Source organism: Marinococcus luteus, from assembly GCF_900106595.1.
Taxonomy (GTDB): Bacteria; Bacillota; Bacilli; order Bacillales; family Marinococcaceae; genus Marinococcus; species Marinococcus luteus.
Genome location: NZ_FNNC01000001.1, coordinates 230,040 through 460,725, shown reverse-complemented (window position 1 = coordinate 460,725; position 230,686 = coordinate 230,040). Strand labels below are relative to the sequence as shown.

The window sequence follows — 230,686 nt, the reverse complement described above, 5'->3', positions numbered from 1 at the left end:
ATTGCGACAGGGGTCGAAATGACGAGCGCACACGGGCAGGCCACGACTAAAAGCGCCAGTCCCCGGTACACCCAGTCCGCCCAGCCGCCAATACCAATTACCGGCGGTACGACAATCACCGCGATCGCAGCGGCAAAAACAATCGGGGTGTACACAGCCGCAAACCGGTCCACGAAGCTCTGGGTCGGTGCCTGCTGTCCCTGCGCCTCTTCCACTAAATGAATGATCCGCGCAAGCGTGGTGTCCTCCGGACGCGCGGTCACTTCAACCTCCAGGCTGCCGAAGTCATTCAGCGTGCCGGCATATACTTTATCTCCGGATGCTTTATCGATCGGGAGCGATTCCCCGGTGATCGGCGACTGGTCGACCATCGAATTTCCTTCGCGAATCGTACCGTCCAGAGGAATTTTTTCTCCCGGCTTAATGAGCATCGTCTGTCCGAGGCCGACGTCCTCCACCGGACGCCGGACCCATGTGTCTCCTGCCTTCACCCAGGCTTCCGCCGGAGCCAGGTCCATCAGATGGCTGATCGATTTGCGCGTTTTAGCAACCGAATACTGCTGCAGCGCGTTGCCGAGTGCAAACAGCCAGACGACCAGCGCCCCTTCAAAATACTCCCCGATGAGCGGAGCCCCGATTGCAGCTCCCATCATGAGCACGTTCATATCAAGCGACCGGCTTTTAATGGCAAAATAGGCACTTTTCGCCGGCTTATAGCCTCCGACGACAATGACGGAAAGATACAGAATGATGGAAATGATCGCCGGAGCCGGTGTCAGCGAACTGGCAATACCGGCCAGCAGAAGCACACCGGAAATGATCGTGTTCGTCATTCCGCGGAGCGGGGAAGTTTCCGGCTGGCTGGAGGAAGAACGACGCTCCGTGACCGGAGCCGCTTCAAACCCGAGCCGGCGGACCTCCCCTTTCACCCTTTCCTGCGACAGCTCGTGGTCGAGCGTCATCTTCCCCGTCGCGAACTGCACCTGGACGTCCCGCACGCCGTCGAGCTGCGCAAAGTGTTTGCTGACAGTCGCGGCGCAGGAGCCGCAGTCCATCCCGTAAATGTTATAGGCTTCCCCGGTATCCGCTGCCGGCAGCTCTGTATTATACCCGAGCCGCTGCACCGTTTGCTTGATCATTGCCGGAGCCAGCGTCCCGTCGGTGGACACCTGCATACTGCCGGTCGCGTACTGCACCTTCGCCTCCTGGACGCCCGGTAAACGGTAGACCCCCTTTTGCAGCGTGGACGCGCACGACGGGCAGTCCATCCCCTCCACCTGGAAGGTATACGCGTTGGCTGGAGTATCATTAGCCGATTCGTCTGCATGATCCTCCTCCGGCGTGCAGCAGTCTTCTTTCTCACTATCCGAACTGCAGCAGGAGCACCCTTTCTCCGCTGTTTTTCGTTCAAACGTTTCCTCTTTAGATGCCAAGCGGCTTCTCCTCCATTCCCGGTTCCATGCCTCCGAGCAGATGAGTGATCTGATTTCCGGCGAGTGTATAGAAAACCAGCTTCCCTTCGCGGCGGTAGGTGACAGCACCTGCCTGACGCAGAATCCGCAGATGATGAGAAACCGTGGCCGTCGAGGTGCCCAGAATATTTGCCAGGTCACAGCCGCAGAGCTCGCCTTCGACGCTGAGTGCGTAGGCTACCTTGTACCGGGTCTCATCGGCAAGCACTTTAAACCACTGCGAAGCGCTGCGTGCGTCCACCTGCCCCACCTGATTCTGAACACGCGCCACTTTTTCCGGATCAAAGCAATATATGTCACACTGGTCGTTTGTTTTAGCCATATATATCTTCCTTTCACTTTAACAATTAAATATTTGTTTAATTGAATTCTATGCTTCTTTGGTTAAACAGTCAAATATTCGTTTAATTGAAATCCGGCAGCCGAAAGCTTCTTAATATGAAGCAAAAGGACGTGGAAGCAACCGGTGCGGCCATGCAGGAGCAGGTCCTTCTCGGCGATAAGACCCCCGCCGAAGTATTTGAAGAACATACCGGCATGACGATGATCGACGGGGAACAAACGACAGTGGAAGAAGCCGAAACGCTTGAAAGCGGCTTTAACCACGTGTTAAGCGAACGCACCGGCATTGACTGGACGAGTAACGACCATACGGCTTTGGATATTACCGTGTACGCTGAAGGACCGGGCGAAGAAGCCTTCTCCGGAAATTTACAGAATACAGAAGTATTTGACGCCATGCAGCAGGCAATGAAATAACACTGCTTTTCCGGAAGCGGCCTCCAAAACGGGGGCCGCTTTTTTGGGCATATAAAAAGCAGAGGCTCCCAAAAAGGAAACCTCTGCCTGTCTGTCATAAATCTTCATTAGTGCGGCGCTCAGTTTTTATTAATTATCAAAAGCCCATTTCCACTTTTTGAGCCTCAGCTTCACCCGTTCAAGCAGATTGCTTCTATGTGAAGCGGTTTGTGGTTTTTCAACAACGCTAAGGAAATTCCAGCCGCCTCTGCCGTTTTCCGCGTAAATCCATTGGGTTTTCTTATCGTAGTAGTAACGAAAGCCGTCATTGTCCTTTAAGTGCAGCGACCGCTCCCCCTCCATTACTACATGTAAGTATCCGTCACACGTTAACATAATGTCGTCCAGCGTGATATTTTCGCATTGCTCCTGCATAAAAAATACCCCTTTCAATAGGACAAAGCTGCAGCACGATTCGCATGCTTCCTTGTTTTCCGTTACCTTTCTGTGTAACGCCTTCTCTGCTTCCTCCCGTAGTTATATTTTGATTATGTGCGCCTGCTTAATTTTCCTCCGTCTTTCAGCCCCACTGTCTGCTCATTTTAATATCTTTATATATAACCCCTTGTGAATATTGCTAAACATGATAATTATGATTGCGTACTTATCCAGTGGCAGACAGGGAATTTACTGGTATAATTTGCCGGCTAAGGAGGATTGCTGCTTAGTATTTTTATATACTCTCACAGGTCTGTTGATGATTTCAACAACGCACACTTGAAAAACATCCGCAACCTATAAAAAATGGAAAAATTCAGTCAGTAAAAGGATTAATTACATTTTTTATACAGTAAACTAGGTGATTAATCAGATACCTACCGCAGCATCCAGACGCCGACGGTAATAAACGGCATCAGCAAAAGCAGGATGCTGAGCATAACCAGCAGTCTGTTTTGTAAAGCCAGAGCCAGCGTGCAGGCAAAGAGGCCAAACAAACAGAAATTAATAACAATTAGTATGAATAAGCCAATCCCGCCCTCGTAGATGGACCATCCAAAAGGCACCCACGGCGTGTAAAAAGAAAACCCGGCCACCAGCAATAGCCAGCAAAAGGTGTAAGCGAGCTTCTCTATCATAATAACTGCCTCCTTTCTATAAAGCTCGCCCTTCCAGACCCTTCATGCTCAATTGCGAAAATTTTATCTGTTGTTTGTGCTCTCTACCATCCAATATGCAGCACCAAGCGCCAGCAGCGGGGCGAACGGTAACAGCAGCCCGACCCCGGCGGCATACAGCAGCGGCGCGGCCACTCCCAGGCCTCCGGTAAACCCTGTCATTCGTGAGCTTTTCTTTCGGCCGTGAATCCATAGCCCAATCCCTCCAAGCACTATACAGAGCAATAAAATGGTAACCATACGTACTCTCCTTTACTGGTGATTACTGCTGAGCAATATATGTAAGCTGTTCCCTCAAAATATGAATACGGCCCATACCAGTATAAGCAGGCCGCCCCCGATCACTGCTCCCACGTTCACCAACAGCTCATAGCGGTAATCGTCTTTATTGCTGCTCTCTTTCTTCCATAAATACGTGCTCCCTGTGACATAAATGAATAAGCAGCCAAGCAGCAGGGTTAAACCCGGCAAGGCAGGAAGCAGCTGCAGAACATTCGCAAACAGCGATACGAAAATACTTACTGTGACGACTCCAAATGTCAATTTCCGATGAGTATCATTGGCGTGCCTTCGCTTCCTCGGATGGCTGTTTCGCCTGACATACCACTTGCGGGCGAGCCAGGGAACCAGTACTCCCATAACAATTAAAATAGAAAAAAGCAGCAGTAAAAAGTATAAAAATGTAGTATTTGGAGACAATATCTTCCCCACCTCCTTCATCCATCATTTCTTTAATCATCCTATAAATTGAAATTTTATCCAAGTGCATTTATAAACATTAATTGATATTTATTTACTGTCAGGCAGTAAAATAAAAGACTTCATACTTTCTTCACATTTTTCGCTTATGATAATAAGGGTTTGCTGTAAACGCTTTGTATTTTACCGACGTCTTAGAGAAAGAGCTTCCCAACGAGAAAGAAGGATCTCCAGTGACTACCCCATATCCTAACGATCAAGCTCAACGCATCAGCATGCTCGATCAAATACGCGGCTTCGCCCTGTTTGCGATTTTTATCGTGAATATCTTCGGCCTCGCGCTGGTGAATCCGGCCAATCCGACCTGGCTGGGCACCGCCATTGAAACGACCGTCGCCGTCGTCTTCGAGGACAGCGCCCGGCCGCTGTTTGCGATGATGTTTGGCATCAGCCTCGTGCTGATTTACAGCCGGCTGCATACGAAGGGCACAAATCCCTATCCGACCCTTATCCGGCGGCTTGTGATCCTGTTTTTTGTCGGGGGCCTGCACGGCTACGTGATATGGGCGGGCGATATTCTGCTTATGTACGCCAGCGCGGGGCTCGTGCTGCTCACCTGTCTCCGGCTCCCGACCCACTGGCTGCTCGGGCTTGCGTTCCTGTTCTGGCTCGGCTATTCCACCGGTGTCGACCTGCTGGACGGCTACACGTCCGTACAGATGAATCCGGAGCAGTGGATGAAAGACGCCCTGCCCCCGAATCAAACCTATCCGACCGGTGTGGAATACCTGCTGATTGAATGGTCGTCGATGATCGACCACCTCGGCTATTTCTTTTTTGGGATGTACGCCTACCGCAGCGGCATCTTTTCAAGAGCCCTGGATGATCGCGATCGTAAATGGCGGATCGCCGCAGTCTTTCTGCTTTCCGGTCTTCTTGGAAAAGCCGCTCTGTATGCCGGAGCCAGCAGCCCGCTTGTCGCTCATCTCGACGATGTGTACGCGTTTTTGGTGAGCTTAGGCGTAGGTCTCGGACTGCTGTTGGCCGGCACCAGCCGCAAAAGCATCTCCAACTTTCTTATACCATTTACCGCCGTCGGGAAATTGACCTTCACCCATTATCTCCTGCAGTCGGTCATTTTCGTGAGCCTGTTCCGGGAGAGCGGACGGACGTTTTTTAACGGCATGGGCATTTGGGATCCACCAGGCTACGTGTTCGCGTTATTCATCGGCCTGCTCGTGTTTGCCGCCCAGCTACTTGCCAGCCCGGTGTGGCTGAAATACTTTTACTACGGCCCGCTGGAATGGGTATGGCGGATCGGGACGCACATGAAATGGGTGCCGATGATTCGCAAACGTCCCCGCAATCAGGAGTACCGCTCCTGAGACCTGCCAACAGCTAACAGCATACGAAAAAAGCTGCTTCCAGAAAATTTTGGAAGCAGCTTTTCGTTAATAACAACACTGCAGTACCTCTACTGAGCAACGCTTCCCTTTCAGGCCAGGTATTAAGGAGTGGTTTACAGAAAGCCGTCCGCACACAATTCCGGAATGGATAACACTTTCAATAAAGTTTTTTACAGAATCTTCACAGTTTCTCCATACCTAAGAGGTACAACTATTAGTGTACCCACTTTTATACGCCAGGGAGGAAAACAATACAATGAAAAAACACACAAAATGGGCGGCAACGGCAGCTGCTTTTGGCCTTTTGTTTGCCCCGGCAACGATGGACGCTTCTCAAAGTGATGGCCCGCATGCTGAAAGCTCCATGTCAAACCATCATGAAGAAATGCATTCTTCCGGTATGATGGACGAAGGCATGCAGGGACCAACGGTACACATGCTCCAGCAAACACTGCAGGACTACGGGATTTTCACCAGGGCAGACGGCCTGTTTGGTCCTGAAACGAAACAAAGCGTAAAAAGCTTTCAGGAACAGGCAGGCATAACTGCCGATGGCATCGTTGGTCCACAAACCATGATGGCGTTTCAAAGCCACATGAGCGAAAACATGAAGCTTTTACGCACCGGAGACTCCGGCATGCACGTATACCATGTTCAGCGCCTATTAACCGACCAGAACATTGAAACTAAAACGGACGGGATATTTGGTCCAAAAACGCAGGAGAACGTTAAGCACTACCAGCGTGAACACGGCCTTCAGGCTGATGGCATCGTTGGGCCGGAAACTATGGGACACATGATGGAAAACATGGATCAACAAGACCATCAGCAAATGATGAACAATGACCGGAACGATTCCCATCACCAAATGAGCGAATCCATGGATGGCCACGGCGGTATGAATCATTCCAGTTCGGGAGAGGTGCCGGAGGCTCTCCAGCAAGAGGAAAATCCTAAATTCGGGGAAGGCGATAAAGCCATAATTGAAGCCGACCACATGAAAGGCATGGAAGGTGCCACCGCCACTATCGCTGGTGCTTACGATACCACCGCCTATGCAGTTACCTTCGAGCCTACAGATGGCGGAGAACCTGTGGAGAACCACAAATGGGTTATCCATGAAGAATTAAACAACGCAGGGGAGGGATCGTTACAGCCGGGAGACACAGCGGAAATTGATGCCACTCACATGGAGGGCATGGAAGGTGCCACCGCCACCATTGACAGAGCGGAACGCACTACTGTTTACATGGTGGACTTTACCACGACGGGCGGCGAAGAAGTGACAAATCACAAATGGCTCACGGAAAGCGAACTACGCAGCCAATAACCGGCGTTTTACGGAGCAGCTGCACTGGCGTCAAACCAAAAGTCCCCTTCAACCAGGGGCTTTTGGTTTATTTTAAACCGCCGAACACAGCTCCGATTATGTTTATATCCCATAAAAAAAGAGGTGAGACAAACATGCCGATCAGCCCTGAAGACCGCCGCTTGTTTTTGAAAAATACATCAGGCCTCGACAACAGCTTTCGTTTAGGAGGCAAGTTACAGCAGCCCGCCTATTATCATTGGCTCGAGCATCTTTTCCATTCGCTGCTGAAGGACAAGGCCGTGCGCCAATTATTTCAACAGCTGGCAGCCTGGGATATGTATACCTACCGGCATTCGTTTGACGTCTTTCTTCTCGGCTCTCTGGTTGCTCAGCAGCTGGAATGGCCGAACATACGTGAAATAGCTTGCGGGCTGCTGCTTCATGATATTGGCAAAACTGCGATTCCCCGTACTGTTTTAACAAAACAAAAAACCCCTACGCTGGCGGAATGGAAAATGTTAAAAAGCCATGCCAAGCAGGGGTACAGCATATTAAAAGACCGCGGGTTTTCTGAATTTATTTCATCCATGGCTTACCGGCATCACGAGCGCATGGATGGCAGCGGCTATCCAAATGGAGCCCCGGCCTCCAAGCTTGAAGATCCTGTCCGGTTGTTATCTGTGCTTGACGTCTATTCCGCTCTATCGCTGGACCGGCCTTACCTTCGAGCTGTATCCCCGCTTCAGGCGGTGCATCTGCTACGAAAGGAAGCCGGGCCGCTGGAGCCTGAATATATTCGCGTTTTCTGCGAATTTCTCGGGATCTTTCCAACAGGCGCCACCGTCCAATTAACGAGCGGGGCCACGGCAGTTATCGCCGATATTGATGAAGATCTTCCCACCCTGCCGCTTGTTAGGGACATACAAACACACGAAGCCTTTTATCTTCCTGTCGATCAAACCGTCCGGATCAGTCAATGGATAGATCCGCTTTAATATGTGCAGCCTCCTTCTACAGTCTCTACTTTTTCATCAGCGCGTAATAAATAAGCAGAAAAGCACCGAGCGGCAGAAACACCCAGGAGCACACCAGAAACAATTGATGCATAAACGTATGCACGTTCGTAAAAGGCGCAGCCCATGCTGCAGACATCGTCAAGCAGCCCAGGCCAACAATAATTAATACTCCTGCCGTTATCCATTCCAACCACTTCATTGTCCTTTCCCCCTTCCCGCTTCTGACTGCCCTGGCGCGGGTGGCATTATGATTCTTCAAACTTGTAGCCGACACCCCATACAGTGTGAACAGGATTTTTTTCGTGATAGAACGCGTTCAGCTTGAGCCGGAGATTTTTCATGTGCGTATCTACTGTACGAACGTCCCCCATGTAATCCATGCCCCAAATCTGCTGGAGCAGCAATTCCCGGCTGAAGACCCTCCCTGGCTTTGCGATCAGTGTATGAAGCAGTTCAAATTCCTTCGGCGTCAATACAACTTCTTCTTCCGATACATACACCGAACGTTTCTCCGGATTCACCCGCAGCGCCCCCCGTTCAATTTCCTGGGACGGTTCATATGATACGGGAAAATCATACGACCGGCGGAGCAGCGCCTGCACGCGGGCAAGCAGCTCTTTGGCTTCAAATGGCTTGGCCAGATAATCATCCGCTCCCAGCTCCAGACCTTCCACTCTGTCTTCCAGGCCGGCGCGTGCCGTAAGCATCAAAATCGGCACAGCACTGGAAGAACGAATCGTTTCACAAACCGTCCATCCATCTGTGCCAGGCATCATAAGATCTAGTATCACCAGGTCGTATGACTGCTTTCGCCACTGGTTTAACGCTTCTGCTCCTCCGGCAGCCTCTGTGACCTGATAGCCTCCGTGCTGCAGGTAGATACGAAGCATCTGCCTCATCGGAAACTCATCATCGACTACCAGAATGTGGTAGGTTTCCTTAGGTTTCATTACCTTCACTTCCTTTTATCATCAGTAGTCTATGTACGTTCATTATATAATAGAAGAAAACCGCCGGACGTGGTCCAGCGGTTCCCTGTACCTTCATGTTATTTTGCCATCTGTTCGCATGCTTCTGCACAGCGGTAGCAGGCGTCAGCGCAATCTTTACAGTGCTGATGATGCTCATGCTTGGCACATTCATCCCCGCAGGCGCGGCAGATTTTTGCGCACAGGGCGCAGATTTCTTTCACAAAAGGACTGTTGCTTTGCATTGCTTTTGCTGCAAAGGCACACATATCCGCACATTCACGGTCGAGACGGATACAATCTGCCATCATCTTCACATCGTCTTCTTTCAGGCAGTCATCAAAACAGCGGTTGCATTGTTCCATACAACGAAGGCACTCTTGCACGCATTCTTCGTAGGTCATTGAAACCATCCTCTCTTTTTTGATATTCCCTCTCCCGCCTGCCTGGTTTTATTGTGCCCACTTGATGTGAAGAAACTGTGAAGAGCATTAAATTTTTTCCTCACTGCGCATTTTTTTCGGGTCGGGCAAACGTTAATATAAATGACGTGCCCTCTCCCGGGACACTCGAAACCTGAATATCGCCATCATGAGCATGCATTAATTGCTTCACAATCGCGAGTCCCAGGCCCGTACCCCCGCCTTCGCGCGACCGGGATTTGTCTACACGATAAAACCGGTCGAAAATAAACGGCAGTTCCTTTTGGGGGATTCCTATGCCTGTATCTGTTACTGTGATGACCGGCTGATGAGCGGAGTTGCGGCCGCCGCGAATCGAGATGCTTCCTTTTTCCGTGTAACGCAGGGCGTTCGTCATCAGGTTCATGAATACCTGCTCCAGCCGCAGTTCATCTCCGTAGACAATCAGTCCTTCCTCTACGTCTATGTCCAGTTCCAGTCCCTGCTGGCGGGCCGGCAGAGCAAACCCTTTGACAATCCGCTCGAGCATCGGAGCTAACGCCAGATGTTTTTTGGTTAATTTCATATGACCGTCATCCATTTGCGCCAGATCGAACAATTCCTCCACCAAACGATTTAACCGTTCAGCTTCGTCGGAGAGAATCGTAAGGTACGCATCTTCCTCCTCCTTTTGATCGTACAGTTTTTCCTTCAGAATGTGGGAATAGCCTTTAATGTATGTGACTGGCGTCCGTAACTCATGGGAGATATCCGCCAGAAAAGCTCTCCGGGCATCCCGGTACTGTTTTAAATCTTCAGCCAGGTCATTAATTGCCGTCCCGAGTGACCCTACTTCGTCTTTAGACGGATGGTGGACCCTCACCTCAAGTTCTCCTTTTGCGATTTGCCGGGTTGCCTGTTCCATCTGTAATAAAGGAAGAGTGATCCGCCGGACGAGAATAATGATACAGGCAAACGCAAGGAGGAATGCCCCGACGACCGCGAGCGTAATGAGACGCTGCACCTCCTGGATTTCTGCTTCGATCGCAGATTGGGATGAAAAAAGATAAATGCTTTCTGACTCCTCCCCGCCGTCCTGCAGGAGACTGCCGACCACAAAATATTTTTCCCCCGTCGCTTCGTCTGTGTATTCCCGCTCGACCATCCCGCCTGACTGTATTTCCTCGCGTTCCCCGTCCGGAATGCCGGAAATGAAATCATCAGTATTCTGGCCCACGTGCCGGTTCGGTTGAAAGGATTCATTTAATACATAAACGTCCTGGTGTTCTTTCGTCAGTGTTTCCAGAACCCCTGTTGCAATCGTGCCATTTTCTTCGTACATCGATTCGTAATGAGACACGCTCTGCTTCATTTCTTCCACCTCATGCTCAAAGAAAAAACCGGAAATCACTTCATGGATAACGAAAGCGAGAGGGATCAACACTACTAAAAACAATGAGAACAAAATAGCTGCTAATTTTATGGTAATATGCCCGGAAAACATTCGAAGCATCCTGCGCAAATTTTCACATCCCTTCCCTATGTAACGGGCACTGAGTCCGGCCCGGGTACAACAATATCCCGCAGCGAAATGAGGGGGAGCCCTCTTCAATGATGAAAGAAGGCTCCCGGGCACCATTCATTTATTGTTTTGAAGCACACGCTTTTTTTGCTTAAATTCTTCCTCCGTCAGCTCCCCGTTGGCAAAACGCTGCCGAAGCGTACTTAATGAAGGATCGTTGCTGCTGTTTTGTGACTTTACTGCTAATCGAACAATAACATAAATACCCACAGCTACAAGCGCGATAAGAAAAAACATCCAAATCCACATGCCAAGAGACATTACTGCCATGCTTCCATTCATCATAGCTATCCCTCCTCCTACTTTCATTATATACCCTTAATGGGTATATAGGTTTACTTTTAAGCAATGAATTTTCACCAATTCGTGAGCGGATTAAACCTTACTGTCTACGTACTTATATATTGACACCGACATGTAAAGAAAACGTGAAGATGATTAATTCCATCATAAGGAGCGGTTTGACAGCAGCTCGTCTGGTAAAGATACGCAATCAGCTTCAGTAATGACAAAACGTATTTTAAAACTCTTTATGTAAAAATAATTATTCATAGAAAAAATTAAGGGAAAACACAAATGAATGTGTTTTCCCTTTGGCAGTTATTCGCTTATCTTACGGCTTGACCAATACTTTAAGCGCTTCGCGGTCATTCATGGCCCGGTAGCCCTCCGGAACGTCTTCGATTCCCATCGTGACGTCAAACACACGGCCCGGATTGAGAGAGCCGTCCAGAATATCCGGCAGCAACTCCTCCATGTAGGCACGGGTAGGCGCAGGACCTCCCGTGAGCGTAATATTGTGTCTGAAAAGACTTCCAAAACCTACCGCCGCCTCTTCATACTGCGGCGCGCCCACACGGCTGATTACGCCGCCAGGACGGACAGCTCCTACACTCATGTCGTACGCCGGCATCAGCCCGACACACTCAAGCACAACGTGGGTTCCTTCACCGTTCGTCAGCTCGCGGACTCTGGCAATGCCTTCATCCCCACGCTCGGAAACAACGTCGGTGGCACCGAATTCCACTCCGAGGTCGGTACGCTCCTTGTGGCGTCCCATTAAAATAATTTTCTGCGCGCCGAGTTTTTTCGCGGACAGCACAGCAAGCAGTCCAACAGCTCCGTCGCCCACTACTGTGACGGTCGTATTTTCGTTTACGCCGCCCATGACTGCTGCGTGGTAGCCGGTACCGTAAACATCCGAAATCGTCAACAGGGACGGAAGCAGCGGCGAATCATCACCGATTTCATCCGGAAGCTTAAACATGCTTCCCTGCGCCTGCGGGATGCGTACGTATTCTGCCTGGCAGCCGCTCATAAATCCGCCGTTCACACAGGACGTCTGCAGCCCTTCCTGGCAGTACGGGCACGTATTGTCCCCATACGCAAACGGCACTACGACGAGATCGCCTTTTTTGAAGTCCGTCACGCCGGAGCCCATTTCGTCAATTCGACCGATGACTTCGTGGCCCATCGGTTCGCCTCCGCCTTGTTCATGGGCATGCATATGGCGGTACGGATGCAGGTCACTTCCGCATATGCAGGCAGCGACGACCTTCAACACGCTGTCTGTCGGCTCCTGCACTTGTGGCTTCGGTACGTCTTCCACGCGGACGTCGCCCGCTTCGTACATAATGTTTGCTTTCATAACTGAGTCCCACCTTATCCTTAATATGTTTGTTCTTATCCTCACTTCTCCAAGATCCCTGGATGAGTGATGCATTCAGTGTAACCCTTAAAGTCCACTTTAAAACAAGAAAAAGGCTTAACCCTTCTTCAATTCATCGCAGAAATACTACACTTTTCCCGCCATGAACCTTAAAAAGAGCCGCCTCTATTATGTAGAGACAGCTCTTTGCCTGCTGACTGGTTTAACCGGTAAAGATATCGCCTTTAGCGTACCGCACCCGGTCCTCGCGCGGCTTCCCAAGCGCGAAGGCCAGCGTCACCGGGCCGACCCTTCCGATAAACATGATTACAATGATCACGAGTTTCCCCCACGTGCTGAGATCAGCGGTTAAGCCGAGCGACAGCCCCACCGTGCCAAAAGCGGAAAACACTTCGAAAATAATTTCGTTAAACGGTGCTTCCTCTGTCATCGTCAGAAAAAATATACCGACAAACACAGCCAGCCCGCTAATCAACGCAATTGTGAGCGCCCGTTCAATCAATGGAACAGACAACGAGCGGCTGAAAACAACCGGCTCCTTTCTCCCCCTCAAATAGGCGATCATGGTCAACACAATCACGAGAAACGTGGTCAGCTTGATGCCGCTTCCCGTCGAGGCACTGCCGGCCCCGATAAACATCAATGCAAGAAGAAACACCGTCGTTTCCGGATCCAGGCTCGCCGTATCCAGCGTATTAAACCCGGCCGTCCGCGGTGTAACCGCCTGAAAATAAGACGCCCACAGCTTGTCGCCAAACGACAGCGCGCCAAGCGTATTCGGATTGTGAAACTCCAGCGCGAAAATCAGGAGCATGCTGAACACGTTCACGACGAGCGTGCCGGTAATCATGATTTTGGAATGAAGCGCCAGGTCCTTAAACCGGCGGTTCTTCCATACATCATACAGCACCGTAAACCCGATGCCGCCGATGATGAACGAAGCTGTAATGATCAGGTTGACAACCGGATTGCCTGCGTAGCCCATCAAGCTGTCATCCCAAAGAGAAAATCCCGCATTATTAAACGCCGAAATCGCGTGAAAAATGCTGATGTACAGGCCTTCGCTCCACCCATATTCCGGCACCCACTGGGTCGCCAGCACCGCGGTTGCAACGGTTTCAATCGCAATGGCGAAAATAAATAACACTTTCACTAGGCGGATAATGCCGCCGACCGAGGTCTGGTTAAAGGACTCCTGAATCAGAATCCGGTTTTTGAGGCCGATTTTCCGGCCCAGCAGAATAACAATCAGCATCGCGCATGTCATCAGCCCCAGGCCGCCAATCTGGATCAGCACCATAATTACCACCTGTCCGAAGGTGGTGAAGTCATGCCCGGTGCTTACGACAACCAGCCCGGTCACCGTCGTTGCCGACGTCGCCGTAAACAACGCGTCGATAAAGCTAATCGGGGTCGTCGTCGCCACCGGCAGCATTAACAGGCACGTCCCTATAACAATCGTCATCAGAAATCCCAGTGACAGCGTCTGCGCCGGACTCAACGGCGCTTTAATATGCTTCCATCGCCCCTGCATGCTTAAAAGCCCTCTGCCTGCAGCAGCTGAATATCCTTATTCCGTCCGAGTACGGTTAAAACGTCCCCGGTAACAAACGGAGTTTCCGGTTCCGGAGCAATCGTCAGCTCCTCCTGCCGCTTGATCGCGAGAATCGTAATCCCGAACGTCTGACGCACGTTTAAGTCCAGCAGGCTTTTGTGATCCCACTTCGGCGTGGCAATCAGCTCCACAATGCTGTAATCCTTCGATAATTCGATGGAGTCCACCACTCGGTCGGTCGATAAATGCCGGGCAAGCTTCCGCCCGGTGTCCACCTCGGGATGAATGATATGGTCGGCCCCAATCCGCTGCAACACCTGGTGATGATAGTGATTCTGAGCCTTCACGTGCACTTTGGCCACCCCCAGGTCCTTCAGCAGAAGCGTCGTCAAAATGCTTGCCTGAATGTCTTCCCCAATCGCCACCACGACGTGATCGAAATTCGATATTCCAATCGAGCGCAGGGCTTTTTCATCGGTGGTGTCGATCTGCGTCACCTGTGTGGCATATTCGGTGTATCCCTCGAGCGTTGCCAGGTCTTTATCAATCGCCAGCACCTCATTTCCGTCATTATATAACTGCCTGCACACGCTTCCTCCAAAGCGGCCGAGGCCAATGACGGCGTACTGTTGTTTTTTGATCTTTTTTCGCATAAAAAAATCCACTCCTCTGCATAATGGCATCACAAAGCAATGGTCTTAATAAAAGACCCTTTCTCTCTTTTAACGCTTACGAGGTTAGCTGTCGGGTTCGGAAGCGAGAGTCTTCCGCCTGAAAAGGTTCACCCCCATAGGGAAAACGTGTGGGTCCCCCGCACGGCCAAAACCGGCCGTTTCAGCGATTCAAAGGGATAGCTTGTTTTGTCTAAGCCATAATGTACTCCTGCCTTTGAAAAGTGTCAATTCTTTTTTGCAGAAAAAGATCTCTTCTTAAAATTTCATATTATTTGTAATTTTTAGTTCTTTGAGCTGGTGCCTGAGTAATCAAATATTAGGTTTAGCAGATACGGAGCGTTCAGGCAGCAGTTGCCAATACGAAAAAGCCCTGACTGCATTGCTAACCAGGGCTTCTTTCTTACTCAGATCAGCCATTATGCAGTAAACCGGCACCATGAGAGACTTTCTTTTGCAAAACGACCGTCACCGATCCTGATGAAGATCTGACTTTTTTCACGGCGTCTTTCTGCTCTAAATTGCTGATACTATCACTTATTTCTTTAGCATGTACTGGAAACGGCAGCGTCTGAGTCACATGCCTCACTAACGAAGACATTTCCATTTCACCATCATTAGCTCCCAGGCAGGTTAATATCGCCTGTTTCAAGTTTTGAGCGTGCATCTCTTTTTCCTCTTTCCTGTTCGTGGTTTATCAGTAAATCATGCAGCCGGTCCTATCCCTCTGTTTTCTGTATGCATTACCGCTGGGAAGTAAATGTACGATACTGCCTCGGGGTGCAGCCATAGATGCTTTTAAAGCACACTCCGAAATAACTGGCACTTGAAAACCCCAGCCGTCCGGCGATTACTTTCACCGGACTTATGGTCGTCTGCAGAAGATATGCCGACTCCTGAATCCGTTTATAGGTCACGTAGTTCGGAATGGACGTGCCAAGCTCTTCGTTCACGAGCCGGGAGATATGGCTGCGGGAAATCTCCAGCTGCCCTGCAAGAACGTCCGTATTCAACACCTGATAGAGCTGCTGATCCACAAGCGTAATAAACCTGGAAATAATCGGATTATTGTAGGTATCAATATCTTCATTCCAGGTGGTATCGAGCATCCCGTCGACCAGCACGTGGATCCCTTCGTAAAACTCCTCTTCCCGTTTCCATTCTTCCATCACATTGATCAGCGCTACCGCGGCGGCGAGCGCTTTTTTATCAAATGAAAAGGTTTGGGTGTACCGGTCCAGAAAACCACCGATCAAAAAGAAATAATACTGCTTGAGCACCTGCAGGCGTTTGTCATTTTCCGGCTCAAGCGTAATAATCCGGTAAATTGTTGCCAGCTCTTTTTTGGCTTCCTGTTTCCGACTTCGGAAAATACAGTCGAAAAAACGGTTCTGTGCCATATACAGCTGCACGAGCTCTTCATTTTCCGCCTGTTCCATCTTCTCTATTTCCTGTTCGTACAGCGAACGGAATCGTTCATAATCCTTACTCATCGCGGACGTTCCTTTGTTTTATGTATTGGCCTGCCTTTCTTAACGTACTACAACACACGCGCTTGATCTATCAATTATATCCCATTAACTGTTAATAAATCATCATTTCTGTTAAAAATAAGGGATTTTCATTTTTTTCTTTTAAAGAGGAATTTATTAACCCAATAATAAAGAGGAAAGCCTGGTATAGCAGACCTTCCTCCTTTTGCTTTTTGGGAGTGAAATTGCACGCTGAAACATTAATTCTATTCCCGGACCAGACAGGGACGCTTTGGATCATAATACCAATCAGGAATCAAATACTGCATGGCGGCGGCATCATCCCGGGCACCGAGGTTCTGCTGCTCGTAAAGCTCATTTCCTTCGATAATCTTATCCATATCGATTTCCACGCCCAACCCAGGTGTTTCTGGCACTTTAATTTTTCCATCATGGATTTGAAATGGATTTTTCGTCAGGCCTTGCCCGTCCTGCCATATCCAATGCGTATCAATAGGTGTAATCGTTCCCGGAGCCGCAGCAGCTACGTGTGTGAACATGGCAAGCGAGATGTCAAAATGGTTGTTGGAGTGGGAGCCCCAGGTCAGGCCCCAGTCCCGGCACATCTGGGCTACACGAACCGATCCCTGCATTGTCCAAAAATGAGGATCGGCCAATGGAATGTCGACAGCTTTTAACTGAATGGCATGCCCCATTTGTCTCCAGTCAGTGGCTATCATGTTCGTCGCCGTCGGCAGGCCGGTAGCTGTCCGGAATTCAGACATAACCTCTCTGGCCGAAAAGCCGTTCTCTGCTCCGCAAGGGTCCTCGGCGTAAGCGAGTACTTCATGCTGGCCCTTGCAAAGACGGATGGCCTCTTCCAGGGACCAGGCCCCATTGGGATCCAGCGTTATCCGGGCTTCCGGAAATCTTTCTGCCAGCGCCTGAACAGCCGCCATTTCTTCGTCGCCCTCCAAAACCCCACCCTTCAGCTTGAAGTCCTGAAAGCCGTACTTCTCGTATGCTGCTTCGGCTAGACGGACAATCGCTTCCGGGGTCAACGCTTCCTCGCGGCGCAGGCGCGACCATTCGTCTTCGGCGTCGTGTTCATGTACGTAGGGCATATCCGTTTTTCTGCGATCCCCTACATAAAATAAGTATCCCAGGGTCTGTACACTTTCCCGCTGCTGGCCTTCACCAAGCAGCGCAGCTACCGGAACCTGCAGAAATTGGCCGAGCAGGTCCAGAAGCGCCGATTCTATAGCGGTGACAGCATGAATGGTCACCCGCAAATCGAAGGTCTGCAGCCCGCGACCGCCGGAATCCCGGTCCTCGAAAGATTCCTGGATCCGCTTCAGGATATTTTTGTAGTCTCCGATCGGGGCGCCTAAAAGTAATTGCTCCGAATCTCTTAACGTCTGCGTAATTTTTTCTCCGCCAGGCACTTCCCCAACGCCGGTGTTGCCGTTGCTGTCTTTAAGAATGACAATATTTCTTGTGAAAAACGGGCCGTGAGCACCGCTCAGGTTAAGCAGCATGCTATCACGGCCGGCAACCGGAAAAACCTGTATTTCACGGATCGTTGGAGCCTGCGTTTGCGTTTCATTTTTCGTATGCATTGATATCCACTCCTATCAATTTATCTTGTCATTTACGTGCTTGCCTGATTTTTCTTTGATTTCTGGCTGTCAATAAACGCATAAACGAGCGAACCGAGGATCAAAATCCATAACACAATCGCGATCGGTCCCTGTGTGAAAAATACCGTCAGGTCGCCTCCGCTTCCCTTTAAACTGTCCACAAAATACTTTTCGGCTTCCATGCCCAGAATAAAGCCTATTAAAAATGCAGGAATCTGCACTCCTATTTTTGGAAAAATATAACCTAATACGCCGAATATCAGGAGCGTCCAGACGTCAAACATAATGCCGCTGTTAATTGCGTAGGAGCCAACTACACACATCAATACAATGATAGGAAAGATGATGTATTTGGGGATAAAAACAATTTTCGCGAAATATTTAATAGAGAAAAACATTAATATAAACATCGCAATATTTGCCACGACCAGAGTGATAACGATACCGCTCCATAAATCCGGATTTGAGGAAATAAATAGCGGCCCGACTTGAACTCCCTGCAGTAAAAATGCACCAATTAGTATGGCGGTCGTGCTGTCGCCTGGAATGCCGAGGGTAAGCAGCGGAATTAATGCTCCGCCAATCAGCCCATTGTTGGCCGATTCACTCGAAATCAGCCCTTCCGGCTCTCCAGTACCTAACCGCTCCGGATGCTTTGAAAAGTTTTTCGTCTGAGAGTAGGCCGTAATGGAGGCCGCACTGCCGCCTACACCAGGAAGCATACCGACGAACGTACCAATTAAGGAGGAGCGGGCGGTGTTGATATACTGGCCTTTAAATATTTTCAGACTGAATTTATTTTTTTCGGTTTTCTTCAGATCTAATTTTTGATGGGAAGCTGGTTTCATTCCCTCTTCCGCTTCCTGAAGAATCTGCCCTACAGCAAACAGGCCGATCAATACTGGAAGCAGGGAAAACCCATAAACCAGCTGTTCCTCTAAACCTGGCGGCATTAAGCGCATTTCGTTATTATCCGGAAACCGGCCGATCAGACTGATGAATATTCCCAGTACTCCGCTGAACAATCCGCCAATAAGGCTTCCCTTAGAGATAGATGCGATAATGGTGAGCGCAAAAACAATAATCAAAAATTTATCCACCGAGGTAAAATCAATAGCCACAGAAGCTAAAAAAGGAGCAAAGAGATACAGAACCGTTAAACTGAAAAACCCTCCGATAATTGAAGCTGTGATACCTACTTTTAACGCCTTTTCTCCTTCGCCTTTCTGCGTCATCGGATAACCGTCAAATGTCGTACAGAGCGAGGAAGGTGTTCCCGGTATGTTCAGCAGGATGGCTGGGACCAGCCCCCCGCTGATACCACCAACGTATAAACCTATCAACAGCCCAATAGAATCCACCATTTCCAGTACGTAGGTGAGCGGCAGAAAGATTGCGATCGCCATGGTAGCCGTCATGCCAGGAATCGCGCCCATAATAATGCCGATGAATACACCCAGGAAACATAATAGAACGGTGAATGGTGTAATTATTTCAAAAGCCAGCATTCGACTCCCCTCCTTACGGTAAAGTTATATCGAATAACTGGCCGAATACATACCATACAGCAATGGACGAAGCCAACGAATTCGATATCGATACAATGATGGTCTTTTTATTAAATTGGCCCGCATAGAGAATCGTAATTAAAAACATAAACAGAATACTGGCTGGCAAAAAACCGAATAAACTGAGCGCTGGCGGATACAGAACAAGCAAAACCAGCGTGGCGTAAAACTTTTTTGCATCGTAGTTTTCGGAAAAGAAACGAAATGGCTTTGGGCGCTTTTCTTTTCTTTTTAGCAGCTGTATTCCTTTCTGTAGAAGCAATGCGACCGCCAGAATAATCAGCGCGCCGATGATAATCCGGGGGAAAATCAAATGGTATTCATTAAACGATATATCCATAGTGAAAAAAGCAATAGTCATCTGCCGGCCTCCCTTTTAAAGCAGGGCTGTGCAGGTTCAGCTGCACAGCCAGCCTCTCTCTATTATTATTTAGCCAGGTCGTTCAGATCAGGAGCTTGTTCAATAATACTTTGCATGTTTTCACGTTTTTCCATGAGATGCTCTTCCGCTTCATCAGAAGGCATATGATTTACTGTATACGTATTTTTATTCAAAGCCTCAGCAAATTCTTCATCTTCTGCTAATTCTGCCATCGCGTTATCCAAAGCCGTGGTGTAACTTTCATCAATGTCTTTAGGAAGCAGGAAGAAAAACTCTTTTTCAAACACGAATTCTTCTCCGTCAACCGTAATACCCTGCTCCGCAAAGGTCGGAATATCGAATCCATCTACACGTTCCTCCGTAGTTACACCCAGGAACTTCATTTTGATATCGTCTTCCACGCCGTCTTCGGTGTATTCATTATTAGCCCCTATGGAGCCGTGGATAATGTCAGCGTTACCATCCCACAGAGCCTGGTTTTTATCCTCCTGAGAGCCCGTTACGTACACTTCAATCCGATCCGTTATTTCTGACCCGTATTCTTCTTCAGCCCACAAGTAGTAGCCGTCGAATACGATTTCAGAAACGCCGCCCTCTTCCAGAGCTACCGATACCGTTTCATCCGGATTGTCCTCCAGCCACTCGATCGACTCTGCCATGGTGTCGTAAGGGGCATCGGCAGAGGTTAAAAATGCATTCCCTGGATTTGTCGCCACCATAGGTCCAATCGTCCAGTTTTCCAGCTCGTAATCTTCGCTAAAGCTTCCGTATTCCACCCCAAGATAAGCCATGTCGTGGAAATACATGATAGTGCTTCCATCATCCTGAGCTCCGGACATTTCGCTGAACGCCCGATCCGCTCCAACCGCATCCACCTGCATATTAGTATCGAGGACTTCTTCAAGATTCCTCGTCGCAGCATCCGCAGTCTGATACGTGTCGCCTCCCGTCGAGGAAGAACCAATCACGGTACGTACCCGGTTGGGATCGATGGTTGTGCTGCTGCCCTCCTGGCCGCTCGTTTGTTCTCCTTGCCCTCCCGAATCTCCTGTCCCGCAGGCCGCCAGCATAAATCCCATCGAACCAACAGAAACTAAAGCCATCATTTTTTTCATCGCATTCACCTCTTCAAATTTTTATTAAAACGCTTTCATTTTTCTTTAAAAAAGGGGAGAGACCCCCTTTTTATTTGATAAACACCGTTTTCACGGCGGTGAAAAATTCCTTCGCTGCCTCTCCCTGCTCTCTCGTATGTGAGCTGGACTGCTTCATGCCGCCAAACGGTGCCTGCAGTTCAACGCCTGCACTTTCGGCATTCACCCGCACAAGTCCGGCATCCATATCATCAATAAAGGAAAGCATTTTCTGGACATTGGAGGTGAAAATCGATGCACTTAGTCCGTACTCCACGTTATTTGCAAGCTCGATGCCTTCTTCAAGATCGTCTACTTTCATTAACGCAAGCACCGGTCCGAATATTTCCTCCTGGGCGATGGTCATATCCGAAGTAATATTGTCAAAAACGGTTGGTTCTACAAAATAGCCCTGGTCAAAGCCATTCTCTTTTATCCGGTTTCCCCCGCAGAGGAGTTCTCCGCCTTCCTCTTTTCCTTTCTCAATATAGGAAAGTACAGTGTTTAATTGAGCTTCACTGGCACTTGGTCCCATCCAGATGCCTTCCTTCAGCCCATCTCCAACAGTAATTTCTTTCGTCTTTTCCAGTAATTTTTCTTTAAATGTTTCATAAACACTGCTATGAACAATAACGCGGCTTGTGGCTGTACATTTTTGTCCGGTGGATTTTAAGCCGCCGCTGATTGTGGCGTCGACAGCTAAATCAAGGTCTGCATCCTCTGCGACGATGACAGGGTTTTTTCCGCCCATTTCCAACTGGTACTTGGCTCCGCGGGAGAGAGCAATCTGTCCAAGCTTCTTCCCTACGGTATTCGAGCCCGTAAATGTCAGTGCGTTTACTTTACTGTGCTCAGCAATTCCCTGGCCGATCACAGAGCCCGGGCCGGTAACCATATTAATGACGCCTGCCGGCATTCCCGCTTCGGCAAAGCATTCCATCAGCTTCGCGCACGTTAAGGCGGCTTCCGTTGCCGGTTTAATAACGACAGTGTTGCCGTAGATGAGCGCCGGCGCAGATTTCCACATTGGTATTGCTACCGGGAAGTTCCAGGGCGTGATAACTCCTACAACGCCAAGCGGAGCGCGGGTCGTAAACATCAATGCATCTTTGTCTGACGAAGGAATCACATCCCCAATCTTTCTCATGCCTTCGCCGGCATAGTATCTGAGAATCGCTACTCCGCGTGCCGTTTCTCCCTTGGCCTCCGGAAGCGTTTTTCCCATTTCCCGGGTCATGCATTCGGCAATTTCATCCTTACGCTGCTCGACAATTTCCGCCACTTTATATAAGTACTGTCCCCGGTCGGCTCCTGCTAATTTGCCCCAGGATTTTTTGGCCTGATCCGCTGCTTCCACAGCTTGGTTGAGGTCCTCTTCTCCTGATTTTTGAATGGTGCCTACGACATCATTAAGGTCGGCCGGATTTTTGTTCGTGCTCACTTCATTGGTGCTGGATTTTACCCATTCACCGTTAATATAGTTCGAAAATGCGTTTTTTGCTGCTGTCTGCATAAAAGCTTCCCCTCCATTTTTAAAAATTAAATAGATACTTTCCGGCTGGACGGATATTTTTCATGTGCTGTTTTTAAAATCTGCCTCAATTCTTCATAATGCTCTTTTTCCACCGGTACGACTGGCGGGCGTACCGTGTTCCTTACAGGAAGTCCTACAATTTCCATTCCGGCTTTGATTAAAGAAACAGCGTATCCCTTTCTTTTTCTTCTTACACGGTTAATCGGCAGAATAATGTTATGGTAGATATCATTTACTGTTGCCTGATCCTGTTCCAGAAGGGCATCATAAAATCTTCTGGAAATGTGCGGAATGTAGTTTGAAATGGCGGAGGAATAACAGTTATATCCAAGCGGCAGATAGGCCGGCATTGTTACTTCTGCCATCGGCATCCCGTTCAGCCACCCAAGGCGATCGCCAATTTCCTGCGTGAGCTCCACATTTAACTCCATGTCCCCGACGCCGTCCTTCAAGCCTACAACCTGAGGAAATTCCGTCAGCCTTTGCAGCGTGTTCAAATTCACGACGGCATTCGCTCTTTGATACAACACCGCATTTAAATCTGTACTGGTAACGATAGCTTTGTAGTATTCATAGAGGCCTTCCTGTTCACTTTCAACTAAATACGGAGGAAGAACCAGATAGCCGTCTGCACCGCGTTTTTCGGAAATCTCTGCTTTTTCCACTGCGTCGAGCAGGTTTCCACCCACCCCGGTGTACACCGGAACCCGGCCGTTTACTTTTGAAATGGCTAATTGAGCTGCCTTATCAAACTCTTCGGTACTTAAGTTAGTAATTTCTCCTGCCCCACAGGCGATAAAAATGGACTCTAATCCTTCTTCAAGCAAAAATTCTATGTTTTCCTGCAGCGCCTGTTCATCAATGGCACCGCTTTCAAAATAGGGGGTAACCGGAAATCCTGAAATTCCAGTCGGCGGGGTACGGTCTGCTGGCATACTCTCTTCCTCCTTTTAGTTAATTCTTCTGTCTTCTACCGATCGGCCTATGCGGTCACGCACATGATCAAGATGGTTATACATGCTTCTGTAAGCTTCAATCGGATCACGGTTTAGCAATGCATGGTAGATGTCTTTATGCTGCTGGACCGTTTTTGATTTGCTCCGATCCTTTAAAGCGATATTTTCGAGCGTTTTGTCATACATATTCAGAATCGGATCAATCATGCCTTCTGTTAAGGAATTGCTGCCACTGTAAGCAATGATGCGGTGAAATTCCCGGTCGATTTCCGTGTAATCTTCATTCGTTTGTTCCATTTCTTCAATATTTTCGCTGAGCTTTTTAAGCTCCAGCTCTGATATTTTTTCTGCTGCCAGACCCACTAATCCCAGCTCATGAGTCAGACGGATCTCTATGACATTATCAATATCTCCTACGGATAAAGCGAGCATAATCTTAAATGGCTCGCTGCCAACTTTAGTGGAAAAGAATGTGCCTTCCTTCGTTTTCCGGTTGATAATACCAAGGGCTTCCAGCGAGCTTAACGCTTCCCGGAGTACCGGCCTGCTGACGTGAAGCATTTCCATCAGTTCCATTTCTGAAGGAAGCTTGTCCCCCGCTTTTAACTGTTCGCTTAACAGTAAATCAATAATTTGTTCAATGACCTGATTGGCTAACGTTTTTCTTTTTACTGATTTTATTTGTAACGGATCGTTCTCTTTCAATGTTTACCCTCCTTTCTGTTCATTTCGTGATTTTAATGTAAGACAAATAGACAAAAAAGTCAATCTGTTTTGTAAAATTATTTTATTGTAAGACAAATAAATTTTCTGAATGATTAAATTATTCCTTCGTTAAAAAGCATAAAAAAGAAGCCGCTTATATTCGTAAGCGGCTTCTTTAACCAGTTTTGCTTAACAAATCTGATTCTTTTTATAAAATTTATTCGTCCATTCCCATCGACTTCCTGTATCCTTCCAGATATGGCATTTCGGACGGACTTCCCATTTCAAAGCCGGCCATCGTCCGGTGCCATAACGGGTAAAGGGGTGCCGGACGTGCGACGGATTCAATCCGGTCATGCTCGTCCTGCGTCAGGTACATATCTGCCGACGCCAGGTTTTCACGCAGCTGCTCTTCGTTGCGGGCCGCAATGACGATCGGACCGACGTTCGGGCGATCCTTGACCCATGCGTAGGCAATTTGCGGTACGGTTGCACTCCGTCCTTCAGCTACTTCTTCAAGCGCGTCGATGACCTGATACAGGCGTTCTTCGTCCTGAATCCACGGCTCCGGCCAGCCTTCGCCCTGGCGGGTATTGGCCGGGGCTTTTTTATTCCGGCCGATCTTGCCGTTAAGAAGTCCTTCGCCAAGCGGACTCCAGATCATTGAGCTTACGCCAAGCTCACGGCCTGCCGGCAGCAGCTCGTATTCTGCTTCCCTTGCCTCCGGCGTGTAGTAGATCTGCTGGGTAACCGGCGGGATGTAGCCCGGACGCTCCGCGACCGAAAATGTTCTTGCGAGCGCCCAGCCGCTGTAGTTGGAGACGCCCCAGTACCGGATTTTTCCGGATTTCACCAGATTGGTCATTGTTTCCACGGTTTCTTCTATAGGTGTGCGCCCGTCCCACAGATGCACAAAATATACGTCCAGGTGATCGGTGCCGAGCCGCTCGAGCGTCCGGTCAATGGACGCTTCGATGTTGCTGCGGGATGCGCCGAGAGCGTTCGGGTCGTTGTCAAAATGAAAGCCGGTTTTGGACGTCAGAAGCACTTCGTTCCGGCGTCCTTTAATCGCGGAGCCCAACACGCGTTCAGCATCGCCCTTCGAATACAGGTTCGCTGTATCAAACATGTTCATACCTGCTTCAAGTGATATATCCACTATGCGCCGGGCGTCGTTTTCATCGATATTTCCTGTTGCTTCAAATCCGTTCGTGCCGCTGAAGGGAATGGTCCCAAGTATATACTTCGGCACGCGCAGTCCGGAGTTTCCTAAATAAACATATTCCATTGTTAAAGCCCCCTGTGTGTTAAAAATTCCTCTGGCTGTCCGGTCACCGTCTGTTATATCAATTCCTTTGTTCTAATTCCTTGAATGATTTTTCTGCAAACATTTGTAAATGAATACTTTTTAATATTGTTCAGCTTTTCACCCATTGCACTCATTTTCATGATATAATTTTATTCAATTTCCTTTTATTGGATAAAATTGGTTTAAATACCACGGTGCAGGAGGTCGCATTATGTTTGAGGAAAACTCCGTGAAGGAGAAATTAGAAACCGGGCGTCTCCGGTTGAGAATTCCAGACGTTATTCAGGATACAGGCACCGTTTTTCAGGGGATCAAGCTCTCCCATTCCAGCCTGAAAACATGGATGAGCGCCTTTCAGGACCAGCCCACGCTTGCGGGCACTGAAGCCTTTTTAACGAAAGCCTGTGAGCAATTTTCAACCAGGCAGAAGCTCCGCTATTTACTGTTTGAAAAGCAGTATGGCACCTTCGTTGGAAGCATAGTTATTCAGGAAATTGCCTGGCACGTGCCACGCTGTGAGCTGGGCTACTGGATACTGGACCCTTTCCAGCGCAGAGGATTTGCACTCGAAGCTGTCACGGAAGTCGTCCGTTACGCCTTGGAGGAGCTGGGAATGAACCGAATCGAAGCCTGGACAGACGAACGAAACTATCCAGGCACGGCAATGCTTGCCAGGGCCGGCTTTCAGCTGGACGGTATCCTGAAAAATGACGAACGATCCGCGGACGGAACTCATTTAATACATTCAGCAGTGTATTCAATTACTGCTTAGCACCAAGCTTACAGCCTGCTCCTTTATATTAGGTCTTTTAGCATGAGTAATTATTGGAAAAAAGGGGTATACATACAGATATGGGTATTGACCCTTCTCTTTAAACTTTTGTTATCACAGCCAGCTGAACAAGCTTTATATACGTCTGATTTAGGAAAAATGCTTTCAGGAGGTTTCTGTCTTCCGGGTAGAAACTGCCTTTTTGTTTGCATTTAAAGGAGTATTTAATTTTATGTCTTCCATCGTGTTTGGCTATACTTTTTATGATAAAGAACTGCTCGTCGGGACAGCGGCCAGCTTAGAACCGTATCTTCAGGGACAAAAAGCAAAAATGTTCGAAAGCATCGACAAATTGTTTCAGACTCTTCATCCGTTCGCGGTGAACGGCACCTCCATATGCTTTTTGGCTGACGCCCGTGTGTTGAAGGCTCCGTGGGCTTCCTATGATTTAAGCCACCGCCCTCAGCCGCCATGCTTTCACACGCGCAACGCTTTTAACAGGGATGACGACCAACAGGCTTTCGGAAAATAATATGACTTTTCGAAGTCCAGCGGCAAGTAAAAAGCTGAAGCCGGAGATTATTCTCCAGCTTCAGCTTTTATTGTTTTTCAGAGTTCTTCGGATTAATAAGGATCCGATGGAACGCCGTGCTCTTCAGCCTGCTTCACGCCTTCTTCTGTTTTCGTGGCGCCTGCAGGTCCGCCGTGCGTAGAATCCTGGTCTGCGCCGTCTGCGGAGCTGCTGTTTTTCAGCCCTTCTTCAACCCGGCGGCCGTATTCTTCATCGCATTTTTTAAAGTGGGCAATCATTTCTTCCTGGATTTCCTTTTTACATGGAATCAGGTTGTCGACGAGGTTTTTGATTAATTCGTCCTTTTCCCATTCCTTAAACTTGCGGAACGTTTCTCCCGCCTGCCGGTAAGGATTCTGGCGGTCGATGGCTTCTTTTTTCACTTCCCCTTCGGTATAAGGAGTGTGCGGCTTGCCGCTCATCTCCGCTTCCTTCAGGTTATTCAGCGTGGAAGGCTCGTAGTTCACGTGCGGATTCTGCCCTTCGTCATTATCGACTTTATACGACATCTGTCCGCCGCGCTGGTTGGTTGCAACTTTTTTCTTCGCCTGGTTGATCGGCAGCTGCAGATAGTTGGCACCGACGCGGTACCGCTGCGTATCCGAGTACGAGAACGTCCGGCCCTGCAGCATTTTATCGTCGGAGAAATCCATGCCGTCAACAAGGACGCCGGTACCGAAGGCCACCTGTTCGACTTCGTTGAAATAGTCCTCCGGATTGCGGTCAAGCACGAGCTTGCCGACCGGGATCCACGGGAACTGCTCTTTCGGCCACAGCTTCGTATCATCAAGCGGGTCAAAGTCGAGCTCCGGATGATCGTCGTCACTCATCACCTGTACGCGAAGCTCCCATTCCGGATAGTTGCCTTCCTCAATGGCTTCGTACAGATCCTGGGTGGCGTGGTTGAAGTTTTTGCTCTGGATGCTGTCCGCTTCTTCCTGGGTCAGGTTGCGGATGCCCTGAACCGGTTCAAAGTGGTATTTTACGAGTACCGCTTCACCGTCTTCGTTCACCCATTTGTACGTGTTTACCCCGGAGCCCTGCATCTGCCGGTAGTTGGCCGGAATGCCCCACGGGGAGAATAAAAACGTCAGCATGTGCATCGATTCCGGTGTCTGCGACATAAAGTCGAAGATCCGTTCACTGTCCTGCACGTTCGTGACCGGATCCGGCTTCAATGCGTGAATGACATCCGGAAATTTGATGGCATCCCGGATGAAAAATACCTTCAGGTTGTTGCCGACGAGGTCCCAGTTGCCGTCCTCGGTATAAAATTTCACCGCAAATCCGCGCGGATCCCGAAGCGTTTCCGGGGAAGTCCCGCCGTGGATAACGGTGGAAAAACGTACAAACGCCGGTGTCTGCTTGCCTTCCTCCTGGAAGATTTTTGCGCGTGTATATTTGGAAATCGGCTCATCGCCAAAGGAACCATACGCTTCAAAATAGCCGTGCGCACCTGCTCCCCTGGCGTGCACCACACGCTCCGGTATACGTTCACGGTCAAAATGGCTGATTTTTTCCAGAAATTCATAATTTTCAAGCGTTGTCGGTCCGCGATTGCCTACGGTTTTCGAGTTTTGGTTGTCCCGGACAGGATGGCCCTGTCTTGTCGTTAACGTTCCGTCTTCATTTGTATTTTGCTTATCGTCGTTTTTTTCTTCGTCGTGTTCGCGTTCGTTTTTGCGGTCTTTACTCAATGTAATTATACCTCCTTTAGAAAATCTACTCATTTTTACCCGGGTTGATAATGGTTAAAACGATAATTCTGAATTTTTTAAATTTAAAGTACATAGCTATATACCCTGTCATATCAGTCTTACAAAGGTTGTGCCTTTGATACTATGGGAACACAGAACAAGCCGGCGGGGGATTCCCTGCCGGCCTGGTTCGTTGCTGTACGCATGTTAAATCATATAGTCCCAGGAGTCCTGCTTCGGCTCTGTGGGCGTTTTAAACGGGCCGTTGCCCTCGTGTTCAAGAAAGCCTTCGAGGGTCTGGTATTTAATCGCTTCGGCGTATTTTTCATCCCATCCGGCCCTAAGCAGCAGATCCCGGACCGGGCCTTTCAGCTCGACAAACCATACCTGCACGTCCGGGTCCCGGCGGAACATTTCAATAATCTGTTCGAGAGCGCCGATGCCGGTGGTGTCAATGTCGTTCACCCCGGACATGTCAATCGCGGCCTTCAGCCCGCCACCCTCCGTTTTGCGGCGATCCTGAATCGTTTTTTCCACCATTTTCACAAAATAGCCGACGTTCGAAAAATGAATGCGCGTATCCGCCCGGACGAGCACCGTGCCCGGCACCCGCTTCGCATGCGGGAACCGCTGCAGATCAAGATAGCTGTGGGTATCCTCCTCATAGCCGATCTCCACAATGTTCGGCCGGGAAATGTGGCGCAAAAGCAGCAGGATGGAAAAGCCGATGCCGATCAAAAGCCCCCACTGGATGCCGACGAGAAGCGTCGCCGCAAACGTCACGATCCATACCCAGCCGTCCTCCGGCTTAACCCGGAAGGCGTCCTTCAGCGACCGAGTGTTGATCAGGCCGGTGACCGAAACGAGAATAATCGCTGCGAGCACCGCGTATGGCAGAAAGTAGAATAAGGACGTGAAAAAAAGGAGCGTGACGAGCACCCCGGCAGCGGTAATAATCATCGCCGCCTGCGAGGCTGCTCCTGAACGGTAGCTGATGGCACTTCTTGAAAAGCTTCCGGTGACCGCATAGGAGGAAAAGAACGGACCGGCAATATTTGCATACCCAATTGCCCGGATCTCTTTGTTCAGGTCGACACCGGTATCGTTTTTGTCGCTCAGCGTTTTCGTAATCGCAAGCGTCTCCATCATCGCAATCAGCGCAATCGTCAGCGCTGTCGGAATTAACACCTGCACATCCGCAAGGTTAAAGCCCGGCACGGTAAAATCCGGAAGGCCCTGGGGCACATCCCCGACGACGCTCACGCCCTGGTTGTCGAGGCGGAAAAGACCGACCGCCGCAATGCTCAGCACCACAACAATAAGGGAAACCGGAAGATTCCGTTTTACTTTCCGGCCCCCGATCAGCACCAGAAGGCTCAAGATTCCTACGAGCAGGGTCGGGATATGTACCTGCGGGAGATGGACGATCACATCCCGAAGCAGCGGGATAATCTGTGTCTGGCTGCCTACGCTGATGCCCATAAACTGGCCGAGCTGGCTCATGCCTATCGCGATCGCCACCGCCGATGTAAAACCGCTGATCACGTTCGGCGAAATGAATTTTACAAACGCGGCTGCATTCAGCAGGCCGAGCGCCACCTGCATCACCCCGACCATGACCGTAAGCAGCAGCACGAGCGCCACATAATCCGGCGTCCCCGGCTCCGCATACAGCGACACACCGGAAAAAACAAGAATGGACGCCATCGCCACCGGCCCGATAGCCAGATGCTTCGATCCCCCGAACAGGGCGTAGATTAAAAGCGGAAGCAGCGAAGCATACAGCCCCATCACCGGCGGCAGGCCGGCGAGTACGGCGTAGGCCATTCCCTGCGGAACGATCAAAATAAAAATCGTAAAGCCCGCAGCCATATCCTTTTTCAGCGACTGATTGTTGTACTCCTGCGGTATGCTTAATATATTTTTAATTCTCCGGGGCATAAATCCTTCCTTCTTTCTCCGTGAACTTACAAAGTGTTCAATCTCTCTCTCATAAATCATGAACCATAACCGCTTAAAAGAAAAGCCCGTACCGCACCTTTTTGTAAAAACAGACTAACGCCTGCAGCAGTAAACAGGCAGCACCATAAGGGCAGGCACCCGGAGGTCCCTGCCCTTGTTAATGCTCCCGTTCACTTTTCAGCTCTTCTTTGATTTCGGCCTTCAGCCGCTCGTACGCACGTTCATCCAGCTGTTCTTTGTTTGCGTGGTTCATCCGTTCGCCAAGTGCTTTCATGTTAAAAGCAATCATCAAAAGAGCGCCGAATATCAACAGATCCATAAACACGGCCATGGTTTTTCCTCCTTGGGACTATGTGCTTTCTATCTACCCGCTGTTCTGTAAAAAGACTTTAATCTGTTCGCGGTGGGCGTCGGTGTCCGCCCTCGCCTCCTCCGAGTATGAAATGGAATAGGTGCCCCCATTCGCATGAAACGTATAAATCATAGGACCGCTTTGAATGTCCCGTCCCACCGGGCGTCCGCCAATACTGAGCACATCATCATGAGCTCCGAAGACCATCTGGTCGCCCGCTTCGTAATTTAAAATAATGTGAATGTCACTGCTGTAAATTCCGTACACCAGGCGCGTACTGTAGTCTTCTTCATACCGGTGCCGGTTGCCGGCGTCCTGAAAATGAGGCAAAAGCTCCTCCTCTTCTTCTTCGCTGTACCAAATTTCCAAATCTTCGGGCTCTCCTTCATCATCCTCGTTGATCTGCGCCCTCGAAATCGATGACTCGCTAAAAGATGGAAGAGGCACTTCTTCTCCCCATTCCGCTTCTATATTTCCGGGAACATTTTCCTCTTCCTCCGTGTAGTAAACAGGAACGGAACAAGCACTTAAAAGGATAAACATACCGGCCGCTCCGGCAGGAAAAATCTTTTTCATTATGTATTTCCTCCGCTCCCATGATTGACGTTACCGTTGTCGTTCTAATAGTAAAGCTACCGGCTTTTTTTCACCACCCGGGTGCCCGCGAGAAAATCATGCACCGCCCGTTTATCCCTCCGGACAAGAATTACTGAGCAGCCGGGTCCCGAGCCCCGCAGGTTCCTGTTGCATACAAACGCTCCTTTAGTCATTGTTGTGATAATTTCTTGTTTTCTATTTTTTCATAATAAACTAATTTTTGGAAGTACCAATCCCGATGACTGCTGCATTTTCCAGCGAAGTGTTCAGTCTTCGGGGAATAACGCGGTGTTCAGCCGGCCCATCACCAGCACATTGTAATACGAGCCCCGGGCAAAATGAGCTTTACGGAGCGTACCTTCTGTTTCAAACCCCCGGTTTTTATACAGCTGAACTGCGCGCTCGTTTCCTTCCACCACGTCCAGCTCCAGCCGCAATAAGCCTAAATAATTGTCGGCGATATCCAGCAGCTGATCAAGCAGAAGGCTGCCGATTCCCTGGTTCTGAAACTCATCGTGTACTGCCATGGCGGTCCGGCCGTAGTAATGAAGCCTGCCGCCGAGCACCTCCAGGGAGCCGATACCGACGACATGCTGGTCGTATTCTGCGACAACAACATGATCGTTTTCCGTCAGCCCTTCGATATACGACTGATTGGAAGCTCTCCGTTCCGAAGGAAGTCCCAGCGCATAATGCATGACAGAGGGCTGGCGCCGGAGAATATTAATGTCTTTTTCGTCTTCCGCTGCCACGGGGCGCAGAATAATTTGTTCAGTCATAGTCGTATCCCTTCCTTCCTTTTCGTAAATTGGTTTATGATGACAAACCGACAGGCTGCATCCAGTATATCGTTTTGGTTCCAACTGTCAAAAAATAGGTTTACTTTTCCATATGGGGTGTTTAAACTGAAAGTAACACAAATATTGGTTTTGCAGATGAACGTATTGGGAGAGCCTGTAGAATATATTACAGCACCGAAGGAGCAATTCTTCCCACCAGCCGGGAAGAAAAAACTCTCAGGTACCAGGACCAGTACAGGATGCACCTCTGGAGAAGGTATACGTACCTGCCGAAGAAGAAAATTCTTGTCAAAGAATGAAATCTTTCAGGCACACAGACAGAGAAACGGCGCCCCAGGCCGCTTCTCTGTCTTTTTTTCATTTTTGTAATCGCTTTCAATTCAGATATGGAGGAATCGTTATGGAGTTTGACAGCTGTTTTGATATTATCGGCCCGATTATGGTCGGCCCCTCGAGCTCGCATACTGCGGGGGTCGTATCGATCGGGAAATTCGTGCACGACTGGCTCGGAGAGGTCGCCGATGTAACAATCACGTTCTACGGCTCTCTCGCCTCCACCTACCAGGGACACGGCTCGGATAAAGCCATACTCGGCGGCCTGCTCGGATTATCCGCACACGACATCAACGTCCGGAGTGCGTACGCGCTGGCAAAGGACAAGGGCCTCCGCTACGATTTTCAGTTCTGCACGGACATCCCGGGCGGCTGCCACCCAAACACAGTGCATCTGCAGGCCTCGTCCAGCACAGAAAATGTTCACGCATCCGGCGCCTCCATCGGGGGCGGCGTTGCCTACATTTATAAAATCAACGGACATCACACAAGCATTAATTTGGGAACGGGGGCGGAGATTTCCTCGATCGCTGCCCGGACAAAAAAGGAGGCTCCATTTAGATGAAAGATACTATAGAGAGCATTGTGCAGGAGTGCATGGCCCAGGACGTATCCATCGGCGAATGGATGCTGCGTCGTGAAGTGGATCGCTCCGGTTCGTCCCGTGAGCAGATTTTCGGGCGCATGCAGGAGCGGCTGCATGTGATGAAGCAGGCCGTCCGGGACGGATTGAGTGACATCACGGAAACAGAAAGCAGGCTTTCGGGCGGCGACGCCTGCCGGATGCATCAGTATAACCAAAACACCGCCCCGTTGTCCGGTCCGGTGATCAGCACGGCGATGACAGCCGCTATGGCCACCTCGGAGAGCAACGCCAAAATGGGGCTTATTGTAGCGACGCCTACGGCAGGGTCTGCCGGCATTCTTCCCGGGGTGATGGTTTCTCTTCAGGACAACCGCGGCGTCGATGATGACACCCTGACAATGGGGCTGTTTGCAGCGAGCGCCATCGGCTACGTGTTCGCAAACCATGCCTTTATTTCCGGGGCCGCCGGCGGCTGCCAGGCTGAAATCGGTTCAGCGACGGCCATGGCCGCCGGCACGATCACAGAGCTGCAGCAGGGTACTCCGGAGCAGGCGGCTCACGCCACAGCGATGGCGATGAAGTCGCTCCTCGGTCTTGTATGTGACCCGGTCGCCGGGCTCGTCGAAGTGCCGTGCGTGAAAAGAAACGTCATCGGTACGTCCATCGCGTTTTCTGCAGCCGACATGGCGTTAGCGGGCATTACCAGCCGCATTCCGTGTGATGAAGTCATTCAGACGATGCACACTATCGGCCGCGACATGCCCGGCAGCCTGAAAGAAACCGCTGAAGGCGGGCTTGCCCAGACGCCGACGGGAAAAGAAGCCGCCCGGAGGCTGTATCAGCGCCCCTGTACTTTATGACCACTGCGCGCTAATTCCATCCAAGAGGTGAAGCTATGAACGAACGACGCTTTTTTCAAATCTGGTTCGGCACTCTCACTCTCGTCAGCATGCTGTTTACGTACTGGGCTATAGCGGTGTTCGCCTTTCTTTTAGGCGTTCTCTGCTTTTATCCTCCAAAAACCGATAAGGCGTGAAATTTTCCCGCAATTCAAAAAGGCTTGAATATGGAGCACACCAGATTCAAGCCCATTTTCATGATATGACACTTCAGCTTTATTCCAATTCCAGGCATTCTGCTTTCTGTATTGTCCCACCCGTGCTATTCTTGTTATAAGACCCTTCAAAGGAGGTCATTATTATCGACCATTTTGCATATGTACTTCAACGCCCCAAAAATCAGGTATACATAGGAACAGCCACCGATATTCGTTCACGCTTCGGCAGCCAGGAGCCCGTTTATTTTTGTTCGGAGGATGAACTGCTCGACAGTTTAAACGCGTTTCGGGATGAAGAGCTCATCATTACTACCGTCAGTGAACTCCCTGTGATTAAACAAAAATGGGACGATAAAAACCACTACACTCTATAATTGTCCGTAAAACGCCCCGGCTGATTTTTAAAATCGGCCGGAGCATTTTTGAATTACTGGAGCGGTGCGGTGTGTGCCCGCTGGATCGAAGCTATGGCCGGATCAACGACATGCACATCGCACGGCGCATGCTTTTGTACCTTTTTGGTAACAGTGTTGCCCTGCATGGCCTGTTCGAGCACGTTACCGCCGGACTGGCCGACGACGATAAGATCTGGTTCAATTCTTTCACACAGCTGATTTACCAGGCGTTTTTTGGGAGCGCCGTTATCCAGAACGGCTTTTGCTTTGGAAACACCTTTTTCTTCGGCATGTCTCCGGTACGCTTCGAGCTGGTACTCGGCCTCTGCGTACAGCCGCTTAATGCCGATCGGATCCATCCACCCGAGCGACGAGTATTCGTTATAATGAAACACGTAGGCAAGCGTTAAATCGGCTCCGTGTTTGACAGCGACGCGGCATGCTTCGTCAAAGGCATCGACACTGGGATTATTGAGAACATCAAGCGCGGCCAGGATATGAGTGTATTGTTTCATTCCATTTCACCTTCTTATATTTTATAATAAAAGCCAAAAAGCACGAAGGTTTCCCTTTTCCGGTGCTTTTTGGCTTATGGTGCAGGCTTATGGATTCCTGACATTTCCGCCGTACTGGCTTGTATTTATTTACCATATTCCCTAAAGGCTTTGACACTCAAACTAAAAAAGTTCAATTTTTACAATTTTCATTCATTTTCACACGCAATTTGAGGTTTCAACCAGCCGCCAGCCGGATACAGTACAATTGAAATATCGTTGCAGGAGGATCGTATGAATAAACATCATCTTTTAAACCAGCTTTACGCTTTGAAGCAGCAATGGGCCCAAAAAGAAATTTCCCTGCGGGAATACTTACAGCAGCGCTTGAACCTGCGCCAGCAGTTGAATAAAAAACATGATGAAAAATAACAAAAAGCAGGCAGCGGATTCGCCCCGCTGCCTGCTTTTTTATGGTTAGTTATTCTTCCGTGATCCAGGTGGTCACCTGCTCCACCGGCCTCCGTCTGCCTTCCTTCATTTCCCGCACCGGATAGCCGATATAAATCAGCCCGAGTACTCTGCCCTGCCCGCTGAGGCCGAACAGCTCGTTCATTTTCGGATGATAGCAGTGCATCCCGGTGCGCCAGAAGGCCGCCAGCCCGAGGGCATGCGCGGCGAGCAGCATGTTTTGGATCGACGCGTATACTGCTCCGTACTCTTCAAGCGTATCCACCCGCTCTTCCTCAGATGGCTCCGCCGCCACTGCAATTACCACCGGTGCCCGCATCGGCTTCTGCTTTTGCTTTTCGAGATTCTTTTGCTTTTCCACTTGTTCTTCTGGCGTCATTTCTTCCGCGGCAATGGCCGCCATCGCTCCCCCGAGCTGCCTGCGCCCGTCGCCGGTCATGACGAAATACCGCCACGGCTCCGTTTTGTGATGAGAAGGCGCCCAGGTGCCGGCTTCAAGCACCTGCATAATGACCTCCTCCGGCACTTCGGTTTCTTCGACGAGTCCGTTACTGCGGCGTGAATGAATTGCTGTCAGTGCATCCACTCTGCTTCATCTCCTTCATACTGAATGACGGCCTGTCTGATTTATTCTGCGGGCGGCCCGAATTTTCCCTGGTGAAAGTCCCGGTACGCCTGCTTGATTTCTTCCATGCTGCTCATCACAAATGGGCCGTACGGCACGATCTCTTCGCGGATCGGCTCGCCGGAATACACGAGCAGCCGGGTCCGGCGCTTATGGGCTTTGATGCGGAGCGTCGAGAGTGCTTCCGGGTCCCCGTCCTCCTCGAACGTGAGCGTCGCGACGTCATGCTTATTGACAGTACCATCCGCCACATCGGCGCTGCCGGAGAGCGTGTACAGAAAGGCATTGTGGTTTTCCGGCAGATGATGCACGTATTCGGCTCCCTCCGATAAATTAATTTCGGTCAGTGTGATTGGAACGAGCGAGTTCAGCGGCCCCTCTTTCCCCGCGATGGTCCCGGAAAAGACCTTTAAATACCCGCCGTCAATCTGCACCGTCGGCGCTTCTTCCCCGTAAACGTTCTGGTAAATAGTATCGGTGTTCCGCTGGTCCTTCGGCAGGTTCAGCCACAGCTGCAGCGTGTGGGCGATGTCATTTTCCACCCCGTCCTCCGCATGGCGGGCCGCCCAGCCGGCATTCATATACTGCACGTCGCCGGGCTCGAGAATATCGCGTCCGCCACCGTTGTCAATGTGCTCGAGCCGTCCGTCCACGACATACGTAACGGTTTGAAAACCGCGGTGCGGATGATCCGGAAAGGTGCCCTTCTTGAACCAGTCCTCGGCCATTAAAATGAACGGATCAAAATCCTTCCACCGGTCCACCGGCAGCACCCAGCCCTTTTGAATGGACGGAAAACCGAACTCTTCGTACTGTACCGTCCACTTATCGCGGATACGGCGTTGAAACAAATTCTGTTGATGTTCCATAGATAACCCCTCGCTTTTCAATTTAGTATGCGTAGCAACTATTTTCCCAAAAAATATATTCGCTTCATTTAATCTACATCTTCAGTACAACATATTTTTCCGGGTCCTGCAAAGAATCTACTCCGAGAGCCTTTACTCCTCCCGAAGACTCTCGGAGACGTTTCTATTTATTTTAGCAAGCATCTGTTCAAGCGCTTTGAGCTCTTCGGTACTGATTCCTTTCGTCACAGCAGCGTTGAACCGCTCGGCTGCCGGGCGCACCTTTTCCTGCAGATGCCTGCCTTCTTCCGTCACAAACAGCTGCATGGCCCGCTGGTCCTCGGTCCCCGCCGCTCGCCGCACCAACTGCTTTTTTTCAAGCTGGGCGGCCATCCGGGCGACGTTGGTTTTATCCTTCTGCAGCTTCCGGGCGATATCATTCTGGGTGCGGCCGTCTTCCTCCCACAGAAGCATCATGATAAGGTTCTGCTCCGGGGTAAGGTTAAACATCCGCAGTTCTTCTTTAATAAAGCTGGTTAATTTCAAATCGGTCTGGTGAATCATAATACTGATAAAATCTTCGGTATGCATCTGAATGTCCTCCGTTGTGCTGATGGATTTGAAAAAAATCAATGACTTAAAAATTTTAAAAGACGCGTAATCAATAATCGGCGCTTCCCAGCGTCATACCTCCGTCGACCACGAGCTCGGCGCCGGTGCAATAGGAGCTGTCGTCCGACAGGAGAAAAGCGGCGGCTTTTGCGATTTCTTCCGGTTCCCCGATCCGCTGCAGCGGAACACTGCTGTAGGCATCCAGCTCTTCCTCGCTTTTGCCGGCCATTTCTGTATTTACCCCGCCCGGATGGATCATGTTCACCCGGATGCCCTTCGGCCCGAGTTCAACTGCAGCCGCTTTCGACATGGCTACTACAGCAGCTTTGCTCGCCGCATACGCAGATGAGCCACCAATCGGGGAAAAAGCGGACACGGATACATTATTCACAATAGCGCCCTTCTGCTGTTGTTCCATGAACGGTATGACGCTCTGCATACCTAAAAAAGTGCCCACCTGGTTAACCTGGATTAACTGAAAATACTCCTCTGCGGACGTTTCCGCGAACGGCTTTCGCGTCAGCATCCCCGCGTTGTTTACCAGACCGTCAATTCTCCCATGCGTCGCAATGATTTCTTTAACGGCCGCTTTCCATTCATCCTCCTTCGTTACATCTAGCTGGACGGGATACGCGTTTTCCGGATGCAGTGCTTCAGCTGCCTCCGACGCTTTTGTATAATCACGTGCTCCGACGATGACCGTGCTTCCCAATTGCAATAAATGCCCGGCGATCGCTTTTCCCTGGCCTCTATTGGCCCCGGTTACTAAAATGACGCTATTGCTTAAGTCCGGCATTGTCCCACTCCTCATCCTCTTGTTATGTTGACTTTTAAATTAATGTTACTTCCGCAAAGGAAGCACCGTCGAAGCCTTGACCTCGCGGAGCACAATGCTCGTCTGCAACTGGGAGACACCGAGCTGATTCAGCTCCCGGATAAACGCCTCCAGCTCCTTGCGGCTGCGGTGGATGGTTTTCAGCATATAATCAAACGACCCGGTCATGCAGTAGCACTCCATCACCTCCGGCATCGCCGATAAATGACGTTCGAGCTCGTTTATCTCCTGCGTCTGGTGAATGCCCGTGCTCATAAATACCGTGCACAAAAGATCATAGCCGAGCTTTTCCTGGTTGAGAATCGCCGTATAGGAATCAATATAGCCCTCCTGTTCGAGCCGTTTAACCCGTGCGTGGGTAGCCGGCGCGGAAAGATTCACCCGCTGGGAAAGCTCCAGGTTGCTGAGCCTCGTTTCCGTCTGCAGTAAATCGAGAATATGTATGTCCACGTCATCAAGCATGCGTTTCCCCTCCCGAATAATATTCGTTTTCAGCGCGCTTCTTTCACCTTTAACAAAAATAAATTCCGATTTAATTTATATTAACGAATAATGTTTTGAATTAATTAACTTATACAGAATTTTATTTTATGTAATCATTTTACATGATACATTTATTCCGTACAACACTACGGAAGGGGAAAACGCATGAAATACATCGGACTGCTGCTGCTCGCAAGCCTGTGCTGGGGAAGCAATTTTATCGTCGGCGAGGGCTTGACCACCTACGCTTCTCCCGTGACGCTTACGATTCTGCGCTACGGCATCGCCGTTCTCTGCCTTCTGCCAATTATCGCGGTCACAGAAAAACGCCTGCTCCCCGGCAGAAAAGCGATCGTGCCGCTTCTTCTGATGGGAATCACAGGCGTTGCCCTGTTTAATATTCTCCAGTTCACCGCGCTCACGTCGTCGAGCGCTACCAACGTAAGCATTATCTCGACAATGAATACGCTGTCGATCGCCCTGTTTTCCGCACTTCTTCTCCGTGAACGGCTGCGTGGCGTCCAGATCACGGCCATGCTCGTTTCCACCGCCGGCGTCTTGCTCGTCGTAACGGACGGGAGCCTCGCAGGCTTTTCTTTTGCCTCCGGCGATGTGTGGATGCTTGCGGCAGTGTTGGTATTCGGCCTCTACTCCATCTGCAGCCGCTGGGCGACCACCATGGTGTCTCCGATGATGTCGGTCTGTTATTCCGGACTGTTCGGCGTACTCCTGCTGCTTCCGGTTAACGGCTTTCGAACCCCCGTGCACCAGATTGATGCCGCCTTTATCGGGTCGATGCTGTTTTTAAGCATCATTGCAACGATTGTCTGTATGGTGCTCTGGGGTATCGGCGTGAAGCATCTGGGAGCGACGACCTCCGGGCTGTTTTTAAACTTCAACCCGCTGTTTACCGCCCTGCTTGCCTTTGTGCTGTTTGGCGAACACCTCACCTGGCCGCAGGCGGCCGGCAGTGCGATCGTCATCGGCGGATGTGTATCGTTTTCCCTGCTCACGAAAAAACACGGGAGGCTGCGATCAGCTCCCGCACTTCAAAAGCGTACCGCCTGAGGCGTTATGATAATTAAGAATCGGCCGGAAGCGTCCGCACGAGATGTTCAAGCGCGTCATGCATTGGCGTGGCCGGACGGCCGAGCAGCTTTTCAAAATCATTGCTTTCAATGTCGAGGGAGCCGCTGCGGATGCCCTGCTGGATACTGACAAGCATTGGTACAACTGCCTCCGGCATGCCGGCTTCCTTCATGATCTCCGCATATTCATCATCGTCCACGTGCTGCACCGGAAGCTCTTTTCCAAGCACGTCTCCAAGTACACTAACGAGTTCATCCTGGGTGTGCGGGCGGCCGGAAAGCTCGTATACCGACTGCTGTTCACCCTCTCCTGCGAGAGCGGCGGCAGCGGCCTCCGCGTAATCGAGCTGCAGTGCCCATCCTGCCCGGCCGTTTCCGGCAGCAGTAACCCACGGCTCCCCGTTCATAGCTCCCTGAATGCCCGGCACTTCATTTTCGAGGTACCAGTTGTTGCGCAGAAACGCGTGTGGAATTCCGGTTTCAATAATCGCATTTTCGGCTGCTCTATGCGGCGGAGCCAAAAACATCGTGCTGCTTTCCGCATGGCCGATGCTTGTGTAGGCGATAAAGGAGACACCCGCCCGGGCCGCTGCTTCCACTGCGTTCGTGTGCTGGCGGATTCTCGTGTCATTATCCCCGTCGGTTGAAATAATCAGCAGGCGGTCGACGCCGGCAAACGCTTCGTCCAGACTTTCCGGTTCGTCAAAATCGCCGCGGCGCACATCCACCCCTGCTTCCTTCAGATCTTTTGCCTTATCCGGGTTCCGGACGCTGACGGCCAGCTGGTCCGCCGGCATCTTCTTCAGCAGCGACTGCATCACCTGGGATCCTAATTTGCCTGTGGCTCCGGTTACTAATGCTTTCATCTGTCATCCCTCCATTTTTATTGTTAATTATAACCAAAACAGTTACATGTAGTACAATAAAACGACTGTCGTTTTAATTTCGCTGCAGCTACCCTAACGTCAAAACAGCGAGCGCTGTGAGAAACAACGTATAGCTGCTGAAAGCGGCAATTTTTCGCACCCGGCTGTTAGGAATAAAGCTGACCGCTGTCAACACACCCGCGAAGCCCAGCACCATAAGCATGATAAGCATTTTCTTCCTCCTCAAGCTGCCCGGTTCGCAGCTGGTTTTCTTCTATTTAAATATCACGCCTGTACCGGAGCGATACATAATCTTCGTCTTCAGTGTTTGCATATCCGATACGCTCTCCTTCGTACGTAAAGCCTTTCGCTTCATAAAAGGGAATCGCCAGCTGGTTGCCCTTCTGGACAGAAACCCACTGCTCCGCCGAGCCCCAGCTCTGCTGCTGGCTCGTCACCGCCCCGAGCAGCATCGTCCCGATCCCTTCATTCCGGCGGACCGGATCCAGATACAGCACGTACAATTCGGATTCCTTCTCCCCCGTCATACCGCCGCCTGCAACTCCTATCACCGTTTCATTTTCCACGGCTGTGAAATAGCCGCCCCAGTCGAGGCTTGTATGCTTCACCTCATCGAGTACCCTGGCTTCATTATAAAATTCCCGGCACACCCGCTCGAGATAATCGTCACTGCACAGTTCCCGGTACGTTGCCCACGTCGCTTTCGTACAGACAGAAATGATGCCGGAAACATGCGACGGTCCGGCCTGTTCAATATGTATCATCTTTTCCCTCCGGCATAACGATAATTTTCATTCTATCTCTTTCATATTTTAAACGTTTTGCCTTCTTTTTAATATATGCTCCAGGTGAAATGTAGAAACAAAAAAATCCCCTCCAGCTTTGGAGAGGATTTTTGTTAGATGCTATTGATTAGTCGATTACTGTTACTTCAAGGTCCTGACGGCCGAAGGAAAGTGCTTCGGAGTTCGTTGGTACGTGAACGTCGATGCGGTTGCCGTTAATTGCGCCGCCTGTGTCAGCTGCTTCGTAAGTGCCCATGCCTTCCACTTTTACTGTGGAGCCGAGTGGGATTACGTCCGGATCTACGGCAATGACGTTAGCGTCACGGTCGTTGTTCAGGTTTTTGCCTGTTGCCGTGATGCCGCTGCATCCTGCACATTCAGCAGTGTAGGCAGTAGCTTCCACGTTCATGGTTTCGCCGCCACTGGTGCTATTGGAAGACTCGGAAGTTGACTCGCCAGCAACTTCTTCACTGGAAGAATCGGAAGATCCACCGAGAGCTGCCTGTGTTTCCGGTCCTGCTACGCCGAAGTAGCTGCCGGCAGAAGAAGAAATGCCATTATCTGCCTGAAAGTCTTTGACAGCACTTTCTGTTCTAGGTCCGAAAGTAGAGCCGGTGTTTCCACTGAAGTAGCCTTTTTCTTTCAGCGTGTCCTGAAGCTCCGCAACAGAAGAGTTAACGTCTCCTCTGTCCAACTGGCCGTGGTCGCTGATGGATGCGTCCGCTGCCTGTGGTGCTCCGAATACTACGCCTGCTGTAATTGCTGTTCCAAATAATGTTTTTTTCATCATATTGATTCAACCTCCGAGGTAAAGATATTTTTTTCGTCCTAATGACGATGCCCAATGAACTGTTTGCCTATATGATTACTTACCTTTACGTCACTATTGCATGGATAGGTTGATTGTTTAAATGTAATTGATTGCTGAATTACTTATGTGTTTTCTCTCAAACACAACGCTTCCGATTATGACGTGGGGGGTTAAAAATATCAACAGCATTAATTCAGTTGTAATCTCCTCTTAATAAACTTCCTTTTTATGTAAAAAAAGCAGACCGTTTGGCCTGCTTCAAAAATGGAAAAGGATATTTTCAGCGGTTTATCAACCAATATTTCCCATAAAATATTACAATCAGATTACCACCTTCAAAATGAAGGCAGGTATTTCCTCTTGATTCAAAGCAACTAATACGCTGACACCAGTAGTTTCAACATATTCAAGTACGAAAACGAATTTTTACAGTTTGACTGTAATATTTCTATTGAATATCGATTTGTTTTTTAGTTACAGACCGTTTGTCCTCTTTTGGCAGCTGCAGTTTCAATACGCCATTTTTAAAAGAAGCCTGGATTTCGTCCTCTTTAATATTCTCAAGCGTTATGCGCCGGCGGAATTCGCCGTAGCTGCGCTCTCGGTGCACGTAGTCGTCATGGTCGATGTCCTGCTTTTCCTCCCGCTTCGCGCTTATCGAGAGTACCGGTGCACCGTACTCCACCTGGATATCCTCTTTGTGAAAGCCCGGAAGTTCCGCTTCGACTACATATTCTTTGTCTTCTTCGCGAACGTCGAGCTTGAACTTGTTCATGTCCTGCAGAGGCTCAAGGAAATGGTCATTCAGCAAATCTCCAAATCCAAAACCACGAGAAAGGTCCGGGAAAAATCCACGATTACGGCGATTAGGTGTTAAATCTGCCATCATGCTTTCCTCCTTATTCGAAAGTAATGGTGTTTTCACTATTAATTATATATGCATATTTCAATGTTGAAACTAATTTTTTTGTAAAATTCCCGAAAAAAATAACCCTCCAGGAAGCTGGAGGGCTTTGTACTGCAATTATTTTTTCAGTTTTTTCGGCAGCTTGCCTTTCGCCTTTTTCTTCAGGCGCTTTTTCTGCTTTGCCAATTTTTTAGGCGCACTCTTCTTGTTCAAAATATAACGCGGTTTTTTCGATTTCTTCTTTTTGTCTTTTTTCTTGCTTTTATCGTCGCCGTCCGGCGTCAGGCCTTTTTTGATTTTACGTGTGATAAGCGGAAGGGATCCGCCAATCAGGCTGCCTGTAGCCACCCAGCCGTAGCCCTTATTTTCCTTACTGTTCTTGTTTTCCTCTGCCATATAATCATCTCCTTTAATCGTACCATCAGCTGTAGGCATTCGTTCGCTGAATCGATAATTCTGCTTTAATATTAATTGCTCATACATATATGTTTTCCGAACTATTAATATTTCAAACAAATTTTCACGATAAAATGCCTGTTGTGCTTCTATATTTACACATAAATATGGATATTTCCCTTTAATTTTTAAATGCTGGAGCGCTCAGCTATAAATATTGCCGAAACAGAGAATAGCCGCCAAGGCCGACAATCATACAAACTGTAATCGTGGTAAACGTGTACATGACTTCCCCTGCTTCAAATGCTCCGCTTCGCCAGCCCGCAACGGCTGCACTTACCAGAGAGACTACGCCTGTAATAAGCACATATCCGAGCGTGAGCAGCATATGTATTTTCCAGTTCACCGGCGCAAGCACTGCATATAACGCGATGGATACAAGCCCCACCGGAATCAATAACAACAGCAGAATCAGCAATGCTTCGGTAAATATCGTCATGAGTTTTCCTTTTCCCCTTGCCGCTTATTTTTAATAACATCAGCTGTAAGAGAGCCTGCCCCGATTACAGCCACTATAGCCAGCGGTATCATAACGGCGAGTATTTCCGTTTCAAAATAGGCCATGCAAAGAAGTACAGCAATTGATATGATCAATGCACTAAGAACCGTTATTTGCCGGATGGTCATTGGAAAGCCCCCTCTCAGGAAAATAAATAACCTGTTGTGTTGATACTTCATATTGTCCTTTAGTGTCTCTCAGCAATACTGCTTCTTTTGGGACGATCCATACCTTAAGCAGAAAACTCATTAGGAGACCAAGAACTCCTGCGATAGGAAAAAATTCCGGCATGCTATCACCTTTCTTTGAATCAATTAATTATCTCTGCAAGCACGAAGCTCATCGTGCTCATAAGCAGAAGCGCCGCCAGTATCCTGAAAAATGCCGCTTCGTTCCGGTTGATGCTCTCCTTCGCCCCGCCGGTGTAATTCCATATGAGCAGAACGTTGGCTATCAATAATAGTGGGAAGGACATGGCGGTATTTCCCAGATAGATATGCCCCGTGAATGCAACAATATTGAAGATAAACAACCAAATAAAAACCAGGCCGTTTAACAAGAAAACAAGCGTCGTACGCGTTCGGGTGCGCCCTGCTTCCATGCTCTTCCCCTACCTTCCATTACCTAAAATATTATAAATGCAATTTAGCATAAATTTCCTTTTATGTATCCTGCTTCTATATTTCCGCATGAAAAAACCCGCCCGGCAGTTTCCTGCCGAACGGGTTGATCGATTCATTATACTTCTTGGTAAGCCACGCGTGAAGCGGCTTCAGCAACTTCCTTCAGACCTGCTTCGATGATTTCCTCTGCCTGGTCCGGGTTGGCGTTATGGCCTTCAATTACCACTTCATCTACAATATCCATGCCGTACAGGCCGCCAAAAATGTTCTGCATGTACGCAAGCGCCATATCCATGCCAGCCATTTCCGGAGCGGAATACACGCCGCCGCGGGCGTTCAGAAAGATCACTTTTTTCTCCGGCATGAGCGGCACAAGCGCGCCTTCCGGGCTGTATTTAAACGTGTAGCCGGCTTCGGCGATATAGTCGATAAAGGTCTGCAGCTTGGCCGGGATCGTCAAGTTCCACAACGGGAAGGCAAATACGACCAGATCAGCCGCGCTGAAGGCGTCCTTTGCTTTCTGCTTCGCAGCAAGTACCCGGCGGTCCATCTCGGTTGGCTCACCGTCTGTCGCAAGGCGGCCGAAGGCGTCAAAGAAGTCCTGGCCAAAATACGGTGTATCCTCTTCAAACACGTCGTAGGTCTGCACGTTCAATGCGCCCGCGTCCTGCACGTTTGCCAGAAACGTTTCGTACATTTTCGTGGAAATGCCATCCGGGCGGTTGTTTGCTTTTACTAGTAATACGTTCACAGCTATCCCTCTTTTTCTTAAATGATTAATTTTCTCTGCTCTTCTTATTTTAGCCGCTCCGGACGCGAAAACAAGTACGCACATAAAAGTGGTATAGTTCCCTCGAGGGTACCAATGGCGGCTTCCCGCGGGCAGAAGCAAAACAATTCGTTTTCCGGACAGGACGTGGTAGTATGTACATACTGGATTGCATGTAAGCAAAGACCTACATACCTGCTTTATAAAATCATACTAAGGAGTGGCACCATTGAAAAAAGAACCCGAATTCTGTCAGTTTCAGGAGGCACTCGGCATACTTGTCGGCAAATGGAAGCCTGTTATTCTTGTGCATCTGCTTAATGACGGCACGCAGCGCTTCAGCGTATTAAAACGAAAAATGCCGGGCATCACCCAGCGCATGCTCACCAAGCAGCTGCGCGAGCTCGAGGATGAGGACATCATCCAGCGCGTCATTTACCCGGAGATTCCGCCCAAAGTGGAATATTCCATTACCGAATATGGCCGGAGCCTGGAGCCGATTCTCGAAGCGATGCACGAGTGGGGAAGCTCTCACGTCGCACGCAAGCAGGCAGAGGAGCCCGGGGCGCAGGAAGAAAAGCTGTCCTAAATAAATCAAGCACCCATTTCCCGTGAAGCCGGAAAATGGGTGCTTTTTGTCTGTCTTTATTAATTGGCGTTTAAGCCGCCAGTCGCGCTGTAGACGTGGCCGGTCACGTAGCTTGCCTGATCGGAGGCAAGAAATACATATACTCCGGAAAGCTCCACTGGCTGGCCGGCACGCCCGAGCGGCGTCTCCGGCGTTTCTTCCCCAAATTTCGGGATATTTTCGCCCGGCTGACCGCCGGAAATCTGCAGCGGCGACCAGAATGGTCCCGGTGCGACCGAGTTTACGCGGATGCCCTGGGAGGCCACCTGCTTGGCCAGTGCTTTCGTAAACCCGATGATAGTGCTTTTGGTAGCGGCATAGTCCAGAAGCATCGGCGATGGATTATAGCCTTCAATGGAAGTCATTGTTATGATCGAACCGCCCTCCGGCATATGCGGCAGCGCTTCCTGGGTCATCCAGTACATGGAGAATACGTTTGTTTCAAACGTGGAGACGATCTGTTCGGTCGTAAGGTCAGCAATGTCTTTCACAGCCTGCTGTTTGCCGGCAACAAGCGCGAGAATGTCCAGCCCGCCGAGTTCGTCCACTGCGGACTGTACGAGTTCGCGGGAGAATGTTTCGCTTCTCAGATCTCCCGGCAGAAGCACCGCTTTACGCCCGGCCTGTTCAATCATTTCTTTTACGTCCTGCGCATCCGGCTCTTCGTCCGGCAGATAGTTGATCGCTACGTCGGCTCCTTCGCGGGCGTACGCAATCGCCGCGGCCCGGCCGATACCGGAATCGCCGCCGGTAATGAGCGCTTTTCGTCCCTTTAATTGTCCGGTGCCTTCATAGCTGCTTTCGCCGCAGTCCGGCTGCGGATTCATATATTTCTGCACACCAGGCGGATCCTGGTACTGCTTTGGATAGTCGTCATGATAATACTGTTTGCGTGGATCCTGTGTCATGCTGAAAATCTCCTTTATTTACATAACTTATTTATATGCATTTTCATTTCCTTTTCATGACAACTTGAAACATCCAAAAGTATTTTCATATAAAAATTAATAATCATTACGCTATGCGCACTGGACGAAAATATTTACCCTGCTGATAGCGAGTTCAAGGAATAACTTGAAGGAGAAAGGAAATTTAATACCAGAAGTAGAAACCAGTAATACACTTGCATTAACCATATGAGGAGATACTTACTAACCTGGAGAGGGAGTGTGTATTATGGTTGGCGTCGAAATCGATATGGTGGTTACCGACAGTTTAAAAGCGCTGGAGCTGTATGAAAAAATATTTGATATTGAAACAGTGGAGGTTTCGGACTTTTCCCGGGGTGAAAATGAAGTCCTCTTCACTTTGTACGATGTCCCGTTCCATCTGTTGGATGAAAACCCGGCCTTCCACTTGACCGCCCCCACCCCGGACGACCCAAAAACCCTCTGGTTTAACATCACGGTACCAGACATCGAGGAGACCTATGCCAAAGCCATCGACGCGGGCTGCCATGAAGTACAGCCGGTCACGAACCTGCCTGATCACGGCGTAGCAAATGCTATTTTTATGGATCCCTTTGGCTATATCTGGATGCTGCACCAGTTGTATGAGGAAGTGAGTTTTGAGGAGCGCAAGCGGTTCTGGGAGGAAAAACGGGCGAATTAACGAATGAAACAGTAGCTTTTCAATAAAATAAAACAGCCGCTCCTGTTGCTTTTCAGGAAACGGCTGCTTTATTTTATATTTTCAGGCTGCAGGATTTACCCGGTAAAAATATCGCCCCGAGGATAGCGCACGTGCGTTTTTTTCGGTTTGGCCAGAGAAAAGGCGAGCGTCACCGAGCCGACACGGCCGACAAACATGATACCGATGATCACAACTTTTCCAATCGTACTGAGAGATTCGGTGAGCCCCATCGTGAGGCCGACCGTACCGAACGCCGAAAACACCTCAAATACAATGTATTCAAATGATGCCTGCTCGGTCAGCGACAAAATAAATATCCCCGAAAAGACGACGGCAAATCCGAGCACCGTAATCGCGAGCGCCCGTTCAATAATGGCTGGGGCGATACGGCGGTGGAAAACAGTTAAATCTTCTTCGCGTTTAATGTATTTAACCGCGGCCAGAATGATCACCAAAAACGTTGTCAGCTTAATACCGCTTGCGGTCGAGGCGCTGCCGGCACCGATGAACATAAGCATCATAATGAAGACAATTGTCTGAATCTGCATATCAGCAATGTTGACGGTGTTAAACCCGGCTGTTCTCGGCGATACCGCCTGAAAATAGGAAGTCCACAGCTGTTCCCCAAGCGTTAACGCAGTAACAGTCTGCGGGTTAATATATTCAAACAAAAATACGATAGTCACGGCTGCAACATTCAGCACCAGCGTGCCGACGATCATCAATTTCGAATGCAGCGTCAGGGTTCGGAATTTCCGCTTTTCCCACACGTCATACAACACCGTAAAGCCGATGCCGCCGATAATAAACGAAGAAGAGATTGCAATATTCACCGCCGGATTGCCGGCGTACTGCATCAGGTTGCTGTCCCAGAGCGAGAACCCGGCATTGTTAAAGGCTGAGACTGCATGAAACACGCTGTAAAACAGGCCCTCGCCCCACCCGTACTCCGGCACCCACTGGGTGGCAAGTGCGGCTGCTGCAAGCGATTCCACGCTCAAAGAAAAAATCACCAGAATCTTTACAAGCTTCACGACCCCGCCCATCGCCGGCTGATTCAGCGACTCCTGAACGAGAAGCCGGCTGCGCAGGCCAATACGTTTACCGAGCAGAAGCACAATAAAAACCGTGACCGCCATAAACCCGAGTCCGCCGAGCTGGATCATCACCATAATCACTGTCTGGCCGAACACCGTGAAGCCGTTTCCCGGGCTGATCGTCACCAGGCCGGTCACCGTCGTGGCGGAGGCCGCCGTAAACAGCGCATCAATTATACTGATTGGGCTCGTTACGGACACCGGAAGCATTAACAGCGCCGTCCCTGTCGTAATAACAATAAGAAAGCCGGAGGCAAGAATCTGCGGAGGCGTCATGCTCCGCATCAACCATGATAGAAAAGTCATTACACATCGCCCGATTCTGCAAAAGGTAGTACTGCGGCTGAGAAACTTTTTCTGACTTGAAAAATATTCCTTCTGTTTATTCCATCATACAAAAATCTGTACCGTTTAACTATCTTTTTTAATCAGCTGCTGTATTGAACCCAGGTTTATATCTGCTCTTTTTCTCCCTTCAACTTTTACCGCCGTCCCCGGCCTTGGCCCCCTCAATAAAACAGCAAAACTGTCGTAAAAAATGAAAAACCTGAATCATGAACACTTGTTTCTGTGTCCAGAATTCAGGTTTTCGTTCAATCCAAAGCAGGCTTTCGTTACTCTTCCACTACGGAAGCGGTGACCACCAGCCTTTCGCGGTGTGTGCCGGCCTCATCGTCGAACTCTCCGGTGCATGTAATCAGCTGCAGCGAACGTTCGCTCGAGGCACCGAAAATCTGTTGGATCGGAGCATCGTCATACGGATAAGATTCAGCAGATTCCATTTCAAAAGTAATCGATTCCCCGGATTCATCGATTACTTCAATCAAATCTCCCTGCCTGAGTTTATCCAGATGGTAAAACACAGCAGGACCGGAACGGTCATTCACATGGCCTGCGATGACCGCATTCCCCTGCTGCCCCGGCTTGAATCCCGGCGAAAACCATCCGGTATCCTCCCCGTTATCCGGCACTTCCATTCCCCCACTTTCCGTATATCCCATATCATCCACTGCCGCTTCCAGCCCAATCGAGCTTATCCTGATTGATGCCGGTGAAATCGACTGAGTTGATGAAGCTGTCTGTGTCTCTGTCTCTGTCCGCTCCCCGACCTCCGAAGCTTCTGCCCCTTCTATTGACGCTTCCGAATAAGCTGTTTCCGCTTCCGTGAATTCCTCTGAGCTACCGGATAAAAAAAGAACCAGGAAAGCGAAGAGAATGCTATGAAGAAGCGCCCGCGCGGCGGCGTGCATAGTATCCAGCCCCAAGACCAGCTGCTAACAGGCCAGCCAATACGTACATCATCGTATTATCTGTTCCGGCTGCTCCAGTCTGCGGCATTTCAGATGGCATACTCTCACTGGAAGGGGTAGCAAGTATAATGGCATCAAGTTCAGGATCGCCTTCTGCAAAGCCAACAGCAAGTACAGAATAATTCATGCCTTCCTCAAGCTCCGTACCGGCAAGGTCGAGTACTACATCCTCGGTTCCTGTCGGCCGTACTTCGAGATCATAAGATCCGGCTTCCACTTCCATATAATCCGTCACACCGGTGAACGGGGCATCTTCAAACAAAATATCTCCGTCTGTTACTGCTACATCAACATTTGGAGCGTCAGGAGAAAAGTGCGCAACCCTTACGTTCGCCATTCCCTCTGCTGCTTCCTGATTGTCTTCCAGTACGCTCAGCTCAATGTCTTCCAGCGTGTTTGTAGCTGCAGCTGTATAAGCTTCGCCCTCTTCCACATCAAGCGTGCCGGACAATACAGGATCGCCTTCGCCTTCTTCACCAGCAGCAAATATCTCTATCTCGCGCTCGCCTTCCGGTACTTCCAAATAATCAGTTGCATCCTTGAAAGCCGCCCCTTCGACTACAGCTTCTCCATCAACGTACACATCAACTTCGGGTGCATCAGGAGAGGCATGCACAATTCTTACCATCCCGTTGTCTTCCGATGCGCCCTCTTCCGTATCATGACTGTCGGCCAACGCTGTGCCTCCGCCAGCTAAACTAAACACCAGCGCACCAGTTAACATGGATCCAACAACTTTTTTCATTTCTCCGCCTTCTTTCTAATAGGATGTGTTTCTCCGGGGCGGGTACTTTACAACCAACTATTAGAATCATAGTTGCTTGTACTATTACCTTTTCTTCCACACTCCAAACATTAATTTCATAATTTTCTAATAAATATTTCTGCGCTTTTATCCAGTCGCCGGGCTGGAGGCTTTATTCCTCCCAAAACAAGTCATCGAGCGTTTTGGCCAGGGCCTTGCAAATCGCAAGGCACAGCTGCAGGCTCGGGTTGTATTTGCCGAGCTCAATCAGTCCAATCGTCTGGCGGGAGACGCCAATCTGTTCGGCAAGCTCCTGCTGGGATAAATTTTTCTCCACCCGCGCTGCTTTTAATTTTAAATTTTTCATCTGTACTCCTGTCCTTTTTATTCAGTATGTCTTGATTTTGTAACTACATCGATCAAAAAAGCCAGGCCGATCAACAGTGGAATATAAATCATGAGGCTTACAACAGCCACAAGGAAAAAGTAATTGATGCTCTGTGCTGTTCCTTCCGCATATAAAATAGCGCTTCGTGTGCCGAGATAAAGGGAAAATGCTACGCCTCCGGCTCCGGCATAAATAAAATTTTTCGCCGTCATCGGAATTCGGCTGGTGCGGTCGTGCATTTCCCGCTCGGCGCTGAAAATATCGAGTTGCCAGCCACGGGCCATGTAATACAGCGACATGACAATCATTTAAAAAAAGCACCCTGTCGCCAGGATGCTTTACGCACGTTGGTGTTATTGATTTGTTGTCACTGAATCGTTTTTAACAGCTCATAAGCCTCCCGATCAGATTCAGTATTTAATAATTGTTCACGGAAGGAATCATCCATCAGCTTTCTCGACAGCATCTGAAGTATTTTCAGATGATCCTCTCCCTGTCTCTCTACAGGGACAGCAATCATGAATATGAGATTGGCTTCCGTCTTATCCGCACTGTCCCAATCGACGCCCTGCGTCTGCCTTCCAAAGACTACCGCGGGCTCTTTCACCGTGTCCGATTTTCCGTGAGGTATAGCAATTCCCATGCCAAGTCCTGTGCTGCTTTCTTCCTCTCTTGCCAGAATTGCATTTTTGAACATTTCCTCTGATTTTACTATCCCCTGCCTGTCGAGCATGTGAATCATTTCATCCACTACTTCATTTCGCGTCTGTCCATGCAGGTTTGTATTTACAAGCTCAGGCGTCATAATATCTTTCAACTGGGTAATTTGTTTATCCTTGTTATGACTCGTTTCTGAAGCCGTTTCCGGAGCAAGCTCCGCTTCTGTATTTGTCTGTTCGGCGGTTGCTCCGAATTGATTTTCCTCCGGCACGTCCGCATATGCTACGTCCCGTTTCAGGGAATTTATCAAAAGCGCTGTCACAATGGTACCGACTATCGCAGCGACGAAGAACATGAGTATGTTATCCACCGCACCGAGTACTGCCACTATAGGACCGCCGTGTGCCACCCGGTCACCGACTCCGGAAAGCATAGCAATAACAGAGCCAGTCATCGATCCGATTACGATACTCGGTATTACCCGGAGCGGATCCTGGGCCGCGAATGGAATGGCCCCTTCCGTGATCCCAAACAGACCCATCGTAAACGAGGCTTTTCCTGTTTCGCGTTCTGCCTGCTGGTATTTCCTTTTATTCAAAAATGTCGCAAGTCCCATGCCGAGCGGCGGAATACAAATGGCCACCGCAATAGCACCCATGATTTCGTAATTTCCTTCGCCAATCATCGCAGCTCCGAATAGAAATGCTACTTTATTGAACGGTCCACCCATATCCACAGCAATCATTCCGCCCAGAATCAGCGCAAGTACAAAAGAGCTGGTGCCCTGCATGCCTTCAAGCCACTGCGTCAATCCTTCAAATATGCTGGCGACCGGCGCCCCGATAATGAAGATGAACAGCAGTCCGACCGCGAGAGAAGCAAGGATCGGAATGAAAATAATAGGCATCACCGGCTGTACTGCTTTTGGCACCTTGATTTTCTTAATACCGAGGGCAATATACCCGGCAAGAAAACCAGCAATAATACCACCAATGAAGCCGGCCCCGGCTTCACTTCCGTAAAAGCTTCCATTGACTGCAATGTAGCCTCCGATAATACCCGGCGCAAGTCCCGGACGGTCCGCGATACTTACAGCGATGAAGCCGGCCAGTATAGGAACCATGAAGCTGAATGAAGCTGCCCCAAGATTTTCAATCTGCTTCCAGAATGAATCTTCAGGAATTTGAATCCCTTCAGGCGTCTGATTGCCGCCCAAAGCTAAAGAAATAGCAATGAGCAGGCCCCCGACCACGATAAACGGGATCATATAGGAAACACCGTTCATTAAGTGCTTATATACAGGGTTTTCCTTATCTTTTTTGTTGGCTTTTACTGTTTCCGCATTCGGCATCGCGCCTTTGTAAACGGATACATTTCCTTCCGTAATTCGTTCAATTAAATCCTTCGGCTGACGTATCCCGTCTTGGACGCCTACAACCAGTAAAGGCTTGCCGCCGAAACGTTCCTTGGAAACTTCCTTGTCACTGGCAATAATAATGCCGTCTGCTTCCGCAATGTCCTGCTCTGTCAGTTCATTTTCCACACCGATGGAGCCCTGGGTTTCCACTTTGATTTCAATGCCCAACTCGCTCCCGGCTTTTTGTAAATTTTCAGCCGCCATGTATGTATGGGCAATGCCAACCGGACAGGCGGTGACCGCTAGTACCTTCATCCGTTTCCCTCCTCTGTAAGTTCTGTATTCATCATAAAACGGAAATCAAAAAAAATAATCATTCATTTTTACCGCTGCTCCGGTAATACGAATGATTATTAAAGATGCTCTCTACTTCTTCGAGCGTTCGTGCCTGATTCAGCTGGTCGAGGACGCTCGCATCCGCTCCCATTCTCGAAATCATATGCATAAGCGGGCGTATGCTTCCCTGATCCTTTTCGGCGATCGCTAGCAGAAAAACAATCGTCACCTGTTCCTTTCCCCATTCAATTGGTTTATTGAAGATAGCAAGAGACACCGATGACTCGTAGATCTCCTCCGGAGGAGCGTGCGGAATAGCTATCCCGTTGCCAAGCGACGTGGAGGACGTTCTTTCTCTCATTACCGCCCGCTGCGGAAAGTCCTCTGAGACGGTGCCCTTCTTTACGAGTTCCCGGCCGAGCTTCTCGATCAGCTCGTACCGGTGCACCGGCTCTATACCTATCGCTGTTTCACCCTTTTTCAGCCAATCCGCCATCGAGCTGGAAAACAACGGCTTTTGCTCCTCGTATTGAAGGTAGTCATCCAATTTCCTCCGGTCCTCTGCCTGGAGCAATGGAGAGATAACCAATACAGGCACCCTTTGGTTCGTCAGCTCTCTCGTGGATAAAACGAGATCAACCGAATAGGTTTCGAGCATATCATCAAGCTTCTGTGCCCCGATGCTGCCGATCACCTCCATGCCTTTATAGTTCTGTTCGAGCTTCGCTTCTAGCAGTTGAGACATGCCGACTCCCAGTTCACAAACGATCAGCACTCTTTTTTTCTGCTCCCGTTTTTTCTGAAGACGTTCAACGGACGCCTGGAAATGAAGCACCAGATAGGCTGCTTCATCCTCCGGTATGTAAATGCCATAGCTGTCATTCACTTCTTCAAGCGCCATCACCACCATACTGAACATATAGGGGTACATTTTCTTTATTTCCTCAAGCATCGGATTTCTGATCGCAAATCCATGCACGACGCGATGAATAGTAGAAGGAAGATGCACCTTCAGCCCCTCGAGAAGAATCAAATCCTCTTTGAAATTTGTCATCGTCAAAATTTGCAGCTGGGTCGTGAGCTGTTCGACAATGCCATTCATTAATGCTTCTTTATTATCGTTCTGCCGCAAAAAGTAAGAATCCGAGCAGCTGATCAAATGAAGCGTAAAGTATACCTTCTCCGATTCAGGAAGCGATAGTTTCAGCTTATCTTTGATAACCACTGCCAGTTCTTCTGCCATCGTAAATTCCTCGGCATCTCTCGCCTCTTTTCGCTCATTTTCCTTCATTACAATCGTCGAAGACTGCCTCACACGCTTCATGATGATGAGCGCATGGATCATCAGGCTCTCCCGTTTTTCGGCTGCTATCTCCCAGTTCCATGCGTCCAGCCGGTCAGCAATGGCTTTTCTTATAAAGTTAACCTCATGCTGAGGAAAAAGACGGACAAGGGAGTCCGAAGCCGCTTTGTCCTTCGCTACAAGCTCTGATAAATGAGCAACAGCACTTCGTCTCTTTAATTCGTCCCCTGCGATGGCGAGGCCAAGACGCTGTTTGGATATCAATTCAAGATCAAACGTTGCCAGCCAGTCCGAAATGACCGCAATGCTCTCTTTGATTTCTTTCACAGACATAAAGAACTCCCCGGCCAGCCCCTGGATGGTCTGGGATTTTTCCTCGACGAGCAGACGGTATCCTATTTCAAGCAGGTGATCTGTTTCTTCATGTGAAGATTTTTTATGTAAAAGCCCGAAAAGATGATTTTTTTCTTCCTCAGTGATGGACACTTGAACACCGAGACCGGGTTTTCGCAGAAGCTCAGCCCCCGAGTGCTCCCGGAGAAAATAATGCAGCGTTTTCAAATCATTCCGCACGGTTTTTTCCGAGCAGTGCAACTCCTCCGCCAGCGTCTGAATATGCGAGAAAAGGTCCGAATGAAGCAGCAATTTCTGCAGCAGCTTTGTCTGTCTTTCATTGATCATGATTCTATCCCCCCTTTTGATTCCGATTTTTTGTTCAGGATCAATCGCTCTTTCATATATTACCCATTATAACTCTAGTTTTTATACTTGAGCGAGCCGGCTGATTTTGAAAAAAGTTATTGCTTCCTGCACTACTATATTAAATACAATGGTTATTTTAAAGCAGGGGCTGTCATAATAAACATTAATTTCAATCGCCAGGCTTTTGAAACCAGCCTTCCTGAAATCCAAAAAAAAAGCCTGCGCAGCTCCCGGCAACAGGCCAGGCACTGCACAAGCTATGATAAGAATTGCTTAAATTTGTAAAACTTCGAAAACTAAAGAGTATTTAATGCATTTGCCCAATCACTTTTAGCGTTTCACATCGTTGCCCTGATTTTCGACAAACTGGAGCACGTACGCTTCGTCAAACTGGTTGCTGTCGCCGTACACCATTTGCTTCAGGACGCTCGAGCCGGTGGCAAAGTCAACGATCGCCTGCGGGTCCCAGTCCTGCTGCATCCCGTGCAGGATGCCGGAGGCAAAGCTGTCCCCGCCGCCGACCCGTTCGAGCAGATCAAACGAAACGGTGCTGCTCGCATGAAGCCGGCTTCCGTCGTAGTAGTAGCCGGTCAGGGTATTCGAGCTCGCCGAAGCCGCCGTCCGGTGCGTGCTCGCCATCGCGGAAATCTGGTACACGCGCGCCGCCTGTTCGTAGAATCGCTCCAGCTGCTCCGGGGAAAATGCTTCGTCCCCGTCCACCCCGAGCAGGTAGACAAAATCCTTGTGGCCGATGAAACACACATCCACGTATGGAAGAATTTCTTCGAAGGACGCTTTCGCCTCCACTGGCGACCACAGCTTCGCGCGGTAGTTGCAGTCAAAGCTCACATGCACCCCGCGGCTTGCAGCCTCTTTCAGGGCTGTCATCGTAAGGCTATGCATCTCCGGGCCGAGGGCCGGCGTAATGCCGCTGACGTGAAACACCTCCACGCCGGCAAGCAGCTGGTCCCAGTCGAGAACAGCATCCATAAGTTCCCATACCGAGGAATCCGCCCGGTCGTAGATGACTTCTGCCGGTTTGACCGAATAGCCTTCTTCAAAATAGTACAGCCCGAGCCGACGACCCTGGTTCATGATCGCATTCGTTTCCACGCCAGCCGCCCGCAGCCGGCGCTTGGCGGCCTCGCCCATCGCGTTTGCCGGCAGCGCCGTTAAAAACGAAGCGTCGTGCCCGAACTGGCTCATATTCATGGCTACGTTGGCCTCCGCGCCGCCAAAATACGCGTGAAAATCGTTCGTCTGAACCAGCCGCTGGTGGGACGGCGGGGTGAGCCGCATCATGATTTCGCCCATGGTTAATATTCGTGCCATCGATTACACCTCCTCAGCCAATCGCTGAAATTCGGCCGCGAGCCGGGTAACTTCCTCGTAATCACCACTCTTGGCCGATCCGGTGATCGACCCGCCGGCACCTATCATCACGGCACCGGCCTGCAACCATTCCTGGACGTTGCCGAGATCCACCCCGCCGGTCGGCATCAGCTGAAGGTGTGGCAGCGGGCCGCGCAGCGTTTTGATAAAGGAAGGGGCGTACATTTCCCCCGGAAAGAGCTTGACCACCTGCGCGCCGTAAGCCATCGCTTCGGTTGCTTCCCGGACGGTCATGATACCCGGAAGATACGGGACGGCGTAGCGGTTGCACAGCTTCGCGACGTCAGGATCAAAGGAGGGGCTCACAATAAAGGACGCTCCCCGGATAATCGCAAGCCGGGCCGTTTCGCTGTCGAGCACCGTGCCCGCTCCGATCACGGCCTCGGGGTACTTCTGAATGAGCGTCCGCAGTACGTCATCGGCATCCGGCACGGTAAAGGTGACTTCGAGCGTCCGGGAGCCGCCCTTTACACAGGCATCCGCGGTCTTCACTGCCTGATCCGGATTGTCGCCCCGGATGACGACCGCCACTTTGTTTTCAATCATTTGATTCAGAATATGAAATACTCTCATCGTTTTCTCCTTTACACTCCAGAGTAGGCGGAAAATCCGCCGTCAATCGGTACGACAATGCCGTTTACAAAGCCTGACGATTTTTCGTCAACGAGCCACAGCAGGGTGCCCACCAGCTCCTCCGGCTCCCCGAAGCGCTCCTGCGGCGTCTGGGACAGTATTTTTTCCGCTCTCGCACTCAGCACGCCCTCCTCCGAAAACATCAGCTCCCGGTTCTGGTCCGTGAGGAAAAAGCCTGGCGCCATGGCGTTCACGCGCACGCCCGACTTGGAAAAATAGACGGCCAGCCACTGGGTGAAGTTGCTGACGGCCGCCTTTGCCCCGCTGTAGGCAGGGATTTTTGTGAGCGGCCGGTACGCATTCATCGACGAAATATTAATAATCGAGCCCGGGCGGTCGTACACCATATCCCGGGTGAATACCTGCGACGGGATCAACGCGCCGAGAAAATTCAGCGAAAACAGCTGATCCACCGCGGCAGGATCCAGGTCAAAAAAGGTGCCGCCGCTGTCGGGCGCTTCCGGATTGAAGTATTCCTCCCCGGTCGTTGCCTTCGGATTGTTGCCGCCCGCTCCGTTTACGAGAATGTCGCACGGCCCGAACCGGCTCTTTACGTCCTCGTAAATTGCTTCCATGGCCTGCTTGTCCGTGACATCGCCGCTGTAGCCGGCGGCTTCTCCTCCGTTTTCGCTGATCCGCCGGGCCACCTGATCGACCTTTTCTTTGTTGCGGGCAACGATCGCTACTTTGGCTCCATTGGCGGCGAGTGCCTCCGCCATCACAGAGCCGAGCACACCGCTTCCGCCCGTGATGACGACAACTTTATCCTCCAGTGGTATTTGAAATGGGGTCTGCATCGTTTATCTCCTTTCCCTCACAGCATCTATAATGCCATTAAGATATACCGCACCGAGCGCGCGGTCGTACAAACCATATCCCGGCCGGCCTTCTTCGCCCCAGATCATCCGTCCGTGGTCCGGGCGGATCGGGCCTTCGTAGCCTGCTTCGATCAGCTTCTGCATGATGCCGACCATGTCGAGTGAGCCGTCGTGCACGGAATGCGACGTTTCCTGAAACGATTTTTCGCTCGTCCACCGCACGTTTCTCGCGTGTACAAAGTGAATGCGGTCCTTCATATGTTCAATCATGCTGATTAAATCGTTGTTCCGGTCCGCGCCGTAGGAGCCGGTGCAGAAGGTAATCCCGTTGTTCCTGCTGTTGACCCGCTTCAGCATCGTCATGACGTTGGCTTCATTTGTGATAATGCGCGGCAGGCCGTAAATGTCCCAGGGTGGATCGTCGGGATGAATCGCCATAAGCACGTCCTCTTCCTCCGCAACCGGAATAATACGCTCCAGAAAGTAAACCAGATTCTCCATCAGGTCCTCTTTCGATATTTCTTTATATTCATCCATGATGACCCGCAGGTCGTCCTTCTGATAGGATAAATCCCACCCCGGAAGCGTCAGGCTCCCGTCGAGCGGATCGATCTGCTGAATCAGCTCCTCATCATACATGAGGGAATGCGAGCCGTCGGGAAGCGGCGCGTCGAGCTTGGAGCGGGTCCAGTCAAACACCGGCATGAAATTATAGCAGATGGTCTTAACACCTTCATGCGAGAGATTGCGGATCGTTTCCTGATACTTTTCAATCCAGCTGTCTCTTGTGCTTTTGCCCATTTTAATATCTTCATGCACCGGCACGCTCTCCACCACATTCCACACCAGTCCGCGCTGCTCAATTTCGGCTTTCATGCTTTTGATGGTCTCCCGCGGCCACGTTTCGCCCGGCGGCAGATCATATATAGCAGATACAATTCCCTTCATCGCGGGAATCTGTCTGATTTGTTCGAGCTTGACGGGGTCTTCGGTCCCGTACCAGCGAAAACTCATCTCCATCGGCTGTTCCTCCTTTAAATTGAAAAATATTTTTTCGCGTTATAGTAGCAGATGTTTTCGACGTACGTACTTAATAGCTTCAAGTCGTGCGGCGCTTTTCCTTCTTCCACCCATGTGCCAATCAGGTTGCAGAGGATGCGCCGGAAATATTCGTGCCGTGAAAATGACAGAAAGCTTCTCGAATCGGTCAGCATGCCGATGAAGTTGCTGATCAGGCCAATGTTGGCCAGAGACGTCATCTGGCTTTCCATTCCGTCAATGTGGTCATTGAACCACCATGCGGTGCCAACCTGTACCTTGCCGGGGATTTCGCTGTTCTGGAAGCTTCCGGCAATCGCCGCGAGCGTATTATTGTTATTGGCATTCACACTGTACAGCACCGTTTTCGGGAGCCCCCCGTTTTGTTCAAGCTGATCGAGAAACGCAGCAAGAGGCCGGGCAGGCAGCTGGTCGTGGATGGCGTCAAATCCCGAATCTCCGCCGAGCTTCTGAAACATTTTGGTATTTGTGTTGCGGAGCGGATGCAGGTGCAGCTGCATCACCCACTCCTTTGCCGCGTACCTTTCAGCCAGATGCAGCAGCGTATACGTTTTATATTTGGCTGCTTCCTCCGCTGTCACCGCCTCTCCGTTCATCCGTTTTTGGAAAACGGCCGCCGCTTCTGCTTCGCTGGCTGGTTCGTACACCATTTCCGTCAGCCCGTGGTCAGAGCTGCGGGTGCCGAGCGCATCAAACGCCTCGATTCTTTCATTCAGCGCGGCTAAAAGCTCCCCGTAGGAGGAAATGCTTTTTTCTGTCAGGCCTGCCAGCTGCCCCACCCAGGACGGAAAGCTGTCTTTTTCCAGGTGCAGCGCCTGGTCCGGACGGTAGGAAGGCGACACGTCAAACGGCAGGCTGCTTCGTCCCAGCTGTTCGTGTGTCGTTAACGCATCTGCCGGGTCGTCCGTTGTTCCGAGAAAAACAACGTTGTCTTTTCGTAGCAGCGACTGGGTGGAAAACTCCGGCGACTGCAGCTTTTCCCGGGTTTCCTTCCAGATGTCTTCCGCCGTGTCTTTGTTTAACAGCGTATCGATGCCAAAATACGACGACAGCTCCAGGTGCGTCCAGTGATACAGCGGATTCCCGAGCGTGTTCGGCACCGTTTCCGCCCACGCCAGAAACTTTTCGTAGTCGCTTTTGTTCCCTGTAATGTATTCTTCCGCAATTCCGTTCGCCCGCATGGCTCTCCATTTGTAATGATCGCCGCTCAGCCAGATCCCGGCCAGGTTGTCGAAGTTTTTGTCCTCAAGTATTTCGCCGGGCGGCAGGTGATTGTGATAATCGATGAGCGGCAGATGCTTCGCGTAATCATGATACAGCGTGCGTGCCACTTGCGACTGGAGCAGAAAATCTTCGTGAATAAACGCAGTCATGTTGTCATCTCCTAATTAATTTGTTTACTATGCAAACTATTGAATTTATACTTTTAACACAGCAGCATTCATATTACTACCACACGCAGTACGAATAGAAAGAGGGATCTTCCTTGCATAAAGGTGACTGGAACTATATACGAAACTTAAACCGGCGGGTGATTCTCGAAGAAATCGTGAAAAATGCTTCCCTCTCCCGGAGCGAACTCGCGAGGATTACCGGTTTAAACAAAGCGACCATTTCCACGCAGATTCATGACCTGCTTGAGCAGGGGCTCGTGATTGAAACGAGAACCGAGGCGCTCGACACCCCCGGCCGGAAGCCGATTATCATTGAGATGAACGAGCGCGCCGGCTTTACGATCGGGGTGGATATTGACGAGCTCAGCACCAATATCATTTTTTGCGACCTGAAGGGCCGCCGGCTTCATCAAAAGCAGCTGCATCTGGACACGTACCACTTTGAAAGCATGCTTGACGAATTAATTCATCAGCTGCAAACAGAAATTGATGTATTTCAGCACGGCACCTCCGCCCCGCCGCTCGCCGGGATCGGGGTCGGCATTCACGGGATCGTGAATAACGACAGCCAGATCGTCTACACCCCGAAGCAGGAATGGATTGACCTGGACGTGAAGACCCGTCTCGAAGAAGCGTTTGACGCTCCTGTTCATGTGGATAACAGCGCCAATCTGGCGGTGTATGCCGAGCACGTTTACGCAAAACATGTGTCCGACCTGTTCTGCCTGACTCTTTACTCGGGCATCGGCCTCGGCATGGTCAAGGATTCGGTCATTTACCGCGGCCATCAGGGCTTTGCCGGTGAAATCGGCCATATGATCATCGAACCGAACGGCAAGCCCTGTCCGTGCGGCAACCACGGCTGCTGGGAGCTGTACGCCTCCAACAAGGCATTTTTCAAGCTGCTTCACGAAAACGATGATGAGTTTCATACCCAGGAGCAGGTAAGTAAACATCTTGAAACGATGGATGCTGAGCAGGAGATTGACGAATACATTTTCTACCTGTCGATCGGAGTGAATAATGTGATTAACATTTTCAATCCCGGGCGTATCATCATTAACAGCCCGCTGTTTGCCTCCAAGCCGGAGCTCCTGGACCGTGTCGAGGCGTCGCTGCAGTCGAAGTTTAACAACTACGAGGAGCTGAAAATCTCGAGCCTGAACGAAGACGCCTGTGCGCTCGGGGCAGCAGCGCTTGCGTTTAAAAAGTTTCTCGGCGTTCACCACGTGGACCACTCCGCCTCCTTCCCCGCCCCGCAGTAATACGAAGCTACATCAAATCAAACAGCTGAGGCAGAAACAGGCTGAGCTGCGGAATAAAGGTGACGGCGAGCACCATAACAATCAGAACGATGAAGTATGGCACCAGCGTTTTGATAACACTTTCGAGTCTTGCATTGGCTACGCTTGTACCGACAAACAGTACGCTTCCGACCGGGGGAGTGATGTTGCCGATACAAAGGTTGAAGGCAATAATGATGCCAAAGTGAACAGGGTCGATGCCAAGCTCGGTCACTACCGGGAAAAAGATCGGCGTGAAAATGAGCACAGCCGGCGTAATGTCCATAAACGTTCCCATCACGAGCAGAATCAGGTTGATGAGCAGCAGAATCACGATCGTGTTCGCACTGATCGAAAGAAGCGCACTGCTGATGCCTGCCGGAATTTCGGTATAGCTCATCACGAGTGAAAACAGCGAGGAGGCTGTAATCAAAAGCAGAATCATGCCCGTAATTTCGATGGTTTCCTTGAAAATGTTTTTAAACTGCTCTTTTTTCAGCTGCTTGTATAAAAGCGACAGCAGCAGAGCGTAAATAACGGCAACCGCCGCGCCTTCGGTGGCGGTGAAAATGCCGGCAACGATCCCGCCGATAACGATGATGATCAACAGCAGACTCGGAATCGCATCAAACACGATAAACAGTTTGTCCTTCCAGCTGACCTTCTCGGATACCGGATATTTATGCTTCCTCGCATAGACGTAAGCGACGGCCATGACAGAAAGACCCCATAAAATCCCCGGTATGTAGCCGGCCATAAACAGTGCTGCAATCGACGTACCGCCGCTGACGAGAGAATACACAATCAGCATTGAGCTTGGCGGAATCAGCAGTCCTGCCGGCGCCGATGCGATATTCGTCGCGGCCGAGTAGCTCAGGGAGTACTTCTGTCTCATTTCCATCGGTGTCATGATTTTACCCATCGCAGCAGCCGCTGCGACACTTGACCCTGAAATTGAGCCGAACAGCATGTTTCCGACAACGTTTGTATGAGCGAGTGATCCGGGCAGCCTGCCGACAATGATTTTTGCCAGGTTAATAAGCCGGAAAGCAATACCGCCGTTGTTCATAATAATACCTGCAAGCACAAACAACGGAATCGCCAGAATGGTGAAATTGTCTACACCTGTCGCGAGCCGCTGAGCGGTAATAATGATGCTCACATCAAACGGAATCACAAGCGAAATGGTAACCATCGCACTCAGCAGAATCGCAAGCGCAATCGGCACGCCGAACACGAGCAGTATACCGAGCAATGCGAATAATAAAATCCCTGCAGTAACTGTCATCCTTTTTCCCCCTCACCGGCAGTGCCGATCCGGCTGCCGCCCCGAAGCATATCAATTAGTGCATACAGCACGATACATACGCCCGATACCGGCACGGCACTGTAAACAAACAGCATGGACAAGCCCGTTGCCGGAGCCGTTTCCGAGTATGTATAAGACAGCAGAATAATGCCGCCGATAATCATCGGTACTATTCCTAAAAACACCCATAAAATATTAATGGCAAGCCCGATAAGGCGCTGCGAACGTTCCCGGAACTTTTCCACCAGAAACACGATCGCAATGTGCTTTTTCTGTCCAAACACGTAAGCCGCTGTAAGCAGCGTGAACCAGATGAGCATAAAGCGGATGATTTCTTCGCTTGTGGTACTCGGTGCGTCCAGGATGTACCGCGTAAATACCTGCCAGATCGAAAGCAGTGCCATGCAGGTAATTAAAATGGCATTCACGATTAAAAGCGCACGGTCGAGAATCATTTTGACCTTTTGCATCCTACTCGGCCTCCTTTATTTTGTTGTAAATATCAGAGGTGTCCGGGTCGTTTTGGAACTCTTCGTGCAGCGGCTGGACTGCATCACTAAACGACTGTTTGTCCACTTCATAAAACTCTACATTCATTTCCTCTTTGGCTGTCGCTTCGGCTTCCTCCACCGTCTCGTTCCACAGGTCTTCATGATAGCTGGTCGACTCTTCAGCAGCTTCTTCAATAATTTGCAACTCACTATCAGACATGTCTTCCATAATATTTTCATTAGCAATCAGCATGTCGGGAACAATGGCATGCTCGGTGTAGAAATAGTTTTTCGCCACTTCCCCGTGGTTGCTGTTCGTAAGCGCCGTCGCATTGTTTTCGGCAGCGTCAATAACGCCCGACTGCAGCGCGGTGTATACTTCCCCGTAGCTCATCGGCGTCGGTGTGCCTCCCATCGCTTCAATCATCTGCACGCTCGTCTGACTCGGCTGTACTCTTGTTTTTAACCCGCTCATGTCCTCGCTCGTTTCGATCATTCTGCTTTTCGTGTAAACGTTACGGACGCCGGCATCATAATACGTCAGCCCGCGGAAGCCTTTGTCTGCGGATTCCATATAAATGTCGTTTGTCACTTCTTCATTGTTCATGACACGCTTAAAGCTTTCCTGGCTTTCAAACAAATACGGCAGGCTGAAGACGGAATAGGCCGGTTCAAAGCTTTCCAGGGCGCTCCCGCTTACCTTACTGAAATCAACGGCCCCGGTCTGGGTGCCTTCAATGACTTCCCGCTCGCTTCCAAGCTCTCCGTTCGGGTAAATCTTAATGCTCATGGCTCCCTCTGATTTTTCCTCCACGAGCTCAGCGAACCGTGCAAGCGACTGATGCACCGGGTGATCCGTCGGCTGGTTGTGCGCGAGCGTGAAATTCTGCTCTTCTTCACCACTTGCGCTCTGGCAGCCTGTTAAAGCAACCAGAACCATAATCGTGACAAGGCTGATCCATTTCTTCACAGTGATTCCCTCCTTTAAATAGCTTCAGCGACACTCATTCCCACGAAAACCACTTGCCTCCTTTTCCATTGATAAAGACCTGCCTGCTTTCTCCCTTTGGCAGCTGGAACTGCATGGACGTAAGGCCATTGTCGTACGATCCTTCCTGACGGGCTTCGATATGAATGCCGTTTTCATCGGCTGTCATCGTGCACGTAACCGAAAGCACTTCAGAATTGTGCCGCCTGTCGTTGTCGTCATAATACGTAAACGACGTTTGTTCGCCGTTTTGCCCCGGATACACATACATGTCGATCCGGTTCCCGGCTTTGTTTTCAATAGGAACCAGGCTGCCGCCTTTTACCATCACCGGCGTATACTCGAGCGGGGCCGGAACCGTCACCTTACGCCCTCCCGCGTACCACTGTTCGGTATACATGTCGTACCAGCCGTGCGGATGTTCAGGCAGATACACGGTGCGCTCGCGTTCATCCGGTCGTACAATCGTGCAGACAAGCAGCTCTTCACCTAGCATGAATTCATCGTTGTCGGCGTGCGTCGCTGCGTCATTGCCAAAGTCAAAGAAGGTCGGCTTGATCACGGGCTCGTAGCTGGCCGACGACTTGTGCAGCAGCGAGAATATGTAGCCCGACAGCTGCTGATGCCAGTGAATGGTTTCGGAGACCTTGTCGACAATTTCCGGGTACATCCACGGTTCATTGACCGTCTGGTCGTCATTCCACGAATGAATCGTAAATCGCGGATAATAAATATTGCTCTGGATCCAGCGCAGAAACAGTTCCGGCTCCGGGGCATTGCCGGAAAAGCCGCCCGTGTCGTGTCCGAAGTTGTATATGCCGGAAAGGCTTAAGCCGATCGCCATTTTAATGTTGTACTGAAGCGTTTCCCAGTTGGAGTAGTTGTCCCCAGTCCACGTCTGGGCATACCTGCTGAGTCCCGCGCTCCCTGCCCGGCTGATCAGATACGGCCGTTTTTCCGGGTCAAATTCGGTCTGTGCTTCGAGCGAGCTTTTCGTCATCAGCATCGGAAAGATCGCCCGGTACTCCTGAAATTTGCCGCCGCGGCCGAACAAATGAATGTCCGCCTCCGGGTCCCAGATTTCAAATTCATTGTTGTCGTTCCAGGTGGCGTCGATGCCGTTTGCAAGCAGCTCCGTTTTCACGTTTTCCTTCCACCAGTCAATTGTCTGTTCATTCGTGAAATCCAGGTATACGCCCATGTCATCCCAGGACTGCTGCAGGAGCGGCCGCTCATTTTTATCCAGGATAATATAGTCGTTATCAAGCACTTCCTCGTGCTTCGGATGATCGATCAGCAGGCTCGGCTTGATGTTAGCGATGATTTTAATCCCGTTCGCATGAAAATCTTCGGTAAACTTTACCGGGTCCGGGAACTTTTCGTAGTTCCAGTTGAAGACGTACCGTTTATGGTTGATCGAAGTATACCCGGAAGACAGATGAAAGGACTCGCACGGGATATCATACTTCCCGGTATCCTCCACAAAGTTCATCAGGCGCTCCTGGGATTTTTCTTCGTCCGTGTAGGTCATCGTCGATCCGGAGTAGCCGATGCTCCATTTCGGCATCAAAGCCGGGCGTCCGGTCAGCCAGGAAAAGCGGCGTGTGACGTCAGCAACGTCCGGTCCGAAGATAAAATAGAAGTCCAAAAAGGGTGAATTACTTTGAAAATACCGGTACTTCCCGTGGTAGTTGTCTTTTTCCCGCCCCATGTCGAAAGCGCATTCATTATAGTCATCGTAATAGAGTCCGTAAGCCTTGTTGGTTTCCGGGGAATAGGTAATATAGTAAGGAATATGCTTGTACAGCGGATCGGTTTTTTCCGCGTCGTAGCCCATTGCATCAATGTTGAGCATCCGGAAGCGGTCGCCGTGCTTGTTGACCTTTCCCGTTTTTTCCCCGAAGCCGTAAAAACGGTCTGTGTCGTTACGCTTTAAATAGTGGGCCGTTGGCGCATTATCTGCAATCTGGAACGCGTAGGCCTGAGTGTTGCGGTCTTCGGCAATTAATATGTCACTGCCGCCTGTTTTGTCGTACCAGCTGCAGTGGAGTTTAACCATGTTTATTTTCAGCTTGAGCGATGCCGTTTCAATCGTGTAATCTTCCGGCGTTTCGGATATTTCATAATCAGGCAGCGAGAAAAGCTCAGTTAGACGATTCCGGTCCAGTCCTTCAAACGGCACCTCCGTGTCACCTGGCGCCACCGCCCATGTATGTATATCCATCCCGGGCCGTTCCTTCGTCAGCGTAACCCGGAATAACTTCTCTTCGAGTACATAAACACAAAAGTACATTTCCTGCACATGCGATTCAAAAACCAGCACGTTATTCTCCTGCGCTGATAAATAAAACTGGTCCTTCGTCGTTAACATATATTCACCCTCTTTGGATTAATCACTGCCCGATTAATTAATTTGTAGTGTAAACAAATTAATTATTTACTTTATGATAAGGCTTTCCTGAATGTTTCGCAACCCCGGTTTTATTTGATAATTTATTCTTTTGTAATTTCGTCGGTACATGAAAAAATGGTTCCCCTTCCTGTCCCGGGGAACCATCGTTATGCACTGCTGCGCCGTTACTCTGCCGTCCGCTTCCTGTGATAAAAGAAATTACATATAAATAACACCGCCACCACCGCAGTCATAAATAAAATACCTTCTATCCTGTACGTTGCATCGTAGTGGGTCTGGTCCAGTAAAAGCACCAGATTCCATGAAAGGAATAAAAATATTCCATACAAATAAAGAATGGATTTTGTACTTTTCATCCAACCCCTCCATTGGTTAGTATTGCTGACTTTTTCCTCTTCCCTTCCCCCTTTCGGGTAAATCGTCAGAATTGAACTTTATTAAAGGATTTTTAAGAGGTGTCTCCCCGCTATAAATGTTATTGACGTTTCTTTTGTACTATTGTACTTTTTACACAGCTAACGATATATAGAACTCGAGTCGAGCGTAAAAGCTAAAAGTGTTCTCCTATGTAACTATTTAAGCAAGGATTCGGTAGTAGAAAATTAGAATAACCCCTGTCAGGGAGTAAAAGGAGCCGACAAGGAAAATAACAGAATTCTTTTTGAATTTATTTTCCCAGTTAACCACACATAAATATAAGCTCGCTAAAGCGAATACGCCGTTATACAGCATACTGGCATACACACGGCCCAAATAACCGGTAACACTCAGCCAGGTAATAAGAGTCACAGTTCCAAACACCCAAAAGCTGACGACAGAAGTATATAAAACATCCCAGAATTTATTCATAGTTGTCCGCGCACCCCAATAATAAAAGTTCAAACCATTCCTGGACTTTTATTTTAACAAATATATCCAGTAATGAAATCATCCAGATCACCGAATGAAGGATTGCCACTCCAATTAATGTATATTAATGTTTTAAGTGTAATTAAATTACAAAAATTGCAGGAGGACTTCTATGTTTACATCCATCCTTCAGCTTCCTTTTAAGCCCCGGAAGCAATTCGCTTTTTTAACAGATCATTACCCGCTTCCACTGGCAGCAGCCATTATCCTGAGTATCAGTATTCTACATACGTTTATTACGAATTATATTTCCCTTGGTACTAATCAATCTCAAATTTTCTCTGACGATCCCTGGCTTTTAGTGCTGGCGGTCCTGTTTGGCGGGATCTCTGTTTTTATATTACCCGTAATTTTGAAAGGGGCGAGCAGTATATATGATCATTCCCTTTCCTATCAAAAAGCTTTCTGGGTAAATATTTTAACTATTATTCCTTCTCTTTTTTTGCTGCCGGTTGCGCTTATTGGATTGTTTTTGTTTTTAACGCAAGGGAGCACTCCGGCATTATTTACGAATGTCTATAGAGTACTGGAATGGCTTTCTTTCATTTGGATATTTGTCGTTGCCGTCGGCACGATCCAGGTTGCGGCAAATACGAGCAGACCGAAATCCTTAACGATCGCTTTTACGTATTTTTGTTTTACCGTGATAGCTGCTGTCGTCGCAGTTTTGTTCCTGGCAGGCTTTTTCGCTACATTCTAGCCTCCCTAACCAGCCTGGGCGTCATCAGGGGAGAAAAAGGATTTCACCGATTATATTTACGTAATAATCCTCTTGAAATGTGACAATAATCGCCGGGGTGTTTATCCAGTCTGTCCTGGTGCTCTTCGGCGCTTTTTATGTAGTTAGTAAGAAGCAGCACTTCCACCATTATAAGGTCGTAATCCGTTCTCTCCCGAAGAAACGCCTCAGCTTCTGTTAAATGTTCCGGCTTTTCACTGTACACACCGGTTCTGTATTTCTCCCCAATATCCTCTCCCTGCTGATTCAAGCTGTACGGATCAATGATTTCAAATAAATATTCCATCAATTCCGTGATGGTGATCACCGCCGGATCAAACCCCGTTTTCACGCATTCAGCGTAGCCATCATAGTCACCGTCCAGTGTATAACTGCTTCCATTTGCTCTGCCCGCCTCTGTAAACTCCACGCCAGGCAGCGTTTTAATAAACGCCTGCACGCCCCATAAACAGCCGCCGGCAAGGTATACTGTCTCCATATGAATGCTCCTTTCTAAAACAGCACATTTCACCATGTTATCTTTCTATCAGAATACAAACATTAATTGTAAAGCATATGCTTATGCAGGGTAATCATAATATTTTCGATCATGCTCGAAATCTCTTCCGGACTTTGCTGAAAATCCGTTTCCACCCACTCTTTAATGAGAGCCCCGCTCCCTCCTGCAATAAACACATAAAACGAATCCACCTTTGAGTAGTCCAGGACGCTTTCCGCGGCCCATTTTTTTACGATACGAGGACGAAAGTAATGATGAATACGGGCAAATACATCCTCCTGGTTGTTTTCAAGGCTAACCAGGGCCCTGCATGTGTCCCGGTTCTGTTCAAGGTAGGCACACAGCCTGTACATGAGATCGTTATATCGAGGATGGTCGAGAGACTGTTCCACTTTATGAATAAAAGCCCGGGTGAACTCCCCTTCAATACTGGAAAGTAATTCATCGGGGGACCGATAATGAGAGTAAAAGGTGTTACGGTTGATATCGGCCTGCTTACAAAGCTCCGTGACCGTGATCGATGTAATGGATTTCTCCTGCATTAATTCAAATAAGCTTTTTCTAAGAGCTGCTTTTGTATACTTTACTCTTCGGTCAATTTTAGATATAGATTTCATCATTTCTCCCTGCTGAATGTGACATTTTTATGGCTAACGAACACAAATGTCTGCAGCTGTTCGTTATTTAAAAGTTTCTATCGAACAATGTGTTCATTATCATACATACTGTTAGTATACTTGATTTATAGGTATCAATCTATCCCTCCTATACAATCTCAATGGCGAAAGGACGATCACTTTGGACCAACCCAACGATTCTGTACAGACAAGAGTGTTAGGAATACTCAGCGGAAAGAGTGTGGAGGATCCCTTTTCGGTTTTTGCCGAAGCAAGGGCGCAAGGATCGGTGTTATCCATTCCCCATCCGATGGGGAGTGAGGATCATCAGGCATGGCTCGTTACTCAGATGGATGAAGCCCTGCAGGTGCTGAAAGATAAAAAAGGCTTTACCGTCGATCCTTCCTCTATCGAAGCGGAAGGAGTCCGGGAAAACATGTCCGGATCTGTGGATGACGAGGCCCCGGATACGTTTTTTACTGGAAAATCCATGCTTTTTGTCAACGGATTCGACCACCGGCGCCTCCGTTCCTTAGTCTCTAAAGCTTTCACCCCGAAATACATGGAAAGCCTGCGTCCACGTGTGCAGGAAATTGCAGACGAACTGCTTGATAACGTAGAGCCTTACGGCGAAATGGACCTCGTGAAAGATTACGCTTATCCTCTACCGATTAACGTCATTTGTGAAATGCTCGGAGTGCCGGAGGCAGACCGGGGAAGGCTTCAGACATGGTCTTCGGCTATTGCGAAAGGCCTGGGCTGGGGAAGACAGGACCCGGCCGTCGCCGTACACCTGGAGGAGTTTGGTAATTATGTGAAACAGCTGGTGGAAAACAAGCGGCAAAATCCCGAGAATGATCTAATAAGTAAACTGGTAACAATCGAAGAAGAGGAAGACCGTCTTAGTGAATCAGAGTTGATTTCGATGATCACCCTGCTGATTTTTGCCGGTCATGAAACGACGTCCAACCTGATTGCGACTGGTGCTTTTGAATTGTTCGATCATCCGGAAGAACTTCAGGCATTAAAAAATGATCTCAGCCTTGTTCCGGCAGCTGTAGAAGAATTACTCCGCTTCAATGGCACGTCCACAAGTGTCGGCCCGCGTTATGCAACTCAGGATACAGAGATCGCCGGACAGTTTATTGCTAAAGGGGACATGGTCCTTGTGATCGTTAAATCAGCGAATCGGGATGAAGAAAAGTTTACGCAGGCGGAAGACCTGGAAATCCAGCGTGATATTGATCGTCACCTTGCCTTCGGGCAGGGCCTTCATATGTGTCTCGGCGCCCCTCTAGCACGGGTGGAAGGAGATGTGGCTTTCTCGACGCTTTTTCGAAGAATGCCACATCTGCAGCTGAAATATCCCCAGGACAAGATAGCGTGGAGTTTCACTTTATCTTCTCAGGGACTCGAATCCCTGCCGGTTACATTCTAATTCGGCCATGGGCTCTTACCCCCATAAAAAAACAAAGCTGTTTTTCGCGGTCCATTTGGCCCGCGTTTTTTAGTTCTTATACCGATTATTTGTGCGAAGGTTCTGCTAAGCAGCTAATATTTTTATTTTTTCCTCATAAATGCAAACAACCTAAAAAACCCAGCCGTAACGGCTGGGCTAAAGAGAAACCTTCGACCTTAGGGGGAAATGCAAAAATAGCGCACTTTCACCTGGTTATCGTCCTAAATTAATTACTTTCAATACACGGCTGACTGCTTTTTTGCTGATTTTACCGCTTGTAAATCGTGGAATCTGCCGGAAGGTCATATTCATGATGAACATCACATTGTTTGCCTGTAACGGCTCATTAGCTGCCTTCAACCCTTTTCTTATCGACACAATTAAAAGATAGGCAAGCTGGCCCAGCCCTTTTTTATATTTCATTTGAGCAAGTGTATCGTTATGGCTCAGGCTCTGCTTTCTGTTCCATTTGAGTGGAGGCGGTGTATAGCCCAAAAGAGCATGAAATTCTTCATCTCTTATATGATGCACATCTGCACTGTAATAGGAAGGCAGTTTTTCTTTATTATAGGGCAGAGGGTGCCCCTCTCCTTCAATCGTTATAGTCTGGGCCAGTCTTATATCCTGCACAGAGCTCCCAATGTTTAATGTGTACCTTCCACCTTCCAGGCACCATGCGTGAATCTCTGAGTTATAGTAGGCAGCCTGTTTATTATTAAACGGAATGGTTACTTCTCTAGCCTCTCCGGGCTGTAAATGTACTTTTACAAATCCCTTCAATTCTTTTCGGGCCCGAAAGATTTGCGAATCCAACGGTTCAACGTAAAGCTGGGCAATTTCTTCTCCTGCCCGGGCCCCTGTATTTTTTATCGTCAATGAAATAGTCTCATTGTTAACCTTCATATTACTGTATTCAAAGCTGGTGTACGACAGCCCAAATCCAAACGGGAACAGCACTGGCACCTCTTTGGTCTCAAAATACCGGTAGCCAATATAAATACTTTCTTTATGTTCAGCAGTTGCTTCCCAGCCAGGATAGTACGGAGCTGATGGTACATCGTTGTATTGGAGAGGATACGTTTCCGCCAGCTTTCCACTTGGATTATATATCCCCTGGAGCACATCACACAAAGCCTCTCCCATACCCTGACCGCCAAGATAAGCATGGATAATACCCTGAACTTTCGAAGCGAAAGGCATTTCAACAATCGAACCGCCTGAAAGAACGACAACTACGTTATCATGAGTGCTCGTCAGCTCCTCGGCCAGCTTTAACTGGTTGTTTCTTAACTTCATATCCGCTCTGTCTATGCCTTCCGCTTCACTTCCTTCATCTAAACCGAGAAACAGCAGAACAACGTCTGACTCTTTGGCAAGCGTAACAGCTTCCCCCCTAAGCTTTGCGCTGTTTCCACCAAACCTCTTAAATCCTTTTGCATAGCCTGAAAGATTTAACGTTGTCTTCTGCAACGCTTCCCATGGACTCGACAGTGTGGTTGGCTGTACCAGGGAACTTCCTGCGCCCTGATACCTCGGGACAGCTGCAAAATCACCGATGACCGCAACCTTTTGTTCATTTTTAAGCGGAAGAATATCCTGTTCGTTCTTAAGCAAAACCATCGAACGCTTCGCTGCTTCTACTGCTGCCTGGTGATGAGCCTGCGTATCTATCACTGGCTTTTTCGCACCGGTAACCTGGGTTTCAAATATTAAAGTTAACAGACGGTCCACGCTTTCGTCCAGGATCTCTTCCTCAAGTTCCTCCGCTTTTATTTTGCGCACAATCTCCTGATCGGTGATGCCCCCAGTCGAGGGCATTTCAAGCTGGTTTCCCGCCAGCAGCCCCTTGATACGATCATTGTTTCCTCCCCAATCCGTAACGACAACGCCCTCATAATTCCATTGGTTATACAGCACTTCCTGCATCAAATACAAGTGCTCATTGGCGTATTCACCGTTTACTTTATTGTAGGCACTCATCAACGTTTTCGGTTTACCCTCTTCGACAGCTAAACGAAAACCTTCTAAATATATCTCATGGAGAGCCCGTTCATCGACGATTTCATCGATGGTCATTCTCAAATGCTCCTGGCTGTTAACAGCAAAATGCTTTGGGCATGCTGATATACCATTGCTCTGAATGCCTCTCGTCATGCTTGCGGCCAATTTACCGCTAAGAAAAGGGTCTTCGGAAAAGTATTCAAAATTTCTGCCGCCCAGTGGGTTTCTCTTAATATTTAAACCAGGCCCAAGTAATACACTTACATCTTCACCAACGGCTTCGCTGCCGATATAATGACCAACATCGTGCAGCAGGCTTTCATCCCAGCTGTTCGCCAGCGTGGCAGCGGTGGGAAAGCATGTGGAAGGGATACTTTTATTTAACCCCAGATGATCGGCTTTTCCCCCCTGCTTTCTTAAACCATGGGGCCCGTCTGTCAGCATGATCGAAGGAATATTCAACCTCTCGATGTCCTGCGTGTTCCAAAAGTTTTTTCCGGACATCATGGAAGCTTTTTCTTCCAGCGTCATCTGATCAATAATTGTTTGGTTTTTCAGCATTCTGTTTACCACCTTGTAGGATTCGTATCATTCGTCATCTTTTTTCATTTCATTTGTTTGAAGAATGTAGTAGCAGATGTTGTGCACTGCTTTTCTCAGCCCTGCCACTGTTTCTGTTTCATCTTCTTCCAGGTGCTCTGCCAGTTCTTCTTCGAATTTATTTGCCGTAGGCAGGTTAATCGGAAAAGCAAGCATCATATCATTTCCAGCATGGATCGCCTGCAGCGGGTCAAAGTGTTCACCCTGCGGTCCTATGCCCGCATCGGTGATAACGAAGCCTTCAAAACCCCATTCCTCACGCAGTACTCCAGTCAGCAATTCGTCACTGCCGCCGGACCATGTAGGACCTACTCTTGTAAAGGAGGACATCGCTCCGTGAGGCTCCCCTTCCTTCACCGCGGTTTCAAATGGCTGAAGATAAATTTCCCGTAAAGCCTGCTCATTCGACCATACATACAGGCCGTTATTCGCCCGGTTCGTTTCCTGGTCGTTTCCAACAAAATGCTTCATGACAGCGGTCGTATCAGTGCTCTCCAAGCCTCTAATGTAGGCAGCCCCTGTTTCACCGACAAGATGCGGATCTTCCGAGTAATATTCGAAGTTTCTGCCTCCCAGAGGTGTGCGGTGCATATTAAGTGCCGGGGCATAAACAGCTTCCACATCATAAGCATTGGCTTCCTGCCCCATGGACTCACCCATATTTTCAACTAATGATTTGTTCCATGTACTTCCCACATTTATGCCCGCCGGAAAAGCCACCGAGGACCATGAATCAAAGAAGTTTTTAATCGTCGAAGGCCCATCGTACATAGATGTTTCCGGAATGCCTAATCGTTCAACAGGAACAGACCAGTAGCCGCCATCACCTGCTAATTTAATCATTTCTTCAGCGGTAAATTGATCCAGAAAGTCCTCCCAAAGAGGATCATTATAATCCAGTCCCTGAAGATCCTCCAGCATAATATCATTATCTACATCCGTCGGAGGAGTGTCCTCCGTCGTTGATTCATGCTCGTAATCAGCGGTTTCCTCCACAATGTCCGGAATTAATAAGTCGTCTTCCGCAGGAGACTCAGGATAGGTTTCCTCCGGATTCGCCCGGGATAAATACGTTAAATCACCTTCAGCGTCTTCAAACCGGTTTTGAATTGGAGTGCCAGTTGCCCCGTCTTCATTGTAAACAGCGGTTTCTTCCACTGTGTATGTGGAAGACTCTTTGATATCCCGGATATGAGAAGAAACGTTCAGCTCATAATCCCCTTCCTCCAACACCCAGGCTTCTTCATTCTCCTGATCGTAGGCAGCCATGTCCTTTACCGGGAAACTGACAGTCACCACTTCTGATTCCCCTGGATCCAATTCGGAGGTTTTCGCATATCCTCCCAGTTCCGTATCAGCCTTTTCCAGGCCCCCTTCGCTGTATGGAGGAGAAAAATAGACCTGAACGACGTCTTTGCCGGCAGCATCACCTGTATTCGTAACATTGACATCAAAAGAAATCTCGTTATCTGTAAAGTTTGTTTCTTCAACGTTCCAATCAAACTCTGTATAGGAAAGCCCGTAGCCGAATGGAAATTGAGTAGTTTCTTCATATTCTTCATCTGTCAGAAAGGTTTCATAGTACCGGTAGCCTACGTAAATACCTTCCTCGTTGTTAACAAAATGACGGCCGGTCTCCTCCCCATTTTCGTTTACATATTCAAAGTCCCCCGTATTTTCAATGGCAGGGTTGCTTTCAACATTATAAGCGTAAGTATCCGGAAGTTTTCCCGACGGAGAGGTTTCTCCATTTAATACCCGGGCAATCGCATGCGTTCCGTACTGCCCTGGTCCCCCCACCCAGAGAAGGGCGTCAATATTTTCGTATTCCTCAATAAACCCAAATTCAAAGGCATTAAACGTGTTTGCCAGAATAATGACATGCTCAAAGTTTTCATTTAATGCTGCAATCGTTTCTTCCTCTTCTTTTCTTAGCTGTGTGTCTTCGATTGACAAGTCTACCGCTTCAGAACCTACTCTTGAAATGGTATAAATGGCTGTATCCGAATAGTTTACTGCTTCCTCAAGGGTGTCATCAGGAAGCTCTGAAACAGGCATTTCTTCCGGGTTATACGGCAAAAAGCCAACCGCGTTTGGAAGAAGGGTCTGAAGGAGTGACGGATCCGAAGGCTCGAAATCTTCTGTGGAAGCTACTTCTTCTTTTTCATAGTTGTTATAGACATTATAAAGAGTGGAATTGTAGCTTATGCCTTCGTCGTCCAACGCTTTAAACAGTCCGTCAGCCTTCGTGTCATCGATAGACCCGGCGCCTCCCCCGCTGAATACCGGCCGCGCTGAACCAGTACCAAATACGTTTACCTTTTTATCTTCGAGCGGAAGAATATCATCATTTTTCAGCATGACAATGCTTTCCTCCATCATCTGCTCTGCGACCTCCCTTGATTCCTCCGCTGCTCCTGCCTGTTCATCGGTTAATGGCGCTGTAGCGCTTAAATACCAGTTGAGAAAGGTGCCTCCTATCAATAGAATAACCAGTAATAACGACATTAGTATGTACGGACGCCGCCTGATTTTCTTGTATTTTTTGTAGCCTTTCTTTTTCGCTTTTTTTTCCTTTTTGTCCTCGGTATTTTTAATATCCTGCTTCCATTGCTTTAATTTAGTTTTATCCTCTTTTCGAAGATTTTTCTTTTCTTCTCTGGTAAGCGGTTTTCGTTTCTTTTTCTCTTCCCTTAATGCTTTAACTTTCCTTTTGGCATCTTGTTTTTGTTCTTTTACTGCCTTTTTAAATGTTGACCGGTCCATGATTATGAACCCTCCCCCCTGATTGTAAGCGCTGACATTTTTATCTATGTCTTAACTGCAATTAGTATATAAAGAATAAATAAAAAAAACATTCCCATTTGAAGAGGAATGCTTTTCCAAAAATTAACCTTTTATTCAATTAGTATTGGCAAAATTAAAACATATTCAATTTTCGTTCCATTTTTTGTGATCCTTTGTAAGCTCAATCAATTGAATTTCATGAGCGTCGAGTGTGGTTTGAAGTACAGGAGAATCTTCTGCCTTAAAATAATCGGTTCGGAGCCCGGGCTCTGCTTTTGACTGAAGGTACCTTTTCAGTTCCTGGTCAATAATCTCTGGCGCCCCAAGTTCCACCCATGCGTCGTAGGAAGATCCGTGTTTTTGATTAACAAAATGCTTTTTCATTCGGTAGTTTCCCTGCAGCCCGCTTAAATGTAACTGCAGGGACTGCACGCTGCTGTTATCAAAAACGTTATAACGACTGGTGGCAGTTAACTGGGAATAGTCAAACGATCTGTATAAACGGTTCGGATGACTGTAGTTCCACAGAAGGATCTGAAACTTGTCGGCCGACCTTGTCACGATCATGTTTTCTTTTATGGTTACAAGTTCCTCTCCCAATTTACTTAAAAAAGCAAGAGCATGATAGCTGGCTTTTTTTATACCATTATATGTCATTAATCCAAATCCACCGTGATATAAAGCCGGCTCTTTACTAAATTCCCGGAAAATATCTGTAAAGGTCCAGTACCCCATCCCACGTATTTTTTGGAAATTATGTACGACATTTTTGACAATGAAGGCTGACATATAGCAGGTGTCATGAAGCGGGTCACCGTGGTCACTATTTGCATTCCATTCTGTGATCCATTTTTCCTGATCCATTGTACTTAAGCTTTTTGTGTGATTAATTATATTATCTACTGAGCGGGTAAAGTTAGTTTCATCTCCAATCATTGTTATCTTACTCAGATATTCTGTAACCTTACTGCCATTGCCCGTTTTTTTAGAGGGATCAGCTGTATCGCTCTTCTTGTTATTCATCAGGTTGTACACGTGAAACGAAAAAAAGTCGATACCCACATTTTCCTTAACTGCGTATTCATGAAAATCGTTTAGCCAGGAGCTGTTCCCGCCAAAGCCAACAGTACCGAAACCGCCAACACAAAGTTCGGGATCGATCGCTTTAATACGTTGGTAGCTTTGAGCATAAAAGGAAAAAAATTTTTCCTTTGAACCAGGCCAGAAATAATCAACTTCTGGCTCATTCCAGAATTCAAAATACCAGCTTTTTACTTCTTCGGAGCCGTAACGGTTGAATAGATGCCTGATAAAAGATTCCAGCAGGTCCAGCCACCGCTCCATTGATTTGGGGGGCGAGACCGTTGCTTTTCCTTCAAAAATAGTGTGTGAGCTATTGGCAAGCTTCTTTGGCATAAATCCTATTTCTAAAAATGGTTTTATGTTATTTGCCAGAAATTGATCAATCAGTGCTTCAATATGAAAGAAATTAACGTACCAGGAACCATCAGGCCTTTCATTATATACTTCCAGCTCGTCCGAGAAGATGTTGTGAAATCGTACATAGCGAAAGCCTATATCCTTTTGAAGCTGGTGAAGCTGCTCCACAAAGTCTTTTCGCAAAGCCTGTGTGGCATCACCAAAGGTAGCTAAAGATGTAAAGGAATGATGTATGATTTTAGTAGGTTCAGAAAAATCAATGCTTTTAAACTCAGGGTTCACTGTCTTCTCTTCCGTCGTTTTTATATCCATGTACGAAAACAGCTTTTTCAATGATTCCCGGCTGTTAATGCTCAAATAGTTTTTTGGTATATCATAATCTATGCTGAACTGATATTTTTTACGGTACTGGCCGGGAGTCATAAGCATATGTTCTTTGAATACCCGGTAATAAGATTTAGCATCGGGAAAGCCAAACTCCAGCGCTATTTCTGTTACAGCTTTAGTTGTTGTCTGTAATACAAATAGGGATTTATCCATTCGAATCGTATCGAGTTTTGTTTTTAAAGAAGTTCCCGCCCTCTGTTTGAAGTACTTTGATAAATATTGCGAATTTAAAGAAAAAACATCAGCTATTTCCTGAAGGCTCAAAGAACTTCTACTGTAATGTTCATTCATATACTTCATTATTTCAAGCAGCCGGTTATCGTCGAGTAGATGCTGATCAAGTTTTTGATTTGAGTATTCAAAATTTTCCTTTAGTATAATTATTATTTCGAGAAGCAGACTTTCAATTTTCAAAGCATGATTATCTTTTTTATTAATCAGCAGGTCTAAAATGAAGGCTAAAAGCTGTTTTAAGCGTTGAATCTTAGCGCGTTCACCCGAAGATGAATAAGGTGTATCGAGGAAAAATCGTTTTTTATTAACATTGATGCTTTTTTGTTTCAGATAATTACTGTTGATCTGCAATACTAATATGTGCGGTCTTCTGCCTGGGTCAAGTGAATGAAGAAAGTGCAGTTCATTACTATTAATAAAAAACAAATCGCCGGCGTTCAACTTATAATTTTTTCCATTTAATCGTACTTCTAACGAACCTTCCAGTACAAATAATAATTCTGGATCCTCGTGCCAGTGATAGGGATAGCGTTCAATAGTCTGGGTGAATATATTTATTGGTAAGTCATGCTGATAATTTATTGGTTCATATGTATACACTCTTATACCTCCACCTGTAACCACTTTGTATCATAATATTTGTTGTAGTTTGCAATTTTAAGCTTTAATTGTCAATTCTTTTATATTTAATTTTGTTTATATTTTTTAAGTATATATATGTATGTATTAATGGTTTAAAAGAAATATTCCTATACTTCAAACACACCTAAAATTTACTCTCACTCGGTTTATTTTAGATATTAAAAGTGTTATTAAGGAGGAAAACCAATTGAGAGAAACAATAAAAAAGCCGGACCCAGGCTCTTTCCCAGGACCGGTATAAATAATCACCAAGCTTTTTTTCTTCACTGCGGCTTTGCTTTTTTCGCATGCTCCGCTGCTTTGACCTCTTCAGGCGTTGTTCTGTTGTCTTCTGCTGCTTTCTTCGTAGCTTCATCGCCACAGACCACGTGATCCAGTTTATTTTTTAACGCTTCATACCCTTGCTGTGCTACTAACTCTTTGTCATTTTTGTTTCGCTCATCGCCAAAGTACGTAGAATCCATGCCCGCATTATGGTGAAAATCCGTATTTGTAGCACCAGGAAGCATGGCTGTTACATTGACGCCTGTGTCTCTTAACTCTTCTCTTAAGGATTCGGCAAACATAAATCCAAATGCCTTTGACGGACCGTACACTGTTTCGTAAGGGGTCGGCAGTGTCGCAGACACAGAAGAAACGATAAGGATATCTCCCTTTTTATTCGGAACCATATCCTGTACGACGCGTTTCGCCATATGCACCGTCCCCGCAATATTAATGTCTATTAGCTTCAGCTCTTCCTCCAAATCATTTTCTAAAAAAGAACCGCCGATGCTGACTCCGACATTCAAAACAGCCGCATCCAGCTCTCTTTCCTTACTTTTTACAAACTCCCAAAATGCTTCAACACCCTCGTACGTCGATGCATCCGCCTGGTGGGGATATGCCTCCACTCCGTAGCTTTTGATAGTCTCTGCCGCTTCAAAAATACGATCGCTTGACCCTGAAATCGCGATATCATATCCATCCTGGGCGAACAATTTTGCCAGCTCCAGCCCTAAGCCTGAGGAAGCTCCCGTGACCATGGTAAACGGACGTTCGTTAGACATATTATTTACTCCTTGCTTATTTTTCTAATAATCCTCTGCTAAGAAACACACGCACTATCATAAATTTGGTAAAAACCACCGCGGGGCACCTTCCCCTGATTACAGCCTTCCTGCAGCGCCAATTTTTCTGTGAGTAAGTGTGCTTTATTTATGGTGGTGTATTTCTTATTGTGATTAATGATACCCCTTTACCTGTTCTACAGAAGGTGGTAAACCTCTTCTTTCACAGGAAGAACCAGAAACAAACATAGCCACCACGCTCTTTCGCGCACACTTTTTGATCGATTGGCTTTAAAAATGCCGAAACCCTTTCGGGCTCCGGCATTTTGAAACGAGTGGCCCCTCCCACGTTTTACCGCTTTCCCCACCGGGTAATTTACTTAAGAAATGACTCTGGTTCTTTTAGGAAAGCACCACTCCTTCCCTTATATACGGCAGCAATGGATAGATGTTAAAGCTAGGCCATCAGCCAGAAAAAGAGAATTTTCTCTTTTTCTGGTTTTTTATGTTTTTATGAAACCATTTTCATATGGAAGGCACCAGGGTCTTCCGCAACCATACACCGTTTTCCCTGACGCTCACCCACGATGAGGGCGTCTGGGAGGGCGATGTTTATCTTGCCCTCGTCGCTTTAACCAACTCCGTGGGAGGCATCGAGTCGCTGGCTCCTCAGGCAGAAATACACGATGGGTGTTTCCACGTGTTTATTGTTAAGCAGTTCGGGATAACCAATGTCGCCCAAATGATCCCGGAGCTGCTGCAGGGAAATCTTTCTCATCACCAGGATATTGAATACTTTACTACCACCACGCTGCAGGCACATACCGATGAGAAGCATATCGTCAATATTGACGGAGACGAAGGACGCCCGCTTCCTTTCAGCGCCGCCGTCTTGCCGCATGAACTCCGTATGTTTGTGCCGCCGGACGATCGATAAAAATATTCATAATTTATTGCAAAACCATGTTTGACTTTATGTAATGGAAGGAAGGTCCAATATGTATATATTTATCCAGTATATACGCCCCTTTATGCTATCTAACGCATAAGCTTATGTAGCCCCGAGCGTCCAACGCTTCGGGGCCTTTTTATGTACTACATTCTTTGAAGCAATCAGACCAGAATAGCTGTCTGTTCCAACGGATAAATTTCTTCAATGATAAAACAGATACAGTGCCGCTCCAATTAACCCGATCGCTGCCAGGCGCGAGGCGTCCATCGGAATTTCCGGCGTGCCAAAGGCCCCAAAATGGTCCAGAAGCATGCCGAGCAGCAATTGTCCGGCAATGCCAGCGGTAATTGCCGCTGATGCCCCGATCCTCGGCACCGCCAGAATGATACAGACAATATAAAAAGCGCCGAGTGCCCCCACTGTCCATTTCCACAATGAGAAGGATGGCAACGAAAACGAGAGACCTCCCTGCACCAGCGTGCTCACGAACAAGCAAACGGTCCCGACAGAATAAGCGATAAAGGCCGCCTCCAAACTCCCTATTTTACTCCCGATTTCTCCGTTCACACCGGCCTGGAACGCGAGCGCCGCCCCTCCGGTAAAGCATAGTATTATTAACAGCCAGGCCATGCTCGTTCTCCCCCCTTTATTTCTAAAACCTATTGATCGTATGTTTCCTCTTCCCAACGTTTCTTGCTTTTTAGCTTATGACGTTTCTGATACAACACATATCCCGTCCAGCTCAACGCGCCTGGAAGAACCCATAACACAGATAAGTATATCGTGCCGAGCACCGCGACTCCTGCGGCCCAGTATGCAGCCAGTGGCCGCCGGCCCAATGCCAGAGCCGCCAGGATAAAGGAGCAGACAGGCACTACGATCTCTCCGCCACCTGCCGTCATCCCTGCCGCTGTCCACCAGCCCGGGAATTTCTGTGTCACCTGCCACAGCCACGGCCAGCAGATGCCGATCCCAACTCCCAGAAAACCCGCAAGAATCCAGCACATTCTTTCCTCATGATTCATGCTCCTTCGCTCCCTCTTACTATGATAGGTTCTACAATACATCACCCAATCGATCATGAATAATGATAAAATGATATAGAAGCTATCATAAAAACAGATATCAAGAGGTGAGCTATGAACATTCAGACACTACAGCTGTTTCGTGCCCTGGCACATGAGCAAAACATCTCCAGGGTCGCGAGCAAATGGAACTATGTGCAGTCGAATGTGACCGGCCACCTGCAACGGCTGGAGCACGAGCTCGGCGTTCCTCTTTTCCACCGGCATTCCAGAGGCCTCACGCTCACCCCGCAGGGAACCTACGTGCTTGCCTCCGTGGAGGACATGCTTGCCTCATGGGAGCATTTACAGGATACGGTTTCCCATTCATCACTGCCCTATGAACCCCTGGTGCTCGGATCCATCAATTCCATGGCGGCAACCCACCTGCCAGCGTTAATGTCGTCGCTTCATCAGGCCCTTCCATCCATCGATGTGACCCTGCGCTACGGCATTACGGAAGAATTGGTCCAGCAGGTGCTGCAGCATGAATGCCAGGGAGCCTTTGTCACCGGACCTGTGCGTCACCCTGTCCTTCATCAGCACGTGTTTTCCACAGAAACCCTTACTCTCGTTTCCAACCCGCTGGTGCTCCCGCTCGAGAGTCTTCAGGACGTGCATCAGCAGACTATTCTTGTCCTGGAACCAGGGTGCATGTTCCGCGAACGCCTGCTGCAGATGATTCATCAGGAAGGCCTCATCCCGAAACAGGTAATCACCTTTTCGAACCTCGAATCATTATTGGGGCATGTCCGGGCCGGGATGGGAATCGCCCTGCTGTCAGAACGATACGTGCGTTCGTTTCAGGATGATTACATCGCCTGCACGCCGGTGCCGCCAACCCAAGCCCGGGTGGATATTTCCTTTGTTTATTCCCCGGCAAGCGAACAGCACCGCTCCTTCCAGGCTTTTCAGGATATCATTTACGAATCACTGCGTTCTTAGTCTTGATGAAACTCGCTTTACTAACATTAAAAAAAGAGAGGAGCCATTTCTAACGCAATGGTTCTCTCTTTCTTAGTTTTTATTTAGTATTTCGTAATTCTTCTCTTTGGCAATCATGCTGAACAATCTTTTCCTTACAGCAATAATTGTTTTCCCCTCACTTTTTTCTTTGAGGGCAGCACGATCGTGGAAAATTACAGCGATGATCAATGGCCGGCTCCAGTGTTCTTTAATATTCTCGTTCTCTGGACTGTGGGAGTGCTTTTTTTACATCATATATTGGTTTAAGACTCATTTTCCTTACCTCCTCTTTACATGGCTCGCTGTACCGGTTGGTATTAAAATCGTTTTTTATCTTGAACTGCATCTATTACTGCAGTAAATGCTTTCTGCTGCCTCTTTAGTCAGTAATGATTTCTTTACATATGACGCTTATCAGTAGTCTTTTATTTAAAAAATAAGCATTTCGATTCCATCGGAATCGAAATGCTTGGAGTAACTGATTGCCTTCACAAATCACTTTAAAATAATCGGTTTTTGTTTATTTTTTATTTAGCTATTGGTCGAGCTTCTGCCAATAGTTCAATGAGATGAACTGCCCGTTGGCCGGTGGAAGCCCGTTCCGATCCGTACTTCATTTGTAATAAGCATCCTGGATTGGTGGTGACAATCACTTGGGCATTCGTGGCTTCGGCATCTCCCATTTTACGATCGAGAATTTTCATCGATTCGTCATATTGTACAATGTTATAAATTCCGGCCGATCCGCAACAAAAATCCGGATCGTTCATTTCGTTCACCGAGACCCCCGGTAATTGATTCATCAACTGCCTCGGTTCTTTTGTAATCCGCTGCACGTTGGTCATATGACAAGAGGGCTGGTAGGTAATCGTGTAATTCAGGGGCTTGGTAAACTGCAGCCCGTCCAATTCGGCAAGCACCTTCGTAATATCTTCCACTTTCTCCACGAAAGCCAACGCCCGCTGATGCCAGTCACTTCCTTCTTCAAACAGATGATCATACCGAATCATTTGTGCGCCGCAGCCACCAGCATTATTAACAACCCGGTCGACGTTCAGGTCTTCAAGCATTTGAATATTCTGCTTGGCCAGGGCTACTGCTTCGTCATGACGGCCAGCATGGGCATGTAAGGCCCCGCAGCAGGTCTGCTCTTCCGGGATGACCACGGAAGCCCCTGCCAAGGTTAATAATTCAACTGACTGTTCATTTATGGTAAAAAACACGCTGTCCATAACACATCCTGTAAAAAAGGCCACACGCAGTTTTTCTTTCTGCTTGGCAGGCTGCACCTTTTCGCGCGAAGCCCGTTGTTTAGGCGAGGGCATCGGCGGTAAAACACTGGCGAACTCTCCCAGGTGCAACGGCGTTTTCGATAATATGCCAAGTTTTTGGGCAAAAGTTTGCAGGCCGCTTTTTTGGTATACCCATGTTAAATTACCCACCGAGCGCATCATCTTGGATGAAGGAACGAAATGTTCAAACAAGCCTTTTTCGATCGCCGTCTGGTGCTTTGGCTTCTCTTTATTTTCCTCAATGGCATGTTTGGCACCTTCGAGCATTTGATCGTACTGGACATTTGTTGGACATACGGTCATGCAGGCCATGCACCCAAGGCATTTTTCTACTGGATCTTCTAATTCGTGGAGAGATATTTTCCCTTCTGCCGCCAGCTTCATAAGTTGAATACGTCCTCGTGGGGAGTGGGTTTCTGTTTCCATAGTCTCGTACGTGGGACATGCCGGAAGGCAGTAACCACATTGCACGCAGTCAAATGCTTTTTCATAGTTCATCATATCTTTTAATGTTTCGGGCTCATTCATGACTTAACGCCAGCTTTTGTCCCGGTTCTGCAAAGATTTTTCCGGGGTTCATGATGTTGTTTGGATCCCAACTTTGCTTAATGCGCTTCATTAAATCAACTCCCGTGATACCAATTTCATTTTCCAGAAACGGTGATTTCATGGTTCCTATTCCATGTTCGCCGGATAAGGTCCCCCCGAGATCAATGGCCGCCTGAAAAATTTCCTCTACTGCTTTCTCGACGCGTTTCATTTCTTCTTGATCACGTTGGTCACATAGAATATTAGGATGGAGATTCCCATCACCTGCGTGGCCGAACACGACTAAGTTTATCTGATACTTTTCACGTATATCGCTAAGTTTTTTCATCATCAAAGGAATTTGACTGCGGGGCACCGTTGCGTCTTCCGAAACCTTGGTAGGTTTAATCGTCGCTATAGCCGGTGATACCATTTTCCTTGCTTTCCATATTCTCGCTGCGGCTTCAGCTGTTTCCGGCACTTGAATATCTGTCGCTTCCAGTTGCTTCATGATGAGTAATACTTCTTGTAATTCCTTCTCGATCGTTTCTTCATGACCATCCAGTTCGATAATTAACACGGCTTCCGCATTTTGAGGCAGTCCCGATGGTTCGTATTCTTCTACGGCCTGAACGCAGGCGTGATCAATAAATTCCATTTTTGAAGGAAGGATTCCTGACGTCAAAGTGGTGGAAATCGCCTTTCCGGCTATCTCCATGGAAGCAAAAGCCACCATGATGGTTTGAACGGCTTTAGGCTTTGGAATGAGCTTTAGGGTAGCGGACGTAATTACACCTAATACTCCCTCAGAGCCCACAATTAATTTTGTGATGTCTAACCCGGTGACGTTTTTAATCGTACGCCCGCCTGTTCGCGTAATTTCTCCTTCCGGGGTGACTACTTCCAGTCCAATGACATAATCCTTAGTCACCCCATATTTTAATCCGCGTGGACCTCCGGAGTTTTCCGCCAAATTTCCTCCTATAGTCGAAACATGCGCACTGCTGGGATCTGGCGGATACATCAGGCCGTAAGCTTCCACCTCCCGATGGATCGCTGAGGTGAGGGTCCCTGGGGATACCTCCGCAATCAAATCGTCTGCGTATACTTCGATGCTTGCAGGCCATTGACTTGTATCCAACACAATACCCCCGTGGACAGGAAGGGGTCCTCCGCTTAAGCAAGTCCCCTGCCCTCGTGGCGTGACAGGTACACGGTAGTGATTAGCAATTTTCATGACACCACTTACTTGGCTGGCAGAAGTCACCTGCACAACAGCTTCGGGCAAATATTCCCCAAAAGATCCATCATAGCTGTAACTGTGGCGATCCACCACGGCCGTATGCACGTGGTCTTTTCCTAATGTTTTTTTTAAATCGTCTATCCACTTAGCTTCCATGTATGCGCTCCCTTCCATAGCTGATAAGAGCTTTAGGGTTGGTTTGAACCATTGAAATTATTTCCGTTTCAGTCATTCCTGCTTCCATTAATTGTTCGATGAAACGACCCAAAGCATCTACCACAGGTATATGATGAGCCTGGCCGTAATCTGTGACCAGGGCACAATGCTCTGCTCCAATCTGCTGAATGGAGGCAGCCATATCTTGAATAGTAATATCATGGAAATCTTCACTGCACGCCAGATAGCATTTTTCCAGGAGACAGCCCAAGCCAGCCAAATGCTTTTGCTCCTCCAGCGTGTAAGGGGATATGCCTAAATCGACATGCTGGATTAATAAACGCTCGATGCCCTGTCTTTTTGCTTCTTCGATTAACGGCAGTACTTCATTGCTGTGCAAATGCCCTGTGGCCAGCACAGCCTCATGCTCTGCAATAAGCACTAGTACCTGCTTTACTTCATCTTTCACGCTCCCCTGACGATTGATCACTGATAAACCGTGGTGAGAATCATCCAGGGCCTTTTCGCTGTTAAAAATGTTTGGCTTATGGTGCCGGGCGAAATATTTTTGGTGCTGGGCAGCCGAAATCGTAGGCATCCAAATAATTCTGGCTCCCATACGCAAAGCCATATCCACGGCGAACGAATTAACCCCTCCGGTATACAGATTGCATACGAGGCCACCGGTAATATCAATAGAAGGGTATTTTTCTTTCAACAGAGCTGCCCGGCTGTAAGTTTCTCCTTCATGCGCTTTTAGTACAATCCCGTGCATGTTCGCTTTTACCACGTCTTCGATTAATTCCCAATCGTTTTGTCTTCGGGGAAAAATACTGGGTGAAGAATGAGCATGCAGCTCCATAGCTCCTTCTAACAGATGATGCTTTTGATTTACTGTCATGAAAGCTTTTCCTCATAAAGAGGCGCTTCCTGTTCGTGAAAAGCCTGTTGAAAGAATTGAACTAGTTCATGCATTAATTGAAGAAACACCGGATGATCGCTAAACATAAAGTCATTATGCTGCCCCTGAATCGTATAGAGCTTTTTTGGCGATTGCGCGTGCTCATAAAGTGATAATGCTTCTTCATAAGGATGTAGCAGGTTGTCTACGCCGTGGCCTATAAACAACGGTGTTGGTGCAAGATCTGCTACCACTTTTTCCGCATTCAGCCCGATGATGGATTCTGTAAACTGCAAGGTAGTCTGATGCCCGAAACCATAGACAGAGCTTAATTCTTTTTGTACATAATCACTGGTCGCAGGGTCTAAGGGATAATGAATGAAAGGGTCTGCCAACTGCGATTTTCCTTCCACTACCCGATGGATACGATCGGCTTTTACTTCTTCCAATATTTTTCTCCAGTTTGTGTAAGAATGTATCGTTTTCAGCCAACGCTCTCCATGGTAGAACCCATTCAGTGAAGCCACGGCAGAAACATTTTCATTTTCCTGCGTGGCTAAAACTACATTTGCAGCCCCCATTCCCCAACCAATTAAACCGATCTTTTCATGGTCCACTTCTTCTTGAAGCTGGAGAAACGTGATAGCATTTCTTATGTCTTCTACCTGCTGTTCAATAAGCACTTTTCCTTTTTCCCCTTCACTATCTGCAAACCCCCGGTAATCAAACCCGAGACAAATATATCCTGCTTCTACCAGCTGTTTAGCAAACATTTTAGGATAAAATTCGTTAAATCCCTGGTATCCAGAATTCGGGATAATGGCCGGGCGCGGAAACTCAGCGCTTGCACCTTCCGGAAAATACAGTGTTCCTTTTAAACGACAACCTTCACTATAAAAATAAATTTCTCTTTCTATCATTAGCTTTCACTCCTCTTTGTTAATTGTAATGGTAAGGCGGCGATCAATTTTTCCTTTGCCCCAGCCAAGTGTTTATTCATTACTTCCTGTGCCTGATCCGGATTTTGCATTTCAATAGCCTGGAAAATCATTTCATGCTCTTCTATGATCTGATTCTGCTTTTCCTCCCAGCCGATGTTTTGAGATAGAGAATATTTCACCGCTTTTTCGTAAAGAAATGAAACGTTCTCCATCGTCTGAATAAGTACAGGGTTATGGGAGGCCCGAACGATTGCCTGGTGGAAGTTAATATCTTCCTTATAGCCAATCTGTTCCTGTTGCTGCGCCAGACAAACAAGTTTTAAAGCCTCGTAAATATCTTGTACTTCTTTGGCTGTTCTGCGTTTCGCTGCATAGTACGCAGCCCCTGATTCAACAATCATTCTTGTCTCAAGCAAATTGATAACATCTTCCGGGTTAATAAACTCGTACTGAGTCTCTTCGAGTAAGTTGGAAACAGAGGTAGGCTGAATAATACTCGCTCCCCCCTGTTTGGAAGCTATTAAGCCACTGGCTTCCAAAACGCTTAGTGCTTCCCGTACAGGAGTGCGGCTCACACCAAACATTTCTGTGAAATGGCTCTCGGAAGGAAGACGATCCCCTGGGCGTAATTGTTCTTCTTTGATCATTTTTTTAATGTGATCAAATACTTGCATAGAAACTTTCTTTCTCTCGATTTTCAATATTTGCCCTCCTTATCAGCGTAAGATATCTTTCTTCTGGCTTTGACCGTATCCGCGTTAACAAACCAGTTAAATTTCGTGCCGATGACAAATAACGCAGCGGCGCTCCCTAGTAGAGCGATAACATACACCGCTCCCAAACCTGACATTACCAGTAACGGACCAAAAGTAATAATGACCACCTCAACTGGTACCATTCCTATATATCCCAAAGCATAGTCGTCCAGTGTCGTGCTTTCCGTTTTTGGATCCACAATTTTTAATAAAGCAATTCCCATGGCCACCGTTCCTGTACTCCAGCCCCATCCAAATATTCCATTCTCCAGCCAGTGCTGGTGAAAAACTCTTGGAGCAATAAAGTGAAAAATAGCGTAAGCCCAGAGGATGCCAAATATAAACAAAATAATAAGAGGGCCCATGTAGGCAGCGACTACTGTGAGATTGATGGCAGCAATCCCAAAGGCTACCGTTAAATCAGTAGCTGTTCCACTGATTCTACCTATAACACGTTTGTCCACATATTCGTTAGCCTTCAGTTTTTTCAGCACATATTGAATGAGCAAACCAACAATAAACGAGATACTCAGTAAAGGCACACTAATTTGAGGGAAGACACTCTGCAGGCTGTTTTGCAGAAAATAACTGAAGACTACGACTACACCAATAATAGCCAAATGAAAGAATAAAGGATCCACTGTATTAGGAGAAACCGTATCGTCTCCAGACGACTCCCTTTCATGAGGCTGTACAAGACCTGTTCTTAATTGACGGGGCAAATCATCAAAATCGGAAATGAAGTTGGTCTGGTTTTTTCTAGCAAACTGTTTGGTGATTAACAATCCGCCTACGATCGCACAGACAAGCCCAACGGTCGCAGATGTATATCCGAGTGAACTTGCTTCCTCCCATCCCATATTTCCCATAGCTTCGCCTATAGCCGCGGCCGTCCCGTGTCCGCCTAGGAACCCTGCGCCCAGCACCAGTCCGAATCCCGCTGGTATGTCCCAGAATTGCAGAATCAGAATCAATGTAATGAATGCGCCTCCTCCCCACATGAGAAGAGTCAAAAACATGGAATAGGCCCACATATTTCGAACACGTTGAAAAGCCTGGTTCCAGTTCACCTGGCCGGCTCCTATCGGAATAGATCCGAAGATCACCGCGATCAAAATGGCAGGATAATCCGCAATAGCGCTGGAAAATGGCAGTATCTGCAATCCATTAGGGCCCAGGCCTAATGCCAGGAACCCAGCTATCATACTTGCAGGAATAAAGAACCTTTGAATAAACCGAACTTTCGCGCGTAATATGACACCAAGCAATAGCAATAATGAAATTAACCCTACATCAATAGTCAAATCAAAAACCGTCAATAAAAGCCCTCCTTATGTAAGCGTTATCAAAAAGTTGTAATACAAGTATACAACTTTTTGAATAGTCGTCAACAGTTTTTAGATAATTAAAACATTAAATTTAATTTTGTTTAAAATCCTTAACTTTTAGACACTTAGGAGAAAGACCTATGACTCAACGTATTGGTTACGGACGCGTTTTTACCTTTCACCAGGATTTCAGTCCCCAGCAGCAGCTGTTGGAAGAAGCCCGCTGCTATCGAATCTTTACGGAAAAGGTGGCAGGCACAACGACCACCGAACGGGAGCAGCTGCGAGAGGCCATTCGGTACGCCCGCCCCGGTGATACCCAGTGGTGACGAAAATTGACCGCCTGGCCCGTTCGATTATCGACCTCAACAACATCGTACATGAACTGGCTGCAGAAAGTATCTCGGTGTTATTTTTGAAAGATAATATGGAGTTTCATGCGGAGAGGACACCAACAGCATGCAGACGCTGTTGTTTAATGTGCTGGGGAGTTTTGCGCAGTTTGAGGCCGATCTGATCCGGGAGCGCACCACAGAAGGACGAGAACGCGCGAAAGCGCAGGGGAAGCACATGGGCCGTCCCAGGCAATTGGATAAAGCTGTTCAGCAGGCCCTTCAACTATTCGAAAACCGTGCCACGAATAAGATGAGCGTGAACGATATTGTGAAGGTGACGGGCGTTCCCCGTTCGACCATTTATGCGAAAAGGAAGCGAGACGCGGAATAGTTCGGCGCTCCGAACCTCTAAGGGATTCTGTGAGCAATGAAACATAGAAAAAGAGGGATAATTAAGGAGAAGATAAAGTGAAGCTATTAAAAGTACTAAAATATATTGTGATGGTATGGGTGATGATCAATGCTGTAGCAACTATTGCTTTATCCTTGTTATATCTATTCAATATGACGAATTCTAATATAGAACTTGCTAATGTTCCCATGTTCTCCGCAGTAATAGGAATATTCGTCTATATTATAATAGATCATCAATTAAAAAAGAAAAATACGGAGTGAACAAAAAATACCTGGATACATATATTCCTCCAGGCATGCATGCTTCTCTTAGTCATTTACATAATTGCGCTTATGGGAAGAACAAGTCGTATAATCTATACGGCATTATGCAAGAATCGGAGTACCTGGCGATTTCCTGCCTAACCAACAACCTGCATACCGTAAAAATTTTTTCTATCATAACCAATTTTATCTTATCTATTTCCGAATAGTTCTAATTCATTCAAGCATTGATTTTAAGAAACAAACCAACCTTTGACTGATCCGATAACGATCATCAAGGGTTTTATATATACGCATCACGCCTAAAAACGTTTACCAAATATAACAATCTCAATTAAAGCTAAAATACCCACAAAAATAAGAGAACTAAAAGATAATAAAACACCTAATGTTATCAATAAACGACCTCTTGCTATAACATCTTTAATTGCAATTGCAAACAAAACGGCAAACAGACCGCAAAAGAACGTGATCCCCACTGTAATGAGAAATCCGTACTCAATAAATGAAAAGTAATAAGAAAGCACTCCTACGAAGATAAGAGCCCAATACATAATAAGAGTGTTTTTTATTTTTTTACCTAATTCTTCTGTCGTCTCCCCCGTTTCATTCATTGCATTCACCCCTCTATATTCTTCCTTGATTTATGGTCTTTTTACACGCATGCAGTATAATACAAACCCCATAATTTGTAATATATCGACGAATAAACCGAATATTTTTATAGAAAAATCATGTTGAAACCTCGTTCATTTAAACGAGGTCAAGTATGCTCATTTTCAACTAAGGAAAGGCTTGATTTCCTTATGTAATACTTTAGGAGTATCATCGACAAATTGTACGTTTAATTGTACAATAAAAAAGAAGGAGCTGATAACGATGACCGTCATAAATTACTCAAATGCGCGAAAGAACTTTAAGGGATTGATTGATAAAGTCAACGACGACCAAGAAGCCGTCACCATCACAACCAAAGAACATAACGCTGTCCTTATCTCGGAAGACGAATACAATCAATATCTCGAAACCATCTATCTGTTAAACAACCCGAGCAATGCCAAGCATCTATCGGAATCCATCAACCAATTAAACCAGCAAGAAACCACGACCATCGATATCGATGAGTAAATTGAATGTCTTATTCACTCATAATGCGTTTCAGGATTATCAGTATTGGCAAACCAAAGATAAAAAAATGTTGAAACGCATTAATCAATTGATTAAAAGCATTGAACGAGATGGTGCGTTGGACGGTATTGGGAAATCAGAGAAATTAAAAGGCAATTTAGCCGGCTTTTATAGTCGTCGTATCGATATCGAACATCGATTGGTGTACACCGTGGATGAGCAGCAACTTAGTATTATTGCCTGCAGATACCATTATTAGATCAAGCGCGTAGAGAAATTTCCTTATAATAGTAAAAGAGAAAGGCTTGTTGGTTCCTTCCAGGAAGCCTTTTTGAATGGGAGTGGAACCACGACAGCCGTACTCTTGATACTCCATAGTCATGGTTGTACCAAAACGTCATCCCGCTATTTGGTTGATTTCAAAAGTCGTCGGTAACATATTGGAGCAAGCAATATGCTGGAGGTAAAAATCGATCAAGTCTATCAAAAGGCGTACTTTTTGATATGCCAATGATAAAAAAAGATGCCTACTCCTAACAAAGTAAACTTCTTTCCCCGAATTCGAAAATTAATCTTTTTTATTTGCTGCTTATTCATAAAAAAACGAACATGCTGCTTTTATTATGGTTTTCCATGAGAGCTTTTATATCCCCCACCATTGATAACCAAGCATGACGAGCAGCAGCCAAACAACGCCTACGCCCGTGCTCCACCAATCATACAAATAATTGTCTTTATTGTCGCTCTCCTGTTTCCATAAGTAGGTACTGATAGCCATGTACAGCAAAAATAGAGGAAAAATGACCACAAGAAGGATGAGATGGCCGGGAACCTTTTCCAGATTGATGATAAACAAAAAGGGAACCATCAGGAAGGAAAACCAAAGGGTTATCTTTCAATGCGTATCATTCGCGTAGCGTTCGGAACGTTCGTGACCATTCCGCTTCATATACCATCTTCGGGCCAGCGTGACAGTCAGAGCGACGCCACTCAAAATCAGTCCTAAGCTTAGCACAAGTTCTACAAGAAACCACCAATTTTCATTCATGAAAACCTCCTTTCTCCTCCCCCAGCCTCCTTCATGATACCATCCAATAAAAGGAACATAATAGCTAGAACCACGGATGATTGTTCGATCCATTCCTGGAGAATGCCGGCTTTTCTTAGGGGATGAATTAACCGTTTTTAGTGGTCTCAGGGTTCAAAACACCTATCCTCATATAATAATGTTTTTAATATGGAAATTATTACACTTCATGAAATTTTAATGAAAGATCCTAGAAAAAATTGCTATTTTGAATTGCAACTTGCCACAAAAACCTTGAAAATGGAAATAATTGTAATATTAACAACGTTGGAAGAATGAAATAGCGTTAGTTATAGGAAGGACATGATAGACTCGATCATACGTTACGTGTGCTGTGAACGTATTTGAACTGCTATTTTCTAATGTATGTAGTATACGATCTGTACCATTGTCTATGAAGAAATCAGTTATCATATTGGTTTCACGAAATCTACATATTTTACCGAAAAATTCAATTAACACAATCGCAATTATCAGCACAGACGACCATAAAGCAGTTTTTTCTGAGTTTATTTCGACAGGAATCCATGTACTTGTGTAATAGCGATCAGGCGCAATATAGATTTATAGAACATTAATCACCCTGGAGTCTTGTAATAACATACAGACGATTATCAGCAGTTTTGTTTAAAACAAAAGTGGGGCTGTCCCAAAAATAGGACAGCCCCCTGGATATTTATGGATACCTGATTACTGCCCGGCGGACAAAGATAACTGACACATTAAAATATCGGAGTCAACTATCTGATATATTCAAATATACCCGCAGCCCCCATGCCTCCCCCAATGCACATGGTCACCATGCCATACTTGGAATCTGGTCTTTTTTTCATTTCAGCAAGCAGTTTTGCAGTCAGCATTGCTCCTGATGCCCCGAGAGGGTGGCCTAATGAGATGGCGCCTCCATTAACATTCGTTTTAGTCATATCTAAGCCTGTCTCTCTGATAGAGGCAACCGTTTGTGCTGCAAATGCTTCATTTAGTTCGATTAAATCCATATCATCAACCGTTAGGTCAGTTAATTTTAACACATCCGGAATTGCATAAGCCGGACCAATCCCCATGATTTTTGGATCAACACCCGCTGCCTTAAAGCCCACGAATCGTGCAATAGGTGTGACGCCTAATTCTTTAACTTTGTCTCCTGACATTACAACTACAAAACCTGAGCCATCTGTAAGCGGGGCAGATGAACCGGCTGTTACTGTCCCATCGGCTTTGAATACAGTAGGCAGCTTCGCTAAATCCTCCATATTGGTATCAGGGCGCACCAGTTCGTCCGTATCAAATATATCTTTTGTTACTACTGGGCCGTCATTATTGTACGTGACCTTACTTACATTGACGGGAATAATTTCGTCATCGAACTTTCTTGAATCCTGGGCATTTTTAGCACGCTGATGACTTTGCACTGCATAAGCATCCTGATCTTCCCGTGAAACGTTATATTTTTCGGCTACCATCTCGGCCGTCAGCCCCATTGGGTAGGATACTCCGGCCTCTTCCTCCTGGAGTATTGGACTGTTGACCGGCTCATTTCCCCCCATCGGAACGGCACTCATCAGCTCGACCCCGCCGGCTGCTATAATATCTGCCTGGCCAGACACGATCTGATTAGCCGCCATCGCGATTGTTTGAAGCCCTGAAGAACAATAACGGTTCACCGTCTGGGCCGGAACGTCTTCCGACATCCCGGCAAGCAATGCAATCGAACGTGCGATGTTTTGTCCCTGCAGGCCTTCAGGAAAAGCATTACCAACGATAACGTCCTGTACCATATTTGGATGGAATTGACCACCTACCCGATCCAGCACCCCTTTCAGTACCTGTGCTGCAACTTCATCAGGTCTTTCGTGAGCCATAGCACCATTTAACTTTCCTTTAGCTGAAGCAGAACGCCCATAAGCTACTATATACGCATCTTGCACTGACTTTCACCCTTTCCTTGCTACCACAATTTTTAATTTCGCAGAGGCTCGCCTGTAGCCAGCATATGAGTAATTCGATCATACGTTTTTTCGTTTTGTAACAGCGTTAAGAATTTTTGTTTTTCAAGCTTTTGAAGATATCTTTGATCTATATAGGTGTTACGCGGAAGGTCTCCTCCGGATAAAATATCGGCAACATTTAAAGTGATTGTATAATCATGAGTACTTATGAAGTTTCCGGCACGCTGGGCATCCAATTGGCCTTGAGCGAGTGCTTTATAATCTCTTCCTAAAGCAAAATAGTTCAATTTCGGTTGGGGAACATAATTTGTCTCCACTTCAAACCGTGCTCGTTTTAATGCTATTTCCACTCTTTTCTCTGTATTCAATATAATGGTGTCGGTTTCTCTTAGATAACCATACCTGAGCGCTTCATAAGCATTCGTTGATACTTTTGCGAACCCTACATTCGTCAGTACTTTAGTCATCGATTCCTGTTTATCGTTGTGCTTATGGTTCGTTCCGAGAATCCGGTCCGCCATTTCGGCAAGGCCTCCACCGCTTGGAAGCAGTCCTACTCCTGTTTCCACAAGTCCCATGTACGTTTCACTTGCAGCTACTACAATCGGTGAATGAAGGACCAATTCACAACCGCCACCTAAAGCTTTTCCGTGGACGGCTGTCACGACGGGCTTAAGTGCATATTTAAGGCGGCTGAAACTCTCGTGCAGTTTTTCAATTGCAGGCCCCACGGTCTCTTCCACTGTGTTTTCTTCATGTGCTTTTTTCATCAGATATAGATTGGCGCCCACACTGAAGTTGTTTCCTTCTGCGTAGATTACCATGCTCGAGTAATCCTGATTTTCTAAAAGATCGATAGACTCGATTAAATCATCAGCAAAGCCATCGGTAATAATATTATTCGTACTTTGCAGCTTCAGTAACAGCTGGTCTTTATTTGCAACAGAAAGACTGGAGTCTTCCCTGTTCCATAGTTCGCTATCCGTAAACGCTGATACAGGAGTCACACGCTCAATCGACTCACCTTCAGCATAAAATGATGTACTGCGTTTTTCTATCCATTCTGGTAATGACCCCAGCTCCCGCTGCATACGTTCCTTAACGCGTTCGAATCCCATCAGGTCCCATAGCTGGAAAGGCCCTATTTTCCAGTTGAATCCCCATACCATGGCTCGGTCTATATCTTTAAAGTCCGTTGCCGCTTTCGGCACATTCAACGCACAATAGTAGAAATTGTTTCTAAGGGTTTCCCATAAAAACCTGCCCGCTTCATCTTCAGCGTTGTAGATGATGTCCATATTTGATTTCAAGTCTTTACTGAAACTGTTCAGCAACTCAAAATCAGGCTGTTCCGGCTGTACATATTCATTGCTTTCAGGATCAAAAACCAGCAGTGATTTCTTGTCTTTCTTATAAAAACCCTGCTTGGTTTTCCTCCCTAACGCACCGTTTTCCACCAGTTTTCCTGCAGTACGTGTCTCATGGAAAAATTCCTGCTCTTCTGGATCCTGCTGCAGGCCCTTGATCACGGTTGTCGCAATATCAAGCCCTACCAGATCAACAAGCCCATACGTTCCCAGGCCTGGCCTTCCGATAGCACGTCCCGTGAGTGCATCTACCTCCGCAATGGACAGGCCTGTTTTCTCTGCACGATACATAACATCATTCATTGTCTGTGTCCCTATCCGGTTAGCAACAAATGCAGGCACATCATTTGCTATGATGACACCTTTTCCCAACACATCTGCAGCAAAAGCCTGGACTTTGTTTGTTACTTCAGGAGATGTATTAGGCCCAGGAATCACTTCTACCAGCTTCATGATCCGGGGCGGGTTGAAGAAGTGCATGCCGAAAAATCTTTTCTGCTCCGTATCATCAAATACCCGGGATATTGCCTTTATTGGAATCCCTGAAGTATTTGTTGCAAATAAAGCATCATCTTTAGCAACACGTCTCACCTGATCCCAAATGCTATGCTTTATTTCCACTTCTTCTTTTACAGCTTCAATGAAAATATCCGAGTCATCCTGCCCAGATAAATCCTCTGCAAAATTGCCATAAGTCAGATTAGAGGCGAAGTCTAAATCAAATAATTGCGGCCGTTTCGGATCGGTAATCATATCATAGGATTTTTTTGAAATCTTGTTTGGATCATTTTCATCAACTGCCATGTCCAGCAGCTTTACTTTTAAACCTGCATTTACCAAAAGGGCAGCAATTTGGCTGCCCATTAACCCCGCTCCTAAAACGGTTGCTTTTCTCATCGTCATGAAATAACCTCCATATTTCTGAAATTTATTTAGCCGCTCCCTGCAATCAGATAAATGCAGAGTCCCCTGTTAATGCTCTGCCAATAACTAAGGCATTAATTTCATGAGTTCCCTCGTAGGTGTAAATGGCTTCAGCGTCAGAGAAGAATCTCGCGATATCATATTCGGCAAGAATACCGTTGCCTCCTGTAATGCCCCGTCCCATTGCAACAGACTCCCTTAATCTTAAGGCATTCATCATTTTTGCGGTTGAGGTTGCCACTTCGTCATACTCCCCGTTCCCCTGCATCCGGGCGAGTTGTGCAGACAGGCTCATTGCATGGGATAAGTTACCCTGTATCATTGCCAGCTTCTCCTGAATCAACTGGTATTTACTAAGTTCTTTGCCGAATTGTTTACGTTCGGTCACATAATCCAGAGTTGCCCGCAAAGTCCCGGCTATCGCTCCTGTCGCCATATGGGCCACACCAGCACGTGTTGAGTACAGCACTTTCGCAATGTCTTTGAAGCTGTTAATATTTTGCAGCCTCTCTTCTTCTTGTACGACAACATTGTTTAAGTGAATATTGGCATTTGGGACAATTCTTAAAGCGATTTTGTTTTGAATGATATCTATATCTACGCCATCCTGGTCAGGCTTAATGATAAATCCCTTTGGTTTACCTGTCTCCACATCTGTAGCAAAAACTGGTATGACATCCGAAAGAGTGGCGCCGCCTATCCATTTTTTCACACCGTTTATTACCCATTTATCTCCCTCACGCTTAGCCGTCGTTGCTAAACCTCCAGCTACATCCGATCCGTGTTCAGGTTCGGTTAAAGCAAAGCAGGTCCTCAGTTCGTGAGATTGTAATTTCGGCACATAGTACGCCACTTGTTCTTTACTTCCACCAAACAGGAACGCATTGTGTCCTAAACCCTGATGCACGCCCATCAAAGTAACTAAGGAAACATCAAACCTTGCCACTGTATATAACATGAAAAACTGAAACAGCTGACTCGCAGTCCGTTCGCCCTCCCGCCCTTCAAACAGCAAAGGGTTATTGAAATAATTCAATTTACCCATATCATTAAAAAAGTCTTCAGGCACTGTTGCATTAGCCCAGTGATCATTAATTGAATCCCGGTATTTTTCCTCCAGCAGATCATTAAGTTGTTTTAAAACCTGAACTTCTCCTTCAGTTAACTCTTTAGAAATATTTAATAAATCTTCAGGATATAATTCTTTTATCAATGCTTGTTTTTCAGCCATAGTATAGCCTCCAGTATATTCTGATAGCGTTTTCAAAATCGCTTAAAGCAATTCGTTTTCCTGATTTGCTTCCTGTGCTTTTTGATTCACCATTTTTTGTAATTCTATTCTGTCAGGTTTTGCGGTTGAGTTTAATGGTATATCTTTCACTTTCAAGTACATTCGCGGTATTTTGTAGCCTGCCAGGTGCTCTCTCACATGTTTGTCCAGTTTAGCTTCGAAATCCGGATCGTCCTCTTTCAATTGCACTACTGCAGAAACAGATTCTCCAAATTCAGGACTTTCATATCCCACTACCACCGTTTGCCTCACAAGCGGATGTTCTGATAATGCACCTTCCACTTCAGAAGGCAGAACATTTTCACCCCCGGTAATAATGAGCTCCTTTTTCCGGTTGATGATAAAGATATCTCCATCTTCATCCTGCCTGGCTAAATCACCTGTTAAGAAATACCTGCCTGCAAATGATTTTTCTGTTTCCTCCGGTTTGTTCCAATAACCTGGTGTAACGTTTTTACCGTGGATGGCCAATTCCCCAATTTCACCAGCTTCAACATCGTTATGATTTTCATCCAGCAGACGCACATTCATATACATGACAGGTTTGCCAATACTCATTGGTTTTTTCATTGCATTATGAGGTGTATTAACCATAACAAGCGGAGCTTCAGTTAAACCGTAGCCGTTGACTAATGTGTAACCCATACTTTCAAATTTTTTCTGTACAGCTGGAAGCGGTGAAGATCCACCCTGTATTAAGAACTCAATATTTTTGAAGCCCTGAATATCAAGATTACCAGCTGCCAGCATGCCGTAATACATAGTTGGTATGAGCATTAAATAATCGGGCTGGTATTTTACCATCAGATCATTTAATTCCTTCCCGTCAAAATAGCGATGCAGAATCAATGTTCCGCCAGCCATTAATAACGGCAGCGACAAATCATTAAATCCCAGCACATGAAACATTGGAGTTGATACAATCGTTGTGTAACCGGCATGTGTTTTATACGTCAATGCGGTATTGATCATGTTATTGACAAACGACTCGTAAGTGAACATAACCCCTTTTGGTAATCCTGTTGTCCCGCTCGTATATATTAAAGATGCAAGGTCGTCGCTTTCTACATCGACACTTTTAAACGGGCGGTGGTTTTCGGGATTAACAATGTCATCATACTCCGGCGAATCGACATCCATATGGATCAGGTCCTGGGGTATTCCTCTCAAGGACTCCAGATGATTGGAGGCGTAAAAAATCAGCCTGGCATTAGAATCCGAAATAATGCTTTCAATCTCTAAAGATTTCAGCCGCCAGTTAATAGGAAGGAAAACGGCCCCCAGTTTAAAAGAGGCGAACAGCAAATCCAGTATCGCAACATCATTTGGTGCGAATATACCGATTACATCCCCGCGTTTTACTCCCTGATCCTGCAAATAATTCGCTAAATTCTCTGCACGGATGTTTAAATCCTGGTACGACCATTCTGTGCCCTTGCCCGGATCAATAACCGCTGCTTTCACTTTGTCAAAATCTGATCTTGTTTTAATCCAATCATAATTCATATTTATCTTCTCCTTTATCAATATGATTCCGACGTTGGATCGATTGCTTCAATTCCCCCCAGTCATTTTGATAAATATTTTGATCCGTAATGTTCAACTCGTCAGAAATAATAGGATCAAAATCCATCTTTGATAGAACATCCTTCTGTAAATCCAACCCCGGACCGATTTCAATTAATTTTAAGCCTTCCTCCACTAATTGGAATACAGCGCGTTCAGTCACATAAAAAACCTGTTGATTCAGTTCTCTCGAATACGCTGCGTTGAAATCTACACTTTGTACATTATTTACAAATTTATGCGAGTGACCTTCCTGTTCAATGATCAACTGGTTATTTTCACAAGAAGATTGGCTGCCCGCAACCAGGGTTCCCGAAAAAATAATAGTCTTCACAGTTTGACTTATGTCTATAAACCCGCCACTTCCGCTCATTTTATTACCAAAACAGGAGACATTGACGTTTCCCAGCCGGTCGATTTCCGCAAAACTGAGATAGGCTATATCATGGCCGCCATGGTATATAAAATCCCAAGTCAGCTCATGACGCATTCTCGCGTCCAGGTTATAGTTCATTCCAAAGCGGTCTTTGCTGCCGATAATTCCTCCGAATATGCCGGTGTCAATATTCAGCTGCACCAAATCCTCCGCCTGCTCTTCTATCAATACATTTGGCAGCTCATTATTTATACCAAAACCAATACTGACTACATCCCCTTCATTTAAAAACTGGGCAGCCCGTCTTAAAATAATTTTACGGGAGCTAAGCTTCATAGGCTGCTCCTGTATATCACGCACCCGGTAGTGGCCTGATAAAGCTGGATCATAATAAGCCTGCATCACCTGCTTATGATATTCGGGGTTTTCATTTATAACCACGTAATCCACCAGTTCACCGGGAATAAATACATCATAAGGGGGAAAACTGCCGCTTTGAACAATTTCTTTAACCTGAACAATCACCTTACCACCATTTTGATGCGTGGCAGCCGCTACACTGTACCCTTCTCCCAAATGGGACTCATGAGTCATGAAAATATTCCCTTTTTCGTCAGCAAAAGTTCCCCGTAAAAGGGCTGCATCAATGCCAGGGAAGTCATAGTGTAAATATTCTTCACCCTTGATTTCTAATACAGAGACTAAGTTCTCGCTAGTAGCATCATTAACCGTTCCGCCCGAAATTCTAGGGTCGACACTTGTATTTAAACCTATTTTTGTAATCATCCCCGGAGAGGAAACGGAGTGATTCCGATATTGTACGGCGAGAATGCCCTGAGGAAAAAAATACGTCTCAATTGCATTATTTTTAATCGCATCAATAGTAGCTGGTGATGCTGTGAGTAAGCTTGTTATTAACCGTTTGATCATTCCCCGCTGAACGAAAGCATCAAGATCAATACCATCCTCGTAATCACTTATATCATTTGCCATGATAAATGTAAGGTTATCCGGGCTTCCCGTTTCATCGTACTCTTCAACTATATGTTTTAATATTTCTGCTGGTAAATTTCCGACAGATAAAGCTGCGACGGAAATAATATCTCCAGTGGTAATAATATTCTTTAAATCATTGTATGAAATAATCTCCATGTCCAACCTCCCACAGTATTTGTCCTGCTAAACCTTCACCATAAATGTACCCCCTTCTTTATCCTCATCTTACAGTTCTAAATTTATCACTTAATACAAAAAATGTAAACGATTTCAAAGCTATATAGTAAAATGAATTTATTTTTCCGCCAGTAACTGTATGTAAAAAAACAAATTTAAATAATTGCTTCATGTTGAAGCAATTATTTAAAAATGCCATAGACCGTGCCCGATATGAACTATAGTTAACCTATTAGTAGATGAATGAATATTCACACAGGTGTAGATTAGAAAAAATGCTTCTTTCTCCAGCATGTCGATATTTCCGGCGGGCCTTCCATTTAGGCACATATACATATAGTGCTCCAATTACCATCGCCGAAAAATACGGATAGACTTGTTCCGTTGCTTTGATCAACCAGGCATCGACATCGATGTAAATGATAATACAAAGCAATGCGAAAAAATGAAACAATTCTTCGCCACCACAGCAGGATAAGCATCTGTTTCCTTCCTGCTTCTTCTTTTATGTTTTCTTCTGGCGAAAAATCCTATGTCCCAAGAACGTTGCGACAACGCCTGCGACAACAGCTATGACCAGTAGAATAACAAAAGGAAGTGAAGCCCGGGCATCGAGAAAAAACACCCTTAAAACGACAATGAAGGCAACAAACAGCCCCAATAAACGTTCAAATTTCATCCAAAACCACCTCCTAAATGACCTGTACCTATTAACAAACTGTCTGATATTTAAATCAGATTTTCAAGTTTTCATGAAACTTTTCTGTTTTTAATAATGAAAATTTTCTATTCTTATTTCCCCATATTATTTATGTAATAAATTCAAGCAAGCAAAAATTTTGCAAAGCAATCTTTGATGGAAATGATTGTAACTTAAAGGGGATACATTTAAAATACACGGGGAGAAGTCCAATAAAGGAGGGACAGCATGAGTGGAATTAGCATAATCATATACGCTGTTTGCTTTTTACTTATTGTTGTCGCTGGCATCATAATGTTTCGGGAATACCGAAAACCAAAAGAAATACGCAGACAAAAACAGCTAATGACCTCTATGAGTTTGCTGCTGGCAGCTTCCCTTCTTCAACTGAGTCATGGCCTTGCCACCAATCTCCAGGCAGTGTTTTGAATGGCTTTTTTTAAGACATAATAAAGAAGCCAGCTTCTTTCTGTCGTTTCTGTTTTTTAAACCTTACATTAATATCAATCACTTTGAATTGTTTTCTGAAAAAACCAGAGTAAATGGGTAGTTTTCCATAGCACTCTAAGTCTTATGTTAGGAGAAGATAGAAAAATAAAACCACCATGGTGTTTTTAACTCTTATTGGGGGCAGTATTGGTACACGATAAAATCAAATGACTAATGACCCATGATTCATTTAAGGACAATTTTCCTGCTTTAGCGCACGAGACAAATGGTATGGATGATTTTCCCGTGTACAAATAGAAATAGTTAGCTTGAGCATTTAGGATGAGTCTCTCATCCGTTGTTTGGGTGGATGAAAATCATTTTCAAACCTGCATACTGGAAATTAACAAGACAGGAAGCCTCCCTTATATTCTCAATGTATACAGTTTATCGAGACTTCTTTACTGGCATAAACCTACAACTTCCTCTTCTCTTCCATGCAGTTACCACAGGCGCTTCAAATAAGGAAAAGAGAGTGTCGATTCCCCTTCGCCGCATGACGGCCCATCTATTATACGTTTATTTTGCAGCACGTCCCTGCTCGCTCCTCTTCCCAATGACCACCCCAACGCCATGCCATTCGAGGAATGGATTTATCACCTTTTATATCCGCCCCACTCTTCATGTTTTCATGACCGTGCCGTGTGGTGAAACACATGAAGCCGATGAATGATGAATATTCCCTTGCCTACTGCAGGAAATATCCCAGCCAATTGAAGTCCGACTTCCATAAAGCTAACCAGGAACAGAACTTGCCTCTAGCTTAGCGAAAGGAGGTGATTTCGATGACGTCCTCCCAAATTTCTTCTATTATTTCCTATATTAGCGTGTTTTTTGCCCCAGTTTTATTGCCCTTGATTGTTCTCATCGCAGGGGACGATTTTTCCCGGTCCCATGCCAGGAGGGCCCTGATTTCCCACTTGATTCCCGCACTGATGTTCCTTGGCCTCAGCTTCTGGGTATACTTGTCCGACGGTGTATTTATGTACTCGTTTCTTTTCTGGCTCCTCTTTTCGTCCATTGCATTTATTCAGATCGTAATCATGATTTATAACGTTATATGGGCCGTACAAGTAGCAAAAGTAGTCCCCCAGGCGTAAGTATCGTTTCATGCCAGGGTGAACAGTTATTCTTTATTCGTGGGGCAAAACTAAAAGCTTCAGTCAGACGTTTCAAATAAATGGCATGATAAAAGGGAGCAAAGGCGAGTATCGTAGGTTTCCTACCTGCTCGTCTTTATTTTAATATTTGAGCATACCCGCTTTATTAGGAAGAGTTCCTTTGGCGATGCTGCTTACTGGAAAAAGTCTAAAAGAGTCCTGCCAAAATCTTCTTTTCCAGCTTATTCTTTTTTCCTCCACGAGCCGTAGCTGAAACACGACAACAGCCCCCAGCGCGGACGCTGAGGGAGGTTTCATTTAGGTTCGGGACTGGGTCGAAGCATCCACGGTAAAAGACGCCCGGGTCTGTTTCTGCTCGTACATATGGGCATCTGCCCGCCGATACAGCTCTTGAAAGTCGCAATGCCCCGGGGTCACCTGCACTAACCCCAGCGCTGCTGTTACCGGCAGCTGCACCGCCTGGCCCGCACGCAGGGTCAACCGGCGTACGGTTTCCCCTGCTTCGGATTCCGTCTGCCCGCCCGGAAGATAGATCAAAAATTCATCCCCGCCAATGCGGGCCGCAAAAGCTTCCGTCGGCAAGGCATTCGACAGCTCTTCGGCGACCGCCGCCAAAACCTGATCTCCACGCTCATGACCGTACGTATCATTCAAAGCTTTGAAGTTATTCAGGTCCATGACTCTCAGCCAGCCCTTCGTTGGTGCGATGCGCTGCCACCAGGCCAACCATCCGGGCCGATTTGCCAGTCCGGTCAAATGATCGGTGTGCGCCTGCTCCTGCCAGTGGGACATCCATGCCTGGTACCGCTGCATTGCCACGGCTATCAGCACGCCAAAGGCGAGCGTCAACCCGTGAATCGCTACAACGCTGCCGGTCTCCAGCACGTCGCTTCCCGTTACAGGGCTTCTGCCCAGACTAATCAGCAGCGTCAACCCCAGAGTTATCCCACCCACGATATTCAGCCGAATCGACGCCGATAGGGCACTCAATACCCACAACACCTGGCCGTAATGCACGAATGGGCTATCCAAACCCCCGGTAACAAGAACAGCGCCGGCCCACCAGCCCATACAGCTCATCACAAAGAACGTCAGCGGAACCGACTGGCGACGCCGGGCTCCCAGTTGCATCCAATACAGACCACTGCTGATAAATAACAACCAAACGCCCAGCACCGGCCACGGCAGATCTATCGCCACGAAGCTGTCGACAATCAGTACGCCCATAAATAACAGGTAAAGGAAATACAGGATCCCCCTATGACGACGAATAGCCAGAAAGTGAAACACATACTCAAAGCCCGGTGCTTTCCACGAGGATTCACGTATATACATTATCCGGCTGGTTTTCTTTGTATGTGGAAAAGTAGGCGGCGAGGTCCGCCGGAGACTCGTCGTTTTCAAAAAACATCGAGCCTCCGCGCTGTGGCGGCAGGCATCGTTCATAAGATGCTGGCATTTGTATCCCTCCCAGACGTCCTTACTCTTTATATCGTCTGTTTCCGGTCCCTGTTTACTGTCTGCCGCAAAACAGAATGACACGCGCCTGATGACACAGGGAAAAGTTCACTACCTGTCAGCCCGTGTGGTTTTTCGTGCAATGAATTCATAAGGGTCTGACATCGGTTCATATATGACCTTTTCCTTCTCAGGGTATACCTTGTTAAAACTAATCACGGTCCTTCTCGGGAGGCACCATACATCTCTTTATAGCCGATGACTGTAAATATGAAGGTGGACTTTACAAATTCTCCCCCAGCGTGGCAGGCTTCGCAGTATACTTTTTGCTGCGTTCTGTTTTATTTAATTGTTGTTTAGAATAAGAATCAAATAAACTACTCTTCACTCATATGAATAGCTTTTAATCCATATAGCCACCCTGTCACTCCAGTTGACCTAATAGTATTTAAATTTTCAATAAAAAATCTGCTGGTAAACACAGTTTCTCCGTTATCACAAAATATCTCCAGGCTCGATTGGTCTGTAAAGATTCTAATCCAATGACTAGAGTTCATCTGGCGTCGAGCATAACGAACCGTTCCGTATGCTTCGGCGTATAATTGTGTCATTTGGGAACGATTCAAACAGTATTCTTCTCCATTCGAGGAAAAAACAACTGCATCTCCTTCACTGTTCATAAAACTAATTTCAAAGTCCTTTTCAATTTGTATCTCCAATTCAAAAGAGCCATTTTGTATCTCATGAACCGGACGGATAGTTTCCTGAAAAGAGCGTAATTCCTGCAGCTCCTCCAGAGGAGTTTGAATCATGCGTTGATTTTTAACATGAATTTCTCTGGGCAGGGTCAGCATATGGGCCCACATATTTTTGTCGGTAGGGTAAGCACTTTTAGAATTGCCGAGCCACCCGATTAAAATACGGCGGTCATTATGATCCTTGTATATTTGCGGGGCATAAAAATCAAACCCCTTGTCTATTTCCTGGTATTCCACAGCGTCAAAAAACATCGTTTTTTTGTCCATTGGATTCCCTACAGCATATACTGAGGAAAACACATTATTATAATCGTATTTCGTTTTTGGCATCTCGCCCTGGGGAGAAAAAATTAATACCCCATGACCATGGTCCTCAAAGTAATTCGGACACTCCCACATAAATCCCAGCTGACCAAATCCTGTTTGTAATGCTCCTTGATAATGAAGGTCCTCAATACTTTCTCCTTTATAAACAGCCAGCGCCCCGCAGCCATTTGTTTGCTCGCCACCGACCAGCATATAATATTCTTCTTCATGAACAAATATAAAAGGGTCACGAAAATTTTCTTTAAAATGGTCTGGCGGCTCCGGGAGAACGAGCGCTTTGTCCGAAATCTCCATTTCCTGATTCATTAGAGCATGAATTTGACTTTGTTCGACTTGCCCATCTTCGGTTAAATGGTTTCCTGTATAAAGTACATGTACCTCGCTATCCTTTACATAGGCGCATCCTGAGTAGCAACCATGAGAATCAAATTTTTCACTTGGAGCCAGGGCTAAGCCGTGGTCTTTAAATGTAATGAAATCTTCTGTAGATACGTGATACCAATGTTTTAAACCATGCACGGGCCCGAGTGGAAACCATTGATAGAAAATGTGATGACGGCCTTCATGGTACACGAGACCATTAGGATCATTCAGCAGCCCATGTTTAGGTGCAATATGGTAACTGGGATAATAAGGATCGTTGCTGACTTTGTTTTTCATCTCTATTACATAATCAGCAGAAATATCCTGCATGGAAAGAAAACGGTTTTTTCGGTTCGTAAAGTCGATCGGTGATAGCACGGCAAAACAATCCTTTCTTCACAACGTGTTTATACTTTTGAGACTTCCTGCTGCGTTGGTGATGGTTCGCGAAAAACGAGGAGCGTGCTGAGCAGCGATGTACTCAGAGCTACAAGGATTACCACAATGTACAGAAAGAATCCGTCTCCAAGGTATAAAAGTGCGCCTGGAAGCATTGTTGTGCCAGTACCGGCAGCGGCTAATCCCCATAAAGATGCCAGCCATCCGCCTACAGCCCCACCAAGACACCCGAGGAGAAACGGGCTGACTTTCGGCAGATTAATCGCAAACATAACCGGTTCTGTAATACCAAAAAATGCAGGAATGACTGATCCCACCATATTGGTTCGCTTAATTTTGTTTCGTTGATGAAAAACCACAGCTAATCCTGCCCCAGCCTGTCCTGCGATTGCAGCAGTACCGATTGGATTAATAAGATCATATCCAGATTCTGCCACCATCTGTACGCTAATCGGCACCATGGTGTGATGCATTCCTGTAATGGTCAAAAATTGGATGAGCCCTCCATATACAACTCCACCAAGGCCAAATGGCAGCTCGAAAAAGAACAGAATAAAGGAAGAAAGCATTTCTTCAATACTTAAAATCACTGGTCCGACAATAACCAGCCCAAGTAACATTGAAAGTAGCAGGGTGAGAAACGGAGTCAATAACAAATCCAATAGATCCGGTATTACTTTTTTTGCCGCTTTTTCAATTTTCGCTGCTATCCATCCCATGAATACGGCTGGTAAAATCGTGCTTTGAAAACCAGTAATCGGGATATCAAAACCGGGCAGTGAAAAAATCAATGGTTCCGCGTCGCCAAAAGTAACGTCCCATTTATCCGGGAGCACAGGAGAAACCAGCATTAAACCTAAAGCGATACCTATAATAGGGGACCCGCCAAATTGTTTCATAGCGCTCCATGTAACTAAAACGGGAATAAAGACAAAGGCAGTGTCTGTTAATACTTGAGAAAGGTTCAGAAGTGTGTCTGATAATTCAATGCCCAGACCATCTACTAACAGCCCCCGAAGCCCCATCAGCAGTCCTGTCGCAATAAGAACGGGAATGATCGGTATGAAAATATTCGCAAATGTTTTCGTCATTTGCTGGAAAGAGGACTTCCTCCCTCCTGCTTCGTCTGCCTCGGAAGAATCGGAAACCGATTCACCGCTTTCCGATTCTTCCTTCACTCCCATACGAATTAGTTCAGCAAATACCTTATCCACGAAACCAGTGCCTAAAATAATTTGATGCTGTCCACTTTTGAAGAAGTAACCGCTAATGCCATCCACCGTTTCTAACCGATCTTTATTAAGCAGTTTATCGTCATGCAATTCCAAACGTAAGCGTGTAGCACAGTGGGATAATTTTCGGATGTTCTTTTCTCCCCCAATGCTGGCGAGAATAGTTTCAGCTACTTTTTTTGCATTTTTAGCCATCAATTAACCTCCTAAACAATTTAACGGAAACGTTTCCATTTTAAGATATAATAAAAGGGAACCTTTCCTGGATAAAGTGGAAACGTTTCCTTTTTGGGGTAAAAAATAAAGGCTTTTTTGGAAGCGCTTTATTATTTTAAATATTATCTTCTTTTATTGTACTTGTCAACATAAAATTCGTTGGTACTATTTCCGGCATAAAATGAAACAGGTAAGATGATTTGCTTCGCTTCCTCTTTCGCTTTAGCATCGTGAATCAAATGTTCAACCGCCTTTTCTGCCATGCCTGCAATAGGCTGCACAATGGTGGAAAAGGTTAATTCATCATCTTTACTGGAAGCAAGGCCGTCATAACCAACCACCTGAACTTCCTCCGGGATTTTTTTATTTAATTCATGCAGTATTTCAATGGTGATTTTAGCCCACTTATCGTTCATCGCAAAAATGCCATCAATTTCGTTATTTTGTTCAAGAAAACGGCGAACATGAAATCTAATATCATCCACTGGTTCATTTATGATCATTTTTTCAAATGAATAATTTCTCTCTCTCAATTCTTCCTCAAAACCAGTAAACCGTTTGAATGATTCGTTCTTAATTTCTGACACACTGCCTAAATAAGCCAGGCTTTTACTTCCCCGGCGAAGAAGTTCTTCCGCAGCTATTTTGCCTCCCGCTTTATTGTCACTGCTGACATACGTAACGTCATTTGTAAAATGCCGATCGATGCTTACAATCGGGAGATGACTGGATATATACTGATCGATTTCTTTGCTGTAAGTAATAGCAATAATCCCATCAATTTTATTTTGCTCAAGCATTGAAATATACTCTATTTCATTTTCTACTTTGTTTTCAGAATTACATACAATCATTTTATAGTGGAATTTCGACAGTAACTTTTCCGTATGGTATGCAAATTGGGAGAAAAACGGATGCCAGAGCGTAGGCACGATAAGTGCCACGGTCTGTGTTTGTTTTCTTTTAAAACTGCGTGCTACTTCATTGGGCTTATAATTAAGCTCGGCAATAACTTGTTCCACTTTCACTCTTGTAGATTCTTTGACAGGACCACTATTATTTATGACACGGGACACCGTGCCCAATCCTACGCCTGCTCTTTTTGCCACCTCTTTAATGCTTGCCATGCCAGTGCCCACTCTTTTCTGTTTAATAAATTTTCTTAACTTTACCATACTATAAAATAATGCGAACCGAAATAACAAAGATATGGTATAAAACGTATTTCCCTCTCATCATAAAAAAATAGCCGGGACATGCCCGGCTTAACAGCAATTTCTATTATTTCTGATGTTCACTTTCCAATTCATTTAATAACTCTTCAAGGTTTTCATCGTTAATGTAGTTTTCTATAGTTACAATATTGGCGTGCTTATTTGCATTCCTCGCTCTATCAGAAAGGTCTTTATGCACAACAATTAAGTCTGTATCTTCAGGAACCTCTTCAATACGATAATGCTTCACTTCAATTCCTTCGATCCCTTTCTTTTGTAATTTTTTCCGGAAGGTGGTGGCTCCTAACGCACTGCTTCCAGCTCCCGCATCGCAGGCAAAAGAGATTTTGCTGATCTCATTTTTATTTTCATTGTCATTGGAAAAGTTTAATACTTTCTTTCCCTCGGATTTCATAGCTTTTGATTTTTCTATCGAACTTGCTAGATCCTCATCATTATCTTTTTTTCTGTCCAGCTTCAGGAAAAACGAAGTGACTACAAAAGTAACTGCGGCGGCGGCGACTACACCCAGGATAATCCCAATATAGCTTCCTCGCGGAGTTAAAGCTAAATAGGAAATGATTGACCCCGGACTCGGCCCTGCCACCAGGCCGGCATCAAAGGCACTAAATACTACAATTCCTGTCATCGCCCCTGCAATCATACCAATTAATGTAATCGGTTTCATTAATACATATGGAAAATATAGTTCATGTATCCCTCCAAAGAAGTGAATAATTGCAGCACCCGGGGCCGTCTGTCTGGCAGTTTTCTTTCCGAATATTGTAAAAGCTAACAACAGCCCGAGCCCTGGACCAGGATTTGAAGCGACGGTGAAGAAAATCGATTTCCCTGTCTCAGCAGCACTTTGAAACCCTAATGGATAATAAATCCCCTGATCGATAACATTATTCAAAAACAATACTTTCGCCGGTTCATTAATAAGAGATAGTAAAGGAAGAAAGCCTGTCGCAACTAACGCTTCAATAGCTACCGTAATAGCATTGTTAACTGCTTCAATGACGGGACCGATAAAACTAAATGAGAATATCATCAATAAGAAGCCTAAAATCCCTATCGAGAAATTATTTACAATCATTTCAAACCCGGCGGGAATTCTATTTTCTACTAACCGGTCAAACCTCTTAATAACTAAACCACCTAAAGGACCAACAATCATGGCTCCTAAAAACATGGGAATGTCTGCTCCTACAATAAGACCAATAGCACCGATTGTTCCCATTACAGCACCGCGGTTACCAGCTACAAGCTTTCCTCCAGTATGAGCTAATAGCAGCGGCAATAAATAATTAATAGCAGGATCAACAATGCTTGCAAGATTTTCATTGGGCATCCAGCCTGTAGGGATAAATAAAGCTGTTAAAATCCCCCACGCAATAAACGCACCAATATTGGGCAGGACCATGTTCGTCAGAAAACCGCCAAATGCCTGAACTTTCGCCCTCGCAGAACGGGAAGACGAGTTCGCGGGACTTTCCATCTCCGGATTAGCCAATGTTAACTCCTCCTTTATTTTAAATAACTACTCTTCCCGGTCTAATAATTCGAGAATTTCATTTTCACTTTGAGCATTTTTAAACTCGTTCATTGTGCTTTCGTCTATTAGTACAGAAGACAAATCTGAAATTAACTCCAGGTGCCCTTCACTGTCTTCAGCTGCTAAAACTATAATCGTTCTCACTTCTTTGTTTTCTGGATATAGTACTGGCTCTTTCAAATTCAACAGTGAAATTCCAGTTTCCAGCACACTGCCCTGGTTTTGCGCATGAGGCATCGCGATTCCAGGTACTATCACAATGTAAGGACCATTTTCATTCACGTTACTAATCATTTCCTGAACATATTCACTGGTGATTTTATTTTTTGTCAGTAAAGGTGCAGCACCAATTTGAATGGATTCCTCCCAGGATGATACGCTATCCAAAAATTGAATATTATTTTTCAAATAATCGCTTAACATTCCAGCCCCTCCTCAAATAATTACTCCGTCATTGTTTTGTAGTTTTTGGTAAGCCTCTTCTATTTTTGTAAGAGCACTTTTGTTTTTAATGTTGGTATATCGCACAATGGTTGTTGTTAAGCCATGAGTCTTTACATCTTTTTGTAATCTTACCGCCTCTTCATCGTTTGGATTAGAATACATAAAAGCGGCTGCAATAACTATAGCTGAATGTTCGATAGTGCCCCCCAGCTTTAACACCTCATGCAGTGGTTTTACTAATCGTTCATGTTCCCCCAGTTTTCTAATGGGGTTTCTCCCGACCCGAGTTACATCATCTTTAACGCGCGGGTTCTCAAAACGACCGAGTGTTTCCTCTATAAACAATTCCATTTCTTTTTCCCCGATGCTGAATTCGTTTTGAATGTACTGTGAAGATTCTTTCATCGCTTCTCTTACACATTGTTTAATTTCAATACTTTCCAGCGCCTGTTGTATGGTTGATTTTTGAGCTGCACTGCCCAAATATGCAGTCGCTGCGTGCCCCATATTTACGATAAATAATTTTCTCTCGATAAAATATCTTAAGTCTTTCACATACTTAGCATTTGAAATAGGAAGTGCCTGTTTGTTTTTCATTTCAGACTCATTAATGACCCACTCATAATACGGTTCGACAAGCGGCACTGTTTTGTCTCCCTCTTTGGATAATGCTAAGCGGTCAACAGCTGTATTGGGAAAACCAACAAAGTCTTCAAGCTTGTTCATTTGTTCTTGAGAAACATGTTTACTAATCTCTGTTCTTAATGTGGAAGAAGCGTTAATCGCATTTTCATTAGCTATAACGTCTATTTCGTTCTTTCTCCTGCTCATCCGTTCCATTAACCCTTGCGCGAGCAACCCGGCAATACTGGACAAATTGGCTGCTCCCACTGAAGTGGTAATCAAGTCAGCACTTATTACAGCTTCAATCACTTCATGTTTTTGTGTACGGCTGTTCAACGCCTCCACTGGAGCTACCTTTATCTGGCTGCGGGTTTCATCAAGAAATTCTACTATATACTCATTATACCGGTTAATGGCTTTAATATTATCCTCATCTACATCTACAAAGCACATTTTGTAACCGCTATCATTTAATACTTTACCAATAAATCCTTTTCCGATATTACCCGCACCAAAATGCAATGCCTGCATGAAAAGCCTCCCTATTCTAAATTAGCATGATGCTCCCACAACTCAGTCATATCAATGTTTTGATCTTTCACCATCATTAATGCCAGGGTATCTCCCAACAGCAGTAAACTCTGTTCGAATAAACTAGTCATGGGCTGCACAGAAGAGATCTCTTGAGGTAACTGCAGTTTAGTGCTGACCGGGATTTTAATAAAAACATCAGAGTAAGTCTGCATTGAGCATTCTTTATTGGCTCCGATATGCGCTACATTAGCTCCGTACTGTTTTGCTTTTTTGGCGATGGTTAACGGAAATGCTGACTCCCCGCTGCCTGAACCGACAATTAACAAATCATCCTTGGTAATAGCTGGTTCTGTTACCTGGCCGACGATATACGTCTTCACCCCAAGATGAGCCAACCGTTTAGCCACGGATTTTAATGAAAGCAGTACACGTCCCACACCTACAAAAAATACTTTATCTGCCTTTTGAATTTCATTAAATAAGTTGACTACTTCCTCATCATTAATATTGTTTAAAGATTTAGAAAGTTCGTCAATAATACTGTTGGTGCTATCGTAGTAATTCATCATAAAAAACTCCTCCATTCAGACCTTTTGAAATGCCCTTTTCCAATTTTTGTTTATTTTCTTCCAGGCTGTTTCCTTTCATAAATAAACTGGTACTCCCGGCAACCAGCGTGTCAGCCCCGGCGTTTACCAACTGAGGGATCGTTTCTAAAGATACTCTTCCATCGACTTCAATGTTTGTCGTCAGCCCTTTTTCCTGAAGCAAAGAATGTAATTCTTTCACTTTTTTTAAAGCGTAGGTTACTTGCTTTTCATTTTTATCGGTAGCAAAACCCGGGTTAATCAGCATAAGCAGAACCGTGTCGCACTGGTCGAGCACATAATCCAGGGCAGTTAGTGACGTAGCTGGGTTTAATGCCACCCCGACCTTTATATTGCTTTTTTTGATGAGATTGATAAGCCTGTCCACGTGACGGCTCGTCTCTAAGTGAAAAGTAATTTGCTGGGCCCCTGCAGCTATCATTTCTTCAATAAATAATTCATTTTTGTCAGCCATAATATGAACATCAAAATTCATGTCAGTAACCTGGCGTAATTGTTTGATGGTATCAATGCCAAGCGGCATGCTGGGACTGAAATGGCCGTCAATTACATCAATGTGCAACGTGTCAAATCCCGCATTTTCTATTTCTTGAACACTCCTTTCTAGATTACAAAGATCTGCACACATAATAGAAGGAACCACTGTAATATCTTTTTGCACGTTTATGCATCTCCTTTTGCGTTTATTTGCTTGTTTGATTATATATTAATGCGTTTTCATGCAAGAGTCAAGCTTAAATTTGCATGTTTGTAATTACATTTGCATGTTTATTTGGATGATAATTACAGCTATGCTACAATCAAAACTAAAAGAGGTGTTTTAATGCTAAAAGAAGAAAGACAGCAGCGTATTTTACAAATTTTGAATGACGAACAAAAGGTTATTGCCAAGGATTTGAGTACACGCCTAAACGTATCTGAAGATACTATTCGAAGAGATTTAAAAGAACTGGATAATCAGGGATCGCTAAAACGTGTTCACAGCGGGGCTTTAAGAGTGGGCCCGCCTGTAGTTGATTTTTCTATAAGGCAGAATATTTCTTATGAGATCAAGCTTCGTTTAGCAAATACGGTTTTGGATTTGATCAGAGAAGACACGGTGATACTCATCGATGGAGGCACGACTAATTTATACATGGTTCATCAAATTCCTTTATCGTTTAAAGCCACAATTATTACAAACAGTCCTCCAATAGCAATGGCTCTATCAAGCCACGAGAATATTGAAGTCATTATGCTCGGAGGCACTTTATTTAAACAATCAATGGTTAATTTAGGGACAGATACTGTACAGGCATTAAAAAATTTCAGGGTGGACGTATACATAATGGGGATTTATAAAGTCGATATTCATTCGGGAATAAGCGTTCCGAGCTTATCGGAAGCTTTAGTTAAACGGGAAATGGCTTCCATCGCCTCAGAAGTAATAGGAATGGCAACTTCTGATAAATTAAATACTATTTCCAACTGCATTGTTTCCCCGGCCAATGAATTGACTTATTTAGTTACGGAAGCCATGCCTGCAGACATTAAAACTTTATATGAACAGGAAGGCATTCAAGTACTGGATTAATGCCCACGTTTCATCTCCGGACATTTATTTATTCTCACCCAGCACGAATCCGACGGCTGCAAATACAGGCAGTGTTAGTCACAGCACCACAAAAAGCTCTCCCGCTATATGCAGGAGAGCTTTTTTCAGTATCTTAAAGCGTTATTATTAAGCTTTCGTACGGCAGCCCGTATGGTGGTCCTGCAGGGATTCGGCCTGCCGAAGTGCTTTTCTATGTTCGTGTTTTCCCCCACAAGAAAAACACCTCCATCTGTCGATCCTACTGCGAATACGACGTGAGAGGTGCTTTTATCTGTCTCATTTATTCAGGTCCCTCAATATAACTGGGGATTATTTGTATAATAATTATTGATAAACTTTTCTTTTGTCAGCATGCGGATATTTTCAGGCCTTTGAAATACGACTGCAGCTCCCGGCAGATCTGCCGGGAGCTTAAATTTGGGCAGATGCCTCCGCAGGCAGCGATAAAATACGGGCTACGACCGAACTACCATCACGCTGCAATCGGCATTTTTCGTAATATGCTCAGAAATACTGCCTAGAAAGAGCTTCTCTACGGCATTTAGTCCGGTAGCGCCAGTGACAATCAAGTCCACGTGGTATTTTGGCACAATATCGCGCGGAATCGCTGTTTTCGGTGAACCGTATTCAAGATCGGCCACCACATCGGTGAGGCCGAATTCTTCCGCCTGCTTTTTGTATTTGTTGAGCAGCCGACGGGCTTCATCCTCCACATTGCCAATCATGGTAGAATCATAGCTGCTCATCGGCCGGTAGGCATTGCGGTTGATCACTTGGGTGATTACAAGCTGCGCCTCCTGAGCTTTGGCAATGGGAAGAGCCGTTTCAAACGCGTAATCTGCTTCCTCGGAACCATCCACAGCAACTAAAATAACGTTCATCGTATGCATAATCTGCCTCCTTCATGGGTTTATCACATTCTACTGTGTTTAAAGAATTTTTGTTCGTGTAACTCATCTAACCTCGCGAAAACCTCCTCCATGCCGGAGATATGAGACGTCCCGGTGGTGGAAGAGGTTTTTATATAAATAGTAACTAATGGGGTACGGTCATTGCTCGAAGAATTTGAAGAATTTTTTCAGGAATTAAACGAATGTTAATGTATGACCAATCATTACGTTTATCTTTCTTTCGTTTTGAGTCTTATGAGGAACAATCATTTATGATAGCGTTTACAAAAAATCTTTAATTTAAATCGTTCTCTTCCTTTTCCTCACAAACAAAAGACTCCATATCCCGCGCCGGATCAACATGGCCGCCTTCATTAATCATCCGATCAATCTCTAAAGATGCGTAAAATGGTGCTCTATAAGGCTCTGTCATCTCTTTGCTCTCCCTTCCTTATTTACAGCTTTGCCCCATTTGTCGGTCTTCATCTTTACGTCTATATTTATTATAACACTTAATTTTCTATAATTATACAATAGTACAAATATTTATAATTATTCCCCGTGTCTGAAATAGTTTTATATCCACCATTAAATACTTATTATTTAAAGTTTTTTATAAATAAATGTCCAGATTTATTATTATACTTTTTTGCAAAATTATACATATTAGCACTTTTTTCTCTATGCTTCATGGTAGACTTAGGAAGAAAACATCTTACGCTTTTGTATTCGGTCAATTCGTGCTCTAAAAATATTGATGCAAAGAAAGCGGGGCATTACCATGACCAACCATTTCCAAAACATTCTCACAGCCGTGGACAGCTCAGACGAATCGATGCAGGCCTTCCGCCGGGGTCTGTCGCTCGCCAAAAAGCACCACAGCCAGCTGACAGTAGCTCATGTCATAGAATACAAAACATTGAACCGCCTGATTCATTATATACCAACCATCGTGGAAACCGCTGGCGAACAGGGCAGGACATTATTGAATATATACAAAGCAGAAGCCGAGGGAGCCGGCGTTGAGATCCAGACAAGAATGGCACACGGCATGCCAAAGTTTATCATCACAAAAGAGCTTGCCCCAGAGCATGATACCGATTTGATTATTACCGGCGCCTCCGGAGCAGGCACGGTCGGACGATTCATGATGGGAAGTGTGTCGACAGGTATTGTACGTCATGCCAAATGTGATGTTCTCGTCGTCCGGAATAAAGATTCAGGCAGTGATTACAAGAAAATGATCATTGCTATCGACGGCTCAGAAGAATCCTGGCACGCGTTTGACAAAGGAATAGCACTGGCAGTTGAAGAAAATGCCACTGTGCTGATCACGCATGTGATCGATTTGGTCGTACTCACTTCCATGGAGCAGTATGATGCCGGGCTGATTACCGAAATGGAAAGATACTCTGGACAACTGCTCGAAGAACACCGGGAAAAAGCCCTTAATGCCGGCCTTGAACACGTCGAAGCAGCGATTTACTACGGCGCTCCAAAGGTCGTTATTGCAGAGGAGCTGGGCGAAAAGTATAAAGCTGACCTTATTGTCCTCGGCGCCTCGGGCCTGAATACCACGGAACGATTTTTTCTCGGAAGCGTCTCTGAAGGAGTCGTGCACCGGGCCGCTTGTGACGTTTTAATCGTCCGTCTGCCCGATGAGGAGCAACAATAAATAACGCAGGCAGCTTTTTCACCAAGCCTTCAAACTATCCCTCCATAAAAATGCGTAATACATGAAATGTCAGCGCAATAAAAAGAAGACCAGCACACCGGGCTGGTCTCTTCGTTGGTTATTCCCTTAAGAGTATAAAAAGCATCTCGGTTATATAAACTTTTTAATTTCTGCGGCGAACTCTTTCGGCGCTTCCTGAGGCACCCAATGGGCCGATTGATTTACCCTTACCAGCCGGCTGTCTGGAAGGTCCCTATCCAGCATCTCTCCCGTTTCCACCGGCTGCCACGGGTCCTGCGTCCCCCATAACAGAAGCACGGGGTGTTGAATATCCGAAAGCTTATGAGTGATAGAGGTTGTTTCATTCGTGTTCAGGGCAGCAGCATTGCGGACAAGGCTGACTTTGCCTTCTTCATGCAAATACGGGGCTGTGATTCCCTGTAAGAAGGTGTCCGTCAGCTGCTCCCGCTGGGCAAATACGTCTTTATATCCCTTCGAGAGAAAGTCTTCCATCTCCTGAAGGGATTTGTTTTTCCACGACGGATGGCCCATCATCAGCATTTCTTCGATCGGCCACGAGTCATAAGCGACGGTATTGGAAAGCACGAGCTTGTCGATCCGTTCCGGCTCATTCAGGGCAAGGATCAACCCGACGCCTCCCCCGATGTCATGGGCCGCCAGATGCACCTGCCCGAGCTCCAGCTTTTCCATCAGCCTGACAACCAATTTCGCCTGGACATGAAGCGAGCGGTCAAAGCGGTCACGCTGGTCTGAATAACCGTAGCCGAGAAGATCAGGGACAATCACCCGGTATTCTTCCTCCAGCTCCGGAATGACAGCCTGATACAAATACGACCAGGTGGGTATGCCGTGAAGCAGCACGAGCGTCGGACCTGAGCCCGTATCTGTATAATTCACTTTCACTGGTTCATCCACAATGCCATCCAGCATGACCGACTGTTGACGTTGTTTAAATTCTTCCTTGGTCATTGTTTTGTTCGTTTCCATGTTTCTGCCTCCTTAAGTTTTCTTACACGTTTAAACGGTCAGGGCGATTTACTTCACGGTTTTATTCAGTAAAAGGCAAGCAGAAGTAACCTCCTTTAAACGATTTTCTCCTGTGTTGTTCCCGTATTCGCCTATTCTTAAATGTAAGCTGGCTTACATTATTTTTTAAAAGGCAGGCAATCATAAAAAAGAATCCCTCCCGCTGTAAATGCAGGAGAGCTTATTTCAATATCTTAAAGCGTTATTAAGTTTTTGTGCGGCAGGTCGTATGGTGGTCCTGCAGGGACTCGCTCTGCCGACTGGAGAAGCAGCACGCCACACCTGGTTACAAGTAATTGTATTTAACCAAAGGGTTTCAAAGATTTAAAAATCCGCTCCCTCCCACCCCCTCTGCACACACCTGGGAATAAAAGATAAGATCAGGTTCTTTAATCCTCCACCAAATAGCACACCTTAATTGTTAACCTATTTTAATTTTAAGTTTACAATTAAATCCAGTTTATATATACTAATGGGCAAAGGAGGGAGTCCATGATTCAGTCACGACTGCACGGCTTCGTTTTAGCCTCGTTATTCGCGGCTTTGATGATGATTGGAGCGAATATCACATCCATCGCTCCTATTTTTGTGATTGGCGGCGTACCAATTACGCTTCAAACGGCGGTTTGCCTTTTAGCCGGCCTGCTGCTTGGCAAAAAATATGCGCCGCTTGCCATGGTTTTGTACCTGCTGATCGGGCTCGCCGGGATGCCGGTGTTTGCCCGTTGGTCGGGAGGGCTTGATGCTGTCATTTCACCGACATTTGGCTTTTTACTTTCCTACATCCTTGTTGCTTACGTTGTAGGTGTTCTTTCCGAACAAAGACGTTCGGCCGCAGCCTTTGGCACAGCGGCACTTATAGGAACAGCGCTCAACTATGTGATCGGGACGAACTGGATGTATATGGCGTATGAATGGTGGTTTGCCGCGCCGGGCGGATTTTCGTACACGACGGCCTGGCTGTGGATGCTCGCGCCGATGCCGAAGGATATTATTTTAGCTGTAGGATCTGCCTGGTTGGCGCGCCGCCTTCTGCGTATTTTGCGAAAAACAGAACGAGGAATAAATTCATCAAAAGGAGCTGCATAGCATATGGGAACATTCTGGATCGAGAGGGCAAAAGAAATACAACAAGGAAAACATTTAACGTGGGAGGAAGCAGCTGCGTTTCTGAAGGAGCCGCGGGAACTGCTGCTCGAACAGCTGGAAGCAGCCTACCTTCTCCGCTCTCACTACTATCAGAACCAGGTAAAATTAAATATGATTGTCAATACAAAGTCCGGGCTGTGCTCGGAAAACTGTGGATACTGCGCCCAGTCTGTTGATTCCAAAGCTGTGATTTCCAAATACCGTATGATGCCTTCCAAAGATATTGTGCAGGGGGCCCGGGAGGCAGAGAAGCGCGGAGCCGGAACGTACTGTATTGTGGCAAGCGGACGGGGCCCTTCGGAAAAAGAGCTTCGGACTGTGGAAGAGGCAGTCGGAGAAATTAAAGCAACGAGCCAGTTAAAGGTATGCGCCTGCCTTGGAATTTTAAAGGAAGGACAGGGCGAGCGGCTGAAAGCAGCAGGCGTGGACCGCTATAACCATAACGTCAATTCCTCGGAGCGTTTTCACGATAACATTGTAACCACCCATACATACGGAGACCGGACAGAAACGGTGAACGGAGCTATTCAGGCAGGCATGTCCCCCTGTTCAGGATTGATCGCCGGAATGGGGGAAAGCGATGAGGACATTATCGATGTATTGTATGCCTTAAAAGAGATTGGTGCTGATTCCATTCCGGTTAATTTCCTTCATGCGATTGAGGGTACAGCTTTTGAACATCAGCCGGGACTCCGGCCCGAGGAATGCCTCCGTATTTTAGCCCTTGCACGAATGATTCTCCCCTCGAAAGAAATCCGGGCAGCCGGCGGACGCGAAGAGAACTTAAAAAGCATGCAGCCGCTTGCTTTATACGCGGTGAATTCTATTTTCCTTGGCGATTATTTAACAACACCGGGCCAGGCATGGAAAAAAGATCTTCAAATGATCGAGGACGCCGGGTTTGAAATAGAAGAAAACGCGTTCACCCAGAGTGCTGAAATGTTTTCCGGGTGATCATATAATGAAGAAGAAAAGCCGGAAATTGTATGATATAACCATTAATGCACCAACAAACGTGTAAAACAAAAACTGGCTGGTGCGGGGGTACCGAATTCATTCCCACCAGCCAGTCAGCTGTTTAAATAATACTCGAATATTACGTTTTTTTCATTATTCCTTAATAACCTTATACCAGATTTCCACCTGCTGGGCGGTCTCAATGGTCCGAAGCTTCTCCAGGTGAATCTCATGATCCTCCAGATGCCCGAATAACCGCAGACCCTGACCGAGTATGATAGGCGCAAATGCGACCTGCAGTTCATCCGCGAGCTTCGCCTTTAACAACTGCTGGCCGGCATCCGCCCCGAGCACCACAACATCTTTTTCCCCGGCTGCCTCTTTAGCCTGGCGGATCGCACTTTCAATGCCATCCGTCACAAAGGTGATTGTAAGGTTGTCATTTTCCTTTGGATGTTTCGCAGGAGGACGATGCGTCAGCACAAATAAGGGTGCCTGAAATTCATAATCATCCGCGTAGGCATCCGGGTCTTCGCTTTCGTCAAAGCTGTTCCGCCCCATTACCACGGCTCCCGTATTGGCCATCGCCGCTTCAATCGCTTCATTCGGCTCAAAGCTGTCATAAAGTTTTTCCATTCCCCCGTGACGGTCGTTGACATACCCATCCAGCGATAAAATCATCCCCAAACATACCTTTGCCACGTTCTTTCCTCCGCTTCTTTATTTATTCTTTTCTCTTTTGACTTCCTGGAATCCTTTTAAATCATAAATATAAAAAGCTGGAATAATAAAATCAGAAATGACGCAATTTTTTAATATGACACGCAGTTGTCCTAGCTTAAATACTAACTGAAAAGCTGCCGTGAGAGAGCAGCCAGTATTTCGGTTTTATCGCTTTCTTAACGGGGAAATTACCAAAATATACGAGGTGGAAATGGATGGATACTACAGCCACTCCATAAGCCGGAAAAAGAGCACGAGTCTTTTTCCGGCTTTTTCTTTGTTTATGGAAAAAATTTCAATTTAGGCCTGTGCCATTCCCCTATAGAAAGAAGGGACCCGTTTGAAAAAACCTCGCCTGTTTTGTTTTCTGTCAGGAACCTTGCTTATCGCTATTGCTTTTGGCTGTACAAGCGAAAAAGAATCTCCCCAGCCCTCTAATGCTCAGGAAGCTTCCGTTGAAGAATCTTTCTTCTACCAGCCAAAGCCTCAAGAGGAAAATAAGACCTCCCCTACACCCTCGGGGCGGGACGCTGAAAAATTACGACAGGAGCTTCTGATGGACGATAAACTGATCAAACTGCCTGCACGCTTTCCCGGCCAGCGAACCAGCCAGGTTCAGGGATCTATTGCTTCCAACAATGCAAATACCTACAGCATTCAGTATCAAACCAGTACCGGAAGCCCTTTAGTACATGTTACAGCTGCCCGGTATATGGACCGAGAGGAAGCCAACCGGGAGATTGAAAATTTTCAGGAGGGAAAAATCGTCGATCCCTCCGGACAAAACGTCCAGCCAATCGGACACGGGGTCGCCGGGTATGAACAACGCGCAGCCGGAGAGTACCATTCCAGCATGAAACAGGACCAGTGGGTGTTAAGCCTGACTTCCCAGTCTTCGGAGAATTTTGATTATTCAGATGTTGTCCGTCGGATGGAAGAACACCTCCAGCATCACCCCCTCCCTGCCTCCGCCAACCAGGGCGTTGTTGATGTTTATTACGCTCCGGCCAGTGACGATGCTACGATGGATATTCGCTGGCAGGAAGGGAATATGATCTATGCGGTCCGGACCAGTCTCCCACCGGTGACGTCCTTAAAGATCGCAAATTCGATGAACTAAAAGGAGCTTCACCCTTTATCTAAATGCCTATTAAATAAAAAAAGCTCTCCCGCTGTAAATGCGGGAGAACTTTTTCTTAATATCTTAAGGCGTTATTTATTAAGCTTTTGTCCGGTAGCTCGTATTGTGGTCCTGCAGGGTTTCATCCTGCCCGAACAGGAAGTGCTTTTCCATGTTCGGGGAGTACTCTGAACTTAACGTCTGCAGGCCGGCAGCCTCAGCTACGGACCGCAGCATGGCCGGGGAAGCTCCGCAGCACAGACCGATATAATTCACGCCGCCGTCTGTCGCTTCCTTCGCCCATTCCGCCAGTTCATACCGGTTGTGATAAAGCGGCTCGAGCGCAGTAGGAAACGTTGTTTCCAGGGGAGTGTGGCAGCTGCATCCGGAATCAGGCAGATTAAAAAAGGTAGGATGGCTCTCTGTCGTCCGGTAAGGAACAGGAAGAGCCGCCACATATCCATCGACCGATTCCCGGATCTTCTCCATGTACGGCTGCATCGTATTCGGGCCGCGGAAGCAGTTCATGCCGACCACTAACGCCCCGCTGTCGGATAAAATGCGGCAGGAGTCCTCGACCGTATATCCATCCCGCAGGATGTTTTCACCCATTAACCCTAAGGTGACAACGGCTGGCAGTCCCTGCTTTTGAATTTCCTCGAGGGCGATCAGCGCTTCTTCATGATAATAAAAGGTTTCACCTTTAATATAGTCGACGCCTTCCTCGCTGCACCAGCCAATCATTTCGGCAAACATCTGGCGGACAGCGGTTTTGGAATCCTCATCGTCCGGATTGAAAATATTTGTATTGGAAATATTGCCTGCAACCAGCGCCTCTTCCTCCGGATGCTCCTTAGCCACTTCCTTCGCTATCCGGATAGCCTGGCGGTTTAACGGCTCGAGCAGATCCTCTTTTCCGATAATCCGCATTTTTTCCCGGTGGGCGTTATAGGTGAACGCCAATATTACATCCGAACCGGCACGCATAAAATCCCGGTACGTCTGTTTTAAGGCCTCAGGGTTTTCCAGTGCCACCTCCGGCACAAACGTGCCTGCCTGTAAATATCCCCGACGCTCCAGTTCAAATAAGTATCCTTCTCCGGCGATAACCGGTCCTGCCTCTAAACGCTCCTGTAAACTTCGCTTCATTCAATCTCCATCCTTTTCTCTACCTATTAAAATTTCCCAACTACTCTCCCTCTGGCAACTGCTTTTTTTGTATTTTCAGTCATTAATACGAAAACCACGTCCGTATATTCCAAAGAGTTGCATCTAATATACGCAGGCCGCTTTTTTATGTCAACCGGATATGAAAAAATTTCATTGTTAATCTATATTAAATTTAATTTTATAACTGAAAATAAGGAAGAAATCCACCCTTCAGGCCGACATATTAGAGACAACAAACAAGCAGCTCCTTTTTTCAAGGAGCGCTGCCCGTTTTTGATAAGAAAGCCACCCTAAAAAACACGGTTGTCTTAGGTTTAAATATTCGTTTACGCACGCACCGATACGTTGTTATTGTTCCTCCAGGCGTGGGAGAACATTATCCAGGGCGTCGTTAATGGTCATGACACCGAGAAAGTCGGAGCCATCGACCACCACTGCCATTTGCTCCCCGGCCCTTCTCATGGTGAGAAGCGCTTCATGAAGGAGCGTATCAGATGGCAGAACAAACGCCGGACGCGCCAGGTCTTTCACCGGCCGGTAGGCCGGCTCGAGCAGCGTATCACGTACATGAACAACGCCCGTGATGGCTTCCTTGTCGTTTCGGATGAGAATCCGTTTGTGTCCGGAGCGTTCAGTTGCCTGCTGCACGTCAAAGGCAGTAGCCTCCCACGATACCGCCGTCGGGGACACCCCGGGAGTGATCAAGTCAGCAATGCGCAAGGTTTCCAGATCCAAAGCTCCGGAAATCGGCCGGCGGATAGAGGTGTCAAGCGCCCCAACATTCGCTGAATATTCCACCAGGTGGCGAATCGTCGCAGCATCCTGTCCGCCAATTGCGGCTGCCTCAACCGGCTCCACGCCTGACGCCTTCACCAGACGGTTGGCAATAGCGTTGACCCACAACAGCAGCGGCCGGAAAATCCAGATAAAGCCGCGGGCAGGCAGTCCAATCATAATCGCCGACGCCTCCGGGTGCGCGATGGCCCATGATTTCGGTGCCATCTCCCCGATCACGAGATGAAGGAATGTTACCAGCAGCAGAGATAAGAAAAACGAGGAGCCATCGGCCAGCCAGTAAGGCAGGCCCGCCTCTGAAAATAATGGGGAAAGCCAGTCATCGACCGCCGGTTTGGTCACCGCCCCAAGCGCGAATGTGCAGGCAGTGATACCGAGCTGCGCCCCGGCAAGCATAACGGTCAGTTCATTCACTGACCGTAAGGCCGCACGAGCCCCGCGGCTCGTAACCGCCGCTTCTTCCAGCCGGTGACGTCTTGCGCCCAGGAGAGCAAACTCAATAATCACGAAAAACGCACTGAGCACAATAAGAGCAATGGTTGCGATTAAAACAACCCATGGGTTAGTCATGGTTCTTCTCCCTCCTCCACTGGTCCACTGCCACGTCCCGACTGTCTTCGACTTCACCGAGGCTCAGATGGACGAGGGTAGGCACCCATTGATCCACCTCCATGATCCGCGCTTCCAGGTACCGGCGAACCGGCTCTTCTTCAATGAGGTCTCCCGGATCAGGCGGCAGTTCCACCCGGATAGTTTCATGGACAGCCGGAAGTTTATCATCATGGTCGATAAGCATCCCGGCCACTGTTTCATAGTCCCCGCGCGGCAGCTGATAGCCGATTTCACGTTCGGCCTCGTCCACATGAACATCGCCGCGCATCTGCCAGGTGTCCTTCCCGTTCGATTCGACAACGACCGGGACCTCCTCGTCGTGCTCATCGGAGATTTCCCCAACCACCTCTTCGGCCAAGTCTTCTAACGTCAGTATACCGGTGAAACCGCCATACTCATCAATGATACAAGCCAGTTTGTTCTGCGATTCGATCATCCGTCGGCGGGCTTCCGGCAGGGACATCAAGGTGGGAAGGACGAGCGGCGGGTGCATAATCGTTGTCACGGGCGCCTCGTTATCCGAGGGCGTGGTCAGGACATCCACCAGATGTACAATACCGACAGGCTCGTCGTCGCTGTTAATGACCGGATAGCGGGTATGCGCTTCCGCCATCAACGCCCGCACCTCACGAATTGGCATCTCCGGATCCACTGTGTCCGCGCGTGAACGCGGGACCATCGCATGCTCGACATCACGCTGCGGGAAATCGAGAATACGGTCAAGAATGATGGAAAGCTCTTTGGGCAAATCACCGCTTTCACGGGAATCGGCCACAATGTGCTCCAAGTCACGTGCGGTGGCGCTGCTGTCAATATCATGAACCGGTTCAATGTTTAACAGTCGCAGGAAACCGTTGGCCGCTTTATCAAACACCGTAATCAACCACCCGAACAGGACCAGGTAGATGTTCGTCGAATAGGCGAGCCATCTTGCCAGCGGCTCCGCATTCGCAATGGCCAGGTTCTTCGGATACAATTCCCCAAATACCATCTGCACCACCGTGGCCACCGTTAACGCCAACACTGTTCCCACTGAGATACCGAGTGCATCCGGAACACCGACGCCGCCGAGCAGCACCCCCAGGCTCCGGCCAACCAGAGGCTCGGCCACGTAACCGATAAGAAGGCCCGTCACCGTAATTCCCAGCTGGGCGCCGGAAAGCATAAACGACGTTCGTTTAGTCACCATCAGGGCCCGCTGAGCTGCTTTATCCCCTTTATCGGCCAGGGCCCCGAGCCGCGAACGGTCGACAGACATATAAGCAAATTCCTGTGCCACAAAATACCCGTTGGCGGCAATGATCGCAAGAATCACGAGGCAGCCGAGCAAAAACAGCAGTATCGCCGTTAACATAAGCTATCCTCCACTCGGCAGCGGCTGCAACGCCGTATCCAATCATCCGCGTCCTGGGAAGATGAGGTGTCCTTATTGACACACGGTTCATTGGTTTCCCCCAGGGCACTTCTTTTTGCCGCTGATGAAGTGCATATCGTAGTCATTATCGTTCCTCCACTGTATATTTCATATGTTTTTCCATGTTCTATAAAAATGATACTTAAAACGCGATATAAAAACAAGAAATCAGACTATGTATCCTTTCCTTCAAAAAAAGCCCCGCTTCAGCAGGAAAACCACCTATATGATTCGTATTTCCCGGCCGGACAGCCTCAGGACACTCCGCCCAGTTACTTCCGGTGGCTTCCCATTTCCTTCAGGGCCCCGGGTGGCGAGGTCGAAGAAGACATTAAATGACAGCAGGTGCATGTACTGGATTCCGACCGTTTTATCAGCGGAGGACAATCGTCGGAGCAAAAGTACCTTCGCCTTTCCCTCCAGGCCACTCATTCATTTGAAAAACTGACCGAAGGGCTGCGGAGGCTTAAACATTATTTTCAAACAGTCGATGATAACGATTAAATGAGGGCCTTCTGTCTGTAGCTGCTTAAGATAAGTTTTCATTTATTATTTTCAAATATAAGCAATCAAAATGGCAAAAGGAAAAGGGAGACGAATCAGCCCTTTTCCTTTTTTCGTACACCTAAGAAGCAGTCCCTCAGCTATTTTGCACCACATGTACATCACATTTCGCTTTTCGGCGGATAGCTTTAGACGTGTGGCCAAATACCAGGCGTTCGAGACGCGTTCCACCGCTTTCGCCTATAATGATAGCATCCGCCTCGTAGCGCCTGGCTAAATCGGTCGCTAATCGTTTCTTCGGGGCCCCAGAATCCATAACCGTTTCCACATGCTCGATCCCCTGGGCCCACGCAGCCTGCTGGCAAGCTTCGAGATAAAGGGCGGCTTTCGTCCGCAGGCGCTCGATTCCCTTGGGGTCCATGCGCTCCAGCGTCGCGTATCTTTTTTGATCGAACACGAAAGCTATGATTAAAGTAGCCCCGTGTTCGGCCGCCATTGCCTTTGCTTCGTCGAACACCTTGTAGGTTGGGATCTCGACAGCGTCAATTCCTACTAAAATCCGTTGATAATGGCTCATATTTTTCCTCCTTATTCTTCAAATTGCTCCATGGGCTTCGTCTCTTTCTATCTATCTATGAAGGGGGCCCTTCTCACTGAATCGTTGAATGCAGCATAGATGGTATTCAACCATTCCCCCCTTTTCTTCCACTATAACCTTCTTAGCTATTGCACACTTAATCCATAAAAAAACAGAGCTGTTCTCCTTTTCTGTACTCCTTTCTTTTTGTGTACACGAAGAGGGCCGTCCGTAAGTCTGGAACAGCCCTTCTTTTTACCTTTCATAAATATCCTGGAGAAATGGAGCATCTATAGGCGGCTGAACGAATAGATAAATTGAACGTTTTCTGTAAATATGAATTATATTCTAAAATATTTATAAAAATTTTTTCTATATTTTTTTCAGCCAGACATATACTTCGCAGATAACTTGAGAGTCCCTGTCTTTCCTTTATATTACTTCATCACTTTAAAGCGACATCATAATAAATAAATATTTTCCACGCATATTTATTCGTGAACAAGGTCCTAAAGGTTTTTTGTGGTTGTAATTTACTTTTTTTAACCTATAATGGCAATAAGTCATGACTTAAGACACAAATAAAATTTAAAACAATATAGTATCTTATTACTAAAATATTTATTAAATTATCTAAAACATTCGCGTCTGCTAAAGGAGACTAATAATGGAATACGGAATGAATCACGTCGTGTTTGAGGAAATGTTTTACGTGACAGGAGGATGTATCCCATTAGGAGCAGAAGCTTTGACGGGAGCGGCTCATCAAAGCAACGAAGTCGCTGCTGTTTTGCCGTTTTATATGTATTGCTTTCACCCCCGGGAATGGCAGGAGTACACTCTTTTTACCGAGGACCCTCTCCCTTCCGCCTTGAACCATGCTGCCCATACGGCCCTGGGGGCACAAGGACTCCATGCCGGTAAAAAAATCAAACGGTTTTTTTACGGGGCTTCTGCCATTGCTCCTCCTCTTCCGGATAATCGGCCGACAGCATCTTCTATGAAAGAGTGGACCTCCCGGATCTTCTGGCAGTACCAGTCGCTCCATCAGAAAGCCAGAGTTCTCGAAAGCCGGACCCACACCAGGCGCCCCCGGCCCAGAGAGTGGTTCGTTACAACCGCAGGAAAGGGGACTTACTATGGAGCCCATGAAAATGAATCATCCAACTGAATCATTTCAAGTAGAGCCATACTCTATCATCCGCTTCTTGTACCTCGCAGTGGATGACGCCCAGCCAAATGAATTATGGTTCATCGGCACCACCATGGAACTTCAGAAAGAGCTGTCTCTCGATGATTATACGGAAGTCTGCTTTGAATTGGGAGATGAAATCAATTTTCGGCAGTCAGTGCTGAAGGTGGTAGCGATCGAAATCAACCCTCTGCCTCCATGCCCTCAAATGCCGGCAGCAGAAAAAGTGATGACATATTACATAGCTTCCAGTGATTTCCCTCTCATGTAAGCCTGGCTAGTACAGTCTGCTGCCTTTATTTGCACATTCTTATTTCATTCCCTGGTCAAATGCGGGAAGAGAAATACATGATGATGCTCCTGTGCCTTGGCCCCCTCCACGTTGTGGTGCCGGAGACCATTATTATAAAAACCGCCGTATCAAGCTGCCTGAATGAACGGATAAAGAAAGGACAGAAAGCGGATGCCCGCCCCCTATCGCCGGATACTCGTTGCCCTTGATGGCTCCACAGAATCGGATACTGCTCTGAACATCGGCATCGAAACCGCCCAGAAGCATGACAGCACGCTCGCCCTTTGCCATATCGTAGACGACCATACCCTCCAGGAGCTGCGAAATCAGAACCCGGATCTGATGCTTCATGCCCTGCTTCAAAAAGGCATGGATATCATCGCGCACGGAAGAACACAGGCGGAAGACGCCGGGCTTCATGATGTACGTATTTTCATCCAGGAAGGATCACCAAAAGAGGTTATACCTGAAGTAATTGCAAAGACATTTGTAACAGATCTGCTAATCGCCGGCGCTTCCGGTATGGGCCATGATCAATCGTTTATTCTCGGCAGTGTATCAGAGCACACCTCCCGAACAGCCAGTTGCGATGTTCTTCTCGTACGAAACCATTCCTCCTCCCCGTGATAAACAACCGTGCTCTAAAAGCGAGGGATCAACAAAACCTCAATACAAGTTTTTCATATCTCTCAGGAGGTGAGCTCATTGGTTGTAAAAAAACAGAAGACTGCTGGCTGCTACATGTTAATTTTCTTTCATCTTCTTCTTGGAATTGGCGCCCTGGCTGGTGGCGGAGTTTTAATTATTTCTCCTGATGGCTCTATGTCGTCCATGCCGTTAGAAATACTGAGAAATACTCCCTTTAACAATTTTTTGATACCGGGCATCATTTTGTTTACATGCTTGGGCGTTCTTCCAGTTGTTACGGCGATTTTCCTTGCTTCTGAAAAGTCCTTAAGAGTTTCGGGAAAGCTAAGCCTTTATAAAGAAGCACACGGGGCATGGAACAGCTCATTGTATATAGGATTTATCTTAATCGGATGGATTACGGTTCAAATGTATTTAATTGAGGAAGTTGTGTTTCTCCACGTCTTTTACATTCTGCTCGGACTCCTAATCCAGATTATTACTCTTCTTCCCTCCGTTAAAAATCACTACTCAGACTACGACTATAGAAAATAAAGTGAGTGGGATCGTAAAATATTTTTTGACTCATAAGCGATGCCGCCCTTTATCAAATACGTCTCCCTTCAACAGGCACTGATTCCAGTTTAATAATTTGCTGCAATTTATCCGGAAGTGGCGACTGTCCTCAAGGGACATATCACTTACTGGGAACCTGTAGCTTCAGGAAGCAGAACGATTTTTCCTGCCTTGCCTTTATTTTTAAAGTATTTCTGTGCCTCTTTCGCTTCCTCCAGAGGAAAATACCTGTCGATGACCGGCTTGATCTGTCCATCGGCGACCGCCTGCATCAATTCTTTAAATTCTGCTCTTGTGCCCAGGACAGAACCATACATTGTAATATGCTTTAAATACAGCGTTCGTAAATCAAGCGATGTCACCTGCCCCCCGGCGGATCCGGAAGTACAAAACCGGCCTCCTTTTTTCAGCACTTCAAGTGACAGGGAAAACAGCGCATCCCCAACTACGTCCAGAACTGCATCGACGGGCCCGCCGTTCCATTCCAGAATTTCTTCCTGAAGACGTTCGGATTTGTACGACAGCACACAGGAAGCGCCCAGGGCCTTAAGATTTTCCTCGTGCTCCATACCTCCTGTGAGAGCGATCACCCTGGCCCCAAACACCTTCGAGGCAATTTGCACATTTAACGAGCCGACCCCTCCATTGGCTCCCGTAACCATAACCGTTTCTCCCGGCTGAATGTCGATTTGCCGGGCCATATGCCAGGCCGTCAGTCCGCTCACCGAGAAGGCAGCGCTGTCTGAATAGCTGGATAAAGGCATATCAAAGCACAGATCGGCCGGCCATACGACATATTCGGCATAGCCCCCGTCGTATTCTGAGCCTATAAAAGACATATCCTCTGAAATATGCTCAAATCCGGCCTCCCCGCTGGAGGTGAACGGAAACAACACTACCCTTTTGCCGAGAAGGTCTTCGTTTTCCCGACTCCCCGCCTGAACGACCTCCCCAGTGATATCCGATCCGGGGGTGCGCGGGAACTGGACGCCCTCCGGCCGCCAGCCGGAATCTTTTCCGGTTCCGTACGCACCCTCCCTCATCCAGATTTCTGTGTTATTAATCGCGCACGCCTTTACTTTGACCAGAACTTCCCCGTCCTTAGGTTCTGGAACAGGGACCTCTGCGAGCTCCAGCTTATCCAGGCCGCCATAGCCTGTCACCTGTACAGCTTTCATTTTACCGCCATTCTGCTTTGCTTTATCCATTATTTCTCTCCGCCTTTCACTGCAAATTGTTTGGCTTTATTATACCCATTGCTGCAGCTCCCAATCAAAAAAAGCATCTCCACTTTTCAGCCGGAGATGCTTTTTCAGTAATATATCCTCCTTTTATTCAGACGGAATACTTTCTGTACGAGTTCGCGCTTCCTTTCTATCCAGGCCGTAGCTCAGCGAAGCCAGTCCTGCGGCTATCAGGGCGGAGAAACCGCCGGCCCACGGGAGGAACGCAATGCTTCCCGCTGCCACTACGATTCCTCCTGCCGCAGATCCTAAAGCGATTCCGACATTTACGGCGACGGGCGTCAGCGCAGACGCCAGGTCTTTCGCGGAAGGGGAATATAATTCGGCAAGATTCATCAAATACAGCTGGATGGTGGCGTTCATGGCATAAATCATGACCGCGATCAACATAATGCTGATTAATCCGGCGATGGTGGAGGCCATCGTGAAATACAGCGAAAGCAGCACTACGCTTTGAACAACGAACACGTACCTGAGCCTCGAGATACCGTTGCGGCTGGCAATTTTTCCTGCCAGCACGTTACTGAAAATCGAAAAAGCACCATAGCCGAGCAGCACGACACTCACATAGCTGCTTGGGATCGACAGCCCGTCTTCAATGATCGGCGTGATATACGTATAAATCGTATACGTGCCGGCGATACCGAAAATGGGAATGAAGAAGGCTAACAGAATCCGCGGCTGCGTAAATAGCGCGGCCTGGTCTTTGATCGAGCTTTTTTCATTTTTTATATCCTTGGGAAGCACGCCTAAACTAATCAGGAGCGCAACGACCCCGAGAAGCGCTGTCACCCAAAACGTTACCTGCCAGTTCGACAGTTGCCCGATAAACGTGCCCAGAGGCACGCCCAGCACGTTGGCGATCGTAAAACCAGCGAAAATAGAGGCAATCACCGCCGGCTTTTTGGCCGTTGGCATCGTGTCCCCTGCCACCGACATGGCGAGGGCCGTTAACACACCGCTTACCATTGCCGTAGCAATCCTTGATAACAGCAGCACCGCATACGTGCCGGCAAATGCGCTGATCACATTGCCTGCGATAAATAGAATGATCAGGACAATCATGATGTTATATTTAGGAAACCGGCTTAAAAAGGCGGTTAATACCGGGGTGCCGATCGCATACGCAATTGCGAATCCGGATACGAGCGTTCCAGCTGTGGCCAGGCGTATGCCCAGGTCGGAGGAGATTTCTGAAAGCAGCCCGACAATAACAAACTCGCTCGTTCCCATCACAAACGTCAGCAGCGTCAGCGTGAACGCCAGCACTTTTTGTTTGCGGCTCAAATGATTTTCTTGTTCATGTACACTCATTTTTTCAACCTCAATTCATTTCATTATAATTAAATATCTAGATTTTTCGATTTAATGGGCCATAAAAAAACAGAAACCTGAATGACTAGATTTCTGTTTTCAGATACTCCGCCAGCCGTTGAAGCGTGTCTTCATTGCGTCTGTAATATGTCCATTGGCCGTAGCGAACAGATTCCAGCAGCCCGGCCTTCTGCATCATATTCAGATAGTGCGACACCGTGGACTGGGAAGCCTGGACTTTCTCCTGGATATCTCCCACGCAGACGCCCCCTTCAATGCTTACCTCCTTCGGCAGATGGGCCTGCTGTTTGGGAAAATGTTTTTCAGGTTCTTTCAGCCACCAGAGAATCTTTAGTCGGGTTTCGTTCGAAAGTGCTTTAAACAGATCTATTGGCTCCATAAACAGCATTGTATTTCGAGTTAACTCGATATGTCAACCTTCGTTGTTTGGAAGGCACTGCTTTTGCTGTTTTTTGAAATCCGGGGCGACACTAACGGCCTGTAGTATAACGGCACGTAAAAGTGGTTGTTTCATTGGTTACACCACATACAATAGAAAAAGCCAACCATATAGGCTGACTTTCTCAAAATACAGTGAATAACAGTTTAGCTCAACGATATCTTTACGTTCAAAGGTGCAAACATATCAATTCTGATCCAGTTACTTCTGCAAGCTAGAAATAACCTGCTGAATGTCTCAACTCCTGCTCTCTCGTCACAAAAGCGCCCACATCCATGGTTAGTCAGGATTTAATTGGATGCCGTGACGCCTCCATCAATAACAAATTCGGCACCCGTAGAATAACTAGAGTCCTCAGAGGCCAAATATAGAATCAGCTTTGATACTTCTTCCGACTGTCCTTTTCTTTGCATTGGAATTGTTGCTACTAATTTTTCCACTAATTTTTCTGTACCTTCAACTTCAATCATTGGTGTTTGGATAACCCCTGGATGCACAGAGTTCACTCGGATACCGTATTCGGCAAACTCTAATGCAGCACTTTTCGTCATTCCCCGAACCGCAAATTTTGAAGAATCGTAAGCGACATTCCCAGCGGAACCCCGAAGGCCGTTAATAGAAGATATATTAATAATCGATCCGTTCCCTGTTTTTTTCATCGATGGAAGTACTGTCTTCATCCCCAGGAAAATAGAAACCTGATTAATATCAATCACTTTTCGATATTCCTCTTCTGAAAGATCATCAAAATTTTTCGTCACCACGACACCGGCGTTATTGACTAGAATATCAATAGGACCAAAGGCTGTCTCCGTCTCATCAATTACCCTATGCCAATCGTCCGCCTTTGTGACATCGTGTTTCATAAATTTAACATTTTCCCCAAGTTCTTTTGCCAGCGCCTCGCCTTCCTCTACAAGGATATCAGTGAAAACCACTTTTGCTCCTTCTTTCACGAATGTTCGTGCATGAGACGCCCCCTGCCCGCGGGCACCACCCGTGATCACAGCAACTTTCCCCTCTAATTTTCCCATAAGTCATCCTCCAATCTAAAATTAGATTAAAGACCTATAAACTAAATACCCATTCAATTAGGTATTTAATCTTCTTCGAGGGATTTTAAGGATGGGTTAATTTGTTTTTTTCAAAACAGCACGTACACAGGATACTAATAATACGAGTAGACTCGATACACTGTTTTAGTTTTATATCAAAAAGACCAAGTCCAAAATTCAGAGATCTTGGACTTGATCTTTTTGACTTTCACTTTCTATGAAGGGCCTTCCACTTCGTCAACGTTTTCTCCATACTGCACATGAGTAACCCCAAAAGGTTCCTGGTCATGACCATTGTAATGCACATCGAGATTGTGGAGAATACGGTGGATGCTTCGAACGGCTGTCACGCGATCCTCCTCACTGATCGACGGTTCCTGGAACACCTTACTCCAACTAGCCAAATTGCGAAGATCTTTCTGCAGATCCTCATTAGGTGATTCCGCTGCTAATGTTTCCCAGCGCTCAATTTTTTCTTCCGGCTCGGAGATTTTCTCTGGTTGAGCGAATTTTACTTTGTCATTTGCAAACCACTCCCACCGTTCATGCCGAGCTCCGACAGCCTGCTTCAATGTGTCCATGTATTGCTCCTGCCGTTCTTCTATTTGCTGCTTTTCCCGTCTTTTTTATTGGCAAGATCATCGCTTGAGCTTGGTACCTCACTATGGATAGCCGTGCCCTCTCCACTCGCCCTCGTTTCAACAAATGGCACCACAAAAAGTAACCCACGATGACGATGAGTGCTGCGGTGCCTGCAATTCCACTAATAATTACTGCTTTTATGTAACGCTCCTTTAGTTCATCATTATTAAGAACTATTTTATCAAAGCCAACTCTGCCAATATTTTTCGTTCTCATCTCTTTTTAGTAAGACGAAAATAATTTACCTGGCCAATCTTTTTTTGTTCGATGAGTTGATGCTTTTTTAACTTTTTTAAATAAGGTCGTATTTCAAAGTAAAACATATCGGTTTCGTCACTCAGCCGTTTGATGGAATACTCAAACCAGCCATGGATAATGTAGTTATGAAAACTGTTTAAATGGCGATATTCTTCCAACAGCAGATAATATATATTTTTGCTTTTGATAGGAACCGTGGCCAATATCGATTGTAAGGAGTCATCAAACCACAGGTATAAAGGATCCACTTGCCCTTTTAAACCCACCCGCTGAATCCACTTTTTTCTTCGCAGTTTGCGGAGGGCGGTTTTGATTTCTTTATCTGAATAATTAGTTCGCTCCCGAAGCCATGCAGTTGAACATTGAAACCAGTTATTACTAAACATTTCATCTCGTTCGATGGCTTGCTGATATCGACGATACAATTCATAGTGAATCAATGCTTCCCGGTAGCCAATAGTTTGAATAATGGTCTGGTCTAGGGCCTCATTTTCTTGCACTGATTCGTTCATCAGGCTCATGTTATCTCTCCTTCAAGGCTTCCAGGACTGATTCATTAGAATACAGGCAGCTCATTTTTTTAATAGATGCAGAAAGCCGCTTCGTCCGAGTGAAAACGCATTACTTTTATGGTTTAAGAAAAAATGTGTTCTGTTTTAAGTGATTGTTTTATAGCCCTGGTAAAATGTGCTTAATTAAATGTCCGAAGTTTAGTTTTTAAGACAAATCTTTTCTCTCTACCTCTGTTAACAGTGCCAAAAGTATATGATATTTATATATATACTGTCTTTATATCTATCGTATCTTAATACAAAATTTCTGAAAACCATGACTATGAAGATATTACGAATATGTGGTCTAATTTTTATAAATCAGCATACTTATCAGATTTTTTTCAACATGCTCTCTATGTTTCTATAAAGAAAGAGGTGTAGCATCGTAAGTCCCCCTTGTTTAAATATAGATGGCTCTGAATAGAAACAATAGAGCCGCCTCATTTTATGTAAACCATGTTTCCAGCTATTGAATTTACTTTTCTTTCCCTCTATGATACTTTTTTACAATAAATAGAAAAAGCGAATAATTCGCTTTTTCTCGGAGCACGAAGTAGCAGACAAACTTCGGAATTTGCAGCACGACCAACAAATGTATCGTCACTAACTAATAAACGGAGGCAGTTATCATGGATGAGGAGCAGGCACAGGGTGAGCACGTCATTTCGGATCATCGGGGCAGAAAGTACATTACGTTAGACGAACCGGATGGTGTCGTTGTTCTGGCCAAAAAAGAAGATGCTTTTCTTCTTATCAGACAATACCGTCCAGCAGTCGATGCTGTTGTTGTGCAGCTGCCAGGCGGTGGTGTGGAACCTGGTGAAACACTCGTTCAAGCTGCCCGGAGAGAACTGGCTGAAGAAACAGGATACACATGTGGAGACTTAAGTTATTTAGGGACGATGCTTCCGGCCTCCTGGCGGAGTAACGACAGCACCCATATTTTCTTTACCGATAACCTAAATGTCCAACAGGAGCAGCAGCTCGAAGACCACGAAAACATTCAGGTTTATGTTCTTCCCATTACCGAATGTATACATAAAGTCAAAAACAATACGTTTTCTGACGGAGAATTAAGCTTTGCGCTTTTTCAGGCCCATCTCCACGGATACCTGCCCATCTATGGCTAACGATGGCGACTATCGAACGATGCCTTTATGTCCGTATATGTAAACAACACCGGCTCTTCAAACAATGTAGACGCGACGGTGAGAAAGAGGAAGCTGTCATGTTAATGTTAACGCTGATGTTTATCCCATTTACCTTCATCGGACTTGTTTTTCTTATTCGAAACGCTACGGCCATCTCTTCCCTGTCTCTATTACGCATCGTTCTTCTGGGGGCGGCGGCTGTCGCCTGCTACATCTATACCCTCTGGTTCAGCTCCAGCTTTACCGCTTTCTTTTTGAGCTTTCAGGTGGCTATTATTTTAAATGCCCTGTTTATGCTTGCCAGCATATTAACAAATAAAGAAAAAAACCGACGTTAACACAATGATAGTAATTAGCAGTCTTCGGTATGCATTTAAATTTTCAAGTGATTCAACAATTGGCTGTTCGAACAAATCGTTATATGATTAGTTTATCTTCATTAAATTAAAGAGAAATAATAAGGAGACAACGAGCATGAATCAAAGGTTAATTAAAGCAGAAGGCTTTATGTTTGCTGTCCTGGCAGCCGTGTTGTATTTTTCCAATGGCTACTCCTGGCTTCTCTTCCTTCTGCTGCTTTTTTTGCCCGACGTCTCCATGATCGGGTATGCGGTCAGTTCAAAGACAGGCGCTTATGTCTATAACGCCGCTCATACTTATATTCTCCCCCTTTTACTTTTACTCTCAGGTTACCTCCTTTCTATTGAATGGCCGGTGCTCATCAGTTTCATCTGGATCGTTCATATTGGCCTGGACCGGATGCTCGGCTTCGGCCTGAAGTATACTTCCGACTTTAAGGATACCCACATTCAAAAGCTATAGCTGTTTTTGCCAGTTCCTGAGAGAAGCATCTCTAAATCAAATACGAGAGCGAGTGGCCTTATTGGCATTCCATATCGTCAGTATCCTTTTCATGACCCGGGGAACTTCATTCGGCCTCCTTCCATATCTACGACAGTTCTTTCAGCACTCTCACCTACAGTTTCAGCCGGACAGGAACCTGTAAAAAAATAAATACCTGCTGCTTAAAACTTCTGCTTCTTATACCGTTTCAATTTTCTTCCAAATACCCAAAAATGAAATTCACTTGCATCTTCATGACATGTATCATCGGGGGGAAGAATTATTCATGCCCTGCCCCCCCCCCCGCAGACTTGCTGTATATCAAAAACCTTGCAGAGAAGAATATAATACTTTCTCTTTGGAGCAATCAAGAAGGAGAGAATCCGCCATGCTGTTAACGTATTCCCGCCCTTTATGGGGTGCTTCGACGAAGCCCCTTTCCGTGTACGATCGTGAAGCAGAAGTCGGATCGATGCACCGCTGGTTTCATGAACAGAATGACCGTCCTTCCCGAAGCTCCGTTCACGACGTTAATATCGTCATGGAAGCAGCCGATCGTTACGCCATCGTCCAGCAAGCATTCGACAAAGGACACACCTGGCACGTTTTCCAAAACCATATGCACATTGCAGATATGACAAGCCTGCACTCATCTAAACATAAATACGCGGTGACACTCTCTGGCATGAACCACCTGCCGGAGGTGACTATTCAGCTGCAGTGGAACGGCCAGGGTCATATTTATGTGAAAGACGAGTGCGTGGGAGAAACCAAGCGTACAGGTTTTCTTTGGAAGGCAGCGGTGGAAACGCGCACGGAGCAAATAGCTGTGGGGATTTCGCCAGCTCTCCTTGCCGCCATGGTTTATGCCTTTTGGAGTGGGCATTCGTAAATTTTTCAAACGCATTATGTAAATTCACACTGACTACTATTCTGCAGGTAAGGGTCTTGTAGCATTTTGATAAAAATAATATGTATATAAAAACAGGGCCCGGAGATTGTTCCCGGACCCTTCTTGGTAGCAGCCAATTCCTGCTTCACTCGCGTTTTAACTAAACTTCTCTCTTCGCCAATTACGCGTTATCCAATTTCATCATGATTTGCTAGTACAGGCCAAGCTTTTCGCCAACCCTTAAGTCATCAGAATCAGCTATTGTCGTTTTCTTATTTCGCGTGCTTCAAAGTACTGAAATAACATGTATCAGTCTTTTAATACTTCTCTACCGTTAAGCGGCTGCACCGGCCGGTGGTTGTCAGCATAGATTTGCTGAAAATCTGCTAATTGATCACTTGAAACAGCTGCGGGCTCCTCGAAAACGATCCAGTTTACACCTTCTGTACACGGAGGGGTCGTTAACGAGCCTTCGTATTGAAAGTTCGTTTCGGAGAATGGCAGCAGTTTTTCCAGATTGAGGCGGTTATCGGCAGAAGCCGGGGCTTCTGTTTCGCTTGACGGCATTTTGTCCCAGAACGAGGAAGGAAAAGCACCGCCGCCTTCCTGAAGCATAAACGCGGTCACGACGATTTCGCCTTCCGCACTTTCATGCACGAGGTGGATCTCCATATCTTCGTATTCCCCGTCGATTTGGTGTTCACTTGGCGCATGAAAATGAAATTGGGAAAGCGTATATTCCTCTTCTTCATAGGTTAATGTATTTTTGGAGTTTTCGGGTTCGGCCAATATGGTGTGCCCGTCGTTTTTAATGGTGAAACTGGTTGGCCTGTAATTCATCTGTACATCAGCACTGCCCCGTTTTGTTTCTGCTTCCCGCAGGTTTACGGGCGATTGGCTTTCTCCATTGGTGCACGTAGTATATTCAGCGTCCAGGCTTCCCCAGTGCGCCGGCCCCGTGCTTCCCTGATAGGACCATTCGGACTTTTTTTCAGGAACAGGAGCTTTTTCCATGTCTGCAGGAAAAGAGGGAATCGTACTTACAGCCGCCAGCACGACCGAGTAAATAAAAGATACAGCGATACGGCATCATTCCTTATCAAAATATAGTAAAACGAAAACGTGGAGGGCTGCCAGGTTTTTGGCTGCTTGTGGGGCCGGACTCCGGAGCATCCTCTCTGTATCATTAAATTTTTCCTTTTACAGTAATTTCCAAACGCTAGGTAAGAAGGCTTTTGGGATCCTCCGTCAATACTCCTGTTTTCTCCCCCGGCACGGAAAAACGCCTAAATGAACAGCTGGTTCATATTTACTCGGACACTACTTCGATAGAAGCATAAAAAATGCGGGCAGTGTATTCCACTGGAATAGCCGCCCGCATTTTTCTTATGCATTATACTGTTATTACTGCGCCTCATAAGCTTAACCATGTGGTTAACGCAATGATCACAACAGCGTAGATGGAAGCGGATCCTAAAAAAGTGTACAAATGCGTGTTTCGTTCAGTAGGCATCTCCTTACTGATGACGTTGAAAATCATGGCACCGGACGTAAAGGCGATCATGGAATCCACGTACAAATTGCTCGGCGGGCCGATAGAGCCAATGATGATGCCAAGCAGCGTAGCGCCTGCCAGAATAAACCGGCCCGCTTTTATATGAAGACGGTGATTTTCGAGCCATAAATTATAGGAGACGCCGATGAAGTGAAGCCCGATCGCCAGGCCATAGAACGCAGCTTCAATAGTCGCTACATCAGATGAGAAAACGATATACGAGACCATAAACGTATATGCAGCGAAAAACCCGACTTCGACGAGGTAAAAACGGGTGTCTTCCCCCTCGTTTCGCCGTTTATCCGCCAGTTTATAAATCGTGAAATACACTAGCAGCCCAAATAACCCCAGCACGTACAGCTCCGCTTGAATGGCATTGTCCCCTCCAAGCTGATTTTGCTCGTTATGCAGGGTTGGAAGAATATAAACAAATACGTAAGCAATGGCCACCCCTCCACAAAGAGAAAGCCACGTAGAAGCGGAAAGACTCGTGGATGAAATTACGTGCGTGGCGAAAAGCTGGATCAGGATGAACCCGATCCCGATGATAACAGAATCAATCGTCATGGCCGCATCGCCCTCTTCCCTGAATAGAATAAACCCAGGCATCACGCCAACACGTGCACGCCTGGGTTTATTTCACCTTGAAATATGAAACAGAAACGACTATTAAACCACGTGCCGAAACACGTTCAAATATTTTTCGAAAACGTCTTTACTCAATTCCTGATGGAATCGCGTGCTTATTAGTGCTGCCTGTCCTTCCGGCACTTCCAGCACATCAAAACGCTCTCCGTTTTTTCCTTCTGTCTCGTCGGACACCAGCACTTCAATCTTTGGAGACTCAACATGCTTGCGAAACAGCAGCTCCACCGGTCCTACCTCAAGCACCGATCCAGCTTCTTCATCTCCCGTCAGCCGTACGTTAGCACCGACTTTTGTCTGGATTTGCTTTTGCATCCCGCTGACCAGGTCAGCAATAAAAGCAGCACCTTCGTTAACAATCGTTTGTTCATCTGTAGAACCGTACTTTTCCGCTACTTTGTCTGTGAATGTATCTATTTTCATAAATTTTCTCCTTTCGGGCAGCTTTTGATGCATTTTTCAAAACTGCTTTATTTGCTTTTCAACAAAAGAAGGAAGCTGCCTGTATTAAAGACAGCTTTCTTCCGGTCGTACCCTTTCTTTTCTTTATTTCTTCCTCCTGATGGACCGAGCAATAAAACTTACGATCAATACGAGAATAACGGCACCAATAAGGGCAGGAATAATCGCGAAGCCGCCAATGGCTGGCCCCCAGCTGCCGAGAAGCGCCGTTCCTAAACTGGCCCCGATAAAGCCGGCGATAATATTACCAATAATACCAAATGGCACGTCGCGGCCCGTAAGTGTGCCTGCAGCCCAGCCAATCAAACCGCCGATAATAAGACTCCAAATAAACGATAGCATAACCTTCATCTCCCTGGTGATTGATTCTTATTCTTCTAACGTTCTTTTTCTGCTATTTCCTGCATGTGGCTTCCTCAAACGTTGCTCCCTGCTTATGCCGGCAGCCTCGCTCCAGCACATTTGTACTTATGCTACTGGCTTTTAGTTTTGTTAACCTGTGCTGGATTAATCAATAGAAGCGACGCGAATACGCCGTACAAAATCACTGCTGCTATTTCCATTTTTATGCTTCCTCTCTTTCTTTGATCTCATCATATTTTTAACGCCTCAAACGAAAAACCGATAAAGAATGATTTTTCCCGTAATAACTAACCGCATTCTGTTTAACGCAGGCTCCGTTGGAAGCATCTTTTCAGTATGCTCCCAATAAAAAAAGCCAGAAAAAGGAACGAAGTCCTTTTTCCGGCTTATGTACTGGCTTTTATATCCATTCATTTCCGCCGACCATTTAATTTTTAAAACAGTAAAAGCTGTTGTAATTTTTGCGTTATAGAATAAATTTACCCGCCTAAGCTTTAGGTAAAACATGCCGTGCGTTCAATAACCAATCATTATTTGTCCAGCCGCTATAGCTTTTTTCTCTATTCTTATATCGCCGGAGAATTTGCGATTCCACCGCTGCCCACTCTGCTGGTGTTACATAAAGGCCGTGGCTCCGAGCGATCCATTCTTACGTCGAAATATAAAACTGCCTGTATCAATATATTTGATACAAAGGCCGCTAGAGGAAGCCTCCAATAAACATACTCCCCCCGTTAAAGCTTATGCTTATTTTTTCTTTCTGCAGCGCCTGCTACTTTTTTCATTTTTTACCTTTTAATGCTGAGAATTGAAAACGTTCCAATTGCTTTCATAACAGGTTTTTTTGCTTATGTTCTTTCTTTTTATAAGCTTCCATTTCCCTTTGCTCTGAGCTCTTCCCTCGCTTTCTTCAGAAAATTCCGGTCTTTATTTCAAACCCCGTCCCCGTATAATGAGAAATGAAGGAGGTTCATCAATTTGCAATTATTTTTTATAATCTTTTTTTGTCTGTGTTTATTTTTCCCTGTGCTTCACCTGTTCCACTGCCTTCCCTGGTTCCGGGAAACGGATGAACGACAGCCGGCTGTCCCAGGCGTCCAGACAGGCATCAGCATTATTATTCCCTCCTACAATGAGGCCGGCATCATCCGTACCTCCATTCAAAGCATGACGGCATTGGATGCGGAAAAAGCCGAAGTTCTCTACATCGATGACGGCTCCCGGGACGATACTTTTGGGCTGTTGAACGAGGAGCTGGATCTGCACCTTTGGGAGAAAAAAGCCCTTGGTTTTCTTCCTCATCAGCCCGTGGAAGGGGTGTACCGGTCGTCGCTGCATCCGAACATCTACGTCATCCGAAAAAGGAACGGCGGGAAAGCGGACGCGCTGAACGCCGGTATTGAATACGCCGCAGAAGAGGTTGTGGTGACGCTGGATGCTGATACGGTTCTCACCCCGGAGGCGCTGCCCGTCATCAACAACAAATTTTCCGATCCTGATGTGGTCGCCGCAGGCGGCATGGTACACGTCCTGCAGACCAAAACCGCCTCGCCATTACGGAAGCTCACCCTCGCAGGCACCAGCATGCTGCTCCGAGTCCAAATGCTCGATTTTCTGAAGGCATTCTACGTCACCAAGCTGTCGCTCGCCCGTTTTCAGGCGCTCGCGATTATTTCAGGCGCTTTTGGTATTTTTCGTAAAGACGCCCTGCTCGATGTCGGGGGGTACCGCTCCTCGGTGGGAGAGGATATCGATATTACCCTGAAGATCCACCGCTATATCGGCAGGCAGAAAAACAAAAAGGTTTTATTGCTGACGGAGGCGATCAGTTATACCGAGCTGCCGGAAACGTGGAAGGACCTGTTTAAGCAGCGGATCCGGTGGCAGAAATCCTACATGGACTGCCTCGTGCACTTTCGTACGTTTTTTGCCCGGACGCTCGTCACAAAGGCGGTATCCTTTTTCTATATTATTGAGTCCTTAGTCGTTGGCATTTTAGCTGCTTACGTTACCGCCGGCTTCTTTGTCGCCAATGCGTTCCTGAACATGGCGTTTGTCTTTGTAGGCTTTATCGTCGTCTATATGAGCTACATATTCGTGTTTAATTTCATTTATAATATGCTGGCCCTCCGCCAGGTGAACCACTACGGGTTTACGTTTAGCAAAGGCGACCGCCTCCGCCTGCTTGCGACCATTGTCTTTGACGTATTCGTGCACCGGTTTATCACGATGTATTTTGTCATGTATGGAAGCATCGCTTATTTTTTCAACAAAGACTGGAAAAAAGTCTCCCGCACGGGAAACCATTACGACCTGCAGGCGGCACCGACTGAATCCAGAAAGAAATATTAAATACAAAGGGGCGGCCTGAGAAATGAAATGGAAAAAAATCGTATTAATCATCGGCACCAGCCTCGGCGTCATGCTGGTGGTCGCCGGCAGCTACGGGTGGAACCTGGTTGCCACCACTTTTACGGCCATCCAGGAAGACGTAGACCGGGCGGAATCCGAAAACCGGCTCGACACGATTAATTTTGACGAGGGAGATCCCTTTTCCGTCCTATTGATGGGCGTGGACGAATCCGGGGGCGCGGATGACCCCAACCAGCGGACGGATGCGCTCGTGCTTTTGACGGTCAATCCGGACACGAAATCCACCCAGATGGTAAGCATCCCCCGGGACACCTACACAACCATTGCCGGGGAGGGGGAAAAGGATAAAATCAATCACGCCTATGCATTTGGCGGGAAGGATGAAACGATCCACACCGTTGAACAGTTTTTGGATGTGCCTGTCGACTACTTTTTCCAGGCGGATATGGCCGGCTTTGAAGACATGGTCGACACCATCAATGGCGTCAGCGTCGAAAACTCATTCGCCTTCACGTATAAAGGCACCCATTTCGCCGAAGGCTCCCAGGAATTAAACGGCGAAGAAGCCCTGAAGTATGCACGCATGCGCAAAGACGACCCGCGTGGAGACCTTGGACGCCAGGAACGGCAGCGCGACCTTCTTCTTGGCATGATGGATAAAGGCACCGACATCTCTTCTGTCCCGAAAATCAAAAGCATTCTCACCGTTGTTGAAGACCATGTGCGCACCAATTTCCAGCTGAAGGATGTTTGGACCGTCCAATCAAACTATCAGCCCGCCTTCGACCAGGTGAAGCAGCATGAAATTGAAGGGGAAGACGGCGAAATGGACGACACGTATTATTACATGCCGGATACTGCGCAGGTGCAGGAATTGTCTGACCGGTTAAACCATCACCTGGAAATTGAACAAACTGACCAGGAAGCATAAGTGCATGCCTCTCTCCTTCCTGGCCGGTAACAATCGGGACGCCCCCTGCTAAGCAGAACGCTCCCGATTGTTTTGTATTTTAAACGTTCATTCAAAGAACATATTTGTATCGTTATTTTGAACTCGCCACAAAGCACGACGGGTGCTGGTGCTTATAGGCATCCTTCCAGGCTATATTGATAGGCTTCCATATTTCCTCCCCGTCCGTACGGAGGAAAAAGATGCCGTGGTTATTGAGCGCGTAAAAAATGCTGGCGTCCTCCGGGTCCTGGGTTAAGACGTGCGTAAAGGAGCCTGCCGGAAGCCCCCGGGACATTTCACGAAAAGGAGCTTCCCCCTGCTTCCGGTAAATGGCGGAGCTGGCGGCGCCGGAGGAGTGCGCTTCCCGCGGACCCTTGGAGGCGGAAACGAATCGGTCGTCCGCATCCGCTGCATTCAGCACCATATTATAAAGATACGGATGCTTCTCCAGTCCTTCGCTCTGATAATGCCAGTGCCGTCCGCCATCCTTACTTTCTGCATACGAATGCGAAGCATTCATAAAGCCGTCCCCGCAGGCCGCGTACAAACGGCCGGGAGCCGATGGATGGGCCAGCAGGGTATGCACATCTCTCGGGCTGTGCTCCGGCCGGTCCTGCCAGGTGCTTCCGTCATCCTCTGAAAAAAGCACTGCTCCGTACTCAATGGATACAGCTATATGATCCGGGTTCCCGTAGCCCGGCGCGACCCAGCGGACGTGATGCGTGTGGGGACGTGGCGGAAACTGCCATTCCGGTCTGGAGGCCATATGCTGGATGCCGGTCCACTCATGCCAGTGCTTTCCTCCGTCTTCCGAGTAATACACCGCCGAAGGCTCGGTGCCGGCATAAACAATGTGCGATTCCTTCCCCTTTTTCACCGGATGGGTGCCGACAAACGTGATGTAAGGCGAAGGGATACCGTTGTCGCCCGCCGGTTCAAAATACAATTGCGGCTTCCCCAGTGCGTGCCAGTTTTCCCCCGCGTCCTCGCTTTTCCATAGCCCATGCCCATACGTGGCACAGTAAACAATAGAAGCATCGGAAGGATCCACCGCCACCCGGACAGGCTGGGTCCCTTTAAGCTTTGTCTGTGTCCGCCACCCCTCCCCACTCTGCGTCAGTACAAGCAGTTCATTTTCCATGCCAGCGTATAATATCCTCATGCTTTTCACCCTCTCTAAATTGTAGTGATCTATGTATGCCGTTAATGGTCTCTTCCCGTTTTTTCCCAAGGAAATGTCTCTCAACCCGATAGAGCCCGGCTGATTTGTGGTTTGCAGCAGTCTTTCTGGAATGAAAAAAGCCTTCCGGGCTCCTCTGTCAGGGGAGCGGAAGGCTTAGGCAGCGTTTCAACTTTTTCGGCATTGGCCCTAATCGGTCTGACGGAACTCGGGGCTCAGCCAAAGCAGCAGACCGGTCAGCACCATCCCGGTGACGGACGTGTACATGAGCACCGTCTGAATTGAAATTGAGGCCGCGACCAGAAACGAAATGAGCGCAAAGGCAATAGGCTCAAAGCCGCTGGATGCAAAGTTCACGAGGCTCATCACCCGGCCGAGTTTGTTGTTGTCGGTTTTTTCCTGAATCATGGTAATCGTCGGCAGGTATACAAGCATCCCCGCCCCTCCCATCAGCGTGATAACAATAACCAGCACAGGCAGCGCCTCCACCTGGCTGAACACAAGCAGGAGAAAAAAGCTTACCCCGAGGGCACCTAACACCCACCGGCCCCGTCGCTGCTTCAGTGACCATGTAACCAGCAGCACGCTCAACAGAAAGGTGCCGGTCGAAAATCCTCCTTCCAATAAGCTCAGCTGCCACGGAGCGCCTCCCAGTGCGCTGATGAGCATCGGAATGCTGATCAGAAGCGGTCCGATCATCAACAGATTAATCGTAATAATCACCATCGTCCCGGACCGGTGGATGCCTGACCGCCGCACGTAGGCGAGGCCCTCCTTCAGATCCATCCACGCGGTAGGACGCCCGCTTCTCGCTTCCGGGACCGGGTCCTTTAAAAACGGCGGATAAATCAGAATAGTTGACAGCGCGATCAACACAGCCGCCGCGGAAAACGCAAAGGCAAAGCCGCCAAAGGTTAGCAGCAGCCCCGCCCCCACCGGGCCGATAATAAACATCAGCTCCGTGGAGCCCTGATACCAGGAATTGGCCTGCTGTAATTGATGGACCGGGATAATACTCGGAATCATGGCCGAAGCCGCCGGAAAAAAGAAGGCATCCAGAAAGCCAAAGACAAACGCCAGAATAATCAAAGAAGTCGTCTGCAGGGCGTCCTGCTGCACGAGCACCACCAGAACGACCATTACGACCACCTGCAGCGCATTCGTCGTAAACATGATACGTGATTTTTGGATTTTATCCGCGAGCACCCCGCCATATATCATCATCGCGACACGCGGAATGGCAATCGTCATCATCACGACCCCGAGAATGGCCGGCTGCTGCATTTCATCGACGACGAACCAGGAAACGGAGAGAAAGAAAATCGAAAAGCCAAGCATCACCGTCATGCCCGACAGCCATACGAGCACAAACGTTTTATTTTTTAGTAATGAAGTCCATGAATCAGCCATCTGTGCCCTCCTGTAAATCTATGCTGCTTCCGTCTTTCATGTATAGTCAAAAAGCCCGGATCCCCCGCCAGAATATCTGCCATATCCGGTCAATGTGGGTCCGGATTTGTTGTTTATTAAAATCGTAATAACGGGTGTCAAAGTCGATGCCGCTCAGCAGGGTTAAATAGGTTTCCGTAATAAGTTCATTGGCAAGCGACGGCTCCACCGCACCTTCGTCCTTGCCCCGCTGAACGACCGCTTCAATATGCTGGTCCGCAGCACTGCCGTGATACGCCATCAGCTCCTGCATTGGAGATGCCAGCTCCGGCGGCGGAAAAAATAGAAACCGGTAATAAAACTGACTGATCGTGTATTCATCGTAATACACCTCAGCGAGCCGGTATAATAATGTTTTCAGCTGAAGCTCAGCTGTTTCTGCTGCCGCCGCTTTCAGCTCACTGCGCACGATCCGGTTGTATTCAAGGACTGCTTTTTTGACCGTAGCCAGAAATAAAGCTTCCTTATTTGCAAAATGAGCATACAACGACGGCTTTTGGATTCCTATCCGCTGGGCAATCGCCGAAAGTGTTGTCCCTTCGTAGCCCCACTCGGTGAACAGCTCCAGACTCGTATGAATAATACGCTCGCGCGTTTCCATTAAATCATCACCTTTTCTGCATTCATTGCCTACCTAACGTTAGGTAAATTTAACATATACACTTCTTTTGTGCCAGCCATCTGTGCACCGCCTTTAGATTATGTTATGATAAATACCAAGTCATCAGATGACCATATTACTTAACGCAAACGCTTACAATTATGCTTTTTTAAGGAGGAAAACCCATGAACAATAATAACACTACGACAGACGTAATTCTTGTTGGCGCCGGCATCGTGAGTGCAACGCTCGCCACACTTCTGAAAAAGCTGGAGCCCGAGTGGCACATCACCCTGTTCGAAAAGCTCGACTCCGCGGGACAGGAAAGTTCGAACGAGTGGAACAACGCCGGCACCGGGCACGCGGCTCTCTGCGAGCTCAACTACACCCCCGAACAGCCGGACGGCTCCCTCAAAACCAGCCGGGCGGTTGAAATTAATGAACAATTCCAGATCTCGAGGCAGCTCTGGGCATACCTGGTGGACCAGGGCGACCTTCAACGTCCGGAAGAATTTATCCGTCCCCTCCCTCACATCAGCTTTGTTTACGGGGAGGATCACGTGAACTTTCTGAAGAAGCGGTTTGAGGCCCTCGACGGCCATCCCCAGTTTCAGGGCATGGAATTTTCCGAGGATCCCGAACAAATCAGGCAGTGGATTCCGTTAATGATGGAGGGCCGCGACTCCGACGAGCCGATAGCGGCCACGAAGGTCGACCACGGCACCGATATTAACTTCGGGGAACTGACGCGCCAAATGCTCGCCAACCTGGAAAAGCAGGATAATGTAGAGATCCGCTACAATCATTCCGTCAACGATATTACCCAGCGAAAAGACGGCACGTGGGAAGTAAACGTGCGAAACCATGAAAAGGAAACGCTCGAAGAACATACGGCGTCCTTCGCCTTTATCGGCGCCGGTGGCGGGGCCCTGCCGCTGCTGCAAAAAACCAGGATTCCCGAAAGCAGGCATATCGGCGGCTTCCCGATCAGCGGCGAATTTCTCGTCTGCGACAATCCGGAGGTTGTCCAAAAACACCATTCCAAGGTGTACGGTAAAGAACCGGAAGGCACTCCGCCGATGACGGTCCCTCACCTGGACCGGCGCCATATTGAAGGAAAGGATACGCTCCTGTACGGCCCGTTCGCCGGGTTCACGCCCAAGTTTTTGAAACAGGGATCAGCGCTGGATCTGTTCGGTTCAGTCAAGCCGACGAACGTGCTGACGATGCTTGCAGCCGGGGCGAAGAATACACCGCTGCTCAAGTATCTCGCCCAGCAGCTGAGCATGACCAAGGACAACCGGATGGAGGAGCTGCGCAATTTCGTGCCGAATGCGTCCAGTGAGGACTGGGAGCTTCTCGTCGCCGGCCAGCGCGTTCAGCTGATTGAGGATACCGAAGAAGGCGGCCGGGGCGCCCTGCAGTTTGGCACCAAGCTGATTCATGCAGAGGACCGTACGATGGCGGCCCTGCTCGGCGAATCGCCGGGCGCTTCCGTGTCCGTGTCGATCATGCTCGAAGTTCTGAACAAATGCTTCCCGGACCACCTGGAAGCGTGGGAGCCGAAGCTGAAGGAAATCCTTCCGTCCTACGGCAAGTCCCTCGAAGACAACCCTGAGCTGCTTGACATGGTGCATGATTCCACCTCGCGCACCCTCAGGCTGACGGCACCGAAAGTATAAGAAAAACCCTTCATTTCAATAGAAGGACGATAGAAAGGAAGCATCAGCGTGCCAATCAGACGCTTGGTGCTTCCTTTTTTGATGCGTAAATTTTCAGCTTTGGCCTTTTTTTCCGGGCGAAGGATTATTACACAACATTAAATATCTTTTAATCTGCTGATATTTTTTACTGCCATCTTTTTCCTTCAACCTGCTTGTTTCCCAACAATATACACCTGAATACTTTAAAGTAGTAAATTTTTAATATTTATTTCTTGTGCATATTTAGTCGGGGATTTTTCTATAGAGCCTTTATATTCATGTAATTCCCTATATCATACGTATAATTGAGGATATAAATGATTTAAGACCCATTCTTATTATCACGATTAAGATATTCAAGAAATATTTTTATATTTTTCCTGAGTTTCTGCCTGTATCGATATTTAGTCTAAGTGGACAATTTCCCCCTACTGCTAATACTCGAACGAGCAAAGGAGACTAATAATGAATTACGAAATGAAGCATGCTGCTTTTGAAGAGATGTCTCAGGCAGCCCACGGTCGAATTCCGCCTGAGCCAGAAGCTCTCACAAAACTCGCCAATCAAAGCAGGGAGGTTGCTGTGATTCTTCCCTTCTATATGTATTATTTCCATCCTCATGAATGGACGGAATATACGCTTGCTGCCGACGACCCTCTTCCCTCCGCCTTGAATCATGGTGCCCACATTGCCCTCGATGCCCCCACTCTTCGTGCCGACGATCAAATCAAACGATTTTTCTACATGGCAGCTTCCAGTACTTCTATTCCCGGAGACTATCAGACAGCGATGTCTGTGCCGGATTGGACCTATTATTTATTCCGGAAATATTATCAGCTGCATGAACAAGCCCGCATTTCGAACACCGTGCCGAAGTAAAGAACGCCCATACCGGATGATTAGCCAAAATCAGCAACAAATCTACAATCGCTATTTTTTCATGCCAGTTAAAAACGCACCTTACATTTCTCCATTTAAATTCAAAAACTTATTTGCCCAAGCATTTGTGCAAAAAGGAGTATTGCTATGAAGGTCGTTTATATCAATAAACAGTCCCGGAGCATCCAGACTTTTGAAGAAACAGAGGGCAGAATTCTCCATTGTTTAGTTGAAACAACTTTAGCCGGCACCATTGTTTCTGTATGGCACCGGCAGCGTCTATCAGATTCTTATGTCCACAATCGTTTTTATATTCCCGGAAATCAAGACACCCTGACGCTTGGGGCCAGAACTTATTTTCTTTATGGATGATCAGCATTTTGCTGCTGATCATTTATTCAGACGCCTCCCGAAACTGCTGCGCCCCAAGGCCTCTCTTTAATCTTCAATCTCATAATACGAACCTGCATCCATTTGGATAAATTCCTCTTTTACTTTGATCGGAATCGAAATTTCTTTTACTCCCACACGCTATACAAATTCATTTACTTTATTTTCCTTCTGGCATGATTATTACACCAAACATTTATCTTTGTGGAGCCGGTGCTGTTTTTCACTCCCAGCAGTCTCCATCAACGTGCTCGTTTACTGAAAATGCGTATAACTGCTTTAAAGCAATAAATTAATAAAATAATTATTTTATATGCATAATTAGTCGCGGATTTTCCTTTCCGTGTCTTATTACTCATGAAATTACCTATTTTAAGAGTATAATCAAATAGTAAGTGATCAAAGACCTAATCCTATTATCTTGTTTCAGACTATTCAATCAATGCATGTTAACTTTTCATTTCTAACCTGTATTGGTGGTTAATCATAATGGCCGCTGTTCCCTTTCTGTTAATACTCAAATGGGCAAAGGAGACTAATAATGAAATATGAAATGAAGCATGCGGTTTTCGAAGAGATGTTTCAGGCCACAGATGGTCGAATTCCGACAGAAACAGAAGCTTTGATAAAATCCGCTCATCAAAGTAAAGAGGTTGCTTTGATTCTTCCTTTTTACATGTACTGCTTCCATCCTCATGAATGGAAGGAATATACGCTTGTTACCGATGATCCTCTTCTTTCCACCTTAAACTACGCCGCCCACATTGCGCTGGACGCCCCCACCCTTTATGCCGACAAACAAATCAAACGTTTTTTTTACGGTGCTGCTTCCCTAACCTCTGCTCCCGAGAGTCACCAGACAGCGATGCCCCTCGAAGACTGGACCTATTATTTATTTCGAAAATACCATCGACTGTATGAGCGAACACGTTTTTTCGAAACTCGTGTCGAAGTGAAAGACTGCCATCCTAAAGAGTGGCTGGTCAAAATCACCAAATAAGCGTTAAAGGAATGAGGGCTCCACCGGATATCCCGAAAAGCCATTACCGGACACTTTTGAACTGAAACCCAGCTTCTTGGCTGCCTCCAATACCAGGCTGCGGCGTCCGCTCCGTCAAAAGGCCAAAGTTCGCCGGGGCGCCCTAATACTGAAGAAGAGCTGTTTTCGCCGCTCATGTTACAGGAGTTTGTTTCAGGCCAGAGACATTCCAAAATATATATTAGAAAAGAGGCACGCCATGAAAAGATTCATTGACCGCCTGCACGAAGCCGCACGCAGCTATTCTTTAGTGGATTTTGGCGTCCTGAAACTATGCTTATTTACTATTGGTGTGTGGACTGGTGTTTCTTACGCACGGGTCATTCGTCCCAAAATGCGCGTGGTGCAGATAACCGCTCTTGCTTCTTATTTCTACCTCCTATATACCACAATTCGCAAAATGTGTACTGACGCTGAAAAATGAAATGAAGTTCGTTTATATCAATCGGCATTTTCAGGGCATTCAAACTCCCAGTGAAGCTGACGGAGAAGCCATTCGTTTTAAAAAAAGGAGGAACCATTCATGAAATTATTACCTTTTCGCAAAAGAGACAATCTATTTCCGGAGGCGTGGGAACACCTCGGAGAACCGAATTTTCTTTTTGAGGATTTTCCATATCCGCAGGTGGATGTGGAAGATAAAGACGACCACTACTTGTTTGAAGTCGAACTCCCCGGGTTTTCCAAGCAGGATCTGACCGTCACCTTTGCCGACGGCTATTTAGAGATCAGCGGGGAAAAGGAACACGAACTGGACACCCAGAACGACCGCAAACGGTATATTCGAAAAGAACGTACGTATGGTTCCTTCCGGCGCCGCTTTTATATTGGAGAAGTGGAAAAACAGCACATTAAAAGCTCGTTCGCCCACGGCTTATTAACGATAAACGTTCCCAAACCAGCGGAGGTCCAGTTTAAAACAAACAATCATATTATTCCGATTGATTAATAATGAATGATTGAAGAAAGGAACGAAGCACTATGCCCCTTCCTTATCGGCGTATACTCGTGGCACTCGATGGCTCTGAAGAAGCGTCCGCCGCCTTAACGAGAGGCATTGAGCTCGCCCTGGCATACGACAGTGTGCTCGCGGTATGCCACGTCATTAATCATGAGTACCTCAAGGAACTCCATAAGCAGTCTCCGGATGTGATGCTTGAGGCGTTAAAACAACAGGGAAGCGACATCGTCCATCAAGGCAAAGAGCAGGCAGAAAAAGCCGGACTCGGGGACGTACGTGTTTTTCTGAAAGAAGGCCTTCCCAAAATGATGATTCCGGAGGAAATCGCCGAGCAGTTTCAGGCAGATCTTATTATTGCCGGAGGCTCCGGCGCCGGTACCTTTGAAAGAAAACTATTTGGCACTGTTTCTGCCGGTATCGTCCGACGGGCGCCGTGTGATGTCTGGATTATCAAAAACAGCGACCCCACAGCACTTTATCGATCGATTTTGATTGCCGTGGACGGGTCCGAAACCGCCACAAGTGCCTTTTACGCCGGACTGAATATGGCCAAAAGGCATCACAGCCAGGCCCAGGTCTCCTATGTATTAAATACCCCGTCGCTGTCTTCCGTCGAGCCTTATTCCAAAGACATCATAAGCATTTACAAAAAGCGGGCCGGCGAACTGCTCGACAGGTACCGCACCTTAAGCGAAGCCGAAAAGCCGGTGCTGGAATCCATTCAATTTTCTGTTGAGCACGGGGCGCCGAAAACAATAATTCCCGCCAGTGCCGCCAAAAAATATCACGTTGACCTGATTGTCACCGGAGCTTCAGGCATCAGCCGTGCCCGGAGGCTCATCCTCGGCAGTGTTTCTGAGGAGACTGTGCGAAAAGCCCATTGCGATGTCCTGGTGGTACGGAACCAACACCGTCCCCTGCCGTAAGTATCGGGGGCGGCGCATGGCTTCCAGGCTTCTTTATATTGTTTTCATGAAAGGAGCAATATGAACAGCACTCAAAAGTACGTTATCGCTTCCATCGCCGACAATCATTACGGGGAATGTTTAAGCGTCATGATCACCTCTCTTCTTCATCACACTGCCCGTGCTGCCGACATTTCATTTTGTATTATCGATACTGGACTTTCTGAGAAAAACAAAAGCTACCTGCAGCAAATAGCGGACTATTTTCACTCAGAGATTCATCTTATTGCTGTGGAAGACTTGTCCCTGCCCCATATTTACTGGTCTGCTCCCGAACATGCACGTCACTTATCTGCTGTCGATTACTGCCGTTTACTGCTTCCCTACGTCGTGGATCCTTCAGCGGAACGGCTTCTGTACATTGATGCAGATACAGTGGTCCGGGAAGACGTGACTTCTCTCTGGGAAGAACACCCGGACGATTTTTTAGTGGCAGCAACCGATTATATTGACGAACCGCCCCGGACTCCTATAGAAAGTATTCCTAAAAAATACAAATATTTTAACACCGGCGTGCTCATGATCAATGCACCAAAGTGGAGAGAAGAACGCCTGTCTGACACTCTTTTTTCGTATATAAAAAGGCACAAACAAAATAAAATCCCTACTCTTGAATACGCCCTGAATGCTTTGCTTTTCAACAAACAGCACCCTCTCCATCCCAAATGGAATACGACAACTGACATGTTCACAGAACCGCTTCCCGCAGACGCTTCCGGCCAGCAGATTATAGAAGCGATCCGCTCTCCCGCTATCGCTCATTTTAATGGGCCGGTTAAGCCCTGGCATTCCTATTGTCCCCACCCGTACAAATACGAATACGAGTATTACCGGCACTGGTGGATGTCCATGCTGACTCTCTCCCTGCCGCAGTGAGAACCGGAACCTCACTTTTTCTTAATTACATTAGAACACTGCAATGACAAACATCTATAGCTTTATGACCGAAAAAAAGCCAAAAAGCTGTTTTTCAGGGCATTCCTTTCCACGGGAAGGAATGACTTTTTTATGCTTTGAAAGGAGCGATCCATCGTGAATTCCACCGTTTTTGGATATGCCATTTATGGAAGAGAAATCGTAATAGGCACACCGGTCAGTCTCTCTAAATACCGGGAGGGCCACTGGGTAGCCACCCACAATAATAAGGAGCGGTTGTTCCAAAGCATATATCCATTCGCTACAGCCGGCTTGGCCGTTCATTTTCTCTCAGAAGCGCAGCATCTTTTTCCTTCCTGGAAAAGTTATTGCACTCAGGGCTCCCGTGCCCAAAGCTGATACCGGTAACGTACAAGGGGGAACATCTATGCTGGCCTCTCCCGCTGGTGACCCCCACAACTCCCAGCAGCCTGGACCGAAGCGCATAAAAAAGCTCAGGAGTGTCAATGTTGACAAACTCCTGAGCTTTTTGACATTTCGTTACCAGGTGAAGGAGGTCCTGCGTACGCCGTTAATGGTCACCGGCCGGTTATCTCCGATAGGCGTCCGTACATACATCGAAGTAAAGCCGTTGTCATACGTCCCTTCCTTTTTAACAGTCAGGCTGATGTCCTTTTCGCCGGGCACCATGGTCCAGGTGATCCACAGCTGCTCCGCATTTTTGCGCCTGTCGTCGTCGTCATAATACGTAAACGACGTCTCTACCCCGTTTTCCCCGGGATACACATACAGGTCGATCACGTGCTTTTCGTTCTCTTCGACCGGAATCAGGCTCCCGCCCTTCACCATGACCGGGGTGTAGGCAAGCGGCGCCGGCACCGTCACCACCCAGCCTCCCTTGTACCAGCGGCCGGTATACATGTCGTACCAGCCGGAAGCGTGCTCCGGCAGGTATACCGTGCGCTCCCGTTCCTCCGGGCGTACCATCGTGCACACAAGAAGATGTTCGCCGAGCATGAATTCGTCGTTTTCCTCATACGTGTGTTCGTCGTCCTCAAAGTCGAAAAACGTGGGCTTGATCACGGGCTCATAGGTCGCAGACGAGTGGTACAGCAGCGAAAATATATAGCCCGCAAGCTGGTCGTGCCAGCGCATCGCTTCAGTCACCCGGTCGATGATCTGCGGATACATCCACGGCTCGTTTACCGTGCCGTCATCGTTCCACGAGTGAATCGTAAACCGCGGGTAATACACGCTGCTCTGCACCCAGCGCAGAAACAGCTCCGGTCCCGGGGCGTTGCCGGCAAATCCTCCGGTATCATGACCGAAGTTGTACACGCCCGACAGGCTGAGCCCGACCGACATTTTGATGTTGTATTTCAGCGTCTTCCAGCTCGAGAAATTATCCCCGGTCCACGTCTGGGCGTACCGTCCGAGTCCGGCGCTTCCGGAGCGGCTGAGCACGTATGGACGGAGATCGTCGTTATGCTCCACCTGGGCCTCAAGCGAGCTTTTCGCCATCAGCATCGGGAAAATGGCCCGGTACGGCTGGAACTTAGCCCCCTGGCCGAACAAATGAATGTCAGCTTCGGGGTCCCACACCTCAAATTCATTGTTGTCGTTCCAGATGGCGTCAATCCCCTTCGCCAGCAGCTGGCGCTTCACGTGCTCCTTCCACCACGTGACCGTGCGCGCGTTCGTAAAATCCAGATGCACGCCGAGCCCGTCCCAGAACTGCTCGAACAGCGGATCATCGTACTTGTTCAATACAATATAATCGTTATCAAGCACCTCCTGGAACTGGGGATGGTCGGTCAGAAGAGTCGGTTTGACATTGGCAATAACATGGATGCCGCTTTCATGAAAGTCGTCGGTAAACTGCTTCGGGTCCGGGAATTTGTCGTAATTCCAGTTGAACACGTGCCGCCTCGAGCCGATCGAGGTATAGCCGGATGACAGATGAAAGGACCGGCAGTCAATACGGTGCTTTTTGCAGTCCTCCACAAAGTTCATCAGCAGCTCCTGCGAATTTTTTGCCTCGGTGTAGGTCATCGCCGAACCCGAATAGCCGATGCTCCACTTCGGCATGAGCGACGGGCGCCCGGTCATCCACGAAAACCGCCGGGTCACGTCGGCCACCGCCGGCCCGAGAATGAAATAGTAATCCAGATATTCAGACCGGGATTCAAAGTATCTGTACCGGCCGTGGTAATGGTTTTTTTCCCGTCCCATGTCGAACAGGCATTCATTGTAATCATCGTAGTACAGCCCGTAGGCGACGCCCGTTTCCTGCGAATGCGTAATATAGTACGGAATATGCTTGTACAGCGGGTCCGTCCTCGAAGCATCGTAGCCCATGGCGTCAATGTTGAGCATCCGGAAGCGCTCCCCGTGCTTATTCACCTCGCCCGATTTTTCGCCGAAGCCGAAGTAGCGGTCGCTGTCGCTCCGTTTTAAATAGTGGGCGGTCGGCGCGGCTTCGGCAATCTGAAAGGCGTACGCCTGCGTATCGCGGTCTTCGGCAATAAGCACGTCTTCCTCTCCGGCGCCTGTTTTCATGAACCAGCGGCAGTGAAGCCTTGCCGTATTTATTTTCAGCTTCAGCGAAGCAGTTTCGATTTCGTATTCCCCGGGACTCGCTGTAACGTCAACGTCCGGCAGGGAAAAAAGGCCGGCGATATTATTCCGGTCAAGTCCTTCAAACGGCACCTCCGTATCCCCGGGGGCCACCGCCCACGTATGAATATCCACGTCCGGCTTTTCTTTGGTCAGCGTCACGCGGAACAGAAAGTCTTCGAGAACGTAGACGCATAAATACATTTGCTGAAGCGGGTTTTCAAAGGTCACTGCGTTGCGTTGTCGTTCTGATAAAATAAACTGGTCTTTTATCATCACATGTTTGCTCCTCTGTGGCGTACCTTTTATCTATCGGTTGGTATAATTTCATGTTACGGCGTTCCCCCGGGATTAGCAAGTTTGAACTGCCATACAAAAAAAGCAGAACCCCCTTTCCGTTGGAGTTCTGCGAGAATAAGGACATGCTTTTTTATTTTCCGGTAATACCCTCTATCTGTTCGATGAGCGTGGTGCGTTTGTCACGGTCCAGAGCATCCGGATGCGGGTCGCCGAAGTCGCCGCTGTCGTTGTCAAAATACTTCCCGGACGCGTCGGCAAACGTATCCGACAGAGCCGCCTGATACAGAATATTCGCCCCGATGGTAATATCGCTGCCTTCAACTCCGAATGCGGTCTTTACCATTTTACTTCCGAGCAGGGACCCCGGATTCACGGCCACGATGACCGGGGCGATCCGGTGCGAAAGCTCCACCGTCCACATCGTGAGCGCGAGCTTGCTTTGCGCATAGGCTTCGCCATCCTGAAGTTCCGAATCACCCGCAAGCGCCTTCGCATCCACCGGCTTCTGGGCCGCTGATGATAGGTTCACAATGCGGCCCGACTCATCCATAAGCGGCAGCAGCTCGTGGGTTAAGATATACGGCGCCATTGTATTCACCGCAAACCGGATGTCGAGCCCGTCTCCAGTCTTCTCACTTGAAGCAGTATAAACGCCCGCGTTATTGATAAGCACGTCCAGATGATGGTGCTTTTCCTTCACCGCTTCAGCGAAGCTTCTTACATTCGCCATCTGGGACAAATCGGCCACATACTGCTCGGCGTTTTCGTTTCCAATTTCTTTCGCCACATTCGCAAGCTTTTCCCCGCTGCGCCCATGCAGCAGCACCTCGTGGCCCTCTTTTGTCAGCATCTTCGCTGTTTCCATGCCGATGCCGTCCGTCGCTCCTGTTATTAAAATCTTCATTTTTATTCCTCCAATACTACCCGGCGGGCAGCTTTTTGTTTCCTATTCCCATAACCATTAACTATCCTTAGACGTAATTCCCATTCCCAGACAGTCGTATTCGAAACATCAGTATATGTGTTTCCTTGGCAGGTTTCGGTTACAATAAAACAGGACTCGATAATATTTTTAACGTAAAGGGAGTTTTGCCAGATGAATATCCAGCAGATCCGCAACGCTACGCTCATTGTCGAATACGCTGGCAAGAAGTTTTTGATCGACCCGTATTTAGGGGAAAAAGGCGCGTACCCACCGCTGCCAAACCCTTCGCCCCAGGCGCCAGACGGCGACCAGAACAACCCGGTCGCCGAGCTGCCGGTTTCGTTGCAGGAAATCACCGCAGGCATTGATGCCGTGATCGTTACGCACACGCACCCGGATCACTGGGACGAGGCCGCGAAAGAAGCGCTCCCCAAGGAGATTCCTTTGTTTACCCAGAATGCCGACGAGGCGGAGACTATCCGGAACGACGGCTTTCAGCATGTGGAGGTGCTGCACGGGGACACCGTCTTTGAAGGGATCAGCTTAAGCAAAACGAAGGGCGAGCACGGCCGCGGCGACATCCTTGAAATGACCGGACCGGTATGCGGCGTCGTATTCAGCCACGAATCGGAGCAGACGCTGTATGTGGCCGGTGACACCGTCTGGTACGAGGGCGTCCAGGAAGCGGTAAACCTCCATCAGCCGGATATCATCGTGGTCAATGCCGGAGACAACCAGTTCGCCGAGGGCGGTTCGCTCGTCATGGGCAAAGAAGACGTGTACGAATTACAGCAGGCCGCCCCCGGTGCGAGGATTATCGCCGTGCACATGGAAGCAGTGAACCACTGGACGTTATCGAAGGAAGAATTAAAGAGATTCGCCGAAGAAAAAGGCATCTCGGCAAATGTTTGGGTACCGGATGACGGGGAAGTTTATCGTTTTTAGATAAAAGACGGAGGATTAACTTCACCGTTCCTGGCTCAACATGTGTCTGGAACCAAAGGAGACCCTGCAGAAAGCCTGCAAGGGTCTTTTTTGCAAAAGAAAGTTTTTGAACCGCTCAAATAATAAAAGCATCTGTCAATCTGGCCTTCCCGGGCTTTTGACGCAGGCATTTTAGGGTATAGGGGTAATATTACAATGAGAAGAAACTTTTTTACCTCCCATTTACTCATATACATATTTTCCTTACACCTCTACCTCCCACCAGTTCAACGTCCTGCTCTCTTTCTCTCCTTGTAAGCACCGGCAGCAACTGTGCAGATTTAAGGATTATTTTTACTTATTCGACACCTGCACGGCAGGAGGCTGCCGGCACAAAGCAGAATCAAGTAAGAACCGGGAAAGGAGAATGATGCATGGTTCATAAAAAGGAAATATCAGAATGGAAAACCGCCCCCCTGCCTTATTTCGCTTACATACGCCGCTTCACCCCCGCCGCAGCTCTTCTGTCCGCATTAGTCATCAGCGGATGTTCGTCAGATGAAGAAAGCGAAAATGAAAGCGCACCCCCGGAGGAGGAAACCGACACCAATGAAAATGAGGAGGCAGCGGAAGAAGAATCCGAGCCGTCCAGTGAACCCACCACCGATTACGGGGTGAGTGCCGGACACCCGGAGGCGGTCGAAGCCGGCATGGAGGTGCTTGATAACGGAGGAAACGCGGCTGATGCCGCTGTCGCAGCCGCTTACGCGGTCTCGGTTGTCGAGCCGTTTGCCTCCGGTATCGGCGGAGGCGGATCCGTGTTGATCCAGGAGCAGGGAGAAGCCCCGCAGGCGTATGATTACCGCGAAGTCGTGCCCGAGGGCGGCATCCCCTCCTCTGACATAGGCGTGCCCGGCTTTACCGCCGGAATGAACGAATTCCATGCCGACTACGGAACGGCGGAATGGGAGGAGCTGCTTGATCCTGCGGTGACGCTCGCCGACAGCTCGGAGGTCTCCGGCCTCTTGGCGGATCAGCTCGAATCGGGCGAGGACAGGCTCCCCGTCAGGAAGCTGAGCCATTTCTATCCCGACGGGGAGCCTCTCGAAGCCGGCACTACCGTGGAACAGGACGAACTCGCTGATACGCTGCGCGACATCCGCGACAACGGGAGCAGCACCTTATACGAAGGAGAGGCCGGGGAATCGCTTGCTTCTCAAATCAAAGGAATAAATGCCGCCTCGCTTGAAGCCTTTGAAATCAGCCAGAACGACCCGTCCATCGGATCATATGCAGGATATGACATTATCGGCGCCGCCCCGCCGCTCCCCGGCATCAGCGTCATTCAGATGCTGCAGATGCTTGAGGAGCGTGGCAGCATGGAAGCGGGCCGGGACAGTACGGACTTTATCCACGATACCGCCATGTCCTGGAGACTCGCCTCCCAGTTTATTGAAACGGACTACGGCGATCCGAATTTCGTGGACGTGCCGGTCGATGAACTGACGGATCCGGAGCAGAACGCGGAGCTGGCTGCGGAAATTTCCGGCGACAGCCTTATCTCCGAGGAGGAAGCTTCCTCCTACACAGGAGACCCCAACACGACCCATATTACGGTCGTTGACGAGGATGGGACGTTTGTGTCGATGACCAATACGCTCACCAACTTCTGGGGGTCCGGGAAATATGCCGACGGCTATTTTCTGAACAACCAGATGAATCGGTTCGACATTGGCGAAGGAAGCGTTAATGAACCGGAGCCGGGCCGGCGCTCGGTGACCTGGTCGTCTCCGATGCTCGTTGCCAATGATGACGGGCCGGTGCTTGGCATCGGCAGCCCGGGCGGCGAGCGGATTCCGATTATGCTCACGCAGATAATTGCCGACTGGGCGGAGAATGACGCAGGTCTTGCGGAAGCCGTCGAAGCTCCGCGTTTTCACCTGGACGGTGACGAGCTGGTGATGGAAGAGCAGCCCGAAACAGAGCAGCGCGAGGAGCTGCTCGCGATTGGGTACGAGGATATACGTGACCAGCCGACACCGCTCTACTTCGGGTCGATCCAGGCATTAGCCCTCGACCAGGAGACCGGGGAACTTTCCGGAGCGAGGGATCCGAGGCGGGAAGCAGACTGGCAGAGCAGTGCTTCGGAGTAAATAAGGCCTGCCGGACTTCCGGCTCTTTCATCTATGTTTAATTTCATCGACCCTCAGGTTTTACAACAATAATTTTTTGTTAAGGATAAAAAGAGACATATATTCGCAGGCACGGAACCCCGTGGTATATTTGTTAAAAAGAAGGCGATTTGTCATCAATTCAAAACAGCCAGTATAAACGAAAAAATCAAGGGGGGGCGCCATATTGTATTTTAATGATTCAGTCATGGACGATGAAAACAGGGCTTCTTTCCCCGAGTCCTTTCTTACCGGTTCAGCATTCAAGGTGATTGATGGTTTACCCGATATAGATACCGAGTCGCATTTCGCGAGTCACCCGGTGGGAAAAGGATTTCCTCAATCGGTCGCTTCCGGCGACCCCACTTCGTCAGGAATGATGCTTTGGACCAGAGTAGATCCTTCGTTAGAAGCGGGGGTCTCTGATACAGAAATCGACGGAGAAGGCTTCCATTGGCTGAAAAAGCCGCACGACAAAAATGATTCTTCCTCAGCGGAGATCATCGACCAGGGAAAAACTGTTATGTTTCAGGTGAGTACAAGTCCGGATTTTTCTTTCGTGGATGTAAGCGGTTTTTCTCCGATATGGAAAGACCATGACCATGTAGTCCGCATTGATCTGGATGGAATGCTGCACCCTAATGAGACTTACTATTACCGTTTTATCACAAAGGGCGGCCTGATGAGCAAAGTCGGCAGATGCCGCACTCTTCCGCCTGAAGGCAGTGATTGTTCAGCAGCAACCATAGGCTACGTTTCCTGCCAGGATTACACGAGCGGCTATTTCAATGCGCTGGCCCACCTGGCGGACGAGCAACTGGATTTCTTTTTGCATCTTGGAGATTACGTGTATGAAGCCGCCGGGGATGCTTCGTACCAAACCGGTATGGAGGCAAGGAAGATTACCCTTCCAAGCGGTGAAGACAAAGCCTTTACCCTGGAGGATTACCGCCACCTGTACAACGTGTACCGTACAGACCCCGATCTGCAAAAGCTTCACGAAAAGCACGCCATGGTGGCCACCTGGGACGATCATGAATTTGCAAACGACACCTATGCCCCGGCTGTGGCTCCGGATGACAGCCTCGAGCCCGATCCCGAGCGGCGTCATTCTGCGAACAGTGCCTGGCTGGAATACATGCCTTCGAGGGTGTATGTCCCGTCCCGTTCGTCATCGAGTGATGCCCTGAAGCTGTACCGGTCGATGACTATTGGTGACCTTGCCACGCTGTACGTTACAGACGAGCGCGCTTACCGTGATGCTCATCCATGCGGCGAACGGGAACTGGAACGCTATTTTACCGGTGGCTGCGAAAACATTCACAGCCCCGACCGGTCCATGCTCGGCAGGGAGCAGAAAGAATGGTTTCTCGGTGAATTAAAAAACTCCAACAGCTTATGGAACATTTGGGGAAACCAGGTGCAGCTCACCCAGCTGAAATTTTTGGGCCGGTACATTAACCTTGATGCCTGGGACGGGTTTGCACACGAACGACAGACCATCGCCCAGACAGTCATGAATGAAGGCGTCCAGAATTTCATTGCGCTAACAGGCGATTTTCATTCCTTTGAAGCCTCTTACCTCCAGGAGGATTACAGCCGGGATGGTTATAAATTCGGGGTGGAGCTGATGGTCGGGTCTGTGACGTCGAGCAATCTGAACGAAATGGTGCAGAAAAACCTGAATAACCTGTTCGACCACACGACTCCCCTGCCTCGAAACGCGACGCTCGAAATCTTTCGCACCTTTTTGCCGGACGCGTTAAGTGAAAGTATCGTTCCCACAAAGTTTCTTTTTAAAGAGCTGCAGAACGCCATCAAAATTGAAAATCCCTGGATTGAATTATTCGACAGTACCTCCCACGGCTACGCTCTTTTGGAGCTCTCGAAATCCAGGGCAGTCTGGACAGCCTGCGCTGTGGACAGCATCAAAGAAAATCAGGCACCAAAATCCGTGCTGCTCCAATGTGAGATCCCAAACGGGGAAGTAGCAATTAACGTGAAGGAGAAGAACAGCTTTTTTGGTTAAGAAAGGGGCCTGGCTCTCCGGATGACGGTAACACAAGGTCACCCGGAGTGAATAAAGCCTGCCGGACTTCCGGCTCTTTATTTAACCGCATGCGTCGTTTATTCTCTATAAGGGTTCTTTGCCCGCCTTAGATGAACACCCGAGAAGAAGTTCCCTTTGCAGAAAGTAGGTTTTTTTATGACAACTCCCCAGGGCAGTGCTCAGGGCCCGCGCATAGATATACTCGATCAGATACGCGGCGCGGCTTTGTTTGCGATATTTATCGTGAATATCTTCGGCCTCGCGCTGGTGAATCCGGCCAATCCGACCTGGCTGGGTACCGCCATTGAAACCACCGTTGCCGTTGTATTCGAGGACAGCGCCCGGCCGCTGTTTGCGATGATGTTTGGCATCAGCCTCGTGCTTATTTACGGGCGGCTGCATACGAAGGGTACGAACCCCTACCCTACTCTTATCCGGCGGCTCGTGATTCTGTTTTTCGTCGGGGGGCTGCACGGCTATTTTATATGGGCGGGCGACATCCTGCTCATGTACGCCAGCGCGGGGCTTGTGCTGCTCATCTGCCTCCGGCTCCCGACCAACTGGCTGCTCGGGCTTGCGTTCCTGTTCTGGCTCGGCTATTCCACCGGTGTCGACCTGCTGGACGGCTACACGTCCGTACAGATGAATCCGGAGCAGTGGATGAAGGACGCCCTGCCCCCGAATCAAACCTATCCGACCGGTGTGGAATACCTGCTGATTGAATGGTCGTCGATGATCGACCACCTCGGCTATTTCTTTTTTGGGATGTACGCCTACCGCAGCGGCATCTTTTCAAGAGCCCTGGATGATCGCGATCGTAAATGGCGGATCGCCGCAGTCTTTCTGCTTGCCGGTCTTTTGGGAAAAGCCGCTCTGTATGCCGGAGCCAGCAGCCCGCTTGTCGCTCATCTCGACGATGTGTACGCGTTTTTGGTGAGCTTAGGCGTAGGCCTCGGACTGCTGTTGGCCGGCACCAGCCGCAAAAGCATCTCCAACTTTCTTATACCATTTACCGCCGTCGGGAAATTGACCTTCACCCATTACCTGCTGCAGTCGGTCATTTTCGTGAGCCTGTTTCGGGAGAGCGGACGGACATTTTTTAACGGCATGGGCATTTGGGACCCGCCGGGCTACGTGTTCGCATTATTCATCGGCCTGCTGGTGTTTGCAGCACAGATGCTCACCAGCCCTCTGTGGCTGAAATATTTTTACTACGGCCCGCTGGAATGGGTCTGGCGGATCGGGACGCACATGAAATGGGTGCCGATGATTCGTAGGCGGTCGTAAATGAACGAGAAGCGGCTGTGCTATTTTAAATACTTTATTATATGAATAAAAGTAACCCCGACGCATTCCGGCGTCGGGGTTTCGTATATATAACTATTTCTACTGAAGTTAAGCCGCTTTCTCTTCTTCGTTTTTCTTTCCTTTGTTGCGGTTCCAGCTGAGCAGGAAGATGCCTGCGAGTACCGCTAGGATAATCAGCGAGAACAACCACTGCGACTGGACAAGCGTAATCAGGTTGCCGAGTGCTAGGCCGATGATGCCGAAGTCAGCGTCGCCGAATGTGGTGTTCTGGAAGCCAAGATCGCCCAACAGCGGTAGCAGAAGTGCCGGCAGAAAGCTGATCATAACGCCGTTCGCCACGGCTCCAACAATCGCCCCCACTCTTCCCCCGGTAGCGTTGCCGAATACGCCGGCAGCCGCTCCGGTGAAGAAGTGCGGTACAAGTCCCGGTACGATTACAGCCAGGCCGAGCAACGGCAGGATAAACATGCTGCCAAGACCTGCAATAAAGCTGAACAAGAAGCCGATAATAACCGCGTTGTTTGCGAATGGGAACACGGCCGGTGCATCGAGCGCTGGTTTCGCGTTCGGTACAATTTTATCCGCGATTCCTTTAAATGCCGGTACGATTTCACCGAGCAGCATCCGTACCCCGGCGAGAATGATGTAGACGCCGGCCGCAAAGGTAAGCCCCTGCATAAGTGCGAAGATCAGGAAGTTCTGGCCTTCGCTCACCTCCGACTCAATAAACGCCGGCCCGGTGAACAGTGCCACTACTACAAACAGAATAACCATCGTCAGCGAAACAGATACCGTGGTATCCTTCAGGAACCCAAGCGATTTAGGCACCTTGATGTCTTCGGTGCTTTTGCTTTTGTCGCCGATCCGCTTCGCGAGAAAACCGGAAACAAAGTAGCCGAAGGAGCCGAAATGACCGACCGCAATGTCGTCTGACTGGGTAATTTCACGTGTGTACGGCTGCAGCATGGCTGGAAGCAGTACCATAAGCGACCCGAGGATGATGGAGCCAAGCGCTACCATCGGAATGCCCGTCATGCCGCCGGTTGTCAGAATAACCGCGATCATACACGCCATGAACATAATGTGGTGCCCGGTCAGGAAAATGTAGCGAAACGGCGTAATTCTCGCCAGAATAATGTTGACGATCATGCCGAACAGCATAATCATGGCCGTTTCCGCCCCGAACGCGTCCTGGGCAACCGCGACGATCGCCTCGTTGTTCGGAATGACCCCGTCGACGTTAAACGCCTGGTTAAACATGGCGCTGAACTGGTCGAGAGACCCGGTAATCACCGCTGCCCCCGCTCCTAAAATCACAAAGCCGAGTATCGTTTTCAGCGTGCCGGACACGACGTCCGACGCTGCCTTCCGCTGAATCATCAGGCCGATAAAGGCAAACAGCCCGACCAGAATTTCCGGTGTGCCCAACAAATCATTCATCAATAAATCTACCATCACTCAACCTCCCCCTCTTACTTCCCTGGTGCTTTACAGATTTTTTTCCAGTGCGTCCCTGAGCTCCTTCTTGTCGAGCAGGTTATTCAGAAGCGCAATGTTGCGCGTGCCATCGTCGAGGTTGCCGAGAATGTCGGCTGAACCAATGTACAGATCGGCGCTTTCCGTTTTGGCGGTCGTCAGATCCGTATGGGAAACCTCCGCTTCTTCATTCATTTCCTTTAAAATGCTGTTTACGTTCATTTCCACCATCATCGAGCTTCCCAGTCCGTTGCCGCATACTACTAAAATCTTTTTCATTTTCCTCACTCCTCGTTGTTATTGGGTTGAATACGTTTTAACCAGCTGCATAATTTCTTCCTTGGATGATGCGTTTAACAGCTTCTCCTTCGCCTCCGGCTCCGACAGCAGCTCGGTTAGCTGCGACAGCGCTTTCAAATGCGTTTCGTTATCAATCGCCGCGAGCACAATCACGACCGACGCCTGGTGCTTTGCCTCCTCCGAAAAATGGACCGGCTGCTGCAGGTGCAACAGGCTCATACCGAGCCTGTTGACGCCTGACTCGGGGCGCGCGTGCGGAATCGCAATATCCGGCGCGATGACAATATAGGGACCTAGTTCTTCAATGTTTTGGATCATCGCCTCGATGTAGGAGGCATTCACGCTCTCGTTATCGGTAAGCGGAGTGGAAGCCTTGCGGATCGAGTCCTGCCAATCCGCCGCGAATTCTTCCATTATGATCGTGTCTTCGTTGAGCAGTTCTTCTAGCATGGGTTTGGTTGTCTCCTTTACCTTTGAAATATCGCCCCTTAAGAAATGCCGGAGCTTGTCGGCCAGCTGCTCGCGCTCATGGATGGTTGCGTGCTGGCTGATCACATCCAGCAGTGCCTCTTCTTCAAACATCCCGGGGCTGCTGTCGGCGAACACCTCTTTTAATCTGGCGTGCACGGCGTCCTGTTCCTCGCTGGTTAAAAACGGCGGGAGCAGGATCACCGGTGTATCGGTTTCCGGTACGGGAATGGTGGTAAAGATAATGTCCACGTGCCGGTCCATTGCCTCGTACTCCTGCCGGGACAAAATGTCTTCGACCATCAGCTCCGGAAGCAATGCTTCGAGCTGTGAGCGCAGCAGCGCGGACGCTGCGATCCCGTTTTCGCAGATGACGACGGCGGTGTACTTTTTATTCGTCTGGACGCCGTCCCGGTGCAGCCAGCCCCCGAAATGCATCGCGATGTAGGCGGCTTCCTCCTCGGGGACGGGCTTGCCCAAATAGGATTCCAGGTGGGTAATCGACCGCCGGGTCAGATGCAGGATCTCGGGATAGTCCCTCTGCACCTCGGCCACGTAGTCGTTTGCAATCGGCATGTCGTACTTCATCCGGTAGTAGGCGGGCTTTAAGTGCGCCAGCAGGTTGTCCTCAAGCTGCCTTCGTTCGTCAAACACGAGGCAGCCGACCACCTGAAAGTCGTTGACAATCTTTGTGATGATCATGCGAAGCTGGTGTTCTTCCTCCGTTTTGGACTGCTTCGCTGTCTCCCGCTGAACCCGGGAGCCGAGCAGGTGCATCGCGAAGTAATAGACATCTTCTTCCGCGAGGGCGACCAGCCCGTTCTCCTGCAGGCTGCGCTGGATTTCCCGGGCGGCCTGGTATGCCTTCGTCTGCCGGATGATTTCCTTCTCCTCCTCGTCGATATCGACGGCCGGGGCGCTTCCGGGCTGCTGCGCGGCCAGGAGTAGCTGCAGCACAAGCGAGCGGATAATTTCATCGCTGTACTGCACTTCAAGCATCGCTTCCACGCGCCGGATTTCGCGTTCGATCAGGTCATACAGCTGATCCTCCTGGGGAAGCGCCTCCGGCGACAGCATCTGCTGCGCTTTTTCCTCCATCCGGTCGGAGAAGCGCTCCGAGAAGATGTCTTTAATAATCATGTTTAACAGCTGCTGCTTGTCCTCCCGGCTGCCGTCAAGGTAGTAGCCGGTGTGCTTTTCGTTTTTAATGCGGATGCGTTTTGGCTCCAGCCACTCTGCGGCTTTTTTCATGTCCCGGAACAGCGAGCCGCGGCTTACGTTAATCCATTCAAGCAGCGTGTTCGTCCGAACGTTTGCTTTCGCCACCAGGAGATGCAGCACAATCAGGTAGATGCGCTCCCACTGGTCAAACCGGTAGTCCCAGTCGTTATCGATGTGGGTAACATCCTGCAGCTTCCGCTTCGTCTCCGGGTCCAGGTAGATGCCCTTGCCGTAGATCCGCTGGGTGCGTTTCAGTCTGTTTTCCTCGAGCCAGTCATCAATCTGCTGAAGGTCGTAATAGATGGTGCGCTGTGAGATCCCGAACTGCTTCGTTAACCGGTCCATTTCCACAACCGTGTCTGCCTGCAGCACATAATTTAAGATCGCCGTCCGGCGCTGATCCAGGACGATGATGATTCACCTCCCGCCTCTTTGTTTCAAATTGCAAATTGTATTTGCTCATCACTAGTGAATACCGTTACTATAATACAACCACCGCAACTATGTAAGGGCTTTCTACGTTTCAAATTTGTAGATTAGGAATTTGCAAAATGATACTTATATTAAATTTCCAATTAATAGATTTGAACTTAAAAAGCTTCCTGCAAGTTCGAAGAACTTGCAGGAAGCTTAAAATAACATTTGATTACATTGCTATTTATGAAACGGTTTTTCGGAAAGTTAAATAGGTTGCTATAAAATGTTTATCTCTGTTTTCTAATATATTAAGCATACGCTATTTGTTTTTTTACCTTAATTTATGTGACAAGTTTATTTATTTGATACCAATTCTTTTAATTTCATTCTGGATTCTTGTTAATAACTCTTCCTCAATGTCATTACGTTCTAGCTTTGATATAATACTAAAAATTTGTCTTTTATCGTAAAATCTATAATGTATACGCCTTAGAATATAATACAATAACTCACCTAACGCTCTTGTGTGCGTTTGTAAAAGTTGATCGCTTTTATTGATTTTTCTAAATAAGAAATTAAAATTTAAAGCTTCATAATCAAACTGCACTTTTTTAAAATCTTCAGTGATTTTGAGAATGTAGGTATCTAAATCTACATTTAATTCAATTATAATCTGAATTAATTCAATCACTTCTTTATCTGTAGCATTCTGCAAATCTATCCTAAGTTGTATATAATCTTTCAGCCAATATTTATGCACTAATTGTTTCTGCTCCAATGGTAATTTTTCTAAGCGATTTTTAATGGAAGTTAAATAATTGATTAAATCCTCTTGTCTAGGTTCCTTTAAGAAATGATTTAGCCAAAGTCTATCAATTTCGTAAAATATGCCTTCTATAGTTATTAAAGCTATAACATCGCAAAATCTACTTCTTAATTCTTTGTTTAACAAATTTAAATCATCAATAACTTGTGCAAAGTATGGTTTTAGAATACTAATAAGAGGCACGTTTAACCCTGGATTAAAAAGAAAACCCGTCCATACATAACGCGCTGTAGCTTTAACCTCAAAATTAAATAACGGCACCAAGTATCTTTCACACCACTTTTCATCAATTGAATAAAGAAACGCCAAATGCTCAGCTAAAATCACCTTCATGATTTGCTTGTTATTTGTAGTAACTCTACAAATTTCTGAAAATAGACTTTTGTATTGAGTAGGAAAAGAACTTTCATTTGATTGATGGTGAGATAACATGTATATAAAGTAATATGTTAAGACTCCAGCAGGGTCATTAATTGCTTCATTCATAATATTTTCATATTTAGGTTCTGTTTCATCATTTTTTAAATTGGTAATTATGGAAAACCCAATGTTTTCAGATTTTTGAATTAAACTAGTTTCTCTATCCTCTACGTTTCTAGAAAATTCCCTCAAAATTCGTGATAAATAGAGATGTGAATGCTCATTTTTCTCAATTATTTTATTTAACTCAAGGTTAAATATTTTACCCCACTCATAATCGGATAAATCAGCATTTTGTTCCCACCCCATTAATATATAACACCAAATGTCAGTATCGTATATTTCTCTTTCTAGCAATAAATTGGACAGATTTATGCTCCATTGGAAGTCACTTAATGTAGCTTTTTGTATATTCGATAGTAAAGCATCTCTACTATGGTAGATGGATTCATCACCTTTATATTCTAACAATTTATCAAGGTCCTCCGCTAAATCCATCTCTAATATATCTTTTTCACTAATCGAAGATTTTGAACCTGCGAACCCAAATGAATAATGGTTTAAGTCAGGGTAATCTCCTATTTGATAGTTAGGGAATTTTGCACTAAGTTCATCAAATTCTTCTTTAGTTAACTTACATTCCTTATCTATTTTATGCAACCAAAAAATTAACTTAAAGCCTGTATGAGTTAGTAGTTCATCCTCATCCGATATAAATTTTTCTTGAAGCTTATACTTATTTTTAATTTCTCGTAATAATTTTTTCTTCAGATCTATTCCAATATTTGAATAATGTTCTTTCAATAACATATAAATTTCATGTTTAAGTTCATGCATGAAAATTAAATCATTATCCAGTAACCAATTCACTTTATTTGATGAAGAAACAGAGGCCAGATGGTTCATCGCATGAATTCCCATTCTTTTTAGTAGTAATGATTCACAGTTAGAGATTGTCTGACAAAAGCAGCTAACAAGAGTGTTTCCACTTTGTGCTAAATACTCAAAAACATCACGTGTGATATCAATCATTAGATCAAAATCATCTTTGAGATCATCTTGCTCATGTGGTTCAATCGCACTTCTATTAAAATTAATGCTGTCAAAAGTGCCTTCTATATTATTTGATTTTTGCATCATTGCTATCTTATACCACTTTGATTGAAGCAATGGAAAAAGCTTATGAGCTAAAACCTCTAAGTTTGGTTTTATTAAATTAATCCAATTTTGTTGAAGTATATAATTGGAAACACCTAGGTCTAAAGATATTTCAAATTCTACTTGTCTTTCATCTCTCACTAATAGTTTTTTGTTTAATTTACTGTGAGGAGTTAATATAGTATCAAGGAGCAACATTAAAGCATCTTGATCATTAGGCAAAACACACTTGCTTAATAGTTCTGCACATTCTTCTTTATAACGAATGTTATAAGGAATAGTATGCCTAAGAACCTCTACCCATTTTATTAGTAATTCCGAAGGCATTTTTTCCTCAGAATGGGCTATATAACTACATATTTCTATCCATAACCGCGGAGATAAACTGTTATAGTTCTTAAATATGAGATGGAAAATATCCTCATTATTACTTTCGATAAAATTACTTACTAACCATTTTATAAGTAAATTATTTCTCTCATTATCAGGCTGTGTTCTTGAAAACACAAATTCCAAGAGATTTTCACTTTCTAACCATTCAACCCATTCATAATGCCTAGCATTTTGTACAAAGAAGCGAGTTCCATGTACTGTTTTTAATGAGTTTTTTATAATAGAAAGTTTACTTTTTTCAACAGGGGGCTTATTCTCTGTAATTTCTTGAATTACTGATTCTTCCGTATTAATATCCCAAGATGTTTGCTTAGCCCATTTTTCTATAAGTTCGTGCAATTTACGATGGTCTCCATCGAGGTTTGGATATTCACAAACCTTAATACCTAAATGATCCCACTTTTCTTTATCATCATTATCATCATTTTTTGAGATAAGCGCATATCTATTTGTGTTTGGAGGCAGCCCCATCCCTAAATATTTTAAGATTGGATCGTCGTGGCTGTAACCTATAAATAATACAGTGTTATTTATAAACAAATCTATTAAAAACTGCCTTGCCCATCCTTCAGTGAGGTAAGCCCTACCAAAGTCACTATCAGTAAATATCAATTCTTTAGAATTTTGGTTAATATTACCGTGTAGATGTACAATCCCATTAAAATTTTTACCTAAAGGTAGCGCTGGTGCTTTATAAACTTCTTCTTCTAATCCTTCATGCCTTAACGATTTTCTAAAATGATCATCAAAATTCGTTGTAACAATTCTAACTCCTGAATGTTTAAATAAATTTACTATATTTTTGTGTATTTGATTTGGTTGAGAATCATCTTTGTCAATTAAACGTTTAACAACGTCATGAATGTTACTTCCTTTTCTTTCAATTTTCCCTAAGTAATAATCTATTGGTGTACTTCTTGAAGGTAGATCTTCGACTAAGTGAGTTCCAACCTGTTCTGCTAAATTAAAAAAATTAGGAAGATTGGAACTCCCTCCCATTGATACTCCTGCACCGGCAAATATAACAAGGTTACCGTTGTATTGAGCTTCTAATATGGAATCATCGAGTTTGACATCTTCAGTTACCCACATTGCGACCGCTCCCCTGCTTTAGTTTCATTTTTAGAAAAATGTTCGGTCATTGTATTGAGCATTCGATTTATGAAGTAAATGGTAAGCAGGATTATCTAGCAAAATAAATGTTCATTGAATGAACCTTCTCTCCGCTTAATAGCTCCCAAATAACTTTATACTGTTCAATTTGCTTTTGATAAAAACGCTCAAGCTTCTCTTTGTCTTCTTGGTATACATACAAATCTGTTTTATAGTCTACAATTTTCCATCCTTCTTCGGTTAAATACACTAAATCAATAAAGCCTTTCACTCTTTTTGCTTTTTTCTCTTCTCCAAACAAAGCAGTATAGCCTTCCTCTTCAGGGCTTAAATCAAAATAGAATGGCCATTCTGTGTAGACAGCTTGAGCATTTTTTACTTCCTGGTAGACATCGGAGGCTTTAAAACTATCTATGATCGAAAATGCCTTTTGAATTTGCTCCTCATCGAACTCGTACTGAAAAGCGAGATTCCGGATAAATCGATCTATAGCTTTTCCCTGCACTACCTTCTCTAAGACGCTGTGAATAAACGTACCCCACTCTGTGCCTCCGCCTTCTTCTCTTGCGATTGTTGGTATTGGCTGATCTTTATCACCTGTAGGAGACCACTCTTCTATTACCGAATGCTTAATTGCTTCATTTAGTTCACTTTCATAATTTCTGCTGATCTCAACAAGGTTTTTATCTACAAGGAGCGGTTCATCTATCTCCTTAGCAACAACCTCTTGATTTTCAAGCGCTGCGATTTCCATCTCCTCTAACAATGGCTGCCAATAATTATTAGTATTCTTGCCTGAGGATGAAATGACTACCATATTTTCTGCTCTTGTAGCTGCTACATACAAAAGACGTATCGCTTCTGCCTCTTGAAACTCGCCTTCTCCTGCTTTTGCATTTTCCCATTGGGGTGGCTGGGCAATAGGACGCTTCTGAAAACCATTAGTTTTTTGAAAAAGAATATAACCCTTAGTTAACTCGTTTTCTCTCTCGATATGAACATCGATTCTGTTTTTAGCATCCGATTTTCCTTTAGGATTAGCTAGAAACACTATAGGAGCTTCCAGTCCTTTAGCTTTATGCACATTCATTACGCGAACGGCATTTTCATGCATGTTTTGCTCTAAGGTTTTTTGTTTTTTTTCTATCCATACACGGTACCAGGAGGCTCCATCCGCCAGTGTGGAAAATGACTTCTGCATTAGTGTTTCTATCAGTAGATCATATCCCTGCAGCGATTCTTTTCCCCTTCCATTTAAGGCAAGATGTCTGACCAAATCTATGTCATTAATAATTGCTACCATTACTTCTGCAGCAGAATAACTTCGAGTATTCCGCTGATAATGACGTAGCTTCTCTAAAGCAGTATTTATCGTAGTATCTTCACCAAACGGAGACCCGCTATACGTTCGAAAACCTCCTCCAGCATGCTTCCACTCATAAAACTCGGCATCCGAAGCTGCAAAAAATACGCTTTTGAGCGCAGCCACTACAGCTAATTCGTTACTGCCATCCGCTACGGCTTCAAAAATAGAAGCAAGATCGTCAAATTCGGGGATTTCTTGATACGCTATTTCCCCACTCACGTTCACGGGTATATCATACTGTTCCAGAATACGTGCGTATTTAGTCAATGATTTATTGTTTCGTTGCAGCACCAACATATCTTCTGGCTCGTGTCCTTCACTAAGCATTTTTTGTATATGGGCGGCTATTTGTTCAGCGTCTCTATTTTCAACTACTTCGTTTTTTTGATCAGTAGCTACCTCATTTTTAAAAAAGCCTTCCCACTGATTTTCAGCATCACTTTTATCTGGAATTAACGGCTGGTATTCGGCCTGATATTTATGAGCTTCCACTGGTAGTTGGGATTTTAGCCAGCTGTTAAATGGATTAGTTACGGCTGGAATCGTTCGGAAATTTGTCGTTAGGGCCAATATTTTTCCACCAGTATTTTCAAGATGCTGTTTAACAGCTAAATACATATCAATATCTGCACGACGAAAACGATAAATAGATTGCTTCGGGTCCCCAACGATAAATAGCGAACCTTCCTTCGGCGCACATCTTTGCCACTCTTTACACGTTGGATCCTCCGCAGTCAGCAAAAACATGATTTCCGCCTGAATTGGATCCGTATCCTGGAATTCATCTACAAGCAGATAACGATACTTTTCCTGCAAGTCCTCACGCACATGAGTATGTGACTGGAGCAGCTTTTTAGCTTTTAACAAGAGGTCTTGATAGTTCAAGCAGCCTTTTTCATATTTAATCTGCTCATACTCTTTTAATCCCTCTTCCAAAAAAGCTAGAATATGTGAATGGTTATACTCGTACCTTTGTGTAAGCAGCGGATCAATTTCTTGATCAATGATGGCATCAAATTTTGATTTGAACGCTTTAGCTTCTTCGTTTGAGATCCAGTTTTTTTGTGTGACTTTGGTCGATTTCATAAAATATTCTAATGCAGATATTTTATCTGAATCGCTCTCTACGAATTTGCATTCTCGCAAAAACTCTACAATTATTTTTTCCAGGTCATCTGGCTTTCTTGCATCAAGAGTTATTTTACTTTGCGCTTCTGTACACAAATTAACCATCTGCTGCCAAAGTTCAGCGTCTATATCAGGTTTTGTCGTTTGCTCTTGAACCCACTGCACTTCAGGATAACGACTCAATAGTTTTAGATTTTGAAAAAGGTCACTCATTGAAACACCAATATCCTGAAGAATCTTATACTGCTCTGAAGACACTGCTTGCTGCTCTTCAATGTGGGAGACCCATGCTTCATATAAAAGCTCTTCATCTTCATCCTCTTCAATTTCTCGAAAAGCGATATCTACCCCGGCTTCAATGGGACGTTCTCGCAATAAACGAGCACAAAAGGCATGCACCGTGCCAATAAAACACTCATCAATTTTAAACAGCGCTTGCTGACATCTGTCTATTTGTTCTGGATCCGCTCCTGCCTCTTTCACTTTTTCCTCTAACGTTTGTCGAAAGCGAAACCGCAATTCATCAGCTGCTTTTTTCGTGAACGTGATGGCAGTTATTTGTGCTACTTCTGCTTTTCCATTCATAATCAGAGCCGCCATTCGACCAACCATGCTTGTTGTTTTTCCCGATCCTGCTCCCGCTTCTACCAACATGTTCATGTCCAGGTCTTCGGTGATTCGCTCCCGTGCTTTTTGATCGGCTATTGTATTACTCAACCTCTCTCGCCTCCCTGTACGCCCGAACTCCTGCGGCATTATCATCCTGACTTTTTTTCTTTAAGATATTTGCATCATAATGATCGCGTTTGCAGATAGTCGCATAATCACAAAAGTTACAGTCCTTAGGATCATCTGTCATCACGAAGTCTCCGTGCTTTACAATATTAAGCATCTGGTTGAGCACATTTTCGCCTTGTTCTTCATAGGTGCTGGTCACTTCATGTATTGCTGTTTCTCCGTACCCTCGATCAGTTGGGAAATAGTAGCCGCTCTCTACCACTATTTCTTCTGAGTCTATTAAGTTCTCCAAGGCCTTTGCATACAAATAATGCTGCAGCATGCGGCCACCTTTATACGGTTCTGATATAGAATATCGCCTTGGTTTCCCTGACTTGTAGTCTATTACGCGCAATCTCTGTTCGGACGCTTTTTCGATGCGATCGATTTTTCCTCTTAATTGAAAAGCCGTTCCGTCCAAAAGAGGAATCTTCGCAAAATTATCTTCATTTATTCCGAAGCTGTATTCCACCGCCTCCACTCTAGTACTTACATTCTCCTGCTCATTTTGATAGAAGATGTAACAGGCACGTAGTATGGTTTGCTTAGTGCGTTCAAAAACATGCTCACTTGGCGGTGGATTTTCGATTTTCCATTCTTCGACTCTTTCTTCTGCCAACTGTGAAAACTCTTCCCAGGATAAGTTAGACTGCTTCTTAAACGATTTATTTACAAAGGTCTCGTACAATTCGTGCAGAAGTGTCCCTCGTTCCGCTTCGTCCAGCCAAACGGATGGATCAAAATCCCGTACTTCTTTTTTATTCACCTTTAACACACTGTTTAAGAAATATGCGTAAGAGCACTTGCCGAGCAGTTCTAGTTTTCCAGCACTCATGGCAAGCTCATTATTTGCCCTTGGATCATACGCATCTTCTTGAAGTGGTACGTTCCCGTCATGCTCTGTTAGTATTTCTCGCTCTCGGGCCTGACGTTGTTCTTGTTTAGCTGTTTCTGACGGATATAATTCATGGGCATCTTCACCAATTTGAACATGTTGCTGATCTTTGAGTGCCTTTCTCCATAGGTTTTCTTCTACAGTGGTATTTTCCGATGTTTGTTCCAAAACTGGCAGATTGTTTTCCATCTCTTTTAGTGAAGCGTTTTTTAATTGATATACGTTTCGGAAAGCTTGGAGAAAAAAGCTAGATGGAAAGACAGAGCGATTTGCTATCGTATCAAAGGTCGTATAACTCATACCTACATTTTTTCCCTGCTGCTGTAGAAGAAGCTGCGTAATCCAAAAGGTTTTTTCAGTCATTTTTTCTTTTGAAGTAGGCAGGCTATCACCCAAGGCTTCCCGTTCTTTGTCTAACAGCAGTGGATCTTCTTTTACCTGGCCCGGCACAGATGATTGATCCATCCCAAAGAAATGCACGTTGTTTCTTTGCACGAACAGCCCTTTGGAAAAAGGGGCTAAATGCAGGTAGCCGGCCTTAGGTCCTGAAGCTAATACTTTTAGAGAAACCAACGACTCCACGAGTTCGTTTAACAATTTCTTTGAAGTGGCTACTTCTTTGTTAAATTCACTCGTTTGCTGCAAATATTCGATGATCTTCTGTTTAGAAACTTCATCGAATGCGCTATATGCTTTACTGTTTTTATTGATTAATTGAATAATGCTTTGGATAAACTCTTGTTGTCCTATTTCTATACCTTCTTCAGGTATATACTTAAAAAAAGATCGAATAAAACGCTTTGCCTTTCTGGCTTGTTTGATTTCTCTCTCGTCTTCTAAACTATTTATAAAATCATTTAATTTTTTCTCATACTGTTGCTTTCCCCAACGGATGTCAGCTTTTTCTAATAAAGCAGCAATTTTGTTTGGGTGTTTAATGTCGATGATTCCCTCACGCAACATTGAACATACCTCACTGGCGCTATATTGACTGTTGAGCCAATGGCTGATTCCCTGGATCAACTGTCCAGACGTACTTTTTATTGCAGAAAATCCATTGGCGCTTGTATAGGGGACATTTTTGGCATCTAAGAATTGGGCCAAGTGGTTTTCATAAGCTTCGTTCTCAGGAAAGAGCCATAACGTTTGTTCAGCAGTAGTAGTATTTTGATGGATTTGCTGAAAGGCTTCTTTTATTTCTACTTCCTTCGTCACGCTTCGGTACAACTGCATATTCATAGCAGGAGAACTATCTCCCCAAAAGTCTTTCCATTCGTTATTATTGTTCCATTCTGCATGTTCGTTTAATAATTTTGGGCGGTCTACAGCAGCGGCTTCATATAAAGGTAATTCTTTTACGCCCTCCACTTTTAGGTGTTTTATAAAACAGGTTTCTAGAAAACTACATGTTTTAGTCGGCGAGATGTAGTATGTATGGTTATTATCTAATCCATTCTTTTCTATAGCTTCGATGGCTTCTGAATACACTCTCGCTTCTTCAAACCAGTGGTTTTTTGCTAACTTTTTTTCATAATCCTCAAGAAGTATACGAAGATCCTCAGCCTTTTCATCCGAAACAAAATCCTCACTTGGAAAATTTGCACTGTTCCACCCGTCTAGCCGTAATTCACTAACTACTTGGTGCATTGCTTTGACGAACCCATTAGAAATGTTAATATTTTTAAAATACTGAAATCTATTATTAGAATTTGTATCCATTATAAGAGACTCAATCAAAGCACCAGTATTTGCTGAGTTAAGTAAAGAAAAAGGATCATGTTTTGTTTCCAGCAGAATCTCATAAGCGATATCTAAGGTTGTTTTTACCTCAATTGAACTTCCAATTCGAGAATTTTCTTTTAAGTACGCCAGAATTGCCTCTGCTTCTAAATATATTGAAACAATTAATACCGAACTAGTTGAATATAAAGACATAAAAAAGACCGCCTTCCTCTAAATGGGAATTGTTAAGGTCTACTTTACTGCATTTGAGTAAGTTTGTATTAGTTTAATTAAAATAAATGTATAATTTATCAAAATTCAAATTCTACAGAGGTTTCCGGTTATACAAAACTATCGGCGATTCCGTTGTTTGTTTTTCGCCTTTTATAAATATAAACTATTTCAAGTGTTTGTTACATAATTTAATCAAGCTTATTGAGCATAGATTTCACAAGTGTTGAAAGAAAATCATAAAATTTTAGGCCGGTTTCCTTCTTCCGTTACGAAGAACTCCCGCACACCATATAGACCACCTACAAATTTCTCGGAGAAAGGTGGAAAATCCAAGTGCCGTGCTGCTTGGTTGTTTGGGTCCAGTAGTAGGCTGGAAGGCGAAGCAATTCTTTGATAAAATGGGTAACCAAGTGGCTTCTTCCTTTCTCGGTGTTCAAGTCCAATACCAAGATAAAGGAAGAGCCGCTTTTTTCATAGACATAGTTTGTCAAGCCCGATTTGCGTTGAAGAACCATAAAGTAGCTTATTCATCGAGTATTTGGAAATCAATAACAAACATGAAAATCACGTAACGATAAACATCTTTAAGCTTTGTACGATTTCATCCAATTGTTCAACCGATACACAGCTTTGAAAGCAACACATACATTAGAATATCTTATACATGAAATTTACAGCCGAAATTAACGAGTATTCAAGAAGTTTGATACTGAGTATATACGACGTGAATATTTTCGCTAATTCCGACTAGTCAGCAAGGTTTTTCAGTAGTACTTCTTTTGAGACTTTTGAATGTCGTAAACGATATAGAAGGCTGTTTTGACCACGATAATTCTTTCGAAAAACAATAGAAGTATTGCATTCAGATAAATACAAGCATAGTATTTCGCGAGAAATCGATGTTGCAAGACTTATCCCTGACTTGCTTCCTATTGGAAATCGTCAGTGAGATGTTGTGAAGATACCTCACCTTTGTTTTAGACTTCGCCGTTTTTCAAAGTTCTCACGTTTTTTTATATGTATGATTACAAACATTTTTAAAGCTTAATTAATACGTTTGTAGTGAACTACCATTCTTTAGTGAAAGTAGCCATTTCGATATTGAGGAATTACAAGTGATAGTTACCTCCAAATCTGCTTTTTAAAGATATTCAAGTCTGCCGTTGCGGCAGTTTACGGAATCTATATTAGTATCAATTTATTTTTCCCAGTTCAAAAAGGAAATCTACTCAATTTTAAATAGTTGGTTAATAATTAATCCAGGTAAGATTAAGAGGTCTCGTTACGTCTTTATATTTGCTAGAGCATTAGCAATATCTGTAGTAAAATCATTCATAGAAAAGTCCTTTTTTCTATGAAGGTAATTAACTATCTTCAATCTAATAGAAAGGGCTAATAGAAAGAGGTTTCTTTTTTAATGTAATAGTCCACAAGAAATATTTAGTACCTCATATGTGTCTCAATAATTTGATTTTTGAACAAAGAAAGAGTGATGATAATGGCACTTAGTCAACAATTAGACTTATTTAAAAATGCTACTCCTAATGATATATTACCGACTAACCAGACTACTAAGAATTCACCAGTGCATCGGTGGTTTAATTTTGTGGCAGGCTTTTCCCCCGAGTTTGTCGAAATGTGTATAACAGATTCTAATCTAAGTAAAAATTCTACCCTTTTGGACCCCTTTGGGGGATGTGGCACTTCACTAGTTGAATCTAACTTTCATGGTATCAATTCCGTTGGTTTTGAAGCCCACCTCTTTCTAGCAAAGATAAGTGATGCAAAAATTTCAATTGAAATTAAATTAGAAGTGATTAATGAAATATATAATGAAATGAAAGAAATTGACGATAGTAAATATGTGTTAGACAACGATTATAGTAATTCTGCAAAAATTTATCTTCTAAAACTTATACCAGAATATTCTTTAAATAAACTAGCACTAGCAAGAAAATTAGTAGATTCATATACAGGTAATAAGCACAAGATAGCTCACCTTGTTCTATCTAAAATGTTGGATTTATGCTCTCATTCAAAAACGGATGGTATATATAAAGCTCCTACTTCTAAAAAGAATGCACTAGAATATTATGATTCACTTAACAGCATCTATAACTTAATATATGATGACCTAAACTTTATTAAAGAAAAAACCCCGAAAAACAAAGCGAAAATTATAAAAAATTCTTCTGAAGACATGTCTTTTCTAAGAGATAACAGTTGTGATCTATTAGTAACTTCTCCGCCCTATATTAATAATTTTGATTTTGGTGAAATGACTAGAATGTATTTATATTTTTGGCTGTACGCATCTAGTTGGGGGGAAATTACCGACAAAGTAAGAACTAAATTAGTTACTAATACTACAACTGCTCTTAAAGGGCATAAAGAGAAGATCCCTGTCTATAGATCAACAACGCCTATCTCAGTTCATAAACAACTTGATTTACTAGAAAGAATACTAAAAGAGAAAGCTAAAACTAAACCTAGTAAAAAACCATATCATAACTTGATTTATCCTTACTTTTCTCAAATGAGTAAAATATTTAATGAGTCTCACAGAGTTTTAAAAAATAACTCAAAGATAAATATAATTATTTCAGATGCTGCTTTATACGGTATTCACATTAAAGCTCATGATATTCTTGCAAGTATATTGGCGGAAATTGGATATGACAATATTGAAGTGATAAAGCTTCGTGATAGGGGAGCAAGGTGGATACTAGAAAAACGTGAAGGGGCTAAAGAAGGGTTAGGGGAATATTTAATTCAAGCAAAAGTTAAGAAATGAGGAACTATATGAACAGTAAATTAGAAAAAACCATATATAACATCGGAAAAAAAAAGATAAAAGAAATAACTAAAATTTATTTAGAATTAGTAAAAGATACATCTAACTTTCACTATGTGGAACTTAAAAACCTTGATAATGTCGATAAAATTTCAATAATGATAGGAGGCATTAGAAGTTTAAAAAACCCTCTTACAGCAACTCCTGAAGAAGTTTTACGAGAATATGAGCAAAAAATTGCCTTGAAGTTTGATATAGAAAATAGTATAACTGTCGGTGTTTATAGAAAATTAGAAGACACATTAAATAATTACTACAACGAGGTAGAAATCCATACTAACAACTTTACAGAATTTGATGCTGAATTTATTTACGAGAATCCTTATTACTTACCCCTATATCAACATATCGGTGGTATTCTAAGTAAATCAAAATTAAAAAATCAAGTAGGAACTGTTAGTGATACTAATATATCTAAACCCGCTTCTATGCGTTTAGCTGATTATTTAAATGAAGTAGTAGATTCATCAAGTATTGAAAGAACTACTATCTTAGGTAAATTAGGAAGTACTTTAGAAGGTATTGTTAGAGATTTAGTTGGTAGAATTATGTTAGAAACAATAGTTGCAAATGCTTTAGAAGAAGAGGGAGTGAATTTTCAAAGGGAAGAAGAATACAATAACATAGAGGGAGTAGTCTATAATTTCAGAGCAGACTTTGTCTTACCGAATTCAACTTCACCTAAAGTATTTATTGAAGTTAGAAAGTCATCTAGTAGACATGCTTCTTTATATGCTAAAGATAAAATGTTTTCAGCTATAAATTGGAAAGGCAAAAACAAAGATATGCTTGCCGTTATTGTTGTTGATGGAGAATGGACTAATGCTACTCTAGATGTTATGACTAATGTTTTTGATTATGTAATCCCTATTAATCAAGCTCCAAAATTAGCACAAATAATCTCCGCCTATTTAAATGGTGATAAATCTAAACTGAAATGGATAATTGATTTTAACATAAGAGCAAATTCATAAATATACAAAAAGTATTGTCCTCTAGACTTTCTTGTACAACACTTTTACTAATAATCAATAAAAATTGTTCTTCAATCTATAATTTTTATACACTTTAAATCTAGATTTAAAAACTTCATTTCCAACTATATAAATTTTATTACATGGCTGCGCGAAAATTTATAAGTTTTATATACGTGCCTTTGGGAGCTGCCAAACGCTTGTAAAAAAACACTTTTGTTTATGATTGGTTTCTAAATACGTATTCTTTCTAAAAGACTTGTCCCTAAACTATCAAATGAAGAACCTCGAAGGGTAACTAAAATCTTTATCGAATCTAGCGATTAGTCAGCACTTCCCTTTCTAGAACTTCTTCTCTCCAAAGCCAAAATCACCTTAAAGTGGTTTTAGATTGTAGACAAAGGCCTCCGAAAATAAAAATCGGAGGCCTTTGCTTATAGTCAAATGTATTTTTTATATTAATATTTTAAATTTAATTTTGAATTTATTTTCAAAATTATAAGTTTTCTTTTATTGAAAAAACTTTTTCGGAACAACTATTAAGACATTCTCTTCTATAGGATCCAAAGTTTTCATATGACTTATTTTGTTTCTTATTTTTACTAATTTACATAACTTCTTTTTTATGTCATCTTCAAAAAGATTTTTATTTAATTTAAATGATAATTGAATACAATTTTCACTACGATAAATTCTAGTAAGTATAGTTTTCCGCTTTATCAAATACGTTGTACTTGTATGTCTAGGGTTTTTGGGTTAAGTTAGGTATATAAAAATGCCTGGAGGAACGAAGAATGCCAAATAAAGACGATAAACAGATACATATCAAACTCGACGAACAGTTACATTCCAAATTAAAACAGACCTCTCAAAAAAACGGTCTGTCCATACAGGATTTCGTGAAAAAGACCCTGAACGATGAACTGACCTATCAGATGAAACTGCCCTTGGAGGAATCCAAGTTCACCTTCATTGATCTATTTGCCGGCATCGGGGGTATGCGTCTGGCTTTTGAAGCTGCTGGCGGCAAATGTTTGTTTTCTTCCGAAATCGATAAGTTCTGCAAAAAAACGTATTTTGAAAATTTCGGAGAGATCCCGGAAGGAGATATCACGCAGATCCCGGTGGACGATATTCCCGACCATGATATGCTCGTTGGCGGTTTCCCCTGCCAGCCCTTCTCCATCGCCGGGGTTTCCAAAAAACGAAGTCTGGGCAAAGAAGATGGCTTTCTGGATCAAACGCAGGGAACCTTATTTTTTGATATTGCCCGGATCATCAAGCACAAACGCCCAAAGGCCTTCTTACTGGAAAACGTGAAAAATCTACGCAGCCATGATAAAGGAAAAACCTTCCGGGTGATATGCGACACCCTTCAGGAAATGGGCTACTCCGTTTCCTCCCGGATCATGGATGGCCAGCATTTTGTCCCACAGCACCGGGAGCGGATATTTATCGCCGGCGTGCATGAATCATTGAACGTCAATAATCCGCTGGATGAACTGGAATTACCAGAACCCAGTGCAAAAGTAAAAGATATTCTAGAGAAAAATGTAAATCCAAAATATACACTCTCGGATAAACTATGGGATTATCTGCAGGCGTATTCTGCCAAACACAAAGCAAAAGGCAACGGTTTTGGTTTTGGAAAAGTAGACTTGAACGGAGTCACCAGAACATTAAGTGCGCGTTATCATAAAGATGGGTCGGAAATTCTTATTCCTCAGCGGAATAAAAACCCCCGGCGGCTAACGCCACGGGAATGCGCAAGACTGCAGGGCTTTCCGGACACGTTTTCCATCCCAGTATCTGACACCCAGGCCTATCGACAATTTGGCAATTCGGTTACTGTTCCCCTTGTGAGTGCCGTAGCTCAGGAGTTTATAACCAAACTTGAACAGGTAGAACAGGACAATTCCAGCGTTCACTTACAACATGGATAAGATAAAAGCGCCAAAAAGGAAAGATATCTATATAAGTGATAGAACATCTAGCGACGGAATATTCCCTGCCGTTGTGAAAGAAACGGCCCCCTTACCGACCATTATTTTGAAAGAAGGATGACAGATGCAACCGACCGAATGGAATGCTCCTTCCGAACCCCAATTGACCTCGTTTCGATCGCTGTTAATTGAATGGGGAGAGAAGCACTTTGCCCCCTTTCCCTGGAGGTATACAGCTAACGCCTGGCACGCCCTGGTAGCTGAAATGATGCTTCAGCGCACAAATGCCAATCAGGTCGAACAAGCATATAATGATTTCGTTCAAAAATATCCCTCTCCCGGTGACTACCTTCAGGATGAACAGGCCAGGGTATTTCATACCCTCGGTCTCACCTGGAGGGAAAATGTGCTGAGAGACCTAGCCGCCCAGCTTATGGAAAAAGGCATACCGGAAGAAAGAAAAGAACTATTGCAGTTACGGGGTGTTGGAGCCTACATTGCAGCAGCGTATCGCTCTCTGCATCTGGGTTATCGGGATGTCATTATTGATAGTAATGTTGTTCGTCTGTATGGAAGGGTATTTGGTTTTGCTACCGATGCCGAAACCCGGAGAAAAAAATGGTTTATTGATCTGGCCGACCACCTTACACCCAATACGGACTATCAGACGTTTAATTATGCCCTGTTGGACTTCACCAGAGCCATTTGTACCCCCAGGCCCAATTGCACCAGCTGTCCCTTAACTACTATCTGTATCTATTACCAGGAGCAAAAACATGACACGTGATACTTCGCTGGAATATATTCACCAATCGTTGATTGAACTGGTACGAGAAACGAGTAGCCGTAAAGATTTCTATGCTGACAAAGCCGAGATTGCCCGAGCATTTTTCCTCAAAGACCAGGAAAAAATTCATGTCCAGTTCTATGAAAATCATCAAGTAACTTCGATAAAATATGATGATCTAGACGAAGCCGCGATAGCGATCTTTATTCAAATACAAAACACAACTTAAACCTACCCACGAAAAGGTATTGAACAAATCATACGATGACGGGGAGCACGATTATTGATGGAGCATAATTTGGAAAACCTGGTTAACGCCATTGAAGCGGCTAGAAAAAGCGGTCGCTTTTTTTGCAAATTTTTATCGCCCAATGATACTGGTAGCAATGGTTCTCATCAGGACGGAATCTATCTCAGTATGGATGCATGGAATATTTTTTTCAACGAACGTCCTGTCCTTGAAACGGGGATAGAAGAGCGCCTTGTTAAAATTGACCTACATAATGGGAAATCATTTGATAGTAGGGTCGTATATTATACATCGAAGAAAGAATTTCGTATTACTCGCTTTTGGTCCAACGGTACTTTTCAGCGCGAAGAACGTGATGATCTAGTTGGAGCTCTTATTGTTTTTATTCCTTTATCAAAAAGAAACAACGAAGATTATAAAGTATATATTTTTAATACTGAAGAAGAAATCGAGGAATTTACTCAGACTTTTTCACTGTCATTCACGCGGAATTATTCGGTTTATCAAGAGTATGGTTACATTACGGAAACACAAACATTTGAAGATAAAGTGTTGGAGTTGGTAGCGGGTTATGATGCCTTCCCGGACACATCTATTATGGCTCATATTTCCAGAAAAGCTTTTATGGAATATTATAATAAAACCTCGATTGATTACGATAAAGATTTAATTAATTGGATCGACACAGAATATACCGTATTTAGGCTGATCGAGCGAGAAGTTTATAAAGATAAACTTATTGAACCTTTTTATGACCTACAGTCATTGTTAGACTTTGCGAATAGTGCGCTGAATAGAAGAAAAAGCCGCGCAGGTAGGAGTCTAGAACATCATGTAAATCATATTTTCACTCAACAAAATATTCCATTTGCTAATCCCGGACAAACGGAAGGAAGAAAAAAACCTGATTTTCTCCTCCCTTCCACCGAAGCATATCAAAATTTAGCATTCCCACCAGAAAATTTGATTCTTTTAGGGGCCAAAACAACATGTAAAGACCGATGGAGACAGGTGTTGAGTGAAGGAGAACGTGTACCACAGAAACATTTACTTACTTTGCAGCAAGGAATATCTGAAAATCAATTAGAAGAAATGGAAAATGCTCACTTACAGCTGGTAGTCCCAAAACCCTACCATAATCAATACCCCAGGGCCTACAGACAGAAATTGTGGTCTATACATGACTTTTTAAAGTACGTGAACGAAAAATATTAATTACCTTTTTACATAATAAAATCAATATGAAAATCTTCGAATTTGAATTTAGCTTAAACAAGTTATATTTTTAAAACGATGACTCAATAGATGCGTATATTGATTTTCTAATACTAACAAGCTTTTTGTAGGTTTATTTGCCAATTGAAAAAATTTAATAGCCTATAAAAGATTACTTTGAGAGTGAGAATGCCTCTCTCCAATAGTGCTTGCTATTTAGATTTATCAAAAAGTATGGATTTAATGTTTTCACTTATTGTATTTTTTTATATTCTTTTCCTTTTAAATTAATATCAAAAGAAACTTTCCCAATAGAGGGATCATTGAAGCTTTGTAAAAAATTTAATAATTCCTTTCCTGGGAACTTGTCATCTACAATATATTTTCTAATTTCTAAAGTTTTGTATTTATGATTGCGCGAGGAAGAACCTTCAGTTATACCAACTTCGTTTAATTCTTTATTTAAAAAGGTCCTATCCCACCCTAGATTCGTTAAGTCTTCTACAAGATCTTCCACTGATTGCCCACTGTTTGATTTCTCATATCTGCATAATATAAGGTTATCTAAATCTTTTAATTGGAATTGGCTGTTTATTGTTACTTCTTCTTTATATTTTACCGAAGTAGATTTAATTTCGTATGTTTCTTTTTCCGTTTCAACATCATGAGTGGCATAATCACTTGGCTTCCATTTCACTTTTTCACCTTTTAAATGAAGATATTTAACTACTAGCATTTCCGCTATTATACTATAGGTTTTTTTGTTTCTTACTGTATTTCCTAAAAGCTCTTTCCATCTCTCCCACCAATCTAAAGGATCCTTTAACAATGTAGATCTTTTAGTATTATTTGAACCTTGGTCAGCAAAATTAGCACAAATCAATGAAAACTCGTTTCGTAAATGATATTTATTAGAAGCCAATATCAAATACTTTTTCTCCTCGTCCCCAAAATTTATTTGATTTGAATAAAACTGTACATTAGCGAAACTTTCGTTTATTTTTTTTCCGAAATACGGTATGGCTACTCCATATAATTCATTTTCGAATATAAAAACCACACAATTGTATTCTTCAATAAATGAAGCTCGACCTTTTTGCAAATTGGCAAAACTTCGCTCAATCTCTTGTCTCAAATCCATGAATTATTTCCTCATTTCTGAAACCTTACTATCAATTTCTGTTTGAAATTCAAAGTCGCAAATACTTGAAGCTAAAGCTTTGGCAAGTAAAGGAGGTACAGCATTTCCTATTTGTTTGTATGCTTCACTCATCCCACATTGAAATATAAAATCATCCGGAAAAGATTGGAGTCTTGCTGCTTCTCTGACTGAAATTCCTCTTGACTCCCACGGATGAATATGACTGTATGTATCAGTTGATAAATGAGCAGTAAGCGTGTGCGACGTTAAGTCCGGGTGTAATTTCGTCCATTTTCCAAAGAATTTATCACGACTGTATGGAGGTACAAATTTCTTTTTTTCTTCCTCATATAATTTGTAATGCTTTGAGGGATTGATTTCATAACGCTCACAGTGTTTTTCAAAAATATCTTCAGCTATTTCATGAGCTTTTAAATAATTGTCACCAGGCTCCATGCGTTCAAATATAGGGAAATCTCTTAGTGTTTTTCGATAACCATGGCCGGTAACTACCGAATCTGACACCGATTTTTTTCTTCTCATTAATCTTTGAAAACTGTTTTCTGGCTCCGATATGTACGGAAGATTTACATTCAACGGATAATAACGATAATTCGATTTTGAACTTTTATGCAATGAAGGCAAATCTGATAAAGCTTCTCTAGTACTCACCCACTCATTAATTGGCTTACGCGGCTCTTTGGGTTCTAAGAAGAATGGAAGGTTTTTGAATTTATTTATTCTTTTTTTTCCTTGAGTTATTTTGTTGTTTATTGCTTTATGTGTAGGAGCAGGCAAAATATTAACTCCAACCTCTTTATTTTTCGATGCAACCATAAAAACTCTCTCTCTTGTCTGAGGAACTCCAAAATCTGCAGCGTTTAAGATTGTCCATCCTGCTGAATAACTATTACTTTTGAGTATTTCGCAGGCAATTTCAGGTATGTTTTTCCCCCCATAATTTGTTGCTTCTAATACATTCTCCATAACTACCCAATCAGCATTTAACTCGATTGCAAAGTTAATAAAGTCTTGATAAAGCATGCCTCTGCCATCTTTAGTATGTATTCGATCCTCTCCCAGCGAACGTAATTTAGCTATCCCCGCTCTAGAATATGCCTGGCAAGGAGGTCCTCCTATTACCATAAGAGGCCTACTATAATCTATAGTTTGCTTTATTTCTTTAATATTTACATTCCGTATATCTTTGCAAAAATGTTCCCTATCTACTCCTTCTTTCCAATGAAGATTATAAGAAGCGGTAATTGCCGCTTCTGTATCCAGTTCTATTCCACTGACTATTTCACATCCTGCTTCTTTAAAACCATAAGAAAGGCCACCACATCCAGAAAATAAATCTACGACTTGAATACTTTTATAACTTAAAGAACTTAAATAATTCTCTAACATAAGCTACTTCCCCTCCTGGATGCAAGCCCGGTTCCATTGTTTCGACTTTTGCTGTATTTAATCTCATTACTTTTCTGAAAATAAAAGGGTCTCTAGATTTAAATTTTTTAACATTTGAACCATAATATTTCATCAATTCTCTAGCGAATTCTGGTCTGTAGCCTTCTGGACCTGCTCTTTCAACTAATTGTGCGATATCATCTGTGTTATTGCCTTTTAAAATTTTTCTAGTTTCTTCCTCAGTTCCCTGCCAGGATAAATGTACATACCACCACATTACTTTCAAGGATAGTCTACTAGAATTCTTCCAATATCTACTTTCATTAAATCCAAAACGGTAGTAAATAACATCTGGAATAATATAAATAGACATGTATCTCCAAATATCATTATCGCCTGCTTCTCTTTGAGTAAAACTTTTATAAGAGTTAAGAATTTTATATAAACTTAAACCAAACTCTAAATCAAATTGATATCTGAATTTATTATTTAATTCTTCCTTTTCTATATTAAGCTCAGATAATATTAAATTGAAGCTTGATAATAGTTTATTTCTAAGTTTTTCTTCCTCTTCACTGGCTGGTTCTCCTTTTGGTGCGCTATTTTTCCATTGATTAAAAATTAATTCAGCATCTTGCTTATTCAATTTATTCCATTTCAAAACTTATCACCTTCACTGTTCTATGCTTGTTTCAAGGTATTCGCGAATAGTTTTACTTAACAATCTTGGAGAAGTGAAGTTCCAATTAAACATATTTAAAAAATAGTACACCGCCTCACCAATACTTCCAGTAGAATTATTTTCATTTTTTTTAATATTTTCCCAGTAATCAGAATGTTGGACCTCTTGTATGATTATTTGAAGAGCAGAAGCTATAATTTCTAAAAGCAGAGGAGAATCTAACATGTTTTCTGCCTTTGCATAGACAAGCGAGAAATTTTGATGAGCCTTATTTATACAAATTTTTATATTCTCCTCATCAAATAAATCTTCTTGTGGATCTTCCCAGGAACATTCAACCCACCAGAGAGGACTTCCTGAATCTTTCACCTCTACAACAGGGAATATTGAACCGTTCCCCTCTAGTAAAGTAGTTGTTTCTCTAATTGAACCTAAATTTAATCCGGGTGTATTGCCAAGCATTTCTTCACCTTCAAATAATTCGCCTGGCTTTTTTATATATAGTACCATTTCCAATTTTAACTCTTTTTTTAAGAATCCCTCATCAAAATCTAATTTTAAATCAAATGTTATTGGTGAATGATTTGTAGCATCAAATTGAGAAATTTCTTTTGCTCCTCTGGTTTTTACAGATTTACAGGACCATATAATCCCCAATGAAATAACAGCGTTTTTGGGTGCTACACCTGCAGGGCCAAAAAGAAATCTTGGATTATTAATAGTAATCTTTCTCTGGATACTGAGTCCATACTCAACTGGATCCCATTCATAAGAACTATCTATCACTTGTATATACTCTGTTTTACCTCGTTCCCTTATAGATTCGGTCTCCATGTCAACATTGTTCCCCTTTAAATAACTAACTTTATAATCTTCAACTTGAAGACCAATTTTGTTTATTAATTTATCATTTATTGTAGGATAAAAGTTTATTGCTATGCTCATTACTTCACACCAACTTTATCAAAAATCGTTAAAGATCCTTTAACATTATTTTGGTTTCCTTTAAAACTTACTGTTCCATATATAACACAACTTTCCTCAATTTTTTTGTGAATTTCAATACCGCTGTTGATTTGATATTTGTTAGTTTTCTTCGAGGAGATCGTTACTTCGTTTAAATCTAACAATTCCTTGGTAAAGTCATGCACTTTTTCACACAAGATCGCTTTATTATCAACTTCAATTTTCGAAATATAGAAGCTTGTCATGATAAGCGGAAAAGCTGTACCAATGTATTTATCGTCTTCCCATTTTTCTGAAGTCATTGTGCCGTTCTCAGTTATTACTCTTAATTCTAAAGTCGTCTGTTCTAATGATTTGCCTATTATTATTTCAAAATCTGAATGCACTTCTCCATTAGAAAATTTGGGGTCTCCCAATAAAGATAATGAAGATTTATTAGTTAAAGATTTAACTCTCCCTTGGCCACCTCCATTACCTTTATTTACCTCTCCATTTGTTCGTTTTCCAAAATCTTCTGGAGGAAGAAGTATATTAGCTAATGATTTTCCTAGTTTAATTTGCTTGGTCTCATTTTTTTCCTTATCTTTATTAGGTACAAAATATTGATTAATTTTTCGAGCAACTTGTCCTTTAATCTTAGAAACCAGCTTTGGATTTTTTTCATTTATAGGTTGATCATTCCAAGAGGTATGGTCAGCTTTTTCACCCATACGTAGATATTCCTCTAATAAAATTGAATTATAATTCTCCGATAGTTCTTTCCTTGAGTTTGGAACGAATAATGCCACGACAAATTCTTCTTCCGAAGGAGTCTGGATGCTACTAGCCCAATCTCCTTCAATGTCGTAATTTATAATCATCCCTGGTTTTCTTAAGTATCCAATCATTGGAGGGTTACTTACTTCACCTGAAACATCTAAAGCCGCTTGATCATAGTGGGAAGGATAATTATATGGTGGTAACATAAGTAGATCTGCTTTTGAAAGTTTTGTAAATATAATTTCCCCGGCTTCTCCATTTGTTTTGAAAATTTTTCTCACAAATATTTTTTCTAAATTTAATTGTTTATCTTCAAGTAAAATATTACTTTTATTTTTTAAGGCATAGCTTGATTTGTTATACAAATCTTGCATCACTCTAAAAAGAGGAAGCATTTCATTAGGATTGATTTCTTTACCATTTATTGAAACAAGTAAAGGTTTATTCATTGCATAGCAATTATTATTTATCCTGGGAGAATACCATCGTTCAGTCGCTCTCTTTATATATTTTTCAATATTATTTGTCCATGTAGGAGCCTCTTCGTAACTTGCTTTAGCACTTTGAACTAATTTTTCTTCATCTATATAAGGAATAATAATCGAGGTTCCAGTTTCACCCTTTTTAAAAGGTTCTACATTTGCATCTTTTAAGATTTCATTTATTTCATTTTCGTTTGTTATAGGAATAGTGTGTTTTTCGTCCCTGGGAGCTCCCCACCATGCTATCCCTCTTCTTGGGCCTCTAGTTTCAATTGGAAGCAGTGAATTATCTTTTTTTTCATCTTCTACCAGGCATGCTGCCAATCTAGACTCGTATTCATTATTTTCATTGAGAATACGAGTGTAATAAATCACCAGTCCCACGCCTACTCTAAAGTAAATTGTTTTACCCAGACCCCAGGAACCACCAGCCCCTACTTTTTGCTGTGGCTTACTAATTTCATACACTAAGTTTATTAAATTACCAAGCTCATTATCTTCTACATCATTATGATGTAGAGGACCAGTTAAACCTGTAGTATTAGTATCTCTAATTTCAAGATATTTACTGGTTTCGTTCTTAAATTGCTCATTTAATGTTTCAGAAATTTTTTCAAAATGCCTACTTAAATTATTAGATTCAAAGTTACTTATATTAAAAGCTACTTTTACAGACTCTGCTTCTTCTTTTACAGCATCTGAACTATTTTGTATTGCTTCTCTTATTAATAAATCCAGAGTAGGGAGCTCATTACTTTGAATCAATCTTATCAAGGAACTCCCAGTTTCAGACATTCTTTCATGTGGAGCAATTTCTACCTTCATTCATTGACCTCCGATTCTTTGGTTTCGTCATAATTTTCTATTTGTATCTGTAAAGCACCATAACTATTTCCATTTTTAGAATTCATCCCAGGAATACGAAGACAGATACCAATAATATCCTCTTCTGCTTCTAGATTTTCTCTTCTTTCGGCGTTTGTTTTAGAGTTTTTGTCGATTCGATATATAATTAATTGAGGAGTATCACCTAGTCCATAAAAGGCTCGCACCTCATCAACCCCACCTATTTTGTGAGCTTTAGATTTTATCTTGCTTATTTCTTTTTTATCTTCTTCTCCAAAATTTATATCTGCATATAAGTCTGAGGGATCCCTTAAAACACCAATATTAATACTTTTTTCATCTTCAAAAGTAGATTTTCTATTTCTTGTAACTTTTCCTACCTTACCCCTTAAAGGCAAATTCCAAATTTCATTTTCTTTCAAGTTATTAATTTTTTTCCCTGAGACTATAACGTTCCAATTGTTCAATTCATCTTCTTTAGTTTTTTCTTTAACCCATTCAATAAATGGATTCAACTCATCTTTATTAAACGTTCTCATTCGTGGATGAAAAACCATTTTCTTCAATAAATTTTCAGCGATGAAATCAAAAGATACATTTTTCCATATAAACTGATTTTCCGAAGAATTATTTGCCCCTTCAATTTCAGCTAAACTAAATAGAAAATTTTCAGTTACATTAATATTGTGTAATTGTTCTTTCTTCTCATTGTTAAAAATTATAGTTTGGGGGCTAAAACCTGTATAATCAACTTCAATCTCTGTTGCTGCTTGTTGACGATCAGAGGCCGTAACGCGCATCCAAGAAACTGCCGGAGTATTTTTTACTCGCGGCGCGTACGCACTAGGATCTTTTGAAGCTTTAGAAAATTCCTCTAACGTAGCTCTCAATTCATACTCTAAAGTGGAAAGAAATTCAAATTGTTCTTTAGTATTTTCAGTCATCCAAATTCTTGGATAAAGTTCATACCTCGGCCTATAGCCAAACCACCTTCCCATTTGCATAAGTGTATCTGCTTGCTTTGTATTTCTTAAGAAATAAGTACTTACTAACCCTTCCATTGTCAACCCTCTAGATAACGTGGTGCCGCCTACAACAATAAATGCCGGAGCTCTATTCATTTCTTTAACTTTTTTAGAATCTGGATATAATAGCCTCATGTAATTACCATCATAGTTAATTCCGTTATTTGCGCTGTTATCTACACAAAGATGAACATGTTCGCTATAAGATGGCTCTCCTTCTTCATTCATCGCTATATGATTTACTTCTTTAATTAACATTTTAATCTCTGGCAAAATTTCTAAAAAAGGTTGAAACTCTAATATCTTCTCCTTATTACCCGAGTAATTTTCATAAGAATTTAGTAAATCTTTTTTTGTAAAAGATTTTGTTTCTTTGTTCCAAACTTCCTTGCACAAATCAAATATTATAGACTCTTTCTCATTTTTCAGCCAATTTTTTATAGCATAAGAAGTATTTTTATGATCGTCTTGTTTGTGACTTGAATGGACCATCATAGTTAATGGTTTTTTAAAATTGTGTAAACGTAAGGAGGCCACAGCACATAAAAACCAACTAATAGCTTCTTTTAAGGAGTTAGGTAAATCTTTATTTCCTTTGTGCATATCTTTAATTTGATTTATATCGTTCTCATAAATAGTTCTTGTAATATTCATTCCTTCAAAATCTTCTGAACCTCTTATCCCAAATATTTCTTTTGGTCCAAAATATTCGTTTGTAGTGCTTAGTGAATGAATAAAATTTCTAGGATATAATGATTCTCTAGAATATTCATTTAAAAAGTTTGCATAAGGGGTGGCCGTGTAACTAATATAATTCATAGCTTGAGGCTTAGTAGCTACAACTTTATCTTGTTTATTTTTCCCTTCTACTAAGTTTACTATTAAACGATTAATTGTTTTTCTAACATTGCTTTCTATGTCTGCAGTGTTAATGCTGCCTTGGTCTGCTTCATCATCTATAACTAATATCTTCATTCTAGAATATTGTTTAAGATCTTTATACATCCAGTCTAGTAATCCTTTTAACCATTTACTATTTTTTAAACAAACATATAAATGAGCTTTGGCTTCTTTAAACTCAAAATCTTGAGCTCTTCTTCCACTTGGAGCATTTCCCTTTACATCGGATAAAGAATACCATGATACATTCCCAGAATTATGCAAATCCTCAATTAACCTGTCTTGAGTTTGTTTTCTAAGGTTTTCAACTAAACCTGATAATACTATAAAAGTATTCCACCCATGGTCTGAAGCCATGGCCATTAAACCTGCCATATTTGCTGTTTTTCCAGATTGTACGTTTCCTACTACTAATCCTTTAATGGGGCCGGAGTCTTTCGTGTTGCTACTTAGCCTTTTTAAAATAAATATACATGAAGTTTCTATTTCATTTATTGCTACTTCAGTAAATCCTTTTTCCCATAGTTTATTTTTATATATTTGCCAAGAGGATTCTGAATCTTTTGGTATGTCAAGAGTATTATTTTGCACCCCATCAGTTATTGAGGCACTTTTATCTCTTTCTCTAGCTTCAATGGAGCTATCTTCTACTTTTTTTATACTTTTAACTAGCTCATACCATTCATTTATTGAAATTTCTTCCCAATGATCGTCCATAACCCTACTTTTTAAAAATTCCTCTAGTTTTTCTGGGGAATCTCTTTTTGCATAGCTTAATTTTTCCCAACTATGCCCGTGTCTTCTTTGATTTTTAATCCAATCTCTTTGAGCATCGTATTTCATATCTGTAAGATACATTTTTACCTCCAAAATTTCACAATTTACTTGTAAATGTATAGTATAAAATATTTTCAAATCATTTAGTTTATTATATTTTATTCCATTATTAGCATTTTTCATATAACTATTGTAGCTTTTATAAAGCGAAAATCAAAAAAGATTCTAGTATTTATTAACTAGAATCTAACTAGAATCTTTCTATTGTTTAAAATGTTTTAATCTTAACGAATTTTTGGAGCTTAATCTTATTTTGAATGAAGATTTATATTATTTTTTATAATATCTCTATAACATTTTTTTAAAAGAGATTCTTCCTCAATATCTAAAACCTCCATATGACAAATTTTGTTTCTTACTTTTATTAATTTATACAGATCCATTTTCACAGATTTATCAAAATAATTTTCATTTAATAGTGGAATATATTCATGAAAATATAGATTAGATTCCAATTCATTATTTACCAAACTCTCTTTCATGTACTTCTCAATTATGTATAGCTTTTGGTAATTGTCCGCCATTTTCTTTGCTCTATTTAAATGATAATCAATGTTCATTTTCTCTCTTCTCCTATAACATTTTAATAATAAAATATTTTTTTATTATTCTATAGGTTAATTTTTTAATAACCAAAAATGAAAACCGCTTTTACATCTATGTAGTTTTGTTTTTCAAAAAAAGTCCCCAATCTACCACAAACGCTATTGTATGTATTGGTACTATTTCTATTTGGACTTTGCTTAAGTGCTTTTGGTACTAATAAAAATAAATAATGTGCCTCTTCACAAATATGACATTTCCATAAATCTAACAGATCCATATTATTTTGGGTCGTCTTACCTCGCTCGACTTCAAATAATATTCCGCTTTCATTTACTCTTTTAAAATAATCAGGTCGTAAACCTTTGGTCACGTATTGGGAAAATAAACCATTTTTTTCACTTATAAAACCTAATTTTTGAACCTCTTTTTTGATTGCATTTTGTACTAGTAAGCTATTCGAACCAGGTTGATTAGCCTGATCTATTTTTTTAAGCGTACTTTCTTGATTCAAATATGAAAGTAATTTACTAGAGCATTCTAAGACTTTTTTATAATCATTATCTTTTTGCACATCATCTTGATGATAACAAGTTAATTCTATTTTCATTTTGATACTACCCCTTTATTTGTAATTAGTTAATGTAATTAAGTCTTCACTGTATAGTTAAAAACCACCCGCCCCTGCTTCCACAGGAACGGGCGGTTTCGGGAGCTTCCTTTCGGGGAAGCTTCTTTTTTTATTCTTCGCTCTCGCTTTCGGTCTGCAGGGAGACGGTCCGCTGCGGGACGAAGGTGCTGATGGCGTGCTTGTAGACGAGCTGCTGCTTGCCGTCGCTGTCGAGGACGACGGTGAAGTTGTCAAAGGCTTTGATCAGGCCGCGCAGCTGAAAGCCGTTCGTCAGAAAGACGGTCACCTGAATTTTTTCCTTGCGTACCACATTCAAAAACTGATCCTGGATATTGACTGATTGTTTCATGATTGAATCTCCTTCCACTGCGGGCTTAGTAAGTGATTTATGTATTAGCGATGCTCGCGCTCGAACTGCCGCAGAATCGAAGCAAACGCTTCGTCGGCAAACGGCCGGGAGCGATCGGTAATATCATACCAGTGTGCGTCCTCTTTGTTGCGGAACCAGGTGAGCTGCCGCTTGGCGTACCTCCTGGAATTGCGCTTCATCCGCTCGGCGACCCAGTCGGTGTCTGCGTCCCCGCGGAAATACGGGAACCATTCCTTGTAGCCGATCGCCTGGGCGGCCTGTACTTCCTCGCCGAAGCGTTCGTACAGCCAGCGCGCTTCGTGCTCGAGGCCGTCGGCCATCATGCGGTCGACCCGGCGCTCGATCCGCTCATACAAATACGGACGGTTCATTGTTAATCCTATCATGAATGAAGCGTAGGGCGAATGCTTTTTTTGCATTTTTTTGGATAAAGTTGGACCTTCTTCCGATGTTTCAAGAATTTCGAGTGCCCGCACGACCTTGCGCACGTTGTTCGGATGAATGGCAGACGCGCGCTCCGGGTCCCGGCGCGCAAGGTTCGCGTGCAGCGCGTCGCTTCCGTACTGGCGCGCGTACAGCTCCCACTTCTCGCGTACACCCTCCTGCTTTTTCGCATCATAAAACGAATAGTCGTGCAGGAGTGCCCGGATGTACATGCCGGTGCCGCCGACGATAATCGGCAGCTTGCCCTCCCCGTGCAGCCGCTCGATGATCGGCTCGGCCTTTGCCTTAAAGTCCGCCGCCGAATACGGCATGTCCGGCGACAGCATGTCCACGAGATGGTGCGGGGCCTCACGGCGTTCTTCAAGCGTCGGCTTGGCCGTGCCGATGGTCAGCCCTTCATACACCTGCATCGAGTCGCCGCTGATAATTTCGCCGTTGTATTTACGGGCCAGCTCGATGCCGAGCCGCGTTTTGCCGACCGCCGTCGGGCCGACAACAGCGAGTACCGGTTGCTTCACGTGTATGCCTCCTTCCATCCGTACCGGACTGCGGCGCTCCGCCGCCCGGCCGGGGTTAACTGATACTGTTTAAAATGCGGACTCTCCGCATGGTCCTTGACGACAATTCGGCGCCGTGCCACCCGCAGCGCCTCCTCAATCCACTTGTCTGTCAGCGGGTCGGTAGCCGCCACCGGACGGAGCCGGTCGATCGCCGGGCTTGTGTCCACCGCTTCGGCAAACATCGGATCCAGGTACACAACGTCCATGCAGCTGTCGGGCAGCAGGCGCATCAGCTGGAAGCTGTCGCCCTGGACGACCGTGATGCGCTGCATTGCCTCCGTAAACCAGCCGGGATACTCCCCCGGAAGCCGTAGCCCTTTGCGGACAAGCGACGCCACGACCGGCTGTTTTTCAATGCCGAGCACCGTTCCGGTCTTCCCCGCACCGAGGGCAAGCATGATGCTGTCGGCGCCAAAGCCGAGCGTCGCGTCGAGCACCGTATCGCCCTCCCGCACTTCTGCCGCCTCAAGAAGCGGGTCGCTCCCGCCCCGGTGGACGTGCAGGCCGCGCAGCCACGCCATCGACGGGTGAAACGAGAGCGGCTCTGCGGATTCCGTCGCCGGATAGTACGTGTCGCCGCCTGTGGCCACAATGTAGATGTCCTCATCCGTCTCCCGCTGCCAGCGCTGGATCGATCGCTTCTCCCGCGGCACATACGGCGCGTTCCACGCCCGTGCCTTTGCCTCGGCTTCCGCGCGCACATCCGGGTCCAGTTTTTTGGCGGTAGTAATAATCACGGCGTTCTCCCCTTTTATGCAGCTACATGATGCGCTTGAACATTTTTTCCATGTCGTAGTCGGAAAAGTGGATGATGATCGGGCGGCCGTGCGGGCACGTATACGGGCTCTCGCACGTGCGCAGCCGGTCGACGAGCGCCTGGATTTCGTCCTTTGTCAGGTAGCGGTTCGCCTTGATCGCCGCCTTGCACGACATCAGAATGGCCGCTTCCTCGCGGAGCTCATGCACGCTGATGCGTTTGTTGTTTTTCACTTCTTCGATGCACTCGCGGATGACGCTTTCTTCGTCGCCTGCCGGAAACCAGGTCGGATGCGCGTGCACCCGGAACGTCTGGCCACCAAACGGCTCGAGGAAAATCCCGATGTTTTCAAAGTCACTCTGGCGGTCGTTGATGAGGATTTCTTCCTCTTTCGTCACCTCAAGCAGAATCGGCACGAGCAGCTGCTGCACGTCCTTGTCCACGTCGCCGATTTTCACGCGGAAGTATTCGTAAAAAATACGCTCCTGCGCGGCGTGCTGGTCAATCATGTACAGCGCGTCCTCGTTTTCCGCGAGAATATACGTGCCGTGAAACTGGCCGATCGGGCGCAGCTCCGGCAGCTCCGGGCCGGTGCTTTCCGTCGCCGGGGCTTCGGGCTCCCGCTTCGGCGCCTCCTGCTCTTCGGGCCACGCATCCGTATGCTCAAACACGGTCTCCGCTTCCGGCGCCTCGGCCGGGGCGTCGTCGCTGAACGACGCCTCGTGAGCGGAGGCGTGCGATACCGGGGACGGTTCCGGCTCGCTTGGTGCAGGTGGTTCCTCCCGCCGGGGTTCTGGTGCCGGCTTCGGTGCAGGCTCGGCAAAGGTGAGGTTCATCTGTTCGGACGCAGGCGCCGATTTGGCCCGCTTCTGGTCGCCCGCCGGAATGAGCCGCTCCTGCTGGAGCCGCTCCCGCACAGCCTGTTCGACGAGCTGCAGCAGCTCCTCCTCCTTACTGACGCGCACGTCGAGCTTGGACGGGTGCACGTTTACGTCAATCAGCCCGACGTTCATTTCAATATGGAGGGCTGCGATCGGGTGCTTGCCGATCGGAAGGAGCGTATGGTAGCCGGCTTCGATTGCTTTTGTGAGCGGGTAGTGCCGGATGTAGCGGTGGTTCACAAACGTCGACATGTACTGGCGCGAGGCGCGGTACGTCTCGGGTTTCGCGATCCAGCCGCTCACCCGGTAGTCGTCTGTCTCCGCCTCGATGTACAGCATATCGCGCGCCGTCTGCCGGCCGTAAATGGCTGCGAGCACCGGCTGCAGGCCGCCGTTCCCATTCGTGAGAAGCAGCTGCTTGCCGTGATGGTACAGCCGGAAGCTGACGTCCGGGTGCGCGAGCGCCTGCCGGTTCATCACGTCCGCGACGTTTGCCACCTCGGTGTTCATCGTGCGCACGTATTTAAGCCGGGCGGGCGTGTTAAAAAACAGGTCGCGCACCTCCACCTGGGTGCCCTGCCGGCTTTTGGACGGTGTGCAGGCGATGCGCTTGCCGCCCTGGTAGCGGATCAGCACTCCGGCCTCGCGTCCGTCCCCGGTTTCCATCGTGACGTTCGAGACGGCCGCAATGCTTGGGAGGGCTTCGCCCCGGAAGCCGAGCGTCTCAATCTGAAACAGGTCCTTTTCCCGGGACAGCTTGCTGGTGGCGTGGCGCTCAAACGCAAGCTCCGCATCCTCCTGGTCCATGCCGCGGCCGTTGTCGGTCACCCGGATAAGCGACAGCCCGCCCTCCTCGACGTCCACCTGGACGGTCGTGGCGCCGGCGTCAATCGCGTTTTCCACCAGTTCCTTCACGACCGAGGCGGGGCGTTCGACGACTTCCCCGGCCGCGATTTTGTTGGCGAGGCCGTCCGGGAGTTTTTTTACATACGTCACCGCTTATTCCTCCTCCTGGTTCGCGTACTGCTGGAGCTGGTACAGCTTTTCAATCGCATCCATCGGGCTCATGCGGAGCACGTCGGTCCGCTTCAGCTCGCTCATGATTTCTTTGGCCCGGGCGCTGCCGTCATCGATCGAAAAGAGCGCGAGCTGTTCGGGCTCTTTCGCCTCCCGGACCGTCGTTTCCGGTGCGGGTTCCTCAGGCACAGCGTAGGCGGCGGTTTTCTGCTGCTCAAAGCTTTTCAGAATCGTCTCGGAGCGCTCAATCACCTGCGGCGGCAGCCCGGCGAGCTTGGCCACGTAAATGCCGTAGCTGCGGTCGGCCTTGCCCGGCTCCACCCTGTGCAGGAAGATGATTTCCCCGTCCTCCTCCACTGCCCGCACGTGCACGTTCCGAAGCGCCGGCAGGTGGTCCTCCATCACGGTCAGCTCGTGGTAGTGCGTGGAAAAGAGCGTTTTGGCCCCGATGGTTGCATGAATGTATTCCATGATCGCCTGCGCAAGCGCCATGCCGTCGTACGTGGACGTGCCGCGCCCGATTTCGTCGAGCAGGATCAGGCTGTCGGCACTCGCATTCAACAGCGCCTGCTGGGTTTCCTTCATTTCCACCATGAACGTGCTCTGGCCGCTCGTTAAGTCGTCGGCCGCCCCGATGCGGGTGAAAATCCGGTCAAACAGCGGCAGCTCCGCCTCCTCGGCCGGCACGAAGCACCCGATCTGCGCCATGATCGTAATCAGCGCCACCTGGCGCATAACCGTGCTTTTCCCGGCCATGTTCGGTCCCGTGATCAACAGCATGCCATGCTCGTCCATGTGGGTGTCGTTGGCCACAAATTCGCCGGCGGTCAGCATTGTCTCTACGACCGGGTGGCGCCCGCCGCGGACCGCAAGCGTTTTATCCGTGCTGAAGGCCGGGCGCACGTAGCCCAGACGCTCGCTCACATGGGCGAAGTTCTGCAGCACGTCCATCTCGCTCAGCAGATCCGCGAGCTCCTGGAGCGGACGCACGTAGCCCGCGACGCGTTCGCGCAGGTCAAGAAACAGCTCGTACTCAAGATGAACGGCGCGGTCCGCCGAGCCGAGAATCAGGTCCTCTTTTTCCTTCAGCTCCGGGGTGATGTAGCGCTCGGCGTTCGTGAGCGTCTGCTTGCGCTCGTAGCGGCCGTCCGGAATCAGGTGAGTGTTGGCCCGTGTAATTTCAATATAGTAGCCGAACACCCGGTTGTAGCCGACCTTGAGCGACTTGATGCCGGTCTCGGCCCGTTCCTTCTGTTCAAGCTCCGCGATCCACTGCTTGCCGTTCTGGCCCGCTTCGCGGTACTGGTCGAGCTCCTCGTGAAAGCCGGAGCGGAACATGCCGCCCTCCTGGACGCCAAACGGCGGGTCGTCCACCAGGCTCCGGTCGAGCAGCTCCTCAAGCTCCTGAAAGGCCGACACGTCCACGAGACGCTCGTTGATGGCAGGGTTGTTCATGCCCCCGAGCAGGTCGGCAATCGCCGGCACCGCCTGCAGGGTCCGCCGCAGCTGCACGAGCTCGCGGGCGTTAATGTTGCCGTAGACGGCTTTGCCGGCGAGCCGTTCAATGTCGTACACGTCGCGCAGATGCTCGCGCAGGTCCTCGCGGGCAAAGAAGTTTTCCGCAAACGAAGCCACCATGCCGTAGCGCTCTTCGATCGCCGGGCGGGAAAGGAGCGGCTCCTCGATCCAGCGCCGCAGCTTGCGGCAGCCCATCGCGGTTACAGTGCGATCGAGCACGCCGAGAAGCGAGCCGTCCTTCGTTTTGCCCATCATCGTCTCGGTCAGCTCCAGGTTGCGCCGCGAGTGCATGTCAAGCTGCATCGTCCGGTTCGGCTCATACACCGTAAACGGCTGCAGGTGGCCGAGCGAGCGCTGCTGGGTGCGCTCCACGTAGCTTAACAGAAGCGCTGCCCCGTCCCGGAGCGTGCCGCTCTCAAGGGCTCCGGTAAGCTCCTCCCATTCCGGCTTCAGCTCCGGCACCGATCCGGTGGAGATCATGCCGCGGTACATGTCGGCCATGACGCCCTCCTGCTCCTCGGGTACGACGATTTCCTTCGGGTGCGCGGTCGTCATTTCGCGCTGCCATTCGCCGACGTCATCGGACAGAAGCGCCGCGGCCGTTTCCCCGGTGGTCAGGTCCGCTTTGACAAACGCCGTTTCCGTTCCATTCGGCACCATCGCCACGAGAAAGTTGTTTTCCGTCTCATCGAGGGCGCGCCCTTCCATGATCGTTCCCGGGGTGATCATGCGAACCACCTCGCGCTTCACAACCCCCTTCGCCTTGGCCGGATCCTCCACCTGCTCGCAGATCGCAATCTTATACCCTTTTTCGATCAGCGTGGCAATATACCCTTCGGCGGAATGATATGGCACCCCGCACATCGGGATATCATTTTCGTTTTTCTGGCCGCGTTTTGTGAGCGTAATTTCGAGCTCGCGGGCGGCAAGCTCCGCGTCGTCAAAGAACATTTCGTAAAAGTCGCCGAGCCGGTAAAACAAAAAGGCGTCCGTGTAGGCCGCTTTAATGTCCTTATACTGTTTCATCATCGGTGTATCTGTCTCTGGCATCAAAAAGCCTCCGTTATGTTTGTTTCACTGCGTTTTTATTGTACATCGTTCCATCTGCTTCTCCAACGGGAAGCGTTCTGCGGTAGTTCCTCATATTATATCACTGTTTAAGGAGAAACTAAATTATAGTATGTGAAATTTATAAAAGCCCGAAAAGCAGAAAACCGCCTCCCGTTATACGGAAAGCGGTTCTTTTTATGAGCTGCTGTTGTCGTCTTCCGTCTCCCAGATCGAGGCAGTGATCTGGTCGCTGATCAGCTGCAGAATGTAGTTGACCTCGGTCTGGCTCTGGCGGAACTGCCCGACGATCGGAATGTTTTCAATCTCTTCGTGCAGGTCGTTAATCTGCGCTTCCACCTGGCGTTTGGCCTCCGTTTTTTCGTAGTGCTGGAAGTTGACCGCCTGCTTCTGCTTGTCCTTGATTTCCTGGATCAGGTTCTGGATCCGCACGTTGTCGTTAATCTGCGTCTCGGCACGGATGAAAAAGTCCACTTCCTCGGTTTCCTTCAGCCGTTCGGCGAGGCGCCCGGCTTCCTGCATTACTTCTTCTTTCGTGTAGGCCATTTGCTTACACCTCCGCGAATTCCACAACATGGCCGTCGAGCGACCACGTTTTGGCTTCGTCAATTTGAACGTAGATAACTTCGCCGATAACGTCCTTCGGCGCCCGGAAGTTCACGAGCTTGTTCGTCCGCGTCCGTCCGGAGAGCACGTCGGCGTTTTTGCGGCTTTCGCCTTCGACGAGCACCTCAAGCACTCTGCCTTCGAGCTCTTTGTTGCGGCGGTTCGAAATGTCGCCCATGAGTGCGTTCAGGCGGGCGAGCCGCTCTTTTTTCACATCCATCGGCACGTTGTCCTCCATCTTCGCCGCCGGCGTGTGCTCGCGCGGGGAATAGATGTAGGTGAACGCGCTGTCGTAGTCCATCTCGCGCATCAGAGACATCGTGTCTTCAAACTGCTCCTCCGTTTCGTTCGGGAAACCGACGATGATGTCGGTCGTAAACGATGCGTGCGGAATCGCCGTTTTGATTTTGCGGGCGAGCTCGACGTATTCCTCGCGCGTGTATTTCCGCCCCATCAGCTTGAGCATGTCGCTGTTGCCGGACTGCACCGGCAGATGGATGTGCTCGACGAGGTTGCCGCCCTGGGCGAGCACCTCAATCAGGTAGTCGTCAAAGTCGCGCGGGTGGCTCGTCGTAAAACGGATGCGCGGAATGTCGATTTTATGCAGCTCGTTCATCAGCTCGCCGAGCCCGTAGTCGAGCCCGAGGTCTTTGCCGTAGGCGTTCACGTTCTGCCCGAGCAGCGTAATTTCCTTGTAGCCCTGGCGCGCAATCTCGCGCACCTCGGCGATAATATCCTCCGGCAGGCGGCTCCGTTCCTTGCCGCGCGTGTACGGCACGATGCAGTACGTACAGAACTTGTCGCAGCCGTACATAATGTTCACCCACGCCTGCGTGCCGCCGGCGCGTTTTTTCGGCATGTTTTCGATGACGTCGCCTTCCTTCGACCAGACCTCGATCACCATTTCCTTGCCCTGAATGGCGTCGCGGAGAAGCTCCGGCAGGCGGTGGATGTTGTGTGTGCCGAAAATCATGTCGATGTGCTGGTGCTTCTGCATAATGCGGTTCACGACGTTTTCCTCCTGCGACATACAGCCGCATACACCGAGCATCAGCTCCGGCTTTTCACGCTTGAGCGCCTTTAAGTGGCCGATTTCGCCGAACACTTTGTTTTCCGCGTTTTCACGGATCGCGCACGTGTTCAGAAAGATGAGGTCCGCCTCTTCGGTGTCCTTCGTTTCGGCAAAGCCCATCTCCTCAAGAATGCCGGCCATGTTTTCCGTATCGTGGTAGTTCATCTGGCAGCCGTACGTGCGGATCAGGTACTTTTTGCCGTAGCCGATGCCGCGCATGTCCTCGGGTATGTCAAAGTCGTAGTGCACCGATGCGTCCTGCTTCGTCCGCTTGCGCCCTGCTTTATGGTCGGGCTGGTCGTTGATGACGATCGACCGGCCGCCAATTTTCATGTATTGTTTGCCGTCTTCGTTGCTTTCCACTTCGGCTTTGGAAAAATCAAAGTATTTTTCGTATGCCGGATCGACCGCCGGAGTCGTTTGTTCAGACGTATCCGTTTGCTTTTTATCAGTCACGGTGGTCTCTCCCTTCTCTATAGGTACGGGCGGAGGTGCCGCCCGTGAATTTTATCGTCGCTTCATATTATAAGCCGAAAACCGGCAAAACTCAATCACCGTTCGACGCGGAGCGGACGGTAGCGGTTGATGGCCGCCGCGATTTCAAACCGGCGCGGGCGTGCAAAATCCCCCGGGTGCTGGTTTTTAAACGGCGACAGGCCGTCGAGCGACTGGGAGTCAATCGTCTGCTCGATATAGTCAAGCACCTCCGGAAGCGGCGCCGGCTGCTGAAACTGCCTGCTCGCATGACGGATGGCCTCGGCAATCGCGTTCGTCTGGCTGCCGGTAATCAGCTGCTCGACCGCGCTCAGGTCGATGGTTTCCGTTCCGTACATCACCGTATCACGGCCCTTGCCGCTTACCTTTTCCTTTTTGCCTTTGCGAGCGTCAAAGCGGTGAACCGCAATGCGCCGGCCCGTTAAGGCCCCGAACGCCTCCCCGGCTTCCTTCGCCCGGTTCGTTGGGTGCTCGCTGGCAATCCGGCGCGCTTCTTCGGTCACATCATACGGCACGTACTCTTCAAGCATGATAACATAATCAGCCACGTCAAAATAATCTCCTGCTCCGCCGACGACGAGAATCGTGGAAATGCCTTCGTCGTCATAGAGGGCGCGCACTTTATCAATAAACGGCGTGATCGGTTCCTTGCGCTTGGCGACAAGCGCCTGCATGCGGGCGTCACGGATCATAAAGTTGGTCGCGCTCGTATCTTCGTCAATCAAAAGCGTTCCGGCGCCTGCTTCAAGGCCTTCCATAATGTTTGCCGCCTGCGAGGTGCTGCCGCTCGCATTCTCGCTCGTGAAAAATGAGGTGTCCTTGTCGGCCGGCAGGTTCGCGATGAACGGGCTGATGTTCACCCCGGTGACCGAGCGGCCGTCTTCGGCGCGCACCTTCACTGCGCTCGGGTCCGCAATTACAAATTCACGGCCGTCGCCGGCGCGGTGGTTGTACACCCCGCGCTCGACCGCTTCAAGCAGCGTGCTTTTGCCGTGGTAGCCGCCGCCGACAATGATCGTAACACCCTTCGGCACGGCCATGCCGGTCACCGGTCCGCCGTGCGGAAGATCAATCGTCACTTCGCGCTCCTTCGGCGACTGAAACGAGATTACCTCCTTGCCGCTCATCGGACGGTTGCTGACGCCGCTTGCGCGCGGGAGCACCGAGCCGTTGGCCACAAAGGCGATGCAGTCGTTGTCCTGCAGGTAGCGGCGCACCGCCTGCTGCTGGTCGGCGAGCTCGAGCTGGGCGGTCAGCTTCTGCCTGGAATACTGCTGCACGGCGTGCTGAATCGCCTCCGGCAGCTGTTTGGTGAGCCGGTCAATCGCCTCCTGGCCCTGGATCGTGCGCCCGCGGGCCGGCAGGTGGATCGACAGCCGGACCTCGAGATGATCCTTCGACAGCTTCACCGCCGTCCGGTCGATCATTTCCTGACCGGGACCGTCGATAATAATGCCCGGCTTGCCCTTCTGCTTGTGGAGCTCCTGCTGCATGGCGAGCGCGAAAAAGTCGATGGCCGCCACCCGGCGCGCGTCGCTTTCCTCAACCTCCGGGCCGAGCTCGAGCGCTTTTCTCGAAAGCGTCACCCGCGCACGGGACGGACTTGCGAACGGGTCGGCCTGCACGTGGTCCATATGCAGCTGAAAATCGGAAAACTCGTGTGTTCCTTTAATATCGTTGTAGGCTTTGTAGCCTTTGCGGTCGATGCGTTTTAGCGTTTGAATCAGTTGTTTCATTGTTATGCTCCTCTCATGGTCTGCCGGCATACAAAAAGACGCCGCATGGACGCCTCGTTGTACCACCGGCCGGTGATATGTATAGAATTGCCGGCAGCGCCTGGGCGCCGCCGGATACGGCGAAAAACGCCTATCTGGGCTCAATAATCAATTTTATCGCCGTTCGTTCTTCGCCGTCAATTTCAATATCGGTAAAAGCGGGAATGCAAACCAGATCGATGCCGCTCGGCGCCACAAACCCCCTGGCAATGGCTATCGCCTTGACGGACTGGTTGATCGCGCCGGCTCCGATCGCCTGGATTTCAGCGGCTCCTTTTTCACGAATAACTCCGGCTAAGGCACCTGCGACAGAATTTGGAGTGGATTTAGCGGATACTTTTAATACTTCCATTTCTAGTACCTCCCTGCGTAGGATCAATGGTAAGGCCATTGTATTAGGCATAATTCATGAAAGAAGGGGCAGATTCCTGCTTTTTGCTAAATATTCTTTTTTATTCGAAAAATGGGTGGGCTTCGTCAATGCGGATGCGTTCGATCGTCGTCGCTTTTCCGGTTTTAGGATCCGCTTTCACAACGACTCCATTTAACTGTTCCCGCCCTTCGGCTACTTCAAACTTGGTAGGCAGATTCGTCTGAAACTTTCGTATGATCGCTTCACGCTCCATGCCGAGAATGCCGTCGCTCGGCCCGGTCATACCGGCGTCGCATAAAAAGGCGGTCCCGCCGTCAAGAATCCGGTCATCCGCGGTCTGCACATGGGTGTGGGTGCCGACTACGGCGCTCACCCGGCCGCTTAAAAACCAGCCCATCGCCTGTTTTTCGCTCGTCGTTTCGGCGTGAAAGTCCACAAAAATAAAGTTCGTGCGCGCCGACGCCTCGGTCACGAGCTCATCAGCCTTCTGGAACGGATCGTCATTCGGGTTGCCCATAAACGTCCGCCCGATCAGATTAATGACCGCCACCTCCTGGTCGTTGATGCGCAGGTATTTAATCCCTTCGCCGGGCACACCCGCCGGGTAGTTGGCCGGACGGATCATCATTTTAGCGTCGTCAATGAATTCGAAAATGTTTTTATTGTCCCACGTATGGTTGCCCATCGTAATCACCTGCGCTCCTGCTTCGAGCAGCTGCTTGTAAATCTTTTCAGTAATGCCTTTGCCGTGGGCGGCATTTTCGCCGTTCATGATCGTGACCGTCGGCTGGTATCTGCGCTTCAGGCGCGGCAGATATTCCTCCACCATTTTCCGTCCCGGGGAGCCGACGATGTCGCCGATAAATAAAAATTTCATGTCTGTGACTTCCTTTCTTCGTGCGTATAAGCATAAAAAAATAAAGCGGTGGCGTTCACCGCTTTATTTTGCATAATCTACTGCCCGGGTTTCCCGTATCACCGTTACGCGAATGTGGCCCGGATAATCCAATTCACTTTCAATCCGTTTCGTGATGTCCCGTGCCAGCTGCGGTGCCAGCTGATCGTCCACCACGTCCGGCTTCACCATGATCCGTACCTCGCGTCCGGCCTGAATGGCGAAGGTTTTCTCGACCCCTTTGAAGGATTCCGAAATTTCTTCGAGCCGTTCCAGGCGGCGGATATACGTTTCAAGCGTCTCCCGGCGTGCTCCCGGCCGTGCCGCGGACAGCGCGTCTGCGGCAGCGACGAGGGAAGCAATCACAGAAGTTGCTTCGGTATCCCCGTGGTGCGAAGCGATACTGTTGACGACGACCTCGTGCTCTTTGTATTTCTTGCCAAGCTCGACGCCGATTTCCACGTGGCTTCCTTCGACTTCATGGTCGATGGCCTTCCCGAGGTCGTGAAGCAGTCCGGCGCGGCGGGCCAGCTGTTCATCTTCCCCGAGTTCGGCAGCCATCAGTGCAGTCAAGTGCGCCACTTCCATTGAATGCTTCAGCACGTTCTGGCCGTAGCTTGTACGGAAGTGAAGGCGTCCGAGAATCTTCATGAGATCCGGATGCAGCCCGTGGATGCCCATTTCAAACGTTGCTTCTTCGCCGTATTCGCGGATGAACTCATCCACTTCCCGGCGTGCTTTTTCGACCATTTCCTCGATACGTGCCGGATGAATGCGGCCGTCCTGCACGAGGCGTTCAAGCGCAATGCGCGCCACCTCGCGGCGGATCGGATCGAAGCCGGAGAGAATGACAGCTTCCGGGGTATCATCGATAATAAGATCAATACCGGTTAACGTTTCAAGCGCCCGGATGTTGCGTCCCTCACGCCCGATGATCCGCCCTTTCATTTCATCGTTCGGCAGGTTCACCACAGACACCGTCGTTTCGGCGACATGGTCGGCAGCGCAGCGCTGCAGGGCCAGGGATAAAATATTCTTCGCTTTTTTGTTGGCTTCTTGTTTGGCCTCTTCTGTGCGTTCTTTGATCAGAAGCGCCGTTTCGTGTTCCATTTCCTGTTCGGTTTCGCGGCGGATCAACTCTCTTGCATCCTCACGCGACATTCCGGAAACACGTTCAAGTTCCTCCTGTTGTTTGGCGAGAATCTCCTCCACTTTGCTGTTATTTTCCTCAACCTGTTGTTGTTTTTCGTAGAGAGATTCCTCTCTGCGCTCCAAGGATTCTTCCTTTTTGTCCAACGTCTCGCTCTTACGGTCAAGGGTCTCTTCTTTCTGCATCAAGCGGTTTTCTTGTTTTTGAACTTCATTTCTTCGTTCATGCAGAGTGCTCTCTGCTTCTGCCCGAATTTGATGTGCTTCGTCTTTAGCTTCCAACCGCGATTCTTTTAAGATTGTCTCTGCCTGCCGCTCAGCTTCTTTCACAATCTGGCCGGCTTCGTGCTCGGCGCTTTTGAATTTCGCTTCGGCAATCGCTTTTCGGACAAAATATCCAATCAAACCAACTATCAATGCACCGATAACAAGCAAAATGGAGATGATTGCAGTGTTCATACATGTCACCTCCTCTTGCTATCTGATTGTTCACTTTCGGTTGTTGCGAAAGTTGCATTGATGATTCTTTTTCGTGTCCGCATTGTTCTGCTTGCGAATTAATACGCTCATCGAAGTGCGGAACAAAACAAACGTTCCACTTCTTTATTGTATCTTTATGGCAGGGCGCTGTCAAGAAAGCTCACCGGCAGGAATCCCTGTTTTTATGGGGATTGACACCGTTTTCTTTCTTCTAGGCCCCCGGCTTTCTCTGCCCGCCCGGCCGGTGTTTCGTGCCCTGCTGCTTCCGCCGGGCCTTGTTCCATACGAAAAAAGGCGCCGGAATTCCGGCGCCTCGGTGGTATTTTAGCGTTTCGTATCTGCTGTTTCTTCCTCTTCGGCAAGCAGTCCGGACTCCGAAGGTGCTTCCAGTTCTTCCGGCTCTTCCGGTTCGGACTGGATGTCGTCGAGCTTGTAATGGTCGCGGATTTTCCGTTCAATTGCCGCGGCCGTTGCTTCATTTTCCTTCAGGAACTGCTTCGAGTTTTCCCGTCCCTGTCCGAGACGTTCGCCTTCGTAGGAGTACCATGCACCGCTTTTAAGCACGATGTCGAGCTCGGCACCGATATCGAGAATGGAGCCTTCGCGCGAAATGCCTTCGCCGTACATAATATCCACTTCCGCCTGACGGAACGGCGGCGCTACTTTGTTTTTCACCACTTTGATTCTCGTTTTGTTACCGACCATTTCATTGCCCTGTTTGAGCGTTTCTGCGCGGCGCACTTCAAGACGCACCGAGGAGTAGAATTTCAGCGCACGGCCGCCGGGAGTCGTTTCCGGGCTGCCGAACATGACGCCGACCTTCTCACGGATCTGGTTGATGAACATAGCAATCGAGTTCGATTTGCTGATCGCCCCGGACAGCTTCCGCAGCGCCTGGGACATCAGGCGTGCCTGCAGGCCGACGTGGCTGTCGCCCATTTCGCCTTCAATCTCCGCTTTCGGCACGAGGGCCGCCACCGAATCAATGACGAGAATATCGATCGCGCCGCTGCGTACAAGCGCTTCGGCAATTTCAAGCGCCTGTTCGCCGGTGTCCGGCTGGGAAAGAATCAGGTCATCAATGTTGACGCCAAGGGCCCGCGCATAGCTTGGATCCAGAGCGTGCTCAGCGTCGATAAAGGCTGCCGTGCCCCCGTCGCGCTGGGCCGCGGCAATCGCATGCAGGGCCACTGTCGTTTTACCGGAGGATTCCGGGCCGTAAATTTCCACGACACGTCCGCGCGGATAGCCGCCGACCCCGAGGGCAATATCTACGGCCAGGGCGCCGGTGGAAATGGTGGAAATGCGGCGGTCGGTCTGATCGCCAAGCTTCATGATCGACCCTTTGCCAAACTGTTTTTCGATGCGGCTCAGTGCTTGATCCAATGCGGCTTTTCTTTCGTTCATCTTATCTCTCCTTCAAGGATATATACTATTAAACAGATACTTTCTTCCCCACGAAGAACGTATCCATACATGCCTGCTGTTATTCAGGAAGCGTTCCCGCTGTTTTCCTGCTTTCTACATTATATCTTTTTTTGTTCCATTTGCCAACAGATATGCGAACATTTATTCGTGTTTTTTCTGTTCCCGGAAAGGCCCTGCCGCTGACAGGCTGATGGTAAAAAAACTCTTCAGCGGCGGCTGCCGCTGAAGAGCGAACGGATTACTGGGACTGGCGCTGCGTGTTCCGGCTCGGGCGGGCCGGACGAGGCTTCGCCGGCTCGAGGTTCACGCGCGTGCCGTTGATGCGTGCGTGCCGGAGGGCTTCGTACACAAACGGCGCGCTGTCCTGCGGTACTTCCACAAAGGTAAATTTATCAAAAATATCAATCTTGCCGATCGATTTGCCGGGAATGCCGACAGCGTTCGAAATTTCTTCGATCAGTATTTTCGGCGTCATGTTTACATTGCGGCCGACATTGATAAAGAATCTTGTCATGCCGCGGGCGCCGCCGGTTTCGCCAAAGCTGTAGCTTTCGTCCGACTCGCCGACAGTGGAGGCGAAGTTCAGCTTCATCAGCGCACGGACCACGTCCTTCGGCTCGTACTCGGTGAGAAGCTCGTCAGTGATGTCATTAAACAGCCCGAGCTCCGATTCCTCCTCCATCTGCGAGGCGATCTGGCGCTTCCACGCCTCCTGCTGCTTTTCCACCACTTCTTCGATGGTCGGCACCCGGTGCGACGGAATGTACATTTTGATTTCCGATTCGATCGAACGCAGATGCTTCATTTCGCGCGGCGTCACAAGCGTTAATGCTTCGCCCTTGCGCCCGGCTCTGCCTGTCCGGCCGATACGGTGCACATAGCTTTCCGGATCCTGCGGAATGTCATAGTTGATCACGTGGGTGACGTTCTGTACGTCAATGCCGCGGGCGGCAACGTCTGTCGCCACGAGAAATTCAATCGAGGCGTCCCGGAATTTTTGCATAACGGCGTCGCGGTGCTGCTGGGTCAGATCCCCGTGCAGCCCGTCTGCGAGGTAGCCCCGCGCCTGCAGAAGTTCCGTCAGGTCGGCCACACCTTTTTTCGTCCGGCAGAAAATGATGCCGAGGTCCGGGTCGCGTGCGTCAAGAATCCGGCAGAGCGAATCCTGCTTGTTGCGCTCGAGCACCTTAAAGTACGACTGCTCGATGTTCGGCGCCGTCACTTCACTTTTGTTGATGGATACCGTCACCGGATCCACCATGTACTTTTTCGACAGCTTGCGGATCGCCGGCGGCATCGTCGCCGAGAACAAAAGCGTCTGCCGGTCGACATTCACCTGTTTTAAAATCGCTTCAATGTCTTCTACAAAGCCCATGTCGAGCATTTCGTCCGCTTCGTCGAGCACGACGGTATTTACTTTGTCGAGATGCAGCGTTTTGCGGCGCAGGTGGTCCTGCACCCGCCCCGGCGTACCGATGACAATCTGCACGCCCTGCTTGAGCGCTTTAATCTGATGGCCGATCGACTGGCCGCCGTAAATCGGCAGCGAACGGATGTTTAAATGCTTGGAGAGCTTCTGGATTTCTGCAGACACCTGAATCGCAAGCTCGCGGGTCGGGGTAATGATAATCGACTGCACGTGCGGCTCTTCGGTCACTTTATTTAAAATCGGAATGCCAAACGCCGCCGTTTTACCGGTACCGGTCTGTGCCTGTCCGATCAAATCCTTCTGCTCGAGGGCGTCGGGAATCGCTTTTTCCTGTACCGGGGACGGCTCTTCAAAGCCCATCTCCCGTACAGCCTGCTTAATTTCGTCCTTCATTTGAAAATCATTGAATGTTGTCATTTTCTACCACCTTTTCTTTCCATAACAATCGGCACCCTTCATATAAAGCCATAAAGCGGACACGATCCCTGGTGCCGGCGATGTGAATTTGTTTTGAGATCGTCCCCTGCGGTCCGGAAATTCCAATCCAGACGAGTCCGGGCTCTTTCCCCTCGTCGCGGTCCGGCCCGGCGACACCGGTAAACGAAATACCGACGTCGGTGTTGAATTTTTCTTTTACTTTTTCGGCCATCGCTTCTGCGCAGGCTGCGCTCACGGCGCCCTCCTGGTCGAGAAGAGGCCGGTCGATGCCGAGAATGTGCTGCTTGGCTGCTTTGGAATACGTCGTGACCGAGCCCTGAAATACGCTCGAAGCCCCCGGTATGTCCACGATGGATTTCGCGAACCAGCCGCCGGTCAGGCTTTCCGCCGAAGCGATCGTCTGCGAGCGCTCTTTCAGTACGTCCACCGTATGGTTAAAGACCGAATCGTCATCGTAGCCGTAAAAATGCTCCCCGACACGGCCGAGCACCTGCTCCTCCACGCCGGCAATCATCTGCAGCGCTTCCTCTTCGGTCGCGGCGGATGCCGTCAGCCGGAGCGTGACTTCGCCGTCGCCGGCCAGAGGCGCGATGGTCGGATTCGTCTGTGCTTCGATCAAATCCTGCAGTTCTTCCTCGAGCGAGGATTCCCCGATGCCGTAAAAGCGGAGCACCCGGGACGAAACGAGCCCGCCGCTCCCGGCAAGCGCCGCCACGTAGGGCTCGACGTCATATTCATACATGGATTTCATTTCCCGGGGAGGCCCGGGAATTAAAACGTAATGCGTGCCGTTTTCCTCGACCGCCATTCCGCAGGCCATGCCGTTCTGGTTGAAAAACACCGTGCTGTTCTCAGCGTAGTGCGCCTGGCGCATGTTGGACGCCGGCATCGCCCGGCCCGTCCGCTCGTAATAATCCCTGATCTTTTGCGCTGACGCTTCGTGCACGAGCAGCTTCCGGCCGGTAAAACCGGCCACCACGTCTTTCGTGATATCGTCCTGCGTCGGCCCGAGGCCGCCGGTCAGAATGACGATATCCGCCCGTTCGGAGGCTTCCCCGAGAGCTTCGTTCATCCGGGCTTCATTGTCCCCCACCACCGTATGGCGGAACACATTCACCCCGAGGGAAGCTAATTCCTTCGATAAATACTGGCCGTTCGTGTTGGCAATCTGGCCCAACAGGAGCTCTGTTCCTACTGCAATAATTTCAGCGTTCATTACACGTTCCTCCGATACAGCTTACATCGTCTTCATAATCACGGCGCGGTTTTTCCAGAAATAATCGACGCCGGATATGATCGTTAAAATAACAGCAATCCACATGAGCACGTCGCCCGCCGGAAAGCCGGCATAGGAAAATGGAAAGTGATGAAGCAAGAGCACCACGATAGCAACCATTTGGAATGTGGTTTTCCATTTCCCGAGTCCGCTTGCTGCGATAACATTTCCTTCCCCGGCAGCAACCAGCCGGATGCCGGTGACCGCAAATTCGCGGCTTAAAATAATAATTGCCATCCAGGACGCAAGCATGGAAATGTCAATCAGCACAAGCAGCGCCGCCGTAACGAGCAGCTTGTCCGCGAGCGGATCCAGAAACTTGCCAAACGAGGTCACCAGGTTGTACTTTCTTGCAATATAGCCGTCGAGCCAGTCGGAGCCGGCCGCGATCGCAAAGATGACCGCGCCGATGAAATGATGCACCGGCAGATCGGCGTTTCCAACCGGCCAGGTGCCAAACGGAAAAGGCACCAGTACGGCGATTACGAATAACGGAATCATCAACACACGGGCAATTGTAATTTTATTGGGTAAGTTCATCTGCGTCCTCCTACTTGCAAATCGTGCTATTCCGTCCACATTCCAGTCTTTCATATTGTATCACATATCTTTTTTTTCCATGGAACAAAACGCACAATTTGTTTATGGCAAAGCAAAGCCTTCGTTCTGAAAAATTCAGAAGCGAAGGCCGGATTTATTCTTCTGGCACTGCCGTAAATGTAATAACCTGGTGGGTGCCATCTGAAGGATAGGGAAACTCCCGGCCGTTGACGGTCAGCTCCATATTGTTCGTGTTACCGACGTTGACGGTGATTTCTTCTGCCTCGTATGTTTCTTCAAGCTCATCGCCCTCCGCTTGGCTTGCAAACATATCGAGCATCTCACCGTCCGCATCCATTACATCCACGTAGGAGTTGCCGCTGAAGCTCATTGTAAGCTCAAACGCTTCCGCCCCGATCACATCATAGGACGCGTTGTCCCCGTCTGAGGAGGTTTCCTCCAGCTGCACATCGGCGTCCGTGGTTTCCTCTTCTTCAGCGCTTTCGTCTTCTTCCCCGCCGGAGCCCCCGTTATTTTCCGGTGTGTTTTCGGCGCTATCCTCTGCAGCTCCGCTGTCTTCTTCCTCCGGAGAGCCGGACTCAAACTGGACGCCGGTCCCTTCGTCACTCTGCTGCTGAGTCTGCGTATCGCTGCTTACATTTTGAAATAACACCCAGACGCCTGCCCCAATGATAAGAAGAAAAATAAGCGCAAAAATAAAGGGAAGGAAGGATGTTTTTTTCTGTTTCTGCTGCGGCCGTTTCTGCTGCGGCCGCTTCTGCTGGCTTCTGCTTCGCGTCTGCTTCCTTGACGCCCGTGACGGCATCTCTGTCGGCTGCTGCCTTGGGGCCGGCAGTTCATGGCCGTACTTCCGGAAAACGTCCTCGGCATTCAGGCCGAGCGCTTCAGCGTAGCTGCGGATAAACGCCCGGGCATAAAACGCCCCCGGCAGCGCCCCGTAATCACCGGTTTCAATCGCCTGCAAATACCTTCGTTGAATTTTCGTGCGCTGCTGCATCAGCTCGAGGCTTGCTCCCTGGCGCTCGCGTTCACCGCGAAGGTACGGTCCTAACTCTGCCATAACGGCTCACCTGCCTCTTTAACTTTAACTAATATCAAAGGATGAAAATCCGGAATCCACTGTATCGTATGAGATCACCTGGCTTTCATCATTTCTGAGCTCAATCATGCAGTCAAAATCATCCGCCGTATACGATGTTTCGCGGATGAAAATATCCGGATGCTCCACGACTTTGACTGCGGGCAGCCGCATGATCTCCTCCACCAGGTCGCGGTGTTTCCGGGCCGCACGCAGCGTGGTGACAATCCCGTCGATAATAAACACGTGGCTGTTCGTCCGTTCATCTTCGCCGAGCTGGGTGCGCATCGTCTGGCGCAGCAGCGTCGACGATACAAACGTCCAGCGTTTATTGGCACATACGCTTGCAGCCACCAGCGATTCGGTTTTTCCGACTCGCGGCATCCCCCGGATACCGACAAGATAATGACGGTCCTTTTTGAACAGCTCGGCCATAAAATCGACCAGAAGCCCGAGGTCCGGACGCACGAAGCGGAACGTTTTCCGGTCGTCGGCATCACGTTCAATGTAGCGTCCGTGGCGGACAGCGAGCCGCTCGCGGAGTCCCGGCTGTTTGACCTTCCGTACGGAAATGATCTGAATTGTATCAAGGATGGCGCGAAGCCGCTGGATGCGGTCAAAGCTGTCACAGCGCAGAAGCAGCCCACGGCGGTTGCCTTCCACCCCGTTGATGGTCACGATATTGATTGCAAGCATGCCGAGCAGCGAAGAAATATCCCCGAGCAGGCCGGGGCGGTTTTGATGAATTTCGTATTCCACGTACCATTCATTGTTGGCCATCAGACGTCCCCCTCTTTGTCTCTATTGCTTTTATTGTACGTCATTTTTTCCCATTTGAACAGAAGACGCCTGGGGGTTTCAGGACGGAAATAAACCGTCGACGCGGAGTACTTCCCCGTGCACATAAGCGGCGTCCGGCGAGCATAAAAACGCGACCGCACCGGCCACTTCCTCCGGCGTGCCGACCCGCCCGAGCGATACCCGCCCGGCGACCTCCTGCTGTTCTTCCTCCGACAGGTGACCGAGCATCGGAGAAGCAACCGCCCCCGGGGCCACGGCATTCACGCGCACCCCGGAAGGGCCGGTTTCCTTGGCAAGCGACCGGGTGAAGGATTCCATCATGCCTTTGGCCGCCGCATAGGTGGATTCCATCGCCGCCCCCTCCCGGGCCCAGACGGAGCTTACAAAAACGATTGTCCCGCTTCTGGCGGCGAGCATTTCCGGAAGGAGCGCGCGGCTGATGGCAAGCGCGCTCATCGCATTTGTCTGAATAATGGCATTTCGGTGCGCATAGGTGGTTTCCTGAAACAGTATGTATTCCTCCATGCCTGCAGCATGAATATATGTATCGATATTTTTGGGCAGCCGGGCGGTAAACGCCTCCTGGCCTGCCTCGGTGGCAAGGTCGCCGTAAACTGTTTCTGCCTGCTGCCCGTGCTGACGGCAGCGCTCCGCGGTCTGTTCTGCCTTCTCATGTTCCCTGTAATAATGAAGCAGAAGCGGGCGGCCGGAGGCAGCGAGCCGTTCGGCTGCTGCTCCTCCAATCGCTCCGCTTGCTCCGGTAACCAGCGTCCAGTCAGGCATCTGCTTCAGCCTTCTGGTCGATAATCGATGTTGTTCGGTTGTCGATACGGAATTCGCTCTGCAGCAGTCCGGAAATATCGTCAAACGTCACCTGCTGCATAATCTCCACCGCGTCCATCACCGAAGCGCCGTGAAACGCGTAGCGCGTGCCTTCGGTGGCGAGAAATTCGGTGGAATTCAGCTGTTTGACGAGCTGGCCGAGCAGCTTTTTGCGCATCCGTTCAAAGCGCTGTTCGTCCATGCCTTCGGTCTGGGCGTGTTCGATAATGTCGAGCAGCCGCGCCTCGGTCTCTTCCGGCTTCGGCGTGTTGCCGCCGAGCGCCGCGAGTGAAAACGAACGTTCAATCATCGCCTCGCTGGAAAAGCTGTCATCGATCAGCCCTTCAGAGTAAAGCGTTTCATACGCCTCCGAGCCTTCCCCGAACAGCGTTTCAAGCAGCAGCTCGAGCCGGGCTTCCTGATACAGCAGGTTGTCCGTTTCGTTGTGCAGCGACAGCTTGTAGCCGAGAAGCACCTTTGGCAAACGGATGCTCATTTTTTCGACCGCCTTGGAATGAAGCGCTGTCGCCGGCTCATCCACTTCAATACGCTCCACGTGGTCCATCGGTGCAAATTCCTTTTCCGCCTGGTTGCTTCGCACGAGCTCAAAAATCTCCTGCGGCTCCACCGCACCGGCCACGTACAAAATCATGTTGGACGGATGGTAAAACGTATGATAGCACGTGTACAGGTCGTCCTTCGTGATCCGGTTGATGGACTCGGCGGTGCCGGCAATGTCAATCCGGGCCGGGTGGCGGTCATACAGGTTGCCGAGCAGCTGGAAAAACAGCCGCCAGTCCGCATCATCGTCGTACATGCTGATTTCCTGGCCGATAATGCCCTTTTCTTTTTCCACGCTTTCCTCGGTGAAGTACGGGTGCTGCACAAAGTCGAGCAGCGTATGCAGATTCACCGCGGTGTCGTCGGTGCTTGAAAACAAATACGCCGTGCGCGTGAAGGATGTGAACGCATTGGCCGAAGCGCCCTGTTTGCCGAACGTATCGAATACGTCGCCCTCTTCGTCTTCAAACATTTTGTGCTCCAGAAAATGAGCGATGCCGTCCGGCACCTCCACGCTCTGCTTCTGTCCGATCGGAACAAAGGCGTTGTCGATGGAGCCGTAGTCGGTCGTAAAGGTGGCAAACGTTTTACTGAATCCCTGCTTCGGAAGCACGTACACCCGGAGGCCGTTTGGCATGACCTCCGAGTAGACGGTTTCCTGCAGCTGATCATACTGTTGTTTCTGCATCTTTATCTTCCTTTCCGTGTAGGAAAAATACGGTATCAAGTACGATCGAATTAGCGCATGCAAGCACGTCGTCCGCGCTCACCTGCTCAATTTCTTCGATCCATGTTTCAATCGGGCGGACGCGGCCGGCCATTTTCCCCTGAAAATGCAGAGCTGCCAGCCCGCCCGGGGCGTCAGTGGTTTCGCGGATCTGGTTGATGAGCATGCCCTTCGTCTGCGCCAGCAGTTCCTCAGAGACGGGCTCCTGCTGCAACGCCTGCAGCTGTTCGCCGATCACTGCTTTTACCTGCTCGTACTGCTCCTTTTCAATGCCGGTCATCACCATGACCAGCCCTTTCTGGCTTTCGTAGCGGGAAGCGGCGTAATACGCGAGGCTCCGTTTTTCACGCACTTCCTGGAACAGCTTTGAGTGCGGAAAGCCGCCGAACAGGCCGTTCGTTACCTGCATCGCGGCAAACTGCGGATCGTCCTGCGTAATCGTCGTCCGGTAGCCGAGCTGCAGCTTGCCCTGGTGGATGTCATCGGACTCTTCCACGTAGCGTACACGCGGCGGACGTTCTGCGCTGTCTTCGACCGGCGGCAGGCTGCTTCGTTCCGGAAACGGGCCTGTAACCGCCTCGACGTCATACGACTCCACGTCGCCGACCACGTAGACGTCAATCGCGTCTTCAGCGAGAAACTGCTCATACACGTCGTAGAGCTTCTGCTCATCGAGTGCCTCCATCCGGTGGGCGTCACCGAGCGGATGCACCGAATACGCTTCGGCGCTGCACATTTCCTGCACGAGACGCATGTTGGCGTAGCGGTCCTTTTCATCGTAAATCGTATTGATTTTCTGCAGCAGCGTCCGCTTTTCCTCTTCGACAATTTTCGGGTTGAACGCGCGGTTCTCTGCGAGAGGCGCGTGCACCATCTCCGCTAAAAATGCGGTCGCTTCGGCAAACAGGTCCTCCTGCGCCGGCAGAAACTGCTCGTTTACAAACTCCATACGGAAGCTCATCACATGGTAATTGCCGCGTTTGCCGACGTCCACGCTGAACGACGCTCCGTACAGGTCGTCAAGCTTTTCTTTTATATGGGACTGCGACGGGTAGCGCAGGCTCCCTTTTTTCAGCACTCTGGCCAAAAGCGCCCGGCCCGCTGCGGTATGTTCAGACAGCGGGGCGCGGCACTGCATAATGACAGCCGTTGTTTTAAACTGTTTCGTTTGAAATAAATGCACCGGAATATTGGTGTTCGTTGTCACTGGCTGCATCAAAATCCTCCTCAACTATGGTGCGTATCTTCCTTTTCTTCAGCCGGTTCGCTGCTTGTGCCGCGGGTGTCGCCGAGCACTTCGCGCGGCTTGCTGCCGCCGTAGGGCCCGACAATGCCGCGGTCTTCCATTTCATCGATCAGGCGGGCTGCCCGCGTGTAGCCGATACGGAACCGGCGCTGCAGCATTGATACCGATGCGCTCTGCATCTGCAGAATCATATCCACCGCTTCATCAAACAGCTCGTCGCTCGGGCGTTCCGCCTGCGCCGGCTGCTCGTCGGGGATCATTTCCTCCTGGTACTTGGCTTTCTGCTGGGCAACGACCGCCTCTACTACCTCTTCCACTTCATGGTCGGACACAAACGCGCCCTGCACACGGGTCGATTTGTTGGAGCCGATCGGGGAAAACAGCATGTCGCCTTTGCCGACCAGCTTTTCCGCGCCGCCGCTGTCAAGAATCGTCCGGGAGTCCGTCTGGCTCGATACGCCGAATGCAATCCGCGACGGAATATTGGCTTTAATGACCCCGGTAATGACGTCCACGGACGGACGCTGGGTCGCGATAATCATATGAATGCCGGCCGCACGTGCCATCTGGGCAAGACGCGTAATCGCATCTTCCACTTCACTCGAGGCGACCATCATCAGGTCGGCAAGCTCGTCGACAATGACGACAATGTACGGAAGCTCGGGCTGCTTGGCCCCGCCTTTATCGTTCTGCTTCCGGATCCATTCATTGTAGCCTTCAAGGTTTCTCGTGCCGGTGTGCGAAAACAGATCGTAGCGGCGTTCCATTTCGGCCACCACTTTTTTCAGCGCCTGGGCCGCCTTCTTCGGTTCGGTAACGACCGGTGCCATTAGATGGGGCACACCGTTGTATACGTTCAGCTCCACCATTTTCGGGTCAATCATCAACAGTTTTACTTCATGTGGACGCGCGCGCATCAGAATGCTCGTAATGATGCCGTTGATGCAGACACTTTTTCCGCTTCCCGTCGCCCCGGCAACAAGCAGGTGCGGCATTTTATGCAGGGAGGCAAGAATCGGTTCGCCGGAAATATCCCGGCCGAGCGCGACATCAAGCACGTGGTCGTCCTTTTTATCGAGCGACTCAAGCACCTCCCGGAGCGTCACCATCGCCACCTCCTGGTTCGGCACTTCAATGCCGACGGCGGATTTGCCCGGAATCGGCGCTTCAATCCGGATGTCCCGTGCCGCAAGCGCGAGCGCGATATCATCGGAGAGGTTCACAATTTTGCTGACCTTCACCCCGACGGCCGGCTGAATTTCGTATTTGGTTACCGCAGGCCCTAAATGCACCTCTGAGACGTTTGCTTTCACCCCGAAGCTCTGCAGGGTTTCCTCGAGCTTTTTGGCGTTGGCCGAAATCTGCGAACGCTCCTGCTGCTGGTTCTGATTTTTCGGTGCCGACAGCATCGTAAGCGCCGGCAGCTGGTAATTTTTGTTCTCCGTCTCCCCCTCGGTTACGCTCAGCATATCCGAGCGGTCCACGTCAGGTTCAGCTTCGGCCGGAGCCTCCACTGCTTCCGGCGCCGGCGCTTCTTTTTTGCGTGCGGGTTCCTCCGGCTTCGGTGCCTCTTTGGCCGTTGGCGGCTCCTGGTACGCCTGTTCGGTGAACGAAAAGATTTTTGGCTTTTCTGCGCCTTCCTTCGCTTTTTCCGCAGGCGCCTCCGGCTTTTCCTTCTGCTTCGGAGCCGCCTGGGCGGGTGTTTCTTTGTCCCGGACCTCTTTTTGCTTCTTCCGCTCCGCCCGGCGCTGTTTCCCTTTTTCAACCGCCTGGGCTGCCCCCTGCCTGGAGGTGCGGGCCACCCATGCCCCGCCTGTCTGCATTGTATGTTGGAAAGACCACTGCATAAGTAAAAACAGCCCCGCGACCATGAGAAGCACGGACACAATATACGCCCCGGCTGTCCCGATCAGAAAATGAACAGCATCGTAGATAAGAGCGCCGATCATTCCGCCTCCGATAGAGGCTGCTCCGGAGCGGTCGAGCCAGCCGTCACGGCCGAACGTTTCCATAAAAACAGAGACCGCCGGATCGTTGAGGCCCGAAGCCCAGCGTACCTCTGTAAAAAGAAGCACTCCAAGGAAAAGAAGGGCGCCGCCTGTCCACCGCATCGGAAATTGCTTCACGATGTTCCGGTTGATCATCCAGACAGTGGAAAACGCGAGTACGAGCAGGTTCAATATCCACCAGAGGTCTCCGGTGAGCCACTGGGAACCGGAGCGAAGCAGCTGCCCGGCCCACCCCCAGCCGCCGAGCGATATGAGGGCAAGCAGCGCAGCCGCAAGCGCCGGCCATGAAAACGCCGGCTGCCTGTTTCTGTTCGACGAGGTTCGTTTTTTCTTCCGCTTCGCCGTTTTTGCCATGGTTTGGCTCCTTTCTTACCGAAAAAAAACTCTATTCAATAAAACACCCCCTGCCCGCCAAACTGGCTAATGCAGGGGTGTGTCATGGCAAGCTTTTCGCGTGCTTTTAAATTTCCATAATAATCGGCAGAATCATCGGGCGCCGTTTGGTTTTTTCAAACAGAAAACGGCTCATGGAGTCCCGGATGCTGCTTTTGAGCGTCGACCATTCGCTGACATTCTCGCTGATCGATTTTTCAAGGGTTTCGGATACTTTTTTGTGCGCTTTTTCCATCAGCTCTTCGGATTCGCGCACGTAAACGAAGCCGCGGGAAATAATGTCCGGACCGCTTACGATGGTGCCGGATTTTTTGCTGAGCGTCACGACGACAACGAGGATGCCGTCTTCGGACAGCAGGCGGCGATCGCGGAGGACAATGTTGCCCACATCACCGATGCCGAGGCCGTCAATTAAGACGTTTCCGGCCGGTACTTTGCCGGACTTCACGGCTTTGCCTTTGCTGAATTCCACGACTTCCCCTTTATCAAGCAGAAAGACGTTGTTTGGATCCATGCCGGTCTCTTCCGCGAGTTCCCCGTGCACAAACTGCATCCGGTACTCGCCGTGTACTGGAATAAAGTACTGCGGCTTCACCAGGTTCAGCATCATTTTGAGCTCTTCCTGGCGGGCGTGGCCGGAGGAATGCACGTTTTCGCCCATAACGACCTCTGCGCCAATCTGGTAGAGAAAATCGATCGTCTGCGACACCGTTTTTTCGTTCCCGGCTACCGGGTTGGCGGCGATAATAACCATGTCGCCTTCTTCAATGGTTAAATTGTCGTCTTCGCCCTTCGCCATATTCATCAGCGCAGAGACTGGCTCGCCCTGGCTGCCTGTGCACAAAATCGCCACTTTCTTCGGATCCGTATCTTCAACCTGATCGGTTGTAATGAAAATATCGTCTTCGGCATCGAGATACCCGAGCCGGCGCGAAATTTCAATCGTTTTTTCCATCGCCTGGCCATTCACGGCGATTTTGCGGCCGCTTTCCTCCGCTGCCTGGATCACCTGCTGAATGCGGTGAATGTTGGTCGCAAAGGTTGTAATTACGATGCGTCCTTCGGTTTCTAAAAAGATATCCATGATGCCGTTTCCGGCAATCGCTTCCGACGGGCTTACGCCCGGCACTTCAGCGTTAATGCTGTCAGAAAGCAGGCAGAGAACGCCCTTCTTGCCGATCTCGGTCAATTTATCGAGGCTCGTGTACTGCCCGTCGACCGGCGTCTGGTCAAATTTGAAATCGCCGGTGTGGACAATAACGCCCTCCGGCGTCTGTACAACCATGCCGACCGAATCCGGGATGCTGTGGTTGGTGCGGAAGAAGCTTGTCTTCAGCTGACCGGTCTGGATCACACTGTTGTCGTGCACCACCCGGAAATCCGGTTTCTTGCGGAGTCCTTTTTCTTTTACGTACGACTCTACGATGCCAAGCGTAAGCTTGGTGCCGTAGATCGGCACGTGCACCTGGCGGAGAATGTAGGTCAAAGCTCCGATATGGTCTTCGTGTCCGTGGGTCAAAAAGATCCCGCGGAGTTTTTCTTTGTTCTGGGTTAAATATGAAATATCCGGAATGACGATATCAATTCCGAGCATGTCATCTTCTGGAAACATTAGTCCTGCGTCTATGACAATCATGTCCTGTTCTGATTCTATAACGTACATATTTTTTCCGATTTCCCCGATGCCGCCAAGGGAAAAAACACGAACGTTACCATTCGCTTGTGTGGCCAAAGTATATTTCCTCCTAAATTAAAAATGAATTATTGCTGACGTCGATTTACGGCCCCAAAAAGAAACATTTTTCCCTTTGAGTGAATGGTTTCCGCACAAATCACTTATACTCAGTATAACCCAGGCGGTTTTTGAAATACAAGAGAAACTATTGCGCCCAAGCATTTTGAGCGGCCTCGCACCAGCGATTTCCCCTTCACTTTTCTATGTATATAAAACGGGACACCGGCAGCGGGGCTGCCGGTGTCCTGATAGAAATAACCGTTAGGAAGCGGCGGTAAACCACTGCTCAAGCTGGCGGATTTCGGCATCCGTCAGCGGCACGAGCGGCAGCCGCGTATAGCGTCCGGTAACGCCCATCTGTTCAAGCATAGCCTTTACCGGAGACGGGTTCGGAGCCATAAAGCAGGCCCGCATCTTCGGAAGGAGCGTCCGGTGCGCTTCTGCCGCCCGCTGCACGCGTCCCGAAAAGAAATCCGTCATCATCTGCTGCAGATCCTCCCCGGCAATGTGCGCCGCCACGGACACTACGCCGTCGCCGCCGACCGAAAGCGTCGGGAGCGTCAGCGAATCATCGCCGCTGAACAGCTGGAAATCCTTCGGCGCAGAAGACAGAAAGTGCGAAATCTGATCAAGGTTCCCGCACGCCTCTTTCACCGACGTAATGTTGGAGATCTCCGCAAGCCGTAGCAGCGTTTCCGGCAGCAGATTGACGATACAGCGCCCCGGAATATTATAAATCATCAAGGGCAGCGTCGTGGCTGCGGCAATCCGCTGAAAGTGCTGATACATGCCTTCCTGGTTCGGCTTGTTGTAATACGGAGTTACCGCCATCAGGCCGTCAATCCCGATCTTTGTCGCTTCATTCGCCAGGTCGGCGGAGTACGCCGTGTTGTTCGTACCGACGCCGCCTATCACATCCATCCGGCTGCCGGCAATGTCTTTCACCCGGCGGAACAGCTGCAGCTTCTCTTCACTGCTGAGCGTCGGGGATTCTCCGGTCGTACCGGCTACAACGACGCCGTCGCTTTTTGTCGCAATCAAATGCTCCGTCAGCTGCTCGACTTGCTCCCAGTGAATGTCGCCATTTTCATGAAAAGGTGTAACCATTGCTGTAAGTAACTGTCCAAAAGCCATAGGTCGGCTCCTTTCTCTCATCTGCAGGGAATCGGTGCGGATCGTGATGAGACTCTGCAGCTTACTAGGAAACAGATGGGGGGCGTACGCCGGCACGCCCGAGATCAAATACGCGGTGAAGGGCGGACACTGCTTTATCCGTATCCTGTTCACGCACAAGCGCCCAGATGGTCGTATGCGAATCCGCCGACTGTAAAATCGGCACCCCGGCTTCCGACAGAGCGGTAACAATTTTAGATGCAACCCCCGGTACGCCCGTCATGCCGGCGCCGACGACGCTGACTTTGGCGCAGTGCGTCACCGCCGAAATGCTCCAGCCGTCTTCTTCAAGGGCATCGACCGCTATTTTTGCATGCGGATCCGGCACGGTGAACACGGCGCTTGCTGGCCCGATATTAATAAAATCCACACTCAAACCGAGACTTTCCATCCGCTGAAACACGCGGGCATGCATGTCTTCTGACTGCTCCGGGTCCGCCGCGACGCTGATCTGGGTGAGCGACGGAATGTGGGCAATGCCGGTAATCAGGCGTTCAGCCACCTCCCGGCCCGGGGCACCGCCGAGCATGGACGTAATCAGCGTGCCCGGCTCTTTGGTCGACGTCGACCGGATACGGATCGGGACTTTCCCCTGCATCGCAATTTCAACCGCACGGGGGTGAATAACCTTCGCCCCCTGGTACGCCATGTTGCAGATTTCCTGATAGGTGACGGTGGAAAGCAGTCTCGCGTCTTCCACTACCCGGGGGTCTGCCGTCATCATGCCTTCGACGTCGGTAAAAATGTCCACCCATTCCGCCTTCAGGGCCGTGCCGAGCGCAGTCGCCGACGTATCGCTGCCGCCTCGTCCGAGCGTTGTCACCATACCTTCCTCGCTGACGCCCTGAAATCCGGTAACGACAACAGCGTCGTGGGTGGCAAGCAGCTCTTCCACTTTTTCCGTGCGCATATCGATGATTTTGGCGCTGCCGTGATTGCTGTCGGTAATAAACCCGGCCTGCGCCCCGTTTAAGGCAGCTGCCTTCAGCTGCTTCGAGCGCAGAAGCTCCGTAAACACAACAGCGGAGATGGTTTCCCCGCACGACACCAGCAGGTCGCGCTCGGCTCCGCCTTCTCCCGGCGCGCTTTCATCGATCAGGCTGAGAAGGGTATCGGTGGCGTAAGGATCCCCGCTCCGCCCCATGGCAGAAACGACAACCACCACCTTATAGCCTTCACGAACCGCGTCTTCGATATGGCCGGCGGCCTGCTCGCGCAGTTCCTTCGTTTTTACAGACGTACCGCCAAATTTTTGAACGATTATATTCATCGGTCCGGCTCCCTCACAGGTTATTTGATCAGATTAAGGCGGATCAGGCTTTCGGCAATCTGTACCGAGTTATACGCGGCACCTTTTAAGAGATTATCCGATACAACCCAGAAATGGTATGCGTTTTCGCGGTCAAGGTCGCGGCGGATACGGCCGACAAATACATCCGGCAGGCCGACGCTGTTAACAGCCATCGGGTACACCTGGTTGGACGGATCGTCCTGAAGGGTGATGCCTTCGCCTTCGGACAGCGTCTGCTGCAGCTCTTTGACATCCGGATTGCCGGTTTCTGTTTCAATATACACCGACTCCGAGTGCCCGGTGGCAACCGGAAGACGTACGCACGTCGCTGCTACAGGCAGGTCGTCCATATGAAGAATTTTTTTCGTTTCATTGATCATTTTCATTTCTTCAAACGTATAGCCGTTGTCCTGGAACTTGTCGATCTGCGGGATCGCATTGAAAGCGATCTGGTAGTGCTTTTCATCACCGCTGACCGGCATAAGGTTAGCTTCAGCTTCTTCACCGTTCAGCACTGCGGCCGACTGGGTGTTCATTTCCTCGACCGCGTCAAGCCCGGCACCGGAGACGGCCTGATACGTGGAGACGATCACTTTTTTCAGCCCGTATTTCTGACGGATCGGCTCAAGTGCCACTGCCATCTGGATCGTCGAGCAGTTCGGGTTCGCGATAATGCCATTGTGGTTGTGCAGGTCTTCTTCATTCACTTCCGGCACGACAAGCGGGGTGTCCGGGTCCATCCGGTAGGCGCTCGTGTTATCGACGACAACCGCCCCCCGTTTAACCGCTTCGGGAGCCAGCGCTTTGGATATGGAGCCGCCCGCGGAAAATAAGGCGATCTGAACCCCTTCAAACGATTCCGGTGTTGCTTCTTCGAGCGTGTATTCCCGGCCTTTAAACGTCATTTTTTTACCGGCGGAGCGGCTCGAGGATAACAGCTTCAGCTCTCCAACGGGGAAATTTTTATTTTCTAAAGTTTTCAGCATCTGCTGGCCAACGGCGCCGGTTGCGCCTACGACCGCTACAGTATATGTTTCGTTAGACATGTTCATTCTCCCTTT

Annotated in this window: 217 protein-coding genes, 1 pseudogene and 3 riboswitches (1 of these 221 running past the window's edge); of the genes and pseudogenes, 59 read left to right on the top strand and 159 right to left on the bottom strand. The window is 47.3% G+C overall.

Translation table 11 applies throughout. The features are described 5' to 3' along the window. Both BLV22_RS02200 and BLV22_RS02195 read right to left on the bottom strand, forming a co-directional pair. Window positions 1-1,433, bottom strand: the 5' portion of a protein-coding gene (locus tag BLV22_RS02200) for a heavy metal translocating P-type ATPase (protein ID WP_245723993.1). The gene continues 1,015 nt to the left of window position 1, outside the view; 1,433 of the gene's 2,448 nt are visible here — the first part of the coding sequence; it begins with the start codon at window positions 1,431-1,433; the stop codon falls past the left edge of the window. Then, window positions 1,423-1,794: an ArsR/SmtB family transcription factor gene (locus tag BLV22_RS02195; protein ID WP_091610680.1), complete on the bottom strand. Its 372-nt coding sequence runs from the start codon at window positions 1,792-1,794 to the stop codon at window positions 1,423-1,425. The genes BLV22_RS02200 and BLV22_RS02195 overlap by 11 nt, the downstream gene beginning before the upstream one ends. 116 nt (window positions 1,795-1,910) lie before the next feature. On the opposite strand from BLV22_RS02195, the gene BLV22_RS02190 reads away from it, so the two are divergent. Then, window positions 1,911-2,231, top strand: coding sequence for an alkaline phosphatase (locus tag BLV22_RS02190; protein WP_091610677.1), 321 nt, complete (start codon window positions 1,911-1,913; stop codon window positions 2,229-2,231). 129 nt (window positions 2,232-2,360) lie between these two features. Here BLV22_RS02190 and BLV22_RS02185 read toward each other — a convergent pair whose 3' ends face one another. The 4 genes from BLV22_RS02185 to BLV22_RS14780 all read right to left on the bottom strand — a co-directional run bounded on the left by BLV22_RS02185 (window position 2,361) and on the right by BLV22_RS14780 (window position 4,084). Next, entirely contained in the window at window positions 2,361-2,645 is a 285-nt protein-coding gene (locus BLV22_RS02185) for a hypothetical protein (RefSeq protein WP_091610674.1), read from the bottom strand. Window positions 2,646-3,085: 440 nt separating this feature from the next. Beyond that, the gene (locus tag BLV22_RS02180) at window positions 3,086-3,346 is read right to left on the bottom strand and encodes a hypothetical protein (protein WP_091610672.1); all 261 of its coding nucleotides are present in this window, start codon (window positions 3,344-3,346) and stop codon (window positions 3,086-3,088) included. A 63-nt stretch (window positions 3,347-3,409) separates the two neighbouring features. Then, window positions 3,410-3,625, bottom strand: a complete 216-nt coding sequence (locus BLV22_RS02175; protein WP_091610669.1) for a hypothetical protein — start codon at window positions 3,623-3,625, stop codon at window positions 3,410-3,412. 54 nt (window positions 3,626-3,679) lie between these two features. Beyond that, window positions 3,680-4,084 carry a hypothetical protein gene (locus BLV22_RS14780; RefSeq protein ID WP_143030943.1) on the bottom strand — a complete coding sequence of 135 codons (405 nt, stop codon included), beginning with the start codon at window positions 4,082-4,084 and terminating at the stop codon, window positions 3,680-3,682. Between the two features lie 233 nt (window positions 4,085-4,317). On the opposite strand from BLV22_RS14780, the gene BLV22_RS02165 reads away from it, so the two are divergent. The 4 genes and pseudogenes from BLV22_RS02165 to BLV22_RS02155 all read left to right on the top strand — a co-directional run bounded on the left by BLV22_RS02165 (window position 4,318) and on the right by BLV22_RS02155 (window position 7,797). After that, window positions 4,318-5,469, top strand: coding sequence for a DUF418 domain-containing protein (locus BLV22_RS02165; protein WP_091610664.1), 1,152 nt, complete (start codon window positions 4,318-4,320; stop codon window positions 5,467-5,469). Between the two features lie 277 nt (window positions 5,470-5,746). Further along, window positions 5,747-6,229, top strand: a pseudogene (locus BLV22_RS15170) (peptidoglycan-binding domain-containing protein); the annotation flags it as partial. Between the two features lie 93 nt (window positions 6,230-6,322). Further along, on the top strand, window positions 6,323-6,820 hold the full coding sequence (locus BLV22_RS15165; protein WP_425433784.1) for a YdhK family protein: 498 nt from the start codon (window positions 6,323-6,325) through the stop codon (window positions 6,818-6,820). Window positions 6,821-6,954: 134 nt separating this feature from the next. Then, window positions 6,955-7,797 (top strand): HD-GYP domain-containing protein, encoded by an 843-nt coding sequence (locus BLV22_RS02155; RefSeq protein ID WP_176967606.1) that lies wholly within the window; start codon window positions 6,955-6,957, stop codon window positions 7,795-7,797. 25 nt (window positions 7,798-7,822) lie between these two features. On the opposite strand, the gene BLV22_RS02150 is transcribed toward BLV22_RS02155, so the two are convergent. The 18 genes from BLV22_RS02150 to BLV22_RS02065 form a co-directional block, all read right to left on the bottom strand. After that, a complete protein-coding gene (locus tag BLV22_RS02150; protein ID WP_091610656.1) occupies window positions 7,823-8,017 on the bottom strand; it encodes a hypothetical protein in 195 nt (64 codons plus the stop codon). A 46-nt stretch (window positions 8,018-8,063) separates the two neighbouring features. Next, a complete protein-coding gene (locus tag BLV22_RS02145; RefSeq protein ID WP_091610652.1) occupies window positions 8,064-8,768 on the bottom strand; it encodes a response regulator transcription factor in 705 nt (234 codons plus the stop codon). A 98-nt stretch (window positions 8,769-8,866) separates the two neighbouring features. Beyond that, window positions 8,867-9,199 (bottom strand): four-helix bundle copper-binding protein, encoded by a 333-nt coding sequence (locus tag BLV22_RS02140; protein ID WP_091610649.1) that lies wholly within the window; start codon window positions 9,197-9,199, stop codon window positions 8,867-8,869. Between the two features lie 91 nt (window positions 9,200-9,290). Continuing rightward, window positions 9,291-10,691: a sensor histidine kinase gene (locus tag BLV22_RS02135; RefSeq protein ID WP_176967605.1), complete on the bottom strand. Its 1,401-nt coding sequence runs from the start codon at window positions 10,689-10,691 to the stop codon at window positions 9,291-9,293. Window positions 10,692-10,826: 135 nt separating this feature from the next. Then, window positions 10,827-11,054: an SHOCT domain-containing protein gene (locus tag BLV22_RS02130; RefSeq protein WP_176967604.1), complete on the bottom strand. Its 228-nt coding sequence runs from the start codon at window positions 11,052-11,054 to the stop codon at window positions 10,827-10,829. A 328-nt stretch (window positions 11,055-11,382) separates the two neighbouring features. Then, window positions 11,383-12,417: a zinc-binding dehydrogenase gene (locus BLV22_RS02125; protein WP_091610641.1), complete on the bottom strand. Its 1,035-nt coding sequence runs from the start codon at window positions 12,415-12,417 to the stop codon at window positions 11,383-11,385. Window positions 12,418-12,640: 223 nt separating this feature from the next. Beyond that, complete coding sequence (locus tag BLV22_RS02120) at window positions 12,641-13,972, bottom strand: TrkH family potassium uptake protein (protein ID WP_091610638.1); 1,332 nt, start codon at window positions 13,970-13,972, stop codon at window positions 12,641-12,643. 2 nt (window positions 13,973-13,974) lie between these two features. Beyond that, window positions 13,975-14,646, bottom strand: a complete 672-nt coding sequence (locus BLV22_RS02115) for a potassium channel family protein (RefSeq protein WP_091610635.1) — start codon at window positions 14,644-14,646, stop codon at window positions 13,975-13,977. A 57-nt stretch (window positions 14,647-14,703) separates the two neighbouring features. Next, window positions 14,704-14,843: riboswitch (cyclic di-AMP (ydaO/yuaA leader) on the bottom strand. A gap of 233 nt (window positions 14,844-15,076) precedes the next feature. Continuing rightward, entirely contained in the window at window positions 15,077-15,331 is a 255-nt protein-coding gene (locus tag BLV22_RS02110) for a hypothetical protein (protein ID WP_091610633.1), read from the bottom strand. 76 nt (window positions 15,332-15,407) lie between these two features. Then, entirely contained in the window at window positions 15,408-16,157 is a 750-nt protein-coding gene (locus tag BLV22_RS02105; RefSeq protein WP_091610632.1) for a helix-turn-helix domain-containing protein, read from the bottom strand. A 245-nt stretch (window positions 16,158-16,402) separates the two neighbouring features. Next, a complete protein-coding gene (gudD, locus tag BLV22_RS02100) occupies window positions 16,403-17,755 on the bottom strand; it encodes a glucarate dehydratase (RefSeq protein ID WP_091610630.1) in 1,353 nt (450 codons plus the stop codon). Between the two features lie 32 nt (window positions 17,756-17,787). Next, window positions 17,788-19,284 carry a tripartite tricarboxylate transporter permease gene (locus BLV22_RS02095; RefSeq protein ID WP_091610628.1) on the bottom strand — a complete coding sequence of 499 codons (1,497 nt, stop codon included), beginning with the start codon at window positions 19,282-19,284 and terminating at the stop codon, window positions 17,788-17,790. Window positions 19,285-19,297: 13 nt separating this feature from the next. Next, entirely contained in the window at window positions 19,298-19,705 is a 408-nt protein-coding gene (locus tag BLV22_RS02090) for a tripartite tricarboxylate transporter TctB family protein (RefSeq protein ID WP_218130591.1), read from the bottom strand. 65 nt (window positions 19,706-19,770) lie between these two features. Next, on the bottom strand, window positions 19,771-20,841 hold the full coding sequence (locus BLV22_RS02085; protein ID WP_091610626.1) for a tripartite tricarboxylate transporter substrate-binding protein: 1,071 nt from the start codon (window positions 20,839-20,841) through the stop codon (window positions 19,771-19,773). Between the two features lie 70 nt (window positions 20,842-20,911). Beyond that, window positions 20,912-22,372, bottom strand: a complete 1,461-nt coding sequence (gene gucD, locus BLV22_RS02080; RefSeq protein ID WP_091610624.1) for an alpha-ketoglutaric semialdehyde dehydrogenase GucD — start codon at window positions 22,370-22,372, stop codon at window positions 20,912-20,914. 26 nt (window positions 22,373-22,398) lie between these two features. Further along, window positions 22,399-23,328: a 5-dehydro-4-deoxyglucarate dehydratase gene (gene kdgD, locus BLV22_RS02075; RefSeq protein WP_091610623.1), complete on the bottom strand. Its 930-nt coding sequence runs from the start codon at window positions 23,326-23,328 to the stop codon at window positions 22,399-22,401. Window positions 23,329-23,343: 15 nt separating this feature from the next. Further along, a complete protein-coding gene (locus BLV22_RS02070; protein WP_091610621.1) occupies window positions 23,344-24,054 on the bottom strand; it encodes a FadR/GntR family transcriptional regulator in 711 nt (236 codons plus the stop codon). A gap of 217 nt (window positions 24,055-24,271) precedes the next feature. Continuing rightward, window positions 24,272-25,342 (bottom strand): aldo/keto reductase, encoded by a 1,071-nt coding sequence (locus BLV22_RS02065; protein WP_091610619.1) that lies wholly within the window; start codon window positions 25,340-25,342, stop codon window positions 24,272-24,274. 232 nt (window positions 25,343-25,574) lie between these two features. On the opposite strand from BLV22_RS02065, the gene BLV22_RS02060 reads away from it, so the two are divergent. Both BLV22_RS02060 and BLV22_RS02055 read left to right on the top strand, forming a co-directional pair. Further along, on the top strand, window positions 25,575-26,135 hold the full coding sequence (locus tag BLV22_RS02060; protein WP_091610618.1) for a GNAT family N-acetyltransferase: 561 nt from the start codon (window positions 25,575-25,577) through the stop codon (window positions 26,133-26,135). 232 nt (window positions 26,136-26,367) lie between these two features. After that, the gene (locus BLV22_RS02055; protein ID WP_143030942.1) at window positions 26,368-26,667 is read left to right on the top strand and encodes a hypothetical protein; all 300 of its coding nucleotides are present in this window, start codon (window positions 26,368-26,370) and stop codon (window positions 26,665-26,667) included. A gap of 92 nt (window positions 26,668-26,759) precedes the next feature. On the opposite strand, the gene BLV22_RS02050 is transcribed toward BLV22_RS02055, so the two are convergent. From BLV22_RS02050 to BLV22_RS02035, 5 genes are all read right to left on the bottom strand, one after another. Beyond that, window positions 26,760-28,436 carry a catalase gene (locus BLV22_RS02050; RefSeq protein WP_091610615.1) on the bottom strand — a complete coding sequence of 559 codons (1,677 nt, stop codon included), beginning with the start codon at window positions 28,434-28,436 and terminating at the stop codon, window positions 26,760-26,762. A gap of 174 nt (window positions 28,437-28,610) precedes the next feature. Continuing rightward, complete coding sequence (locus BLV22_RS02045; RefSeq protein ID WP_176967603.1) at window positions 28,611-30,344, bottom strand: SulP family inorganic anion transporter; 1,734 nt, start codon at window positions 30,342-30,344, stop codon at window positions 28,611-28,613. Window positions 30,345-30,522: 178 nt separating this feature from the next. Continuing rightward, window positions 30,523-30,696 (bottom strand): hypothetical protein, encoded by a 174-nt coding sequence (locus BLV22_RS14925; RefSeq protein WP_176967602.1) that lies wholly within the window; start codon window positions 30,694-30,696, stop codon window positions 30,523-30,525. A 33-nt stretch (window positions 30,697-30,729) separates the two neighbouring features. Beyond that, complete coding sequence (locus BLV22_RS02040) at window positions 30,730-31,293, bottom strand: hypothetical protein (RefSeq protein WP_091610612.1); 564 nt, start codon at window positions 31,291-31,293, stop codon at window positions 30,730-30,732. 287 nt (window positions 31,294-31,580) lie between these two features. After that, window positions 31,581-32,093: a GNAT family N-acetyltransferase gene (locus BLV22_RS02035; RefSeq protein WP_091610610.1), complete on the bottom strand. Its 513-nt coding sequence runs from the start codon at window positions 32,091-32,093 to the stop codon at window positions 31,581-31,583. A 156-nt stretch (window positions 32,094-32,249) separates the two neighbouring features. Next, window positions 32,250-32,356: riboswitch (glycine riboswitch) on the top strand. A gap of 3 nt (window positions 32,357-32,359) precedes the next feature. Next, window positions 32,360-32,437, top strand: a riboswitch (glycine riboswitch). Between the two features lie 77 nt (window positions 32,438-32,514). Here BLV22_RS02035 and BLV22_RS02030 point away from each other — a divergent pair. From BLV22_RS02030 to BLV22_RS14920, 3 genes are read left to right on the top strand one after another with little or no spacing between them, the layout of a single operon-like run. Then, window positions 32,515-33,012: a serine dehydratase beta chain gene (locus BLV22_RS02030; protein WP_176967601.1), complete on the top strand. Its 498-nt coding sequence runs from the start codon at window positions 32,515-32,517 to the stop codon at window positions 33,010-33,012. Continuing rightward, window positions 33,009-33,893 (top strand): L-serine ammonia-lyase, iron-sulfur-dependent, subunit alpha, encoded by an 885-nt coding sequence (gene sdaAA, locus BLV22_RS02025; RefSeq protein ID WP_091610608.1) that lies wholly within the window; start codon window positions 33,009-33,011, stop codon window positions 33,891-33,893. Before BLV22_RS02030 ends, sdaAA begins: the two co-directional genes overlap by 4 nt. A 35-nt stretch (window positions 33,894-33,928) precedes the next feature. Further along, entirely contained in the window at window positions 33,929-34,069 is a 141-nt protein-coding gene (locus BLV22_RS14920) for a hypothetical protein (RefSeq protein WP_176967600.1), read from the top strand. A 448-nt stretch (window positions 34,070-34,517) separates the two neighbouring features. Here BLV22_RS14920 and BLV22_RS02020 read toward each other — a convergent pair whose 3' ends face one another. After that, complete coding sequence (locus BLV22_RS02020; protein ID WP_091610607.1) at window positions 34,518-35,000, bottom strand: universal stress protein; 483 nt, start codon at window positions 34,998-35,000, stop codon at window positions 34,518-34,520. Window positions 35,001-35,273: 273 nt separating this feature from the next. On the opposite strand from BLV22_RS02020, the gene BLV22_RS14915 reads away from it, so the two are divergent. Further along, window positions 35,274-35,411: a hypothetical protein gene (locus tag BLV22_RS14915; protein ID WP_176967599.1), complete on the top strand. Its 138-nt coding sequence runs from the start codon at window positions 35,274-35,276 to the stop codon at window positions 35,409-35,411. 49 nt (window positions 35,412-35,460) lie between these two features. Here BLV22_RS14915 and BLV22_RS02015 read toward each other — a convergent pair whose 3' ends face one another. From BLV22_RS02015 to BLV22_RS01995, 5 genes are all read right to left on the bottom strand, one after another. Continuing rightward, entirely contained in the window at window positions 35,461-36,036 is a 576-nt protein-coding gene (locus tag BLV22_RS02015; protein WP_091610606.1) for a nitroreductase family protein, read from the bottom strand. 41 nt (window positions 36,037-36,077) lie between these two features. Continuing rightward, entirely contained in the window at window positions 36,078-36,944 is an 867-nt protein-coding gene (locus tag BLV22_RS02010) for a pirin family protein (protein ID WP_091610604.1), read from the bottom strand. Window positions 36,945-37,076: 132 nt separating this feature from the next. Beyond that, a complete protein-coding gene (locus BLV22_RS02005; protein WP_091610602.1) occupies window positions 37,077-37,514 on the bottom strand; it encodes a MarR family winged helix-turn-helix transcriptional regulator in 438 nt (145 codons plus the stop codon). A gap of 70 nt (window positions 37,515-37,584) precedes the next feature. Further along, on the bottom strand, window positions 37,585-38,331 hold the full coding sequence (locus tag BLV22_RS02000; protein WP_091610600.1) for an SDR family NAD(P)-dependent oxidoreductase: 747 nt from the start codon (window positions 38,329-38,331) through the stop codon (window positions 37,585-37,587). A gap of 45 nt (window positions 38,332-38,376) precedes the next feature. Then, complete coding sequence (locus tag BLV22_RS01995; RefSeq protein WP_425433773.1) at window positions 38,377-38,832, bottom strand: Lrp/AsnC family transcriptional regulator; 456 nt, start codon at window positions 38,830-38,832, stop codon at window positions 38,377-38,379. A gap of 186 nt (window positions 38,833-39,018) precedes the next feature. Between BLV22_RS01995 and BLV22_RS01990 the strand changes: the two genes are divergently transcribed. Continuing rightward, the gene (locus tag BLV22_RS01990; protein ID WP_091610597.1) at window positions 39,019-39,921 is read left to right on the top strand and encodes a DMT family transporter; all 903 of its coding nucleotides are present in this window, start codon (window positions 39,019-39,021) and stop codon (window positions 39,919-39,921) included. A gap of 13 nt (window positions 39,922-39,934) precedes the next feature. Here BLV22_RS01990 and BLV22_RS01985 read toward each other — a convergent pair whose 3' ends face one another. The 10 genes from BLV22_RS01985 to BLV22_RS01945 all read right to left on the bottom strand — a co-directional run bounded on the left by BLV22_RS01985 (window position 39,935) and on the right by BLV22_RS01945 (window position 45,660). Further along, window positions 39,935-40,807, bottom strand: coding sequence for an SDR family oxidoreductase (locus BLV22_RS01985; protein ID WP_091610595.1), 873 nt, complete (start codon window positions 40,805-40,807; stop codon window positions 39,935-39,937). Between the two features lie 88 nt (window positions 40,808-40,895). Then, a complete protein-coding gene (locus tag BLV22_RS14910; RefSeq protein ID WP_176967598.1) occupies window positions 40,896-41,039 on the bottom strand; it encodes a hypothetical protein in 144 nt (47 codons plus the stop codon). A 46-nt stretch (window positions 41,040-41,085) separates the two neighbouring features. Further along, window positions 41,086-41,592 (bottom strand): GNAT family N-acetyltransferase, encoded by a 507-nt coding sequence (locus BLV22_RS01980; RefSeq protein ID WP_091610593.1) that lies wholly within the window; start codon window positions 41,590-41,592, stop codon window positions 41,086-41,088. Between the two features lie 148 nt (window positions 41,593-41,740). Further along, the gene (locus BLV22_RS01975; RefSeq protein ID WP_176967597.1) at window positions 41,741-42,403 is read right to left on the bottom strand and encodes a 3D domain-containing protein; all 663 of its coding nucleotides are present in this window, start codon (window positions 42,401-42,403) and stop codon (window positions 41,741-41,743) included. Window positions 42,404-42,872: 469 nt separating this feature from the next. After that, entirely contained in the window at window positions 42,873-43,310 is a 438-nt protein-coding gene (locus tag BLV22_RS01970) for an Hsp20/alpha crystallin family protein (protein ID WP_176967596.1), read from the bottom strand. A gap of 138 nt (window positions 43,311-43,448) precedes the next feature. Then, on the bottom strand, window positions 43,449-43,727 hold the full coding sequence (locus BLV22_RS01965) for a hypothetical protein (RefSeq protein WP_091610590.1): 279 nt from the start codon (window positions 43,725-43,727) through the stop codon (window positions 43,449-43,451). A 208-nt stretch (window positions 43,728-43,935) separates the two neighbouring features. Continuing rightward, window positions 43,936-44,226, bottom strand: coding sequence for a hypothetical protein (locus BLV22_RS01960; protein ID WP_091610588.1), 291 nt, complete (start codon window positions 44,224-44,226; stop codon window positions 43,936-43,938). Then, window positions 44,223-44,414, bottom strand: coding sequence for a hypothetical protein (locus BLV22_RS01955; protein WP_091610586.1), 192 nt, complete (start codon window positions 44,412-44,414; stop codon window positions 44,223-44,225). The genes BLV22_RS01960 and BLV22_RS01955 overlap by 4 nt, the downstream gene beginning before the upstream one ends. Window positions 44,415-44,596: 182 nt before the next feature. Beyond that, window positions 44,597-44,887 carry a hypothetical protein gene (locus BLV22_RS01950; protein ID WP_091610585.1) on the bottom strand — a complete coding sequence of 97 codons (291 nt, stop codon included), beginning with the start codon at window positions 44,885-44,887 and terminating at the stop codon, window positions 44,597-44,599. A gap of 137 nt (window positions 44,888-45,024) precedes the next feature. Further along, the gene (locus BLV22_RS01945) at window positions 45,025-45,660 is read right to left on the bottom strand and encodes an FMN-dependent NADH-azoreductase (RefSeq protein ID WP_091610583.1); all 636 of its coding nucleotides are present in this window, start codon (window positions 45,658-45,660) and stop codon (window positions 45,025-45,027) included. Between the two features lie 247 nt (window positions 45,661-45,907). Here BLV22_RS01945 and BLV22_RS01940 point away from each other — a divergent pair, with 247 nt between their 5' ends. After that, window positions 45,908-46,267, top strand: a complete 360-nt coding sequence (locus BLV22_RS01940; protein WP_091610582.1) for a winged helix-turn-helix transcriptional regulator — start codon at window positions 45,908-45,910, stop codon at window positions 46,265-46,267. A gap of 59 nt (window positions 46,268-46,326) precedes the next feature. On the opposite strand, the gene BLV22_RS01935 is transcribed toward BLV22_RS01940, so the two are convergent. Continuing rightward, window positions 46,327-47,214, bottom strand: a complete 888-nt coding sequence (locus BLV22_RS01935) for an SDR family oxidoreductase (protein ID WP_091610580.1) — start codon at window positions 47,212-47,214, stop codon at window positions 46,327-46,329. Between the two features lie 268 nt (window positions 47,215-47,482). Here BLV22_RS01935 and BLV22_RS01930 point away from each other — a divergent pair, with 268 nt between their 5' ends. Next, window positions 47,483-47,917, top strand: coding sequence for a VOC family protein (locus BLV22_RS01930; RefSeq protein WP_091610579.1), 435 nt, complete (start codon window positions 47,483-47,485; stop codon window positions 47,915-47,917). Between the two features lie 95 nt (window positions 47,918-48,012). Here BLV22_RS01930 and BLV22_RS01925 read toward each other — a convergent pair whose 3' ends face one another. From BLV22_RS01925 to uxaC, 12 genes are all read right to left on the bottom strand, one after another. Then, window positions 48,013-49,341, bottom strand: a complete 1,329-nt coding sequence (locus BLV22_RS01925; protein ID WP_091610577.1) for a TrkH family potassium uptake protein — start codon at window positions 49,339-49,341, stop codon at window positions 48,013-48,015. Between the two features lie 308 nt (window positions 49,342-49,649). After that, window positions 49,650-50,285 (bottom strand): class F sortase, encoded by a 636-nt coding sequence (locus BLV22_RS01920; protein ID WP_091610576.1) that lies wholly within the window; start codon window positions 50,283-50,285, stop codon window positions 49,650-49,652. Then, the gene (locus BLV22_RS01915) at window positions 50,254-51,090 is read right to left on the bottom strand and encodes a DUF4397 domain-containing protein (RefSeq protein WP_091610574.1); all 837 of its coding nucleotides are present in this window, start codon (window positions 51,088-51,090) and stop codon (window positions 50,254-50,256) included. The genes BLV22_RS01920 and BLV22_RS01915 overlap by 32 nt, the downstream gene beginning before the upstream one ends. Before the next feature lie 172 nt (window positions 51,091-51,262). Beyond that, window positions 51,263-51,457 carry a helix-turn-helix transcriptional regulator gene (locus tag BLV22_RS01910; protein ID WP_091610573.1) on the bottom strand — a complete coding sequence of 65 codons (195 nt, stop codon included), beginning with the start codon at window positions 51,455-51,457 and terminating at the stop codon, window positions 51,263-51,265. 17 nt (window positions 51,458-51,474) lie between these two features. Beyond that, window positions 51,475-51,786: a DUF6773 family protein gene (locus BLV22_RS01905; RefSeq protein ID WP_091610571.1), complete on the bottom strand. Its 312-nt coding sequence runs from the start codon at window positions 51,784-51,786 to the stop codon at window positions 51,475-51,477. 59 nt (window positions 51,787-51,845) lie between these two features. Next, window positions 51,846-53,810, bottom strand: coding sequence for a PTS fructose transporter subunit IIABC (locus BLV22_RS01900; RefSeq protein ID WP_091610570.1), 1,965 nt, complete (start codon window positions 53,808-53,810; stop codon window positions 51,846-51,848). A gap of 58 nt (window positions 53,811-53,868) precedes the next feature. Next, window positions 53,869-55,815, bottom strand: coding sequence for a BglG family transcription antiterminator (locus tag BLV22_RS01895; RefSeq protein WP_091610568.1), 1,947 nt, complete (start codon window positions 55,813-55,815; stop codon window positions 53,869-53,871). Window positions 55,816-56,166: 351 nt separating this feature from the next. Then, window positions 56,167-57,168 (bottom strand): sugar kinase, encoded by a 1,002-nt coding sequence (locus BLV22_RS01890; RefSeq protein WP_091610567.1) that lies wholly within the window; start codon window positions 57,166-57,168, stop codon window positions 56,167-56,169. A gap of 3 nt (window positions 57,169-57,171) precedes the next feature. Then, entirely contained in the window at window positions 57,172-57,801 is a 630-nt protein-coding gene (locus BLV22_RS01885; RefSeq protein ID WP_091610565.1) for a bifunctional 2-keto-4-hydroxyglutarate aldolase/2-keto-3-deoxy-6-phosphogluconate aldolase, read from the bottom strand. A gap of 11 nt (window positions 57,802-57,812) precedes the next feature. Further along, window positions 57,813-58,658 (bottom strand): SDR family oxidoreductase, encoded by an 846-nt coding sequence (locus tag BLV22_RS01880; RefSeq protein WP_091610563.1) that lies wholly within the window; start codon window positions 58,656-58,658, stop codon window positions 57,813-57,815. Window positions 58,659-58,661: 3 nt separating this feature from the next. Next, window positions 58,662-59,699, bottom strand: a complete 1,038-nt coding sequence (gene uxuA / locus BLV22_RS01875) for a mannonate dehydratase (protein ID WP_091610561.1) — start codon at window positions 59,697-59,699, stop codon at window positions 58,662-58,664. A gap of 14 nt (window positions 59,700-59,713) precedes the next feature. Then, complete coding sequence (gene uxaC / locus BLV22_RS01870; protein WP_091610560.1) at window positions 59,714-61,111, bottom strand: glucuronate isomerase; 1,398 nt, start codon at window positions 61,109-61,111, stop codon at window positions 59,714-59,716. 113 nt (window positions 61,112-61,224) lie between these two features. Between uxaC and BLV22_RS01865 the strand changes: the two genes are divergently transcribed. After that, window positions 61,225-62,397 (top strand): ROK family transcriptional regulator, encoded by a 1,173-nt coding sequence (locus BLV22_RS01865; RefSeq protein WP_091610558.1) that lies wholly within the window; start codon window positions 61,225-61,227, stop codon window positions 62,395-62,397. Between the two features lie 7 nt (window positions 62,398-62,404). Here BLV22_RS01865 and BLV22_RS01860 read toward each other — a convergent pair whose 3' ends face one another. The 5 genes from BLV22_RS01860 to BLV22_RS01840 form a co-directional block, all read right to left on the bottom strand. Beyond that, window positions 62,405-63,703, bottom strand: coding sequence for a TRAP transporter large permease (locus BLV22_RS01860; protein ID WP_091610557.1), 1,299 nt, complete (start codon window positions 63,701-63,703; stop codon window positions 62,405-62,407). Continuing rightward, window positions 63,700-64,194, bottom strand: coding sequence for a TRAP transporter small permease (locus BLV22_RS01855; protein WP_091610555.1), 495 nt, complete (start codon window positions 64,192-64,194; stop codon window positions 63,700-63,702). The genes BLV22_RS01860 and BLV22_RS01855 overlap by 4 nt, the downstream gene beginning before the upstream one ends. Before the next feature lies 1 nt (window position 64,195). After that, window positions 64,196-65,185: a TRAP transporter substrate-binding protein gene (locus BLV22_RS01850; RefSeq protein WP_245723991.1), complete on the bottom strand. Its 990-nt coding sequence runs from the start codon at window positions 65,183-65,185 to the stop codon at window positions 64,196-64,198. 34 nt (window positions 65,186-65,219) lie between these two features. Next, on the bottom strand, window positions 65,220-67,574 hold the full coding sequence (locus tag BLV22_RS01845) for a glycoside hydrolase family 31 protein (RefSeq protein ID WP_091610554.1): 2,355 nt from the start codon (window positions 67,572-67,574) through the stop codon (window positions 65,220-65,222). 206 nt (window positions 67,575-67,780) lie between these two features. After that, window positions 67,781-67,972 carry a hypothetical protein gene (locus tag BLV22_RS01840; RefSeq protein ID WP_091610552.1) on the bottom strand — a complete coding sequence of 64 codons (192 nt, stop codon included), beginning with the start codon at window positions 67,970-67,972 and terminating at the stop codon, window positions 67,781-67,783. Between the two features lie 665 nt (window positions 67,973-68,637). Between BLV22_RS01840 and BLV22_RS01830 the strand changes: the two genes are divergently transcribed. Next, window positions 68,638-69,225 carry a hypothetical protein gene (locus BLV22_RS01830; RefSeq protein ID WP_091610549.1) on the top strand — a complete coding sequence of 196 codons (588 nt, stop codon included), beginning with the start codon at window positions 68,638-68,640 and terminating at the stop codon, window positions 69,223-69,225. A gap of 43 nt (window positions 69,226-69,268) precedes the next feature. Here the strand turns inward: BLV22_RS01830 and BLV22_RS01825 are convergent, their stop codons facing one another. Both BLV22_RS01825 and BLV22_RS01820 read right to left on the bottom strand, forming a co-directional pair. Further along, window positions 69,269-69,742 (bottom strand): peptide-methionine (S)-S-oxide reductase, encoded by a 474-nt coding sequence (locus tag BLV22_RS01825; RefSeq protein ID WP_091610547.1) that lies wholly within the window; start codon window positions 69,740-69,742, stop codon window positions 69,269-69,271. Window positions 69,743-69,804: 62 nt separating this feature from the next. Then, window positions 69,805-70,380, bottom strand: a complete 576-nt coding sequence (locus BLV22_RS01820) for a TetR/AcrR family transcriptional regulator (RefSeq protein ID WP_091610545.1) — start codon at window positions 70,378-70,380, stop codon at window positions 69,805-69,807. Between the two features lie 181 nt (window positions 70,381-70,561). Here BLV22_RS01820 and BLV22_RS01815 point away from each other — a divergent pair, with 181 nt between their 5' ends. Further along, entirely contained in the window at window positions 70,562-71,818 is a 1,257-nt protein-coding gene (locus BLV22_RS01815; RefSeq protein WP_245723990.1) for a cytochrome P450 family protein, read from the top strand. A gap of 234 nt (window positions 71,819-72,052) precedes the next feature. Here the strand turns inward: BLV22_RS01815 and BLV22_RS01810 are convergent, their stop codons facing one another. The 4 genes from BLV22_RS01810 to BLV22_RS01795 form a co-directional block, all read right to left on the bottom strand. Continuing rightward, entirely contained in the window at window positions 72,053-74,401 is a 2,349-nt protein-coding gene (locus tag BLV22_RS01810; protein ID WP_218130590.1) for a beta-glucosidase family protein, read from the bottom strand. A 27-nt stretch (window positions 74,402-74,428) separates the two neighbouring features. Then, window positions 74,429-77,206, bottom strand: a complete 2,778-nt coding sequence (locus BLV22_RS01805; RefSeq protein WP_091610543.1) for a beta-glucosidase — start codon at window positions 77,204-77,206, stop codon at window positions 74,429-74,431. 165 nt (window positions 77,207-77,371) lie between these two features. Next, on the bottom strand, window positions 77,372-79,888 hold the full coding sequence (locus BLV22_RS01800) for a GH39 family glycosyl hydrolase (protein WP_176967595.1): 2,517 nt from the start codon (window positions 79,886-79,888) through the stop codon (window positions 77,372-77,374). A 305-nt stretch (window positions 79,889-80,193) separates the two neighbouring features. Then, window positions 80,194-80,979 carry an SDR family NAD(P)-dependent oxidoreductase gene (locus BLV22_RS01795; protein WP_176967594.1) on the bottom strand — a complete coding sequence of 262 codons (786 nt, stop codon included), beginning with the start codon at window positions 80,977-80,979 and terminating at the stop codon, window positions 80,194-80,196. Between the two features lie 529 nt (window positions 80,980-81,508). Between BLV22_RS01795 and BLV22_RS01790 the strand changes: the two genes are divergently transcribed. After that, window positions 81,509-81,916, top strand: coding sequence for a diacylglycerol/lipid kinase family protein (locus tag BLV22_RS01790; RefSeq protein ID WP_091610540.1), 408 nt, complete (start codon window positions 81,509-81,511; stop codon window positions 81,914-81,916). A 216-nt stretch (window positions 81,917-82,132) separates the two neighbouring features. On the opposite strand, the gene BLV22_RS01785 is transcribed toward BLV22_RS01790, so the two are convergent. Together BLV22_RS01785 and BLV22_RS01780 are read right to left on the bottom strand one after the other, a co-directional pair. Next, window positions 82,133-82,561, bottom strand: a complete 429-nt coding sequence (locus BLV22_RS01785; RefSeq protein ID WP_091610539.1) for a DMT family transporter — start codon at window positions 82,559-82,561, stop codon at window positions 82,133-82,135. A 29-nt stretch (window positions 82,562-82,590) separates the two neighbouring features. Then, complete coding sequence (locus BLV22_RS01780) at window positions 82,591-82,956, bottom strand: hypothetical protein (protein WP_091610537.1); 366 nt, start codon at window positions 82,954-82,956, stop codon at window positions 82,591-82,593. Between the two features lie 114 nt (window positions 82,957-83,070). Between BLV22_RS01780 and BLV22_RS01775 the strand changes: the two genes are divergently transcribed. Further along, window positions 83,071-83,940: a LysR family transcriptional regulator gene (locus BLV22_RS01775; RefSeq protein ID WP_091610536.1), complete on the top strand. Its 870-nt coding sequence runs from the start codon at window positions 83,071-83,073 to the stop codon at window positions 83,938-83,940. Between the two features lie 72 nt (window positions 83,941-84,012). Here BLV22_RS01775 and BLV22_RS14905 read toward each other — a convergent pair whose 3' ends face one another. The 7 genes from BLV22_RS14905 to BLV22_RS01745 form a co-directional block, all read right to left on the bottom strand. Continuing rightward, on the bottom strand, window positions 84,013-84,150 hold the full coding sequence (locus BLV22_RS14905; RefSeq protein ID WP_176967593.1) for a hypothetical protein: 138 nt from the start codon (window positions 84,148-84,150) through the stop codon (window positions 84,013-84,015). A gap of 338 nt (window positions 84,151-84,488) precedes the next feature. After that, complete coding sequence (locus BLV22_RS01770; RefSeq protein WP_091610534.1) at window positions 84,489-85,781, bottom strand: (Fe-S)-binding protein; 1,293 nt, start codon at window positions 85,779-85,781, stop codon at window positions 84,489-84,491. Beyond that, window positions 85,774-87,180, bottom strand: coding sequence for an FAD-binding oxidoreductase (locus BLV22_RS01765; RefSeq protein WP_091610532.1), 1,407 nt, complete (start codon window positions 87,178-87,180; stop codon window positions 85,774-85,776). Before BLV22_RS01765 ends, BLV22_RS01770 begins: the two co-directional genes overlap by 8 nt. Continuing rightward, window positions 87,170-88,081 carry a DUF6282 family protein gene (locus tag BLV22_RS01760; RefSeq protein WP_091610531.1) on the bottom strand — a complete coding sequence of 304 codons (912 nt, stop codon included), beginning with the start codon at window positions 88,079-88,081 and terminating at the stop codon, window positions 87,170-87,172. Before BLV22_RS01760 ends, BLV22_RS01765 begins: the two co-directional genes overlap by 11 nt. Then, complete coding sequence (locus BLV22_RS01755) at window positions 88,078-89,001, bottom strand: alpha/beta hydrolase (RefSeq protein ID WP_091610529.1); 924 nt, start codon at window positions 88,999-89,001, stop codon at window positions 88,078-88,080. Before BLV22_RS01755 ends, BLV22_RS01760 begins: the two co-directional genes overlap by 4 nt. Beyond that, on the bottom strand, window positions 89,001-89,723 hold the full coding sequence (locus BLV22_RS01750) for a FadR/GntR family transcriptional regulator (protein WP_091610527.1): 723 nt from the start codon (window positions 89,721-89,723) through the stop codon (window positions 89,001-89,003). The genes BLV22_RS01755 and BLV22_RS01750 overlap by 1 nt, the downstream gene beginning before the upstream one ends. After that, window positions 89,720-91,096 (bottom strand): sodium/glutamate symporter, encoded by a 1,377-nt coding sequence (locus tag BLV22_RS01745; RefSeq protein ID WP_091610526.1) that lies wholly within the window; start codon window positions 91,094-91,096, stop codon window positions 89,720-89,722. Before BLV22_RS01745 ends, BLV22_RS01750 begins: the two co-directional genes overlap by 4 nt. Window positions 91,097-91,245: 149 nt before the next feature. On the opposite strand from BLV22_RS01745, the gene BLV22_RS15235 reads away from it, so the two are divergent. Genes BLV22_RS15235 through BLV22_RS15225 form a run of 3 tightly spaced genes read left to right on the top strand, consistent with a single transcriptional unit; the run spans window position 91,246 to window position 91,831 of the window. Further along, complete coding sequence (locus tag BLV22_RS15235; protein ID WP_281241090.1) at window positions 91,246-91,434, top strand: recombinase family protein; 189 nt, start codon at window positions 91,246-91,248, stop codon at window positions 91,432-91,434. Further along, window positions 91,428-91,622 carry a recombinase family protein gene (locus BLV22_RS15230; protein ID WP_342706658.1) on the top strand — a complete coding sequence of 65 codons (195 nt, stop codon included), beginning with the start codon at window positions 91,428-91,430 and terminating at the stop codon, window positions 91,620-91,622. Before BLV22_RS15235 ends, BLV22_RS15230 begins: the two co-directional genes overlap by 7 nt. Beyond that, the gene (locus BLV22_RS15225) at window positions 91,565-91,831 is read left to right on the top strand and encodes a recombinase family protein (protein ID WP_281241089.1); all 267 of its coding nucleotides are present in this window, start codon (window positions 91,565-91,567) and stop codon (window positions 91,829-91,831) included. The genes BLV22_RS15230 and BLV22_RS15225 overlap by 58 nt, the downstream gene beginning before the upstream one ends. A gap of 589 nt (window positions 91,832-92,420) precedes the next feature. Here the strand turns inward: BLV22_RS15225 and BLV22_RS01730 are convergent. Further along, entirely contained in the window at window positions 92,421-92,732 is a 312-nt protein-coding gene (locus tag BLV22_RS01730; RefSeq protein WP_091610523.1) for a hypothetical protein, read from the bottom strand. Between the two features lie 265 nt (window positions 92,733-92,997). On the opposite strand from BLV22_RS01730, the gene BLV22_RS01725 reads away from it, so the two are divergent. Next, window positions 92,998-93,246, top strand: a complete 249-nt coding sequence (locus BLV22_RS01725) for a type II toxin-antitoxin system Phd/YefM family antitoxin (protein WP_091610521.1) — start codon at window positions 92,998-93,000, stop codon at window positions 93,244-93,246. Continuing rightward, window positions 93,239-93,505 carry a Txe/YoeB family addiction module toxin gene (locus BLV22_RS01720; protein WP_091610519.1) on the top strand — a complete coding sequence of 89 codons (267 nt, stop codon included), beginning with the start codon at window positions 93,239-93,241 and terminating at the stop codon, window positions 93,503-93,505. The genes BLV22_RS01725 and BLV22_RS01720 overlap by 8 nt, the downstream gene beginning before the upstream one ends. A 384-nt stretch (window positions 93,506-93,889) precedes the next feature. Here the strand turns inward: BLV22_RS01720 and BLV22_RS14775 are convergent, their stop codons facing one another. The 8 genes from BLV22_RS14775 to BLV22_RS14895 all read right to left on the bottom strand — a co-directional run bounded on the left by BLV22_RS14775 (window position 93,890) and on the right by BLV22_RS14895 (window position 103,658). Then, a complete protein-coding gene (locus BLV22_RS14775) occupies window positions 93,890-94,102 on the bottom strand; it encodes a hypothetical protein (RefSeq protein WP_143030940.1) in 213 nt (70 codons plus the stop codon). A gap of 39 nt (window positions 94,103-94,141) precedes the next feature. Continuing rightward, window positions 94,142-94,294 carry a hypothetical protein gene (locus BLV22_RS14900; RefSeq protein ID WP_176967592.1) on the bottom strand — a complete coding sequence of 51 codons (153 nt, stop codon included), beginning with the start codon at window positions 94,292-94,294 and terminating at the stop codon, window positions 94,142-94,144. 779 nt (window positions 94,295-95,073) lie between these two features. Continuing rightward, on the bottom strand, window positions 95,074-96,261 hold the full coding sequence (locus BLV22_RS01710) for a thiolase family protein (protein ID WP_091610516.1): 1,188 nt from the start codon (window positions 96,259-96,261) through the stop codon (window positions 95,074-95,076). A gap of 32 nt (window positions 96,262-96,293) precedes the next feature. Then, window positions 96,294-98,552, bottom strand: a complete 2,259-nt coding sequence (gene fadB, locus BLV22_RS01705; protein ID WP_091610515.1) for a 3-hydroxyacyl-CoA dehydrogenase/crotonase FadB — start codon at window positions 98,550-98,552, stop codon at window positions 96,294-96,296. Between the two features lie 46 nt (window positions 98,553-98,598). After that, entirely contained in the window at window positions 98,599-99,804 is a 1,206-nt protein-coding gene (gene fadE, locus BLV22_RS01700; RefSeq protein ID WP_091610513.1) for an acyl-CoA dehydrogenase FadE, read from the bottom strand. Between the two features lie 42 nt (window positions 99,805-99,846). Then, a complete protein-coding gene (gene fadD / locus BLV22_RS01695; RefSeq protein WP_091610511.1) occupies window positions 99,847-101,370 on the bottom strand; it encodes a long-chain-fatty-acid--CoA ligase FadD in 1,524 nt (507 codons plus the stop codon). Continuing rightward, the gene (gene fadX / locus BLV22_RS01690; RefSeq protein WP_091610510.1) at window positions 101,360-102,958 is read right to left on the bottom strand and encodes a fatty acid degradation protein FadX; all 1,599 of its coding nucleotides are present in this window, start codon (window positions 102,956-102,958) and stop codon (window positions 101,360-101,362) included. Before fadX ends, fadD begins: the two co-directional genes overlap by 11 nt. Before the next feature lie 526 nt (window positions 102,959-103,484). Further along, window positions 103,485-103,658 (bottom strand): hypothetical protein, encoded by a 174-nt coding sequence (locus BLV22_RS14895; protein ID WP_176967591.1) that lies wholly within the window; start codon window positions 103,656-103,658, stop codon window positions 103,485-103,487. A gap of 249 nt (window positions 103,659-103,907) precedes the next feature. On the opposite strand from BLV22_RS14895, the gene BLV22_RS01685 reads away from it, so the two are divergent. Together BLV22_RS01685 and BLV22_RS01680 are read left to right on the top strand one after the other, a co-directional pair. Next, window positions 103,908-104,108 carry a hypothetical protein gene (locus BLV22_RS01685; protein WP_091610508.1) on the top strand — a complete coding sequence of 67 codons (201 nt, stop codon included), beginning with the start codon at window positions 103,908-103,910 and terminating at the stop codon, window positions 104,106-104,108. A gap of 845 nt (window positions 104,109-104,953) precedes the next feature. Then, window positions 104,954-105,268, top strand: coding sequence for a hypothetical protein (locus BLV22_RS01680; protein WP_091610507.1), 315 nt, complete (start codon window positions 104,954-104,956; stop codon window positions 105,266-105,268). A gap of 318 nt (window positions 105,269-105,586) precedes the next feature. Here BLV22_RS01680 and BLV22_RS14890 read toward each other — a convergent pair whose 3' ends face one another. The 10 genes from BLV22_RS14890 to BLV22_RS01635 form a co-directional block, all read right to left on the bottom strand. Then, a complete protein-coding gene (locus BLV22_RS14890) occupies window positions 105,587-106,321 on the bottom strand; it encodes a GGDEF domain-containing protein (RefSeq protein ID WP_176967590.1) in 735 nt (244 codons plus the stop codon). Window positions 106,322-106,610: 289 nt separating this feature from the next. After that, on the bottom strand, window positions 106,611-106,748 hold the full coding sequence (locus tag BLV22_RS14885) for a hypothetical protein (RefSeq protein WP_176967589.1): 138 nt from the start codon (window positions 106,746-106,748) through the stop codon (window positions 106,611-106,613). 376 nt (window positions 106,749-107,124) lie between these two features. Further along, window positions 107,125-108,573 carry a glycoside hydrolase family 32 protein gene (locus BLV22_RS01670; protein ID WP_218130589.1) on the bottom strand — a complete coding sequence of 483 codons (1,449 nt, stop codon included), beginning with the start codon at window positions 108,571-108,573 and terminating at the stop codon, window positions 107,125-107,127. 29 nt (window positions 108,574-108,602) lie between these two features. Beyond that, a complete protein-coding gene (locus tag BLV22_RS01665) occupies window positions 108,603-110,021 on the bottom strand; it encodes a PTS transporter subunit EIIC (RefSeq protein WP_091610503.1) in 1,419 nt (472 codons plus the stop codon). Window positions 110,022-110,164: 143 nt separating this feature from the next. Then, window positions 110,165-111,169 (bottom strand): LacI family DNA-binding transcriptional regulator, encoded by a 1,005-nt coding sequence (locus BLV22_RS01660; protein WP_091610502.1) that lies wholly within the window; start codon window positions 111,167-111,169, stop codon window positions 110,165-110,167. 154 nt (window positions 111,170-111,323) lie between these two features. Then, entirely contained in the window at window positions 111,324-112,757 is a 1,434-nt protein-coding gene (locus BLV22_RS01655) for a PTS mannitol transporter subunit IIBC (RefSeq protein WP_091612231.1), read from the bottom strand. 42 nt (window positions 112,758-112,799) lie between these two features. Then, window positions 112,800-113,237, bottom strand: coding sequence for a PTS sugar transporter subunit IIA (locus BLV22_RS01650; RefSeq protein ID WP_091610500.1), 438 nt, complete (start codon window positions 113,235-113,237; stop codon window positions 112,800-112,802). 12 nt (window positions 113,238-113,249) lie between these two features. Further along, window positions 113,250-114,413 (bottom strand): mannitol-1-phosphate 5-dehydrogenase, encoded by a 1,164-nt coding sequence (locus tag BLV22_RS01645; protein ID WP_091610498.1) that lies wholly within the window; start codon window positions 114,411-114,413, stop codon window positions 113,250-113,252. Between the two features lie 11 nt (window positions 114,414-114,424). Then, complete coding sequence (gene hxlB / locus BLV22_RS01640) at window positions 114,425-114,985, bottom strand: 6-phospho-3-hexuloisomerase (RefSeq protein WP_218130588.1); 561 nt, start codon at window positions 114,983-114,985, stop codon at window positions 114,425-114,427. Further along, window positions 114,966-115,685 carry a ribulose-phosphate 3-epimerase gene (locus BLV22_RS01635; protein ID WP_091610497.1) on the bottom strand — a complete coding sequence of 240 codons (720 nt, stop codon included), beginning with the start codon at window positions 115,683-115,685 and terminating at the stop codon, window positions 114,966-114,968. The genes hxlB and BLV22_RS01635 overlap by 20 nt, the downstream gene beginning before the upstream one ends. A gap of 162 nt (window positions 115,686-115,847) precedes the next feature. Here BLV22_RS01635 and BLV22_RS01630 point away from each other — a divergent pair, with 162 nt between their 5' ends. Then, on the top strand, window positions 115,848-116,597 hold the full coding sequence (locus BLV22_RS01630) for a DeoR/GlpR family DNA-binding transcription regulator (protein WP_091610495.1): 750 nt from the start codon (window positions 115,848-115,850) through the stop codon (window positions 116,595-116,597). A 476-nt stretch (window positions 116,598-117,073) separates the two neighbouring features. On the opposite strand, the gene BLV22_RS01625 is transcribed toward BLV22_RS01630, so the two are convergent. Both BLV22_RS01625 and BLV22_RS14880 read right to left on the bottom strand, forming a co-directional pair. Next, the gene (locus BLV22_RS01625) at window positions 117,074-117,508 is read right to left on the bottom strand and encodes a universal stress protein (protein WP_091610493.1); all 435 of its coding nucleotides are present in this window, start codon (window positions 117,506-117,508) and stop codon (window positions 117,074-117,076) included. A 295-nt stretch (window positions 117,509-117,803) separates the two neighbouring features. Then, the gene (locus tag BLV22_RS14880; protein WP_176967588.1) at window positions 117,804-117,941 is read right to left on the bottom strand and encodes a hypothetical protein; all 138 of its coding nucleotides are present in this window, start codon (window positions 117,939-117,941) and stop codon (window positions 117,804-117,806) included. Between the two features lie 348 nt (window positions 117,942-118,289). Between BLV22_RS14880 and BLV22_RS01620 the strand changes: the two genes are divergently transcribed. Next, complete coding sequence (locus BLV22_RS01620; protein WP_176967587.1) at window positions 118,290-119,183, top strand: universal stress protein; 894 nt, start codon at window positions 118,290-118,292, stop codon at window positions 119,181-119,183. 150 nt (window positions 119,184-119,333) lie between these two features. On the opposite strand, the gene BLV22_RS01615 is transcribed toward BLV22_RS01620, so the two are convergent. Then, a complete protein-coding gene (locus BLV22_RS01615) occupies window positions 119,334-120,191 on the bottom strand; it encodes an alpha/beta fold hydrolase (protein ID WP_245723989.1) in 858 nt (285 codons plus the stop codon). A 531-nt stretch (window positions 120,192-120,722) separates the two neighbouring features. Here BLV22_RS01615 and BLV22_RS01610 point away from each other — a divergent pair. Both BLV22_RS01610 and bioB read left to right on the top strand, forming a co-directional pair. Then, complete coding sequence (locus BLV22_RS01610; protein ID WP_091610490.1) at window positions 120,723-121,319, top strand: biotin transporter BioY; 597 nt, start codon at window positions 120,723-120,725, stop codon at window positions 121,317-121,319. A gap of 3 nt (window positions 121,320-121,322) precedes the next feature. Beyond that, window positions 121,323-122,333, top strand: a complete 1,011-nt coding sequence (gene bioB / locus BLV22_RS01605; RefSeq protein WP_091610489.1) for a biotin synthase BioB — start codon at window positions 121,323-121,325, stop codon at window positions 122,331-122,333. 156 nt (window positions 122,334-122,489) lie between these two features. Here the strand turns inward: bioB and BLV22_RS01600 are convergent, their stop codons facing one another. Then, complete coding sequence (locus BLV22_RS01600; protein ID WP_091610487.1) at window positions 122,490-123,038, bottom strand: dihydrofolate reductase family protein; 549 nt, start codon at window positions 123,036-123,038, stop codon at window positions 122,490-122,492. A 577-nt stretch (window positions 123,039-123,615) separates the two neighbouring features. Here BLV22_RS01600 and BLV22_RS01595 point away from each other — a divergent pair. Next, a complete protein-coding gene (locus BLV22_RS01595) occupies window positions 123,616-124,179 on the top strand; it encodes a hypothetical protein (protein WP_143030938.1) in 564 nt (187 codons plus the stop codon). A gap of 99 nt (window positions 124,180-124,278) precedes the next feature. Here the strand turns inward: BLV22_RS01595 and BLV22_RS01590 are convergent, their stop codons facing one another. The 4 genes from BLV22_RS01590 to BLV22_RS01570 form a co-directional block, all read right to left on the bottom strand. Next, the gene (locus BLV22_RS01590) at window positions 124,279-125,328 is read right to left on the bottom strand and encodes a homocysteine S-methyltransferase family protein (protein WP_091610484.1); all 1,050 of its coding nucleotides are present in this window, start codon (window positions 125,326-125,328) and stop codon (window positions 124,279-124,281) included. Between the two features lie 369 nt (window positions 125,329-125,697). Further along, a complete protein-coding gene (locus BLV22_RS01585; RefSeq protein WP_091610482.1) occupies window positions 125,698-126,714 on the bottom strand; it encodes a hemolysin family protein in 1,017 nt (338 codons plus the stop codon). Next, window positions 126,707-128,110 (bottom strand): hemolysin family protein, encoded by a 1,404-nt coding sequence (locus tag BLV22_RS01580; protein ID WP_091610480.1) that lies wholly within the window; start codon window positions 128,108-128,110, stop codon window positions 126,707-126,709. Before BLV22_RS01580 ends, BLV22_RS01585 begins: the two co-directional genes overlap by 8 nt. A 700-nt stretch (window positions 128,111-128,810) precedes the next feature. After that, complete coding sequence (locus BLV22_RS01570) at window positions 128,811-129,251, bottom strand: universal stress protein (RefSeq protein ID WP_091610476.1); 441 nt, start codon at window positions 129,249-129,251, stop codon at window positions 128,811-128,813. A gap of 667 nt (window positions 129,252-129,918) precedes the next feature. On the opposite strand from BLV22_RS01570, the gene BLV22_RS01565 reads away from it, so the two are divergent. The 4 genes from BLV22_RS01565 to BLV22_RS01550 all read left to right on the top strand — a co-directional run bounded on the left by BLV22_RS01565 (window position 129,919) and on the right by BLV22_RS01550 (window position 131,917). After that, window positions 129,919-130,422 (top strand): hypothetical protein, encoded by a 504-nt coding sequence (locus BLV22_RS01565; protein WP_091610474.1) that lies wholly within the window; start codon window positions 129,919-129,921, stop codon window positions 130,420-130,422. Next, window positions 130,406-130,714: a hypothetical protein gene (locus BLV22_RS01560; protein ID WP_091610472.1), complete on the top strand. Its 309-nt coding sequence runs from the start codon at window positions 130,406-130,408 to the stop codon at window positions 130,712-130,714. Before BLV22_RS01565 ends, BLV22_RS01560 begins: the two co-directional genes overlap by 17 nt. A 192-nt stretch (window positions 130,715-130,906) precedes the next feature. Further along, window positions 130,907-131,362 carry a universal stress protein gene (locus tag BLV22_RS01555; RefSeq protein ID WP_091610471.1) on the top strand — a complete coding sequence of 152 codons (456 nt, stop codon included), beginning with the start codon at window positions 130,907-130,909 and terminating at the stop codon, window positions 131,360-131,362. Window positions 131,363-131,440: 78 nt separating this feature from the next. After that, window positions 131,441-131,917, top strand: coding sequence for a hypothetical protein (locus tag BLV22_RS01550; RefSeq protein ID WP_091610469.1), 477 nt, complete (start codon window positions 131,441-131,443; stop codon window positions 131,915-131,917). A 146-nt stretch (window positions 131,918-132,063) separates the two neighbouring features. Here the strand turns inward: BLV22_RS01550 and BLV22_RS01545 are convergent, their stop codons facing one another. The 6 genes from BLV22_RS01545 to BLV22_RS01520 form a co-directional block, all read right to left on the bottom strand. Continuing rightward, window positions 132,064-133,116 carry a zinc-binding dehydrogenase gene (locus BLV22_RS01545; protein ID WP_091612225.1) on the bottom strand — a complete coding sequence of 351 codons (1,053 nt, stop codon included), beginning with the start codon at window positions 133,114-133,116 and terminating at the stop codon, window positions 132,064-132,066. Window positions 133,117-133,269: 153 nt separating this feature from the next. Next, complete coding sequence (locus tag BLV22_RS01540) at window positions 133,270-134,496, bottom strand: MFS transporter (protein ID WP_091610467.1); 1,227 nt, start codon at window positions 134,494-134,496, stop codon at window positions 133,270-133,272. 85 nt (window positions 134,497-134,581) lie between these two features. Next, on the bottom strand, window positions 134,582-134,896 hold the full coding sequence (locus BLV22_RS01535; protein ID WP_091612223.1) for an ArsR/SmtB family transcription factor: 315 nt from the start codon (window positions 134,894-134,896) through the stop codon (window positions 134,582-134,584). Window positions 134,897-135,246: 350 nt separating this feature from the next. Continuing rightward, window positions 135,247-135,990: an SDR family NAD(P)-dependent oxidoreductase gene (locus BLV22_RS01530; protein ID WP_091610466.1), complete on the bottom strand. Its 744-nt coding sequence runs from the start codon at window positions 135,988-135,990 to the stop codon at window positions 135,247-135,249. 236 nt (window positions 135,991-136,226) lie between these two features. After that, window positions 136,227-136,592, bottom strand: a complete 366-nt coding sequence (locus BLV22_RS01525) for a hypothetical protein (protein ID WP_091610464.1) — start codon at window positions 136,590-136,592, stop codon at window positions 136,227-136,229. 273 nt (window positions 136,593-136,865) lie between these two features. Then, entirely contained in the window at window positions 136,866-137,432 is a 567-nt protein-coding gene (locus BLV22_RS01520) for a hypothetical protein (RefSeq protein WP_091610462.1), read from the bottom strand. A 662-nt stretch (window positions 137,433-138,094) separates the two neighbouring features. On the opposite strand from BLV22_RS01520, the gene BLV22_RS01515 reads away from it, so the two are divergent. The 4 genes from BLV22_RS01515 to BLV22_RS01500 all read left to right on the top strand — a co-directional run bounded on the left by BLV22_RS01515 (window position 138,095) and on the right by BLV22_RS01500 (window position 140,351). After that, window positions 138,095-138,595, top strand: a complete 501-nt coding sequence (locus BLV22_RS01515) for an NUDIX hydrolase (RefSeq protein WP_091610461.1) — start codon at window positions 138,095-138,097, stop codon at window positions 138,593-138,595. A gap of 98 nt (window positions 138,596-138,693) precedes the next feature. After that, window positions 138,694-138,954: a hypothetical protein gene (locus BLV22_RS01510; RefSeq protein ID WP_091610459.1), complete on the top strand. Its 261-nt coding sequence runs from the start codon at window positions 138,694-138,696 to the stop codon at window positions 138,952-138,954. Between the two features lie 136 nt (window positions 138,955-139,090). Then, window positions 139,091-139,438 carry a DUF4260 family protein gene (locus BLV22_RS01505; RefSeq protein ID WP_091610458.1) on the top strand — a complete coding sequence of 116 codons (348 nt, stop codon included), beginning with the start codon at window positions 139,091-139,093 and terminating at the stop codon, window positions 139,436-139,438. A gap of 409 nt (window positions 139,439-139,847) precedes the next feature. After that, window positions 139,848-140,351: a hypothetical protein gene (locus BLV22_RS01500; protein WP_091610456.1), complete on the top strand. Its 504-nt coding sequence runs from the start codon at window positions 139,848-139,850 to the stop codon at window positions 140,349-140,351. Between the two features lie 309 nt (window positions 140,352-140,660). On the opposite strand, the gene BLV22_RS01495 is transcribed toward BLV22_RS01500, so the two are convergent. The 4 genes from BLV22_RS01495 to BLV22_RS01480 form a co-directional block, all read right to left on the bottom strand. Continuing rightward, the gene (locus BLV22_RS01495) at window positions 140,661-141,365 is read right to left on the bottom strand and encodes a carbonic anhydrase (protein ID WP_091610455.1); all 705 of its coding nucleotides are present in this window, start codon (window positions 141,363-141,365) and stop codon (window positions 140,661-140,663) included. 400 nt (window positions 141,366-141,765) lie between these two features. After that, complete coding sequence (locus tag BLV22_RS01490) at window positions 141,766-142,473, bottom strand: hypothetical protein (protein ID WP_091610453.1); 708 nt, start codon at window positions 142,471-142,473, stop codon at window positions 141,766-141,768. Between the two features lie 102 nt (window positions 142,474-142,575). Continuing rightward, entirely contained in the window at window positions 142,576-142,974 is a 399-nt protein-coding gene (locus BLV22_RS01485; protein ID WP_091610452.1) for a hypothetical protein, read from the bottom strand. 123 nt (window positions 142,975-143,097) lie between these two features. Next, the gene (locus BLV22_RS01480; protein ID WP_091610450.1) at window positions 143,098-143,355 is read right to left on the bottom strand and encodes a GlsB/YeaQ/YmgE family stress response membrane protein; all 258 of its coding nucleotides are present in this window, start codon (window positions 143,353-143,355) and stop codon (window positions 143,098-143,100) included. A 999-nt stretch (window positions 143,356-144,354) separates the two neighbouring features. Here BLV22_RS01480 and BLV22_RS01470 point away from each other — a divergent pair. Beyond that, on the top strand, window positions 144,355-145,728 hold the full coding sequence (locus BLV22_RS01470) for a glycosyltransferase family 2 protein (protein ID WP_176967586.1): 1,374 nt from the start codon (window positions 144,355-144,357) through the stop codon (window positions 145,726-145,728). Window positions 145,729-145,750: 22 nt separating this feature from the next. Further along, window positions 145,751-146,680 (top strand): LCP family glycopolymer transferase, encoded by a 930-nt coding sequence (locus BLV22_RS01465; RefSeq protein ID WP_091610445.1) that lies wholly within the window; start codon window positions 145,751-145,753, stop codon window positions 146,678-146,680. A gap of 112 nt (window positions 146,681-146,792) precedes the next feature. On the opposite strand, the gene BLV22_RS01460 is transcribed toward BLV22_RS01465, so the two are convergent. From BLV22_RS01460 to BLV22_RS01450, 3 genes are all read right to left on the bottom strand, one after another. Continuing rightward, window positions 146,793-147,863 carry a WD40/YVTN/BNR-like repeat-containing protein gene (locus BLV22_RS01460; protein WP_091610443.1) on the bottom strand — a complete coding sequence of 357 codons (1,071 nt, stop codon included), beginning with the start codon at window positions 147,861-147,863 and terminating at the stop codon, window positions 146,793-146,795. Window positions 147,864-148,070: 207 nt separating this feature from the next. Continuing rightward, window positions 148,071-149,291, bottom strand: a complete 1,221-nt coding sequence (locus tag BLV22_RS01455; RefSeq protein WP_091610442.1) for an MFS transporter — start codon at window positions 149,289-149,291, stop codon at window positions 148,071-148,073. A 46-nt stretch (window positions 149,292-149,337) separates the two neighbouring features. Next, window positions 149,338-149,931: a TetR/AcrR family transcriptional regulator gene (locus tag BLV22_RS01450; RefSeq protein WP_091610440.1), complete on the bottom strand. Its 594-nt coding sequence runs from the start codon at window positions 149,929-149,931 to the stop codon at window positions 149,338-149,340. A gap of 185 nt (window positions 149,932-150,116) precedes the next feature. Between BLV22_RS01450 and mqo the strand changes: the two genes are divergently transcribed. The 8 genes from mqo (at window position 150,117) to BLV22_RS01410 (ending at window position 156,744) form a co-directional block, all read left to right on the top strand. Then, entirely contained in the window at window positions 150,117-151,613 is a 1,497-nt protein-coding gene (gene mqo / locus BLV22_RS01445) for a malate dehydrogenase (quinone) (RefSeq protein ID WP_091610438.1), read from the top strand. 486 nt (window positions 151,614-152,099) lie between these two features. Further along, window positions 152,100-152,513, top strand: coding sequence for a hypothetical protein (locus tag BLV22_RS01440; RefSeq protein ID WP_091610436.1), 414 nt, complete (start codon window positions 152,100-152,102; stop codon window positions 152,511-152,513). A gap of 147 nt (window positions 152,514-152,660) precedes the next feature. Next, on the top strand, window positions 152,661-152,885 hold the full coding sequence (locus BLV22_RS01435) for a hypothetical protein (RefSeq protein WP_091610434.1): 225 nt from the start codon (window positions 152,661-152,663) through the stop codon (window positions 152,883-152,885). 559 nt (window positions 152,886-153,444) lie between these two features. Beyond that, a complete protein-coding gene (locus BLV22_RS01430; protein ID WP_091610432.1) occupies window positions 153,445-153,903 on the top strand; it encodes a hypothetical protein in 459 nt (152 codons plus the stop codon). A 238-nt stretch (window positions 153,904-154,141) separates the two neighbouring features. Beyond that, window positions 154,142-154,366, top strand: a complete 225-nt coding sequence (locus tag BLV22_RS01425) for a hypothetical protein (RefSeq protein ID WP_091610430.1) — start codon at window positions 154,142-154,144, stop codon at window positions 154,364-154,366. A 99-nt stretch (window positions 154,367-154,465) separates the two neighbouring features. Then, on the top strand, window positions 154,466-154,891 hold the full coding sequence (locus BLV22_RS01420; RefSeq protein WP_091610428.1) for an Hsp20/alpha crystallin family protein: 426 nt from the start codon (window positions 154,466-154,468) through the stop codon (window positions 154,889-154,891). Between the two features lie 32 nt (window positions 154,892-154,923). Beyond that, window positions 154,924-155,829: a universal stress protein gene (locus BLV22_RS01415; protein ID WP_091610427.1), complete on the top strand. Its 906-nt coding sequence runs from the start codon at window positions 154,924-154,926 to the stop codon at window positions 155,827-155,829. Window positions 155,830-155,889: 60 nt separating this feature from the next. Continuing rightward, complete coding sequence (locus BLV22_RS01410) at window positions 155,890-156,744, top strand: glycosyltransferase family 8 protein (protein WP_091610426.1); 855 nt, start codon at window positions 155,890-155,892, stop codon at window positions 156,742-156,744. A 540-nt stretch (window positions 156,745-157,284) separates the two neighbouring features. Here BLV22_RS01410 and BLV22_RS01400 read toward each other — a convergent pair. Both BLV22_RS01400 and BLV22_RS01395 read right to left on the bottom strand, forming a co-directional pair. Then, window positions 157,285-159,636 (bottom strand): glycoside hydrolase family 31 protein, encoded by a 2,352-nt coding sequence (locus tag BLV22_RS01400; protein ID WP_091610423.1) that lies wholly within the window; start codon window positions 159,634-159,636, stop codon window positions 157,285-157,287. A gap of 154 nt (window positions 159,637-159,790) precedes the next feature. Continuing rightward, the gene (locus BLV22_RS01395) at window positions 159,791-160,564 is read right to left on the bottom strand and encodes an SDR family NAD(P)-dependent oxidoreductase (RefSeq protein WP_091610421.1); all 774 of its coding nucleotides are present in this window, start codon (window positions 160,562-160,564) and stop codon (window positions 159,791-159,793) included. A gap of 192 nt (window positions 160,565-160,756) precedes the next feature. Between BLV22_RS01395 and BLV22_RS01390 the strand changes: the two genes are divergently transcribed. The 4 genes from BLV22_RS01390 to BLV22_RS01375 all read left to right on the top strand — a co-directional run bounded on the left by BLV22_RS01390 (window position 160,757) and on the right by BLV22_RS01375 (window position 167,017). Then, window positions 160,757-161,530 carry an MBL fold metallo-hydrolase gene (locus tag BLV22_RS01390; protein WP_091610419.1) on the top strand — a complete coding sequence of 258 codons (774 nt, stop codon included), beginning with the start codon at window positions 160,757-160,759 and terminating at the stop codon, window positions 161,528-161,530. Between the two features lie 413 nt (window positions 161,531-161,943). After that, window positions 161,944-163,662, top strand: coding sequence for a gamma-glutamyltransferase family protein (locus tag BLV22_RS01385; RefSeq protein ID WP_091610417.1), 1,719 nt, complete (start codon window positions 161,944-161,946; stop codon window positions 163,660-163,662). A gap of 205 nt (window positions 163,663-163,867) precedes the next feature. Continuing rightward, window positions 163,868-165,709 (top strand): alkaline phosphatase D family protein, encoded by a 1,842-nt coding sequence (locus tag BLV22_RS01380; protein ID WP_091610416.1) that lies wholly within the window; start codon window positions 163,868-163,870, stop codon window positions 165,707-165,709. Window positions 165,710-165,886: 177 nt separating this feature from the next. Further along, window positions 165,887-167,017, top strand: coding sequence for a DUF418 domain-containing protein (locus BLV22_RS01375; RefSeq protein ID WP_143030937.1), 1,131 nt, complete (start codon window positions 165,887-165,889; stop codon window positions 167,015-167,017). Between the two features lie 108 nt (window positions 167,018-167,125). Here BLV22_RS01375 and BLV22_RS01370 read toward each other — a convergent pair whose 3' ends face one another. The 6 genes from BLV22_RS01370 to BLV22_RS01345 all read right to left on the bottom strand — a co-directional run bounded on the left by BLV22_RS01370 (window position 167,126) and on the right by BLV22_RS01345 (window position 180,931). Beyond that, a complete protein-coding gene (locus BLV22_RS01370) occupies window positions 167,126-168,493 on the bottom strand; it encodes a PTS ascorbate transporter subunit IIC (protein WP_091610412.1) in 1,368 nt (455 codons plus the stop codon). 33 nt (window positions 168,494-168,526) lie between these two features. Further along, window positions 168,527-168,793 (bottom strand): PTS sugar transporter subunit IIB, encoded by a 267-nt coding sequence (locus tag BLV22_RS01365; RefSeq protein WP_091610411.1) that lies wholly within the window; start codon window positions 168,791-168,793, stop codon window positions 168,527-168,529. An 18-nt stretch (window positions 168,794-168,811) separates the two neighbouring features. Continuing rightward, window positions 168,812-170,875 carry a BglG family transcription antiterminator gene (locus BLV22_RS01360; RefSeq protein WP_091610410.1) on the bottom strand — a complete coding sequence of 688 codons (2,064 nt, stop codon included), beginning with the start codon at window positions 170,873-170,875 and terminating at the stop codon, window positions 168,812-168,814. 403 nt (window positions 170,876-171,278) lie between these two features. After that, entirely contained in the window at window positions 171,279-174,809 is a 3,531-nt protein-coding gene (locus BLV22_RS01355; protein WP_091610409.1) for an SIR2 family protein, read from the bottom strand. Window positions 174,810-174,900: 91 nt separating this feature from the next. Beyond that, entirely contained in the window at window positions 174,901-178,041 is a 3,141-nt protein-coding gene (locus BLV22_RS01350) for a UvrD-helicase domain-containing protein (protein WP_176967584.1), read from the bottom strand. Continuing rightward, the gene (locus BLV22_RS01345) at window positions 178,034-180,931 is read right to left on the bottom strand and encodes a PD-(D/E)XK nuclease family protein (protein WP_091610407.1); all 2,898 of its coding nucleotides are present in this window, start codon (window positions 180,929-180,931) and stop codon (window positions 178,034-178,036) included. Before BLV22_RS01345 ends, BLV22_RS01350 begins: the two co-directional genes overlap by 8 nt. Before the next feature lie 1,519 nt (window positions 180,932-182,450). Here BLV22_RS01345 and BLV22_RS01335 point away from each other — a divergent pair. The 6 genes from BLV22_RS01335 to BLV22_RS01310 all read left to right on the top strand — a co-directional run bounded on the left by BLV22_RS01335 (window position 182,451) and on the right by BLV22_RS01310 (window position 188,975). Beyond that, complete coding sequence (locus BLV22_RS01335; protein WP_091610404.1) at window positions 182,451-183,746, top strand: hypothetical protein; 1,296 nt, start codon at window positions 182,451-182,453, stop codon at window positions 183,744-183,746. A gap of 8 nt (window positions 183,747-183,754) precedes the next feature. Beyond that, on the top strand, window positions 183,755-184,780 hold the full coding sequence (locus BLV22_RS01330) for a hypothetical protein (protein WP_091610402.1): 1,026 nt from the start codon (window positions 183,755-183,757) through the stop codon (window positions 184,778-184,780). Between the two features lie 794 nt (window positions 184,781-185,574). Further along, on the top strand, window positions 185,575-186,723 hold the full coding sequence (gene dcm / locus BLV22_RS01325) for a DNA (cytosine-5-)-methyltransferase (protein ID WP_091610400.1): 1,149 nt from the start codon (window positions 185,575-185,577) through the stop codon (window positions 186,721-186,723). Between the two features lie 124 nt (window positions 186,724-186,847). Further along, complete coding sequence (locus BLV22_RS01320) at window positions 186,848-187,510, top strand: HhH-GPD family protein (protein ID WP_091610399.1); 663 nt, start codon at window positions 186,848-186,850, stop codon at window positions 187,508-187,510. Continuing rightward, entirely contained in the window at window positions 187,500-187,739 is a 240-nt protein-coding gene (locus BLV22_RS01315) for a hypothetical protein (RefSeq protein ID WP_091610397.1), read from the top strand. Before BLV22_RS01320 ends, BLV22_RS01315 begins: the two co-directional genes overlap by 11 nt. Window positions 187,740-187,796: 57 nt before the next feature. After that, window positions 187,797-188,975: a type II restriction endonuclease gene (locus tag BLV22_RS01310; RefSeq protein ID WP_091610395.1), complete on the top strand. Its 1,179-nt coding sequence runs from the start codon at window positions 187,797-187,799 to the stop codon at window positions 188,973-188,975. A gap of 253 nt (window positions 188,976-189,228) precedes the next feature. Here BLV22_RS01310 and BLV22_RS01305 read toward each other — a convergent pair whose 3' ends face one another. From BLV22_RS01305 to asd, 33 genes are all read right to left on the bottom strand, one after another. Then, on the bottom strand, window positions 189,229-190,116 hold the full coding sequence (locus BLV22_RS01305) for a PD-(D/E)XK motif protein (protein ID WP_091610393.1): 888 nt from the start codon (window positions 190,114-190,116) through the stop codon (window positions 189,229-189,231). A 3-nt stretch (window positions 190,117-190,119) separates the two neighbouring features. Then, window positions 190,120-191,526, bottom strand: a complete 1,407-nt coding sequence (locus BLV22_RS01300) for a DNA cytosine methyltransferase (protein WP_091610391.1) — start codon at window positions 191,524-191,526, stop codon at window positions 190,120-190,122. Further along, window positions 191,492-192,187: a DUF6339 family protein gene (locus tag BLV22_RS01295; RefSeq protein ID WP_091610390.1), complete on the bottom strand. Its 696-nt coding sequence runs from the start codon at window positions 192,185-192,187 to the stop codon at window positions 191,492-191,494. Before BLV22_RS01295 ends, BLV22_RS01300 begins: the two co-directional genes overlap by 35 nt. Window positions 192,188-192,199: 12 nt before the next feature. Then, window positions 192,200-193,153 (bottom strand): hypothetical protein, encoded by a 954-nt coding sequence (locus BLV22_RS01290; RefSeq protein ID WP_091610388.1) that lies wholly within the window; start codon window positions 193,151-193,153, stop codon window positions 192,200-192,202. Then, window positions 193,153-195,240: a hypothetical protein gene (locus BLV22_RS01285; RefSeq protein WP_091610387.1), complete on the bottom strand. Its 2,088-nt coding sequence runs from the start codon at window positions 195,238-195,240 to the stop codon at window positions 193,153-193,155. The genes BLV22_RS01290 and BLV22_RS01285 overlap by 1 nt, the downstream gene beginning before the upstream one ends. After that, window positions 195,237-198,146, bottom strand: a complete 2,910-nt coding sequence (locus BLV22_RS01280) for a Z1 domain-containing protein (protein WP_091610385.1) — start codon at window positions 198,144-198,146, stop codon at window positions 195,237-195,239. Before BLV22_RS01280 ends, BLV22_RS01285 begins: the two co-directional genes overlap by 4 nt. Window positions 198,147-198,271: 125 nt before the next feature. After that, window positions 198,272-198,583, bottom strand: a complete 312-nt coding sequence (locus BLV22_RS01275; protein ID WP_091610383.1) for a hypothetical protein — start codon at window positions 198,581-198,583, stop codon at window positions 198,272-198,274. 65 nt (window positions 198,584-198,648) lie between these two features. Beyond that, window positions 198,649-199,176, bottom strand: coding sequence for a hypothetical protein (locus BLV22_RS01270; RefSeq protein ID WP_091610381.1), 528 nt, complete (start codon window positions 199,174-199,176; stop codon window positions 198,649-198,651). A gap of 130 nt (window positions 199,177-199,306) precedes the next feature. After that, window positions 199,307-199,546 carry an RNA chaperone Hfq gene (gene hfq / locus BLV22_RS01265; protein ID WP_022792841.1) on the bottom strand — a complete coding sequence of 80 codons (240 nt, stop codon included), beginning with the start codon at window positions 199,544-199,546 and terminating at the stop codon, window positions 199,307-199,309. Between the two features lie 44 nt (window positions 199,547-199,590). Next, complete coding sequence (gene miaA / locus BLV22_RS01260; protein ID WP_245723988.1) at window positions 199,591-200,547, bottom strand: tRNA (adenosine(37)-N6)-dimethylallyltransferase MiaA; 957 nt, start codon at window positions 200,545-200,547, stop codon at window positions 199,591-199,593. Next, window positions 200,526-201,092: a class I SAM-dependent methyltransferase gene (locus BLV22_RS14875; RefSeq protein WP_281241095.1), complete on the bottom strand. Its 567-nt coding sequence runs from the start codon at window positions 201,090-201,092 to the stop codon at window positions 200,526-200,528. The genes miaA and BLV22_RS14875 overlap by 22 nt, the downstream gene beginning before the upstream one ends. 238 nt (window positions 201,093-201,330) lie before the next feature. After that, window positions 201,331-203,205, bottom strand: coding sequence for a DNA mismatch repair endonuclease MutL (gene mutL / locus BLV22_RS01250; RefSeq protein WP_091610376.1), 1,875 nt, complete (start codon window positions 203,203-203,205; stop codon window positions 201,331-201,333). Between the two features lie 3 nt (window positions 203,206-203,208). Beyond that, on the bottom strand, window positions 203,209-205,794 hold the full coding sequence (gene mutS, locus BLV22_RS01245; protein ID WP_091610375.1) for a DNA mismatch repair protein MutS: 2,586 nt from the start codon (window positions 205,792-205,794) through the stop codon (window positions 203,209-203,211). Between the two features lie 195 nt (window positions 205,795-205,989). Next, on the bottom strand, window positions 205,990-206,358 hold the full coding sequence (locus tag BLV22_RS01240) for a YlbF/YmcA family competence regulator (protein WP_176967582.1): 369 nt from the start codon (window positions 206,356-206,358) through the stop codon (window positions 205,990-205,992). A 4-nt stretch (window positions 206,359-206,362) separates the two neighbouring features. After that, window positions 206,363-207,946, bottom strand: coding sequence for a tRNA (N6-isopentenyl adenosine(37)-C2)-methylthiotransferase MiaB (gene miaB, locus BLV22_RS01235; RefSeq protein ID WP_091610372.1), 1,584 nt, complete (start codon window positions 207,944-207,946; stop codon window positions 206,363-206,365). Between the two features lie 95 nt (window positions 207,947-208,041). Beyond that, the gene (locus BLV22_RS01230; protein WP_091610370.1) at window positions 208,042-209,721 is read right to left on the bottom strand and encodes an ABC-ATPase domain-containing protein; all 1,680 of its coding nucleotides are present in this window, start codon (window positions 209,719-209,721) and stop codon (window positions 208,042-208,044) included. 130 nt (window positions 209,722-209,851) lie between these two features. Continuing rightward, window positions 209,852-210,112, bottom strand: coding sequence for a stage V sporulation protein S (locus BLV22_RS01225; RefSeq protein ID WP_091610368.1), 261 nt, complete (start codon window positions 210,110-210,112; stop codon window positions 209,852-209,854). A 100-nt stretch (window positions 210,113-210,212) separates the two neighbouring features. Beyond that, on the bottom strand, window positions 210,213-211,010 hold the full coding sequence (locus BLV22_RS01220) for a TIGR00282 family metallophosphoesterase (protein WP_091610366.1): 798 nt from the start codon (window positions 211,008-211,010) through the stop codon (window positions 210,213-210,215). A gap of 63 nt (window positions 211,011-211,073) precedes the next feature. After that, on the bottom strand, window positions 211,074-212,636 hold the full coding sequence (gene rny, locus BLV22_RS01215; RefSeq protein WP_091610364.1) for a ribonuclease Y: 1,563 nt from the start codon (window positions 212,634-212,636) through the stop codon (window positions 211,074-211,076). 345 nt (window positions 212,637-212,981) lie between these two features. After that, complete coding sequence (recA, locus tag BLV22_RS01210) at window positions 212,982-214,064, bottom strand: recombinase RecA (protein WP_091610362.1); 1,083 nt, start codon at window positions 214,062-214,064, stop codon at window positions 212,982-212,984. 259 nt (window positions 214,065-214,323) lie between these two features. Next, window positions 214,324-215,931: a DEAD/DEAH box helicase gene (locus BLV22_RS01205; RefSeq protein WP_091610360.1), complete on the bottom strand. Its 1,608-nt coding sequence runs from the start codon at window positions 215,929-215,931 to the stop codon at window positions 214,324-214,326. Next, window positions 215,915-217,168 (bottom strand): competence/damage-inducible protein A, encoded by a 1,254-nt coding sequence (locus BLV22_RS01200; RefSeq protein WP_091610358.1) that lies wholly within the window; start codon window positions 217,166-217,168, stop codon window positions 215,915-215,917. Before BLV22_RS01200 ends, BLV22_RS01205 begins: the two co-directional genes overlap by 17 nt. A 21-nt stretch (window positions 217,169-217,189) precedes the next feature. After that, window positions 217,190-217,768: a CDP-diacylglycerol--glycerol-3-phosphate 3-phosphatidyltransferase gene (gene pgsA / locus BLV22_RS01195; protein ID WP_091610356.1), complete on the bottom strand. Its 579-nt coding sequence runs from the start codon at window positions 217,766-217,768 to the stop codon at window positions 217,190-217,192. Window positions 217,769-217,922: 154 nt separating this feature from the next. Then, window positions 217,923-218,849 carry a helix-turn-helix domain-containing protein gene (locus BLV22_RS01190; protein WP_091610354.1) on the bottom strand — a complete coding sequence of 309 codons (927 nt, stop codon included), beginning with the start codon at window positions 218,847-218,849 and terminating at the stop codon, window positions 217,923-217,925. A 24-nt stretch (window positions 218,850-218,873) separates the two neighbouring features. Next, window positions 218,874-219,647 carry a DUF3388 domain-containing protein gene (locus BLV22_RS01185; RefSeq protein ID WP_091610352.1) on the bottom strand — a complete coding sequence of 258 codons (774 nt, stop codon included), beginning with the start codon at window positions 219,645-219,647 and terminating at the stop codon, window positions 218,874-218,876. A 78-nt stretch (window positions 219,648-219,725) separates the two neighbouring features. Next, window positions 219,726-220,451, bottom strand: coding sequence for an elongation factor P 5-aminopentanone reductase (gene ymfI / locus BLV22_RS01180; RefSeq protein WP_091610351.1), 726 nt, complete (start codon window positions 220,449-220,451; stop codon window positions 219,726-219,728). Beyond that, window positions 220,444-221,739 (bottom strand): EF-P 5-aminopentanol modification-associated protein YfmH, encoded by a 1,296-nt coding sequence (gene yfmH / locus BLV22_RS01175; protein ID WP_091610349.1) that lies wholly within the window; start codon window positions 221,737-221,739, stop codon window positions 220,444-220,446. The genes ymfI and yfmH overlap by 8 nt, the downstream gene beginning before the upstream one ends. Next, window positions 221,720-222,994 (bottom strand): EF-P 5-aminopentanol modification-associated protein YfmF, encoded by a 1,275-nt coding sequence (gene yfmF / locus BLV22_RS01170; protein ID WP_091610348.1) that lies wholly within the window; start codon window positions 222,992-222,994, stop codon window positions 221,720-221,722. The genes yfmH and yfmF overlap by 20 nt, the downstream gene beginning before the upstream one ends. Before the next feature lie 11 nt (window positions 222,995-223,005). Beyond that, window positions 223,006-225,387: an FtsK/SpoIIIE family DNA translocase gene (locus BLV22_RS01165; protein WP_091610346.1), complete on the bottom strand. Its 2,382-nt coding sequence runs from the start codon at window positions 225,385-225,387 to the stop codon at window positions 223,006-223,008. Between the two features lie 106 nt (window positions 225,388-225,493). Continuing rightward, the gene (locus BLV22_RS01160; RefSeq protein WP_091610344.1) at window positions 225,494-227,158 is read right to left on the bottom strand and encodes a ribonuclease J; all 1,665 of its coding nucleotides are present in this window, start codon (window positions 227,156-227,158) and stop codon (window positions 225,494-225,496) included. Between the two features lie 264 nt (window positions 227,159-227,422). After that, window positions 227,423-228,295, bottom strand: a complete 873-nt coding sequence (gene dapA, locus BLV22_RS01155) for a 4-hydroxy-tetrahydrodipicolinate synthase (protein WP_091610342.1) — start codon at window positions 228,293-228,295, stop codon at window positions 227,423-227,425. A gap of 64 nt (window positions 228,296-228,359) precedes the next feature. Continuing rightward, complete coding sequence (gene dapG / locus BLV22_RS01150) at window positions 228,360-229,604, bottom strand: aspartate kinase (protein ID WP_091610339.1); 1,245 nt, start codon at window positions 229,602-229,604, stop codon at window positions 228,360-228,362. A 20-nt stretch (window positions 229,605-229,624) separates the two neighbouring features. Continuing rightward, window positions 229,625-230,671: an aspartate-semialdehyde dehydrogenase gene (gene asd, locus BLV22_RS01145; protein ID WP_091610337.1), complete on the bottom strand. Its 1,047-nt coding sequence runs from the start codon at window positions 230,669-230,671 to the stop codon at window positions 229,625-229,627. Window positions 230,672-230,686 lie beyond the last annotated feature (15 nt).

Bases quoted from the DNA above. Each gene is read 5' to 3' on its own strand.
- BLV22_RS01950 (WP_091610585.1), bottom strand. From the start codon at position 44,887: ATGGAAGCAGGGCGCACCCGAACGCGTACGACGCTTGTTTTCTTGTTA.
- BLV22_RS01345 (WP_091610407.1), bottom strand. From the start codon at position 180,931: ATGTCTTTATATTCAACTAGTTCGGTATTAATTGTTTCAATATATTTA.
- ymfI (WP_091610351.1), bottom strand. From the start codon at position 220,451: ATGCCTGACTGGACGCTGGTTACCGGAGCAAGCGGAGCGATTGGAGGA.
- BLV22_RS01910 (WP_091610573.1), bottom strand. From the start codon at position 51,457: ATGAAAAATTTAAAATTAAAAGCAGCGCGGGTGGAGAAAAATTTATCC.
- BLV22_RS01370 (WP_091610412.1), bottom strand. From the start codon at position 168,493: ATGGTAGATTTATTGATGAATGATTTGTTGGGCACACCGGAAATTCTG.
- fadX (WP_091610510.1), bottom strand. From the start codon at position 102,958: ATGGAGATTATTTCATACAATGATTTAAAGAATATTATTACCACTGGA.
- BLV22_RS01905 (WP_091610571.1), bottom strand. From the start codon at position 51,786: ATGATTGTCATGTCGCTGTATTACATGGCCCGTGGCTGGCAACTCGAT.
- BLV22_RS01840 (WP_091610552.1), bottom strand. From the start codon at position 67,972: ATGAAAAGTACAAAATCCATTCTTTATTTGTATGGAATATTTTTATTC.
- BLV22_RS02050 (WP_091610615.1), bottom strand. From the start codon at position 28,436: ATGAGTAGATTTTCTAAAGGAGGTATAATTACATTGAGTAAAGACCGC.
- BLV22_RS01480 (WP_091610450.1), bottom strand. From the start codon at position 143,355: ATGCTATCGTTTATTTGGAGTCTTATTATCGGCGGTTTGATTGGCTGG.
- BLV22_RS01560 (WP_091610472.1), top strand. From the start codon at position 130,406: ATGAATCATCCAACTGAATCATTTCAAGTAGAGCCATACTCTATCATC.
- BLV22_RS01810 (WP_218130590.1), bottom strand. From the start codon at position 74,401: ATGCTGAAAAACCAAACAATTATTGATCAGATGACGCTGGAAGAAAAA.
- BLV22_RS01780 (WP_091610537.1), bottom strand. From the start codon at position 82,956: ATGAATCATGAGGAAAGAATGTGCTGGATTCTTGCGGGTTTTCTGGGA.
- BLV22_RS01900 (WP_091610570.1), bottom strand. From the start codon at position 53,810: ATGAAGGTACTAGCGGTCACCGCCTGTCCGGTTGGCATTGCCCATACA.
- BLV22_RS01450 (WP_091610440.1), bottom strand. From the start codon at position 149,931: ATGGAAACGCGCGAGCGTATTATTCATACGAGTCTGGAGCTGTTCACC.
- BLV22_RS01845 (WP_091610554.1), bottom strand. From the start codon at position 67,574: ATGTTAACGACGAAGGACCAGTTTTATTTATCAGCGCAGGAGAATAAC.
- BLV22_RS02155 (WP_176967606.1), top strand. From the start codon at position 6,955: ATGCCGATCAGCCCTGAAGACCGCCGCTTGTTTTTGAAAAATACATCA.
- BLV22_RS02115 (WP_091610635.1), bottom strand. From the start codon at position 14,646: ATGCGAAAAAAGATCAAAAAACAACAGTACGCCGTCATTGGCCTCGGC.
- BLV22_RS01375 (WP_143030937.1), top strand. From the start codon at position 165,887: ATGACAACTCCCCAGGGCAGTGCTCAGGGCCCGCGCATAGATATACTC.
- BLV22_RS02180 (WP_091610672.1), bottom strand. From the start codon at position 3,346: ATGATAGAGAAGCTCGCTTACACCTTTTGCTGGCTATTGCTGGTGGCC.
- BLV22_RS01590 (WP_091610484.1), bottom strand. From the start codon at position 125,328: ATGAAGCGAAGTTTACAGGAGCGTTTAGAGGCAGGACCGGTTATCGCC.
- BLV22_RS01280 (WP_091610385.1), bottom strand. From the start codon at position 198,146: ATGAAAAATGCTAATAATGGAATAAAATATAATAAACTAAATGATTTG.
- asd (WP_091610337.1), bottom strand. From the start codon at position 230,671: ATGTCTAACGAAACATATACTGTAGCGGTCGTAGGCGCAACCGGCGCC.
- BLV22_RS14915 (WP_176967599.1), top strand. From the start codon at position 35,274: ATGAATAAACATCATCTTTTAAACCAGCTTTACGCTTTGAAGCAGCAA.
- BLV22_RS02110 (WP_091610633.1), bottom strand. From the start codon at position 15,331: ATGCACGCTCAAAACTTGAAACAGGCGATATTAACCTGCCTGGGAGCT.
- BLV22_RS01935 (WP_091610580.1), bottom strand. From the start codon at position 47,214: ATGACACAGGATCCACGCAAACAGTATTATCATGACGACTATCCAAAG.
- BLV22_RS01980 (WP_091610593.1), bottom strand. From the start codon at position 41,592: ATGATACATATTGAACAGGCCGGACCGTCGCATGTTTCCGGCATCATT.
- BLV22_RS02030 (WP_176967601.1), top strand. From the start codon at position 32,515: ATGGAGTTTGACAGCTGTTTTGATATTATCGGCCCGATTATGGTCGGC.
- BLV22_RS01655 (WP_091612231.1), bottom strand. From the start codon at position 112,757: ATGGAAAGTCCCGCGAACTCGTCTTCCCGTTCTGCGAGGGCGAAAGTT.
- BLV22_RS01885 (WP_091610565.1), bottom strand. From the start codon at position 57,801: ATGAGAGTATTTCATATTCTGAATCAAATGATTGAAAACAAAGTGGCG.
- BLV22_RS01220 (WP_091610366.1), bottom strand. From the start codon at position 211,010: ATGAAATTTTTATTTATCGGCGACATCGTCGGCTCCCCGGGACGGAAA.
- BLV22_RS01720 (WP_091610519.1), top strand. From the start codon at position 93,239: ATGAGTAAATTGAATGTCTTATTCACTCATAATGCGTTTCAGGATTAT.
- BLV22_RS01385 (WP_091610417.1), top strand. From the start codon at position 161,944: ATGGTTCATAAAAAGGAAATATCAGAATGGAAAACCGCCCCCCTGCCT.
- recA (WP_091610362.1), bottom strand. From the start codon at position 214,064: ATGAACGAAAGAAAAGCCGCATTGGATCAAGCACTGAGCCGCATCGAA.
- sdaAA (WP_091610608.1), top strand. From the start codon at position 33,009: ATGAAAGATACTATAGAGAGCATTGTGCAGGAGTGCATGGCCCAGGAC.
- BLV22_RS01300 (WP_091610391.1), bottom strand. From the start codon at position 191,526: ATGTTAGAGAATTATTTAAGTTCTTTAAGTTATAAAAGTATTCAAGTC.
- BLV22_RS01395 (WP_091610421.1), bottom strand. From the start codon at position 160,564: ATGAAGATTTTAATAACAGGAGCGACGGACGGCATCGGCATGGAAACA.
- BLV22_RS02085 (WP_091610626.1), bottom strand. From the start codon at position 20,841: ATGAAAAAAATGATGGCTTTAGTTTCTGTTGGTTCGATGGGATTTATG.
- BLV22_RS02145 (WP_091610652.1), bottom strand. From the start codon at position 8,768: ATGAAACCTAAGGAAACCTACCACATTCTGGTAGTCGATGATGAGTTT.
- BLV22_RS01970 (WP_176967596.1), bottom strand. From the start codon at position 43,310: ATGGCAGATTTAACACCTAATCGCCGTAATCGTGGATTTTTCCCGGAC.
- BLV22_RS14895 (WP_176967591.1), bottom strand. From the start codon at position 103,658: ATGAAATTTGAACGTTTATTGGGGCTGTTTGTTGCCTTCATTGTCGTT.
- mutS (WP_091610375.1), bottom strand. From the start codon at position 205,794: ATGCCAGAGACAGATACACCGATGATGAAACAGTATAAGGACATTAAA.
- BLV22_RS01410 (WP_091610426.1), top strand. From the start codon at position 155,890: ATGAACAGCACTCAAAAGTACGTTATCGCTTCCATCGCCGACAATCAT.
- BLV22_RS01650 (WP_091610500.1), bottom strand. From the start codon at position 113,237: ATGTTAAGCGATTATTTGAAAAATAATATTCAATTTTTGGATAGCGTA.
- BLV22_RS01495 (WP_091610455.1), bottom strand. From the start codon at position 141,365: ATGGAAAAAGCTCCTGTTCCTGAAAAAAAGTCCGAATGGTCCTATCAG.
- BLV22_RS01440 (WP_091610436.1), top strand. From the start codon at position 152,100: ATGAATTACGAAATGAAGCATGCTGCTTTTGAAGAGATGTCTCAGGCA.
- BLV22_RS01890 (WP_091610567.1), bottom strand. From the start codon at position 57,168: ATGGCACGAATATTAACCATGGGCGAAATCATGATGCGGCTCACCCCG.
- BLV22_RS01455 (WP_091610442.1), bottom strand. From the start codon at position 149,291: ATGGCTGATTCATGGACTTCATTACTAAAAAATAAAACGTTTGTGCTC.
- BLV22_RS02055 (WP_143030942.1), top strand. From the start codon at position 26,368: ATGTCTTCCATCGTGTTTGGCTATACTTTTTATGATAAAGAACTGCTC.
- BLV22_RS01425 (WP_091610430.1), top strand. From the start codon at position 154,142: ATGAAAAGATTCATTGACCGCCTGCACGAAGCCGCACGCAGCTATTCT.
- gudD (WP_091610630.1), bottom strand. From the start codon at position 17,755: ATGCATACGAAAAATGAAACGCAAACGCAGGCTCCAACGATCCGTGAA.
- BLV22_RS02135 (WP_176967605.1), bottom strand. From the start codon at position 10,691: ATGTTTTCCGGGCATATTACCATAAAATTAGCAGCTATTTTGTTCTCA.
- BLV22_RS01860 (WP_091610557.1), bottom strand. From the start codon at position 63,703: ATGACAGTTACTGCAGGGATTTTATTATTCGCATTGCTCGGTATACTG.
- BLV22_RS01505 (WP_091610458.1), top strand. From the start codon at position 139,091: ATGAATCAAAGGTTAATTAAAGCAGAAGGCTTTATGTTTGCTGTCCTG.
- BLV22_RS02095 (WP_091610628.1), bottom strand. From the start codon at position 19,284: ATGCTGGCTTTTGAAATAATTACACCATTCACCGTTCTATTATGTTTC.
- BLV22_RS01755 (WP_091610529.1), bottom strand. From the start codon at position 89,001: ATGATAGAAAGAGAAATTTATTTTTATAGTGAAGGTTGTCGTTTAAAA.
- BLV22_RS01190 (WP_091610354.1), bottom strand. From the start codon at position 218,849: ATGGCAGAGTTAGGACCGTACCTTCGCGGTGAACGCGAGCGCCAGGGA.
- BLV22_RS01305 (WP_091610393.1), bottom strand. From the start codon at position 190,116: ATGGATTTGAGACAAGAGATTGAGCGAAGTTTTGCCAATTTGCAAAAA.
- fadE (WP_091610513.1), bottom strand. From the start codon at position 99,804: ATGGCTGAAAAACAAGCATTGATAAAAGAATTATATCCTGAAGATTTA.
- BLV22_RS14885 (WP_176967589.1), bottom strand. From the start codon at position 106,748: ATGCCAGCATCTTATGAACGATGCCTGCCGCCACAGCGCGGAGGCTCG.
- BLV22_RS01415 (WP_091610427.1), top strand. From the start codon at position 154,924: ATGCCCCTTCCTTATCGGCGTATACTCGTGGCACTCGATGGCTCTGAA.
- BLV22_RS01620 (WP_176967587.1), top strand. From the start codon at position 118,290: ATGACCAACCATTTCCAAAACATTCTCACAGCCGTGGACAGCTCAGAC.
- BLV22_RS02130 (WP_176967604.1), bottom strand. From the start codon at position 11,054: ATGATGAATGGAAGCATGGCAGTAATGTCTCTTGGCATGTGGATTTGG.
- BLV22_RS01565 (WP_091610474.1), top strand. From the start codon at position 129,919: ATGGAATACGGAATGAATCACGTCGTGTTTGAGGAAATGTTTTACGTG.
- BLV22_RS01770 (WP_091610534.1), bottom strand. From the start codon at position 85,781: ATGAATGAGCCCGAAACATTAAAAGATATGATGAACTATGAAAAAGCA.
- BLV22_RS02065 (WP_091610619.1), bottom strand. From the start codon at position 25,342: ATGGAATATGTTTATTTAGGAAACTCCGGACTGCGCGTGCCGAAGTAT.
- BLV22_RS02150 (WP_091610656.1), bottom strand. From the start codon at position 8,017: ATGAAGTGGTTGGAATGGATAACGGCAGGAGTATTAATTATTGTTGGC.
- BLV22_RS14900 (WP_176967592.1), bottom strand. From the start codon at position 94,294: ATGAATGAAAATTGGTGGTTTCTTGTAGAACTTGTGCTAAGCTTAGGA.
- BLV22_RS01825 (WP_091610547.1), bottom strand. From the start codon at position 69,742: ATGGAGACAGTATACCTTGCCGGCGGCTGTTTATGGGGCGTGCAGGCG.
- BLV22_RS02090 (WP_218130591.1), bottom strand. From the start codon at position 19,705: ATGACTATTGCTTTTTTCACTATGGATATATCGTTTAATGAATACCAT.
- BLV22_RS02125 (WP_091610641.1), bottom strand. From the start codon at position 12,417: ATGAAAGCAAACATTATGTACGAAGCGGGCGACGTCCGCGTGGAAGAC.
- fadD (WP_091610511.1), bottom strand. From the start codon at position 101,370: ATGAATTATGATTGGATTAAAACAAGATCAGATTTTGACAAAGTGAAA.
- BLV22_RS01585 (WP_091610482.1), bottom strand. From the start codon at position 126,714: ATGACTAACCCATGGGTTGTTTTAATCGCAACCATTGCTCTTATTGTG.
- BLV22_RS01685 (WP_091610508.1), top strand. From the start codon at position 103,908: ATGAGTGGAATTAGCATAATCATATACGCTGTTTGCTTTTTACTTATT.
- BLV22_RS01230 (WP_091610370.1), bottom strand. From the start codon at position 209,721: ATGAAACAACTGATTCAAACGCTAAAACGCATCGACCGCAAAGGCTAC.
- BLV22_RS01985 (WP_091610595.1), bottom strand. From the start codon at position 40,807: ATGAAAGCATTAGTAACCGGAGCCACAGGCAAATTAGGATCCCAGGTG.
- BLV22_RS01540 (WP_091610467.1), bottom strand. From the start codon at position 134,496: ATGAGTGTACATGAACAAGAAAATCATTTGAGCCGCAAACAAAAAGTG.
- BLV22_RS01925 (WP_091610577.1), bottom strand. From the start codon at position 49,341: ATGACTTTTCTATCATGGTTGATGCGGAGCATGACGCCTCCGCAGATT.
- yfmF (WP_091610348.1), bottom strand. From the start codon at position 222,994: ATGCAGCCAGTGACAACGAACACCAATATTCCGGTGCATTTATTTCAA.
- mqo (WP_091610438.1), top strand. From the start codon at position 150,117: ATGAACAATAATAACACTACGACAGACGTAATTCTTGTTGGCGCCGGC.
- BLV22_RS01165 (WP_091610346.1), bottom strand. From the start codon at position 225,387: ATGGCAAAAACGGCGAAGCGGAAGAAAAAACGAACCTCGTCGAACAGA.
- BLV22_RS01580 (WP_091610480.1), bottom strand. From the start codon at position 128,110: ATGTTAACGGCGATACTGCTGTTTTTGCTCGGCTGCCTCGTGATTCTT.
- BLV22_RS01595 (WP_143030938.1), top strand. From the start codon at position 123,616: ATGGACGATAAACTGATCAAACTGCCTGCACGCTTTCCCGGCCAGCGA.
- BLV22_RS14925 (WP_176967602.1), bottom strand. From the start codon at position 30,696: ATGGCCGTGTTTATGGATCTGTTGATATTCGGCGCTCTTTTGATGATT.
- rny (WP_091610364.1), bottom strand. From the start codon at position 212,636: ATGAACACTGCAATCATCTCCATTTTGCTTGTTATCGGTGCATTGATA.
- BLV22_RS15165 (WP_425433784.1), top strand. From the start codon at position 6,323: ATGATGAACAATGACCGGAACGATTCCCATCACCAAATGAGCGAATCC.
- BLV22_RS02190 (WP_091610677.1), top strand. From the start codon at position 1,911: ATGAAGCAAAAGGACGTGGAAGCAACCGGTGCGGCCATGCAGGAGCAG.
- BLV22_RS01430 (WP_091610432.1), top strand. From the start codon at position 153,445: ATGAAATATGAAATGAAGCATGCGGTTTTCGAAGAGATGTTTCAGGCC.
- hxlB (WP_218130588.1), bottom strand. From the start codon at position 114,985: ATGATGAATTACTACGATAGCACCAACAGTATTATTGACGAACTTTCT.
- BLV22_RS01200 (WP_091610358.1), bottom strand. From the start codon at position 217,168: ATGAACGCTGAAATTATTGCAGTAGGAACAGAGCTCCTGTTGGGCCAG.
- BLV22_RS01615 (WP_245723989.1), bottom strand. From the start codon at position 120,191: ATGGAAACGAACAAAACAATGACCAAGGAAGAATTTAAACAACGTCAA.
- BLV22_RS01855 (WP_091610555.1), bottom strand. From the start codon at position 64,194: ATGCAAAAGGTCAAAATGATTCTCGACCGTGCGCTTTTAATCGTGAAT.
- BLV22_RS01420 (WP_091610428.1), top strand. From the start codon at position 154,466: ATGAAATTATTACCTTTTCGCAAAAGAGACAATCTATTTCCGGAGGCG.
- BLV22_RS01515 (WP_091610461.1), top strand. From the start codon at position 138,095: ATGGATGAGGAGCAGGCACAGGGTGAGCACGTCATTTCGGATCATCGG.
- BLV22_RS02185 (WP_091610674.1), bottom strand. From the start codon at position 2,645: ATGCAGGAGCAATGCGAAAATATCACGCTGGACGACATTATGTTAACG.
- pgsA (WP_091610356.1), bottom strand. From the start codon at position 217,768: ATGAACTTACCCAATAAAATTACAATTGCCCGTGTGTTGATGATTCCG.
- BLV22_RS01310 (WP_091610395.1), top strand. From the start codon at position 187,797: ATGGAGCATAATTTGGAAAACCTGGTTAACGCCATTGAAGCGGCTAGA.
- BLV22_RS02195 (WP_091610680.1), bottom strand. From the start codon at position 1,794: ATGGCTAAAACAAACGACCAGTGTGACATATATTGCTTTGATCCGGAA.
- BLV22_RS01995 (WP_425433773.1), bottom strand. From the start codon at position 38,832: ATGCTTGATGACGTGGACATACATATTCTCGATTTACTGCAGACGGAA.
- BLV22_RS01660 (WP_091610502.1), bottom strand. From the start codon at position 111,169: ATGGCAAGCATTAAAGAGGTGGCAAAAAGAGCAGGCGTAGGATTGGGC.
- BLV22_RS02175 (WP_091610669.1), bottom strand. From the start codon at position 3,625: ATGGTTACCATTTTATTGCTCTGTATAGTGCTTGGAGGGATTGGGCTA.
- BLV22_RS01775 (WP_091610536.1), top strand. From the start codon at position 83,071: ATGAACATTCAGACACTACAGCTGTTTCGTGCCCTGGCACATGAGCAA.
- BLV22_RS02010 (WP_091610604.1), bottom strand. From the start codon at position 36,944: ATGGAACATCAACAGAATTTGTTTCAACGCCGTATCCGCGATAAGTGG.
- dapG (WP_091610339.1), bottom strand. From the start codon at position 229,604: ATGAATATAATCGTTCAAAAATTTGGCGGTACGTCTGTAAAAACGAAG.
- BLV22_RS01915 (WP_091610574.1), bottom strand. From the start codon at position 51,090: ATGAAAAAAGTTGTTGGATCCATGTTAACTGGTGCGCTGGTGTTTAGT.
- BLV22_RS02140 (WP_091610649.1), bottom strand. From the start codon at position 9,199: ATGGTTTCAATGACCTACGAAGAATGCGTGCAAGAGTGCCTTCGTTGT.
- BLV22_RS01335 (WP_091610404.1), top strand. From the start codon at position 182,451: ATGGCACTTAGTCAACAATTAGACTTATTTAAAAATGCTACTCCTAAT.
- BLV22_RS01465 (WP_091610445.1), top strand. From the start codon at position 145,751: ATGAAATGGAAAAAAATCGTATTAATCATCGGCACCAGCCTCGGCGTC.
- kdgD (WP_091610623.1), bottom strand. From the start codon at position 23,328: ATGCCAGCAGACCGTACCCCGCCGACTGGAATTTCAGGATTTCCGGTT.
- uxaC (WP_091610560.1), bottom strand. From the start codon at position 61,111: ATGACTGCGTTTATTCACGAAGATTTTCTGCTCCAGTCGCAAGTGGCA.
- BLV22_RS01955 (WP_091610586.1), bottom strand. From the start codon at position 44,414: ATGACCATCCGGCAAATAACGGTTCTTAGTGCATTGATCATATCAATT.
- BLV22_RS01555 (WP_091610471.1), top strand. From the start codon at position 130,907: ATGCCCGCCCCCTATCGCCGGATACTCGTTGCCCTTGATGGCTCCACA.
- BLV22_RS01765 (WP_091610532.1), bottom strand. From the start codon at position 87,180: ATGGAAGCTAAGTGGATAGACGATTTAAAAAAAACATTAGGAAAAGAC.
- BLV22_RS01975 (WP_176967597.1), bottom strand. From the start codon at position 42,403: ATGATGAAAAAAACATTATTTGGAACAGCAATTACAGCAGGCGTAGTA.
- BLV22_RS01920 (WP_091610576.1), bottom strand. From the start codon at position 50,285: ATGCACGCCGCCGCGCGGGCGCTTCTTCATAGCATTCTCTTCGCTTTC.
- BLV22_RS01500 (WP_091610456.1), top strand. From the start codon at position 139,848: ATGCTGTTAACGTATTCCCGCCCTTTATGGGGTGCTTCGACGAAGCCC.
- BLV22_RS01795 (WP_176967594.1), bottom strand. From the start codon at position 80,979: ATGTCTAACGAACGTCCGTTTACCATGGTCACGGGAGCTTCCTCAGGC.
- BLV22_RS01730 (WP_091610523.1), bottom strand. From the start codon at position 92,732: ATGAATGAAACGGGGGAGACGACAGAAGAATTAGGTAAAAAAATAAAA.
- BLV22_RS01485 (WP_091610452.1), bottom strand. From the start codon at position 142,974: ATGAAAATAGATACATTCACAGACAAAGTAGCGGAAAAGTACGGTTCT.
- BLV22_RS01790 (WP_091610540.1), top strand. From the start codon at position 81,509: ATGGAAGGCACCAGGGTCTTCCGCAACCATACACCGTTTTCCCTGACG.
- BLV22_RS02105 (WP_091610632.1), bottom strand. From the start codon at position 16,157: ATGAGTAAGGATTATGAACGATTCCGTTCGCTGTACGAACAGGAAATA.
- hfq (WP_022792841.1), bottom strand. From the start codon at position 199,546: ATGAAACAATCAGTCAATATCCAGGATCAGTTTTTGAATGTGGTACGC.
- BLV22_RS01535 (WP_091612223.1), bottom strand. From the start codon at position 134,896: ATGGAGCCAATAGATCTGTTTAAAGCACTTTCGAACGAAACCCGACTA.
- BLV22_RS02120 (WP_091610638.1), bottom strand. From the start codon at position 13,972: ATGCAGGGGCGATGGAAGCATATTAAAGCGCCGTTGAGTCCGGCGCAG.
- BLV22_RS01460 (WP_091610443.1), bottom strand. From the start codon at position 147,863: ATGAGGATATTATACGCTGGCATGGAAAATGAACTGCTTGTACTGACG.
- BLV22_RS01365 (WP_091610411.1), bottom strand. From the start codon at position 168,793: ATGAAAAAGATTTTAGTAGTATGCGGCAACGGACTGGGAAGCTCGATG.
- dapA (WP_091610342.1), bottom strand. From the start codon at position 228,295: ATGGCTTTTGGACAGTTACTTACAGCAATGGTTACACCTTTTCATGAA.
- yfmH (WP_091610349.1), bottom strand. From the start codon at position 221,739: ATGCAGAAACAACAGTATGATCAGCTGCAGGAAACCGTCTACTCGGAG.
- BLV22_RS01570 (WP_091610476.1), bottom strand. From the start codon at position 129,251: ATGAGCCATTATCAACGGATTTTAGTAGGAATTGACGCTGTCGAGATC.
- BLV22_RS01390 (WP_091610419.1), top strand. From the start codon at position 160,757: ATGAATATCCAGCAGATCCGCAACGCTACGCTCATTGTCGAATACGCT.
- BLV22_RS01435 (WP_091610434.1), top strand. From the start codon at position 152,661: ATGAAGGTCGTTTATATCAATAAACAGTCCCGGAGCATCCAGACTTTT.
- BLV22_RS01760 (WP_091610531.1), bottom strand. From the start codon at position 88,081: ATGACAGTAAATCAAAAGCATCATCTGTTAGAAGGAGCTATGGAGCTG.
- BLV22_RS01880 (WP_091610563.1), bottom strand. From the start codon at position 58,658: ATGCAGACCCCATTTCAAATACCACTGGAGGATAAAGTTGTCGTCATC.
- BLV22_RS02005 (WP_091610602.1), bottom strand. From the start codon at position 37,514: ATGCATACCGAAGATTTTATCAGTATTATGATTCACCAGACCGATTTG.
- BLV22_RS01545 (WP_091612225.1), bottom strand. From the start codon at position 133,116: ATGAAAGCTGTACAGGTGACAGGCTATGGCGGCCTGGATAAGCTGGAG.
- BLV22_RS15225 (WP_281241089.1), top strand. From the start codon at position 91,565: ATGCAGACGCTGTTGTTTAATGTGCTGGGGAGTTTTGCGCAGTTTGAG.
- BLV22_RS01290 (WP_091610388.1), bottom strand. From the start codon at position 193,153: ATGAGCATAGCAATAAACTTTTATCCTACAATAAATGATAAATTAATA.
- BLV22_RS01820 (WP_091610545.1), bottom strand. From the start codon at position 70,380: ATGAAATCTATATCTAAAATTGACCGAAGAGTAAAGTATACAAAAGCA.
- BLV22_RS01530 (WP_091610466.1), bottom strand. From the start codon at position 135,990: ATGGGAAAATTAGAGGGGAAAGTTGCTGTGATCACGGGTGGTGCCCGC.
- BLV22_RS01275 (WP_091610383.1), bottom strand. From the start codon at position 198,583: ATGAACATTGATTATCATTTAAATAGAGCAAAGAAAATGGCGGACAAT.
- BLV22_RS01625 (WP_091610493.1), bottom strand. From the start codon at position 117,508: ATGCATACGATGAACGTTATTTTAGTTGCTGTGGATGGTTCCGAGGAA.
- uxuA (WP_091610561.1), bottom strand. From the start codon at position 59,699: ATGGAGATGAGTTTTCGCTGGTACGGGACCGAAGACCCCGTCAAGCTC.
- BLV22_RS01490 (WP_091610453.1), bottom strand. From the start codon at position 142,473: ATGACGATTGATTCTGTTATCATCGGGATCGGGTTCATCCTGATCCAG.
- BLV22_RS01990 (WP_091610597.1), top strand. From the start codon at position 39,019: ATGAAATACATCGGACTGCTGCTGCTCGCAAGCCTGTGCTGGGGAAGC.
- BLV22_RS01205 (WP_091610360.1), bottom strand. From the start codon at position 215,931: ATGACAACATTCAATGATTTTCAAATGAAGGACGAAATTAAGCAGGCT.
- BLV22_RS02040 (WP_091610612.1), bottom strand. From the start codon at position 31,293: ATGAAAAAGATTTTTCCTGCCGGAGCGGCCGGTATGTTTATCCTTTTA.
- BLV22_RS01680 (WP_091610507.1), top strand. From the start codon at position 104,954: ATGACGTCCTCCCAAATTTCTTCTATTATTTCCTATATTAGCGTGTTT.
- BLV22_RS01965 (WP_091610590.1), bottom strand. From the start codon at position 43,727: ATGGCAGAGGAAAACAAGAACAGTAAGGAAAATAAGGGCTACGGCTGG.
- BLV22_RS01960 (WP_091610588.1), bottom strand. From the start codon at position 44,226: ATGACGATATTTACCGAAGCATTGCTGATTCTGCTGTTGTTATTGATT.
- BLV22_RS15235 (WP_281241090.1), top strand. From the start codon at position 91,246: ATGACTCAACGTATTGGTTACGGACGCGTTTTTACCTTTCACCAGGAT.
- BLV22_RS01630 (WP_091610495.1), top strand. From the start codon at position 115,848: ATGCTAAAAGAAGAAAGACAGCAGCGTATTTTACAAATTTTGAATGAC.
- BLV22_RS01930 (WP_091610579.1), top strand. From the start codon at position 47,483: ATGGTTGGCGTCGAAATCGATATGGTGGTTACCGACAGTTTAAAAGCG.
- BLV22_RS01320 (WP_091610399.1), top strand. From the start codon at position 186,848: ATGCAACCGACCGAATGGAATGCTCCTTCCGAACCCCAATTGACCTCG.
- BLV22_RS01400 (WP_091610423.1), bottom strand. From the start codon at position 159,636: ATGATAAAAGACCAGTTTATTTTATCAGAACGACAACGCAACGCAGTG.
- fadB (WP_091610515.1), bottom strand. From the start codon at position 98,552: ATGACGATGAGAAAAGCAACCGTTTTAGGAGCGGGGTTAATGGGCAGC.
- BLV22_RS01315 (WP_091610397.1), top strand. From the start codon at position 187,500: ATGACACGTGATACTTCGCTGGAATATATTCACCAATCGTTGATTGAA.
- dcm (WP_091610400.1), top strand. From the start codon at position 185,575: ATGCCAAATAAAGACGATAAACAGATACATATCAAACTCGACGAACAG.
- BLV22_RS14880 (WP_176967588.1), bottom strand. From the start codon at position 117,941: ATGACAGAGCCTTATAGAGCACCATTTTACGCATCTTTAGAGATTGAT.
- miaA (WP_245723988.1), bottom strand. From the start codon at position 200,547: ATGGAAGGAGGCATACACGTGAAGCAACCGGTACTCGCTGTTGTCGGC.
- BLV22_RS01725 (WP_091610521.1), top strand. From the start codon at position 92,998: ATGACCGTCATAAATTACTCAAATGCGCGAAAGAACTTTAAGGGATTG.
- BLV22_RS01645 (WP_091610498.1), bottom strand. From the start codon at position 114,413: ATGCAGGCATTGCATTTTGGTGCGGGTAATATCGGAAAAGGATTTATT.
- BLV22_RS14875 (WP_281241095.1), bottom strand. From the start codon at position 201,092: ATGGCGTGGCTGCGCGGCCTGCACGTCCACCGGGGCGGGAGCGACCCG.
- BLV22_RS01285 (WP_091610387.1), bottom strand. From the start codon at position 195,240: ATGAAGGTAGAAATTGCTCCACATGAAAGAATGTCTGAAACTGGGAGT.
- BLV22_RS02045 (WP_176967603.1), bottom strand. From the start codon at position 30,344: ATGCCCCGGAGAATTAAAAATATATTAAGCATACCGCAGGAGTACAAC.
- BLV22_RS01330 (WP_091610402.1), top strand. From the start codon at position 183,755: ATGAACAGTAAATTAGAAAAAACCATATATAACATCGGAAAAAAAAAG.
- BLV22_RS01895 (WP_091610568.1), bottom strand. From the start codon at position 55,815: ATGATCAATGAAAGACAGACAAAGCTGCTGCAGAAATTGCTGCTTCAT.
- BLV22_RS01185 (WP_091610352.1), bottom strand. From the start codon at position 219,647: ATGGCCAACAATGAATGGTACGTGGAATACGAAATTCATCAAAACCGC.
- BLV22_RS01270 (WP_091610381.1), bottom strand. From the start codon at position 199,176: ATGAAAATAGAATTAACTTGTTATCATCAAGATGATGTGCAAAAAGAT.
- BLV22_RS01805 (WP_091610543.1), bottom strand. From the start codon at position 77,206: ATGGACCGGTCAACATTTAAAAAGGCAGTAAAAGAACAAAAACAAGAT.
- BLV22_RS02060 (WP_091610618.1), top strand. From the start codon at position 25,575: ATGTTTGAGGAAAACTCCGTGAAGGAGAAATTAGAAACCGGGCGTCTC.
- BLV22_RS01225 (WP_091610368.1), bottom strand. From the start codon at position 210,112: ATGGAAGTATTAAAAGTATCCGCTAAATCCACTCCAAATTCTGTCGCA.
- BLV22_RS02000 (WP_091610600.1), bottom strand. From the start codon at position 38,331: ATGCCGGACTTAAGCAATAGCGTCATTTTAGTAACCGGGGCCAATAGA.
- BLV22_RS14910 (WP_176967598.1), bottom strand. From the start codon at position 41,039: ATGCTTATCATGCTTATGGTGCTGGGCTTCGCGGGTGTGTTGACAGCG.
- BLV22_RS01610 (WP_091610490.1), top strand. From the start codon at position 120,723: ATGATTCAGTCACGACTGCACGGCTTCGTTTTAGCCTCGTTATTCGCG.
- gucD (WP_091610624.1), bottom strand. From the start codon at position 22,372: ATGCAGACAGCAGCAAAAAACGCATTTTCGAACTATATTAACGGTGAA.
- BLV22_RS01240 (WP_176967582.1), bottom strand. From the start codon at position 206,358: ATGGCCTACACGAAAGAAGAAGTAATGCAGGAAGCCGGGCGCCTCGCC.
- BLV22_RS01510 (WP_091610459.1), top strand. From the start codon at position 138,694: ATGTTAATGTTAACGCTGATGTTTATCCCATTTACCTTCATCGGACTT.
- BLV22_RS14920 (WP_176967600.1), top strand. From the start codon at position 33,929: ATGAACGAACGACGCTTTTTTCAAATCTGGTTCGGCACTCTCACTCTC.
- BLV22_RS01520 (WP_091610462.1), bottom strand. From the start codon at position 137,432: ATGAGCCTGATGAACGAATCAGTGCAAGAAAATGAGGCCCTAGACCAG.
- BLV22_RS01355 (WP_091610409.1), bottom strand. From the start codon at position 174,809: ATGTGGGTAACTGAAGATGTCAAACTCGATGATTCCATATTAGAAGCT.
- BLV22_RS01830 (WP_091610549.1), top strand. From the start codon at position 68,638: ATGTTTACATCCATCCTTCAGCTTCCTTTTAAGCCCCGGAAGCAATTC.
- BLV22_RS01525 (WP_091610464.1), bottom strand. From the start codon at position 136,592: ATGGACACATTGAAGCAGGCTGTCGGAGCTCGGCATGAACGGTGGGAG.
- BLV22_RS01665 (WP_091610503.1), bottom strand. From the start codon at position 110,021: ATGGCTAAAAATGCAAAAAAAGTAGCTGAAACTATTCTCGCCAGCATT.
- BLV22_RS02020 (WP_091610607.1), bottom strand. From the start codon at position 35,000: ATGAAACAATACACTCATATCCTGGCCGCGCTTGATGTTCTCAATAAT.
- BLV22_RS01785 (WP_091610539.1), bottom strand. From the start codon at position 82,561: ATGGCCTGGCTGTTAATAATACTATGCTTTACCGGAGGGGCGGCGCTC.
- bioB (WP_091610489.1), top strand. From the start codon at position 121,323: ATGGGAACATTCTGGATCGAGAGGGCAAAAGAAATACAACAAGGAAAA.
- BLV22_RS02035 (WP_091610610.1), bottom strand. From the start codon at position 32,093: ATGACTGAACAAATTATTCTGCGCCCCGTGGCAGCGGAAGACGAAAAA.